The organism is Hyphomonas sp. GM-8P, from assembly GCF_003263315.1.
Classification (GTDB): Bacteria; Pseudomonadota; Alphaproteobacteria; order Caulobacterales; family Hyphomonadaceae; genus Hyphomonas.
On sequence record NZ_AWFE01000061.1, the window covers coordinates 1 to 188,577 of the forward strand.

The 188,577-nt window shown below is 61.9% G+C and carries 173 protein-coding genes, 1 other RNA gene and 1 pseudogene; 105 read left to right on the forward strand and 70 right to left on the reverse strand.

Translation table 11 applies throughout. From position 1 onward, the window contains the following. Positions 1-111 precede the first annotated feature (111 nt). The 5 genes from HY26_RS06445 to HY26_RS06460 all read right to left on the reverse strand — a co-directional run bounded on the left by HY26_RS06445 (position 112) and on the right by HY26_RS06460 (position 7,486). Positions 112-1,395 (reverse strand): serine hydrolase, encoded by a 1,284-nt coding sequence (locus tag HY26_RS06445; protein ID WP_233351550.1) that lies wholly within the window; start codon positions 1,393-1,395, stop codon positions 112-114. Between the two features lie 228 nt (positions 1,396-1,623). Continuing rightward, a complete protein-coding gene (locus HY26_RS18845; RefSeq protein ID WP_146740191.1) occupies positions 1,624-2,091 on the reverse strand; it encodes a hypothetical protein in 468 nt (155 codons plus the stop codon). Between the two features lie 334 nt (positions 2,092-2,425). After that, on the reverse strand, positions 2,426-4,348 hold the full coding sequence (asnB, locus tag HY26_RS06450) for an asparagine synthase (glutamine-hydrolyzing) (RefSeq protein WP_112073146.1): 1,923 nt from the start codon (positions 4,346-4,348) through the stop codon (positions 2,426-2,428). Positions 4,349-4,379: 31 nt separating this feature from the next. Further along, on the reverse strand, positions 4,380-5,642 hold the full coding sequence (locus HY26_RS06455; RefSeq protein WP_112073147.1) for an FAD-dependent oxidoreductase: 1,263 nt from the start codon (positions 5,640-5,642) through the stop codon (positions 4,380-4,382). 116 nt (positions 5,643-5,758) lie between these two features. Next, the gene (locus HY26_RS06460) at positions 5,759-7,486 is read right to left on the reverse strand and encodes a sensor histidine kinase KdpD (protein WP_112073148.1); all 1,728 of its coding nucleotides are present in this window, start codon (positions 7,484-7,486) and stop codon (positions 5,759-5,761) included. 305 nt (positions 7,487-7,791) lie between these two features. On the opposite strand from HY26_RS06460, the gene HY26_RS06465 reads away from it, so the two are divergent. The 8 genes from HY26_RS06465 (at position 7,792) to HY26_RS06500 (ending at position 18,559) form a co-directional block, all read left to right on the forward strand. Further along, positions 7,792-9,564, forward strand: coding sequence for a hypothetical protein (locus HY26_RS06465; RefSeq protein WP_112073150.1), 1,773 nt, complete (start codon positions 7,792-7,794; stop codon positions 9,562-9,564). An 86-nt stretch (positions 9,565-9,650) separates the two neighbouring features. Then, a complete protein-coding gene (locus HY26_RS06470) occupies positions 9,651-11,132 on the forward strand; it encodes an NAD(P)/FAD-dependent oxidoreductase (RefSeq protein ID WP_112073152.1) in 1,482 nt (493 codons plus the stop codon). A gap of 267 nt (positions 11,133-11,399) precedes the next feature. Beyond that, positions 11,400-12,440 carry a rod shape-determining protein gene (locus tag HY26_RS06475; protein WP_034763228.1) on the forward strand — a complete coding sequence of 347 codons (1,041 nt, stop codon included), beginning with the start codon at positions 11,400-11,402 and terminating at the stop codon, positions 12,438-12,440. 38 nt (positions 12,441-12,478) lie between these two features. Then, complete coding sequence (gene mreC, locus HY26_RS06480; protein ID WP_051599695.1) at positions 12,479-13,351, forward strand: rod shape-determining protein MreC; 873 nt, start codon at positions 12,479-12,481, stop codon at positions 13,349-13,351. Continuing rightward, positions 13,351-13,902: a hypothetical protein gene (locus tag HY26_RS06485; RefSeq protein WP_034763237.1), complete on the forward strand. Its 552-nt coding sequence runs from the start codon at positions 13,351-13,353 to the stop codon at positions 13,900-13,902. Before mreC ends, HY26_RS06485 begins: the two co-directional genes overlap by 1 nt. Further along, positions 13,899-15,833 (forward strand): penicillin-binding protein 2, encoded by a 1,935-nt coding sequence (gene mrdA / locus HY26_RS06490; RefSeq protein ID WP_034763240.1) that lies wholly within the window; start codon positions 13,899-13,901, stop codon positions 15,831-15,833. The genes HY26_RS06485 and mrdA overlap by 4 nt, the downstream gene beginning before the upstream one ends. Continuing rightward, positions 15,830-17,053 (forward strand): rod shape-determining protein RodA, encoded by a 1,224-nt coding sequence (rodA, locus tag HY26_RS06495; protein WP_199288542.1) that lies wholly within the window; start codon positions 15,830-15,832, stop codon positions 17,051-17,053. The genes mrdA and rodA overlap by 4 nt, the downstream gene beginning before the upstream one ends. 81 nt (positions 17,054-17,134) lie before the next feature. After that, positions 17,135-18,559: a sodium-dependent transporter gene (locus HY26_RS06500; RefSeq protein WP_034763243.1), complete on the forward strand. Its 1,425-nt coding sequence runs from the start codon at positions 17,135-17,137 to the stop codon at positions 18,557-18,559. Positions 18,560-18,673: 114 nt separating this feature from the next. Here HY26_RS06500 and pip read toward each other — a convergent pair whose 3' ends face one another. Then, positions 18,674-19,663: a prolyl aminopeptidase gene (gene pip, locus HY26_RS06505; protein WP_112073154.1), complete on the reverse strand. Its 990-nt coding sequence runs from the start codon at positions 19,661-19,663 to the stop codon at positions 18,674-18,676. A gap of 171 nt (positions 19,664-19,834) precedes the next feature. Between pip and HY26_RS06510 the strand changes: the two genes are divergently transcribed. Then, complete coding sequence (locus HY26_RS06510) at positions 19,835-20,395, forward strand: hypothetical protein (protein ID WP_034763248.1); 561 nt, start codon at positions 19,835-19,837, stop codon at positions 20,393-20,395. Positions 20,396-20,419: 24 nt separating this feature from the next. On the opposite strand, the gene HY26_RS06515 is transcribed toward HY26_RS06510, so the two are convergent. Next, positions 20,420-20,782 (reverse strand): DUF423 domain-containing protein, encoded by a 363-nt coding sequence (locus tag HY26_RS06515; RefSeq protein WP_112073156.1) that lies wholly within the window; start codon positions 20,780-20,782, stop codon positions 20,420-20,422. Beyond that, positions 20,779-21,207, reverse strand: a complete 429-nt coding sequence (locus HY26_RS06520) for a PaaI family thioesterase (protein ID WP_034763253.1) — start codon at positions 21,205-21,207, stop codon at positions 20,779-20,781. Before HY26_RS06520 ends, HY26_RS06515 begins: the two co-directional genes overlap by 4 nt. Positions 21,208-21,311: 104 nt before the next feature. On the opposite strand from HY26_RS06520, the gene HY26_RS06525 reads away from it, so the two are divergent. Continuing rightward, positions 21,312-22,424, forward strand: a complete 1,113-nt coding sequence (locus tag HY26_RS06525; protein ID WP_112073158.1) for a hypothetical protein — start codon at positions 21,312-21,314, stop codon at positions 22,422-22,424. Positions 22,425-22,430: 6 nt separating this feature from the next. Here the strand turns inward: HY26_RS06525 and HY26_RS06530 are convergent, their stop codons facing one another. Continuing rightward, positions 22,431-23,567, reverse strand: coding sequence for a serine hydrolase (locus HY26_RS06530; protein WP_112073159.1), 1,137 nt, complete (start codon positions 23,565-23,567; stop codon positions 22,431-22,433). Positions 23,568-23,649: 82 nt separating this feature from the next. Further along, positions 23,650-24,318 carry a TetR/AcrR family transcriptional regulator gene (locus HY26_RS06535; RefSeq protein ID WP_112073161.1) on the reverse strand — a complete coding sequence of 223 codons (669 nt, stop codon included), beginning with the start codon at positions 24,316-24,318 and terminating at the stop codon, positions 23,650-23,652. A gap of 106 nt (positions 24,319-24,424) precedes the next feature. Here HY26_RS06535 and HY26_RS06540 point away from each other — a divergent pair, with 106 nt between their 5' ends. Together HY26_RS06540 and HY26_RS06545 are read left to right on the forward strand one after the other, a co-directional pair. Next, the gene (locus HY26_RS06540; RefSeq protein ID WP_112073163.1) at positions 24,425-25,726 is read left to right on the forward strand and encodes an HlyD family secretion protein; all 1,302 of its coding nucleotides are present in this window, start codon (positions 24,425-24,427) and stop codon (positions 25,724-25,726) included. A gap of 27 nt (positions 25,727-25,753) precedes the next feature. Then, entirely contained in the window at positions 25,754-27,313 is a 1,560-nt protein-coding gene (locus tag HY26_RS06545) for a DHA2 family efflux MFS transporter permease subunit (RefSeq protein ID WP_112073164.1), read from the forward strand. On the opposite strand, the gene dgcA is transcribed toward HY26_RS06545, so the two are convergent. Continuing rightward, positions 27,310-28,293, reverse strand: coding sequence for an N-acetyl-D-Glu racemase DgcA (gene dgcA / locus HY26_RS06550; protein ID WP_112073165.1), 984 nt, complete (start codon positions 28,291-28,293; stop codon positions 27,310-27,312). The two genes, HY26_RS06545 and dgcA, sit on opposite strands and share 4 nt — an antisense overlap. 87 nt (positions 28,294-28,380) lie before the next feature. On the opposite strand from dgcA, the gene HY26_RS06555 reads away from it, so the two are divergent. Genes HY26_RS06555 through HY26_RS06570 form a run of 4 tightly spaced genes read left to right on the forward strand, consistent with a single transcriptional unit; the run spans position 28,381 to position 31,830 of the window. After that, complete coding sequence (locus HY26_RS06555) at positions 28,381-29,502, forward strand: ABC transporter permease (RefSeq protein WP_112073166.1); 1,122 nt, start codon at positions 28,381-28,383, stop codon at positions 29,500-29,502. After that, positions 29,499-30,263 carry an ABC transporter ATP-binding protein gene (locus tag HY26_RS06560; RefSeq protein WP_034763274.1) on the forward strand — a complete coding sequence of 255 codons (765 nt, stop codon included), beginning with the start codon at positions 29,499-29,501 and terminating at the stop codon, positions 30,261-30,263. The genes HY26_RS06555 and HY26_RS06560 overlap by 4 nt, the downstream gene beginning before the upstream one ends. A 17-nt stretch (positions 30,264-30,280) precedes the next feature. Beyond that, positions 30,281-31,240, forward strand: coding sequence for an MlaD family protein (locus tag HY26_RS06565; RefSeq protein WP_112073167.1), 960 nt, complete (start codon positions 30,281-30,283; stop codon positions 31,238-31,240). After that, complete coding sequence (locus HY26_RS06570) at positions 31,240-31,830, forward strand: ABC-type transport auxiliary lipoprotein family protein (protein WP_112073168.1); 591 nt, start codon at positions 31,240-31,242, stop codon at positions 31,828-31,830. Before HY26_RS06565 ends, HY26_RS06570 begins: the two co-directional genes overlap by 1 nt. A 15-nt stretch (positions 31,831-31,845) precedes the next feature. On the opposite strand, the gene HY26_RS06575 is transcribed toward HY26_RS06570, so the two are convergent. From HY26_RS06575 to HY26_RS06585, 3 genes are all read right to left on the reverse strand, one after another. Beyond that, positions 31,846-32,034 carry a DUF2892 domain-containing protein gene (locus HY26_RS06575; protein WP_034763278.1) on the reverse strand — a complete coding sequence of 63 codons (189 nt, stop codon included), beginning with the start codon at positions 32,032-32,034 and terminating at the stop codon, positions 31,846-31,848. A 114-nt stretch (positions 32,035-32,148) separates the two neighbouring features. Then, entirely contained in the window at positions 32,149-33,348 is a 1,200-nt protein-coding gene (locus tag HY26_RS06580) for an acyl-CoA dehydrogenase family protein (RefSeq protein ID WP_034763280.1), read from the reverse strand. 12 nt (positions 33,349-33,360) lie between these two features. After that, positions 33,361-34,476, reverse strand: a complete 1,116-nt coding sequence (locus HY26_RS06585; RefSeq protein ID WP_034763281.1) for an acyl-CoA dehydrogenase family protein — start codon at positions 34,474-34,476, stop codon at positions 33,361-33,363. A gap of 192 nt (positions 34,477-34,668) precedes the next feature. On the opposite strand from HY26_RS06585, the gene HY26_RS06590 reads away from it, so the two are divergent. Continuing rightward, on the forward strand, positions 34,669-35,244 hold the full coding sequence (locus HY26_RS06590; protein ID WP_034763282.1) for a hypothetical protein: 576 nt from the start codon (positions 34,669-34,671) through the stop codon (positions 35,242-35,244). A gap of 3 nt (positions 35,245-35,247) precedes the next feature. On the opposite strand, the gene HY26_RS06595 is transcribed toward HY26_RS06590, so the two are convergent. Continuing rightward, positions 35,248-35,604 carry a VanZ family protein gene (locus HY26_RS06595; protein ID WP_112073169.1) on the reverse strand — a complete coding sequence of 119 codons (357 nt, stop codon included), beginning with the start codon at positions 35,602-35,604 and terminating at the stop codon, positions 35,248-35,250. A gap of 129 nt (positions 35,605-35,733) precedes the next feature. Between HY26_RS06595 and pepN the strand changes: the two genes are divergently transcribed. Together pepN and HY26_RS06605 are read left to right on the forward strand one after the other, a co-directional pair. Then, on the forward strand, positions 35,734-38,313 hold the full coding sequence (gene pepN / locus HY26_RS06600; RefSeq protein WP_112073170.1) for an aminopeptidase N: 2,580 nt from the start codon (positions 35,734-35,736) through the stop codon (positions 38,311-38,313). A gap of 156 nt (positions 38,314-38,469) precedes the next feature. Next, positions 38,470-40,812, forward strand: a complete 2,343-nt coding sequence (locus HY26_RS06605) for an ATP-binding protein (protein ID WP_112073171.1) — start codon at positions 38,470-38,472, stop codon at positions 40,810-40,812. 12 nt (positions 40,813-40,824) lie between these two features. Here HY26_RS06605 and HY26_RS06610 read toward each other — a convergent pair whose 3' ends face one another. The 5 genes from HY26_RS06610 to HY26_RS06630 all read right to left on the reverse strand — a co-directional run bounded on the left by HY26_RS06610 (position 40,825) and on the right by HY26_RS06630 (position 45,160). Further along, complete coding sequence (locus HY26_RS06610; RefSeq protein ID WP_034763287.1) at positions 40,825-41,430, reverse strand: histidine phosphatase family protein; 606 nt, start codon at positions 41,428-41,430, stop codon at positions 40,825-40,827. Positions 41,431-41,435: 5 nt separating this feature from the next. Then, the gene (locus HY26_RS06615; protein WP_034763289.1) at positions 41,436-42,245 is read right to left on the reverse strand and encodes a 3-deoxy-manno-octulosonate cytidylyltransferase; all 810 of its coding nucleotides are present in this window, start codon (positions 42,243-42,245) and stop codon (positions 41,436-41,438) included. 5 nt (positions 42,246-42,250) lie between these two features. After that, on the reverse strand, positions 42,251-42,703 hold the full coding sequence (locus HY26_RS06620; protein WP_034763292.1) for a hypothetical protein: 453 nt from the start codon (positions 42,701-42,703) through the stop codon (positions 42,251-42,253). Positions 42,704-42,851: 148 nt separating this feature from the next. Beyond that, positions 42,852-44,774, reverse strand: a complete 1,923-nt coding sequence (locus tag HY26_RS06625) for a M56 family metallopeptidase (RefSeq protein WP_158531434.1) — start codon at positions 44,772-44,774, stop codon at positions 42,852-42,854. Positions 44,775-44,797: 23 nt separating this feature from the next. Then, on the reverse strand, positions 44,798-45,160 hold the full coding sequence (locus HY26_RS06630; protein WP_034763297.1) for a BlaI/MecI/CopY family transcriptional regulator: 363 nt from the start codon (positions 45,158-45,160) through the stop codon (positions 44,798-44,800). 209 nt (positions 45,161-45,369) lie between these two features. Between HY26_RS06630 and HY26_RS06635 the strand changes: the two genes are divergently transcribed. Together HY26_RS06635 and HY26_RS06640 are read left to right on the forward strand one after the other, a co-directional pair. Further along, complete coding sequence (locus tag HY26_RS06635) at positions 45,370-46,116, forward strand: DUF4197 domain-containing protein (RefSeq protein ID WP_034763299.1); 747 nt, start codon at positions 45,370-45,372, stop codon at positions 46,114-46,116. Next, entirely contained in the window at positions 46,116-47,093 is a 978-nt protein-coding gene (locus tag HY26_RS06640) for an alpha/beta fold hydrolase (protein WP_034763302.1), read from the forward strand. Before HY26_RS06635 ends, HY26_RS06640 begins: the two co-directional genes overlap by 1 nt. 9 nt (positions 47,094-47,102) lie before the next feature. Here the strand turns inward: HY26_RS06640 and HY26_RS06645 are convergent, their stop codons facing one another. Then, the gene (locus HY26_RS06645) at positions 47,103-47,570 is read right to left on the reverse strand and encodes a MarR family winged helix-turn-helix transcriptional regulator (protein ID WP_233351551.1); all 468 of its coding nucleotides are present in this window, start codon (positions 47,568-47,570) and stop codon (positions 47,103-47,105) included. 84 nt (positions 47,571-47,654) lie between these two features. On the opposite strand from HY26_RS06645, the gene hppD reads away from it, so the two are divergent. The 7 genes from hppD (at position 47,655) to HY26_RS06680 (ending at position 53,292) form a co-directional block, all read left to right on the forward strand. Then, the gene (hppD, locus tag HY26_RS06650; RefSeq protein ID WP_034763308.1) at positions 47,655-48,746 is read left to right on the forward strand and encodes a 4-hydroxyphenylpyruvate dioxygenase; all 1,092 of its coding nucleotides are present in this window, start codon (positions 47,655-47,657) and stop codon (positions 48,744-48,746) included. Then, on the forward strand, positions 48,743-48,958 hold the full coding sequence (locus HY26_RS06655) for a hypothetical protein (RefSeq protein ID WP_034763311.1): 216 nt from the start codon (positions 48,743-48,745) through the stop codon (positions 48,956-48,958). Before hppD ends, HY26_RS06655 begins: the two co-directional genes overlap by 4 nt. Next, positions 48,955-49,506, forward strand: coding sequence for a VOC family protein (locus tag HY26_RS06660; protein WP_034763314.1), 552 nt, complete (start codon positions 48,955-48,957; stop codon positions 49,504-49,506). The genes HY26_RS06655 and HY26_RS06660 overlap by 4 nt, the downstream gene beginning before the upstream one ends. Positions 49,507-49,509: 3 nt before the next feature. Further along, positions 49,510-50,523 (forward strand): fumarylacetoacetate hydrolase family protein, encoded by a 1,014-nt coding sequence (locus tag HY26_RS06665; protein WP_112073174.1) that lies wholly within the window; start codon positions 49,510-49,512, stop codon positions 50,521-50,523. A gap of 177 nt (positions 50,524-50,700) precedes the next feature. Continuing rightward, entirely contained in the window at positions 50,701-51,408 is a 708-nt protein-coding gene (locus HY26_RS06670) for a CoA transferase subunit A (protein WP_034763319.1), read from the forward strand. Beyond that, positions 51,408-52,037, forward strand: coding sequence for a CoA transferase subunit B (locus HY26_RS06675; protein WP_034763322.1), 630 nt, complete (start codon positions 51,408-51,410; stop codon positions 52,035-52,037). The genes HY26_RS06670 and HY26_RS06675 overlap by 1 nt, the downstream gene beginning before the upstream one ends. 58 nt (positions 52,038-52,095) lie before the next feature. Next, positions 52,096-53,292, forward strand: a complete 1,197-nt coding sequence (locus HY26_RS06680) for an amino acid aminotransferase (protein WP_112073175.1) — start codon at positions 52,096-52,098, stop codon at positions 53,290-53,292. A gap of 1 nt (position 53,293) precedes the next feature. Here HY26_RS06680 and HY26_RS06685 read toward each other — a convergent pair whose 3' ends face one another. Both HY26_RS06685 and HY26_RS06690 read right to left on the reverse strand, forming a co-directional pair. Continuing rightward, complete coding sequence (locus tag HY26_RS06685) at positions 53,294-54,217, reverse strand: thioesterase family protein (RefSeq protein WP_112073176.1); 924 nt, start codon at positions 54,215-54,217, stop codon at positions 53,294-53,296. Beyond that, entirely contained in the window at positions 54,214-54,699 is a 486-nt protein-coding gene (locus HY26_RS06690) for a Fur family transcriptional regulator (protein WP_112073177.1), read from the reverse strand. Before HY26_RS06690 ends, HY26_RS06685 begins: the two co-directional genes overlap by 4 nt. A gap of 124 nt (positions 54,700-54,823) precedes the next feature. On the opposite strand from HY26_RS06690, the gene HY26_RS06695 reads away from it, so the two are divergent. Both HY26_RS06695 and HY26_RS06700 read left to right on the forward strand, forming a co-directional pair. After that, positions 54,824-55,219, forward strand: coding sequence for a MarR family transcriptional regulator (locus HY26_RS06695; protein WP_233351552.1), 396 nt, complete (start codon positions 54,824-54,826; stop codon positions 55,217-55,219). 21 nt (positions 55,220-55,240) lie between these two features. Further along, positions 55,241-56,089 carry an NlpC/P60 family protein gene (locus tag HY26_RS06700; RefSeq protein ID WP_112073178.1) on the forward strand — a complete coding sequence of 283 codons (849 nt, stop codon included), beginning with the start codon at positions 55,241-55,243 and terminating at the stop codon, positions 56,087-56,089. Between the two features lie 3 nt (positions 56,090-56,092). Here the strand turns inward: HY26_RS06700 and HY26_RS06705 are convergent, their stop codons facing one another. Then, positions 56,093-56,929 carry a cytochrome c family protein gene (locus HY26_RS06705; protein ID WP_233351553.1) on the reverse strand — a complete coding sequence of 279 codons (837 nt, stop codon included), beginning with the start codon at positions 56,927-56,929 and terminating at the stop codon, positions 56,093-56,095. Between the two features lie 128 nt (positions 56,930-57,057). On the opposite strand from HY26_RS06705, the gene HY26_RS06710 reads away from it, so the two are divergent. Continuing rightward, entirely contained in the window at positions 57,058-57,894 is an 837-nt protein-coding gene (locus HY26_RS06710; protein WP_034763338.1) for a prephenate dehydratase, read from the forward strand. On the opposite strand, the gene HY26_RS06715 is transcribed toward HY26_RS06710, so the two are convergent. Continuing rightward, complete coding sequence (locus tag HY26_RS06715; protein ID WP_034763341.1) at positions 57,891-58,784, reverse strand: LysR family transcriptional regulator; 894 nt, start codon at positions 58,782-58,784, stop codon at positions 57,891-57,893. The two genes, HY26_RS06710 and HY26_RS06715, sit on opposite strands and share 4 nt — an antisense overlap. 175 nt (positions 58,785-58,959) lie before the next feature. Here HY26_RS06715 and HY26_RS06720 point away from each other — a divergent pair, with 175 nt between their 5' ends. The 4 genes from HY26_RS06720 (at position 58,960) to HY26_RS18995 (ending at position 61,149) form a co-directional block, all read left to right on the forward strand. Then, positions 58,960-59,481 (forward strand): hypothetical protein, encoded by a 522-nt coding sequence (locus HY26_RS06720; RefSeq protein WP_051599700.1) that lies wholly within the window; start codon positions 58,960-58,962, stop codon positions 59,479-59,481. Positions 59,482-59,551: 70 nt separating this feature from the next. After that, on the forward strand, positions 59,552-60,010 hold the full coding sequence (locus tag HY26_RS06725; protein ID WP_034763343.1) for a YHS domain-containing (seleno)protein: 459 nt from the start codon (positions 59,552-59,554) through the stop codon (positions 60,008-60,010). Between the two features lie 113 nt (positions 60,011-60,123). Next, a complete protein-coding gene (locus HY26_RS06730) occupies positions 60,124-60,732 on the forward strand; it encodes a porin family protein (RefSeq protein WP_112073180.1) in 609 nt (202 codons plus the stop codon). A gap of 123 nt (positions 60,733-60,855) precedes the next feature. After that, on the forward strand, positions 60,856-61,149 hold the full coding sequence (locus HY26_RS18995; RefSeq protein ID WP_155843528.1) for a hypothetical protein: 294 nt from the start codon (positions 60,856-60,858) through the stop codon (positions 61,147-61,149). Positions 61,150-61,214: 65 nt separating this feature from the next. Here the strand turns inward: HY26_RS18995 and nudC are convergent, their stop codons facing one another. Both nudC and HY26_RS06745 read right to left on the reverse strand, forming a co-directional pair. Then, on the reverse strand, positions 61,215-62,138 hold the full coding sequence (gene nudC / locus HY26_RS06740) for an NAD(+) diphosphatase (RefSeq protein WP_112073181.1): 924 nt from the start codon (positions 62,136-62,138) through the stop codon (positions 61,215-61,217). A 61-nt stretch (positions 62,139-62,199) separates the two neighbouring features. Next, a complete protein-coding gene (locus HY26_RS06745) occupies positions 62,200-62,775 on the reverse strand; it encodes a type 1 glutamine amidotransferase domain-containing protein (RefSeq protein ID WP_112073182.1) in 576 nt (191 codons plus the stop codon). A gap of 246 nt (positions 62,776-63,021) precedes the next feature. Between HY26_RS06745 and typA the strand changes: the two genes are divergently transcribed. Continuing rightward, positions 63,022-64,851 carry a translational GTPase TypA gene (gene typA / locus HY26_RS06750; protein ID WP_034763353.1) on the forward strand — a complete coding sequence of 610 codons (1,830 nt, stop codon included), beginning with the start codon at positions 63,022-63,024 and terminating at the stop codon, positions 64,849-64,851. A 7-nt stretch (positions 64,852-64,858) separates the two neighbouring features. Here the strand turns inward: typA and HY26_RS06755 are convergent, their stop codons facing one another. Continuing rightward, the gene (locus HY26_RS06755) at positions 64,859-65,311 is read right to left on the reverse strand and encodes an Lrp/AsnC family transcriptional regulator (RefSeq protein ID WP_112073183.1); all 453 of its coding nucleotides are present in this window, start codon (positions 65,309-65,311) and stop codon (positions 64,859-64,861) included. Between the two features lie 75 nt (positions 65,312-65,386). Here HY26_RS06755 and HY26_RS06760 point away from each other — a divergent pair, with 75 nt between their 5' ends. Both HY26_RS06760 and HY26_RS06765 read left to right on the forward strand, forming a co-directional pair. Further along, the gene (locus tag HY26_RS06760; protein ID WP_112073249.1) at positions 65,387-66,010 is read left to right on the forward strand and encodes a LysE family translocator; all 624 of its coding nucleotides are present in this window, start codon (positions 65,387-65,389) and stop codon (positions 66,008-66,010) included. 75 nt (positions 66,011-66,085) lie between these two features. Then, positions 66,086-66,271 carry a hypothetical protein gene (locus HY26_RS06765; protein WP_112073184.1) on the forward strand — a complete coding sequence of 62 codons (186 nt, stop codon included), beginning with the start codon at positions 66,086-66,088 and terminating at the stop codon, positions 66,269-66,271. Positions 66,272-66,318: 47 nt separating this feature from the next. On the opposite strand, the gene HY26_RS06770 is transcribed toward HY26_RS06765, so the two are convergent. Then, positions 66,319-66,726: a globin gene (locus HY26_RS06770; RefSeq protein ID WP_112073185.1), complete on the reverse strand. Its 408-nt coding sequence runs from the start codon at positions 66,724-66,726 to the stop codon at positions 66,319-66,321. Further along, positions 66,726-68,801 carry a S9 family peptidase gene (locus tag HY26_RS06775; RefSeq protein ID WP_034763622.1) on the reverse strand — a complete coding sequence of 692 codons (2,076 nt, stop codon included), beginning with the start codon at positions 68,799-68,801 and terminating at the stop codon, positions 66,726-66,728. Before HY26_RS06775 ends, HY26_RS06770 begins: the two co-directional genes overlap by 1 nt. A 169-nt stretch (positions 68,802-68,970) precedes the next feature. On the opposite strand from HY26_RS06775, the gene ffs reads away from it, so the two are divergent. From ffs to HY26_RS06805, 6 genes are all read left to right on the forward strand, one after another. Continuing rightward, an RNA gene (ffs, locus tag HY26_RS06780) (signal recognition particle sRNA small type) lies at positions 68,971-69,064 on the forward strand. Positions 69,065-69,524: 460 nt separating this feature from the next. Continuing rightward, complete coding sequence (locus HY26_RS06785; RefSeq protein ID WP_034763364.1) at positions 69,525-71,393, forward strand: ribonucleoside-diphosphate reductase subunit alpha; 1,869 nt, start codon at positions 69,525-69,527, stop codon at positions 71,391-71,393. Positions 71,394-71,796: 403 nt separating this feature from the next. Next, positions 71,797-72,654: a lipid A-modifier LpxR family protein gene (locus tag HY26_RS06790; protein WP_158531435.1), complete on the forward strand. Its 858-nt coding sequence runs from the start codon at positions 71,797-71,799 to the stop codon at positions 72,652-72,654. A 17-nt stretch (positions 72,655-72,671) separates the two neighbouring features. Continuing rightward, positions 72,672-73,748: a lipid A deacylase LpxR family protein gene (locus tag HY26_RS06795; protein WP_112073187.1), complete on the forward strand. Its 1,077-nt coding sequence runs from the start codon at positions 72,672-72,674 to the stop codon at positions 73,746-73,748. Positions 73,749-73,980: 232 nt separating this feature from the next. Beyond that, positions 73,981-75,957, forward strand: coding sequence for an alkyl/aryl-sulfatase (locus HY26_RS06800; protein ID WP_112073188.1), 1,977 nt, complete (start codon positions 73,981-73,983; stop codon positions 75,955-75,957). A 122-nt stretch (positions 75,958-76,079) separates the two neighbouring features. Further along, complete coding sequence (locus tag HY26_RS06805; protein WP_112073189.1) at positions 76,080-76,775, forward strand: TerC family protein; 696 nt, start codon at positions 76,080-76,082, stop codon at positions 76,773-76,775. Positions 76,776-76,792: 17 nt separating this feature from the next. Here HY26_RS06805 and HY26_RS06810 read toward each other — a convergent pair whose 3' ends face one another. Beyond that, positions 76,793-77,608 (reverse strand): alpha/beta hydrolase, encoded by an 816-nt coding sequence (locus tag HY26_RS06810; RefSeq protein WP_158531436.1) that lies wholly within the window; start codon positions 77,606-77,608, stop codon positions 76,793-76,795. A gap of 207 nt (positions 77,609-77,815) precedes the next feature. Between HY26_RS06810 and HY26_RS06815 the strand changes: the two genes are divergently transcribed. Further along, positions 77,816-79,561, forward strand: a complete 1,746-nt coding sequence (locus HY26_RS06815; protein ID WP_034763371.1) for a cation:proton antiporter — start codon at positions 77,816-77,818, stop codon at positions 79,559-79,561. On the opposite strand, the gene HY26_RS06820 is transcribed toward HY26_RS06815, so the two are convergent. Beyond that, on the reverse strand, positions 79,558-80,124 hold the full coding sequence (locus tag HY26_RS06820; protein WP_112073190.1) for a carboxymuconolactone decarboxylase family protein: 567 nt from the start codon (positions 80,122-80,124) through the stop codon (positions 79,558-79,560). The two genes, HY26_RS06815 and HY26_RS06820, sit on opposite strands and share 4 nt — an antisense overlap. 153 nt (positions 80,125-80,277) lie before the next feature. Between HY26_RS06820 and HY26_RS06825 the strand changes: the two genes are divergently transcribed. Then, entirely contained in the window at positions 80,278-81,993 is a 1,716-nt protein-coding gene (locus tag HY26_RS06825; RefSeq protein ID WP_112073191.1) for a SulP family inorganic anion transporter, read from the forward strand. A gap of 8 nt (positions 81,994-82,001) precedes the next feature. Here the strand turns inward: HY26_RS06825 and HY26_RS06830 are convergent, their stop codons facing one another. Beyond that, entirely contained in the window at positions 82,002-82,547 is a 546-nt protein-coding gene (locus HY26_RS06830; protein ID WP_158531437.1) for a 2'-5' RNA ligase family protein, read from the reverse strand. Between the two features lie 229 nt (positions 82,548-82,776). Between HY26_RS06830 and HY26_RS06835 the strand changes: the two genes are divergently transcribed. From HY26_RS06835 to HY26_RS06850, 4 genes are all read left to right on the forward strand, one after another. Then, complete coding sequence (locus HY26_RS06835; protein ID WP_112073193.1) at positions 82,777-83,814, forward strand: ribonucleotide-diphosphate reductase subunit beta; 1,038 nt, start codon at positions 82,777-82,779, stop codon at positions 83,812-83,814. 30 nt (positions 83,815-83,844) lie between these two features. Beyond that, positions 83,845-84,519 carry a hypothetical protein gene (locus HY26_RS06840; RefSeq protein WP_112073194.1) on the forward strand — a complete coding sequence of 225 codons (675 nt, stop codon included), beginning with the start codon at positions 83,845-83,847 and terminating at the stop codon, positions 84,517-84,519. Positions 84,520-84,640: 121 nt separating this feature from the next. After that, positions 84,641-85,297, forward strand: coding sequence for an EF-hand domain-containing protein (locus tag HY26_RS06845; RefSeq protein ID WP_112073195.1), 657 nt, complete (start codon positions 84,641-84,643; stop codon positions 85,295-85,297). A gap of 12 nt (positions 85,298-85,309) precedes the next feature. Continuing rightward, on the forward strand, positions 85,310-85,663 hold the full coding sequence (locus tag HY26_RS06850) for a YXWGXW repeat-containing protein (protein ID WP_112073196.1): 354 nt from the start codon (positions 85,310-85,312) through the stop codon (positions 85,661-85,663). Between the two features lie 150 nt (positions 85,664-85,813). Here the strand turns inward: HY26_RS06850 and HY26_RS06855 are convergent, their stop codons facing one another. Both HY26_RS06855 and HY26_RS06860 read right to left on the reverse strand, forming a co-directional pair. Beyond that, complete coding sequence (locus HY26_RS06855; RefSeq protein ID WP_081812978.1) at positions 85,814-86,167, reverse strand: UrcA family protein; 354 nt, start codon at positions 86,165-86,167, stop codon at positions 85,814-85,816. Positions 86,168-86,514: 347 nt separating this feature from the next. Then, positions 86,515-86,982, reverse strand: coding sequence for a DUF1203 domain-containing protein (locus tag HY26_RS06860; RefSeq protein WP_112073197.1), 468 nt, complete (start codon positions 86,980-86,982; stop codon positions 86,515-86,517). Between the two features lie 125 nt (positions 86,983-87,107). Between HY26_RS06860 and HY26_RS06865 the strand changes: the two genes are divergently transcribed. After that, positions 87,108-87,722, forward strand: coding sequence for a hypothetical protein (locus HY26_RS06865; RefSeq protein ID WP_112073198.1), 615 nt, complete (start codon positions 87,108-87,110; stop codon positions 87,720-87,722). A 63-nt stretch (positions 87,723-87,785) separates the two neighbouring features. Continuing rightward, positions 87,786-89,237, forward strand: a complete 1,452-nt coding sequence (locus tag HY26_RS06870) for an AMP nucleosidase (RefSeq protein ID WP_034763397.1) — start codon at positions 87,786-87,788, stop codon at positions 89,235-89,237. Between the two features lie 19 nt (positions 89,238-89,256). Here HY26_RS06870 and HY26_RS06875 read toward each other — a convergent pair whose 3' ends face one another. Both HY26_RS06875 and HY26_RS06880 read right to left on the reverse strand, forming a co-directional pair. After that, entirely contained in the window at positions 89,257-90,180 is a 924-nt protein-coding gene (locus HY26_RS06875) for a hypothetical protein (RefSeq protein ID WP_146740193.1), read from the reverse strand. A 98-nt stretch (positions 90,181-90,278) separates the two neighbouring features. Next, positions 90,279-90,836: a YSC84-related protein gene (locus tag HY26_RS06880; protein WP_112073199.1), complete on the reverse strand. Its 558-nt coding sequence runs from the start codon at positions 90,834-90,836 to the stop codon at positions 90,279-90,281. Positions 90,837-90,968: 132 nt separating this feature from the next. On the opposite strand from HY26_RS06880, the gene HY26_RS06885 reads away from it, so the two are divergent. Next, on the forward strand, positions 90,969-91,748 hold the full coding sequence (locus HY26_RS06885) for a tyrosine-protein phosphatase (RefSeq protein ID WP_112073200.1): 780 nt from the start codon (positions 90,969-90,971) through the stop codon (positions 91,746-91,748). A gap of 4 nt (positions 91,749-91,752) precedes the next feature. On the opposite strand, the gene HY26_RS06890 is transcribed toward HY26_RS06885, so the two are convergent. After that, positions 91,753-92,271 (reverse strand): hypothetical protein, encoded by a 519-nt coding sequence (locus HY26_RS06890; protein ID WP_112073201.1) that lies wholly within the window; start codon positions 92,269-92,271, stop codon positions 91,753-91,755. A 95-nt stretch (positions 92,272-92,366) separates the two neighbouring features. On the opposite strand from HY26_RS06890, the gene HY26_RS06895 reads away from it, so the two are divergent. Then, a complete protein-coding gene (locus HY26_RS06895) occupies positions 92,367-94,070 on the forward strand; it encodes a DNA polymerase III subunit gamma/tau (RefSeq protein WP_112073202.1) in 1,704 nt (567 codons plus the stop codon). Positions 94,071-94,081: 11 nt separating this feature from the next. Next, positions 94,082-94,405 (forward strand): YbaB/EbfC family nucleoid-associated protein, encoded by a 324-nt coding sequence (locus tag HY26_RS06900; RefSeq protein ID WP_034763408.1) that lies wholly within the window; start codon positions 94,082-94,084, stop codon positions 94,403-94,405. Between the two features lie 17 nt (positions 94,406-94,422). Here HY26_RS06900 and HY26_RS06905 read toward each other — a convergent pair whose 3' ends face one another. Further along, positions 94,423-95,238 carry a hypothetical protein gene (locus HY26_RS06905; RefSeq protein WP_112073203.1) on the reverse strand — a complete coding sequence of 272 codons (816 nt, stop codon included), beginning with the start codon at positions 95,236-95,238 and terminating at the stop codon, positions 94,423-94,425. Positions 95,239-95,379: 141 nt separating this feature from the next. On the opposite strand from HY26_RS06905, the gene rmuC reads away from it, so the two are divergent. The 6 genes from rmuC to truA all read left to right on the forward strand — a co-directional run bounded on the left by rmuC (position 95,380) and on the right by truA (position 100,767). Beyond that, on the forward strand, positions 95,380-96,720 hold the full coding sequence (gene rmuC, locus HY26_RS06910) for a DNA recombination protein RmuC (RefSeq protein ID WP_112073204.1): 1,341 nt from the start codon (positions 95,380-95,382) through the stop codon (positions 96,718-96,720). Between the two features lie 46 nt (positions 96,721-96,766). Further along, positions 96,767-97,297: a peptide deformylase gene (gene def, locus HY26_RS06915; RefSeq protein ID WP_034763413.1), complete on the forward strand. Its 531-nt coding sequence runs from the start codon at positions 96,767-96,769 to the stop codon at positions 97,295-97,297. Positions 97,298-97,342: 45 nt separating this feature from the next. Then, positions 97,343-98,332: an NADPH:quinone oxidoreductase family protein gene (locus tag HY26_RS06920; RefSeq protein WP_112073205.1), complete on the forward strand. Its 990-nt coding sequence runs from the start codon at positions 97,343-97,345 to the stop codon at positions 98,330-98,332. Positions 98,333-98,388: 56 nt separating this feature from the next. Next, positions 98,389-99,342 (forward strand): methionyl-tRNA formyltransferase, encoded by a 954-nt coding sequence (fmt, locus tag HY26_RS06925; protein WP_112073206.1) that lies wholly within the window; start codon positions 98,389-98,391, stop codon positions 99,340-99,342. A gap of 172 nt (positions 99,343-99,514) precedes the next feature. After that, a complete protein-coding gene (locus HY26_RS06930; RefSeq protein ID WP_034763428.1) occupies positions 99,515-100,003 on the forward strand; it encodes a GNAT family N-acetyltransferase in 489 nt (162 codons plus the stop codon). A gap of 11 nt (positions 100,004-100,014) precedes the next feature. Continuing rightward, positions 100,015-100,767, forward strand: coding sequence for a tRNA pseudouridine(38-40) synthase TruA (gene truA / locus HY26_RS06935; RefSeq protein WP_034763431.1), 753 nt, complete (start codon positions 100,015-100,017; stop codon positions 100,765-100,767). A gap of 47 nt (positions 100,768-100,814) precedes the next feature. Here truA and HY26_RS06940 read toward each other — a convergent pair whose 3' ends face one another. Together HY26_RS06940 and HY26_RS06945 are read right to left on the reverse strand one after the other, a co-directional pair. After that, a complete protein-coding gene (locus tag HY26_RS06940; protein WP_199288543.1) occupies positions 100,815-102,113 on the reverse strand; it encodes an APC family permease in 1,299 nt (432 codons plus the stop codon). A 30-nt stretch (positions 102,114-102,143) separates the two neighbouring features. After that, positions 102,144-104,381, reverse strand: a complete 2,238-nt coding sequence (locus HY26_RS06945; RefSeq protein WP_112073208.1) for a copper-translocating P-type ATPase — start codon at positions 104,379-104,381, stop codon at positions 102,144-102,146. Between the two features lie 126 nt (positions 104,382-104,507). On the opposite strand from HY26_RS06945, the gene HY26_RS06950 reads away from it, so the two are divergent. Next, the gene (locus HY26_RS06950; RefSeq protein ID WP_034763439.1) at positions 104,508-105,743 is read left to right on the forward strand and encodes an acyl-CoA dehydrogenase family protein; all 1,236 of its coding nucleotides are present in this window, start codon (positions 104,508-104,510) and stop codon (positions 105,741-105,743) included. Next, positions 105,740-106,105, forward strand: a pseudogene (locus HY26_RS06955) (EthD domain-containing protein). The gene HY26_RS06950 and the pseudogene HY26_RS06955 overlap by 4 nt, the downstream one beginning before the upstream one ends. A 25-nt stretch (positions 106,106-106,130) precedes the next feature. Here HY26_RS06955 and HY26_RS06960 read toward each other — a convergent pair. After that, positions 106,131-106,841, reverse strand: a complete 711-nt coding sequence (locus HY26_RS06960; RefSeq protein ID WP_158531438.1) for a CPBP family intramembrane glutamic endopeptidase — start codon at positions 106,839-106,841, stop codon at positions 106,131-106,133. A gap of 258 nt (positions 106,842-107,099) precedes the next feature. Between HY26_RS06960 and HY26_RS06965 the strand changes: the two genes are divergently transcribed. Beyond that, positions 107,100-108,509 (forward strand): mechanosensitive ion channel family protein, encoded by a 1,410-nt coding sequence (locus HY26_RS06965; RefSeq protein ID WP_112073210.1) that lies wholly within the window; start codon positions 107,100-107,102, stop codon positions 108,507-108,509. A gap of 3 nt (positions 108,510-108,512) precedes the next feature. Here HY26_RS06965 and HY26_RS06970 read toward each other — a convergent pair whose 3' ends face one another. After that, positions 108,513-109,703 carry a methionine gamma-lyase gene (locus HY26_RS06970; protein WP_112073211.1) on the reverse strand — a complete coding sequence of 397 codons (1,191 nt, stop codon included), beginning with the start codon at positions 109,701-109,703 and terminating at the stop codon, positions 108,513-108,515. A 108-nt stretch (positions 109,704-109,811) separates the two neighbouring features. Between HY26_RS06970 and HY26_RS06975 the strand changes: the two genes are divergently transcribed. The 16 genes from HY26_RS06975 to HY26_RS07050 all read left to right on the forward strand — a co-directional run bounded on the left by HY26_RS06975 (position 109,812) and on the right by HY26_RS07050 (position 124,612). Then, the gene (locus tag HY26_RS06975) at positions 109,812-110,282 is read left to right on the forward strand and encodes an Lrp/AsnC family transcriptional regulator (RefSeq protein ID WP_034763462.1); all 471 of its coding nucleotides are present in this window, start codon (positions 109,812-109,814) and stop codon (positions 110,280-110,282) included. 33 nt (positions 110,283-110,315) lie between these two features. Beyond that, positions 110,316-113,162: a [protein-PII] uridylyltransferase gene (locus HY26_RS06980; protein ID WP_112073212.1), complete on the forward strand. Its 2,847-nt coding sequence runs from the start codon at positions 110,316-110,318 to the stop codon at positions 113,160-113,162. Positions 113,163-113,184: 22 nt separating this feature from the next. Beyond that, positions 113,185-114,741, forward strand: coding sequence for a murein biosynthesis integral membrane protein MurJ (gene murJ / locus HY26_RS06985; protein ID WP_034763465.1), 1,557 nt, complete (start codon positions 113,185-113,187; stop codon positions 114,739-114,741). Positions 114,742-114,765: 24 nt separating this feature from the next. Next, a complete protein-coding gene (trpS, locus tag HY26_RS06990) occupies positions 114,766-115,806 on the forward strand; it encodes a tryptophan--tRNA ligase (protein ID WP_034763653.1) in 1,041 nt (346 codons plus the stop codon). A 95-nt stretch (positions 115,807-115,901) separates the two neighbouring features. Next, positions 115,902-116,357 carry a copper chaperone PCu(A)C gene (locus HY26_RS06995; protein WP_158531439.1) on the forward strand — a complete coding sequence of 152 codons (456 nt, stop codon included), beginning with the start codon at positions 115,902-115,904 and terminating at the stop codon, positions 116,355-116,357. A 192-nt stretch (positions 116,358-116,549) separates the two neighbouring features. Beyond that, on the forward strand, positions 116,550-117,611 hold the full coding sequence (locus tag HY26_RS07000; protein WP_034763478.1) for a hypothetical protein: 1,062 nt from the start codon (positions 116,550-116,552) through the stop codon (positions 117,609-117,611). 94 nt (positions 117,612-117,705) lie between these two features. Next, entirely contained in the window at positions 117,706-118,284 is a 579-nt protein-coding gene (locus tag HY26_RS07005) for a NifU family protein (protein ID WP_034763482.1), read from the forward strand. A 69-nt stretch (positions 118,285-118,353) separates the two neighbouring features. Then, positions 118,354-118,953, forward strand: a complete 600-nt coding sequence (locus HY26_RS07010) for a malonic semialdehyde reductase (protein WP_034763484.1) — start codon at positions 118,354-118,356, stop codon at positions 118,951-118,953. A gap of 12 nt (positions 118,954-118,965) precedes the next feature. Continuing rightward, positions 118,966-119,610, forward strand: coding sequence for a tRNA (adenosine(37)-N6)-threonylcarbamoyltransferase complex dimerization subunit type 1 TsaB (gene tsaB / locus HY26_RS07015; protein WP_112073213.1), 645 nt, complete (start codon positions 118,966-118,968; stop codon positions 119,608-119,610). After that, a complete protein-coding gene (gene rimI / locus HY26_RS07020) occupies positions 119,607-120,062 on the forward strand; it encodes a ribosomal protein S18-alanine N-acetyltransferase (protein WP_083180690.1) in 456 nt (151 codons plus the stop codon). Before tsaB ends, rimI begins: the two co-directional genes overlap by 4 nt. A gap of 94 nt (positions 120,063-120,156) precedes the next feature. Then, positions 120,157-121,053, forward strand: a complete 897-nt coding sequence (locus tag HY26_RS07025) for a dienelactone hydrolase family protein (protein ID WP_112073214.1) — start codon at positions 120,157-120,159, stop codon at positions 121,051-121,053. A 58-nt stretch (positions 121,054-121,111) separates the two neighbouring features. Beyond that, entirely contained in the window at positions 121,112-121,660 is a 549-nt protein-coding gene (locus HY26_RS07030; protein WP_112073215.1) for a methylated-DNA--[protein]-cysteine S-methyltransferase, read from the forward strand. Between the two features lie 7 nt (positions 121,661-121,667). Continuing rightward, a complete protein-coding gene (locus HY26_RS07035; protein ID WP_112073216.1) occupies positions 121,668-122,864 on the forward strand; it encodes a winged helix-turn-helix domain-containing protein in 1,197 nt (398 codons plus the stop codon). 15 nt (positions 122,865-122,879) lie between these two features. Beyond that, positions 122,880-123,299: a Fur family transcriptional regulator gene (locus HY26_RS07040; RefSeq protein ID WP_034763496.1), complete on the forward strand. Its 420-nt coding sequence runs from the start codon at positions 122,880-122,882 to the stop codon at positions 123,297-123,299. A 154-nt stretch (positions 123,300-123,453) separates the two neighbouring features. Then, the gene (locus HY26_RS07045) at positions 123,454-124,155 is read left to right on the forward strand and encodes a hypothetical protein (RefSeq protein ID WP_112073217.1); all 702 of its coding nucleotides are present in this window, start codon (positions 123,454-123,456) and stop codon (positions 124,153-124,155) included. Positions 124,156-124,195: 40 nt separating this feature from the next. Then, positions 124,196-124,612, forward strand: a complete 417-nt coding sequence (locus HY26_RS07050) for a DUF1489 family protein (protein WP_112073218.1) — start codon at positions 124,196-124,198, stop codon at positions 124,610-124,612. Between the two features lie 3 nt (positions 124,613-124,615). Here HY26_RS07050 and HY26_RS07055 read toward each other — a convergent pair whose 3' ends face one another. Beyond that, positions 124,616-125,524, reverse strand: a complete 909-nt coding sequence (locus HY26_RS07055) for a DMT family transporter (RefSeq protein ID WP_034763514.1) — start codon at positions 125,522-125,524, stop codon at positions 124,616-124,618. 184 nt (positions 125,525-125,708) lie between these two features. Between HY26_RS07055 and HY26_RS07060 the strand changes: the two genes are divergently transcribed. After that, on the forward strand, positions 125,709-127,505 hold the full coding sequence (locus tag HY26_RS07060; protein ID WP_112073219.1) for an NAD(P)/FAD-dependent oxidoreductase: 1,797 nt from the start codon (positions 125,709-125,711) through the stop codon (positions 127,503-127,505). Between the two features lie 21 nt (positions 127,506-127,526). Here HY26_RS07060 and HY26_RS07065 read toward each other — a convergent pair whose 3' ends face one another. After that, positions 127,527-128,882: a pilus assembly protein TadG-related protein gene (locus HY26_RS07065; RefSeq protein WP_112073220.1), complete on the reverse strand. Its 1,356-nt coding sequence runs from the start codon at positions 128,880-128,882 to the stop codon at positions 127,527-127,529. Positions 128,883-129,163: 281 nt separating this feature from the next. Here HY26_RS07065 and HY26_RS07070 point away from each other — a divergent pair, with 281 nt between their 5' ends. Then, positions 129,164-129,985 carry a sulfite exporter TauE/SafE family protein gene (locus HY26_RS07070; protein WP_034763522.1) on the forward strand — a complete coding sequence of 274 codons (822 nt, stop codon included), beginning with the start codon at positions 129,164-129,166 and terminating at the stop codon, positions 129,983-129,985. 4 nt (positions 129,986-129,989) lie between these two features. Here the strand turns inward: HY26_RS07070 and HY26_RS07075 are convergent, their stop codons facing one another. From HY26_RS07075 to HY26_RS07100, 6 genes are all read right to left on the reverse strand, one after another. Continuing rightward, positions 129,990-130,997 (reverse strand): HupE/UreJ family protein, encoded by a 1,008-nt coding sequence (locus HY26_RS07075; protein ID WP_158531440.1) that lies wholly within the window; start codon positions 130,995-130,997, stop codon positions 129,990-129,992. Further along, positions 130,987-131,853 (reverse strand): peptidyl-prolyl cis-trans isomerase, encoded by an 867-nt coding sequence (locus HY26_RS07080; RefSeq protein WP_112073222.1) that lies wholly within the window; start codon positions 131,851-131,853, stop codon positions 130,987-130,989. The genes HY26_RS07075 and HY26_RS07080 overlap by 11 nt, the downstream gene beginning before the upstream one ends. Before the next feature lie 17 nt (positions 131,854-131,870). Then, on the reverse strand, positions 131,871-133,781 hold the full coding sequence (locus HY26_RS07085; RefSeq protein WP_112073223.1) for a DUF3604 domain-containing protein: 1,911 nt from the start codon (positions 133,779-133,781) through the stop codon (positions 131,871-131,873). Positions 133,782-133,874: 93 nt separating this feature from the next. Then, entirely contained in the window at positions 133,875-134,243 is a 369-nt protein-coding gene (locus tag HY26_RS07090) for a hypothetical protein (RefSeq protein WP_112073224.1), read from the reverse strand. Positions 134,244-134,270: 27 nt separating this feature from the next. After that, entirely contained in the window at positions 134,271-135,098 is an 828-nt protein-coding gene (locus HY26_RS07095; RefSeq protein WP_034763532.1) for a universal stress protein, read from the reverse strand. An 83-nt stretch (positions 135,099-135,181) separates the two neighbouring features. After that, the gene (locus HY26_RS07100) at positions 135,182-136,222 is read right to left on the reverse strand and encodes a Glu/Leu/Phe/Val dehydrogenase (RefSeq protein WP_112073225.1); all 1,041 of its coding nucleotides are present in this window, start codon (positions 136,220-136,222) and stop codon (positions 135,182-135,184) included. A 316-nt stretch (positions 136,223-136,538) separates the two neighbouring features. On the opposite strand from HY26_RS07100, the gene HY26_RS07105 reads away from it, so the two are divergent. Then, positions 136,539-137,957 carry a TrkH family potassium uptake protein gene (locus HY26_RS07105; RefSeq protein WP_233351555.1) on the forward strand — a complete coding sequence of 473 codons (1,419 nt, stop codon included), beginning with the start codon at positions 136,539-136,541 and terminating at the stop codon, positions 137,955-137,957. A 12-nt stretch (positions 137,958-137,969) separates the two neighbouring features. On the opposite strand, the gene HY26_RS07110 is transcribed toward HY26_RS07105, so the two are convergent. The 9 genes from HY26_RS07110 to HY26_RS07150 form a co-directional block, all read right to left on the reverse strand. Continuing rightward, positions 137,970-139,472, reverse strand: coding sequence for a hypothetical protein (locus HY26_RS07110; RefSeq protein WP_112073226.1), 1,503 nt, complete (start codon positions 139,470-139,472; stop codon positions 137,970-137,972). A gap of 197 nt (positions 139,473-139,669) precedes the next feature. Then, entirely contained in the window at positions 139,670-140,368 is a 699-nt protein-coding gene (locus HY26_RS07115) for a TlpA disulfide reductase family protein (RefSeq protein ID WP_158531441.1), read from the reverse strand. Positions 140,369-140,478: 110 nt separating this feature from the next. Then, entirely contained in the window at positions 140,479-141,648 is a 1,170-nt protein-coding gene (locus HY26_RS07120; protein WP_051599712.1) for an OprO/OprP family phosphate-selective porin, read from the reverse strand. A gap of 140 nt (positions 141,649-141,788) precedes the next feature. Beyond that, a complete protein-coding gene (locus HY26_RS07125) occupies positions 141,789-142,997 on the reverse strand; it encodes an acetyl-CoA C-acyltransferase (protein WP_034763542.1) in 1,209 nt (402 codons plus the stop codon). A gap of 211 nt (positions 142,998-143,208) precedes the next feature. Next, positions 143,209-144,801, reverse strand: coding sequence for a phosphoenolpyruvate carboxykinase (locus HY26_RS07130; RefSeq protein ID WP_112073228.1), 1,593 nt, complete (start codon positions 144,799-144,801; stop codon positions 143,209-143,211). Positions 144,802-144,982: 181 nt separating this feature from the next. After that, the gene (locus tag HY26_RS07135) at positions 144,983-145,603 is read right to left on the reverse strand and encodes an ElyC/SanA/YdcF family protein (protein WP_034763548.1); all 621 of its coding nucleotides are present in this window, start codon (positions 145,601-145,603) and stop codon (positions 144,983-144,985) included. A gap of 7 nt (positions 145,604-145,610) precedes the next feature. Then, positions 145,611-146,054: an NUDIX domain-containing protein gene (locus HY26_RS07140; protein WP_051599716.1), complete on the reverse strand. Its 444-nt coding sequence runs from the start codon at positions 146,052-146,054 to the stop codon at positions 145,611-145,613. A 44-nt stretch (positions 146,055-146,098) separates the two neighbouring features. Then, the gene (locus HY26_RS07145) at positions 146,099-146,491 is read right to left on the reverse strand and encodes a hypothetical protein (protein ID WP_112073229.1); all 393 of its coding nucleotides are present in this window, start codon (positions 146,489-146,491) and stop codon (positions 146,099-146,101) included. A 1-nt stretch (position 146,492) separates the two neighbouring features. Further along, positions 146,493-147,395 carry a haloalkane dehalogenase gene (locus HY26_RS07150; protein ID WP_112073230.1) on the reverse strand — a complete coding sequence of 301 codons (903 nt, stop codon included), beginning with the start codon at positions 147,393-147,395 and terminating at the stop codon, positions 146,493-146,495. Between the two features lie 124 nt (positions 147,396-147,519). On the opposite strand from HY26_RS07150, the gene HY26_RS07155 reads away from it, so the two are divergent. Continuing rightward, entirely contained in the window at positions 147,520-147,918 is a 399-nt protein-coding gene (locus HY26_RS07155; protein WP_112073231.1) for a VOC family protein, read from the forward strand. Between the two features lie 9 nt (positions 147,919-147,927). On the opposite strand, the gene HY26_RS07160 is transcribed toward HY26_RS07155, so the two are convergent. The 3 genes from HY26_RS07160 to HY26_RS07170 all read right to left on the reverse strand — a co-directional run bounded on the left by HY26_RS07160 (position 147,928) and on the right by HY26_RS07170 (position 149,453). After that, positions 147,928-148,539, reverse strand: coding sequence for an exopolysaccharide biosynthesis protein (locus tag HY26_RS07160; protein ID WP_112073232.1), 612 nt, complete (start codon positions 148,537-148,539; stop codon positions 147,928-147,930). A 140-nt stretch (positions 148,540-148,679) separates the two neighbouring features. After that, positions 148,680-148,976 carry a hypothetical protein gene (locus HY26_RS07165; protein ID WP_034763560.1) on the reverse strand — a complete coding sequence of 99 codons (297 nt, stop codon included), beginning with the start codon at positions 148,974-148,976 and terminating at the stop codon, positions 148,680-148,682. A 126-nt stretch (positions 148,977-149,102) separates the two neighbouring features. After that, positions 149,103-149,453 carry a UrcA family protein gene (locus HY26_RS07170; RefSeq protein ID WP_112073233.1) on the reverse strand — a complete coding sequence of 117 codons (351 nt, stop codon included), beginning with the start codon at positions 149,451-149,453 and terminating at the stop codon, positions 149,103-149,105. A gap of 237 nt (positions 149,454-149,690) precedes the next feature. Here HY26_RS07170 and HY26_RS07175 point away from each other — a divergent pair, with 237 nt between their 5' ends. Together HY26_RS07175 and HY26_RS07180 are read left to right on the forward strand one after the other, a co-directional pair. Continuing rightward, complete coding sequence (locus HY26_RS07175; RefSeq protein ID WP_034763566.1) at positions 149,691-151,001, forward strand: acyl-CoA dehydrogenase family protein; 1,311 nt, start codon at positions 149,691-149,693, stop codon at positions 150,999-151,001. Positions 151,002-151,105: 104 nt separating this feature from the next. Continuing rightward, positions 151,106-153,079 carry a DUF4332 domain-containing protein gene (locus tag HY26_RS07180; protein WP_112073234.1) on the forward strand — a complete coding sequence of 658 codons (1,974 nt, stop codon included), beginning with the start codon at positions 151,106-151,108 and terminating at the stop codon, positions 153,077-153,079. On the opposite strand, the gene HY26_RS07185 is transcribed toward HY26_RS07180, so the two are convergent. Beyond that, positions 153,076-154,440: a tryptophanase gene (locus HY26_RS07185; RefSeq protein ID WP_112073235.1), complete on the reverse strand. Its 1,365-nt coding sequence runs from the start codon at positions 154,438-154,440 to the stop codon at positions 153,076-153,078. The two genes, HY26_RS07180 and HY26_RS07185, sit on opposite strands and share 4 nt — an antisense overlap. 153 nt (positions 154,441-154,593) lie before the next feature. Continuing rightward, positions 154,594-155,589 carry a Gfo/Idh/MocA family protein gene (locus tag HY26_RS07190; RefSeq protein ID WP_146740195.1) on the reverse strand — a complete coding sequence of 332 codons (996 nt, stop codon included), beginning with the start codon at positions 155,587-155,589 and terminating at the stop codon, positions 154,594-154,596. Between the two features lie 197 nt (positions 155,590-155,786). Between HY26_RS07190 and HY26_RS07195 the strand changes: the two genes are divergently transcribed. Further along, positions 155,787-156,221 carry a hypothetical protein gene (locus tag HY26_RS07195; RefSeq protein ID WP_051599838.1) on the forward strand — a complete coding sequence of 145 codons (435 nt, stop codon included), beginning with the start codon at positions 155,787-155,789 and terminating at the stop codon, positions 156,219-156,221. A gap of 256 nt (positions 156,222-156,477) precedes the next feature. Continuing rightward, entirely contained in the window at positions 156,478-156,756 is a 279-nt protein-coding gene (locus HY26_RS07200; RefSeq protein WP_112073237.1) for a hypothetical protein, read from the forward strand. Here HY26_RS07200 and HY26_RS07205 read toward each other — a convergent pair. Then, positions 156,735-157,703 (reverse strand): mechanosensitive ion channel family protein, encoded by a 969-nt coding sequence (locus tag HY26_RS07205; RefSeq protein ID WP_112073238.1) that lies wholly within the window; start codon positions 157,701-157,703, stop codon positions 156,735-156,737. The genes HY26_RS07200 and HY26_RS07205 overlap by 22 nt on opposite strands. A gap of 184 nt (positions 157,704-157,887) precedes the next feature. Continuing rightward, positions 157,888-158,406: a hypothetical protein gene (locus tag HY26_RS07210; protein WP_112073239.1), complete on the reverse strand. Its 519-nt coding sequence runs from the start codon at positions 158,404-158,406 to the stop codon at positions 157,888-157,890. A gap of 197 nt (positions 158,407-158,603) precedes the next feature. On the opposite strand from HY26_RS07210, the gene HY26_RS07215 reads away from it, so the two are divergent. From HY26_RS07215 to HY26_RS07225, 3 genes are all read left to right on the forward strand, one after another. After that, on the forward strand, positions 158,604-160,232 hold the full coding sequence (locus tag HY26_RS07215; protein WP_112073250.1) for a peptide ABC transporter substrate-binding protein: 1,629 nt from the start codon (positions 158,604-158,606) through the stop codon (positions 160,230-160,232). Positions 160,233-160,257: 25 nt separating this feature from the next. Next, entirely contained in the window at positions 160,258-161,346 is a 1,089-nt protein-coding gene (locus tag HY26_RS07220) for a DUF3667 domain-containing protein (protein ID WP_034765642.1), read from the forward strand. A 194-nt stretch (positions 161,347-161,540) separates the two neighbouring features. After that, positions 161,541-164,702: a TonB-dependent receptor domain-containing protein gene (locus tag HY26_RS07225; RefSeq protein ID WP_112073240.1), complete on the forward strand. Its 3,162-nt coding sequence runs from the start codon at positions 161,541-161,543 to the stop codon at positions 164,700-164,702. Between the two features lie 208 nt (positions 164,703-164,910). On the opposite strand, the gene HY26_RS07230 is transcribed toward HY26_RS07225, so the two are convergent. Further along, the gene (locus HY26_RS07230) at positions 164,911-165,804 is read right to left on the reverse strand and encodes a class I SAM-dependent methyltransferase (protein WP_112073241.1); all 894 of its coding nucleotides are present in this window, start codon (positions 165,802-165,804) and stop codon (positions 164,911-164,913) included. Further along, positions 165,801-166,622 carry an RNA methyltransferase gene (locus HY26_RS07235; RefSeq protein ID WP_112073242.1) on the reverse strand — a complete coding sequence of 274 codons (822 nt, stop codon included), beginning with the start codon at positions 166,620-166,622 and terminating at the stop codon, positions 165,801-165,803. The genes HY26_RS07230 and HY26_RS07235 overlap by 4 nt, the downstream gene beginning before the upstream one ends. Positions 166,623-166,720: 98 nt before the next feature. Here HY26_RS07235 and HY26_RS07240 point away from each other — a divergent pair, with 98 nt between their 5' ends. The 5 genes from HY26_RS07240 (at position 166,721) to rplA (ending at position 172,245) form a co-directional block, all read left to right on the forward strand. Then, positions 166,721-168,181: an OmpA family protein gene (locus tag HY26_RS07240; RefSeq protein WP_158531442.1), complete on the forward strand. Its 1,461-nt coding sequence runs from the start codon at positions 166,721-166,723 to the stop codon at positions 168,179-168,181. Beyond that, entirely contained in the window at positions 168,181-169,971 is a 1,791-nt protein-coding gene (locus HY26_RS18850) for a hypothetical protein (protein ID WP_146740196.1), read from the forward strand. The genes HY26_RS07240 and HY26_RS18850 overlap by 1 nt, the downstream gene beginning before the upstream one ends. 113 nt (positions 169,972-170,084) lie before the next feature. Beyond that, a complete protein-coding gene (locus HY26_RS07250) occupies positions 170,085-170,936 on the forward strand; it encodes a M48 family metallopeptidase (RefSeq protein WP_112073244.1) in 852 nt (283 codons plus the stop codon). A 161-nt stretch (positions 170,937-171,097) separates the two neighbouring features. Further along, positions 171,098-171,544 carry a 50S ribosomal protein L11 gene (rplK, locus tag HY26_RS07255; protein ID WP_034765657.1) on the forward strand — a complete coding sequence of 149 codons (447 nt, stop codon included), beginning with the start codon at positions 171,098-171,100 and terminating at the stop codon, positions 171,542-171,544. A 5-nt stretch (positions 171,545-171,549) separates the two neighbouring features. Then, a complete protein-coding gene (gene rplA, locus HY26_RS07260) occupies positions 171,550-172,245 on the forward strand; it encodes a 50S ribosomal protein L1 (protein ID WP_034765660.1) in 696 nt (231 codons plus the stop codon). Positions 172,246-172,338: 93 nt separating this feature from the next. On the opposite strand, the gene HY26_RS07265 is transcribed toward rplA, so the two are convergent. Beyond that, positions 172,339-172,704: a hypothetical protein gene (locus HY26_RS07265; RefSeq protein WP_034765662.1), complete on the reverse strand. Its 366-nt coding sequence runs from the start codon at positions 172,702-172,704 to the stop codon at positions 172,339-172,341. Between the two features lie 226 nt (positions 172,705-172,930). On the opposite strand from HY26_RS07265, the gene HY26_RS07270 reads away from it, so the two are divergent. The 9 genes from HY26_RS07270 to fusA all read left to right on the forward strand — a co-directional run bounded on the left by HY26_RS07270 (position 172,931) and on the right by fusA (position 188,509). Continuing rightward, on the forward strand, positions 172,931-174,931 hold the full coding sequence (locus tag HY26_RS07270) for a winged helix-turn-helix domain-containing tetratricopeptide repeat protein (protein WP_112073245.1): 2,001 nt from the start codon (positions 172,931-172,933) through the stop codon (positions 174,929-174,931). A gap of 376 nt (positions 174,932-175,307) precedes the next feature. Beyond that, on the forward strand, positions 175,308-175,823 hold the full coding sequence (gene rplJ, locus HY26_RS07275; RefSeq protein WP_034765668.1) for a 50S ribosomal protein L10: 516 nt from the start codon (positions 175,308-175,310) through the stop codon (positions 175,821-175,823). A 57-nt stretch (positions 175,824-175,880) separates the two neighbouring features. Then, positions 175,881-176,264, forward strand: a complete 384-nt coding sequence (rplL, locus tag HY26_RS07280; RefSeq protein ID WP_034765671.1) for a 50S ribosomal protein L7/L12 — start codon at positions 175,881-175,883, stop codon at positions 176,262-176,264. 152 nt (positions 176,265-176,416) lie between these two features. Beyond that, complete coding sequence (rpoB, locus tag HY26_RS07285) at positions 176,417-180,565, forward strand: DNA-directed RNA polymerase subunit beta (RefSeq protein ID WP_034765674.1); 4,149 nt, start codon at positions 176,417-176,419, stop codon at positions 180,563-180,565. A 128-nt stretch (positions 180,566-180,693) separates the two neighbouring features. Continuing rightward, entirely contained in the window at positions 180,694-184,914 is a 4,221-nt protein-coding gene (gene rpoC / locus HY26_RS07290) for a DNA-directed RNA polymerase subunit beta' (protein WP_034765677.1), read from the forward strand. Between the two features lie 91 nt (positions 184,915-185,005). After that, entirely contained in the window at positions 185,006-185,212 is a 207-nt protein-coding gene (locus HY26_RS07295; protein WP_112073246.1) for a hypothetical protein, read from the forward strand. Positions 185,213-185,441: 229 nt separating this feature from the next. After that, entirely contained in the window at positions 185,442-185,813 is a 372-nt protein-coding gene (gene rpsL / locus HY26_RS07300; RefSeq protein WP_034765685.1) for a 30S ribosomal protein S12, read from the forward strand. 11 nt (positions 185,814-185,824) lie between these two features. Then, the gene (gene rpsG / locus HY26_RS07305; protein WP_034765688.1) at positions 185,825-186,295 is read left to right on the forward strand and encodes a 30S ribosomal protein S7; all 471 of its coding nucleotides are present in this window, start codon (positions 185,825-185,827) and stop codon (positions 186,293-186,295) included. A 90-nt stretch (positions 186,296-186,385) separates the two neighbouring features. Continuing rightward, positions 186,386-188,509 carry an elongation factor G gene (fusA, locus tag HY26_RS07310; RefSeq protein WP_034765691.1) on the forward strand — a complete coding sequence of 708 codons (2,124 nt, stop codon included), beginning with the start codon at positions 186,386-186,388 and terminating at the stop codon, positions 188,507-188,509. Positions 188,510-188,577: the final 68 nt, after the last annotated feature.

The window sequence follows — 188,577 nt, forward strand, 5'->3', positions numbered from 1 at the left end:
GTCAGCGGTTCGAGCCCGTTACCGCCCACCAATCAAACCCATTTTTTCGATCCACAGGACCGAAAATCAGCTTTGCTGACTGGGTTTGAATGCGCGCTGCGCCAGCAAGCGCTACCCCGCCGTCCCGGTCCGCTTCTCAACTTCCGGAACTGCATCCGCCACGTCGCGCGCAACCGCCCGCAGGAACTCGATCGTCTTCAGTTCCTTGGCGTGTCTCTCATCCGGCTTCACGCCATAGTCTCGGTTGGAGGAAAGCTTCACAATGGTGATCGCCCGCGCGGGATCGACATAGATGAATTCATTGTAGACACCCATGGCACAGAACTCGAGCGGTGCGGTGCTAAGCACCCACCACTGGAAACCATAGCCGAGCGACTGGCCGTAGCCTGACGGCGCATCCGGCAGGGCGAAGCCACCCGGCATCAGGTGCGGCATGTCCGGGGCCAGAGATTTGTCGACCCAGGCTTCCGGTACGATCTGTTTGCCGTGCCAGTTGCCACGGTTGCGGTAGAGTTCACCCAGCTTGGCATAGTCGCGCGCTGTGGCGGTAAGGCCGCCGAAGGCCATTTCCACACCGTCTTTATCTACGATCCAGCGTGCCGGGCTTTCGGCGCCGAGTGGCTCCCACAGTTTTTCCTGCATGTAGGCGGCGAGCGATTTGCCGGTGGAGGCGGCGACCAGCATGCCGAGCACCTGCGTGTCGATGGAATTGTAGAGCCGGTACATGCCGGGCTTGCGCGCGGGGGCTAGCGAGCGGGCGAAATCGGTCAGTGAGCCACCCAGCGCGAAGGTGCGGGCAAAGCGGTTGATATCCGATTTCCAGTCGCTGTAGTCCTCATTCCACGACGCGCCGGAGCACATCTGCAGGACCTGCTTGATGGTGACGCCGTCATAGGCTGAGCCTTTAAGGGCCGGCACATGGTCGGTCACCGGATCGTAGATCGAGTGGATGTGACCTTCTTCGATGGCAATGCCGACGAGGGCGGACACGAAGCTCTTGGCGACGGACCAGGACAGCCAGTCCTGCGTGCGTCCACCAGCGCCGGCATAGGTCTCGTGGACGATCTCGCCATCCTTCAGGACAAGCATAGCGGCGGTATCGGTGTTTTCCAGGAAGGCGTCCGTGTCCCAGGCCTGTCCCTCAAACTCGAATGTTACCGGCAGGTCTTGGTATGCCGCTTCGGGGAAGGGCGTGCGGTGCGTGGCGGCCGGAATTTCCACGGTTGGGAAAATCTCGGCGATGTGGCTGAACGTCCAGTCCTGGCGTGCACCGGAGAAGAGCGTCGGGGCGAGCCGGATGCGCAGGATTGTGCTGCGGTAGCGCCATACGGCGACTGCCAGCCCGGCGGCGGTAACGGAAATGATCGCGGATAGCGGCAGATGCGCGATAGACACGAGGAACCCCAGCTCTTCCTTGCCGGGCTGATCCCGGACTTCAGAGTAATGGGTAACCGATCTTGGTTTCTGCTGGCCTTGGGCGAGGGGTGAAACTTGGTCCCCGCCGGCAAGGCTTTGTTTACATAGTATGGGTGCGCGCCAGAAGCTTGATATTATTTGGCTGTCGCGACGGGTTTGCAGGCGTTATTCCGGATACGGTCGTATCAGACAGTCTTCAATCGAGTTTCAACTGGGTCGCCAGTCCTCATTTGTCAGCGCATTCGGGTCAATGTCATTTAGAATGCTACAAAGGAGCAGATGGACGTCTCTGTTTTCATCCGGATGAGCCAGCGCCAATGCAACAAGCAGTTTGCTTATCAGTCCATGCGTCGTGGTTGCCTCCGACTCCGATACTTGATGGAGTAGTTTCTTGTTCAGTGCATGAAGCTCATCAATGCGATTGCCGATAATTTCCAATGGCGTTGCTTCAAAGAAGGCGGCGCGCTCGTGCTCATCCAGCTCAAACAGATTGTGTTCATGCATCAAAAACGCCTCGAGTTTATCCCACCGCTCTAAGAGTTTTCTTTGATCGGCATGTCGGTTGAGCCATTCGGCACAGACAGAGGCTGCTGCGTCAGTGTGAGAATTACCGAAGTCACACACCCGAGATGAAGTGTGTTTCGCAAACAAATGATATTCTGCTTTGCTAAGCATGTGTTGTTCCCTTCCAACCGCGCGCGACGAGTACGGCGCCAGTGGTTACATATCTTCACGGTTAGGATAGGTGGAAACGAGTCTTAGCGTTATGTACTATAGTATGTATTTGGCAGATTTTTCGCCTGTTTGTCCGCCATAAATGCGATTATGCTGTGACCCGGTTGGGCTGTATTGCTTGCGAGTAACTTTCGCACAGAGTCTCAGAAAAAAGTGTGCTCGCGGTGCGAACAAGGCCGAATTCATATTTTTTAAAAGCGGATTTTCTTAGGCCTAATTAGAAAACCCTCCGAAGAGAGGAGCTCGATTAGAGCGCACTTCAGAACATTATGATTTAAGTCATGCCGAAGCGTTCCTGCATCAGCGTGATACTGGCGACTTTGTGGATCAGGCCTTCGAAAGCGATCTTCTGCTCGCCCTGCAGCATCTTCACCATGTTCAGTGCATTACGGGCCCGCTCCGGATCGATGACGGGTTGTTCTTCCAGAGCTTTGGAGGCGAAGACGTCCTCGTACATTTGCATCATCGGGTCTTCCGCGTCTGTAACGGGCGGCGCCAGGAAAGGGTGTTTCTCGCGGGTGTAGACATCCTCGATGATGACATCTCTTGCGGCTTCGCGGAGCACATGTTTTTCCGTCGTTCCACGGACTTTCATGTGGATGGGAAGGCGCGCAGCGCATTCGGCGAGGCGGTGGTCCAGCATAGGGACGCGCCCTTCCACGGAGTGCGCCATCTCCATCCGGTCACCCAGGAAAGTGAGAATGAAATTCGCCATATGGGTTTTCGAGTTCAGGTACAGCGCCTGATTCAGGCGGGAGCGGCCATCGAGGGCCTGGCTCACCGGCAGGCGGTCCATGACATAGGTGAACGGATTCGATGACGGGTGAATTCCTCCCATCATCTCATCGCGATAGAGGCCGGACGAGATGCGGCCGAGCTGGCCATAGGTTTCCATGAAGGAGGGGACCCAACCGAGGCGGGTAGCGACTTCCTTGATCGCCGGATCGTCTGCGCCTTCGCGCATGAAGATCGCGCGGGCGGCAGGGTTCGATTCGAAGATCTGATCGATCATGGCCTGGGATTCCGCCTCGCTGCGGCCATTGCCATGCTGCAGGATCGCGTCGCGCTTGAAGGGCAGGTAGCCGCCCAGCATTTCATCAGCGCCTTCACCGGTGAGGACAACCTTTATGCCGCGCTGGTTGACCGCGCGGCTGAGCAGGAATTTCGCGACACCATTGGCGTTCACGAACGGCGTTTCTGCGTGCCAGACCGCATCGGAATAGGCGGCGGCGAGATCCTTGCGCCCGACGATGATCGGATTGTAGTTCGCCCCCGCGAACGCCGCCTGTTTCTCCGCGATCGGCGCTTCATTGTAGAGCTCGTCGTCGAAAGCGAGCGTGTAGCACTCGATCGGCCGTGACAGGCCTTGCTGTGCAAAGCCGAGCACGGCGCAGGAATCGATGCCGCCGCTGAGGTAGCAGGCGACCGGCACATCCGCGACAAGGCGGTCCTGGATAGATTCCATCAGGATTGCGCGGAATTCCTCGATGCATTCCTCGTCGCTGCGCCCGTCGATCGAGAGCGCTGCCTCGGTCGGAAAGTCCCAGTCCCAATAGGTGTAGAGTCTGAGGTCACCGGGCGTCGCAATGGCATACTGGCCTTGCGGCACGGACCGTATGTCCTTGAACAGGGTGCGGGCATGGTCGCGGAAAAGAAAGCCGTCATAGAAGGCGGTTTCAAGGTCCCAGCGCGCTGGGACGCCGAGGGCCAGCAGGGCCTTGATCTCGGATGCGAAATACACAGCTCCCTGATGAATTGTGTAGAACAGGGGCTTGATGCCGAACCGGTCGCGAATGGCGATCAGGCAGTTCTGGCGCTCGTCGGCGATTACAATGGAGAACTCGCCGCGAAGTTCCTTCAGCGCTTGCAGGCCATAGCGCAGGTAGAGGTGAAGCGCGATCTCACTATCGGATTCCGTCTTGAACGCGACTCCCTCGGACAGCAGCCGGTTGCGGATGTCCTTGTATCCGTAGAACTCGCCATTCACGACAATGTGGACATTGCCGTCTGCGTTGCTAATCGGCTGTGCGCCATTGTCGAGGCCGATGATCGACAGGCGCGTATGCCCCAGGAACATGGACTGGTTGTCCGACACCCAGGTTGCTGAGGACTCCGGCCCCCGGTGGGTGAGTGTGGCGACTGCTTTGTCCAGCGTCGCAAGCGACACTTTCCCGATTCCTGCGATCAGGCCGCACATGGCGTTTTCTCCGTTTTATTCTGGAAATTGGTCACCCAAGTGCCTTCAGCATCTGCGGTACGAGAGCTTCATTGTGGATGCAGATATTGGCGACAGATTCATGGGAGAAGGTAGAGCCTGTGTACCAGGTCTTCCGTTCGCCCTGCATCTGGCGCATCCGGGCGATCAGGCCCTTCTTGATCGCGTCGGGATCGTATTCGGCGAAATACTCCCAGATTTCCTGCTGGATGACGGCATTGATACTGCCGCCGCGCTTAGTGACTTCCTCGCGCAGGATCTCGATCAGTTCCGGCCCTGTATAGTCACCGGGCAGCTGGTTGGCGATGTAGAGGTGGCCGCCCAGGCCAGCATCATAGCCTTCGCGCCGGGCGGACATCAGCAAGCCGGGCTCCACGCCCGGCAGGCAGGTCTCGCTGTAATATTCGATTTGTTCCTGGAACCAGTCTTCGGATGAAATCAGCGTGGTCGCATAGCCGCCCCAATGAATGGCATCGCCGACCACACGCTCCGATTCGGTTGGCTCCAGCAGGGCAGAGAACCGGTCGACCGGCATGGCGCAGATCAGGGCGTCAAATTTCTCTTCCGTTCCATCATCCAGAACGACGAGGTGCTGGTCGCCTGACCGGTCGATATGCCGGACATGGCTTTCCAGACGAATATCCATGGGCTTGGCCAGGCGTTCCCAGAATTCGCTCCAGCCTTCCACGGGCATGTAGATCTTGTTCAGCGTTCCGGAGAGGATCAGGTCCATGTCCACCCAGCGCATGGCGTGGATAATCGGCACGGTCTTCAGGTCGCCGTATCCCATGCCGGTGACCGTGCGCATCATCATCTTCTCGATCTTGCCCAGATTACGCGCACGCAGCCAGTCGACGGTGGGGGTCGCAGCTTCCTCGAGCGCGCGCTGTGGTGGCGAATCGGATTGCAATGCTTTCAGGAGTTTCCGGCGGGCCATGACATAGGTGATGCCCTGCACGGCGAGCGGAGCGCCGGGGCCGGAATTGAAGAAATCCCGCGCCGGTATGCCATCGATCTTGTGTGGGACGATCTGTTGGATGGTGATGCCCTGTTCGCGCATCCAGTCCATCACGCGGCGGTGAGACATGATGGTGTAACACGTGCCGAACTCGATCAGATCCTCGCCCTGGCGCACGCTCAGGGACTTGCCGCCAACCCGGTGGGATTTCTCGAACAGGGTGACGGAATGGTCGCTCTGCTCCATCAGGAGTCGAGCGATCGTCAGGCCAGCTGGACCTGCGCCGAGAATGGCGATCCGCTTTCCGCCCGGCTTCATCTGAACTACTCACAACAGCATTGGCAGACAGGACTAGCCCATTGCGCCGCTGATGCAAGGCGAATGCTGCCGCTTAGGCGGACTGTGTAGGAAAACTGCTGCGCGTCGCGCAGAAATCAGCCATTCACCGTCCGGCGAAGAGGCGCTGATTCGGCCTTGAGCGATGTTGCAGCGCGCCGGCCGGAAGTGTTTCCGACGATGGCCGAAGTCGGCAGCGTGATCGTGATGGCATTACCGATCTTGTTCAGCGGCCGCACGGTGATTTCGGCGCCCTGGCTGTTCAGGTATTTCTTGATCAGCGCCAGCTCGAGGCCGCGCGTCACGTACTGGTCTGCACCGGGGCGGGTTTCGTCGCCATAAGGCTCGAAGAAGTCGGCGACTTCAGCCGGGCTCAGCGGGCGGCCGCGGTCGACGATGGTAACATGAATGCGGCCTTCCTCGTCTGGTGTGCAGGTCAGCACGATCGGGTCGATCGAAACCATGGAGGCGCGCTTCAACAGTTTCACCACAGTCGAAGTAAAGCGCGGTCCATCGATCATGACGACGTCGAGATCTTGCGGGATCGACACCTTGATCCGGTCGAAGGTTGACTTCTCCCAGGTTGCGGCAGACCAGAGCTGTTCCGGCGAAAGAAGTTCACGCAGGTCTTCCGGTGCTTCGTTCGAGAACGTACCACCGACTTCGCCTTCGGCATATTCCTCGATGTCGCGCACGAGATCGAGCAGGTCGCGGGCGACCTTGTCGATGCTGTCGCAGTGGCCGCGGATTTCTTCGCGGGAAAACTCGATCTTCGACCCAGACGACATCGCAGAGGCCAGCGTCATGATGTATTTCAGCGGGCCGGCAAGGTCGGTTGACGCACGCGAGATGAAGCGCGACCGGGCGGCCAGGGCGTCATTGATCGTTTCCTGCGCAGCCAGCAGGGACCGCTGGGTTTCTTTCTGCAGGTTGATGTTGGTGTGCGTTACAATGAAGTTGCGGTTCGCGGACTGGGTGACGGACCGGATGAACCAGTCGCTACCCTTCACCGAAATTTCCTTTGTGCCAAGATCGGTCGCCGTCGGAACGAAATCAGGGAAATAGTTCTGGTGATAGGTGTTCGCCACCAGGCGATCGCCCGCTTCGGTGAAAATCGCAAATCCGTGCCGCGACGTTTCAAGCGACTGTTTCAGAAGGTCGTGCGCGCGCTCCGTTTCCGTGCGGGACTCGACCAGTTCCAGGGTGGACTGGAAGAAGTTCCGGGAACTGACAAGCAGGGCAATCGACAGGGCAAGGCCGAACAGCGTTGCCGTCATCGCGGTCGCGGTGTGATGCTGTAGCAGGGCCAGGAGCTGAACCACGGTCGCAGCCGTCATGTAGCGGGCGGCCACGCCAACCATTGGAGCGGTGAAACCCACCACGCCGCAGCACATGCCCATGGCCACGCCGATCATGGTCAGCTGCTGGGCTTCAGTCTCGGCGACCGGCGTCAGCATCAGGCCCGTCCACCAAAGGCCAAGAATGAATGATCCGATCTCAGCACGCTTGACGAAGCGGCCGGACGGCACCCGTCCTGTGCTGAGGTCGAGCGGGCGCAAGCCACTCCAGAACATGAACCCGGAATAGAGGGCGACGGGCACCCACCACGCAAAGGCTATCGGACAGAAGCCGGACTCGGAGTCTGCCGAAAACATGGCGAGCAGGATCGTCGCATTGATCAGCGTCACGACACTGATCGGGATCTTGTATTTCTGGAACCGGCTCAGCATGTGCAGGTTCATTGGCCCGCGCACGCTCTCATCGATCTTCGGTGAGCCGAAGAGGATCAGGTCAAGGAACGTGAAACGGGTCGCCGCACTGGTCATGCGGCCACATAATCACAAGTCAGATAAGTTATAGTTCACGCCGAAACGCGATTTACAGGTGCCGGTTAACCATCTGTTCATCCGCAGATCTGTTGTACCCACGCCTGATCTCGGACGTCGACGGGTTCTGGGGCGTTAAGGATCGAGGGGTTTTCGCGCCGTCGTATTCTTAATCGGGGCGCCGGGTATTCCACAGGACAATGCCCGGAAATGTCTGAACCTGCCGCCGGATTGCGGGCTTTAGGCATTCCTATACCTGCCCGGCATATGGTTACCGCTCCAATTCCAGGCGGGTCAGGGCGGGTATGGCATTTTCGGGCTCCAAATTCAGCACAGAGCAGCTGTGGGCAGGCTTCCTGGCTGGAATGATTTTCCTGAGCGTCGTTGTGGTGAGTCTGTTGCGGGGCCGCTTTGGACAACCCGGGCCGGACGGGGACGATGTCATGCGGTTGGTTCAGGTGCGTGACCTGCTCGCAGGGCAGGGCTGGTTCGATCTGCATCAGTACCGCCTAGGTCCGGACGGCGGAACACTGATGCACTGGTCGCGTATACCAGACATTCCGATCATTGTGCTGACAGGCCTGTTTGACCTGTTCCTGCCACAGGATATGGCGCTGGCCTGGGCCGTCTCGGTCTGGCCTCCGATCAGTATGCTGATCTTGCTGGGTGGCTTGCTGCTGGCTGTCCGGAACATCGGTGACGGAAAGCTGCTGGTTTTCACCTTCATCGTCGGCCTGTTCATCCTGTTGGGGCATTTCCGCTTCCTGGCGGGATCGATCGACCACCATAATCTGCAGCTCGGTTTTCTCGCTGTCGCCGTCGGCGCTGCGCTGGACCGTCAGGCAGGTTTGCGAAACATGGTGCTCAGCGCCATCATGCTGGCGCTTTCTGTGGCCGTGGGGATCGAGCTTTATCCTTTCGTTGCCGTGCTCTGCGCCTTCCATGCGGTCGATTGGGCCTGGCGAGGCGCGGAGATCCGCAATGGTACAGTGGCGTTCGGGAGTGCGCTCGCAGGGGCGATTGCCATCTGTTTCTTCGCAACCGTACCACAAGCGGCCTGGGGCACAGTCTATTGCGATGCCTTGTCGATCATTTCCTTTCTCAGCCTGGCCATCGGCGGGGGTGGCCTCGCCCTTTGTGCTGCCTTCTTGTCGGGGCGGGGACGGGTGGTCCGTTTTGCAGGCCTTGTGGCGGTCGGCGCGGCGTGCGGTGTGCTGTTCCTGTTCCAGGGGCCGCAATGTCTGGGCAACCCGCTCGACGTTCTGACCCCGGACATGCGCGAGATATGGTTCGACAGCATTATCGAAGCCCGGCCCATGTTCGATCAGCCAGGCGGTCGCTGGCCCTTTGTCGCTTACGCCATGGGGCCGAGCCTCATCGCACTCGGGGTATCGATCTATGGATTGGTGCGTCGGCGCGATGTCCGCACGGATCTGATGTTTGCCCTTCTGCTGGCACTCGCTCTGGTCCTGATGATGTACCAGACACGGTTCTACGTCTTTGGCAGCCTCCTTGCGATTATTCCCTGTGCTGCCTGGGCGAGAGACGCCTTCGATGCCGGCCGCAGGGAAGGCGGCCAGCGCGCCGGTTACCTTCTGCCACTCGTCCTCTCGAATCCGACGCTCTGGGCCTTGCCGGTGATGCTGGTCCTGCCGTCGCCTGCGCCGGCGATTGGAGAGGAGCGATCCTGCCTGTCCGATGAAACGCGTGCGGCTTTGGAATCCGTGCCGCCCGGCATGATCCTGTCGGATGCGAACATCGGTGCCATCCTGCTGGAGGAGACTCCGCATTCGGTGATGTATGCGAACTATCATCGTGACATCGCCGGCATCTCTGCCAGCCTCGAGGCTTTCAGCCTGCCGCCGGATCAGGTGCCAGCGCTGCTGGAAAAGAACCAGATCGATTACATTCTGTTCTGTCCGAATGCGGGAGAGAATACGACCTTCCAGCAGATTCGGCCCGATGGGTTCCTGGCGCGTCTGACCGCCGGGGAGGTTCCCACATGGCTGAAGCCCGTTCGGCCCGGTCCCGAGAACAATTCGTCCGGCCGGCTCTATCGTGTCATCCCCCAGAACTGATGGCCTCTTCCCCTTGCGAGACGTGTTGACGGTCAAACGCCGCATGCCACTATCGATCAAAAGTCGACCAAGTGGAGGAAAAGGGAATGCAATCAGGAAAGGACGGAAAGTCTCTGAGTATCGCGGTCCTCGGCGCTGGCATGAGCGGGCTGGCTGCGGTGGCAAAACTGAAAGAGGCCGGATACTCCAACATCGACCTTTTCGAGAAGTCTGATGGCGTTGGCGGTACCTGGCGCGACAATACCTATCCGGGCTGTGGGTGCGATGTTCCGAGCCATCTCTATTCCTATTCCTTCGATCTCAATCCTGACTGGGATTACAAATGGTCGCTGCAACCGCAGATTCTCCAGTACTTCGAGGACTTTGCAGACAAATTCGGCGTGCGCCCTCACTGCCACTTCAATTCAGAGATCACCGACTGCAGCTATGATGAGGCGAGCCGTACCTGGACGCTGACAAAGTCGGATGGAGCGACCCACACGGCCGATGTGCTCATCTCGGGGCTTGGCCAGCTCAACATTCCCTCTATTCCCGATTTCAAAGGCAAGGACAGTTTCAAAGGCCCGTCCTTCCATTCAGCCCGCTGGGACCATTCGGTTGATCTGACAGGCAAGACGGTCTGCGTCATCGGCAACGGACCGAGCGCGGTCCAGTTCGTGCCGGAAATCCAGAAGCAGGTTGGCAAGTTGATCAACTTCCAGCGCTCACCAGCCTGGTGCCGTCCGCGCGGCCAGCGTAAATATACAGAGGCTGACAAGCGTGCCTTCGACCGGCAGCGCTGGCGGATCAACTGGTATCGCTGGCGCATCCGCGCGTTTGCAGACTTCGGCTTCACCGCCTTTCACCAGGGCGAGAACGGCATGGCGAAGTCGATGAAGAAGATGTGCCTGAAGCATCTCGAAGACCAGGTGAAGGATCCGAAGATGCGGGCGTTGCTGACGCCGGACTTTGAACCGGGCTGCAAACGCATCCTGATTTCCGACGACTACTATCCCGCGCTGATCCAGCCCAATGTCGAAGTGATCCGGCAGGGGGTGAAGGAAATCACGCCCACGGGGGTCATCGGTGATGATGGCGTGGAACACGCTTGTGATGTCATCATCTACGCAACGGGGTTCCAGTCGACCGAATTCCTGACCCCAATGCAGGTGCATGGCAGGGCAGGGGAATCCCTCAACGAGGTCTGGAAAGACGGAGCGGAGGCTTACAAGGGCGTGGCCGTCCCCGGTTTTCCGAACTTTTTCCTGCTCTACGGGCCGAACACAAACCTCGGGCATAATTCCATCATCCTGATGGTGGAGCGCCAGCTGGAATATGTGCTTCAGGCCATTGGCCGGATCGCCGCTGAAAATGTGGCGGCGCTGGACGTGAAGCCGGAAGCCATGAAAGCCTATAATGAGAAGCTGCAGGCGGATCTCGGCAAGACGGTCTGGGCAGGCGATTGTGCCAGCTGGTACAAGACCGAAGGCGGGAAAGTGACCAATAACTGGTCCGGCAAGACGACCGAATATGCCGCGATCATGCAGGAATTCGACCCCGATAGCTGGCAGGTCATTCCGGCCGAATGAGTCGGAAGATTAAGGCTCGCTAACCTCTTGTTTACCATTGGTGTACGCACCGTTCGAATTTGTTCGGGCGTTATCTGTAGGGGCTTCGCGAATCTTCAATAAAAGCAACGGGAATCGCGTAGCAGAACGGAGCGTTCCGTTTATCTGCGCGCCGTCCCTTGCATTAAAGCCACGTTAACGGCAATGGGTTTATGGGGCTGTGTAGAGAATTACACACGCGCGCCGGGATTTGTCGCCTGGCCGCTCAGGAAAAGAGCGCGGTAAGACATGATTGGTAGCCTCCTCGGCATGCTGTCTACGGACATGGCCATCGACCTCGGCACGGCAAATACGCTGGTCTATGTGAAAGGTCAGGGGGTCAAGCTCGATGAGCCCTCCGTTGTGGCCTACATGACGCAAGGCGGCCGCAAGATCGTCTACGCGGTCGGCGAGCAAGCCAAGAACATGCTCGGCAAGACACCGGTGAACATGGAAGCCATCCGACCGATGCGCGATGGCGTGATCGCCGACTTCGAAGTCGCCGAGGAAATGATCAAGCACTTCATCCGGAAGGTTCACAACCGCCGGGCGTTCGTGTCTCCGCTCATCATCATCTGCGTGCCCAGCTCCGCCACCAGCGTTGAGCGCCGCGCCATCCACCAGTCAGCCCTGGCCGCCGGAGCGCGCGAAGTGCACCTGATCGAAGAGCCGATGGCCGCTGCCATCGGTGCGGGTCTGCCGATCGACGATCCAGCCGGCTCCATGGTGGTCGATATCGGTGGCGGGACGTCCGAGGTGGCTGTGCTGTCGCTGGGCGGCATCGTCTATTCCCGCTCTGTCCGCGTCGGCGGCGACAAGATGGACCAGGCCATCGTCAATTACCTCCGCCGCGAGCAGAAGATCCTGATCGGCGAAATGTCTGCCGAACGGATCAAGAAGGAAATCGGTACGGCCCAGCCGCCGGAAAACGGCACAGGCATGTCGCTGACCGTACGTGGCCGCGGAACGCTGGACGGCGTGCCGAAGGAAACCGAGATCAATGAAGCGATGATCGCCGATGCGCTGTCCGAGCCGGTCAACGATATCATCGACGCCGTGAAGATCGCGCTGGAAGCCATGCCGCCGGAACTGGCCGCCGACATCGTCGATCGTGGTATCGTTCTGACGGGCGGCGGTGCGCTGCTCCGCAATCTCGATGCAGTCATCCGCGAACAGGCGCAATTGCCTGTGATGATTGCAGATGATCCGCTGCGCTGCGTGGTCAACGGTTGTGGTCATGTACTGGAGAATTTCTCCAAGATGCGAAACGTCCTCTCTCCGGAGGTCTAGGGACGGTATAATCAAGGAAACACCAGAGGACCCGCCATATGGCACGTTCGGGCCGGTCAGCTCAGAAAGGCGTCCGGCGCTCTCCCAAGCGCCTCGTCCTTGGTGTGCTCATTTTTGGGTTCGCAGCGCTCATCATTGCGCAGTCGGCCCCGCAAATCAGCCAGTTTTTCAACCCAGTCCGCGCCTCGGTCGGTGACCGTCTGGGCGGCGGGGAACAGATCGGCCTCTGGGCTCGGCTGACGGGCCGCGCCGCTCAGGAACAGCGCATCCGCGAACTCGAAGCCGAAGTGCGGGACCTCTCCCGCTACAAGGCCGCCGCCATTTCCATGGCGGACCGGCTGGAAGCGTATGAGGAGATTCTCAATCTGATGGGTGAGCCGCCAGCGCGCGGCGTGACCGCCCGGGTCACCTCCGAAAGCGAAGGCCCGTTCGCGCAGACACTGCTCGCCAATGCGGGCCGGTCGCAAGGCGTGGAATCAGGGTCTGTCGCGATGAACGAAGGCGGCCTTGTCGGCCGTGTCATCCAGCTGGGGGAACGGTCCTCCCGTATCCTGCTGGTGACGGACTTCAACAGCCGGGTGCCCGTGATCGGCGAAGTGTCGGGCGTGCACGCGATCATGCAGGGCGGCTCCACAAGTTCCGGGACGCTGACCGACCTGCCCGAGCGGAGCGATTTCATCGAAGGCGAGCGCATCCTCACATCCTCGGAAGGTGGGGCTTATCCCCGCGGCCTGGTCGTCGGCGAAGTGAACAAATCCGGCAATGACTGGCGCGTGAAATACGCGATGAGCAAAGGCTCGTCCGGTTATGTCCAGCTTATTCCGCCGCCTACGGTGGAACGGCCCATCTCAGCGGGTGACTTGCCGGCGCCGGACGCTGTGGCCAGCCCAACCCAGGGGGCGCGCCGCTGATGCCTGGCTCCTTCCTGACCCGGCGAAGGCAGAGCCTCTGGGCCAAATCCGGCCCCACCCCCCGGCTGATATTCGGATCCTTCCTGATCGCCACTGTCGGCCTGTTCGGCCTGACCCGGAACGACATCTTCGGATTGTCGTTTGCCTGGCCGCATGCCGCGCTGTGGGGCGCTGTCGGCTGGGGCCGTGTCGGGCTTTCAGTCCGCCCCATGATCATCCTCATAATCTTCGGCGGTATTCAGGACGTGATCTTTCACGCCCCCATGGGCAGTTTTGAGGTCGTCAACCTCATGACCTATGCGGCCAGCACGGCCATCTCTGCGCAGTTCGACATTACGAACGAGCCATTGATCGCAATCGTTGCGACCGTTCTCCTGTTCGCCGGAGCCTTCCTGCTGCTCTGGATCATGGCTTCGACGCTCGAAGACCATCCGGTGCGGATCCTGCCGCTGTTTGCTGCGATGCTGACGACCGGGCTGCTGTATGCGCTGATCCACAAAGTCTTCGACCTGGGCCGCAAGCCGGGAGAAGCTGCGGGGCAGGCGGCATGAGCAAGGGCTTCCATCCCGATCAGGAATTTTCCCGCCGCATGCTCATGGCAGGCGTTGGCGGCGGTGTTGTCTGGGCGGGCCTCGTGGCGCGCCTTTTCCAGCTGCAGATCCTGGAGGGCAAGAAGTACGACGAACTGGCCAACGAGAACCACATCAAGCTGGAACTCGCGCCACCACAGCGCGGGCGGATTCTCGACCGCTTCGGTAAGCCCCTCGCTTCGCACCGGCGGGCCGGCCGCGTCACTGTCATTCCGGAGCAGTTGAAAGACCCGGCTGCAACGATTGCCAGTATTCGCCAGCTGATCGAACTGTCGGACGGGCAGGTCGAGCGCGTCATGGAAGACATCCGCCGCGCACGCCTTCGCCGGGCAGCGTTCCTGCCGGTCATTGTCGCAAACGAACTGTCCTATGAAGACTTCGCCCGGATGAATGTGCATGCGGTAGAGCTGCCGGGCGTGCAGGTCGAGATGGCACTCACGCGGTCCTATCCGCGCGGACGGGATTTCGCACACGTGCTGGGTTATGTGGCCCGGGCCAGCCAGGACGATTTGGAACGGCTGACCGAAGGCAAGACATCCGACGAAGCCACGACCATCGAACGGATGTTCCGTCATCCGGACATGCGGACGGGCCGGCAAGGCATGGAGCGGTTCGCCGAGGAGTGGCTGCGCGGCAAGCCGGGCTTCAAGAAACTGGTCACCAATGCCGCAGGCCGTGTCATCGATCAGATCCCGGATGAACGTCTTGCACCGGAAGCGGGCAAGGACCTGTTCATCACGATCGACATGGACCTGCAGCGTGTCGCGATTGAACGTTTCGAGGGCGAAAGCGGTGCAGCCGTCGTGGTCGATATCGAGAGCGGCGATATTCTCTCCATGGTCTCGACGCCGGCCTTCGATCCCAATGATTTCGTGAATGGCATCTCGGGCACGGACTACGCTGCCCTGCGGGAAGATTCCCGGGCGCCGCTTTATCCGCGAGCCCATGGCGGTGTGTATCCGCCTGGCTCAACGTTCAAGATGGTCGTGGCGACAGCGGCCCTTGAGACCGGCGCGATCAAGCCGACCGACAAGGTGCATTGCAACGGCTATTACCATTTCGGGAACCGAACCTGGCACTGCTGGAAAAAAGGCGGTCACGGGACGGTCGACCTGCATGGCGGTATCAAGGGGTCCTGCGACGTCTACTTCTATGAAGTCGCCCGCCGGGCCGGCGCGCAGGCGATTGCAGATACCGCCCGCAAGTTTGGTTTCGGGGAAGCCTGGTCGCTCGGCATGACCGGTGCCCGCAGCGGACTGGTTCCGGATCCGGAGTGGAAAATGCGCGCCCGGAAGGAGCCCTGGTACGAAGGCGAGACACTGAACTTCGGGATCGGTCAGGGGCAGCTGGGTGTGACGCCATTGCAGCTCGCCCTGATGACCGCGCGTATCGCAACAGAAGGACATTCCCTCAAGCCCAAGCTCATCGGTCTTGGTCCGAAAGATCCCGACGAGCATGTCCTAGATGCGCATCTCGATGCCGAGATCATGAAGCTGATGAAGTCAGGCATGTATGGCGTGACGTCTGAATGGGGCGGCACCGCGCGCAGCTCTGGTGATCTGGGGCTGGGCGGCCCGCGCCTCGCTGGCAAGACGGGGACAGCGCAGGTTCGCCGCATCACGGCCGCTGAGCGCGCCACCGGTGTCCGCAAAGGCGAAGACATTGAACGTGAGCTGCGCGACCACGCCCTGTTCGTCGCCTACGCCCCGGCGGAAAATCCCAAATATGCGATCTCCGTCGTCGTGGAGCACGGGGAAGGCGGGTCGCGAACTGCAGCGCCGGTGGCCCGCGATATTCTGGCCCACGCCATCCGCACCAATAGCGGCCGTAAACCGGCATGGACGAAGAGCGCCTCCATCAAGCCATCCGCTGATGAGGGCACGCCGACATGAGCCGTGATGGCAGCTTCAGCGGTTACAGCCGGGGGGAGGCGCGCACGCGCACCGCCCGTTCGCTCAATTTTGACGGCACGTCTTCCGGCCTGCTTGGCAAGATGGCGCGGTTGCCGTGGGGAGTCATCCTGCTGATCGTCGCCATGGCGCTCATCGGCATCGCGATGCTTTACTCTTCGACCTATACCAATCCGGCGGAGCAACATCTCTGGAAGCTCCAGCTGATCAGGTTCGTCATCTGCTTCGGCATCATGATCGCGCTGGCGATGTTGCCGCTATCCTGGTGGATGAACCTGTCCTGGCTGGCCTATGCGGGCACGATCCTTCTCTTGCTGGCAGTGGAGTTCTTCGGTGTGACCGGGGGCGGGGCGCAACGCTGGCTGAGGATCGGCCCGGTGGCTGTCCAGCCGTCGGAGTTTGCCAAGCTTGCGGTGATACTTGCGCTGGCCCGTTACTATCACGCCATGCTGGGCGCCAATGGCTCCCGTTTCCTCATTCACATCGGCGCGGCGGTCATCATCCTTGTTCCAGCCGCGCTTGTCTTCCTGCAGCCTGATCTCGGAACCGCGCTGGCGATTGTCGCATCGGGCGGTGTGGTTGTGTTTCTGGCGGGCCTGTCCGGGCGGATTATACTGGCCGGGGCCGCCGCTGCAGCGGCGGCTGTCTGGCCGGTCTACCAGTTTGTTCTGGAGCCCTATCAGCGCGGACGGGTCGATACGTTCCTGGCGCAGCTTTTCGGGTCCAGTGGCGCATCGACATCGCTTGGCGAGAGTTACCAGATCGAGCAGGCGAAGATCGCCATCGGCGCAGGCGGGCTGAACGGCAAGGGCTGGCTGCAGGGGATTCAGTCCCAGCAGGATTATGTGCCCGAGCAGCACACCGACTTCATTCTCACCGTGATCGCCGAGGAATTCGGGTTCCTGGGCGCGACCGCCATCCTGGTCGGCTTTGCGATCCTGCTCGGCTGGTCGCTCTATATCGCGTTCCAGTCTGCCAGCAATTTTGGCCGCTTCGCAGTGGCGGGGGCGACGGCGACGGTTGCCTTCTACGTCGTCTTCAACGTCGCCATGGTGCTTGGCCTGTTGCCTGTCGTGGGTATGCCGTTGCCTCTGATCTCATACGGTGGCACAGCCATGCTGACCGCGATGTCGTGTTTCGGCCTGATCCTTTCGGCCTATCTGCATCGCGACGATAAACTCAATACAACGGGGTTATTCTGACCCTGACGCAGCATATGGCGTTGATTTTTGTTTCTCCGCCTATAGTTTCGCGCGAAACTTTTTACCCTGGGGAGAGGGAATATGGCGACAATCGCCCGCAAGGCAGACACCTGGAGCTCGCGCTTCGGTTTTATCATGGCTGCCGTTGGTTCTTCGGTCGGACTCGGCAATTTCTGGCGGTTCCCATACACAGCCGGTGAGAATGGCGGCGGGGCGTTTATCCTCATCTACATCGCTTGCGTCGTGCTGATTGGTTTGCCTGTGCTGATGGCGGAATATGGCATGGGCCGGAAGTCCGGCATGTCCGCTGTTGAAGGCGTCGAGTCGCTCGCACGGGCTGAAAGCAAGAGCCAGAGCTGGGGCTTTGTCGGCTGGGTCGGTACGATTACGGCGACCTTCATCCTGTCCTTTTACATGGTGATTTCGGCCTGGCTGCTCGCCTTCGTGATCCAGGCCATGAAGAATGGCTTTGCGGGCATGGACGCTGCCGCATCCGGCACCAATTTTGCCAATGTCATCGGGCAGGGCGAGCATGCGCTGGCCTCGAAATGGTACATGCTGGCACTGCTCGCCGCCTTCATCTTTGCCAATATCGCGATTGTCGGTCGTGGCGTGAAAGGGGGTATCGAGAAAGCTGCCAGCATCCTGATGCCGGCCTTCTTCGTGATCCTTCTGGTCATCGTCGGTTTCTCCCTGTCGCGCGGCAATGCCGGGGAAACCTTTGCCTTCCTGTTCCAGCCCAAATGGGAGGATGTCGGCTTCAAGACCTTCCTCGAAGCAGTGGGGCAGGCCTTCTTCTCCATCGGCGTCGGTGTCGGCCTGATGATCACCTATGGCGCCTATCTCGACCGCGGTACGAACATCCCGCGTTCTTCCGTCATCATTGCAGGTTCTGACACGTTCGTGGCCCTGATTGCAGGCTTCGCGATCTTCCCGATCGTGTTCGCTGCAGGCCTCGACCCGGCAGGTGGCCCAAGCCTCTTCTTCGTCTCGATGCCGGTCGCGCTCGGCAATCTGGGGCCCATCGGCTACCTCATGTCGATCCTGTTCTTCGCGCTGGCCCTGTTTGCCGCCTTCACCTCTTCGATCTCGCTTCTGGAAGTTTCTGTTTCCTGGCTGGAGGAACGTCAGGGCGTGACCCGGATGGGCGCTGCGCTCGGCGTCGGCTTCATGCTCTGGCTGGTCGGGGCGGCCTATATCTTCTCCACCGAATATCTCGACTTCATGGACTTCATCACCGGCAATGTCCTGTTGCCGCTGGGCGGTCTGCTGGTGGCGATCTTTGCCGGCTGGGTCCTGTCGCGCGACATGCTGACCTCCGAGCTGGGCGAGGGCAACATCATGAATGTCTGGCGGTTCCTGATGCGCTGGTTCGTGCCGGCCTTTGTCGGCTTCGTCCTGTTCTTCGGCTTCTTCGACAAGATCCAGGACCAGTATCACGTCCAGCTGCCGGGCTTCCTGGAAGTCCTGCTGGGGCCGAACTACGAGCTGCCGCCAGTGGAGTAAATGGTCTCCGGCGGGCGCATCCCGCACCATGAAGAACACCATGTATAAACCATGAATAAACGGGCCCTCCACGCGGTGGAGGGCCTGTTTTTTGTCATCCGGATGAGGCAGGCGTCAGACGCGGACCTTGGAGCCGTAGACGCCTGCAAAATGATCCGTTGCCTGAATCAGCTTGTCGACAATGCCGGGCTCCATGGACGAGTGGCCGGCATCCGGCACGATGTGAAGCTCGGCCTTGGGCCAGGCCTTGGACAGGGCCCAGGCCGTCGACAGCGGCGTCACCACATCATAGCGGCCGTGAACGATGACACCCGGAATGTCCTTCAGTTTTTTTGCGCACTGTTCCAGCAGCCAGTTGTCGCTGGCAAAGAAACCGCGATTGACGAAATAGTGGCATTCGATCCGGGCGAAGGCGTCGACAAAGTCATCTTCATTGAAGCGGGGCGGGGTGGTCAGCGGCCCCTTGATGGAGAGGGTTTCGCCCTCCCAGCGTGACCAGGCCCGGGCGGCTTCGATCCGCGACTGCCGGTCATCGCCCGTGAGCCGGCGATGGAAAGCCATCAGCAGGTCGTCGCGCTCGTCTTCCGGAATCGGGGCGACGTAGCGATCATAGGCGTCCGGGAAGAGGCGGCTGGCGCCGCTTTGGTAAAACCATTGCACTTCCGGTTTCGAGACCAGGAAGATGCCGCGCAATACTAATCCGAGAGTCCGCTCCGGATGAGTCACGCCATAGGCGAGTGACAGCGTCGATCCCCACGATCCGCCGAAGACAAGCCACTGACTGACGCCAACATGGTCACGCAGTGCCTCAATATCGTCCACCAGGTCCCAGGTGGTATTTTCGCGAAGTTCGGAATGTGGAGTGGAACGTCCACAACCGCGCTGATCGAACAGGAAGATCCGATAGCGCTCAGGGTCGAAAAACCTCCGCATTTCGGGGCTTGAGCCGCCTCCGGGGCCGCCGTGAAGCGCGATGACAGGCACGCCATTAGGGTTACCGGATTCTTCCCAGTAAATTTCGTGAATATCTGAAACGCGCAGCCGGCCGGAGCGCCGAGCCTCGTGTCTGGGATATAAAATGCGGCGGGGCGGGCGTCTATTCATTCACTCTTCACCTAATTTCGTTCAAACTGCCGTCTGAGGTGGACATGGTACCCGTCGTTACGTACAGAATATTACGTATTGGGGCCCAAACAGAATGCAGGTGGCTGTTTGATGCGTAGCGTATTTCTGGGTGTATCCCTATGCCTTCTTGCAGGATGCGCAACCGTTTCCATGGTACCAGGTGAAGCTCTGGTGCAGGCGGGGCTTTCCCAAAACCAGTCCGCACTGCGCACGGCCTCCACGGAATATTGCGACAAGGCAGTTGATGCCGGCTGGGTGAAATCCAGTGGTGGATTGGCCGGGCTCGCAAACACGCTGATCAATGGCATCACCAATGACCAGGCCGAGGCCGACACCTATGCCGCCCGCATCGGCGCAGGGTCTGAAGCGCCGGCGCTCGTGCTCGCCCGCATCGTTTCCGACAGTCAGGCAGCACGGACCGGGTTGGGCGAAGTCAGCCGCGAAGCCCATACGTTGCTTCAGGAAACCGGCGCCCACACCGCGACCCGCGCCGACGTGATGAGCTATGAGCGCGCACTCGTCCGTGCCCAGATGGCTTACCGCAGCTTCCAGAGTGCGCTTGGCGAAGTGTCCGCCCGCTCTGACATGGATATCGACACCGCACCGGTCGACAAGGAACTCGATGCGTTTGAAGACGTCATCGACAATGCGCGTGAAACGGCAGACCAGCTGGCCGACAAATACGCGTCCGTGAATTCCGCAAAATCCTGATCGCAGCGAACCTGTTCGCTGCCTTCAGTTTGACGCCCTGAGGCTGCCGATGGCAGCCAGTCCCCAACCTGCCAGCAAGGAAACGCCGCCGATCGGGGTAATGGCCCCGAACCAGCGCGGCGCGCCGAGTGCCATTGCGTAGAGCGTGCCGGCGAAGATGCAGGCGCCGATGACCATGCACCAGCCGCCAGTGCGGACAAGACCACCACGGACAGACAAGGCGATGGCCAGTGCCGCCGCTGCATGGGGCAGCGCGTACAGCGTCGCCGTATGCCACCACTCGGTTCCTTCAGGTGTCAGGACGCCTTCCAGGGCGTGCGCGCCAAATGCGCCGAGGGCGACCCCGCAGAAGCCGATCAGCGCTGCGAAGGCCGCAAGCCGGTTCAAGCGGGCACATCCTTCCGGGGCAGGGCGTAGGTGACGACCGCATGGCTGGATGGCTTGGTTGCACCTTCCACGCGCACGTCCACATCCATGACGGCCAGCGTCTGCCCGATCTTCATGATGCGCGCGTCTGCAAGCACGACATCGCCGATGCAGGGACGCAGGAAACTCATGTTCAGGCTGCTGGTCACGGCCATGGGCTCCAGTCCGGTCACGGTCATGACGGCGAAGTAGGACGCCGTGTCGACCAGGGACATCTGTGTCGGTCCGGAAATATAGCCGCCAGGACGCAGATTCGTCTTGTCGGCTCTTAGTCGCACCACGGCGCGGCCTTCCACCATTTCCACGATTTCCGTGCGCACCGACTGGCCTTCAAAGGCCTGGCGCAGGAATGTGTTGGCTTCCTCCGGATTCATTTTACAGGACATAGTGCCTCCCTCGCGTCACCCCTTGTCGCCGGGGTTTCCCTCGTACACCCTAGCTTGCATGACGAGCCCGCCAAGAGGTCACCCAGAGGAAGGAAGTGCGAACAATGCTCACCGCCGGAGATGAATATCCAATCCACCAGACACCGGAGCCGGTCGCTTTTTCCGGATCCGACCGGAACTTCTACGACCGGTACTTCTACAATGGCTATTCCTCTGACGGATCGGTGTTCTTCGCTGCGGCGATGGGGGTCTACCCGCACCTGAACATCATCGATGGATCGGTGTCGGTGCTTCACAATGGCAAGCAGAGCTCGGTCTTTTTTTCGCGTCCGCTGAACATGGAGCGGATGGACACATATATCGGTGGCATGTCGGTGGAAGTGCTGGAGCCGCTGAAGCGTATCCGCCTGAAGCTGGAAGAGACCGAAGGCATCGCGCTCGACGTGGAATTCACCGGCCGGGCCTTCCCGGTCGAGGAGCCGCGCTTCACCCGCCGCCAGGGGCCGCGGATGCTGATGGACCTGACGCGCATGACGCAGAACGGGCACTGGTCCGGCAAGCTGCGGATTGACGGCAAGGAAATCGAGGTCAATCCCGACAGCTGGTCCGGGACGCGGGACCGGTCCTGGGGCGTCCGCCCCATCGGGGCCCAGGACACCCAGCCACTGATCCCGCCGCTCGAGCCGCAATTCTACTGGATCTGGACACCGACAAATTTCGCGAACCAGGCGCTCTATTTCCACGTCAATGACGATGGCGAAGGGGAGGCGTGGAACAAGCGCGCTGTCCTGGCTGCGGATGGCGCCAAACATGGCGAGCACCTGCATCTCGACGATGCGCAGATGGACGTGACCTATGCGCCGGGTACGCGCCGCATGGCGAAAGCGCGCCTCAGCATGAATGACCGTCAGGGCAGTCCGTATACGGTGGACTTCGAGCCCATGGGCACCTTCCTGATGCGCGGCATCGGATACGGCCACGCCAAGTACAAGCATGGCATGAGCCATGGCGACCAGCTGGTCGTCGAGCGCGAAGACATGGACCCGAATGCACCGTGGAACATCCCGGAGAATCTGCACATCCAGGAAATCGTCCGGGCGAAGCTTTCCGGCCCCGGTGGCCAGACTTCCGAAGGGATTGGCGCGTTCGAGCAGCTGTTCATGGGGCCGCACAAGCCGAGCGGCTTCAAGTCCATGCTCGACGGCGCAGGCGAATAGGGCGGATCAGCCCGCCATCGCCTGCCAGACATGGGCGGCCAGCGTGATCGCACGCATGTCGCCCGTCGTCGTGCCTTCCATCCGGTTCATCGCATAGGCGATGGTCATCCGGTTCTGCATGTCGACCAGCACGATGGAGCCGCCATAGCCGCCCCAGAACATCGACTGATCGTTCAGGGCCGGTGACAGCGGGCCGGAGAGGCCATAACCGAGCCCGAACCGGACCGGTATGCCGAGCACCATATCGGTGCCGTCTACCTGGCACTCCAGCGCCTTGCGGCATCCGGCTTCCGACAGGAAGCGTTTGCCGTTCATCACGCCGCCATTGGCAAGGATCGACTGGACGGTCGCGACGGAGCGGGCATTGCCCGTGCCGCCCGCGGCAGGGATCTCGGCCCCGCGCCAGGCGCGTGTCCGTGTTTCCGACACGTCGACCTCCGGGTTTTCAAACGCGACGCGCTGGATTTCATTTTGCGCTGCGCCGCCAAGGCCTGCGCCCGGCGGCGGCTTCAGGTCTGCCACCCGGTGATCTTCCGAGGCCGGAAGACCGATATGGAAATCCGCGCCCAGCGGCTCGGCGAACTCTTCCCGGAACACGGTGCCGACCGTGCGCCCGTCAATCCGCCGGATCACTTCGCCGACGAGATAGCCTTGCGTGATCGCGTGATAGCCGGAGGCTGTGCCGGGTTCCCAAAGCGGGGCCTGCGCGGCGAGCAGGCGGGTCGCCTTGTCCCAGTCATAGAGATCGTGCTTGCCCAGCGGTTCGGTCCAGCCGGAGAGGCCGGCCGAATGGCTCATCAAATGGCTGACTTTCACGGCTTCCTTGCCGCTCGCTGCAAACTCCGGCCAGTACGCGGCGACCGGCGCATCGAAATCGAGCTTGCCTTGATCGGCGAGCCACAGGGCGGTCAGCGCCGTCATCGTCTTGGTCGTCGAATAGACGTTGACGATCGTGTCCTTTTCCCAGGGGCGTGTGCGTTCCTCGTCAGCCCAGCCGCCCCAGAGGTCGATTACCGGCTCGCCATCCTTGATGACGCAGAAGGACGCGCCGATGTCGGTGCCGTCATTCAGGTTTTTCTCGAACTGTTCTCTTACGGCGGCGAACTTGTCGTCCACGATGCCGCCAACTTCCCCGTCAGCCATTTATTCCTCCCGGTTTTTAGCCTGTTTTTCCCGGGAGGGTAGCGGTGCAGCCGGGCCGCGGCAATCGATTGATCGGGCCGGCCTAGTGTTTTCCTGAAAGACCGTAGAGGAACATGCAGACGGCCCGGTCCACGCTGGTGCGGACGTCGTCTTCCGTCGGGCGCACATTGGCGTCCAGCAGCGCGCGGCTTTGCAGCGGCGAGCGGACCATGTCGAGGAAGAGCGAGCCCAGCGTCTCATACTGGTCCGATTGCGGAATTTCCCCGGCATCGGCCCGGTCCTGCAGGTAAGCAGCGAGGCCTGCGCGCACCTTGTTGGGGCCGAGCTTCATGAAGGTCGCGGCGATGTCGGGATACTTCTTCGCCATGCCGACAATCAAGCGGTAGAGCTCCAGAGAATTGGGCTGGACCAGCTTGCCGGCAAACTGCTCGCCGATGCGGCGCAGGCCTTCCTCCACCGGCGTGTGCGCCTGAAGTTCGACTTCCAGCGTGGCGGTCACTTCCTTCATGCGGGTTTCCAGCATGGCCAGGAATATGCCTTCCTTGTCACCGAACTGGGAATACAGCGTCGCGAGAGAACCGCCGGCCTGCCGGACAATTTCCGACATGTTGGCGGCTTCAAAGCCTTGTTCCAGAAAGACTTCCTGGGCTGCTTCAAGAAAAGCGGCGCGCCGGATTTCGGCGCGCGATGCCCCTTCGGGCGCCTTGATGGCGGCTGGGGCGGAGGCTTTGGGCTTCTGAATACTGTTCATGGGTTGATTTTGGTGTAACGCGGATTACATTGCAAGCGATGTAACCAGAATTACACATTTTGGGTCTACCACCGGGATCCAGAACCAATACCGCGGAACTCCTCCCATGGCCGTACAACCCTTCAAGCGTGACACCTCCCAGCCCGCTGCCGTTCCTCCTGCGGCGCGGGCACCCAACCAGGCCGAAACCCCTGCGGCCAAGATGCCGGACCGCGCCCCTGAGAACGATGCCCCCGTTCAGCGCGCCCCTTCGCCCGAAGGGCAGGGCCTGGTTGCCCGTTTCAAGGCAGACCCCCGGAAATACATCCTTTCCGGCGCGGGCCTGCTGCTCGCTCTGTTCGTTGGATACCAGGGCATTCACTGGCTGGTTGCCGGCCGGTATGAAATCACCACGGACAACGCCTACATCCGCGCCGATATCGCGACGATCTCTCCGAAAGTGCAGGGCTATGTCGAACAGGTCCATGTAACGGACAACCAGACTGTGAAGGCCGGTGACCTTCTGGTGACGCTGGAAGTGGCCGATTATGCGACCCGCGTGTCGGAAGCGGCCGCTGCATTCCAGCAGGCTGTCGCCGCGCAGACGCAGGCCCGCGCCGGTGTTGCCGCTGCTGAAGCGAACCTGCAGACGGCCGCCGCCCAGATCTCGGCCCAGCGCGACCGTCTTGCCCAGTCCAGGGCCAGTACTGCCGCGGCCGAGGCAGATGCCACGCTCGCCACGCATGACCTTGAGCGGTATACGGAGCTTGCCGGGAAAGGACATTACCCGAAGGCGAGCCTTGATGCGGCCGCAACCAAGGCACAGGCCGCGAAGGCAACGCTGGACCAGTCGAAAGCCGGTATCACCACCGCGCAAAGCGAACTGAGCGTTGCGCAGGCAAATTACCACCGCGCCGAGGAAGACCTTGAATCCGCCAAGGCTGCTGTTGCCGGCGCTGAAGCCCAGGTCGAAGCGGCGCAGGCCCGTGTGGATGCGGCGAAGCTCGATGCGACCCGCACCGAGCTGCGCGCCCCCTTTGACGGCGTCGTCGCCAACCGCGTCGTCGCGGCAGGGCAATTGCTGAACCCTGGCCAGCAGACCATGTCGATCGTGCCGGTGTCGGAGGCCTATATCATTGCCAACTTCAAGGAAACGCAGGTCGAGCGCATGCGGCCCGGCCAGGAAGTCGACATCCATGTCGACGCGTATCCGGACATGAAAGTGACCGGTACGCTGGATTCCATCGCGCCTGCGACCGGCGGCCAGTTCAGCCTGATCCCGATGGACACGGCGACCGGAAACTTCACGAAAATCGTCCAGCGCGTGCCCGTGCGGGTGAAGATTTCGGATGAGGCACTGGCCTCCGGCCTGATGCGCCCCGGCCTTTCAGTTGAAGCGACCGTGATCGCGAAGGGGGTGGACGGCTAAGCCGCCCAGCCTTGCGCGAGGTTCGCCATGGTCAACGCAATCCGGCAAAAGACATCGTCAGAGCTCGCACTCAACATCGGCTTTTTTGCGATGGTGATCGGGATGTTCATGGCGATCCTGGACATCCAGATCGTCGCGAGCTCCATCCGCCAGATCCAGGCCGGCGTGTCTGCCAGCCAGGAAGAGATCGCATGGATCCAGACCGGCTATCTGGTGGCCGAAGTCGTCGGCATTCCTCTGTCGGGCTTTCTCAACCGGGCCTTCGGTATACGGAAACTGTTCATGATGTCAGCGGCGGGCTTCGTCGTTTCCAGTATACTGTGCGCCGTCTCATGGGATCTCGACTCCCTGATCTTCTTCCGCATCATCCAGGGCTTCGCCGGTGCGGCCATGGTGCCGACCACGATGGCGGCCAGCTTCACGCTGTTTCCCGCCGGTCGGTCCATGACCCAACAGGTGATGATCGGCATGGTGGCAACGCTTGCTCCCTCCATCGGCCCGACGCTTGGCGGCTGGATCACCCAGCACATGTCGTGGCACTGGCTGTTCCTCATCAACATCGTGCCGGGCATTGCTGCGATCACGCTCGTCTTCCTCTTCATTCCGAAACAGAAAGGGGAGATCGCGCTGCTGCGCCGCCTCGATGTGACGGCGCTGATCGCGATGGCGCTGTTCCTCGGCCTGTTCGAATGGATCATCGATGAAGGCCCGGGCGACAGCTGGTTCCAGAGCTCGGCCATTGTGAAGGCCTCCATCATCTGCGCGATTGCGGCGGTCATCTTCTTCCGCCGCGCGCTGACGTCACCTGTTCCTCTGGTGGATTTGCGCGTGTTCCAGGACCGGAACTTTGCCTCGGGCGCGATCATCGCCTCCGTCATGGGCTTTGGGCTTTATGGTTCTGTTTTCCTGTTGCCGCTCTATCTGGGGCAGGTGCGGGGATACTCGTCCCTCCAGATCGGTGAGGTGATGAGTGTCGCCGGTTTCGCCATGTTCATCGGCGGGCCGATCGCCGGGGCGATGACCAAGCGCTATGATCCGCGCTTTGTCGTGGCCGTGGGCCTGACGCTGGCCGCCATCGGCACATGGCTGAACGGGCATCTGACGGCCCAGTCCGGCTTCCACGAATTGTTCTGGCCACAGGCCCTGCGGGGCGCGGGCCTGATCCTTACCATGGTGCCGACTACGAACCTGGCGCTCGGCACGCTGCCGCCGGAACGGGTGGCCAACGCGTCGGGCCTGTTCACGGTCTGCCGGAACCTTGGCGGGGCCATCGGCATCGCGATCCTGACGACGATGATGATCAGCTTCAACCAGATGCACGAACAGCAGATTGCGAGCGGCATGTCGCTCGCCCGTCCGGAAGTGCAATCCTTCCTGTCGAACATGACAGCCCAGATGCAGGCCGCCGGTGTGACGGATCCGGAAGGCACGGCACTGGCGCAGCTGGTCTACCGTACAAAGATGGAAGCGGCGGTGATGACCTACAACAACCTCTTCCTGACCATGTCGATGTCGTTCGCCCTGGTCCTGATGGCGGTCATGCTGCTGGACAAGCCGAAAGGCCCGGCACCTGCAGCGGCGCACTAGCCCCAAAGGTCCGGCGAGGGCGGGGCGACCATGCCGTCCGAATATTGCAGGCCGTGCGGCACGTCCTCAGCGAGCCAGAGCGGGCCATCGACATCCATCAGGTCGGCGAGGCCGGCCAGCAGCAAGGCCGGGGCCATCGAAATCGATCCCGCCACCATGCAGCCGACCATGACGCCAAGGCCGAGCGCGCGGGCTTCCCGCACGGTGGCGAGCGCTTCGGTCAGGCCGCCTGTCTTGTCGAGCTTCACGTTGACTGCGTCATAGCGGCGGGCGAGATCCTGCAGCTCGGCCCGTGTGTGGGCGCTTTCGTCGGCGCAGATTGCGACCGGGCCGGGACGGTTGAGCAATGCGTCGTCCGTGCCGGCAGGGAAGGGTTGTTCTATCAGCACGACGCCGAGCGCAGCGGCGGCTTTCGAGATCGCGGGCAGCTCGTTCGGATTGAGGCCCTCATTCGCATCGACGATCAGGCGCGCGTCCGGACGCGCAGCGTGGACGGCCTCGATCCGGCCAAGATCGCCCGGCCCGCCGAGCTTCAGTTTGAGCAGGCGCCCTTGCGTCGACTTTGCGGCGGCGGCCATGGCGTCTGGTGTGTCGAGGCTGACAGTGACGGCAGTCTCGACGGGCTTCGGTTCCGGAAGGCCGGCGAGCTGCCAGACAGGCGTGCCGCTCAGCTTCGCTTCAAGGTCCCACATTGCACAATCCACCGCGCAGCGGGCCGCGCCGGGGGGCATGAGGGATTGCAGGTCATCGCGGCTGAGACCGGATTTGATTTCAGTACGGGCGTTTTCGATGGCGGCAGTGACGCTGGTGGTGGTTTCGCCATAGCGGGCATAGGGCACGCTTTCGCCGCGGCCGGTGGCGCCGTTCTCCGTGAGGGTGACGCGAATTGTCTCCGCGCTGGTCTTGGCGCCGCGCGAAATGGTAAATGCCGACTTCAGGGGCGAGGAAAGCGCTGAAATTTCAAGGTTTCGATTGCCCATGTCCGATCCTGAACGATAAAATTTCACCGATCATGCTTCGCTGTTCTTAAGCATGTTTTGCTAGTGTTGGAAGGCTAGTTGCCAGAGATGACAGTCACAACGGCCCCCGGTTTCGCGCTCGAAGAGAGCGGCGAACGTGCCACCCTCCGTCTGACGGGGGACTGGACGATCATGACCATTCACGAGCTGGATGATGACCTGGCCGGACTAAAGCATGATCATCCCGTGCTTGTGGATGTCTCCGGACTGACCCGGATCGACACCGCCGGGGCCTTCCTGATCGACCGCACGCTGCGCGCCGCGCCGGAAGGCTCTGGTCTCACCGGAACGAATGATGTCGCCCGCCACCTGATCGAACAGGTCCACGCCGTCTCCGATCCGGTGCCGCCGGCGAAGGCGCCGGACCATGGCTTCCTCGCTCTGCTGGAGCGGACGGGCCGCGGCTTTGTCGGCGTCATGTCGGAAATTTTCCAGACGCTCGCCTTCCTCGGCGAAACGATCGTGACGACGATTCGTCTCCTCATGCAGCCCTGGAAGCTGCGCTGGACGTCCATCGTCGCGGTGATGGAGGAGGCGGGCCTCGACGCGATGCCGATCATCGCCTTCCTGTCTTTCTTTGTCGGCATGGTCGTCGCCTATATCGGCGCGACGACGCTCCGCGATTTCGATCTCGAGATCTACACGGTCGAGCTGATCGGCTATTCGATGCTGCGCGAATTCGGCGTGGTGCTGACCGGTATCGTTCTGGCGGGGCGGACGAACTCGTCCTTTACCGCGCAGATCGGCACGATGAAGATGCGCCAGGAAATCGACGCCATGCAGACGCTTGGCCTGAAGCCGATGGACATTCTCGTTGCGCCGCGCATCATCGCGCTGCTGCTGATGACGCCCGCGCTGACCTTTGTGGCAACGCTGGCCGGGATCGCCGGCGGCGTCGTGGTTGGCTGGTCATCACTGGACATCAATCCCGGCGTCTTCCTGGATCGCCTGCGCAATTCCGTGCCGCTGGAGCATTTCTGGGTCGGCCTGTCCAAGGCGCCCGTGTTCGGCTTTGTGGTGACACTGATCGCCTGCCGCCAGGGCCTGAATGTCGGCGGCAGCGTCCAGTCGCTGGGCAATGCGACCACCACGTCGGTGGTACAGGGCCTGTTCGCCGTGATCGTGCTCGATGCCATCTTTGCCATCCTCTATATGGAGCTTGGCATATGACGGACGACATCATCATCCGCATCCGCGACCTGAAGACCGCCTATGGGACCCATGTCGTGCACGAGCATCTGGACCTCGACATCCGCCGGGGCGAGATCATCGGCATTATCGGCCCGTCGGGCTGCGGCAAGTCCGTCCTTTTGCGCGCGATCACAGGGCTCAAGGAATTCGATACCGGCAGCATCGAGGTTTTCGGCGAACGGCTGGAAACGCTGGATGAGGTCGAGCGCGCCGAGGTCGAGCAGCGCTGGGGCGTCATGTTCCAGGATGGCGCATTGTTCTCGAACCTCACCGTGCGGGAGAATGTCGAAGTTCCGATGAAGGAACACACGCAGCTGGAGCCGGTGCTGCGCCACCAACTGGCCGACATGAAGATCCGCATGGCCGGCCTCAGCGCCGAGGCGAGCCCCAAATATCCGTCTGACCTCTCCGGCGGCATGCGCAAGCGTGCGGCGCTGGCGCGTGCCCTGGCGCTGGATCCGGAACTTCTGTTCCTGGACGAGCCGACTGCCGGCCTCGACCCGATTACCGCGGAAAAATTCGATGCCCTGATCCGCAGCCTGCAACAGGCATTGGGGCTCACCGTCTTCCTTGTCACGCATGATGTGGATACGCTGCATGCGACCTGCGACCGGATCGCCGTGCTGGGAGAGAAACACGTGCTGGCAGTCGGCACGATCGAAGAATTGCGTGCGTTCGATCATCCGTGGGTGCAGGAATATTTCTGCGGCCCGCGGGGACGCGCGGCAACGGGACACTAGAAAGGGGGCCCGGAGCGATGGAAACGCGAGCGAATTATGCCGTCATCGGCGCTTTTGTTATTGTTGCAACGCTGGCCGTTGCCGCTTTTGTGCTGTGGCTCGGCCAGTCCCAGTTCCAGCGGGACTACAAGGCGTACGATATTGTCTTCGAAGGGCCGGTATCCCTCGAGGACGGATCGGCCGTGCGCTATATCGGTATCAAGGTGGGCGAAGTCTCCACCGTCCGTATCGACCGCGCCGACCCATCCAAAGTCCGTGCCCGCATCCGGATTGACCGGGAGACCCCCGTGAAGACGGACTCCACCGCCTCGATCCAGCTGGCCGGCATCACAGGCGTGACCTTTGTCCAGATCAGCGCGGGCTCTCCGACGTCCCGCCTGCTGGAAGCGAAACCGGGTGAGCCCGTGCCGGTGATCCGGGCAGAGAGAACCCAACTCGACCAGATCGTTGCGGGTGGCGCGCAGGTGCTGGGCCAGGCCAATGACACGATGGAACGGGTGAAGAAGCTGCTGACGGAGGAGAATGTCGAGTCGATCAGTACCTCGCTGAAGAACATCGAGACGATCACCACCAAGCTCGCCGCCGAGGATGGCCTGATCGATCAAGCGACCGGCACGATGAAAGACCTGTCGCGCGCAAGCAATGAGTTTGCGTCCGCTTCGGAATCGGTCGGCACGTTCAGCACGAATGCCAATGAAGAGCTCGCCGGCCTTTCCGGACAGCTCGACGAATTGCTGGCCGAGGTGGGCAAGGTGGTCGCCTCAGCCGATGCCGTGATGGTGCAGGGCGGCGACACAGTGCGCGTGGTCAATGCCCTGCTGGAAGGTCCGGCCACCGGCGTGGTGGAGGACTCCCGTCTGGCGGCGCAGGACCTCCGCATCCTGATCAGCCGGATGGACCGGCTGACCCGCGAATTCGAACAGAACCCGCAAAGCATGCTTGTCGGGGAACCGGTTCCCTATGAGGACAAACGCTGATGATCCGCTCGATTTCCCTTGCCTTCGCCATGACGGCGCTGACCGCCTGCGTCAGCATCTTGCCGGAACCGGAAGTTCCGGACGGCCTCTACCGGTTTGGTGCGATGACCGAAACCTATCCGGTCGATACGGTCGTGGCCGTTCGCGAGCCTGAAGCCTCCCGCCTGTTCGGCGGACGTGTGATTGCGTCTGAGGATGCCGCCGGTGCCCTGCGCCTCGTTCGCGGCGTGGAATGGGCGGATAGCGCCACGCGCCTGATGCAGGTGGCGGTGCTGGATGCGCTGGACGACAAAGGCGCAGGGGTTGCCGTGGCGCTGGAGGCGGGCGCCCATGCAGATTATGAACTCGTGTGGCGGATCGAAGACTTCACGCTGGCAGGCACGCTGGCCAGGTGCGACCTCGAAGCGACGCTTGTGGAAGCGGGCACACGCAAGGTCGTCGCGCAGACAAATGTGACCTCATCGGCAAATGCCGACGCGTCCTCTGCTGAGTCCCGCGCCCTCGCGCTGGCCGAAGCGGGCCGGGCCTGCGCGGCGCAAGTGGCGGGGTTCGTTTCCGAACAGGCCACGGCCACTGAGCCGGACGCCTGATCGGACGTCAGGTCTCTACAGCTTGCAGGTTCGGATGCCGAGCACCGTGTAGAGCGGGCAGGTGCCCACGAGACCCGTCAGCAGCGGCACGAGGCCGATCCAGCCCCAAGGGGTTTGCGGGCCGACAAAGACGATAGCGATCAGGGCGAGGCCGACAATGACGCGCAGAACGCGGTCGATCGTGCCTTCATTGGTCTTGAACATGGCAGGCTCCTCCAGAATTGGTGGCAGTCTGCCATAAGTTTTCCTGATCGCCATACGTAAAAACCCCGGCCAGTCAGACCGGCCGGGGTTTTTATGTTTGCAATGAAGGACTTATCAGCCGCTTTTCATTTCGTCGAAAGGCTTGTCCTTGTCGACGCGGACATCTTGCGGCAGGCCCAGAACGCGCTCTGCGATGATGTTCTTCAGGATCTCGTCCGTACCGCCAGCGATACGCAGGCCCGGGGCCCACATGAAGCTTTGCTGGAAGATGGCATCGGCCGGCATGCGATCGGACTCGTTGATGATGCCGTAATGATCCTGCATCTCGATGGCCGAGTTACAGATATCCTGCAGGTGGTTCGCGGTGATGATCTTGCCGATCGAGTTTTCCGGTCCCGGGGTCTGGCCGCGGGAAAGGGCCGTCTGCGTGCGGAACTTGGTCAGCTTGTAGCCCTGCGCCGCGACATACCAGTCCGCCAGCTTTTCGCGGAAGGCCTGGTCGGACAGCGTGCCCTGGCTGCGGGCATATTCCATGATCTCGCCCCAGTCCGGACCGGGAGAACCGCCGACCGCAAGGCGCTCGTTCATCAGCGTGACGAGGGCGACTTTCCAGCCTGCGCCGACATCGCCGAGGCGATCGGAGTCCGGGATGCGAACATCAGTGAAGTAGACCTCGTTGAACTCGCGGCCGCCGGAGGCCTGGTGGATCGGACGCACTTCGACGCCCGGCTGCTTCATGTTCACGATGAACATGGTCAGGCCCTTGTGCTTCGGCACTTTCGGGTCCGTCCGGACAAGGAGGATGCCGAAGTCCGAATAGTGGGCGCCGGAGGTCCAGACCTTCTGGCCGTTGATGACCCATTCGTCACCGTCTTTCACGGCGCGGGTTTTCAGGCCGGCAACGTCAGACCCGGCAGACGGCTCAGAGAAGAGCTGGCACCAGATTTCCTCGCCCATCAGGGCTTTCTGGACGTAGCGCTTCTTGTGCTCGTCGGAGCCGAAGGCGATGACGGTCGGCACGCACATGCCGAGGCCGATGGCGAACGGGCCGGTCGGCGCGTCGAATTTCGACTCTTCCTGGCCCCAGATCACGCTCTGCATCGCCGTGCCGCCGCGGCCGCCCCATTCCTCAGGCCAGGTGATCTGCGCGAACTTGTTCTCGGCTTTCGTCTTCTGCCAGGCTTTCGCCTTTTCCAGCATGTTCACGCGGTCACGCGAGGCCGGGGCGGAGCCTTTCGGCTTCAGGTGCTTTTCGAGGAAGGCGCGCGCCTCAGCGCGGAAAGCGGCTTCTTCGGGTGTATCGTTGAAGTCCATGATGTTTCCTCCTTAGGCGGCGTTTTTCTGCTCAAGGGCACGCACGAGTTTCTCTTTCCAGACTTTCGGTCCGCCAGCCTGAACGGCCAGCAGCTTGGCACGGCGGTAGTAGAGGTGGCAGTCCACCTCCCAAGTGAAGCCCATGCCGCCATGGGTCTGGATGTTCTCTTTCGAAGCATACCAGAAAGCTTCCGATGCGGCCACGCGGGCGGCAGCGGCGGCTTCCGGCATTTCCGGGGCATCGGTCGACAGGGCCCAGGCGCCGTAGAAGCAGTTCGAGCGGGCCACTTCGTTTTTCACGTACATCTCGGCCAGCTTGTGCTTGATGGCCTGGTTGCCGGCGATTGGGCGGCCGAAAGCGTAGCGCTCCAGCGAATATTCCTTCGCCATTTCCAGAGCGCGCGAGGCCCCGCCCAGCTGTTCGAAGGCGAGCAGCACGGCAACCTTGTCCATCAGCTGGTCGTTCAGGCTTGCGCCTTCACCGGCCTTGCCGAGGCGGATGCCCGGTGTCTTGTCGAAGGTCAGCTCGGCATGGCCGCGCGTCGGATCCAGCGTGGAGAGCGCCTTGCGCGTCACGCCTGCGCCAGAGAGATCCACGAGCACGAGGCTCGCGCCGGAGCCTTCCTTGGCCAGCACAACAGCGTGCGTGGCGATGCCGCCATCGGTGACCGGGATCTTGGTGCCGGAGACGGTGGAGCCGTCGAACGTGGTTTTCAGGCTGGCCGGGTCCGGATGGCCCGGGCCTTCGCTGGCCGCATAGCAGCCGATGATTTCGCCGGCGACGATGCGCGGCAGGATGTCGTTCTTCACCTCATCCGACCCGGCGAGCTTGATCGCTTCAGTCAGATAATAGGCCGTGGACGAGAAGGGGACCGGCGCCAGGACGCGGCCCATTTCTTCAGCCAGCACGCACATTTCCAGCATGCCGAGGCCGAGGCCGCCCTGTTCTTCCGGAACAGCCGTTCCCAGCCAGCCCATTTCCGCGATCTTCTTCCAGAGGCCTTCCGAATAGGCCTTGTCGTCATCGTTCAATACCTCGCGCACCACCGGAATGGCGCTCTCGGCTTCGAGGAATTTCCGCGCTTCACCGGCGAGGAATTTCTGGTCTTCGGAAAAGTCGAAGTTCATGAGTAGATGGCCTCCCTTCGCCCTTTATACGGGCGTGATTACGTTCTCGGATTGGAAAATAACGTGCTTTACGTGCACGGAAAGCCGTGACCCGGCGGAAAGGTGCCGCAAGGTTTTATGTAAAATTTCGCAGACGGGCTTCATGGCGCGGAAATCAAGACATGACAGGGTGGGCGGCTACAGGAGATCTTCATGGCCAAAGCCCATTTTCACAAGATGCAGCGTGTCTACGTGAAGCCGGTCGGAACCTGGGCGCTTGTCGAACAGGTGATCCCGCATTGGGTCAAGAATGTCGGCGAGCCGCTGAAAGTCACCTATGAGTGCGGGCTGGGCCGGGAGTTCCAGGCGCATGAGCTTGTCTCGGAACAGGCAATGCATGCCGACGAGACCGCCAGTCACGATGATGACCTGCTGCTGGAACATTGGCGCATCGGCCGCCGGTCCACCAAGTGGCGGACGGCGATGGGGCAGCATTCCGGCGACAATCTCGGCACGTTTCCCGTGGTCCTGACCGATGAGGGCGATACCGGCGGCTGGCGGGTCAATCCCGTCGATTTCGACCGCGACCCGCACCGTGTGGAGCACCAGGCCCGGATGATCGTGCAGACGCCGGACCTGTTGCGCATTGCCCGCAAGATTGCGGAAGTGGCAGCCGAGAATCCGAAGGATTTTCCGGCAGACCTGCTGCCTGTCGCCAAACAGTGCGCGATGATCCTGCGCTATGTCTATCAGTTGAACGACGCGCCGGACACGGTCGCCGCGGAATAGGCTTCAGCGCCGGAGGGCGAGCGCGATCCCCGTGCCGAGGCCTGCGCCAAGCATATTGGCCACTTCATCCAATATTGAAAATTCCCGTCCTGTCGGCGCCAGCGCCTGAGCGACTTCCATCAGGGCGCCATAGCCAATCGTGATCAGGAAGGCCCGAAGCGCCCGGCCCGGGCCTGCGGCAATCGCGATGGCGCCCCCGAGGCTGCCATAGGCGATGAAATGTTTCAGCTTGTCGGACCCTTCTACCGGCGGAAGGTCCCCGGGCGGCATCACGGACAGGACAGCGATCGCGAGCATGAGGCAGATTGCAGTCATGCCCGCAAACCGGCGCATGGCGGATGATCGGAAAAGCTGGGCCATATGAATGCATTCCCTGTGTAACCGGAGTTCAATGCAGGCCTTGTGCCCGCCGGCAGCGTTCCGGCCCTCGACGCGCCTCCCGCCATTTCCTATGTCCAATGAAGCAATTGCCAAGACCCCGGAGCCCTCATGCGAACCGAAACCCCCGTTTCCGTGCAACTTTCCGACTACAAGCCCTATCCGTTCGAAATCGAGCAGGTGGATTTGCGCTTCGATCTCGATCCGGATGCAACCAAAGTCCGCTCCGAACTGAAGGTCCGCCGGACGGGCGGCGCTGGGGAGGCGCTGGTTCTGGACGGGGAAGGGCTCACGCTCCTTTCGATTGCGATTGACGGCAAGCCGCTGGCGGCGGGCGCCTATGAGCAGACCGAGAAGGGCCTGACCATCGCCTCGGTGCCGGATGCGTTCACGCTGGTCACGGAAGTCGAGATCGCCCCGTCGAAGAATACCGCACTGTCCGGCCTTTACATGTCGGGCGGGCGCTTCTGCACGCAGTGCGAGGCAACGGGCTTCCGCCGCATCACTTTCTATCCGGACCGGCCGGACGTGATGAGCGCCTTCCATGTCTGGATGGCCGCGGACAAGGCGACCTATCCGATCCTCCTGTCGAACGGCACGCCGGGCGAGACCGGAGACCTCGACGATGGCCGCCACTTCGCCGTCTGGGACGATCCGCACAAGAAGCCGGCCTATCTCTTCGCACTCTGCGCCGGGGATTATGACGTCTATCGCGACAGCTTCACCACGATGAATGGCGACGAGATCGCGCTCGCGATCCATGTCGACAAGGGCGATGCCGAACGCGCCGCCTGGGCGATGGACAGCCTGAAACGTTCCATGACCTGGGACGAGCAGACCTATGGCCGCGCCTATGACCTCGGCGTGTTCAACATCGTGGCCGTGCGCGACTTCAATTTCGGCGCCATGGAGAACAAGGGACTCAACGTCTTCAACTCCGCCTATGTGCTGGCCGATGAATCGACCGCGACGGACGCAGACTTCGAGGCCATCGAGAGTATCGTCGCCCACGAATATTTCCACAACTGGACCGGCAACCGCATCACTTGCCGCGACTGGTTCCAGCTCTGCCTGAAGGAAGGCCTGACGGTCTTCCGTGACCAGAACTTCTCCGCCGACATGCGTTCGCGCCCGGTGCAGCGTATCAAGGATGTGATCCGCCTGCGCGCGCGCCAGTTCGCGGAAGACGCAGGTCCGCTGGCGCATTCGGTGCGTCCGGACCATTACGGCTCGATCGACAATCTCTACACCGCGACGGTCTATGAGAAGGGCGCCGAACTTATCGGCATGCTGCGCCGGATGATCGGCGAGGAGCTCTATCGCAAAGGCATGGACCTCTATTTCGAACGTCATGACGGCCAGGCCGTGACGATCGAGGATTTCTACAAATGCTTCGAGGATGTCACGGGCGAGGACTTCGCCCAGTTCCGCCTCTGGTACGCCCAGGCGGGGACGCCGGAAGTGACCGTCGAGGAAAACTGGAATCCCGAGACGCGTGAAATCGAGATCACGCTGACGCAGAAGACGCCACCGACGCCCGGCCAGCCGGAGAAGCAGCCGGTGCCGATCCCGCTGGAAATGGCGCTGCTGGATGAGGAAGGCAATCTCGCCGAATGGACGACTATCCTCGAAGATGAGGATGTGACCCTGACGCTGGAGATGCCGGACACGGTGACTGAGCCGCCACTCGTCTCGGTGAACCGCGATTTCACGGCGCCTGTGCGCCTGAACCGCAAACTGTCGCGTGACCAGCGCCTCGCCATGGTCCGTATGGAGACAGACCCGTTCAATCAGTGGGACGCTGTCCAGACGCTGGTGAAGGAAGAGATCCTTGCCCTTTCCGAAGGCAGCCAGGCTGAGCCGGACGATGCACTCGTCGCGGCACTCGCCGGCGCGGTGGAAAATGCCGTCGACGACCCGGCCTTTGCCGCGCTGCTGACGCGCCTGCCGGAAGTGGGGGAAATGTTCCTTGAGCGCCAGCCAGCCGATGCGGTTGCGCTGAATGCGGCCCGGAAAAAGCTCCAGTCTGCACTGGCGGCCAAACTGTCCGGCTTCATCGCCGACACGCTTGGCAAACCGACGCCGGCGCCGTTCGATCCGGGTGCTGAACAGGCCGGGATCCGTGCCCTGCGGACAGCAATGATCGTGCTGCTCGGTGTCTCGCCCGATACGGGCGCCGCCGACACGCTTCGCAAGCTCTATGATGGCGCGACCAACATGACCGAACGCCTCGCAGCGCTGCGCGCCTACACGGTGCAGAAAGGCGGCAAGGCGAACGATGCCCTCGCCGATTTCGAAGAGACCTGGAAAGACAATCCGCTGGTCATGGACAAATGGTTCGCCCTTCAGGCCACCACTGGCGATGCGGAGACGGTGAAGGCGCTTGCGGCCCATCCGGCCTTCGACCTGCGCAACCCCAACCGTGTCCGGTCGGTCGTGGCAGCCTTCACGATGCAGAACCTCGCGGCCTTCCATGCGCCGGACGGGTCCGGCTATCAGGCGGTCGAGGAAGTCATCCTCAAGGCCGATAAAGCGAACCCGGCCCTGGGGGCGCGTCTGCTCACGGCGTTCGAGCAGTGGCGCATCCTGGAGCCGCAGGCGAAGGCGGCAGCAGAAACGACGCTGAAACGTCTTCAGGCGGCAGGCCTTTCTTCCAACGCAGCAGACATTGTGGCCCGCGCCCTCGGCTAAGACAGCGCGTTAACGAAACTTTGAGATTTGTTAACGCTCGGGCAATGATTCCGGCGGACAAGGTAATTTGTGCGAATTTTGCCCGTTTTGCGGGCATGGGATCATCCATTGGTAGACGCGGATAGAAAATCCCAATCGAATCAAGCTTCAGACCCTGTGTCTGAAGTGATTTCCGCACGCCTGAAATGGACCATCGCCGGGACGATCCTCCTACTCGCAGCGGCCATGGGCCTGAAAGCCTGGGACGAGCATCAGCGCGCCGACGCGAACCTGCTGCTGACACTGCAGGCAGAAGCCGAAGCGCTCGCAGGGCGGGTCGCAGGCCGGGCTGACACGGTCGAGACCGCAATCCGGCTTGTGGCGGACAGCCATGCGTCCCGGTCGGCTGTTGCTGGCGCCACGCCGGGCGTCGATGCAGTCATGTCCCTGTCCGATGCGAAACTGGCGCCGGATGGCAGCCGGCTCGACGCGGCTGCTTCGGTGGCGGAGCGCCTGATCGAACATGGTCAGCGCGCCGGCCTGTCAGAGCTTGGCGATGTGGTTCTGGTCACGGGCAGCGAACGGAATGCCATCATCGCACTCGCCCCGGCGGGCACATGGTTACCGGCAACCATGCCGGGACGCGAGATTTCGCTCGTCTCCGGCGGGCTTCAGATCGTGGCAGGTGATCCGGTCCCGCGTCCGGCAAATGGGCTTCGTCCAATCCGTCAGGCCGGATTCGAAAAGGGTGAGGGCATGCAGCGGTCCGCCCTGGCATGCAGCGATCTCGCCGGTGGCGGCCTCGCCGTCTGCAACACCACCCGCGCAGACGTGTTCACGCGGGACGATCTGGTCAGCCTGCTGATTTTTGCGCTTCTGCTTGCTGCACCTGTCCTGGCCATCACGGGCCTTCTGGGCCGCCTATCGAAACAGCAGGCCAATACGATTGTGGAAGCCGCGCGGGACGAACAGGCCGACCGGATCATGGCGACCGTCATGCGCAGCGCCCGCGCCGGCTATTGGGAATGGACGCCGGACCAGACGTCAGTCTTCTTGTCTGAAGCCTCGAGCGAACTGCTCGGCCTTGAAGGCATGCGCACCGTGTCGCTCGGCAATCTGCTGAAACAGGTTCATCCCGAACATCAGGCACGCGTGCGCGAGGCGATCGAGAAATCCCGCGACATCGGATGGCTGCAGGTCTCCTTTGCTGCGGCCCAGCCGCCGCTGCGCTGGATCGAGATGCGCGGTTCAGGCACCGAGACGGGCGACGGCGCGCTATTCGGCGGTATCATGCTGGACATTACAGACCGCAAGCAGGCGGAAGATCGCGTGAAGGCTGCAGAGCGGCGCCTGCGCAACGCGCTGGAAGGCTTCAGTGGTCCATTCGCACTCTGGGATCACCGCAAACGCCTGCTTTACTGGAACCGTGCCTTTGCCACGGATTTCGGCCTGACCGACACATTGCGGCCCGGCATGACGCACGAGACGGTCACGATTGCCCGTGCAGGGGCTGTGCGCGCAGAGCGCCCGTCAGCGGATGACAAGCAGGTCAATCTGGTCTGCCTGCAGGGTGGCCGCTGGCTGAAGCTGGTCGAGCGGCCGTCTCCGGATGGTGGCCTGATCACGATCGGCATCGATGTGACCGAGAATATCGGCAAGGAAGAAGAACTGCGCCGCCAGAAGGAGCGCATGCGCAAGACAGTTCTGGATCTCGAACGCTCGGAAGGCCGCGCGGGCGAACTCGCACGTAAGCTGACGGAAGAGAAATCCCGCGCCGAAAACGCTGCGAACTCCAAGTCCGCCTTCCTGGCAAATATGAGCCACGAGCTGCGCACGCCGCTGAACGCCATCAATGGCTTCTCGGAGATCCTTGCGAACGAGCTGTACGGATCGCTCGGAGACCCGCGCTACAAGGGCTATGCGCAGGACATCCTGGCATCCGGCCAGCACCTGCTGGACATGATCAACGACATTCTCGACATGGCGAAGATCGAAGCCGGCAAGATGACGATCAATCCGCAACCGATCGATCCGGTCGACCCGGTCGATGCGGCGGTGCGGATGATCCGCCGCAAGGCGTCCGATAAGGATATTGAGGTCGTGCTGGATGTTCAGCCCGGCCTTCCGGAGATCGACGCCGACCATCGTGCCATCCGCCAGATGGTGCTGAACCTTGTCTCCAACGCCATCAAGTTCACCAATGCGGGCGGCAGGATCACGGTGGCCATTCAGCAATACGGCCCGGACATCAAAGTCTCCGTCACCGATACGGGTATCGGCATCCCGGCGGCGGATCTTCCGCGCCTGTCACAGCCTTTCGAACAGGCTGCGGGCGCGCATGACCGTAATTATGAAGGCACGGGGCTCGGCCTCGCGCTGACCAAATCCTTCGCGGAAATGCATGGCGGAACGCTCAGCATTTCGTCCATCGAGGGGGAGGGTACGACCGTCGCCTTCACACTGCCGATTGCCGGGCCCGGTGAAATGGAAGACGAAACCGGCGACCGCGACGCGGCCTGACAGGTAGTCTGATTAGACAGGCGGGCGCTCGTTCCACGCCAATATACGTGTGCCGGCATTGCACGCGACGATGCCCCAGGCACCCGTCTTGAGCTTCGGCTGCAGGCCGACGGGTACCGCATCCACGACATCCGGCAGGAACCGGGCGATGCCATTGCTGGTGACCACGAGGATGGTCTCTTCCTTCGGCAGGCGGGACGCTTCTGCGAGCAGGGATTTCCAGCCGGCGTGAATGGCGGCTTTGTCCACGGTCCAGCCATCCGGCACGCGGCTGTCTTCCTCCCAGGCGCGCATGGCGTCTTCGCCGATACGGGCGACCACCTTCTCTTCGGCCACATTTTCGTCCGGGCCATAATCGATTTCCGTCAGGAAGGGCAGGACGGTGAGGTCGGGGCCATCCGCGCGGGCGCCGAGGATGGCAGCGGCGGTTTCCCGCGTGCGCTGAAGGGAGGAGCAATAGGCAGCACGGAAGGCTGTGTCAGCAAAGTGGCGGGAAAGCGCTTCGGCCTGTTCTGTGCCGGATCTGGAAAGCGGCAGGTCCGTTCGGCCGCCGACACGCGTGACCACATCACCTTTGTCAAACGTATTGCCATGGCGGCAGACAATGATCCGTCCCATGAGGGTCAGGCCTCCAGCGGGTCGCCATGCTCGGCGACGAGGCGTTCTGCAAGGGCGACATCTTCGGCCGTGTCGATGCCGGGAATGGCGATCCGGTCCGGCTCTACCTCGACGCACTGGATGCTCATGCCGTTCTCGAGCAGGCGCAACTGCTCCAGGCCTTCGAGCTGTTCGTAACGCCCCTCCGGCAGGCTGACATAACGGCGCAGCGCCTCCAGCCGGTAGGCATAGAGACCGATGTGGCGGCACACGGGCGACGGGTCGCCCTTCGTCCGCAAGGCTGCTTCCTTGCGCATGGCAGGGATCAGGTTCTTGGAGAACCATAAGGCGCGGCCGGTTTCATCATGGACCAGCGTGGTGCCGGAAAACGGGGTTTCCTGCTTGTGCAGGCGGAAGGCGTCCAGCGCGTCCCAGGTGAGGCGGACATAGGGGGTCGCCGCATCCGCGCCAGACTCCCTTGCGGCTTCTGCGACGGCAATCACATGGGCCGGCGGGGTGAAGGGCGAGTCGCCCTGCAGATTGACCACAACGTCCGGTGCGGCGCCCATCGCGTCTGCTGCCGCCAGCGCGCGGTCCGTGCCGGAAGGCAGGTTCGGATCCGTCATCACGACCGGGATGCCAAGCTCCCGGCAATGGGTTTCGATCCGCGCGTCGTCCGTTGCCACCACGTGCTGCGCATCGCCAAGCGCGTCCGCCGCCTTCGCAGCCATCGCCGCGACACGCGATACCATGGTGCGCCCTGCAATCATCACCAGAGGTTTGCCGGGCAGGCGAGTAGAGGCATAGCGTGCCGGGACGACAATCAGTGTGCGCATGTGTTTCAGTCCTGGTGATGCCCGTCGAGATCGAATGTTCCATCGCGCATTTCGGTCATCACGCCGACGAAGGGGATGATCCAGCTGATGGCCTCATCGCTGACGCCCTCATCCTGAAGGAAGGCGGTCAGGGCGGGAACAAATTCTTCATGGCGGCCGCACTGATCGACGGCAGCTTCCAGCTCCGGCAGGACAGTGCGGTTGAACGAGTCGGCGAAGGTCTGGATCCGGTTGGACTTGCGGGCGAGAGCGATGGCGACAAACGGGTCCACCTCGCCGTCTTCACGGGCGAGCCGGCGGAAGTCGTTGATCAGGCCGCGGTTTTCAGATGCGAACTTCCGCAGGATCTTGTCCGTCTTGTAGTCGATCCATTCGGCAGAGCAGGGCTCGGGTTCGACCGTCGCACAGGCTGCCAGCGGCAGCAGGAACAGGGTCAGGGCAGTCAGGCGCGGGGTCATCCGGCAGCTCCGGTAAGTGTGTCAGAAATCGAGCGCACCCTAGAGGGGCTCGGCGGGCCTGCAAAGCCTTCGCGTTCAGACGGAAAAGCCCCGGCAGGTCAGTGCCGGGGCTTGGTCCTGGGATTTGAGCGCGAACGCTTACAGGAGCTTACTTTTCAGCGCCGTCGAGTTCGCCTTCCGGGTAGACCTGATCACGGAACGACTTCTTTTCGACGTCGCACAGCTTCTTGCTGGAATTGATGACCGCCAAAGTGGTTGGGGACCGCAGGGCTTCGCCATCACCCTTCACGCAGGCGATCTTGACCGTGTTCTTGCCGTTCCCGAGGTCGACGGTGCGGCTCATCACCTTCGTTTGACCATCCGCAAGGTCGGCGTCGCGGCATTCTTCCACGAGGGCATCCAGGGCGCTGGAGGTTGCGTCGATACGGAATTCGAAGTCGTCGCCGAATTTTTCGTCGATGAGCGCTTCGAGCTTGATGGATTTCTCTTCCAGACGGCTCTCCAGTTCCTCGGTCATGCGTTCGAGTTCAGGTTCAAGCTTCTGGTGCATCTCTTCTGCGCGGGTTTCGTAGACGACGGTCCATTGTTCCGCGCGCTTCTCGAACTGTTCTCCCCATTCTTCCCATTTCTTGCCCCAGGCTTCCCAGTCCTCGTCGGACATTTCGCCGTCGAACTGGACGTCGAAATCTTCGTTGAAGTCCATGACGATGGGCAAGTCGTTCAGCTCGGCCATGAGGGCCTGGAACTCTGCGTCGTCTTCCATGGAGAAATTCATTTCGGGAAGGTTCGATGTAATCTTGGCGGTGAGCTTGGTGATCAGCCTGCCTTCCTCAGCCATTTCCTGGGACAGCCGGTTGATCTCCGCAGTGAATTCGGGACCAGGCTCGATGCCTTCAAAAGGCTCGCCAAGGACAATGATCTGGCGGTCAGGGATCATCTTGCCATTCACGTAGGCGGTGCCGTTCTCGATCCGCATTTCATGGTGATCGCGTTCGCCTGCATTAGCCGGGACCGAGGAGGTCGCGATCAGGGCGGCTGCCCCGATGACAGCGGTTGCGGCGCCACCGGCGAGGCGGCGGGTGCGGGTCGGAACCGGATGAGTCATGCGGCTGAGGCGCTCCTTCAGGGCATGCGTCAAAGGCAGGCCCGCGCCAACAGGCAGGCGCTCCTGCGAGGCCGACTTCACAGCCTTGATCAGCGTGGCGCCATAAGCGTGCGGCGAAGCGGTGCCCGTCTTCAGCACGTCTGCATCACAGGCGGCTTCCTGGTCCGTGCGGAATGCGCGGTGGGCGTAGTAGGCCAGCGGATTGAACCACATGCAGGCAATGAAGAACTCTGCCAGCTGCAGGGCCCAGAGATCGCCGCGCCGGACATGGGTCAGCTCGTGGGCGAGGGCAGCGCGCTGCTGGGTGTCGTCATAATCCGTCTCGAACCATGCCGGCAGCAAGACGACCGGGCGGAAAAGGCCCGTCACAAGCGGGCCGGACGAAATGAAGCTGGAGGCGATCACCGGCAGGCGCTTCAGGCCGACCTGCATGGCAACCTGCTGTGAAATGCGCTGCAGGCGGGGCGACACGTTCACGGCTTCCCGCTTCACGGTCTGCATGAACACGTGCTGGCGCCAAAGGCTGAGACCGAAGGCAATCAAAGCTCCGCCTGCCCAGACAAGGAACAAGCCGGGCACCAGCAAGACTGACAATGTGTCTATCAAGGTAGGGGAAGGTGCCAGACCGCTCGCGATCACGCTTTCCGCCAGAGGAGGGGCGGGCATGACGGTCGGGGCAGACGGAGAAGTGACGAGTACCGGAAGGATCGCTTCCGGTGCTGAGGCAGCTGCGAACACGCTTGCCGGTTCCGCAGCGGCTTCAGATGACGCGGATTTGGGCAAGCCCAACAGGGGCATCAGGGAAACCGGAACCTGTAGCGGCGGAAGAACCAGGCGGGCCAGCGGCAGGGCCCAAAGGGCATAGGCAACGCCCGCGCCGAAATGCTTGGCAACCGGCCGACGGACAAAAAGGATGAGGCCGATCAGCACGGAGACAGCCAGAACGGTCTGCAAGGCCGATGTCATGTCAGGAAGGAAAGTTGCGCCGTTCATTTCTTCAGATCCCCCAGCAGGCGTTCCAGTTCTTCAATGTCTTCCGGTGTCAGGCCGCGCGTATCCGCCAAGTGTGCGACCAGTGGTGCTGCCCGGCCGGAGAAAACGCGGTCCACGAACTGGCCGGCAGCTTTCGCCTTGTAGGCGCCCTCTTCAATGATGGGGTGATAGAGATAGCGGCGGCCATCTTCCTCCGTGCGAAGGGCGCCTTTCTCGACCAGGCGCGCCAGCAGGGTTTTCACGGTGCGGCTGGTCCAGTCTTTCTCATCGCCCAATGCCTCATGAACGTCGGATGCGGCGAGGCCCGGCGTCTGCCAGAGCACGCTCATCACATCGAGTTCGGCGGCGGAAATTTTCATCACTGGGACTCCCCGGTAAGACTACGAATGTGGTCATAAGGTATGACTACAAGCGTGGTCAATGAGTTTCTTTGCAGAGTTGCGTGACAAGTTCGTAAGGTCAGGCTTTGATGCACCGCGCCTGCGTGAGCGGCTTCAATTCAGGGAAGCGCTCCTGTAGGAGAAGAGGGAGTGTCCCGGGGCCGGGGCCAGAGTGAGGGTAAAGGTAGATGAACCGAAGGATGCTGGGAGCGCTGAGCCTGGCGCTTCTCACGGCTGGCTGTGCTGAAACCGGGACAAGCGGCGAGTTTGGCCGCGTACTGGGAGAGGTCCTTGGTTCCGCCACCACACCAGAATCCCAGAGTGCTCTGAGCATTGCCGAGATCGATGCGGGCCTGCGCGAAGCACTGACCGTCGGCACAAATCTGGTCGCCAACCAGTTGGGCCAGACGAACGGATATTATGGCGACCCGAAAATCCGCATCCCGCTTCCCAAGACCTATCGGAGCATCCAGTCGAACCTCGCCAAGGTCGGCGCCAGCGGACCGCTCGATGATCTTGAGCTGCGCATGAACCGCGCGGCGGAGGATTCGGTGCCGGAGGCGCAGGCCCTGATTCTCGGTGCCATCCGCAACATGACGATCAGCGACGCGCTGAACATTCTGAATGGCGGGGACACGGCAGCGACGGATTACCTGCGATCCAGGACGGAAACCCAGTTGCGCGCCGCCTTCACCCCCTATGCCCGGGATGCCCTGTCGAAGTCCGGTGCATTCACGGCAATGGAAGGCGTTGCTGCGCAGTATGGCGCTGGCGGAATCACCTCCAGCCTGCAGGCGGATCTGACCGCCCACGCGGTGGACTACGGCCTCGATGGCATTTTCCTTTATGTTGCCCAGGAAGAGAAAAAGATCCGGGAGAACCCGGTGGCGCGAACGACAGAGCTGCTGCGGCGCGTGTTCGGGAACCGCGGCTGATGCGTCGTTTTGCAACTGAGATGAAAGCCGGCGGCAAACTGGCCGGGATCGAGTTCGGCGATCCGATCAAGCCCTTCGCGGCGGTCTGGATCCACGCCACCGGCTTCAATGCCATGACATACCAGTCCCTGCTGGCACCGCTTGGCCTGCGCCAGCGCGTGGCGGCACTGGACATGCGCGGGCATGGCCGCTCGACCATGCCGGCAAAACCGGGCCGCATGAAATCCTGGCACCGCTACCGCGATGACGTGATCGAATGGCTTGAGAGGGAAGCGCCGCATGGCGTCGTGCTGAGCGGCCATTCCATGGGGGCGACCGTGGCGCTGCTGGTCGCGGGCAAGCGGCCCGACCTCGTCAAAGGCCTTGTCCTGGCCGATCCGGTGATCATGCCGCGCGTCTATTATTTCTGGAAGCACGTCTTCCCGCCGGTCACCTGGATCGCCAACCGGAACATGCTGGCGCGCGGGGCGAAGAAGCGGCGGGCGGAGTTTCCGGCGTTCCGTGAGGCGCTGGAATCCTATACCGGACGCGGGGCGTTCACGACCTGGCGCGAGCCGTTCCTGGCAGACTATCTCCTGGACGGGATCGACCGGGTCGATCACAATGGCGCCCAGAGTGAGGATCAGGTCTGGCGTCTGACCTGCGATCCGAAATGGGAATCGGCAACGTTTGCCGCACAGCGGAACCAGCCCTGGCGGGCCCTCAGAAAGGTGCGCAAGCACAAGATTCCGATCATCGTGCTCAGGCCGAACCGGTCTTCGGTCATCTCCCCGAAAGTGCGGGCACAGATCATCCTGATGAATCAGGCCTTGATGATGAAGGGCGTGCGCGGGACGTCCCACTTCCTGCCGATGGAAGCGCCCTATGAAGTGCGCGATGCGCTATCCGCCTTCATCGCGCGGCTGGTCGAGCGGTTTACGCTGGAAGAGGATTCGGACGTGTCTCGCTCTCTCAGCATCCGCCGCCGCAGGGCGTAGTAGCCGCCTTTACCAGAGTGGCCGGTCGGGGGAGGCTGACTGCGCCAGTTTCTCCATCAGGCGCGTCAGCTCCTGGCGCTCTTCGGGCGTCAACACGGATTCCAGTGCCTGTTCTTCTGACATCGCCATCGGCACGATGTCGTCGTACACGGACTTTCCGGCAGGCGTGAGAAACAGCATCGAGCGCCGCGCGTCCTCTTCAGAGGATTTCCGCTCAAGATAGCCCACCTCGATCAGCCCGGCGACTGCGCGGCTGACGGCGACCTTGTCCATTGCTGTGCGTTGCCCGATTTCTGTGGCGCTGATGCCCGGCGTATCTCCCGTCACTGCCATGACGCGCCATTGCCAGATCGAGAGGCCGAATTCGCGGTCGTAAAGCTCTGCGATCCGCCGCGAGATCGTGTTGGACAGCACGGACAGGCGATAGGGCAGGAATTCACGCAGTCGCAGCTGAGGGGTCCGGGAGGAGTCGGGCATGGCGGGTCCATTCATACTTGCCTTGACGGCAATAAATAGTTACATATGAAACTAAATCTGATTATCACAATAGGGAGAGAACCCATGGCCGACCTGTTTGACAACCCTGCAGGCCTCGACGGTTTTGAGTTCATCGAGTTTTCAGCCCCGGAAAAAGGCGTGCTGGAGCCGGTTTTCGAGACGATGGGCTTCACCAAAGTCGCCCGCCACCGCTCGAAAGATGTGGAGCTTTGGCGCCAGGGCGGCATCAACCTGATCACCAATTACGAGCCGAAATCTGCCGCCTGGTATTTCTCGCGCGAGCACGGGCCCTCTGCCTGCGGCATGGGCTTCCGCGTGCGCGACGCCCGCAAGGCCTACAAGCATTTGCTGGAGCAGGGCGCCGAGCCAGTGCACGTCCAGACCGGCCCGATGGAGCTGCACATTCCCGGCATCCGCGGCATTGGCAATTCGATCATCTACCTGATCGACCGCTATGGCGACGGGCTCGACATTTACGACATCGATTTCGAATATCTGCCGGAGGTGGAGAAGCACCCGGTTGGCGCAGGTTTCAAGCTGATCGATCACCTGACTCATAACGTCTATGGCGGGCGGATGACGTACTGGGCGGACTTCTACGAGAAGCTCTTCAATTTCCAGGAAATCCGCTATTTCGACATCAAGGGCGAGTATACGGGCCTCACCTCCAAGGCGCTGACGGCGCCGGACGGCAAGATCCGCATCCCGCTCAACGAAGAAGGCAAGAGCGGCGGCGGCCAGATCGAGGAATTTCTGCGGGAGTTCAACGGCGAGGGCATCCAGCACATCGCCCTGATCTGCGACGATCTCTATGCCTGCTATGACAGCCTGAAACAGAAGGGCGTGCCCTTCATGACCGCGCCGCCGGCAGCCTATTATGAGATGCTGGACGAGCGCCTGCCGGGGCATGGCGAGGATGTCGAAGGCCTGAAATCCCGCGGCCTCTTGCTGGACGGCACGACCGAGGGCGGCCAGCCGCGTCTCCTGCTCCAGATCTTTGCCCAGGCCCAGATCGGCCCGGTCTTCTTCGAGTTCATCCAGCGCAAGGGCGACTACAAGGAAGGCTTCGGCGAAGGCAACTTCAAGGCCTTGTTTGAATCCATGGAACGTGACCAGATCCAGCGAGGTGCATTGAAGGTCGAAGAGGACGCATGAGCGAGCCGAAAAAGAAAGTTCAGCTGTCCCCGGTCGGCGAAGGCCTGATCGGAGCCGTGGCCGGCACGGTTGTCGGTGTCATCCTGTGGCGCATCGGCGTGATTTCGGCTCCGGCCATTCCCGGCGTCACGCTGGGCCTCGGTATCGGCAGCTGGTTCAATGCCTGGCGGCGCGCAAAGAACGCCGCGAAAGAAAAGGGAGATACCAAATGACATCACCCGCACACCTGAAAGGCGTCCACCATGTCGCCTATCGCTGCAAGGATGCGAAGGAGACGGTCGAGTTCTATCGCGATGCGCTGGGCATGGATTTCCAGCTCGCCATCGCGGAAGACCATGTGCCCTCGACCGGCGCCTATGATCCGTACATGCACATTTTCCTCGATGCCGGGAACGGCAATGTGCTGGCCTTCTTCGAATTACCTCAGCAGCCTGAAATGGGCCGCGACAAGAACACGCCCGACTGGGTGCAGCACATCGCGTTCCGCGTCGGCTCGCTGGAAGAACTGATGGAGACCAAGGCGCACCTTGAAGGCATGGGGCTCGACGTGCTGGGCCCGACGCATCACGGCATCTTCAAGTCGATCTATTTCTTCGACCCCAATGGCCACCGCATCGAACTCGCTGCCGATATCGGCACGCCGGAGCAGATGAAGCAGCTCAAAGACGTGGCCGAACCGATGATCGAGGAATGGACCGCCACCAAGCAAGCCCCCCGCCACGCCGCTTGGTTGCACGAAAAAATCGCGGAAGAAAGTTGATACATGAAACTCGCCACTATCAAGAACGGCGCCCGTGACGGGCGTCTTGTTGTCGTTTCGAAAGACCTGACGCGCGCGACCGATGCCGCGTCTATCGCGCCGACCCTACAGGCCGCGCTGGATGACTGGGCGCACACGGCCCCGCGTCTGCAGCAGCTGGCAGAGCAGGTGGAGCTGGGCTCTGTCCCAACCTTCCGCTTCCACGAGCATGATTGCGAAAGCCCGCTGCCCCGCGCCTATCAGTGGGCGGATGGGTCGGCCTATATCAATCACGTCGAACTGGTGCGCAAGGCGCGCGGCGCCGAGGTGCCGGAAAGCTTCTATGACGACCCGCTGATGTATCAGGGTGGCTCTGACGCCTTCCTCGGGCCCCGCGATGCCATCCCGCTGGGCGATATCGCCTGGGGCTGCGACATGGAAGGGGAGGTCGCCGTCATCACCGATGATGTGCCGATGGGCGTCTCCGAGGCAGATGCGGCGGCCCACATAAAACTCATCATGTTGTGCAATGACGTGTCGCTGCGCGGGCTGATCCCCGGCGAACTCGCCAAGGGTTTCGGCTTCTTCCAGTCCAAGCCGCCGAGCGCCTTCACGCCGGTCGCCGTCACGCCGGATGAACTGGGCGATGCCTGGAAAGACAGCGTCATCCACCTGCCGCTGCATGTGGATTATAACGGCCAGCCCTTCGGCCGGGCCAATGCCGGCGTCGATGCCACGTTCAGCCTCGCGCGCCTCGTCTCTCACGCGGCAAAGACCCGTCCATTGACGGCTGGCACGGTCATCGGCTCCGGCACCGTGTCCAACAAGGATGCCGATGGCGGGGCAGGCAAGCCGGTCAGCGAAGGCGGGCTCGGTTATTCCTGCATCGCCGAGATCCGGATGATCGAAACCATCGCGGACGGCGCGCCGAAAACCCCCTTCATGAAACCGGGCGATACGGTGCGCATGGAGATGCTGGACAAGGCCGGGCACTCGATCTTCGGCGCCATCGAACAGACGGTCGAAGCGGTCTCATAAAACCGGATCTGACGTCTTGTTTTCCGCCGGCGCCTGTGTTTCAACGCCTGTTGAAATTTTGGGCCCCGGAAACCGGTTCGGGTCACCGGAAATTGTGCTACGCAACATAAATGAACGCGCCTTGCCGGGAAGCGCTCCCGGCCTGGTGCACAAGTCAGGGAGCGACAGGACCTGTCCATGTCTAGCAAGGTCTATAATTCTGCGAAGGAAGCCCTTGAGGGGCTCACCTTCGACGGCATGACCGTGATGGCCGGTGGCTTCGGCCTCTGCGGCATTCCGGAGAATCTCATCCTCGCCCTGCGCGACAGCGGCGTGAAGGACATCACAGCGATTTCCAACAATGCGGGCGTGGACGATTTCGGCCTCGGCCTGCTGCTGCAGACGCGCCAGATCAAGAAGATGATCTCGTCCTATGTCGGCGAGAACAAGGAGTTCGAGCGCCAGTATCTTTCCGGCGAACTTGAACTGGAGTTCAACCCGCAAGGCACGCTGGCAGAGCGCTGCCGGGCAGGGGGCGCGGGCATTCCCGGCTTCTACACCAAGACGGGCGTCGGCACGCTGGTGGCAGAGGGCAAGGAACACCGCGACTTCGACGGCGAGACCTACATCCTCGAAACCGGCCTTGTGTCAGACCTTTCCATCGTGAAGGCCGAGAAGGCCGACACGCAGGGCAACCTCGTCTTCAACAAGACGGCCCGCAACTTCAATCCGCCGATGGCGATGGCCGGCAAGGTCACCGTCGCAGAGGTCGAGGAAATCGTGCCGACCGGCGATCTTGACCCGGACGAAATCCACCTGCCGGGCATCTTTGTGCAGCGCATCGTGCAAGGCACCTTCGAAAAGCGCATCGAACAACGGACAGTCCGCAAGCGGGAGCACTACTAATGCCCTGGACACGCGATGAAATGGCGGCGCGCGCCGCAAAGGAACTTCACGACGGATTCTATGTGAACCTCGGCATCGGCATTCCGACGCTGGTGGCAAACCACATTCCGGACGACATGGACGTCACCCTCCAGTCCGAGAACGGCATGCTGGGCATGGGTCCGTTCCCGTTCGAGGGCGAGGAAGACGCTGACCTGATCAATGCCGGCAAGCAGACGATCACAACGCTGCCGCGCACGAGCTTTTTCGACTCTGCCACCAGCTTTGCGATGATCCGTGGCGGCCATATCAACATCGCCATCCTCGGCGCGATGGAAGTGGCCGAGAATGGCGACATCGCCAACTGGATGATCCCCGGCAAGCTGGTGAAGGGCATGGGCGGCGCGATGGATCTCGTCGCCGGCGTGAAGCGCATCGTTGTGGTGATGGATCACTGCAACAAGAAGGGCGAGACCAAAGTGCTGAAGGCCTGCACCCTGCCGCTGACCGGCAAGGGCGTGGTCAACCGCATCATCACGGACCTCTGCGTCTTCGATGTCGTCGAGAGTGGTCTGAAAGTGATCGAGCTCGCGCCCGGCGTATCCTTGCAGGATGTGAAGGAAAACACCGAGGCCACGATCGTCGGCTAAAGCCATCTGTCAGACGTGGAGGATTGAATCCGGACACGCTCCGGATTAGGGCTGCGCCATGACTTCTGCATTCTCTCCGCTTTCGCCTCTGCCGCCGGACGCACTGCTCGGCCTGATGACCGCATTCCGCGAGGATGACCGGGTCGAGAAATTCGATCTCGGCGTCGGCGTCTACAAGGATGACCAGGGCAATACGCCGGTCATGTCCGCCGTCGCCAAGGCCGAAGCGCTGATGCTGCAGCGCCAGACGACGAAGGTCTATGAAGGCCCGCGCGGGAATGTCGACTTCTGCGCCGCCATCGAAGATTTCGTGTTCGGTGCGGACGCGCCGGTCCGCAAGGAAGGGCGCACGCTGTCCTTCACCGCGCCGGGCGGCTGCGGCGCGCTCTCGCTGGGTGTCGGTCTGATGCGCCGCCTCGGCGTGAAAAAGGTCTGGGTGTCTGACCCGACCTGGCCGAACCATCCGAAAGTCGTCCAGTCGGCAGGTCTCACGACCGGCAGTTACCGCTATGCCGATCCGGACACGGGCACGGCAGACCGCGCGGCCATGCTGGAAGACCTCGCCAAGGCAGAGCGCGGCGACGGCGTGATCGTGCAGGGGCCTTGCCACAACCCGACCGGTATCGACCTGACACTGGAAGACTGGCGCGACCTCGGCGCCTTCGTGAAGGAACGCGGCCTGATCGTCATGCTGGATGTTGCCTATCACGGCTTCGCGCATGGCCTCGACGCAGACATCGCCGGCGTGCGCGCCTTCATAGACGCGGCCGGCGAGGCGCTGATCTCCTATTCCTGTTCCAAGAATTTCGGCCTCTATCGCGAGCGGGCCGGATGCTTCCTTGCGGTGGGCGAAACGGCGGACGGCATCGCGGCAGCCACCACCCATGTGGCGGACATTTCCCGGGCGACCTGGTCCATGCCGCCGGCGCATGGCGCGGGCATTGTGGCGACGATCCTTGGCGATACAGCCCTGCGCGCCGAATGGGAAGCGGAGCTGACATCGATGCGGGAGCGGATGATTTCGCTGCGCAAGGCCCTGTCGGGGGAACTCGTCCAGCGCACCGGTTCGAACCTGCTCGCAAGCCTTACGACGCAGAACGGCATGTTCAGCCAACTGCCGGTCACGCCGGCAGGCGCGAAAGCCTTGCGAGAAGAATTCGGTCTCTACATGCCGGGATCGGGCCGTATCAATATCGCTGGGCTGAACCTGAAAGACATTCCGCGCGTCGCCGAGATTATCGCGACGGCGTTTTAAGTCAGATCGACAGGCCTTTCGGGGCGAGGCGTTCGAGTTCCTCGATAGCTGCGGCCGGGGCGGGGATGGCCTTGCGCGCGTCGAGGTCGAGCGTGATGGCGGTCGCCTGGCTGGTTGCCCATGGCTTGCCGGATACCGGATCCATCAGCCAGTGGAGCAGGCTATGGGTCTTGCCCTGAACGCCGCCAAGGCCGGTATAGACTTCGAACCGGTCACCCGCTTCCGGCATGTCGTGATAGCGGATCCGGTATTCCAGCACCGCCGCGCCCATGCGCAGGTCGCCTGCCGCCGCGGCCACTTTCTTGCGCCAGTCGAACAGGAGATTGGGGACGGAATCCGATACACGCCCAATTACCCATGCCGGAGACATCCGTCCGTGCACGTCCAGATGCTGCGGCGGCACGGCGCCCATGCCGATGCAGGCGATGCCGAGGTCGCGCGGTGTCTCTATCGAGATGTCGTCATAGGGCAGGCCTGTGGCCTCCGGATCGATGGAGCGCGGGGCTGACTCGTCAGGCGGCGTGCCGATGTCGTCGGCCATGGCCGCGCGCACGCTCTTGCCCCACGCAAAGGGTTCGCGTCCGGCTGTGTCGATATGCATGATCCGAGTCCGGAAAGCGGCGGCCAGCTGGCCATCCGCGTGGCGCAGCTCCTGATAAACGAGTGCGTCGGCCTCACCGACCTCGATCAGGCAACCCTTCATGCTGAGCGGCCGGCCGGGCAGGACTTCGCGGACGAACCGAATATGCTGGTCCACCGGAACGATGGTGGACGGGGAGTTTTGCCGGAAGGCGTGCGGCATGCCGAGCGCATGGGCAAAGACCGCCAGGCCTTCCATTTGTTTCTCGACATAGACGCGCACATTCATGTGCCCCATCTCGTCGCAATCCCACTGATTGCAGCTTCCCCGCCAGAGAGTTTTCACGCAGCACAATCCCTGCAGATACCGCGCACTTCCACAACTGCGCGGGACATTTTGAAACCGGCCGCATCCGTTTCGGCCTTGAGGGCGGCGCTGGTCGCTTCGGCATGGAGCTCCTCGGCGCCATGGCACTGGTCGCATATCAGGAACACAGCCGAATGACGGTGGCTGGCATGCCCGCAGGCGACATAGGCGTTCAGGCTCTCGATCTTGTGGGCGAGGCCTGTGTCCTGAAGGAAATCCAGCGCGCGATAGATCGTCGGCGGCTTGGCGGAGCCTTCCCCGTCGAGGTTCGCCAGCAGGTCATAGGCCTTGGCGGGCTCAGTGCTCTCCAGCAGCAGGCGCAACACCTTGCGGCGGATTTTCGTCATCCGCTGGCCCTGGCGGGCAACCAGGGTTTCGGCTTCGTTCAGGAACGCGTCGACGTCCTGCGGACTGCAGGGCGTGTTGGCGTGGACATGAGAATGGCTGTCTGTGGCACTCATGGGTCCAATGTCGTGTGTTTTGTCCACAATGTGAAGGGGCAAGCACTGCCGTATCGGCGCGCAGAGGGCTGGACGGAGTCCGCAAATCACCTGAGATTCTTGCGTAAGACGAAAATCAAAGGGGATGAGCAGGATGCAACTGTCAGAGCGCGAAGGTCTGGAACTGTGGCGCCGTGCGGTGACTGCCTCGGTTCGTTCCGACGCGCCGGACCTGACAGCCCGCCAGCAGGCCATCCTGATGACCATCGCCCTCATGCCGGGGCCGCACACGGTGCGGGGTCTTGCCGAGCAGCTGAATATTGCCAAACCGGCCGTCACCCGCGCACTGGATGCGCTGGAGCGCCTCGATTTCATCAAGCGCGTACGCGATGAGGCCGACCTGCGGAACATCTTCCTGGAACGCCGCCCGGCAGGCATGACATATCTTCGCCGGTTTGCGGGCCTTGTTCTCGCCGCATCCTCCGGCAAGGATCAGGAAGCTGCCGCAAGCTCGAAAGCACGCAAGGCTTCGGCGGCGTAGGACAACGCTGCGGGGCTTTCCATGCCTGACTACAATGATACCCGACTGACACCGCCTGACAGGCCGTGCCGCCCCGTACAGGTGCGCGCGGGAAGCGTGGCAGTCCGGGAAGGTCCGCTACCGGATTCCCGCCTCGCCACCGAAGCGCTGTTTGGCGAAATCCTGGATGTTTTCGAAGAGCAGCACGGCTTTGCGCTCGTTCAGTGCCAGCGCGACCGCTATGTCGGATGGGTGGCGTTGGCGGGGCTGTCTGAACGCCTGCTTGCCCCAACGCATCGCATCACACGGCCACATACCCACGCCTATGCGAGGCCGGACCTGAAATCTCCGCCGCAGCTGATACTGAGCCTGGGCGCGCGTGTCAGCGTGATGGCAGAGGAAGGCGACTGGCGGCAGTGCCAGGATGCCGGATGGGTCCATCATCGCCACCTGGCGCCGCTCGACGTGTTTGAGGAGGATCCGGTCAGCGTGGCTGAGCGGTACATTGGCACGCCCTATCTCTGGGGCGGGCGGTCCGGGCTTGGCCTGGATTGTACGGGACTGACCCAGCAATCCTTCGAGGCGGCAGGTGTGCTGCTGCCGCGCGACAGTGACATGCAGTTTGCGTGGGCCGGAGAGGCCATTGCCGATTGGCAGGCCCCTGGCGCGCTACAGCGCGGGGATATCGTGTTCTGGAAAGGCCATGCCGGCATCATGACCGATTCCGGCCACCTCCTGCACGCCAATGCCTGGCATATGGCCGCTGCGCACGAGCCATTCGAGGAAGCCGTGACCCGGATCGCAAAGTATTACGCCGAGCCCATAGGGGCCCGGCGCATACAAATATCTTCAGAGAAGGGGATGGTGCCGGCCTGGAAGACCGGCGCCTGAGCCTTACTCGCCTTCTTCTTCCGTCGGCGTCGGGGCGTCTTCGTCAAAAGCCTCTTCAGCGGTTTCGGTGGCGGCATCAGCCTCTTCAACGACAGCCTCGGTGACCGTCTCGGCTGCACCTTCCACAGCGTCTTCGACCGGGGCAGCAGCTTCTTCCCCTTCTGCCGGGGCTTCAGCCCCTTCTTCGGCAGCAGCAGCGCCATCGTCTTCACCAGCGGCCGGCAACGGGGCCGGGAACGGCGGGGCGTCCGGAGTATTCGCGGCGAGGTAGGCGATCACGTTGATCCGGTCCGGATCCTTGCGGAGACCGGCGAAGGACATGGACGTGCCGCGGGCAAACGAACTCGGGTTTTCCAGCCAATGGTTCAGATCTTCATAAGTCCACGTGCCGCCGAGATCGGTCATGGCAGCGGAGTAGTTGAAGTCCGCAAGATGGTGCTTGGCAGCGCCGACAACGCCATGAAGGTTCGGGCCGGTGCCGTTGGCGCCGCCCTCTTCAATCGTGTGGCAGGTTGTGCACTGGCCCTTGAAGGTGCGTTCGCCGCGCGAAATGTCCGCAGCAGCAAGCAGGGCACCGAGGTCGAACACTTCTTCCTCTTCAGCTGCCGCGGCGCCGCCGCCGGCAACTTCGACGCAGTAAGCGAATTTTTCGCACATCTGCTCCGACAGGGAAGTCGCTTCAGCGTGCTCTTCCCCGTGGCCTTCTCCACCATGGGCAAACACCACATCAGAAAGCGTCTTGAGCCCGAAAAGGCCCAGTGCGGTCGCCAGCAGCGCTCCCAGGATCTTGTTGAGACCGAGTTCCCCCATGAGGATCTTCCTTCGAATCTGTCTGGTCATAAGTCTTGCGCGCGCGCCTTTTGGCACGCTAACGGATGGCCCGCAATATAAAGGCTGCGCGATAGGGAAGCTTCCCCTGTTCGTCGCGGCGATCCGACGCAGCAAGAAATACGGTAAAGGCCGGAAAAATGACGGGAAAAATCGCATATCAGGGCGAACCGGGGGCCAATTCGCACATCGCCTGCAATCAGGCTTTTCCAGCGCTGGAACCCTTGCCGTGCCGGACATTCGAGGATTGTTTCGCCGCTGTGGAGAAGGGCGAGGCGGATCTGGCCATGATTCCCGTCGAAAACACGATTGCCGGCCGGGTCAGCGATATTCATTCCCTTTTGCCAGGGACCAGCCTTCAGATCGTCGCTGAGCACTACCTGCCGATCCGGTTCCAGCTGATGGCCCTGCCGGGCGTGAAACTGGAAGAGGTCAAGAAGGCCCGGTCCCATATCATGGGTCTCGGCCAGTGCAGGAAATTCCTGCGGGAGCATGGAATTGATTCGGTGACGGCGTCGGATACGGCTGGCGCCGCGCGCGAAGTGGCCGAAAGCGGCGACCGGACCCTTGCCGCCATCGCACCGCGTCTGGCGGCCGAAGTCTATGGCCTCGAAATTCTGGCTGAAGACATCGAAGACGCCGCGCACAACACGACCCGCTTCGTGATCATGTCGCGCGAACCTTCCGAGATCGAGCTTGGCGACGGGCCGGCCAAGACGGCATTCCTGTTCGAAGTGCGCAACATTCCCGCGGCGCTCTTCAAGGTGCTGGGTGGTTTCGCCACCAACGGCATCAACATGACCAAGCTGGAAAGCTACATGGTCGGCGGCAATTTCACCGCGACGCAGTTCTACGCCGAAATCGAAGGCCATCCGGATGAGCGTTCCGTCCAGCTAGCGCTGGAGGAGGTCGGCTTCTTCACACAGATGATGAAGCTGGTGGGTGTGTTCCCCGCGGCGGGCTACCGCGAAGGCTAGCAGATCTGGATTTTCGTTTTCAGGCTGTCGGCCAGGTGGTCTGCAAATAACTTCGCCTTGCCGCGGAGTTTGCCCGCGGCCCAGACGGCGTGGATCGACAGGCTTTGCGCGTTCCACTCAGGCAGGACGCGCACCAGCGTGTTCGATCCGAGGCAGTTCGAAACGAGCCAGCCCGGCGCCATCAAAATTCCGAGCCCGTCCTCGGCGGCCTGCTGCAGGATCTCGCCGCCAGAGGCGCGGAACGGCCCGTCGACGGTCACGTCCTCTTTCTGGTTGCCATTGGTCAGTGTCCAAATGGTGGATCGGGTATGGCGGAAGATCAGCGCGTCATGCTTGGCGAGGTCTGCCGGTTTTTGCGGCGTGCCTTTGCGCTCCAGGTAGGCAGGGGAGGCCCATAGCGCGCGCGGCGCCTCTGCCAGCTTCTTCGCCATCAGGCTGGAATCGGTCAGCTCGCCAAGGCGGAAGGCAAGGTCGACCCCTTCGCCGACAATGTCGGTGAGAAAGTCGTCGCCGATCACATCGAACTTCACATGCGGATAGATCCGCATGAAGCTCGCAATTTCGGGCGCGATCACATGGCGGGCGAAGGAGTGGGAACAGGAGATGCGCAGCAGGCCGACGGGTTCGTGCTCCAGTCCGCGGGCCTCGGCTTCGGCCTCATCATACTCAGCGAGGATATCGACGGCACGGCGATAGAAGCGCTCGCCGGCTTCGGTCAGGCTGAGGGCCCGCGTCGTGCGCAGGAACAACATCGCATCGAGCTGGGATTCCAGATCCTGGATCCGGCGCGAGACAGTCGGCTGGCCGATCCCGAGATCCGCAGCAGCGCGAGAGAAGCTGCCCGCATCCGCCACACGGACGAACAGGCGCATTGCATCGATCCGGTCCATTCGACCCCCCTTGCAGAACGGCCCTGTATGTAGGGAAGGCGGGGCTGTTCTGCGAGGGGGCAGGCGCAATTCCCGCTCTCGAATGGCCCACGAATCCGTGAGCGATGTTCACACGCCTTTGCTTTGCCTGTGTGCGGGGCGCCATGAGACAAGCGGCTTAAAGGGAGACGCCATCATGCTTGCACGAATAAAGAAATACACGCCCATCGCCTACAGCCTCGTGGCTTCAGCGGTGTTCCTCGATAGTCTGCGGTTCAAATTCACCAATGCGATCGAGACGCAGGTTATTTTCGGTCGGCTCGATGCCTGGGCTGCCAGCTTCGGCGCGCCCGGCCTGTTCGCCCAGACGGGCCTGTTCAGCCAATATGTCATCGGTACTGCAGAACTGGTGGCGGCAACGCTGCTCCTGCTTGGCCTGTTTCCCACGCTGCGCCGCCTGCAGACACTCGGCGCGCTGATCGCTGTCGCCGTGATGACCGGCGCGGTGAACTTCCACCTCTGGACGCCGCTGGGCATCGATCCGAACAATGATGGTGGTGGCCTGTTCGCCATGGCCGTCACGGTCTGGCTCAGCTCGATTGCAATGCTGGCTGCGCGTCGCGAGACCCTTGTCGCCATGCTTGCCGGTATCGGGAATGTCCTGGTGCCGCCCGTGAAAACATCTCTCCATTCCGAAGCCCGGCACGCCGCTGCCTGAAGCTTCGACCGGCCGCCACGCCTCACCCTTCGCTGGCGGCCGGGCTCACTTCCTGAAAGGATATCTTCCAATGAAACTTCGTCCTCTGTTCCTGGCAGCGTTCGTTGCTTTTGCACCAGTCGCAGCCTTGGCCCCCACAGCCCATGCGGAGCCGGCAATCTATACCGGCCGGTTCTCGGATACAGCCCTGCAGGGGTATGACCCTGTGGCCTATTTCACCAAAGGCGAGCCGGTGAAGGGGGCCAAGGAATTCTCCACGGAATATATGGGCGCCACGTTCCAGTTTGCCTCAGCCGCAAACCGCGACGCCTTCCTCGCGGACCCGGCGGCCTACGCCCCGCAATATGGCGGTTACTGCGCCTGGGCCATGGCCGACGGCAAATACGCCAAGGGTGATGCGAAATACTGGAAGATCGTCGATGGCAAGCTTTACCTGAACTACAATGCCGGCATTCAGAAAAAGTGGAATGCCGATGTTCCGGGCTTCATCGAAAAGGCAGACGCGCAATGGCAGGACCTGCAGGAATAGGTGCCACTACGACAGTCTTGCGTGAATTCTGCGTCATGACTCTCGTTTAACTTGAGGTTGAGGGTAATTAAATCTGAAGGAACAGGTATCCAACACTTTGAAAGGATACCTGGATGCGAACTTTCACCTTCCTTATGGCCGCTGCGGCCATCATTCCCTGCGCTTATGCCGAAGGCTCGGACGAGTCCGGCTGGTATGCCGGACTGAGCTATGAGCGTTTGCAGGAGACTGACAGTCCCTACGAATATCAGGCGCTGGGCCTGACGGGCGGTTATGACTTCAACCGCTATTTTGGCGCCGAAGTGACCGCAGCCACTGGCGTTGACGGAGACGGGACTTTCTCACCTTCGAGCACGATCGAACTTAATGGAAATACGGTCACCCTCCCATCCTACCGGATGTCGGCAGACCTTTCACATCGCATTGATCTGATGGGCGTTGGCCATTTGCCTGTGACTGATCGTATCCGTCTTGTCGGCAAGGCCGGGGTATCACATTACAAATACGATATTACGCAGGAAACCGGCTCCAGTCCGGATTTTGGAGCCGGCAGGACAAACTCAAGTTCACCGAGTGGGTACGGTTTCGCCGGCAGTCTGGGGGCCGAGGTTTCCCTAACGGAGTCGACCAGCCTGACCGGTGGCTATAATTACTATGCGGAGCAAGGCACGTCGGACGGTGATGTCGACGGATTCCAGATCGGCCTTAAGCACCGTTTCTGAACGCTCCTTCGCTGACATTCCGACATTAAAAAAAGCGGACGTGGTTTCCCGCGTCCGCTTTTCCTGGAACTTTATTGTCCGGCTTACTTTTTCTTCGCAGCCGGTTTCTTCGCAGCAGGCTTCTTGGCGGCGGCCGGCTTCTTTGCAGCAGGCTTGGCAGCTTTCGGAGCAGCTTTTTTCACGGCCGGCTTCGCAGCCGGTTTCTTTGCAACCGGCTTCTTTGCGACAGCAGGTTTCTTTGCGGCCGGCTTTTTGGCGGCAGCGGTCTTCGTTGCAGTCGCAGCCTTAGCGGCCGGTTTCTTCGCGACCGGCTTTTTCACGGCTGGCTTTTTTGCCGCCGGTTTTTTCGCAGCCGGTTTTTTCGTTGCAGTTGCCATGTCCGATCTCCTGTCAGTGGCAAATTTCTCACTACTGTGATTCGCGCGAACTCAACTCCAGATTTTCGCCTGTGAAGAGAGGCGAAACACGCCTTCCGTGTGCGGTCAATGATCTTTTTCTGACCAGGCTTTCATGATGTGGTGGGCGATGGCCATCGGCGGCGGCCCGAAGATCTCTTCATGAGAGTGGTTCAGAATCCGGACCATCTCTTCGCGCGTCACCCAGCGGGCCGTTTCGATTTCTTTCTCATCGATCGAAATGTCGAACCCTTCCGCTTCCAGGATGAGGCCGACCATCAACGAAGAGGGGAAGGGCCAGGGCTGGCACGCGACATACTCTGCGCTCGCAGCATCAGTAACTACACCAGCTTCCTCGAAAATTTCGCGCGCCGCCGCTTGCTCAATCGTTTCTCCGGGTTCGCAGAATCCGGCGAGGCAGGAATAGAAACCCGGCGGCCACATCTTCTGTCTTCCGATCAGCGCCTTGCCATCTTTTACCGCCAGCATGATCGCGACGGGATCGGTGCGAGGGAAATGTTCGGCGCCGCACGACGGGCATTGCCGTTTCCATCCGGCTTCGACCATCGCACTTTCCGCACCGCATTTTGAGCAGAACCTGTGGCTCTGGTGCCACATGAAAATCGACCGCGCGGTCGAGGCGCAGTTGCCATCCATCTCCGGAATCAATCCGGCAGCCGCACGGAAATCGAGAAATTTTCCCGCGCCCGCGATCAGCGATCCATCAAGATCGAAACGTTCTGGCAGGTCGATCGCGAACACGGGCGTCCCGGCCTTGTCCTCTCCCAGAAAGAGGCGAGGCGATCCCGGAGAAATGCGTGCTGCTTCCGGACCCATCCAGACCAGCCCACTCTCACGGCCCGGATGCACGAAGGGTTCGCCATTCTTCATCAGCAGAACGAGCACGTCTTCGCGCGCAAAGGCTTCTTCCAGCCAGGCCTCGTCCAGCCGCCGGTGCGCGGCACGATCTATCGGTTTCGCCGCAAGCGGCATATCGTTTGAGTTCGTCATGCAACGCGCATGCAGCAGCTTTTGACCGTGATCAAGACGGCACCGCGCGGAAGCTTCCTGATCAGGCGGTCAGGGACTCGCGCTGGCCAGCATGTTTGCCCTCGCAGATCTCCTCAACGATCTTGGCATTGAACTGGTCAAGGTCATCCGGATTGCGCGAGGTGACGAGTCCTTCGTCCACGACAACCGCTTCGTCGGTCACGACAGCGCCGGCATTTTTCAGGTCCTGCTGGATCGCGGCGAAACCCGTCATTTTACGGCCATTCACCAGGCCGGCCGAAATGAGGACCTGCGGTCCGTGGCAGATGGCGAAGACCGGTTTCTTCTGCTCAAAGAAAGCCGAGACGAATGCAAGGGCTCTGCTGTTCCGGCGCAGCGCGTCCGGATTGAACAGGCCGCCCGGAATGAGCAGCGCATCGAAATCTTCCGCCTTCGCCTCGTCCAGTTTCACATCCACATCAAACCAGTCACCGTGTTCGCGGTGCTTGTTGCCCTGGATGCGCTGATCGTTCGGCGACACGATCTTGCAGGTGCCGCCTGCATTCTCGATGGCTTCTTTCGGCGAGGTCAGCTCGATCTGCTCAAATCCGTCGGTTGCGAGAATGGCGAGGGTGCGGTTTTCGGCACGTTTCGTCATGATGAATCCTTTCCTGCTAATTTGGCGCGCGGATTGTGTCGCGCGGTCCCGTCCAGCCCTGTACCTTATCAATGAGTGGCGCAGGGCTCTGTTCCATGACGATTGCAACAGGAAGCGGAGCCTTTGCCGATATAGCAGCTGTTCAGCTCCTGGGGCCTTTCTGACACTTGGGCATAGCCAAACCGTGCGGCATCCTGTACCGGGCGCGGGAATTCCCCTTTCTTACCTCCCGAAAGCCTGCCGTACATGTCCACGCCTATCGAAAAAATGCGTAACATCGCCATCATCGCCCACGTCGACCACGGGAAGACGACGCTGGTGGATGAGCTCCTCAAACAGTCCGGCACCTTCCGTGAAAACGAGAAGACGGCTGAGCGGATGATGGATTCCAACGATCTGGAAAAAGAGCGTGGCATCACCATTCTCGCCAAGACGACGTCGGTCGAGTGGAACGGCTACCGCATCAACATCGTCGACACGCCCGGACACGCCGATTTCGGCGGTGAGGTGGAGCGTATCCTTCACATGGTGGACGGCGCTATCGTTCTGGTCGACGCTGCCGAAGGCCCGATGCCGCAGACCAAGTTCGTCGTTTCCAAGGCGCTGAAAGTCGGTCTGAAGCCGATCGTTGCCGTGAACAAGATCGACAAGCCGGAGCGCCGCCCGGACGAAGTGGTCAACGAAGTCTTCGACCTCTTCGCCAACCTCGACGCCACCGACGAGCAGCTCGACTTCCCGATCCTCTACGGCTCGGCCAAGCAGGGCTGGATGTCGAGCCAGTACGAAACGGCGAAGGCCAACATGGACGAGCTGTTCCAGCTGGTCGTGGACCATGTGCCGGTGCCGAAAGTGGAAGAGGGCCCGTTCCGCTTCCTCGCCACCACGATTTCCGCCGACAACTTCCTCGGCCGCATCCTGACGGGCCGTGTGGCCTCCGGCAGCATCAAGCCGAACCAGACGATCAAGGTGCTGAACCGCGAAGGCGGTCTCGTTGAGCAGGGCCGCGTCTCGAAAGTGCTCGCCTTCCGCGGACTGGAGCGCGTGCCGGTCGAAGAAGCGCAGGCTGGTGACATCGTTTCGCTGGCCGGCATGACCAAGGCGAACGTCGCCGACACGTTCTGCGACCCGTCCGTCACCGAGCCGATCGCCGCCCAGCCGATTGACCCGCCGACCATCTCCATGACCTTCCGCGTCAACGACAGCCCGCTTGCCGGCACCGAAGGCACCAAGGTGACCAGCCGCATGATCTGGGACCGCCTGCTGAAGGAAGCCGAAGGCAACGTCGCGCTGAAAGTGGAACGCGCCTCGGATGCTGAAGCGTTCACCGTGTCCGGCCGGGGCGAACTCCAGCTGGCCGTCCTCATCGAGACGATGCGCCGTGAAGGCTTCGAACTTGGGGTCTCGCGTCCGCAGGTCGTGATGCAGGAAGACGAGAGCGGCAACAAGCTGGAGCCGATCGAGGAAGTCGTTATCGACGTCGATGATGAGCATTCCGGGATCGTCGTGCAGAAACTGTCCGAGCGCAAAGCCGACATGCTAGACATGCGCCCCTCCGGCGCGGGCCGCACGCGCATGGTGTTCCACGCCCCGACGCGCGGCCTGATCGGTTACCAGGGCGAGCTGCTGTCTGACACGCGCGGCACCGCGATCATGAACCGCGTCTTCCACGAATACGCCCCGCACAAGGGTAAGATCCAGGGTCGTCACACCGGCGTGCTGATCGCGATGGAGCAGGGGGAGGCCGTGGCCTTCGCGCTCTGGAACCTCGAAGACCGTGGGCCGATGATGATCCATCCGGGCGACAAGGTGTATGGCGGCATGATCATCGGCGAGCACACGCGCGACAATGATCTCGAAGTGAACGTCCTCAAGGGCAAGAAGCTGACCAACATGCGCGCGTCGGGCTCTGACGAAGCCGTGCGCCTGACGCCGCCGCTTCAGATGACGCTGGAAAAGTCGCTGGCCTACATCGCCGACGACGAACTCGTGGAAGTCACGCCGGAGAACATCCGCCTGCGCAAAATCTTCCTCGACCCGCACGAGCGCAAGCGTAACGCCAAGAAGGCCGAAGCCTGATCTGACATCAGGCGCGTTCGTCCTTGGGCGAACCCATCACGATGTACGACGTGATGGAGCTGACTTGCGGCACCGTACCAAGCACTTCCGTGTGGAAATGCTTATACGCCGCCAGGTCCGCCGCCTCGACGCGGAGCAGGTATTCGATCGTGCCCGTCACATTGTGGCATTCGCGGACTTCCGGCGCGCGCTGCATGGCCTTTTCGAAGGCTGTCTGATCGGCTTTCGTGTGGCGTGACAGGCCGACCGTGATGTAGGCAACGAAGCCATTGCCTGTTGCGGCACGGTCGACCACGGCGCGATAGCCCGTGATGACGCCGGTGCGTTCCAGTTCCTGCACCCGGCGCAAACAGGCCGAGGGGGACAAGCCGACTTTCTCGGCCAGATCCAGATTGCTGATCCGCCCATTCGCCTGAAGCTCGCGTAATATCTTGCGGTTTATGGTATCAATTTCCGTCATGAATTGTGAAAATAGTGTCTCGTTGGGCAAATATGCAAGTACATTGCGTCATGGCTCGCATAAAGTTGCGCCATGATGCCGTTTGAACTCCTCCTTGCACTTTTCGTGTTCGCGTTCGTTGCCTCCATCACGCCGGGGCCGAACAATCTGATGCTGATGGCATCGGGCACCAATTTCGGTCTGAAGCGGACATTGCCGCACATGGCCGGGGTCACGGTCGGGTTCACCCTGATGATCGTGCTGGTCGGACTGGGGCTGGCGCAGATTTTCGATGCCTTCCCGGTGACTTTGCTGGTCCTGAAGGGCGCCAGCGCCGCTTACCTGCTTTACCTCGCCTGGAAGATTGCCAATGCCGCCCCGCCGCCGGACGCGGCCATGGAGGCAAACACGGGCAAGCCGTTCAGTTTCGTGCAGGCGGCGGCCTTCCAGTGGGTCAACCCGAAGGCCTGGGCGATGGCCCTGACGGCGATCAGTGCCTACACGCTGCCGGACCATCCCTTCATCAGCCTTGCGATCATGGCGGGCGTCTTCGCCGGCATCAGCCTGTTCAGCACGTCCACCTGGACGGTCATGGGCACGCAGGTTCGGCGGTTCCTGCACAGCCCCCTCCGGCTGCGGATTTTCAACATCGCTGCATCGCTGCTTCTGGTCGCCACCCTGTGGCCAATCCTGACCTCAGGCGATCTTGCCGGGCATTGAAGCGGCAAGGCCATCGGAACCGGAGGCGGTTTGAGACGTTTGTTCCCGGACTCATAAGAACCGGGAGCGTGCGCCATGTCGTCTTTTTCTCTCTACCTGTTCGGCTTCGTCATCCTTATCGCCGGACTGGCCTATGGTGCCTTCCTGCTCGGCATCGCGCCAAGCTGGATCGCCGTCGGCGCCTTCACCCTGTTTGGCCTTGGCATTGTGACCGGGGTTGGCAAGACGCGGACACGCGACGAGTCGCCTGCCGGCGACTAGCGCTGTCCGTGCGGAGCGCCGGGGTCAAAGGCAGGGCCCGCGGCGCTTCAGGCGGGCAGGGGCTGGGAGAGGCGCGAAACGTCGGCAAGCACTGACGTCCACGCCGCCTCCATCAACGGCGACCAGTCGTTGCCCGCCACTTCTTTCGTCACATCGCGGATGATGTCGAAGAAGACCTCGAACATGCCGGCGGGCACATCATAGGTGTCGTGATTCACCCGTTCCGACCGGATCACGGTTTCGGCCAGCGTGCCGGGGCCGTCCGCCAGATCGATCAGGCATTCAAACGCCTGGCTCAGCATCGAGCCGCGCACCCCGCCATCCGTATCCATCAGGAACAGGTCTTCGAGATCCGGATAGGCCGCGAACAGCCGCGCATATACTTGTTCCGTCACATCCCCGGCCCGCTCAGAGAGCAGGCCAAGGCTGTCAACAAGGGCTGGATGTTCGGGCATCAGTCTTCCGCCCCATCCTCTTTCTTCGCCGGGTCATACTTCGCGAACCAGCCCATGATGTTGTCTGTCTTGGCGATCAGGCGGGACGGACGGGAAGCGATATAGTGCGGCGAACCCGGCACGCGGACATAGACCGTGTCCACACCATTCATTTTAAGGGCGGTGTAGAACTGTTCGGCTTCCCAGGCGGGCGTGCGCCAGTCTTCCTCACCCACCATGATCATGGTCGGCGTCGTCACCTTGTCGACATAGCGGATCGGCGAGAATTTCAGGAAGGCCTCCGGGTCGGCCCATGGGTCGGCGCGGATCCAGTGGCGGCGTACGAACTGCGCGATGTCGCCGGCGAGGGCCATCGTCATCCAGTTGATCACCGGCTTGATCGAGGCAGCGGCCGCGAAGCGATCAGTCTTCGTCACGGTCCATGCCGTCAGGATGCCGCCGCCGGAGCCGCCGGTGATGAACAGGCGATCTTCGGAGACATAGTCTTTGGCGACGAGTTCATCGACGACGCTCATCAGGTCGTCATAGTCATTGCCGGGATAGGCAAGGTCGATCAGCTGGGCGAACTCTTCGCCATAGCCGGTCGAGCCGCGCGGATTTGTCCACACGGTGACATAACCTTCAGCGGCATAGCGCTGGATCTCGCTGCCGAAGAACGGCGAGTACATGGCGTAAGGCCCGCCATGGATTTCCAGGATCATCGGGAAGCTGCCATCGGGCTTGAAGTCCGGCGGCAGGGCGACCCACGCCTCGATCTCGCGGCCATCGGCGCTGGAGGCGACGTGAAGCTCCTCCACTTTCGCCATGTCGAGATAGGGCAGGACGTCGGCATTCAGTTCCGTCAAGACACGGTTGTTCTTGCCATTGGCGCCGATCGTAGCGACCTCGGCCGGGCGGTCGGAGAAGCCGGCCGTATAGGCGATGACCGGCCGGCGGCCTTCGCTGACGGAGAAGCTGCCTTCGGCATAGGGACGCCCGATGGAGGCGCCGCCGACATTGGTGACAACCTGGCTGACATCGCCGTTCAGTTCGACATTATAAACGCTGAGCACACCATGGTCTTCGCAGAGGGCGAGGATGCTCTTGCCGTCCGGGGCCCAGGCGACGCTGCCGAATTCCAGCGGGAAGTCGGCCGCCAGTTCCCGGACGTTTCCGCCATCGGCATCCATCAGGTAGAGATTGGCCTGCTCATAGGCTTTCAGGTGATCGTCAAACCCGCGGAAAGCGATGGTCTTGCCATCCGGGGAAACGACGGGGCCAAGGTCAGGCCCGTCGCGGCTGGTCAGGGGGCTGATCGAATTGTCGGCCAGCTCTACCTTGTAGATTTCGCTCTCGATCGGATCCATGTCCCGGTCGTCTGCGAGGTTGCCGGTAACCAGCAGCGTGTCATTGTCCAGCCATTGCGGCCCGCCGAGGTCGGCCTCTTCAAACGTCACCTGGCGCGGCGTGCCGCCATCGACGGTCAGCACGAACACCTGCTCGGCGCCGTCCTTCAGGTAGCCGGCACCGTCAAAGCGGAAGGTGAGGTCGTTGATGACCTTCACGCCGTCATTCCACTTGGCACCTTCCGGCGGGGCGAGGGGCTTGGCGAAGCTTGGCGTCTCGCCCTTCACGAACATGGAGAAGGCGACCTGCTTGCCGTCCGGCGACCAGACTGCGCTGCTCGGGCCTTCCTCGGTGAACTGGGCCAGCGAGAAGCTGCGGCCGCTGTCCAGATAAAGGAGGCGCATCTCGGGGCCATTGCCGTTCGAAGACATGTAGATGATGCGCGAGCCATCCGGGGACCAGCGCGGCCGGCCGGCCGACACATCGGTTACCAGCGGACGGTGCGCGCCGCTGTCCAGATCGATCGACCAGAGGTGCCCCGTGTCGCGGTCTGTCATCTTGTCCATGGCGTGGCGCACATAGACGACCGTCTTGCCATCCGGGGAGACCTGCGGATCCGTCGCATACTCCATGTCGAAGACGCGCTCGGCGGTGAAGCGCTTGGATGGCGCCTCGTCTTCCTGTGCGAGCGCCGGTGCGGCGCTCAGCAATGCGGCCACGGCGGCCATCGCGAGCAGTTTTTGTTTCATTGAGAAACCTTCCCATTCTTGAACAAGTTGGGTCATGGCTAGCATGGGGATCCTCAGCAGGACAGCATTTGATGGTCCGTCATAGTCCGGCGCGGTCATGGCTTGGTCTGGCCATGGACTCACTCTGGCCCTTGCGTCCGGGGCGGCCTCTGCGCATATAGCTCGCGGGAGGCAGGTGGCGGACGGGCCGCTCGCCAACCGGGTCAGGCCGGGAACGGAGCAGCCCCAACGAGTTTTCCGCCCGGGTCGCTCGCCTGTCTCCTTCATCTTCTCCATTTCATCGATATGCCATCTCATTCCGCCCGTCCGGGGCAGGAGAGACGACTCATCCGGCTCGCCTCATCCGGGAATCGGCTGCGACAGGAATCGTTTTCTGCGTGTGTTCGGGGACAGGCACCTACTAGGGATAGTGTATGGCCCGGATTTCGCGCCTTATTGCCCGCCAGGCCTTGCCCGTTTTTTCGGCGGTCACCTCATGCACTGATCTGCGTTCCATCATGATTTCCACAGGTCAGAAGGCCCGTGGTACTTGAGTTTTCAGGGTTCCGGAAAGAGTTTGTTAACCAGATTTCCACGGCGAATGTGAAGCTTTCCCGACAAACGACGTTGACCGGGTGTTAACCTTCGGACACTATATGTAGTGTCAGGAACGACGGAGGGCGCCACATATTGGCGCTTGGGGCTGAAGTTCCTATATTTTCAATAGATCCGGAGGGCTGCCGCATGTCTGCAACCAACGCCAACGCTGTGACTGAAAACGCGCCTCGCAAGGGGAAGCCGAAGTCGGGTGCTGATACGCAGTTGCGTGTGGTTTCGAACATGGAAGTCGTGACCGACTCCAGCCGCGACGCGAACCTCACCGAATTCGGCAAGAAGACGCTGGAAGACCGCTATCTGCTGCCGGGCGAGTCCTATCAGGACATGTTCGCCCGCGTCTCCAAGGCCTTCGCCGACGACCAGGCCCACGCCCAGCGCCTCTATGACTATATGTCGAAGCTCTGGTTCATGCCGGCGACGCCCGTTCTCTCGAATGGTGGCGCGGATCGCGGCCTGCCGATCTCCTGCTTCCTCAACCAGGTCGGCGACTCGCTCGACGACATCGTCGGCACCTGGACCGAGAATGTCTGGCTCGCCTCCAATGGCGGCGGCATCGGCACATATTGGGGCAACGTCCGCTCCATCGGTGAGAAAGTCGGCCAGAACGGACAGACCTCCGGCATCATCCCGTTCATCCGCGTGATGGACTCGCTGACGCTCGCGATCTCGCAGGGCTCGCTCCGCCGCGGCTCGGCAGCCTGCTACCTCGACATCCACCACCCGGAAATCGAGGAATTCCTTGAAATCCGTAAGGCCTCGGGCGACTTCAACCGCAAGTCCCTGAACCTGCACCACGGCCTCAACATCACCGACGCCTTCATGGAAGCCGTCCGCAATGATGAAGAGTTCGGCCTGATCTCGCCGAAGACCGGCGAAGTGCTGAAGACGGTCAACGCCCGCAAGCTGTGGCAGAAGATTCTCGAGCTGCGCATGCAGACCGGCGAACCCTACCTGCTGTTCACCGACACGGTGAACAATTCCATGCCGGCGCACCAGCGCAAGCTGGGCCTGAAGGTGACGCAGTCGAACCTCTGCTCTGAAATCACCCTGCCGACCGGTGTCGATCACCGCGGCGAGGACCGTACGGCCGTCTGCTGCCTCTCTTCGGTCAATGCCGAGAAGTATCTGGAATGGTCGAAGGACGAGAACTTCCTCGAAGACATCTTCCGCTTCCTCGACAATGTGCTGGAAGACTTCATCGAGCGGGCGCCGTCCGAAATGGAACGCGCCGTCTACTCCGCCAAGCGCGAGCGCTCGGTCGGTCTCGGCGTGATGGGCTTCCACTCCTTCCTTCAGAAGATGAACGTCTCCATGGAAAGCGCCATGGCGAAGGTCTGGAACGAGAAGATCTTCAAGGACGTCCGCAAGGGCGCCGACGCGGCATCCGTGAAGCTGGCCAAAGAACGCGGCCCGTGTGAAGACGCGCGCGACGCCGGCATGATGGCCCGCTTCAGCCACAAGATGGCCGTTGCGCCGACCGCGTCGATCTCGATCATCTGCGGCGGCACCTCCGCCGGCATCGAGCCGATCCCGGCCAACGTCTACACCCACAAGACCCTGTCGGGCTCCTTCACGGTGAAGAACCCGCAGCTTGAAGCCCTGCTGGAAAGCAAAGGCCTCAACACGCCGGAAACCTGGGGTTCGATCCTGGAGCATGAAGGCTCGGTCCAGCACCTCGAAGAGCTCGACGAGCATGAGCGCGCCGTGTTCAAGACCGCTTTCGAACTCGACCAGCGCTGGATCGTGGAACTGGCGGCAGACCGCACGCCGTACATCTGCCAGTCGCAGTCGCTGAACCTGTTCCTGCCGGGCGACATCGCCAAATGGGACCTGCACATGCTGCACTGGACGGCGTGGGAGAAGGGGCTCAAGTCGCTTTATTACTGCCGCTCGAAGTCTGTTCAGCGGGCTGCCTTTGCAGGCTCGGAAAAGGTGGAAGCCGGTCAGATGGAGACGCCGAACACCGATTATGACGAGTGTCTGGCCTGCCAGTAAGGGTCATCCGGAAGTAGCATATTTGATCGCGCACGGCGGGAACCCGGACAAGGTTCTCGCCGTTTGCGTGTGTCATATTCGGTCGGAAGTGCACAAATTCGCGTCAGAATGGTGCATTACACCCAGTTCACACGTCTGGATTGAGGGCGCTTAATCTAAATTTTTCAATAGGTTAATGCCGGAATATGGCGATTTGGCGCGAGAATTGCCCGAAATAATCCTAAAAAAACCGGAGTCTGGAACAGACTCTACAGAAACGCGTTGGAGTAATCAGAATTAATCTTTTTTGAGTGGAAAGTGGTTTGAGGCGCCTGTGGCCTTCATGCTACATTAAATGAACAGTGGCCTAATTCCCGTTAACGGTTCTAACCCGGGGAAGGCAGCCATGAGAGGTGTGGGTCGAATGGTAGTTGCAGTTGCCAGTGCAGTATTGACGATGGCCTGCCAGGGTTGCGTGGCCGTCTCTCCGCATGACCAGATGCGGATCGAACCGGCTGTGCCGCCGACCGTCGGCATGATGATGGCCGCACCGGGCCCGCAGTCAGCAGCAGCGCCGATTGCATCTGACCGTGCCGCGATTTCCGTGCATGTTGTTGATGGCCTACCGAGCCGGTTTACCGGCACGCCGCTGGGCCTTGGCAGCGAATTGGCGACCCTTGCCTTTACCGGCACGCCGGCAGATTTCTCTTCAGGCTCTCTGGTGGCCCCATCGACCGGCAAACCTGAATTGGGTTGGTCCGGCTCAGGCGCTCTGACGGCTGTCACGGCTGAGCGCTCTGCTGCAGCCGCGCTGAACCCGGCGCTGGCCAAGGTAGAGAAAGACATCGCCGCCGAAGTGGCGTTCTCCGCTCCGAAAGAAATGACCGGCCTCACCTTCGATGTGGGCGTCGCGCCGCGTATCGCCGTGCGCGAAGACGGCGAGATCCTGACCCAGCGTTTCGGTGGTGAGGTCCGTATCGGTCAGGACTTCGACCTGCTGGATTCGAACGGACAGCCCCAGGGCTGGTACCTGTTCGCGGGCGCCGATGGCGAAGCGCTTGTCTGGGATGCGGATCGGAACGGATTCACACCGCAACTGGGTGACATGTCTCTGACCGACCAGGTGACTGTTGGTGACCTTCAGGCGGGCGTCTCCATCCAGCGCGGCGGCGGCCAGCTTTCGCTGTCCTATATCCGCCGGGAAGTGAAATATCGCGACCGCAATGGCGGCTTCAGCGAGAATGAAGATTTCGCAGGTGTCAGTTTCACCATGCGCCGATAGGTGCTATCGCTCGGGGCATGAAACTGACCCGATTTGAAACACTGACTGGGACAGGGGCCGCGCGGATTGCAGCGGCCCTTTTCATTGGCGCGACCTGTGTCATGGCGCTGCCCGCATCGGCTGAGGATCAGGTTGAGACCGGTCCGGTCGCCCCGCGAAAGCCGGGCGTCTGGTCACTGACTTCCGAGAATGACATGTTCGGTTCCGGCACGGACCGGAACTATTCGAACGGCGTGCGCCTCGAACATGTGTCGGCTGCCGACGAGGTGCATCCCGGCCTGAAATGGGTCGCGGCCCGGCTGCCCTGGATCGATGTTGAGCGGACAGACCTGCGCCAGGGCTTTGGTCTCTCCCACGCCATCTTCACGCCCGAGGACATTACGCTGGAGGATCCAAACCCGCTCGACCGGCCGTATGCCGGCTGGCTTTCTTTGTCTTCCACGATTGCGGCGACGGACATCGAAAAGGAATTGCAGGACACGCTTCAGGTCAATCTGGGGATCGTCGGGCCGTCGGCAGGCGGCGAATTTGTCCAGAACAATTGGCACAAGATGCTGGGTATTCCGGGGGCTCAGGGTTGGGATCATCAGCTGAAAGATGAGCCGGGTGTCGAGATCATCGCGCAACGCCTGCAGCGGCTGAACAAGTTCGATCTGCCATTCGGATTGGAAACGGATTTTGCCGGGCATGCCGGTTTTGCCCTAGGGAATGTACGCACTTATGCGAACACGGGACTGACGGCGCGTATTGGCTGGGATCTCGACTCCGGATTTGGCCCGCCGCGCATCCGCCCGGCGCTGGCCGGGGCAGGGGAGTTTATTCCCGGTACAGATGAAACCCCCTGGGGCGGGTATGCCTTTATCGGCGTCGACGGCCGCGCCATTGCACGGGACATGTTCCTGGACGGCAATCTGTGGCGCGACTCGGCGCGTGTGGAAGATCGCCGCGCGCTCTCCGGGGACCTGCAGGCGGGCCTTGTGGTTCACTATCGCGACGTGCAGGTCGCTTTCACATGGGTGACACGGACAGAGCAGTTTGCCTATCAGGACGGCCCCCAGCAATTCGGCGCCGTCTCGGTTTCCATCGCTCACTAGGCCGCTCAACGCCGGGCGGCGTGTTGGCGCGTGGATCCGGACCGGCGCGATTTATACATACCGACAGTATGCTGGTGTGTCATTTGGTGTCCTTAATGTCAATAAAAGCTGGGCTTTCACCCGCGCATCATATACATACCGCACTCGTGATTACCGGTCCGGTGCGCAGGCTTTTCTTGTCTGTCCGACAGGCCCGGCGCAGACTGCAGGGAAAAATTCCGGGAGGAACCAAATGAGATATGCCGCCGTCGCGCTCGCCGCGTTGATCAGTCTTGCTGCCTGCTCCGAACAGGCTGCCACCGCGCCGAAGGCCGACGTTGCGCCGCCTGCAGGTGTCGCCACCGAAGCCACCAAAGCGGCCAATGCCGCGCTGGCCGAACGCCTGCCGCTGGACCAGCCGGGCGACTTCGAAGATGCCGGCCACGGCCTGCTCGCCCAGATCCAGAAAGATATCGTCGACGAGACCGGCAAGGTCGTCTGGGCCGTCCATGCGCAGGATTTCATCAATGGCGCAGCGCCCGACACGGTGAACCCCTCTCTCTGGCGTCAGCAGCAATTGCTGGCCAAGCATGGCCTGTTCGAAGTCAAGGATGGCCTCTACCAGGTGCGTGGTTATGACTTGGCAGTTATGTCCATCATCCGCGGCGACACCGGCTGGATCATCGTCGATCCGCTGACGAGCAAGGAGACAGCCGCAGCGGCCCTCAAACTGGTCAACGACACGCTGGGGGAGCGCCCGGTCAGTGGCGTTATCTACACCCATTCGCATGCAGACCATTTTGCGGGCGCCCGGGGTGTGATCACGGAATCCGATATCGCCAACGGCGTTCCGGTGCTCGCCCCCGTCGGGTTCACCGAAAATGCGATCGCGGAAAACCTGCTGGCTGGCAACTACATGTCGCGCCGGGCGATCCTGATGTTTGGCGGTACGCTCCCGAACGACGCGACCGGACAGGTCGGCACCGGTCTCGGTCCGGCCTTGTCGACGGGCACGGCAGGCTTCATTCCCCCGACGGAAGAAATCTCGGGCCGAGGTACGCAGCGTGTGATCGATGGCGTGAAATTCGAGTTCATCGACGCAGCCGGCACAGAAGCCCCCGCCGAATTCATGTTCTATCTGCCAGACTTCCGCGCCCTCTGTACGGCTGAGGTCGCAACGGCAACTTTCCACAACGGGCTGACCCTGCGCGGCGCAAAGGTTCGGGACTTCCTCGAATGGAGCCGCGTGCTGGACTATGCGCTGGTGAACTATGCGGGAAAATCAGACGTATCTTTTGCATCCCACCACTGGCCGACCTTTGGCACGGAGAACGTGCAGGATTATCTGCGCGGCCAGCGCGATGTGTATCGCTACACGCATGACCAGACGGTTCGGCGGGCGAACCAGGGCCAGACCCAGTTCGAAATCGCGGAAGACATTCCGGAGCCGGATGTTCAGGAAACCCATTTCGACACGCGCGGCTATTACGGCACGCTGAACCACAACGCCAAGGCGGTCTACCAGTATTATTTCGGCTGGTGGGATGGTGTGCCTGCCACATACAATGCCTGGCCGATGGAAGAACGTTCCAAACGCATGGTCGCACTGGCCGGAGGCGAAGATGCGGCCCTGGTGGCGGGAGAAAAGGCTTTCAAGGAAGGCGACTATCGCTGGGCGGCTGAAGTGTTCAATGCCGTTGTGTTTTCAAATCCCGAGAATCAGGCGGCTCGTGACTGGCTGGCGTCCAGCTATGAGCAGATGGGCTTCCAGGCAGAGTCCGGCGCCTGGCGTGACTATTACCTGACCGGCGCGGCCGAGTTGCGCCGCGGTTTGCCAGTGGATCAGGCGATCCGCCTCGGCAATCTCGACTTCCTGAAGGGCGTGCCGACGGTGGAACTGTTCAACGCGCTGGCCGTGCGTTACGCTCCAGAGAAGCTGACAAGGGATCCGTTCACGCTGAACTTCGTCTTCCCGGATACCGAAGAGACGTTGATGCTGGACGTGGGCACCCGCACGGCCTTCCCGCGGCCGGGGTCTGCCTCCGGCTCGCCCGCTGCGACGCTCACCATATCCCGCGCTGCGTTCAATGATCTGATCCTCCAGACACGGAGCTTCCAGGACATTGCGAAGGCCGGGGAGGCGAAAGTGGAGGGCGATCCGTCGGCGCTGCTCGCCTGGTTCAGCGCATTGGAGACTGCGCCGTTCTGGTTCAACGTTGTCGAACCATAGGGCATACCGATGGCCTGCAATGGGACTGAGACCGTCTGATTGCAGGCCGCTGCGGCTTCCCCCATATTGAGAGGGCTGAGCCCCGCCATACTGGCCGGGCTTCTGAAAGGCGCCTCTGGCCGATGGTCCCCGACCTGACTTTCCTGACCCCCGAACTTCTGCAGGCTTTCTTCGCCGTCGTGGCGATCGACCTTGTGCTTGCTGGCGACAATGCCGTGGTGATCGGGCTTGCGGCGGCGGGCCTTGAAAAGCAGCAGCGCGGCAAGGCGATCCTGATCGGGATCATTTTCGCTACGGTCCTGCGCATCGCCTTCGCCCTGGTCGCGGCAGAATTGCTGCTGATCATCGGCCTTCTCTTCGCCGGTGGGGTATTGCTGCTCTGGGTGGCCTGGAAGATGTGGCGGGAGCTGAGGGAAGAGGCCCAACACAATGCCGAAGAAGCCTTGTCAGGCGTTGACCTCAATGCTGACGGCACCGTGGCCGGCCAGCGGCCCGGCAAGACCCTTCGGCAGGCTGTGACGCAGATCATCATCGCCGATGTTTCCATGTCGATCGACAACGTGCTGGGCGTCGCCGGCGCGGCGCGGGAGCATCCGGTCGTGCTGGTCTTCGGCCTCGCATTGTCGATCCTGCTGATGGGGGTTGCGTCCACCTTCATCGCCAAAGTGCTGACCCGCCACCGTTGGATTGCTTTCGCGGGCCTCGCCATCATCCTCTATGTGGCGCTGCACATGATCTGGGAAGGCGGTCACGAACTTTGCGCCGAAGGCCTGCCCATGCTCGGCCTCGATACCCCCGCTGCCTGCCGCGTGCACTAGCGCGGCGCGCTGCGCCTCTAGTTCATTTGGCTGCGGAAGAAGTCCGCGATCATCGGGCCGAACTTGTCGCCGTCCGCGCCAAGCCGTTTGTTGAGACTCTTGTGCGAGCGTTTCTTCGCCAGAACGGCTTCGGCGTCATAGCCATGGTCGCGCAACGTTTCGGCCAGCTCCTTGGCGCGGTCAGGTGAGACCGGGCGGTCGACATAGAAAATCCGGAATGGCGGAATGCGGCGGCCGTCCATCACCTGAAGTGTCGGGGAGGCCTCGCGCCAGACGGTCTCTTTGCCGCCGAAGGCTGGCCGGTAGAACCGCGGCAGCTCGCCATTCTTCTCGCCGGTTTTCACCAGATTGTAGGATGCGCCATCCAGCGGCACCGTACCCTTGATCACGCCGAGGCCCAGACCTTCGGCCCGCAAATATTGCGGATCGATCGAGACCAGCGCCACGGAGTGCGCGCCGGAGGAATGTCCCATCAGGAAGATGGAATCCGGATCGCCGCCATAAGTGTCGGCATTCCTGTAGAGGAAGGCGATGGCGGAAGCGAGGTCTTCCACCGGGGCCGGGAAGGGGTGGTCCGGTGCAAGGCGGTAATTGATCGAAACGTAGATGAACCCTTCGTCGGTGAAGAAATCCGACTGTTTCGGGCCTATGGCGTTCTGCTTGTTGCCATAGGTCCATGCGCCGCCATGCACCATGATGATGATGGGCAGGTCTTCCGCCTCATCCGGGGCATAGATGTCCATGGTGAAATTGCCATCACTGACCGCGGGCATGTGATTGTACACCACATCGCGATATACTTCGGCCGCCGAAGCGAGCCCCGGCGCAGCCATCCAGGCAAAAAGACACAAGAACGCGGCAGATAAGAAACGCATAGCGGATACCTTCCATACAGGAAGCCAGTTTGGAACGCCATCTGTCAGCAATTTCGATGAATCTTGATGCAACGTAATGTCTTCCCTTGGAGAGTCGGGCTGGTCCGATAGAATGAAATTGTGACGGCAGCGGGGCCGCCGACTCGCAATGAAAGGGGATTTTGCATGCACGAAGGAAGCCACGAGATCCTCATCAAGGACGCGCTGGTCTTCCTGATCGCTGCCGGGCTCGTCGTGCCGGCGCTGCGCATGCTGAAACTGCCCGCTGTTGTGGGCTTCATCCTCGCTGGCGTGGCGCTGGGCCCATGGGGCCTCGGTTCGTTTTCGGATACCTGGGCGCCGCTCGGCATGTTTACCATCGCCGAGCCCGAAGCGGCGGCGCCTTTCGCGGAACTGGGCGTGCTGTTTCTCTTGTTCCTGCTGGGGCTGGAGCTGTCGGTGGAGCAGCTCTGGTCGCTGCGGCGCATCGTGTTCGGCGCAGGAATCGTGCAGGCCGCCGCCAGCGCGATCCTGCTGGCCCTGCTGGCGACCGTGTTCGATTTCGACCTGACGGCGGCCATTGTCGTGGGGCTCGCCCTGGCATTGTCGTCCACGGCCGTCGTGATGCAGCTGATGACAGCGAACCATCAGGCCTCGGCGCCGGTCGGGCGCACGGCGCTCGGCGTCCTGTTGTTTCAGGACATTCTGGTCGCGCCGATCCTGATCTTTGTGGGGTTTGCCTCATCCGAAGCCGGCGCAAACCTCGGCACCGTACTGCTGGAGGCAGCGGTGCAGGGCGTGCTCGCCGTCGGCATCCTGCTTGTGATCGGCCGCTTCCTGTTGCGTCGCCTGTTCCAGATGGCGGCCGATGCAGGCGGGCGAGACTTCCTGATGGCAATCACACTGCTGACCGTCGTGGGCGCCGCCGTTCTGACGGCCAGCGCAGGCCTCTCCATCGCGCTCGGCGCCTTCCTCGCCGGCCTGATGCTGGGCGAGACGGAATTCAAGCACCAGACCGAAGTCGACCTCGACCCGTTCAAGGGGCTGTTGCTCGGCCTGTTCTTCATGACCGTCGGACTCGGCCTGGACCTTGGCGTGATCGCGCGGGAATGGCCGCTCGTCCTGATGGGGCTGATCGCGCTGCTGGTGGTGAAGTACGTCATTGCCTGGGCAGCCGTCCGGATCTTCGGGCGCAGCCCGGAACTGGCAACCGAAACAGCTGGCCTGCTCGCCCCGGCGGGAGAGTTTGCTTTCGTCGTGCTGGCGGCGGGGGCGGCCGGCGGGGTCATCACTGGCGATCAGGCAACGCTCGTCTCGGCCGTGGCGGGCCTATCCATGTTGCTGATCCCGGTCACCTGGCGCGGATCCCAATCCGTTGTCCGGCGCATGCAGCGAAAGGGACACGGCCATGCCACGACGCTTCCAGCCGAAAAGGCAGAGCTGGAAAACCATGTGATCATCGCCGGGTTCGGCCGGGTGGGGCAGGCAGTGGCCCGCATCCTGGATGAAGAGAACACGCGCGTGGTGGCGCTGGACAGCCGGCCCGACACGGTGGCGCGCCTGCGCAAGCAGGGCTGGAGCGTCTATTTCGGGGACGGCGCCCGTAAGGAGATTCTCGACAAGGCAGGCCTTTCCGGCGCGGCCATGGTCGTGGTCACCATCGATGACCCGCAGGCGGCCGAACATATCGTCCGGGCTGTGCGCCGCGGCCGTCCGGAAATCCCGATCCTTGCCCGTGCGCAGGACGCCGACCATTCGCGCAGCCTGTTCCAGGCCGGGGCGACCCACGTCGTACCTGACGCCATCGAGGCCGGCTTGCAGATGTCTGCGCGCGCCCTCGAACAGTTCGGCTATACACCTGAAACCGTCCGCTCCCTCATCGGCGCCGAGCGCGACGCGGAATACCGCAAGGCAACGCTGGAGAAAGCCTAGGTTCGCACGGGTGCCAAGGCTCGGATGTCCGGGGCGACGAAGTCTTCCGGCGGTAGACCGGCCATGTTCGCGACGAAGCTGACCGTATGATACGCCCCGCACAGGGCGAGGATTTCCAGCTGCTGGTCGACACGCCAATCTGCCTCGAATGCCGCGCGCGCGGACGGGGACAGCGCCGCGCTCTGGCAGATTTCGTCGATGGACCGGATGAGGCGGGCTTCTACCGGAGCCCACAAGGTTTCGTCGATGGCGGGCCGAGTGGTGGCGGCAATCTGTTCCGGCGTGAACTTTGCTGCGTTCGCAAAGATCGCCACATGGACACCCCACTCATAGGCGCAGCGCAGATTGGCCGTTACGCGCAGGATCACGATTTCACGCATGCGCAACGGCAGCGGGCTGTCCCGGTCGAGCAGGTTCGGCACGGCCTTCTGCAGGAACCGTTTCGAGTTCGCGAAGGTCCGGAACAGCGACAGGATATACCCGTCTGAACTTGGATAATTTGCCAGAAGGCGGGCGATGTCCTTCGGCCAGGGCTCCGGCAGCGGGGTAATCTGATTCGTCATGAGGTCCTCCCTTTTGCTACGTATTTCGTAGCGATCTTCATGCGCTACTAAATACGTAGCGTCAAGACGGGTGCGATGTCAGAGGACCTCTTTCGTCCACACCTTCTGGTGGTGTAATAGGTATGCATTCGCGGATAGCGGGGTAGGCCAGCCATGACATCATTCACGCACAAGGTGGCGGCGCCCACGCCGGGCTTTGCTGATCTCTACACGCCGAAACTCGTGACGGTGCTGCGCGAGGGATACGGTCTCGACAGGCTTCGGGCCGATGCCATTGCCGGCCTGACCGTCGCTATCGTTGCCTTGCCATTATCCATCGCCATAGCCGTCGCATCAGGAGCAAGCCCGGCACAGGGCCTGATCACGGCGATCGTTGGCGGCTTCCTCGTCTCGCTGCTGGGCGGCAGCCGGTTCCAGATTGGCGGTCCGGCCGGGGCCTTTATCGTGCTGGTCAACACGACCGCCGCGACCCACGGCATGGACGGCTTGATCCTGGCGGTGCTTATGTCCGGCATCCTGCTGGCACTCGCGGGCTGGTTGCGTCTTGGCACTTTCGTGAAGTTCGTGCCGTACCCTGTGACGGTGGGCTTCACCGCCGGCATTGCCATCATCATTGGGTCCAGCCAGCTGAAAGACCTGTTCGGCCTCACCCTCGCCGGAGCAGAGCCGGGGCCATTCCTTGAGAAGCTGCCCGTGCTCGCCGCAGCCGCGCCGACCGCGGACTGGCATGCCTTCGCCATTGCGGCAGGGACGATGGCGGTGATCTTCACGCTGAAGCGCTACCGCCCCGGCTGGCCGGGCATCCTGTTGGCGGTCGTGCTGGCGGCGCTGGTGACAGCATTGGCAAAGCTCGACATCGCGACAATCGGCACCCGTTTCGGGGCGATGCCGGCGGGTCTGCCCATGCCGCATGTTCCAGCTCTCTCCATGGCCAAGGTCATGGACGTGTTGCCCGCCGCGATTTCCTTCACGCTGCTCGGCGCCATCGAATCGCTGCTCTCCGCCGTTGTGGCTGACGGGATGACCGGGCGGCGGCACCGCTCCAATTGCGAGCTGGTGGCGCAGGGCGCGGCCAATATCGGCTCGGCTCTGTTCGGCGGCATCTGTGTCACCGGCACGATTGCCCGAACGGCCACGAATGTCAGGGCAGGGGCGCACGGTCCGGTGTCCGGCATGCTGCACTCGGTCTTCCTGCTGGGCATGATGATCCTTGCCGCACCGCTGATCGCCTTCATCCCGATGGCGGCGCTGGCAGGCGTGCTGGCGGTCGTCGCCTGGAACATGTTCGAGAAGCATGCCTTCTGGCGCCTGCTGAATGCCTCGAAGGGGGACGCGGCGGTGCTGCTCGCGACTTTCGGGTTGACCGTGTTCCGCGACCTCACCGAAGCGATCATCGTTGGGTTCGCGCTCGGCGCCGCCCTGTTCATCCAGCGCATGTCGCAGGCCGCGACGGTGGAACTCGGCGCGCCGCTGGTCCAGCCGGATGAGGCGGATGACCTTCGCCACCGTGTGCCGTATGACGAGGCGACCAGCACCCGCCGCGACGTGATCGTCTATCGCATTTCGGGCGCGTTCTTCTTCGGCGCGGCAGCCACCATCGGCTCGGTGCTCGACAGGATCGGCGACCAGCACCGCGCCCTGATCGTGGACTTTTCAGCCGTGCCCTTCATCGATTCGACCGCTGCCCACACGATCGAGGGCCTGGTCGAGGCCGCCCATCGCCGCAAGATTGCAGTCTGGCTCACCGGCCTCAGCCCCGCCAACGAGGTCGCTCTCGCAGCTCATGATGTCGCCCCGCCGCATGTGGAAGTGGCGCCGGACATCAAGACCGCGCAGGCCGAGGCGCTCGCGATGCTGGATGGGATGTGAGCCCCACGCTATGTCCTGCCGCCAGACAGAGGGATGACCTGAATCTCCTGAATCGAGCCATGCGTATCCTTGGCGACAATCGTGAGGGAGGTGATCCTGCCTGACACGTCAAGGCTGGATGCATTCAGTGAATCGCAGATCTGCTTGGCGGTTTCAACGCTGGCAAACCGGCCGACCGTGATGTGCGGGACATAAGGAATGTCGGGGCGCAGCAGGCCCGAAAAGGGGCCGGTGTGCAGATCGCGCCGCAGTTTCAGAATCTCGCTGTTGCCTGTGTCGGGAGCCAGAAAAGCGTAGCCGGTATCATCCTGATGGTCCGTGCCGATGACAGCGCGCCTGCAGGCGAACGGGAAGGGGGCAGTCGCCCGGGCGATCGTCTGGACCTGCTGCAGATAGTCTGCTTCCGGAACAGAATCGTCCCCGAAGACAAGTGTGAAGTGGGGCGCGACCCGGTTCGCGAAATCCCGGTCGTATTCAGCGCGCACCCGGTCCATCCAGGCCCGTGCGCCGGAGCTGGTTTCGGGGATTGCGAGCGTGAAAAGTTGCCGACTCATTTCAACTGCCTGTGTTGAACTTGTTCCTGATACCGCCGCCCAGTCTCTTTCCGCAAAATTTTCCCTGTTCGGCATGCGGGATATCGTGCCATTCTTGCCTTTCCTGTGCGCAAGCCTGTGGACTAATGTCGCGTGCGGCACGCTGCATCTTGCGCCATTAACGCTTCTTAAGCACTATATGTGGTGTTGATTACCCTTATAACCGACTCGCTTGCCAAGGAGGCCCGTCATGGCTGCCACCGATTCTTCGCTTCCCGGACTGCTCACCCCGAGCCGCGCTTACAAGCCGTTCCGCTACCCGTGGGCGTATGATTTCTGGAAGAAGCAGCAACAGGTCCACTGGATGCCGGAAGAGGTGCCGCTTGGCGAGGACTGCAAGGACTGGGCGGTCAAGCTGTCGGATGCCGAGCGTAACCTGCTGACGCAGATCTTCCGCTTCTTCACCCAGTCGGACGTCGAGGTCGGCGCCAACTATATGGAACACTACATGCCGCTGTTTAAGCCGGTGGAAGTGTCCATGATGCTGTCGTCCTTTTCCAACATGGAGACGATCCACATCGCGGCCTACGCCCTGCTGCTCGAAACCATTGGCATGCCGGACAGCGAATTCTCCGCCTTTATGGAATACAAGGAGATGGCCGCCAAGCACGACTATCTCGGCCAGTTCGACACCAAGACGAATGAAGACATTGCCGTCTCCATGGCCGTATTTGGTGCGTTCACGGAAGGCCTGCAGCTGTTTGCGTCCTTCGCGATGCTGATGAACTTCCCGCGCTTCAACAAGATGAAGGGCATGGGCCAGATCGTTTCCTGGTCGGTGCGCGATGAGTCGCTGCACTGCGAAGGCATGATCAAGCTGTTCCACACATTCTGCGCTGAAACAGGTGTGATGAATGACGAACTGCGCGAGCGCATCCGCGAATGCTGCCACACCGTGGTCAGCCTGGAAGACAAGTTCATCGAGCTCGCCTTCGAAATGGGCCCGGTCGAAGGCATGACGGCCGACGACATCAAGAACTATATCCGCTACATCGCCGACTGGCGCCTTGGCCAGCTGAAGCTGGAGCCGCTCTATGGTATCACCAAGCACCCGATCCCGTGGCTGACCGAGATCCTGAACGGCGTCGAGCACGCCAACTTCTTCGAACAGCGCGCCACGGAATATTCCAAGGGTGCCACGAAGGGTGACTGGCACGGCGAAGATGGCGTCTGGACCAAGTTCGACAAGCGCCCTGCCGCCAAGCCGGACAATGTGCCGGCGGAATAAGACCGGACACGGACGGAAGAGCCGGCCGGGATGAGCGTGCGTAGCGACATCCTGGGCTGGGTCATCCGCCGCCTTCACGAAATCGACGCAGCAGACCCGGCGGCGCGGCAGGCGCTGTTCGATGACCTCCGCGCCGAAGTCGGGCAGGGCGGCTTTGGCGATTGCCTGGCAGATGAGGCGTTGCCGCATCTGGAAAGCGCCATTGCGCGGCAGGAGGTTTACTGGCTGAGCCAGTCGCCGCCGGCCGATGCGCCCGCATCACCGCCTGCCAAACCTGCGACCGTCCCGCCGCCTCAGGCCCCGCCGAAATGGGGATGGCGGCGATTCCTGCCTGTCCCAGGGCATCCGCCTGGTCCCGCGCCGGGTGAGGCAACCGGGCCGTTTGCAGACCATGTGTACGAAACCGTGCCGCTGTTCGTCGGTGGGCGGGCAGTCGAGTGCCGGCTCTCCTGGACCTATGATCCGGCCTGCACACTGACGGCGCAGTGCGATGATATCGGCTTTCGCTTCGAGACACGGGCCTACAGTTTCCGGCACGCGGTGGAACATCTGGTGGCGGTTCTTCGCCGTGGTGGCCTTACCATGCCGGTTGCAGCGCTTGACCCGGCTGCAGAGTGGACGAGCCCGGCGCGTGATGAGGAATCCGTTCGTGTCACCACAAAACGTGTTTCGTGCCATGCGTTTGCAACTCTCTCGCAAATATAGGCACCGCATTTCCTATTTCCCGTCAGACAAGTGTCAGCAAGCCGTGCTAAAAAGACCCTGCCTGGGAGGGCTTGGTCCGTAAGCCTGATGCTTGCGGTGCGTTCAGCATGAGGAGACTAAGATGCTGAAACTGAAGATTTTAGGCGCGGCGGCTGTGCTGGCTGTTGCAGTTGCGATGTCTGGCCTGGCTGCAGCGCAAGGCGGCGGTCCGGGCGGCGGCGGACAAGGTGGTGGCGGACAAGGCGGAACCGGGCAGGGCGCCGGCATGGGCAACATGTCAGGCGATCTGGACCGTGACCGGCTGCGCGTCATGGATCCGGCTTCCGGCCGCGACAAGCTGCAGGACCGGGATCGCGACCGCGACATGATCCGCGATCCGGATCGTGACCGGCTTTATCTCGGCACGCAGGACCGTATTCGCAAATTCGATCGCGACGGCGATGCCCGTGTCAACCGCGCCGAATTCGAGGACTGGCACACAGACATGTATGGCCAGATGGACGCTGACGGGAATGGCCTGTCTCTGGAAGAATACCACGCGGCACGGTTCGGCCCCGGCCCGTATAGCGACGCCAATCCGGAACGCCAATCGCTGATGCGCCAGCAGGCAAACCTTCGCAAGACCGAGCGTTTCCGTGTGATGGATGGCAATGGCGACGGCGTCGTCAGCCGCGAGGAATACATGCGGTTCGGCGAGCACGCCTGGCTGGAAGCCGACACGAACGATGACGGCCAATTGAGCTGGGGCGAGCTGCAATCCTATAATCGCGGCATGTAAGGAGAGTGAGATATGGCAAGCAAACACATCGCAAGCAGACGCATCCTTCCTGCCGTTACCGCGCTTGCCTTCGCCGGTCTGACAGCCTGCGCAGGCTATGGCCCGCATCGGCACTATGGTCCGCCCCCGTCGGGAGCCGTTTACATCACGACCGCGCCACCTCCGCCGCGGACCGTGATCATCCCGCCACGTCCGACTTCCCTGTCAGTCTGGATCAGTGGCTACTGGAACTGGACCGGGACTGACTTTGTCTGGATCGACGGTCATTGGGACCTGTCACCTCCGCGCGCAGGCGCTGTCTGGGTGCCCGACCAATGGGTGAAGACCAATAAAGGTTGGTACCGCAGACCCGGCCGCTGGAATTAGACCCCCACCAGCTGTCAGGACCAGTCGGAAAAGCTCGGTTTTCCCGGCCGGGCTTTTCTTGTGTCCGGATTCCGGTCCCTGTTGGCGGAATCAGTGAGGGGCGCCCGTGGCCGCGGGCGCCCCTCCAACGCTATTCCGGGAGGAAATGGTCTAGCGTTGTTCGTAAGAGGCGGTTTCGACCGTTGCGAGACGGGCGAAAGTCGGGGCCGTTTTCAGGCCCATTTCTTCACGTTCCTTGAGGATTTTGACGGCGGCCTGGGCCATCACGTCGTCAGCACAGCTGCGGTCGACCATCGGGCCGCGGCCGAACTTGCTGCCGGAAGAGGTGCAGGCGCTGCGGGCCTGGCTGCGAATGTCGGAGAGCACGAGCTCGGCGCCAGACTCGGAGGCCAGCAGGTCGTGATCGTAGGAGATTTCAACGGAGATCGGCGTGACGACTTCAGCCGATGCGGCAAACGGAACCACAGCGACGAGGGCGGCGGCTGCAAGCATTTGTTTTTTCATGAGAATTCAGTCCTTCAGAGTTTGGTGCCGTCTTCCCAACGGCTTTGAAACTCCTCCCTCAAGCTGCCTCACGCGGCGATATCGCCCCAAAACACGCCGACCCGGACACACACTCACCGGGCAGACGTTGGCCAGCCCCGAAGCGGCCGCGTGCTGCACCGCAACAATCGTCTCGCAAGCGCAGCATTTCAAGAGCGTTTTTTCAGCTAACTGCTTCCAGAAGCCTGTAGGAATCCGGTCCGCCCACTGTTCGTGCACGCATGCCCAAACCTTCGCCGCATGACGCTGGGTACAGTGTCTGCTGCCATTACCTGCTGCCGGACGAACCGTCAGAATTCTGTCAAAAATCACCTTCGTTCGACCCTTGCAGCAAAGCAACCCTGCTTTGCAAAATGGAGGTGGATATAATCTGTAGACGGATGCCTGAAGAGGGCTTCGATGCTTGCCGCAACGTCAAATCCGTCTGCAATATCGGCATTAACCATCATGCCGTCCGAATCGAAGGCACGCAGCGAAATGATCCGCTGCCGGATCATATCCGGAACCTCTCCCTGCGGAAGGCTTGCGGTCGCCGCGCCTTCGCGCACAAAGATTGCATGGCTGGCCCGGAAAGGCGTTGCGGCAGCGTGATGCGTGTAGTTCAGCAGGAACACGGTTTCGCCGGGGCGGGCGTCTTCTAGGCTGACGCGGCAGGGATAGCCGGGGTGGCTATCCACCGTCTGGCGTTGGACAAGGCGGCTGGCGAGGGCGTCATCGCTGAGCGTGGACAAGGCGGCGAAGTCTTCCGACTGCAATGGCAGGATCTGGAATGGCATGAGCAGGTCTCCCGGATTGATCCGCCTGCCTTATCGCGCGTCCTGCCGCCCGGCCCACCCGCTGCTTGCTGTGGGACAGAACGAATCTGAATTCCCGGGGCAGGGGCCAGGCGCAGGGTGGTGCCATGATGATTTCACCCGTCCGTCTCTCTTCCTCTCTCGGGCTTGCCTGGGCTTATGCCGGCCAGCAGGCCGCCGCACTTGCTAGCGGGCTGGGCCTCGGCCCGCTCGGCATCCGCGCCTTCCTGCCGCGCGCAGTGTGCCAGAAAGTGGATGCGGATCTGAAGCGCCTGGAAACGCTGGTGCGCCGCATCCTGTTCCTTGTGGCGATGGAGACACCCCTGCTGGAATTTCGGCAGGCACCACCGCGCGATATGTCCGGCAAGCGTCCGCCTGCCGCGCCGCCGGTTCAGCTCGTCTTTCCCTTGCCGGCCTTCCGGCTGACGGAGGCGTCGCCGTCGCCTGTACTGAAGGGGTCGCGGCTTGCGGCGCGCCTTGCTGCCCGCAATCGCCGGGCGGCCGAACCACAGGATCCCGCACATCGCTCCGGTCCGCATGACATGCTGCCCGCCATGGGCCTGATGAACCGGTTCGTAGCGCTGGAGGAGGCGTTGGCCGATCCGGAGGCTCAGGTCGCCCGTTTCCGCCGCAAGCTCGCCCGCATCCGGGCTGACAAGACCCTGCCGCTACCAGTTGCAGACACGCACCAGCCGCCTGTGCCGGGCGCTGGTGCTGGATAATGTGCTGGCCGGTATGATAATAAGGTGAATTGACAGGCGCATGCCGCTGGGGCAGATGGCGCCATGTCGAAACTCACTACACCTGAAGCCGTCATTGACGCCCTCGAAAAGCTCTATGCTGAGGCTGTCGAGGCGCAAGCCGATGCCCTCAATACATTCCTGCGAGAAGGCACGCCGCCCGACCCGGAGCTGCGCGCATCCGGCGCGTTCTGCTATCCGCAGATCCGCATTGTCTACAATCCGGACGGGCCAGCACCGCGCATTTCGCGCTCCTATGGCCGCATCTCGGAGCCGGGCACTTATATCTCCACCTTCACCCGGCCGGACTTTTTCCGTCCCTATCTGGTGGAGCAGCTAACCCCGCTGCTGAAGTACTACGAGATCGAGGTCTTCGTCGAACGCTCGCAGTCGGAAATGCCTTACGCCTATGTGTGGGAGCAGGGGCAGGCCTCCGGCCTTGAGGAAATCTCCCCGGCCGAACTCGCGCGCCACTTCCCGAGCCCTGACCTTGCCGAGATCGGGGACGAAGTGGCCGACGGTGAACTCTACGAGCCCTTCACCGAACGCCCGCTGGCCCTGTTTGATGCGCTGCGCACGGATTTCTCGCTGAAGCGCCTGCAGCACTACACCGGCACGCCGGTGGAGCATTTTCAACACTATATTCTGTTTACGAACTATCATCGCTATGTCGATGCGTTCTGTGACTGGGGGCTGGAGCAGCTGGGCAATGGCTCGCGCTACACCTCGCTGTCCGTACCCGGCGGTCTGGAGATTACACAGCCGACGGCAAACTCCCGCGCCGAGATCGATGCCTCGCCCTGGCGCCGGTCACAGATGCCGGCCTATCACCTGCGCGCGCCGGGCAATACCGGCATCACTCTGGTCAATATTGGTGTCGGCCCGGCCAATGCGAAGACAATCACGGATCATCTGGCGGTCATCCGTCCGCAATGCTGGGTCATGGTTGGTCATTGCGGGGGGCTGCGCCATTCGCAGGCCATTGGCGACTATGTCCTGGCGCACGCCTATCTGCGGGAAGACCATGTGCTGGACTCCGTCCTGCCGCCGGAGATCCCGATCCCGGCCCTCGCCGAGGTCCAGATTGCGCTGCAGGAATCTGCCGCCCATGTGACTGGCGAGAGCGGCGACGAGCTCAAGAAGCGCCTGCGCACAGGCACTGTGGTGACCACGGACGACCGCAACTGGGAGCTGCGGTTTTCGGCCTCGGCCCCGCGATTCAACAAGTCCCGCGCCATCGCCATCGAGATGGAGAGCGCCACGATCGCCGCCAACGGCTACCGCCTGCGCGTGCCCTATGGCACGCTGCTCTGCGTCTCGGACAAGCCGCTGCATGGTGAGATCAAGCTGCCCGGCGCTGCCAACCGCTTCTATGAGCGGGCCATCGGCGAGCACATCCGCATTGGCATCGAGACGCTGGAACGCCTCGCGGCAGACAAGGGCGCCAAGCTTCACAGCCGCAAACTCCGCAGCTTCGACGAACCGCCATTCCGCTGAGGGGACCGACACGGTTGATCTAGGCCGTGGCTGGGGTTTCCTCCAGCGCGGCGATGATCGCCCGGGCTTCTTCCGACAGAAGGGCGATCATTGCCGGGTCGCCGATACCTCGCAGGTATTTGACAAAATCCCGGCCGCTGCCATGGTTCTGGCCTGTCAGCACGATCTGGTCGGCCAGCCGGACAAGATCCTGCATGTCGTCCTTGTAGAAGATATCGCACAGGAATGTGTAACGGTTGCGGTAGCAGGCGATAATGATCCAGCGCCAGAACAACAGCACATCCTGTTCCGTAAGAACGCCGGTCTCATTCGCTCTGGCGATGCGACGAACCCACGCCAGATAATGATGCAGGGCCGTCAGTCCGACCTCTGCGTCTGGGCCGACCACGCTTGAGGATTGCACGAAGGGGACTGTGCGCTCTCCTTCGCGGTATCGCCAGTCGCGTTCGGTTGTCGGGCGCCATTCGGTATTCCGGTCCAGCACGCTGACCAGCCGGATACGCTTCATGTTGCCGTCTGTGTCAAAATCGACCACCGCTTCGGAAGCCAGAACCTCGAGGATCTGTTCATCCAGTTCGGTGGTCAGTCTCAGGCGCTCCAGGCTCAGCTGTTGCTCCGCCTGTTTCTGCTGGTTCCGCATGACAACGAGATAGGCAAAGGACGCCACCCAGGCGGTGCCGAGGGCCGTGATGCCATAATTCAGAATGGAGAACGACAGCTCCCGGCGGGATTCGATTTCGAATTCTGACGCACTGTCTGCGGGTGGCCAGGTCATGTTGAGGAAGCCGAGAAACAGCTCGTTTGTCAGTCCGCTGAGTACGGCAGCGCCGAGCACCAGAAAGATAAATGTGATGAACGCAAGAAGGCTGAGGGCGACCCACCGTAGCACCCATTCCGGAATCATCTTGTCCCCTTTCTCGAATATAGTGAGAAAGGAGGACAATCAGGGCGAATTCCCGTTCCGGCAAGCCCTGCCGAAAGATAAAGACGCCCGCCACACCGGTAGGGCTTGCGGGCGTCTCTGTACTGGCGTTGAGGCGCCTATTGCAGCTTGTTGATCTTCGTGCCTTCGATGCTGATGCCGGCCATCAGGCCCTTCTGGTCGAAGATGAAGGCGTAGGCATCTTCCTGCAGCGAGGTCGTCGACAGGTTCTGCGCAACACCGGCGTTCACCAGCACCACGGTCGGGCCGACGCCGATTTCCCAGCCATCGGATTCGCGCACATACTGGACAGCGTCGTCATTCATCAGGAACACGGCATAGCCATACTGCTGGGCGCCGGCCTGCAGGCCCCAGGAGCCTGTGAAGGTCGAGTAGTAGCCGGTGACCGCGCCGCCCTGGCGCATTTCACCTTCGCCATAGGCGCCGCCGATGCCGAGACCGGCTTTCACGATGGACGGGAAGACCAGCACGGCCCGGGCCTTTTGGCCGATGGCCTTGGCGGCCGGGTTCTTTGCATAAAGCTGGTTCAACGCCTGGCGGCTGTCAGCGTCGATTTCGGCCCGGTCCACCTCATCCGGAAGGGTGGAACAGGCGGTGACGGAAACCGTCCCAACTGCAAGGCAGGCAGCAGCAATCATTGAACGAAGACGGGCCATTATGAACTCCTGGTTCTGTTACAATCGGGACTCAAACGTCCGGCGAAGACATTCGGTTCCCAGCCCCCACCACAGGGACTTGTCATCGAGTCAGGGTAGACGAGCGCGCGGGCCCGCGCTAGCTGCCTGACTATGAAAGATCGTATCCTGCCGCTTGAAGGCGTTCGCAATTTCCGGGATTTCGGGGGCTATGCCTCGCGTCATGGGGGCCGTGTAAAGCCCGGGCGGCTGTTCCGCTCCGGTCATTACGCCGAGGCCACGCATGGCGATCTGCAGCAGATACGGCAGAAACGGATCGCCGTGCAGGCAGATTTGCGCCGCCCCGACGAGCGTGAGCGCCAGCCGGGCAAATGGTCCGCCCCGATGACCATCACCCATGATGGCGGCCGCGAGCATGAAGCGCCGCACCACCAGTTCCTGACAAAAGTCGAGGCCGACGCCGAAAAGGCCGAAGCCTGGATGACCGACTATTACCGCGTTGCCCCGTTCAAGGCGCACCACCGGGAGCTGTTCGCCACCTGGTTCGGCCATCTGGCGGAACTGAAAGACAATGAAGCAGGCCTCGTGAACTGCGCTGCGGGCAAGGACCGCACCGGCATTCTCTGCGCGCTGACCCATCATGTGCTGGGCGTCTCGCAGGAGGACATCCACGCCGACTACATCCTCACCAATGTGGCCGTGGATGTGGACGGGCGTCTCGGCGAGATCGCGACCATGTTCAACGCCCATATCGGCAAGAATTACGAGCCCGAAGTCTTCCGCCCCTTCATCGGCGTGCGGCTGCCCTATCTCGAAACCGCCTTCGCGAGGATCGAAAGCGAAGTCGGCTCCATCGACGCCTACCTCACCGAAACCCTCGGCGTGACCCCGGCCCAGCAGGACACGATCCGCGAGAAGCTGCTGGAGGGTTAGGGAGCTAGTTGGCTGAAACGGCGGGCTGAATCTCGACCGTGGCGAGCAATTGCGGATCCATCGCGATGACGGAGTCCCGGGCAAGCATCAGTTCTACCGTTCCGGGGCGCGCGGAGTTCAGAATAAAAAACTGTCGCACGAGCGTTTCAGCATCGTGTCCTTCTCCGTCTCCTCGTTGGGAAATGTAGGTTCGTGTGATTTCATGGACAGGCTCGACTTGCCCCGGATTGAATGTTTTGAGGAATGTGTTTCCGCGAAACCAATGCGGAACTTGTCGGCCTCGAAATACAAAATCAGCGGCGATCAATTCGCAAGCCTTGGCAGAACGCAGCGAGGCCAAAACCGGCTCCTGCACGTTCATGTTCAACTGAAGGACAAGGGCTGGATCGACTTGCTCCCACTCGAAGTTATCGAGGGCGGCGAGTTCATGTTTGTTTTCGCAGATTGGATAGGCTGGAGCGGAAACCTGATCGCAGGCGGCCGAGAGTAGCAGAGGCAGAAGACACAACAGCATGGAACGCATCAACGAAGTCTGCCGCTTCTCTGAAAAATGGCAAGGCTGAGGCGAGTCATCGTCCCCATTGGCCCAGACCCCGGCAGCGGCTAAGGTCCCGGCCAATGAGCGACACCGATTCCGAAACCGAGCGCGATGACGCGACCTTCTCCATGTTCGGGGAAGACGAGGGCCCGGCAAAGCCCGGCGCCTATGAAGTGCTCGCCCGGAAATACCGGCCCCGCACCTTCGAGGACTTGATCGGCCAGGAGGCCATGGTCCGCACGCTCCGCAACGCGTTCGAGACGGGCCGCATCGCCCATGCCTTCATGCTGACCGGCGTGCGCGGTGTCGGCAAGACGACCACGGCGCGCCTGCTGGCCCGCGCCCTCAACTACACCTCCGCCGACCATGACGGCCCGTCGGTGAAGCTGACCCCGCTGGGCGAGCATTGCGAGGCGATCATGGCCTCGCGTCATCCGGACGTGCTGGAGCTGGACGCCGCCAGCCGCACCGGCGTCGCCGATATGCGCGACCTCTTGGACGGGGCCCGCTACGCCCCGGTCTCTGCCAAATACAAAGTCTACATCATCGACGAAGTGCACATGCTGTCGAACGCCAGCTTCAACGCGCTACTGAAGACGCTGGAAGAGCCTCCGCCGCATGTGAAGTTCATCTTCGCGACCACTGAGATCCGCAAAGTGCCCGTCACGGTCCTCTCCCGTTGCCAGCGGTTTGACCTGAAACGGCTGGAGCCGGCGGCGCTGGCGATGCATCTGGGGCGTATCGCGAAGAACGAGGGCGCGACCGTGTCCGAAGAGGGCCTCGCCCTGATCGCGCGGGCGGCCGAAGGCTCTGTCCGCGACGGGCTGTCCATTCTCGACCAGGCCATCGTGCAGACGATGGAAGGGGAGATGGTCACCGGCGCGGCCGTGCGTGACATGCTGGGCCTGGGTGACCGGGGCCGCCTGATGGATGCCTTCGAAAAGGCGATCTCGGGCGAGGCGAAGGCCGCGCTCGAAGAAGTGCAGGACCAGGTGCGCGGCGGGGCAGACCCGGCGATCATCCTGAAAGACCTGCTCGAAATCGCTGCCGACATTTCCATCGCGCAGGCGACGGGAGACGACTACCAGCCTGGCGGCCCGGCCGACTGGGTGGAACGCACCCGTGCCATGGCCCAGCGCCTGACGCCGGCCGAAGCGTCCCGCACCTGGCAGATCCTGCTCTCCGGTTATAATGTGCTGCAGGTCGCGCCGGACCCGGCCACAGCGCTCAACATGGTGATCCTGCGCCTTGTCGCCTCCGCCGGTCTTCCGTCCCCGGAAGAAGCGGCCCGCATGATCGCGGAGGGCAAAGCTTCGCCGGGAAAGCCTGAAGCACAGGCTGAGGCCCCGCCCGATGCCGGCGGGCTGGACAACTTTGACAGCATCCTCGCGCATCTGACCGCCCTCAGGGAGATCAATCTCCAGGTCGAGATGGAGCGCTATATCAAGCCCGGCCCGATCCGGTATGGCCACTTCACCTGCGAGCTGGAAGCCGCCGCACCGCCCGACGTGCTGGCCCGGCTGAAGAGCTTCCTTGAACGCCAGACGGGCGATGACTGGGTTGTGGAGCAGATCCGCGGCGGAGCGGAAACCGTGCGCGCCGCTGAGATCCGCACCAAGGAAGAACGCTTCGCGGCGGCGGCAGCACATCCGATCATTGCGGCGGCCTTGAACAGCCTGCCGGGCGCCACCATTGTGGATGTTGTCGACGAGGACCGGGCAAGCCCTGACATCCCCGCCGATGCCGAAAACGTCATAGACCTGAACTCACGCCGCCAAGCCTGAAGGACCCGACAATGAAAGACCTCGCCAAGATCATGCAGCAAGCCCAGCAGATGCAGGGCAAGATGCAGGAAGTGCAGGCCAAGATCGAGTCGACCGAAGCTGACGGCGTGGCCGGAGCGGGCCTCGTGAAGGTGCGCCTGCGCGGCAAGGGGGAGCTCGTTTCCCTCAGCATCGATCCGAGCCTGATGGGCGACGAGCCGGAAATCCTTGAAGACCTGATCAAGGCCGCCCATGCCGACGCCCGCCGCCGCCTGGACGAGGCGATGGAAGCCGCCATGAAGGAAGCCACCGCAGGCTTCGGCGGCATGATGCCGGGCTTCAAACTGCCGTTCTAGAAACAGCAGGCGCTGATCTACTTTACGCGCCTGCCGTTCAGAAAGGCCGTGTACAACGCGTTGTCTGCCGCCGGTGCTTGCGCGTTGAGGGTCGTTTCGAGCGGCGTTTCTATGGCAGTCACCTTTCCGGACGAAGCTTGCTCCAGATTAAAGGCGCCGTCGAAATCACTCGCAGCCACGAGGGCGTGGGCTTTCGTCTGAAATACGGCAGCTTCCTTCGTCCAGTCGGCACAGGCTCTGGCGATGGCGGAAGCGACGGCCGCTTTGTCGAAGCTCGTCTTTACTTTCGAGAAGTCGAAATCGTAGCGTCCGTCCTGCGGCGCGTACGAGCCGCTAAGTATCTGGACGTCCGAGTCAACATTCGACGATGCGCGCGGCCAATTTGGGGCCAGCCTCCGGAATTCAAAACGGTACCCCGATCCGAACACGGCATACGTCTCTCGGTCCGGGCATTTTTCTTTCAGCACTGCATCCGTGAAATTGTCGAAGTCTTTCTGCGCCTGCCAATTGGCACGAATCACCGGCTCGAACTGAGCGCGGTTGTAGGCAAGATCTTCCGGCGAGGCGATTTCATCACCTTCTTCTTCCTCGGGCTCGGTTCCTGCGTCGTATGTTGAATCGTCAACCATCCCCGCCATTACAGCTGCCGTCTGCTCTGGGGTCATCATGATGATGGACTGTTCGATCTGGGGCCGCATGGGTTCACGCATCGACGGATCCATGCCGGCAAGGAGCTTCTCGACCAGGACTTTCTGATCGGGGCGAAGGTCGGCGGCGGCAGCTGGCGCAAAGGCCAGGACAAGGGCGGCGAAGGATCCAATGGCGTTTTTCATTCTCAGGCGTCTCAATTGTGAGGGGCGGGTAAATAGGCCGCTCATGCGCATCGGGCAAGCATATTTCGACTTGCAGGCGAAGTTCTCGACACTTGTTGTTGTTCCATATATGTTCCTCTGGAATCATGCCAGAGAGGCTGAATGGAACCGATCGTCACCATTGCCGGGCAGAATTTTGATCTTGCCCACCTGATCCTCTTCTTCCTCGCCCTCGGGGCAGGCGTAATCGCGTGGATGCAGCTCAGCACGGCGCAGCAGAAGGCCGAGCGGCTGACTCTGGACCTGGAGCGCGCCACCGATGAGCGCGAAGCGGCGTTGCAGCGCGCTCAGACACTGGAATCGGTCGCACGCGAAGCCGAGATCGCGCTGGCCGAGGCCAGGGCCCGCAGCGCCGAGGACGAGAAGAAATTTGCCGACATGGCGCAGGGTGTGCTGCGGCAGGCCAATGCCCAGTTCCTGCAGCTCGCGAACGAGACGTTCGAGAAGCACAAGGAAGGCGCGCAGGGCCAACTGAAGGAGCTGATCAAGCCCATCGGCGAGAATTTCGACGCCTTCAAGAAACGCGTGGACGAGATCGAGAAAGTCCGTACCGAGGACAAGTCGGCCATCCAGGAACAGGTGAAGGCAATCCATGAGAGCCTGAAGCTCAACACGACGGAGACTGGCAAGCTGGTCAGCGCCCTGACGGCCCCGAAAGGTGGCGGGCGTTGGGGGGAGATGACGCTCCGCAATGTGATGGAGCAGGCGGGCCTTTCGGCGCATTGCGACTTCTCTGAGCAGGTGCACGACGATACCGAAGCGGGCCGCCAACGCCCGGACGCGGTGATCCACCTGCCGGGCGAACGGCAGATCGTGGTCGATTCCAAGGTCTCGCTGGCGTCGTATATGGCGGCGGTAAATGCCGAGGACCCGGCCGAACGCGCCGCGCACCTGAAGGCTCATGCGGCCAGCGTCCAGCGCCACGTGAATACGCTCGCTTCCAAGGACTATCAGTCAAATCTCGGCAACCGGTTCGACTACATCGCCATGTTCATTCCGGGGGAGAATTTCTTCGCTGCCGCGTTGGAACATTCTCCTGACCTGATCGAGAAGGCGATGAGCCGGTCCGTGATCGTGACCACGCCGACGACGCTGATCGCGCTCGCGCGCACGGTGGCCCATCTCTGGCGCCAGCATCAGATGAACGAGAACGCCATGGAGGCCGCGCATCTCGGTGCAGACCTCTACACCCGCATGGGCGTGATGCTGGGTCATATCGAAAAGCTCGGCAAATCGCTGAACGGTTCGGTTGACCATTTCAATTCCATGATGGGCTCGTTCGACAAGCGCGTGCTGCCGACATTGCGCAAGTTCGAGGACATGAAGATCGCTCCGCCGAACAAGGCCCCAGCAGAGCCGAAGCCAATCGAATCCCGCGCAAACACGCCGGAAAGCGGCCAATTGGACTTCGGAGACCCGAAGCGCCTGCCAGCAGCGGAATGATGGCAGGCCGTTGACCGGGCGGGGGCGCGCGCCTATCTGAAAAATCATGGCTATTCGCGAAATCCTCACTGTTCCTGATCCGCGCCTGAAAGAGGTGTCAAAGCCCGTTGAGGGCGGCGTCACCGACGAGATCCGCGCGCTCATGGATGACATGCTGGAAACCATGTACGACGCGCCGGGCATTGGCCTTGCCGCGATCCAGATCGGCGTGCCGCTGCGCGTTATCGTGATGGACCTCGCCAAGGAAGGCGAGGAGCCTCAGCCGCGCTATTTCGTGAACCCGGAAATCGTCGAGACCGTGGAAGAAACCCAGCCCTATGAAGAGGGCTGCCTCTCTGTGCCGGACATTTTCGACGAGGTCGAACGTCCCTCCAAATGCCTCATCCGCTATCTCGATTATGATGGCTTCAAGATCGAGGAATGGGCCGAGGATCTCTACGCGGTCTGCATCCAGCACGAGATGGACCATCTCGAAGGCACGCTGTTCATCGACTATCTGTCGCGCCTCAAGCGCCAGCGCGCGATCGACAAGGTGAAGAAGGCAACCAAGCGTAAAATCCGCGAAGACGCCGCCTGATCGCCCGGATCAGCGCAGGACGCCCAGCCTTGTGAGGATCCCACCGTGAAAGCCGTTGTCGCCGAGACGCTCGAGTCGCTCGAAAGCTACCAGTTCAAGGACGTCGAAACACCTGCGCCGGAAAAAGGCCAGGTACTGATCCGCGTGGCTGCGTGCGGCGTCGGCTATGTCGATGCGCTGGTTGCGTTGGGGCGCTACCAGGTCAAACCACCGCTGCCGCACACACCGGGCCGAGAGGTCTCTGGCATCGTCGAAGCGGTCGGAGACGGCGTCACCGGGATCTCCGTGGGCGACCGGGTCATGACAATGACGGCGAACGGCTTTGCCGAATATGCGCTCGCGCCGGCAGCCATGGTCATCAAGCTTCCGCAGACGATCGGTTTCGCCGAAGCGGCCAGTCTGCCCCTCAATTATCTGACAGCCCAGCATGGCCTGAAGGATCGCGCCGCTTTGGCAGCAGGTGAGACGGTGCTCGTCTTCGGCGCGGCAGGCGGTGTCGGGTCTGCAGCGACCCAGGTCGCCAAGGCGCTCGGCGCCCGCGTCATTGCCGCGGCCTCTACGGAAGAGAAGCGTGCCTTCGCGCTGGCGCATGGCGCCGACGATGTCATCGACACAGAGCCCGAAGGCTGGCGCGACCGGCTGAAGGCGCTGACTGGCGGCAAGGGACCGGACGTGGTCTTTGATCCTGTCTGCGGCCCGCTCTTTGAACCTGCCTTCCGGTCACTGCGTTGGCGCGGACGGCACATGGTGGTGGGCTTTGTCGGCGGTCCGATCCCGGCGCTGCCGTCGAACCTCACGCTGATGAAGGGCGCGGCCCTGATGGGCGTCGATGTCCGCCAGCATCTCGAATATGAGCTGCCTCAGGCGATTGCTGCCCTGCAGGAAATTGCGGGCTGGGCAGCTGACGGAAAGATCCGTCCACCTGTCGGCAAGGTCTACCCGTTCAGCCAGTTCGGCGAGGCCATGGTCTTCGCCCTTTCCGGCAAGGGCGCTGGCAAGGTCGTGCTCGAAGTCGCGCCAAATGGCGGCGCCTGACACCGGCGGCAGCCTGCCGCTTTGCAAGCCCTTGATTAGCCGATAAGTCCGCGCCCATGACCAACCCGCTCCGCATCGCCTTTATGGGAAGCCCTGATATTGCCGTTGGCGTGCTGAAAGCGCTGATCGCGGCCGGGCACGACATTGCCTGCGTCTATTCCCAGCCGCCGCGCCCCGCCGGCCGTGGCAGGAAGCTGACGCCAACGGCTGTCCACGCTTTTGCCGAATCGCGGGGGCTGGAAGTCCGCACACCGAAAAGTCTGAAGAAAGAGCCGGAGCAGGAAGCATTCGCTGCGCTCGGCCTCGATGCCGCCGTGGTCGTTGCCTATGGCCTGATCCTGCCGCAGGCGATCCTCGATGCCCCGCGCCTTGGCTGCCTCAACATGCACGCCTCGATCCTGCCGCGCTGGCGGGGCGCCGCGCCGATCCAGCGCGCCATCATGGCGGGCGACACGGAAACCGGCGTCGATGCCATGCTGATGGATGCCGGGCTTGATACCGGTCCGGTGCTCGCCTCGCGCCGCACACCGATCACCACCGAAGACACCGCCGGCAGCGTGCATGACCGGCTGGCGGACCTCGCCGCAGAGCTTGCCCCTTACGCGCTGGCCGGCCTGGCCGATGGCAGCCTGACGCCCCGGCCACAGCCGGAAGAAGGGATCACATATGCCCACAAGCTGGGCCCGTCAGATCAGAAGGTCGACTGGACCCGCCCGGCGCGTGAGGTGGACTGCCAGATCCGGGGGCTGTCACCGTTCCCGGGCGCGTGGTGCGAATGGACCCCGCCGGGCAGCGCAACGCCAGTGCGTCTGAAGCTGCTCAATTCCCGGCTTTCAGGCCGCGAAACGTCCGCGCCTGCGGGCATGGTGCTGGACGACAATCTGCTGGTCGCTTGCGGGGACGGCAGCGCCGTGCGCCTGACGCGCCTGCAGAAACCGGGCGGAAAGCCGCTCGACTCGGATGTCTTCCTGAATGGCCAGCCGATCCCTCCGGACACGATGCTTGTCTGAGCAAATGTAATTTCTGCGTGTGTTTAGAACTGTTGCAACTTCACCAGTTCTAGCCTAGGGTGCAGGAAGTGCTGGGGGGTCAGTGCCGGACGCCAGATTGGTAATATCTAAAGGGGTATGAGGGCCCAGCAGGGTCCCCATGCCTTGTTGTTGCGACCAGAACGGCCACCAAATGAACAAAACCTGGATCCGCCGGCTGAAGCCTGAAGATCTTGATAAAGTCGCCGCCCTCAACACACTGGCCTTCGGTGGCACCGAAGAGGCCTCCATTGTGCGGCACCTGCATGCGGATCACGACTCTCTCCTGTCGCTTGTCACACACAGGGGGGATGAATTGGTCGGCCATATTGAGTTTTTTCGTATCCTCATAGGTGGAAAGCCGTCTGCTGTCGGGTTGGGGCCGATGAGCGTGCTCCCGGAACTGCAGGGACGGGGAATCGGCAGTTCACTTGTCCGCATGGGCCTGCTGGTCATGGCCGGGCGGGGCGAGAGTCTGGTCTTCGTGCTCGGGCATCCGGAATTCTATACGAAGCTTGGATTTTCGGCCGATCTGGCCAAGCCGTTTGTCGCGCCCTGGTCGGGTCCGGCCTTCATGGCGCACGCCATCAATCCGGGCGCACCGGAATCGGGCGAATTGACGTATCCGGCTGCCTTCGGCTAGGGGCGGGGCCGATGCCCCGCTACAGACTCCTCATCGAATACCATGGCGGCCCCTTCCAGGGCTGGCAAAAGCTGCCGGATGTGCCGACGGTCCAGGGCACGCTGGAGGCGGCGGCTGCGCAACTGGATGGCGCTCCCGTCGAGGTGTTCGGCGCGGGCCGTACTGACAGCGGTGTGCACGCGACCGGCCAGGTCGCGCATATGGACCTTCAGATCGACCGGGGCCGCAAGGTTGCCGATGCGATGAACTTCCATCTTCGCCCGCACCCGATTGCGGTGCTGAAGGCGGAGGAAGTCAGCGAAGACTTTCACGCACGCTTCAATGCGACCCAGCGGCATTATCGCTATGTGATCATCAACCGGCGGGCAGACCTCGCGCTGGACCGGGGGCTTGCTTGGCGGGTGCCGTCAAAACTCAGTGCAGAGAAGATGCACGAGGCCGCACAGGCGCTGGTCGGCACGCATGACTTTACCACCTTCCGCGATACAGACTGCCAGGCGCTGACGCCCGTAAAGACGCTGAACGAGATCAGGGTCTGGCGGGAAGGTGAGCGCGTCATCGTTACCTGCCGGGCGCAGAGCTTTATCCACCGGCAGGTCCGCTCCATGGTCGGCAGCCTGGTCGATGTCGGCCGGGGCAAGCAACCGGTCAGCTGGATCGCCGATATCCTCGCCGCCGCCGACCGCACGCAATGTGGCCCTATCGCCCCGGCAGACGGGCTCTACCTGACGCAGGTCGATTACGATCAGGCTGCGCGTTCCTGAACACAGTGAACGGAATTGCGTATGGAAAGCCCGACGTATTTCGGCTTCTATTCGCTCCGCCACACTTTCAGGAAAAAGCGTTCGAAGGCAAAGACAATCAGGATGCCCGATGCAGCGATCAGGACAATGGCCGGATCAGCATGCCATTTCAGAACAAGAAATGCGGCGAGCGCCAGGGCATCCAGCACCATGGCCGTGATCAACACAAGCGGCGTTGCACCAACATCCTTTCTGAGGTGCCGGAACACACCCCAGTGAATGATAATGTCCATCACAAGGTAGAAGATTGCACCGAGAGACGCGATCCGGCTGAGATCGAACAAGGCAGCAAGAAGTGCGGCAGCGACCACAGTGTAAACGAGCGTGTGGCGCTGGACAGTTCCGGGCATACCGAAATGTTCATGCGGGATGAGGCTCATATCGGTCAGCATGGCCAGCATGCGTGACACCGCAAAAAGACTGGCAAGCAGGCCGGAAGCGGTCGCGATAATCGCGATCGCCACGGTGAACCACAGCCCGTAATTGCCGAGTGCAGGCCGGGCGGCTTCAGCCAGTGCATAGTCTTTCGCTGAAATGATTTCCGGGATCGACAGCGTGGATCCCACTGCAAAACAGACCAGCAGATAGACAAATGTACAGATGGCCAGCGAGATCATGATCGCCCGCCCGACATTCCGTTTCGGGTCTTTCACCTCGTCGCCGCTATTGGTGATGGTCGTGAAGCCCTTGAAGGCAAGGATGGCCAGGGCCACACCGGCCAGGAAGCCGCCGGGTGAAGTGTCGCTTACGAGATCCTTTTCTGCGGGCTGAAAGCTGAAGCCGGCTGCCCAGAGCGCCACCAGGGCGAAGATCAGTATTCCGCCTATCTTCAGGATTGCTGTAATCTGAGAGATGCGGTCGATAAGCTGATTTCCGGCAATGTTGATTACAAAGGCGAGAACGATCAGGCCAACGGCCAGCAACGGCACCAGCATGCCGCCTTCGATGCCGAAAAGCTGCAAGGTGTAAGTGCCGAAGGTCCGGGCGACGAGACTCTCATTGATGATCATGGAAAAGGCGATCAGCAGGGCCGCACCGCCTGTCACAGTCGACGGTCCATAGGCGCGCTTCAGGATCATGGCGATGCCGCCCGCGCTCGGATACTTGTTCGACACCTTGATGTAGGAATAGGCGCTGAAGCCGCTCACGATCGCTGCCGCGAGGAAGGCCAGCGGAAAGAGGCTCCCAGCGAGTTCGGCGACCTGTCCTGTCAGCGCAAAGATGCCGGCGCCAATCATGACGCCAGTGCCCATGGCCACCGTTCCTGAAAGGGTCAGCGACCCTTGCTCGTATTGGTCTTCACGCATTCGAATTTCCCGCGGAATTGACCGCGCTGTTCAAAGCTTCAACGCACGGAGACGCAATGCGTTGCTTATGACGGAAACTGAAGACAGGCTCATCGCCGCTGCGGCGATCATCGGGCTCAGCAGCAGGCCGAAGAAGGGGTAGAGGATACCTGCCGCCACCGGCACGCCGAGCGAGTTGTAGACAAAGGCGAAGAACAGGTTCTGGCGGATGTTCCGCATCGTCGCGCGGCTGAGTTCGCGGGCCTTTGCGGCGCCCATCAGGTCGCCCTTCACCAGGGTGACGCCCGCGCTTTCCATGGCGACGTCCGTTCCGGTACCCATGGCGATGCCGACATTGGCCAGGGCGAGAGCCGGGGCGTCATTGATGCCGTCGCCCGCCATGGCCACTACCGCACCATCCGCCTGAAGTTTTGCGACCACGTCCTTCTTGTCTTCCGGGGAGACGTCGGCCTGCACCTCGTCGATGCCGAGCGTCTTGGCCACCGCGCGGGCGGTGGTTTCATTGTCCCCGGTCAGCATGACGACGCGGAGGCCTTCAGAATGCAGACGGTCGATGGCCTCCTGTGTCGTCTCCTTGATCGGGTCAGCGACGCCGACCAGGCCTGCGGGCTTGCCATCCACGGCGACGAACATGACGGTCTGGCCTTTGGTGCGATAGTCATCGGCCTTGCTGGCGAGTGCCTCGTCGAAGGCACCGATGCGCCGCATCAGCTTTGCATTGCCGACGGCGACCTTCCGGCCGTCCACTTCCGCTTCGGCGCCTTCGCCGGTCGTCGACCGGAAACCGGACGCCTTGCCGGGCTTCAGGTCCCGCTTTTCCGTGCCCCGCACGATGGCGGCGGCGAGGGGGTGTTCGGAGGAGGTCTCGACTCCGGCGGCCAGCTTGAGCAGGTCGTCTTCGGAAAATTCCTTCGCCGATTCCACGGTGACGAGTTCCGGATGGCCCTCGGTCAGCGTACCAGTCTTGTCGACAACGATCGTGTCGACCTTTTCCATCGTCTCCAGCGCATCGGCATTGCGGATCAGCACGCCCGCCTGCGCGCCCTTGCCGGTGGCGACCATGATCGACATCGGGGTGGCGAGGCCTAGCGCACAGGGGCAGGCGATGATCAGCACCGCAACGGCATTGACGAGGGCGTGGGCGAAGCGCGGCTCCGGTCCCACCGCCAGCCAGATGACGAAGGTGGCCACCGCGATCAGCACGACCGCCGGCACGAAGTATCCCGACACGGTATCGGCCAGTCCCTGGATCGGCGCGCGGGAACGCTGGGCCTCTGCCACCATTTTCACAATACGCGACAGCAGCGTCTCGTCGCCGACATGAGTGGCTTCCAAGACGAAGGCGCCGGTCTGATTGACGGTACCGCCGGTCACCTTGTCGCCCGTGCTCTTTTCCACCGGTACAGGTTCGCCGGTCACCATGGACTCATCCACGCTGGAGCTGCCTTCGAGGATTTCGCCATCGACGGGCACGCTCTCGCCGGGGCGCACGCGCAAGCGGTCGCCGGTTTTTACATTTTCAAGCGCAATGTCTTCTTCGCTGCCATCCTCGCGCACGATGCGGGCGGTTGGCGGGGTCAGTTGCAGCAGCGCGCGGATCGCCCCCGAGGTTGCCCGCCGCGCCCGCAACTCCAGCACCTGGCCCAGCAGAACCAGCGTGGTGATGACGGCGGCAGACTCGAAATAGACCGGAACCCGCCCGTCATGCCCGCGCAGGGTGTCGGGGAAGATGCCGGGTGCCACAGTCGCGGCCAGCGAATAGAAATAGGCGACGCCCGTGCCGAGCGCGATTAGGGTGAACATGTTCGGGCTGCGGTTCACGACGGAGCGCCAGCCGCGCACGAAGAAGGGCCAGCCGCACCAGGCGACGACCGGCGTTGCCAGCATGGCCTGCATCCAGTTGAAGGCAGGCGTCTTCGTGAAGCCGGGCAGGGAGATGCCGGGGATCATCTCGCCCATTGTCAGCACCAGCAATGGCACGGACAGGACGACACCGACCCAGAAACGCCTTGTCATGTCATCCAGTTCGGACGTGTCCTCTTCTGCTGTGGCTGTTTCAGCTTCCAGCGCCATGCCGCAGATCGGGCAGCCTGTGTTGGAGGTTTCGCGCACCTGCGGGTGCATCGGGCAGGTCCACACCGTGCCGGTATAGCCGGGCGGGATATGGTCATAGGCGCTGTCGGGCTTGTCCGGCTCTGCCGCATGGTCGTGGTGGCAGTGACCGCCGGAATGTTCGTGATCATGATGGCCGGATGGATCATGGGTCATGGTGCAAAGGTAAGCACGATCGTGCCAGGAAAGAAGGGGCACGTTCAAAAGGGTCTGACGCGAAGTCAGGCTTGCGGGCGCGTCGTTCCGCACTAGCCTCCCCGTCAAAAGACAAGGGAGCGAAACATGGCGATTGATTTCACGATACCGGAAGAGGCGAAAGAAGTACGCGAGCGCGTGCGCAAATGGGTGCAGGAAGAATGCATCCCCGCCGAGAAGGCGATGGCGGCGGGCAAGCCCTACAAGGAAGTGTTGGCCGAGCTGCGCGCCAAGGCCCGCGCGAAGGGTTTGTGGCTACCCTTCTTCCCGGTCGAGCATGGCGGTATGGGCCTCGGGCCGCTCGCCAACGCACTGGTCCAGATGGAACTCGGGCAGAGCCATCTCGGCGCGCTCTCCATGAACTCCCAGGGTCCGGACGATGCCACCATGCTGACGCTGCTGGCACACGGCACAGACTTCCAGAAAGAGAAATACCTGAAGCCGCTGATCAATGGCGAGAAGCGGATCTGCTATTCCATGACGGAGAAGGCCGCGGGCGCCGACGCCACCGGCATGAAGACGACCGCCGTGAAAGACGGCAAGGGCAACTACGTCCTCAACGGTGAGAAATGGTTCTCCTCCGCCGCCACCGCTGCCGACATCGCAGTCGTCATGGCCAAGACCAATCCGGAAGCGCCGCGCCACCAGCAATATTCCACCTTCATCGTGGAGCTGCCGAACCCCGGCTACAACATCATTCGCGATATCCCCACCATGGCGGTCCACGGGCCGCACTATGCCGAAATGGGCGGTGGCCATGCCGAGGTGAAAATCGAGAATCTCGTCGTGCCGGAAGAGAACCTGCTCGGCGGCGAAGGGCAGGGTTTCGCCATGGGCCAGCACCGGCTTGCTTATGGGCGCCTGCGTCACGGCATGCACAATGTTGCCATGGCCCAGCGCGCACTTGATCTGGCGACGGAACATGTCACCAGCCGCGAGACTTTCGGCAAGAAGCTGGAAGACCGTCAGGGCGTCCAGTTCATGCTGGCCGAATGTGCCAGCCAGCTCTACATCGCGCGCTTGATGCTGATGCACATCGCCTACAAGGCCGAGAACGGTATGGACATCCGCCAGGAGAATGGCATTGCGAAAGTGTTCCTCGCCAATATGGTGCACAAGGTGGTGGACACCGCGATCCAGCTGCACGGCGCGCTCGGCTATTCGCTCGATACGCCGCTGGCCGCCTGGTACACCCACATCCGCTCCCAGCGCCTCGTTGACGGGCCGGATGAAGTGCACAAGTGGATCACCGGCAAGAACGTGATCCGCGCCTACAAGAAAGACGGCACCAGCGCCGCCGCAGCCGGTGGAGACCTGCTGTGATCAAGCTGACTTTCTGTCTGCGGCGCCTACCGCATCTCACGCGGGAGGAGTTCCAGACCTACTGGCGGGAGACCCACGCCCCGCTAGTGGCCAAGCATGCGGAGGTGCTCGGCATCCTCCGCTATGTCTAGAACCATACGGCGTACGATGAAATGAATGCGGGTATGCAGGCCAGCCGCGGCGGGCCGCCTTCCTATGACGGCGTCGCCGAACTCTGGTTCGAAAGCGAAGAGGCGATGGCCGCCAATACCAGCGAGGCGGCGGCGAAAGCCGGCAGGGAACTCCTGGAGGACGAGAAGAAGTTCATCGACCTCGCCAACTCCCCCCTCTGGTTCGGGGACGAGTTCGAGGTGGTGAAATAGTCCGCTCGGGCCGCTCCACGCGCGGCTAGATATCCCATCCCATGTACATGCCGGTGATGCCGAGCGCGTCAACACAGGCGTGGGCGATGATCAGGGGCCAGAGGTTTCGCTTGTAAAGCAGGAACAGGCCGCCGATGACGGCCCCGATCATGCCCGTCGTGATCCATCCGCTGAGGCCCTGATAATAGAAATGACCATATCCGAAGATCAGCCCTGCGATGAAGACAGCCAGAACAGGTGCCAGAGGCAGGCCTTTGAAGGCTGTCTGCAGCCGCGTGATGAGATAGCCGCGGAAGAACATTTCTTCTGCTAGTCCGCCGCTGACGATGCCGATGGCAAGCCACATCAGATAGACTGGCAGGTTTCCGGCGATGCCAGTAAAGCGATCCGTTGCCGCGTCCTGACCTTCTGGCAGGGGCTCAATTCCGATGGCTTGCAAGGCCACTTGCGTAACAACGCCGGTAACGATGATCGCGACGATGCCCAGCAGGGTCTGAGGCATCATGAGCCATTTGCTCTTCGCTCCCGGAACTGCGCGCAGTCCCATGCCTGACCAGTATATGCCCCGGCGTCGCAGATAGACGGTCAGGAGAACCAGCAGCGTGATGAGAGAAACAGGACCGGAAAACCGCCAGAAGAAATGATCGAGCGCGGCCTTGGAAAGAAACGCGATAGCCACGACGGCAATAACTTCCGCCAGCGCTTTGGAGCGCTCGCGGTTCGAAAAGGTGTTCATGATCTGGAAGTCCCTCTGCGTTTGCTCCCGCCTGAAGTTCGGCGAACATGAGGCGGATGCCGCGAGGCAGCTATTTGGATGCAGACGGGTGAGGAAAGAATCTGGACCGCCAACAGTCGGTGCCGAACTGCTCGGGGACAAGAGGAAATGCATCGCTCTCGCCAATTCCCCACTCTGGTCAGGGAATAAGTTCAAAGTTGTTGGCTCGTCCTTGCCGCCGCGGATGGAACCTTTCTGCGTCTCGTGTATTCTGGGAGAGTGAATTCGCGTTCAAACCTGACCGGCGTTCCCGCCGTGCTGACGGGCTGGCTCTTCGCCGGCTTGATTGTGCTTTGCCTCGTCCTGATGAGCCCGGCCGCGCTGGCGCAGGCACCTGAGCCGCCGACAGACCCGACCCCCGCCATCCAGACGCCCCCGCCGCAGGCAGGCGATGCGGAGATCAAAACGCGCATCTCGGAAATTTTTGCCGAGATCGCGACGCTGCGCCGGGTGACTGTGGAGGTGAACCATGGCGTCGTGACGCTGGGTGGGGAAGTGGCCAGCAGTGCCGCCGTCACCCGCGCCGAGGAGATTGCCTTGCGCGTGAATGGCGTCGTCACGGTTGAGAACCAGATCGAACGGCGCCTCGCGGTGGAGGACAGTTCCACATCGATCTTCGGAGATCCGTCCGGCCGCTTGCAGAAAGTCTACCGCGCCCTGCCGCTCTACGGCGTGTCGCTGGGCGTGTTCCTGGTCATTGTGCTTTTCGGGCATTTGCTCGCCTCATGGCGCAGCTTCTGGCGCCTCATTCTGCCCAACCCATTCCTGGTGGAGCTCGTCTCCGGCGCATTCCGCATCGTGATGCTGCTGGTCGCGTTGATTGCGGCGATGAACATTCTTGGCGCGACGGCGATGATGGGCACGATCCTCGGCGGGGCGGGCGTGATCGGCCTCGCCATCGGCTTCTCCGTGCGCGACACGCTGGAGAACTACATCTCCTCCATCATGCTCAGTGTACGCCAGCCCTTTCGCGCGAACGAGCATGTCGTCATCGACCAGCATGAAGGCAAGGTGATGCGGCTCACCTCCCGCTCCACCGTCCTGATGACGCTGGACGGCAATCATCTGCGCATCCCGAACTCTACCGTGTTCAAGGCAGTGATCCTGAACTATACCCGCAATCCGGAACGCCGGTTCCAGTTCGATCTCGGTGTGGATGCGGCCGACGATCCGGTCGCGGCTATGCAACTCGGCCTCGACCGGATGAAGGCGCTGCCCTTCATCCTGCAGACGCCGGAGCCGGAGGCCTTCATCCAGACGGTCGGCGATTCCAATATCGTGCTGCGCTTCATGGGGTGGGTCGACCAGCGGGAGACGAATTTCGGCAAGGCCCGAGGCCTCGCCATCGCGGCGACCAAGGATGCACTGGAGGAAGGTGGCTTCACCCTGCCGGAGCCGATCTACCGCGTCCGCTTCGACAGCGGCGTAGAAGACGCGCTGAAAAGCACGAAGCCGGCACCCGGTGCAGCCGCCCGGCCGCCGCAAGCGCCGCCACGCCCGAAAGCCCCCGTCGACACGAGCGAGGCCGCCGACGTCGCCGCGGACAATACGATCGACGAAAAAGTCGCCGCCGAACGCGCCAGCAGCAAGGAAGCCGACCTGCTGGATGAAGAAAGCCCGGTTGAGTAGGGCTTAGGCCAGCGCCGCTTCGAGGTCTGCCAGGATGTCCTCGACATCCTCCAATCCGACGGAGAGGCGGATCAGGCCATTACTGATGCCATGTTCGAGGCGTTCTTCTTCCGTATAGGTCGAATGGGTCATGCTGGCCGGGTGCTGGATCAGCGTTTCGGCATCGCCGAGGCTGACGGCGCGGCGGATCAGCTGCAGCCGGTTCATCATCCCGATGCCCGCCTCGTAACCGCCCGCGAGCTCGAATGCGATCATGCCGCCGAAGCCGTCCATCTGGCGCGTGGCGAGGTCATGCTGCGGATGGCTGGCGAGGCCCGGATAGTAGACATTCTCCACGCCCGGCTGGGCTTCCAGCCATTCGGCTACGTACTGTCCGCTCTCGCAATGGCGCGCCATGCGCAGCTGCAAGGTCTTCAGTCCACGCATCACCAACATCGCATTGAAGGGCGACATGACGGAGCCGGTCATATCCTTCACGCCGATCATGCGGACGTCCTTGATGGCCTCAGTGCGGCCGAGCACCATGCCCGCCACAAGGTCACCGTGCCCGCCCAGATATTTGGTGGCCGAGTGGACGACGAAGTCGGCGCCGAGTTCGATCGGCCGGGTCAGCAGGGGAGAGGCATAGGTGTTATCCACTACCACAAGCGCGCCGGCCGCGTGCGCGATGCGGGACGTTTCGCGAATGTCGACAAGCCGCATGTTCGGGTTTGCTGGCGTCTCGAAATAGACGATCCGCGTTTTCTCGCTGATCGCGGCGGAGAGGTTTGCCGGGTCGCGCAGATCGACATGGGTGATCTTCACGCCGAAACGCGAGAGGCCGTCGCGCATGAAGGCAAACGTGCAGCCATAGAGCGTCTGGTCGGTGATGATCTCGTCGCCTGGCTTCAGCAGCGTCCACATGAGGGAGCTGATGGCGCCCATGCCGCTGGCAGTGGCGAGGCCCGCTTCGGCGCCTTCGAGGCTGGCGATCCGGTCTTCCAGCAGGGCGACAGTGGGGTTCGAGATGCGGGAATAGATGTGGCCTTCGGCCTCACCGGCAAACAGCGCGCCGCCCGTCTGCGCGTCCGGAAAGGCGAAGGTCGACGTCAGATGTACCGGCGGTGTCAGCGCATAGTCGTTTTTAGCCGGGTCGTAGCCATGATGAATGGCGCGGGTGGCGGGGCCTAAAGGGCGGGTCGCATCGAATGCCATGGGGATCTCCATCTTTAAGGAGATTCTACCATGGGATTGTGGGCGAAAGGTGCCGAACTGCGTCGTCTTTTGCTTGCAGATTGGCAGAATATGCCAATACAGTCGTGTATGGATGCCATAGATGCCAGAATTATCCGCGCCCTGCAGCGCGATGGACGCCTCACCAACCTCGAACTGGCCGAGGAAGTGGGCCTCTCGCCTTCGCCCTGCCTGCGCCGCGTGCGCAATCTGGAGGCTGCCGGGGTGATCCAGGGTTACACTGCCCTCGTCGACCAGAAGGCCTGCGGCTATCCCATCACCTGCCTGGTGCGCATCCGCCTCGCCAATCATTCGCAGGAAAACGTGCAGGCTTTCGAGAAGAAAATCGCGGAAACCGACGCGATTCTGGACTGCTATCTGATGACGGGCGGGGCGGACTACGAGCTGCGAATCGTCGCCCGCAGCCTTGATGATTATGAGCAGCTGGTGCGCCACACGATCCAGAAACTGCCGGGAATCGCCTCCATCGAGACCAGTTTTGCCTATGGAGTTGTGAAGAAGTCCCGCATCCTGCCGGTCCGTGTGGAAAAGGGTGCATAGAACCCGCCCCGGAACCTGCTATAGACAGCCCCCATGAACATACCGCCCACCAAGGCCCCGACGCTCCTCGAAACCCGCAGCCCGCTTCTGCGCCGGCCGGGGAAATGGCGCATCTCGAACATCATCGATGGCCGCGCCCTGCGCGTGAAGCTCACCGCAGCTGCGCTCGACAATTTCGGTGACCCGCAGGCCGCCCGCAAGGCGGCGCTGGACCTGCTGCACGGGGCCATGTTCCGCGGCCGCATGATCGCGCAGGAGCGCCTGCAGCAGGGGGCCGACGGGCTGGACACGGCGCGGCTCCTCTCTGCCGTGCAGGACGAGGTGATCAGCGCGCTCTACGACTTTACCACCACGCACGTTCACCGGGCCCGTAACCCGACAGAGGCCGAGCGGATCACCATCATGGCGACCGGCGGTTATGGTCGCGGCGTGATGGGGCCGTCCTCGGATACGGACCTCCTGTTCCTGCGCGCCTACAAGGTCAGCCCGCACACCGAGAGCGTGGTGGAGTACATGCTCTACGCCCTGTGGGACATGGGGCTGAAGGTTGGCAATGCGTTCCGTACGCCGAACGACTGCGTGAAGCTGGCGCTGGAAGATGTGACCATCAAAACGAGCCTTCTGGATGCCCGTTACATCTGCGGCGACGAGGCGCTGGCCGAAGAAATGCTGACCGCCTTCCACGAGGGCGCCGTGAAGGGGCGCGATGCGCAATTCATTGCCGACAAGCTGGCCGAACGCGATGCCCGCCATTCCCGGCAGGGTGATGCACGTTACGTGGTCGAGCCCAATCTGAAAGAAGGCAAGGGCGGCCTGCGCGACCTGCAGACGCTCTACTGGATCGCCAAGCAGACCTATGGCGGCCACACGCTGGAAGATGTCATGCAGGCCGGTCCGTTCACGGATCATGAATATTCCGTCTTCATTCGCGCCGCACGTTTTCTGTGGACGGTGCGTTGCCATCTTCACTTCGTAACGGGCCGTGCGGAGGAACGTCTCAGCTTTGACCTGCAGCCGGAAATCGCCGCCCGCATGGGCTATCGCGACCGGCGCGGGCAGCAGGGCGTGGAACGCTTCATGAAGCGCTATTTCCTCGTCACCAAGGATGTCGGCGGCCTGACGCGCATCTTGGCGGCGAAGCTGGAAGCAGACCAGAAGAAAAAGCCGGAAGGCTTGCGCCGCTTCCTGCCGGTGCGCGGCCCGGTGGAGCTGGATGAACCGGGCTTCATCCTCGATAATGGCCGGATCAATGTCCAGGACGAGAAGGCCATGCGGGCCGACCCGCTCAATATGCTGCGCCTGTTCATCGTGGCGCGCGACGAGGGCAAGGACATACATCCGCAGGCGCTGAGCCTGCTGACCCGGGCCCTCCGGGCCCTCAACGAGCGGGTGCGTGAGAGACCGGAAGCGCAGGAACTGATCCTCGACGCCATTCTGGGCGGGGATGATCCGGGCCTCATCCTGCGCAGGATGAACGAAGCCGGCATCCTCGGCCGGGCAATCCCGGAATTCGGCGGCATCGTCGCGCAGACCCAGTTCAACATGTACCATCACTACACGGTGGATGAGCATACGATCCGTGCAGTCGAGGCCATCTCCGAGATGGAGCATGGCCGCGACGCGCATCCGATCAAACTGGTCACAGAACTTTTCGACCTGATCGAGAACCGCCGCGCGCTCTACCTCGCCATGCTGTTGCATGATACCGGCAAGGGGAAAGGCGATCAGCAGATCGCCGGCATGAAAACTGCCCGCAAGGCCTGTGAACGCCTCGGCCTGTCGGAAGACGAAACCGAACTTGTGGCCTGGCTGGTCGGCCACCATCTGGAAATGAGCGAGACGGCGCAGAAGCGGGATATTTCCGATCCGCGGACCGTGACGAAATTCACAGAGATGGTCGGCTCGCTGGAGCGGCTGCGGTTGCTCTACATTCTCACCATCGCAGACATCAAGGCGGTGGGCCCCGGCGTGTGGAACGCCTGGAAAGGCCAGCTGCTGACGGACCTCTATCACAACACGGCCGCGGCCCTGCGTGGCGGACGGACAGATGAGGCCGGCGTGCTGGCCGAGCTGGAAGCCCGCGCCGAGCGCCGCCGGCAGGAACTGCTCGACCGGCTGGGCACTGTTCCGGCTCTGATGCTGGAAATGGAAACGGCCTACTGGACCGGCTTCGACATTGAAGACCTTGCCTGGCATGCGGAGGCGCTGAATGGCGGCGGCGACCAGGTTCATCATCGCCTCTCGCTTGAAGGCGGTGCGATGGCGCTGTTCGTGTCCGGCGCCGACCGCCCGGGCCTGTTCGCAGACCTCGCCGGAACGCTTGCTCACAATGGCGCGAACATTATCGCGGCGCAGGTCTACACTAGCCGCGAAGGCGGCATCATCGACGTGTTCATGCTTCACGACATCCAGGACAAACCGTTCGGCAAGGACGATCCGGCCCGCCTGCAGCGGCTGGAAGCCGCCCTGCAAAAGGTGCTCGCCGGGGAGCCGGGCGACATCACTGTGCGCGAACGCATGGGCCGTCGACAGGCCGCCTTCCTGGTGCATCCATCTGTCCAGATCCGCGACGACCTGTCTGCAGACCATACAGTGATCGACATTGCCGGGCGTGACCGGCCCGCGCTGCTTTATGATGTGGCGAACTGCCTGGCCGATGCCGGCGTTTCGATCCACTCGGCCCACGTGGGCTCGTTCGGCGAACGCATGTTCGATGCCTTCTACGTGCAGACCGAGGACGGGCGGAAGCTGGAAGCGGACGCTGCCCTCAAAGAGTCCCTGCGTGAACAGCTTCTCGACGTATTGGGCCGTCATGAACCGGATGCCCCGCACACGCCGGCCCGAAAGCTGCGCCGATCGCGGGCCGTAGACAGTTTCTGAGAACCTCTGCACGACAGGCCGCATGAGCATCGCCCGCAACACCCTCGTGCAATCCTCGCTGACACTGGGCAGCCGTATCCTCGGCTTTGCGCGGGATATCCTGCTGGTGGCAAAGCTCGGCGCCGGGCCGATCAACGATGCCTGGGTGACGGCGCAGCAATTTCCGAACCTGTTCCGCCGCATTTTCGCCGAAGGCGCGTTCGCCTCCGCCTTCGTGCCGACCTATGCCCGCACGCTGGAGGCCGAAGGGCCGGAAGCGGCGCAGGCCGTGGCGCAGGAGGCGATGCGCGTCCTCTTCGCTTTCACCGCGGCGCTCACCATTCTGGCGCAGATCTTCATGCCCTGGGTGCTGCTGATCATCCATGGTGGACAGGCCGACGACCATGTCCACTACAATCTGGCTGTGCTCCTGACACGGATCACCATGCCGTATCTCACCTGCATGGCCTTGGCGGCGCTGCTCTCCGGCGTGCTGAATTCCGGTCAGCGCTTCATCCTGTCGTCCGGTGTGCCGACACTGCTGAACCTCTGCCTCATCCCGGCGGCGCTGATCTCCGATGTGCCGGAGGTCGTTTCCAAGGCGGCCGCCGTCGCCGTGCTGATCGCGGGCGTGCTGCAGGTGGCGCTGCTCTGGTGGGGCGTCAGCCGCCAGAAAGTCCGCCTCGGCCTGATCGGCTGGCCGCGCATCACGCCTGCGGTGAAGAAAGTCATGGCGCTCGCCGTGCCCGGCACGATCGCGGCGTCGGGTACCCAGATCAACATCATCGTCAGCCAGTCGCTCGCCAGTTTCGAACAGGCAGCGAAGTCATGGCTTTACACGGCTGACCGGCTTTACCAGCTGCCGCTCGGCCTCGTCGGTGTGGCGGTCGGCGTCGCCATCCTGCCGCGCCTCAGCCGGGCCGCGCGCAGCGAGGATCATGCCTCCAGCCAGGCGACGATGGATGAAGGCATCGGCCTCGCCATGGCGCTGACCCTTCCTGCTGCGGCCGCATTGCTCGTTGCCCCGGTGTTCCTGATCGAGGCCTTCTTCGTGCGCGGGGCCTTCTTGCAGTCGGATGCCGAAGCGTCCGGCGGGGCGCTGTTCCATTTTGCCTGGGGCGTGCCGGCTTTCGTTCTGATCAAAGTTCTGGCCCCGGCTTTCTTTGCCCGCGAAGACACCAAGACCCCGATGCAGTTCGCCCTGATTTCAGTGGCCATCAACACGGCGCTTGGCGCCGGCCTGTTCTTCTGGCTGAACGGGCAGGGACAGCTGGGCTTTATCGGCCTCGCCATCGCCACTTCCGTAGCCGCCTGGGTGAATGCCCTGCTGCTCGCCACGACGCTGGCGGGTCGTGGCTGGTACAGGCCAGGTCCGGTGCTGGTGTCGCGCACGCTGCGGGCCCTCATTGCCAGCGGCCTGATGGCCGGGTCTGTCTGGTTCATGGTGCATAATTTCCAGTGGCTGCGGGACAATATCATCGACTCGCGGGCGCTGGCGGCTGCAATTGTGATCCTCGCGGGCGGCCTGATCTACGCAGTTGCAGCCTTCCTGACGGGCGCTATCCGACCCCGCGACATCACGCAGGCCTTGCGCCGCTAGGTAAATCGGCTACAGCGCTTGCGCATGACTGACACGAACACATCCGAATACACCGGCCCTCAGCGGGTCTTCTCTGGTATCCAGCCGACCGGTAACCTCCACCTCGGCAACTATCTCGGCGCGCTGAAGAAGTTCGTCGACCTCCAGAATGACGGCTGGGACTGTGTCTATGCCGTCGTGGACATGCACGCCATCACCATGCCGGTGGAGAAGGGCGTGCTGGCTGACCAGACCCGCCAGATCGCAGCGGCCTTCATCGCGTGTGGCATCGACCCGAAGACATCGATCGTCTACGCCCAGTCCTCCGTGCCGGCGCATGCCGAGCTCGCCTGGGTGTTCAACTGCGTTGCGCGCATGGGCTGGGTCGAGCGGATGACCCAGTTCAAGGACAAGGCCGGCAAGGATGCCGAGCGGGCCTCAGTGGGCCTCTTCACCTATCCGGTCCTGCAGGCCGCAGACATCCTGGCCTACAAGGCGACCCACGTCCCCGTGGGCGAGGACCAGAAGCAGCACCTCGAGCTTAGCCGCGACATCGCCGATCGCTTCAACCGCGAATACGATGTGCCCGGCTTCTTCCCGCTGCCGGAACCGCTGATCAAGGGCCCCGGCGCGCGGATCATGAGCTTGAAGGACGGCACCAAGAAGATGTCGAAGTCCGACCCGTCGGACTTATCGCGCATCAACCTGGTCGACGATGCCGACCTGATCGCCAAGAAGATCAAGAAGGCGAAGACCGACCTTGAAGGCGACATGCCATCTGAACCGAAGGGCCTCGAAGGCCGCCCGGAAGTCGAGAACCTTGTCGGCATCTACTCCGCCGTGAGCGGGCAGAGCGTGGAAGAAGTTCTGGCCGAATATGGCGGCAAGGGCTTCGGCGTGTTCAAGCCGGCCTTGGCCGACGTCATGGTCGCCCATCTCGCGCCGATCACGCAGCGCTATCGCGACATCCTCGCGGACCAGTCCGGCATCGACGCCATCCTGAAAGACGGAGCGGAGCGGGCAGACGCGATCGCCGCGCCGATCATGGAAGAGGTGCGCCGCGCCGTCGGTTACTGGCGGCCCTGATATTAGCCTGACGGGCAAGCGTGCCATTCCGGCACATTGACCCGTCCGGCCTTCCGGCTACGACTTGGCGCATCAGTTCTGAAAGGATGAGCGACATGCTGCTTCGCACCCTGATTCCCGCCGCCCTGTTGCTGGCGGCCTGTTCCGGTCCGGCCGATGCGCCGGCAGGTGAGTCCGTGATCGAGGTCAAGGACGCCTTCATCGTGAAGCCCGCTGAAGGACGCGACGTCGCCGCCGGCGGTCTGATGGCCTACGTCACGGGTGCCCCGGTGGAACTGGTCGGCGCCTCTACCGATGTAGCTGACCGGGTGGAGCTGCATACTATGACCATGGAAGACAACGTCATGCAGATGCGTCAGGTCGAGAGCTTCACGGTCTCCGAAGGCGAGCCTGTCGTGCTTCAGCGGGGCGGAAACCACCTCATGCTGTTCGGTGTCGATCCGGCCATCGCCATAGGCGACACGGTCGATCTCTCCCTGGAGTTCCGCGATTCGGATGGCACGTCGCAGACGCTGGTCACCAGCGCTGACGTCAAGGGACTCGGGGACTGAATATCGCTTGATCCGATGGCGGACAGCTCCTGTGTGCCTTCAAATCTGACATCTCCGACCCGTCTGGCGCGGCATTTGCGTGCACGGCTGCAGGTTGCGGACATTTAACAGTTAATGAGCTGTTAAAATGCCACAATTGAACGCATAGTGTTGTGAATGCAACACCGCGCCAGAGCCGGGGAAATGTAGAGTATGGCCTTCGACAGCCGTTTGCACGCTGCCTATCTCGAAGAGGGACCAGACCCGAACGAGGTGACAGCAGAAGACCTGCGAGAACTGGATGAGGCAGAGCCGCATCCGATCATGGATTTCTTCCGCGGTCTCTGGCGGCGAACCATTTTCCTCTTCAAGCTGAGCCTCTTTCTCGCACTGGTGGGCGCCTATCCGTTCTCGGCGGTCATGTCCCACAAGATCGACGACTCGGACATCGTCTTCGCAGACGGCCAGAAATGGGCCTTCCCGGAATCCGGCATCGCGATCACCAAGATCGCACGCGAACTGGAAGGGAAGGGCTGGGCCGACGACAAGCCGAACTGGCACCCGCAGGCCCGCCTGACGGCCATGCCCGCCTGGCAGGAAGCCACGGCCGATGGCCTTTCCGAATTTACCCGCATGGCCGCTGCTGCCGTGCCGGACGAGAATGGTGAGCCGGATGCGGACCTCATCGCCGCTTCGCGCCTGCTGAAGGGCATTCCCGGCGAAGACATGCGTCCGCGCATGACGGCTGCCGCCGAAGCCCTGAACCGGTTCGACTCCCGCGCCAGCCGCGGTCTCGTCACTGTGGCCGACCGCCGGGTACTGGCCGCCGATGAAGCCCGCATGTTCGCAGGCTGGGCGGTCGCCGATCAGGACGACCTTTCCACCCAGATTTATCAGGAATCGACAGGCTGGCCGGCCTCCAAGCAGGACATCCGCGTTTTTTATGCCGCGAAGGCCCGCGCGCACATTGCCCTGCAGATGCTGAAAGCGGCTCGCCGCGCCGATCGCGACAGCCTCGCCGATGCCGACACGATGGCTGCCTATGACAAGGCCGAAGCGGCCTGGACCCGTGCCGCCCAGATCCGTCCGCTGGTCGTCTCCAACCAGAAAGGCGATGGCGCCATCATGGCGAACCACCTCGCCAGCCTCGGCTTCTTCCTGCGCGATGCCCAGCGCACCTCCGAAGAACTGGCCGAACGCCTCGAACAGCCACTTCCCCCGGCAGAGGAAGAAGTGGCCCAGCTCGACCCGGCTGTGACCGGCACGGCCAACTGAGACCCGCGTCTTAAGCCTTTCGGCCCTTGATACGACTGCTTGTCCGCGCCATCTGTTGCGCAGGTGAAGCTTTTGACAGAAAGGGCAGGCGGCGATGTTCATTCAGACCGAACCGACTCCCAACCCCGATACGATCAAGTTCCTGCCGGGACACGAAGTGGCAGGCGACCGAGGCCCGTTCGATTTTCCGGACGTGACCAGCGCGCGCATCAGCCTGCTGGCCCGTGCGCTGTTCCAGGTCGACGGGGTCGAACGTGTTTTCCTTGGCAGCGATTTCGTGTCGATCAACAAGGCCGAAGACAAGGACTGGCGGCACGTGAAGCCGATGGTGCTGGCCGCAATCATGGACCATTACATGGCCGGCCTGCCGGTCGTGGAAGACGGTGCCGAGCCGTCAGCCTCCGCCGAAGCCGATGTGACCTATGAAGGCGAGGCGGCTGAGATCGTCGAGGAAATCCGTGAGCTGATCGAGACGCGAGTGCGTCCGGCCGTGGCTCAAGATGGAGGCGATATCATCTTCCACCGGTTCGAGCCGGACACTGGTATTGTACATCTCTCCATGCGCGGCGCCTGCGCCGGTTGCCCGTCATCGACGATGACGCTGAAGCAGGGCATCGAGAACATGCTGAAGACTTACGTTCCGGAAGTGACGGCGGTTGAAGCCGTTCTCTAGGCGCAATCTGCCCTCTTGACGGCCTGCGCGAAGACAGGCCGCATACCCAAAAGCAAAAGGACTGACCTGATGGCCCACCCTGTGAACGACCATGCCCTGGACGTGATTTTCCGCGACGCGCGCTCCTATAATGGCTGGCGCGAGGAAGATGTCCCGGAAGTCCTGATCCGGGCGGTGTATGACCTGGCAAAGCTCGGCCCGACCAGCGCCAACAATTCGCCGGCGCGGTTCGTCTTCATCAGCTCCGAAGAGAGCAAGGCGCGCCTGGTGCCGCTGATGTCGGAAGGCAATCGTGAGAAGACGCAGAAAGCTCCGTGGACGGTGATCGTCGCTCACGACATGGAGTTCCACGAGAAGATCCCGAAACTCTTCCCGCATGCCCCGGAAGCGAAAGACTGGTTCCACCACATCAAGGAAGAGACCGCCTTCCGGAACGGGACGCTGCAGGGCGCTTACCTCATGCTGGCGGCCCGCTCGCTCGGCCTCGATTGCGGCCCGATGTCCGGCTTCGACGCCGCGGGCGTCAACAAGGAGTTCTTCGAAAGCCAGGACGGCGAGATGAAGAACTGGAAGGCGAACTTCATCTGCAATATCGGCCATGGCGACCGCACGACGATCTTCGACCGCTCGCCGCGCCTGGCATTCGACGAGGCCTGCCGCATCCTCTAGGCGGGCGAGACGATGCTGGTCCTGGGGCTGAACACCGCTTTTACCGCCATGGAGGTGGCACTTGTGCGCGATGGTGAGATCCTCGCCGATGCGCGCGAGGTGATGGCGCGCGGCCAGGACAAGCATCTGCCGGCCCTCGTCCAGCGCCTGCTCGACGATGAGGGCGTGACGCTGGAACAGGTGGACCGCATCGCCGTCGTCACCGGCCCTGGCAGTTTCACCGGCATCCGCATCGGCGTTGCCTATGCGCGCGGCCTGGCACTGGTGACGGGGGCCGATTGTGTCGGTGTAACGAGCCTAGAAGCCGCTGTTCCCTCCGGCATGGAAGGCACGGTGATGGGCTGCCTTGCCGGGCAGAAACGCCCGCCGGACCAGACGTGGTGGATCCAGGGCGTAAACGAGGGGCAGGGTATTGCCGACGTGCTGGAACTGCGTCTTGAACAGCTGCTGCCCATGCTGGAAGGCTTCCACGCGCCGATCTTCATGGACAATGCCGATGCCCTCGGAGACCTGAAAGACAGACTGGACCTGCGCCCTCTCGTGCCGTCCGCCATCACGGCGGCGATCAAGGGTGGGCAGTTCGATCCGGCGGCACATCCTCCGTCTCCGGTCTATGCGCGCGAGCCCGACGCGACCCTGCCGGAGCCGCGCAAGTGACCCACCCTGTGATCGTCCTGCGTGCGGAAGATGCGGGGCGCATGAGCCAGCTGCACATGCGTTGCTTCGACGACCCCTGGAGCGCCATATCGTTTCGCGGCCTATTGCTGGACACCTCCATCCTGACGCTGGGTGTGGAGCTGAATGGGGAGCTTGTCGCCTTCGCCATGGCACAGACCATAGCCGGCGAGAGCGACATTCTCACCGTGGCCACCGCGCCGGAGCACCGCCGCAAGGGTCTCGGTGCCACATTGATCTCCGCGCTCATCAACCGGCTGGGCGAGCGCGGCGTCTCCCGCATCACGCTGGATGTGGCCGAGGACAACGCGCCGGCCCGCGCGCTCTATCGCGGGTTCGGCTTCACTGAGGATGGCAGGCGGCCCCGCTACTACACCGCCGGGCGTGATGTGCCGGTCGATGCCGTGCTGATGTCCCGCAAGATGGGCCTCTGACACAATAGGGCGCCCCCACACAGAAGTGATCGCTTCGCCCTATCCAAATCCTGCATCTGCGCTACCATCCCCGCAGCAGCAGGAGGACGCGCGAATGGCAGATGACATCAAACAGGTAGATATCCCGCAAAAAATTCCTCAGGGCGTGTTCGACCTTTACGACCAGTATTGCCACGGACACCTGTCGCGGCGAGGCTTTTTTGAGGGCCTGGGAAAGTATGCGGTAGGCGGACTAAGTGTCGCTTCGCTCGCGGCTTGCGTCATGCCCGACTATTCGAAACAGCAGACGTCTGAGAGCGATGGCGGGCTTGATGCCGAAATGGTCACCTACAGTTCGCCCGAGGGGGCAGGCGAAATGGCCGGCTATCTCGTGCGCCCCGCAGGCGGCGCCGTGCTGCCCGGCGTTCTGGTCGTGCACGAAAACCGGGGCCTGAACCCGCATATCAAGGATGTCGCCCGGCGCGCGGCAAAGGCCGGCTATGTCGCCTTTGCGCCGGATGCGCTCTACCCACTCGGCGGTTATCCCGGTAATGACGATGACGGCCGCACGCTTCAGGCGCAGCGTGACAGCGGGAAAATGCTGGCCGATTTCATGGCCGGGGCGGAGTACCTGCGCGATCATGAAGCGACCAATGGCAAGGTGGGCATCACCGGCTTCTGCTTCGGCGGGGCGATCACCAATCTGATGGCGGTGAAGCAGCCCTGGCTGTCCTGTTCGGTGCCGTATTATGGCGGCTGGCCGAGCGTGGAGGACGCAGCCAGGCTGGAAGTGCCGCTGCAGATCCACCTCGCCGGGCTGGACGACCGGGTGAATGCCGGCTGGCCAAATTACCAGGATGCGCTCAACGCGGCGGGCAAACCGTACGAAGTGTACCTCTATGAGGGCGTGAATCACGGGTTCCATAATGACACGACGTCTCGCTACGATGAGGCTGCCGCGACGCTTGCCTGGAGCCGGACGCTCGATTTCTTCGCAAAACACCTCGCCTGATCGCCATTTGTTCCCAGCAGGGATGGACTCATATCTCGTTCTGAGAAATGTTCTCTCTATGTTCAAGGAGTGGGCGTCCCATTTTGATACACCGATCGGCCGGTGCGGCCTTGCCTGGACCGAGGCAGGGGTGACCGGTGTGCAGCTGCCGGAATCCGATCCGGAACAGACTGTCGCGCGCATCACACGCCACGGCGCCGATCTGGTGAAGGAAGCGGACGTGCCGCCGGAGATCGCCGAAGTGATCACAGCCCTGAAGACCTTCCTGTCGGGTGGGCCGACCAGCTTTGACGGCCTCCGGCTCGACATGGATCGGCATTCCGCCTTCGACCGGGCGGCCTATGATGCGCTGCGCAAGGTCGGCTGGGGCAAGACGGTCACCTATGGCGAACTGGCAGCTACGATTGGCCGGCCGAACGGTGCACAGGCCATCGGTCTGGCCATGGGGCGCAATTCCTGGCCGGTGATCGTGCCGTGTCACCGCGTGCTGGGGGCCAATGGCTGGATGGGCGGCTTCTCCGCACCAGGCGGCCTGCTGACCAAGAAAGAGCTACTGGCCCGCGAAGGCGTCTATCCCGACGGCGGCCAGCTGACACTGTTCGAGTGATGAGTAGATGACCTCGGCACCGCTCGAAATCCGCAATCGGGATGCCCGCCGTCTCTGGCTGCACGCACAGGGCCTGTCGGCCACACCGACAGGGCCATTGGACCTGGCGGCGCTCATCCGCGACCTGGGTTTCGTCCAGCTTGACTCCATCCGCGTCGTCTCGCGGGCGCATCACCACATCCTCTGGTCCCGCAACCAGAACTATCGCGAGCCCATGCTCGAAAAGCTCATGCGCAAGGAACGCGGCGTCTTCGAGCATTTCACGCACGACGCCTCCGTGATCCCGATGGAGTTCTATCCCAATTGGCGCCGCCAGTTCCGGCGGCTGGAGAAGAAAGTGCGCGGCTGGGAATGGCACCGCGGCATGCTCGACGCCGATGGCCGGGCATGGATTGTGGACCGCATCCGGCAGGAAGGCCCGCTCAGCACCAAGGCTTTCGACACGAAGGTCGAGGGCCCGCGCGAGATGTGGCGCCGCCCGCCGCACAAGCTGGCGCTGGATTACATGTGGTATTCTGGGGCACTCTCGACCTCCCACCGCGAGAATTTCACCAAATTCTACGATCTGACTGAACGGGTGATTCCCAGCCATCACCGGGAAGACGAACCGCCCGATCATGAACAGGTCGACTGGCTCTGCCGCGAAGCGCTCTCGCGCATTGCCTTTGGTTCTGAAGGGGACATCCAGCGTTTCTGGGATGCCGCGGATCTGGCTGAGGTAAAGGATTGGGCCGCACGGCAGAAACGCCTCGTACCGGTGCGAATCGAATGCGCCGACGGCAAATGGACGAGCGGGCTCGCCCCGGAAGACATCGAAGCCCGTCTGGAGGCTGCCCCGGCGCCGACCTCGCGCCTGCGCATCCTGAACCCATTCGATCCGGTAATCCGCGACCGGGCCCGGCTGCAGCGTCTGTTCGGCTTCGACTACAGGATCGAGATCTTCGTCCCGGCGGCCAAACGCCGCTGGGGCTATTATGTCTATCCGCTGCTGGAAGGGGACCGCATGGTTGGCCGGGTGGAGGTAAAAGCCGACCGGGCCGCCGGAACGCTAAGCGTGGAGCGTCTCTGGCCGGAAGCCGGCATTGCCTGGACCGCCGCCCGGGAGGCCCGGCTGGACGCGGAACTGGCACGCTTCGCACGGCTCGCTGGAGTTGACAGCATCGACCGCAGCCAACATCAGAAACTGGACTTACCGTCGCGCTAAGGGCAAATACGTATCATGGATCGACTCGAAAAACTCTGCGTTGAGAAGGGCCTCCGCATGACGGAGCCCCGGCGCGTGATCGCACGTGTGCTCTCGACCTCGACGGATCACCCCGACGCCGAAGAGCTGCACCGCCGGGCCAATGCCCAGGATGCCTCCATCTCGCTCGCTACAGTGTATCGCACCGTGAAACTGTTCGAGGATGCAGGGATCATTCAGGCCCACGATTTCCGCGATGGCCGCGCCCGCTACGAGGAAGTGCCGGACGAGCATCACGATCACCTGATCAATGTGCGCACCGGCGAAGTCGTCGAATTCCATTCCGAGGAAATCGAGGAGCTTCAGGAGCTGATTGCCAAGAAGCTGGGCTTCCGGCTGGTCGACCACCGTCTGGAACTCTATGGCGTACCGCTCAAGGATGCCGACAAGGACTGACGGCCTGCGCCTTCGGGGGCAGTTCTGTTCAACTCACGTAAATCATTGATGGCGCATGCTATGATCCGTCCTGGTCATGGCTAAGTCCGGCGTGATCCGCCGTAGTGATGCCGTAATCCGGGCATAGCCCTGCCCGGAGGATTGCGTCACCGTCATGTTTCTAGCCTGGCTGCTCACCTTCACCCTGGCGACCGGATCGGGTCCGATGAATTCCGCGCTGGAGGCGACGGAAGCCCCGACCACGCTGCGCGCGGCCTTCACGGTGGAGCTGCAATCGTCGCACGCACGGCGCGTCTACCGCTTTGACCCGCGCGAGAAGGGACGGGATCGCTGGACGGCGCTGGCCTGGGAAGGCGAGGACGAGGAACTCGACAATGTCGCTGCCGAATGGGCCAATGAGGCCGCCCCGGATGGGCGCCTGTTCCCGGACGATCTGCGTGCCAGTCTCGGGCCGCAGGTAATGGTGGACGACAAGGGCGCCGCCTGGAAAGTTTCTTTCCACCACCGCCCCTCCAGCAATGACGGGGAGTTTGATATCTGGGCCGCCCAGCGCCTCGCCGCGACGGCCTGGCTGGACCCTGTGGGCGAACGGTTCCTGCGGATCGACTACACGCTGCCGCATCCGGTTTCCGGTCCTGAAGGTGGCACGCTGACCCGCTACGACCAGTCCTATTTCATCCGGACGGAGCCTCGCTGGGGCATGAGCTACGTGTCCGGTTTTTCCATCGACCTGCAGGCCCGCGCAGCCTTCCGTACGATCGACCGGCGGTATTCGGCCAACATCGTGCAGGCGGAATTCTTCTTCGCCAGTAACGAGGCCCAGCAGGAATTCGAGTCGGCCCAGCTGATACAGTAGTCGCTTTGGCCTCCGGGCCTGCGCGCGCTAGACTGACGCCATGACGATTCACATGGTGAAACTCAGCGTCGGTTCCGAAGATGTCGACGACATTGCCCGGTGGCAGGCCCGATACCTGAAGACCTCGCCCAATCCGGCGCACTACACTCGCATGTTTCCGAAACGCGCAGAGGAAATCCTGCGCGGCGGGTCGATCTATTGGGTGGTGAAGGGCGCGATCCGCGTGCGCCAGCGCATCGTCGATATCCGTCAGGAAAAGGACTCCGAGGGCCGGGACATGTGCGCCCTGATCTTCGACCCGGAACTGGTGCGCACCTATGCGCAGGCAAAGCGTCCCTTTCAGGGCTGGCGATACCTGAAGCCTGAAGATGCCCCACGTGATCTGAAGTCCGGCGAAGCGGCGTTGAATATTCCGCCAGACCTCGACACCGCGCTCAAGAATGCCGGGGTCTGGTAGATCTTACGGCGCGATTTCGGCGGCCGCAGCGCGTGCTTCCCGGCGGGCCGTGAAGTGCGTCTCGAACGCCACGACGAGGCAGGCGAGAATGATGATCGCCGCGCCGCCATAGAGCCGGATGCTCGGTATCTCCTGGAAAAAGGCGTAACCGAACAGGGATGACCAGATCAGGCCCGTATATTCGAACGGCGCCAGTGTCTGCGCCTTCGCCCGGGCATAGGCGAACGTCATGAACGACCAGATGCCGACCGCCGCCACCGCAGCCCCGCCGAGCTTCGGCCAGGCATTCACCTCCGGCAGGACGCCGGTGAAGGGCAGGAAGGGGATCAGGAACAGTGCGGGCAGCACGTTCATGAAGGTCACCAGCGTCAGCGCGTCCTCCTCCTTCGTGCGCATCCGCAGCAGCACGATGTTCAGGGCATACCCAACGGCAGAGACCAGCATCGCCGCGATCCCGTAAGCGCGAACGCCCGCGGCCGGGGCACTCGCCGGTTCGCCTGAAATCGCGATGGCCGCGCCGACGAAACCGACCAGTGAGGCGCCGACCGTGACCGGACTCATCCGCTCTCCCAGCAGGACCCGCGCGATCGGCGCGATCATCAGGGCGGCGGTGAAGCCCATCACCACAGCCTCTGCGAGCGTGATCTGTGTCAAGGCGTAGAAGAAGGTGAGCGATGAAATCACCTGCGCAATCGACCGCAATGTGTGAAAGCGGATGGCTTTCAGGCCGGGCATGGGGCGACGCGCAGCCAGGAACAGCACGACCATGATCATGGAGGCGAGGATATAGCGCCAGGCCGTCGCCGTGATCACGCCTGTGCCGCCCAGGGTGACGCCCTTCATCGTGGCGTCGAGCGTACAGCCGCACAGGACGGCAATGCAGACCAGAATGATGGGATGGGGCAGGCGCATGGGGCGGAGCCTTCGCTGGCGCGCCGCTTTCCGTCAAGCGGAGATATCGCCGGCCGTATGCGGCTGGAACAATTTCTGTCTCAGGTTGGCGTTGGGTCAGCCTGTTTCAGGCGACCCGGTTCCGGTAAACTGGATTTAGCCGGGCAAAAAGATCCGGACGAGGAAACATCAGGAGGAAACGGCCATGGCAGATGATGCACGGCCTGAGGCGTTTGACCCCGACGCCCTGCGCGACAAGTATCGCGCCGAACGCGATAAGCGCCTGCGCACAGAAGGCAATGAGCAATATGTGAACATGGTGGGTGACTTTGCCCATTATATCGACGATCCATATTGCGAATTCGAGCCGCGCGATCCGGCCACGGACCATGTGGAAGTCTGCGTCATCGGCGGCGGCTTTGGCGGCCTGCTGGCAGCAGGAAAGCTGCGTGAGGCCGGGTTCGACGATATCCGCATGATCGAGAAGGGCGGTGACTTTGGCGGGACCTGGTACTGGAACCGCTATCCCGGCGCCGCCTGTGACATCGAAAGCTATATATACCTGCCGCTGCTGGAAGAGACCGGCTACATGCCGGTGGAAAAATATTCCCGCGCGCCGGAAATCCTTGAGCACTCCCGCCGTATCGCCCGGCACTATGATCTCTACCGAAATGCCCTTCTGGGTACGGAGATCACCGGGCTCAACTGGATCGAGGAAAAGAACGCGTGGCAGGTGCTGACCAATCGCGGTGACGATTTCACCGCGCAATTCGTGGTCATGTCGAATGGTCCACTGAACCGGCCAAAACTGCCGGGCATCCAGGGCGTGGAAACCTTCAAGGGACACTCCTTCCACACCAGCCGCTGGGACTATGACTATACCGGCGGCGATTGTTCGGGCGAGCTCGACAAGCTTTCGGACAAGGTCGTCGGGATCATTGGTACCGGCGCGACCGCCGTTCAGTGCGTCCCGCATCTCGCCCGCGGCGCAAAGCATCTTTACGTGTTCCAGCGCACGCCTTCATCAGTGGATTACCGGGGTGATCGGCCGACAGACCCGGACTGGGTGAAGTCGCTCCAGCCTGGCTGGCAAAAAGCGCGGATGGAGAATTTCAATACGCTCGTTTCAGGCGGGTTTGCTCCTGTGGACATGGTACAGGATGGGTGGACGGACATTATCCGCAACCTGCTGCATATCGCGACACAGGAAGGCAACAAGGACCTGTCCCCGGAAAAACTGTCTGAGTTGGCCGAGCTGGCCGACTTTAAGAAGATGGAACAGGTGCGTGGCCGGGTTGACGAGATCGTCAAGGATCCTGCCACGGCGGAGGCGTTGAAGCCCTGGTACCGCCAGTTCTGCAAACGGCCCTGTTTCCACGATGATTATCTCGCGGCCTTCAACCGGGACAATGTCACGCTGGTCGATACCGAAGGGCAGGGCGTCGATGCCATCACCGAGCATGGCGTGGTCGTAAAGGGCAAGGAGTACAAGGTCGACTGCCTGATCTATGCGACTGGCTTCGAAGTCGGCACGGATTACACCCGCCGGGCCGGCTACAATCCGGTTGGCGAGGATGGTGTGTCGCTGGCGCAGGCATGGGGGAATGGCATGCGCAGCCTGCACGGCATGTTCGTGCACGGATTCCCGAACCTGTTCGTGATGGGTCCGGCGCAGGCTGGCTTTACGGCGAACTACCCGCATCTGCTGGCAGAACAGGCCGTGCAGATCGGCTACACGCTGGCCGAAACGAAAGCACGTCAGGCCGGAAGGTTCGAACTGACGGAAAAGGCCGAACAGGCCTGGGTCGATACGATCATCGAGAAGGCCATGCTGCGCCAGCAATTCCTGGAGGAATGCACGCCGGGTTACTACAACAATGAAGGCAAGCCGAGCGAGCGCGCCCGTCAGGATCTCTCCTATGGCGCCGGGCCCGATCCGTATTTTGCCATTCTGAAACAGTGGCGGGAAGAAGGGGAGCTGGCGGGACTGTCGCTCGGTTGAGCGGCCCCGCCAATCGCCGGATCAGTAGGTGATGCGCAGGTCCGAAATGGACTGGGCGATCTTGGTGTAGGCGTCGGTCAGTTCGTCGGCGCTTTCAGCCTTGAAGGCGAACTCCGTACCCGATGCGCAGTATTCGAGGATCTGCTTACCTTGTGACGGAGCCTTGAACGCGACGGTATAGACCCGCACGCCTTCCTCCTTGATGTTGTCGCAGAGTTTCTTGGCCTGGTCGAAGGATGAGCCTTCACCGGTATTGTGCCAGTTCAGGAAGTCACCGTCGGTCATGATGATCATGGCCTTGGCAGAGTCCGGCGCGTCATATTCCAGCGGATCGGACCCCGATGGCCAGACACTGTCCCATTGGGGAGAGATGGCATACCAGCCCCAGGCGATGCCGATATGTCCGGCGGTGCCGCCATTGGCATTCAGCTTACTAATATAATCTTTGAGCTTGTCCCGGTCATCCGTCAGCGGAAGAGGGCCGATCGGGTTGCAGGAAGCCATGCTCCAGCGATCACGGCGGGAATCGTATGTCGGCTCGATGGCCTCGATCCAGGAAAAGGGGCCGGGATCTTCATCCGTATAGGCTTCTGACCCGAGGCGTTCCTCGACACAGGTATTGGTGAAGGTCTCCGAAGAGGTGTGCTCAACGTCCTGATATTCGTAACGGCGGCAACGGCCATTGCGTCTCCATTCCACGCACACCCTTTCCGTTGTGGTGTAGGTGTTGGTGAACGTGCGAGTCGGGTTCAGGTTCGTGACTTTCTTGAAGTAGTCACCTGCATCTACATAGTTGGAATAGGAAACCATAGAGATACGGACATCGCCCATATCTTCGGTGGCGCCCGTCGGCAGAAGGACGTCGACGGCATCTTCTGCGGCATCCTTCAAGGCGCCCATCTTGCCATCCCAACCCATAGAGCCCGAGATGTCGAATACGAACGAAACGTCGACATTACCGATCCCGTAGGTGGAGCCGGAGGTGACTGTGAAATCCAGATACTGGTAGCCGATTAGTTCGGTCAGCGTGGTTTTCTGCTGGCACTTGATCGTGGCGTTGATGTCCTGTGAGCCTTCCGAATAGGTGACTTCAACAGGCTTGCAGCCAACGGCGTAATTCTTGGCCTTCACCACGCCATCGACGAAATTGTTGATATAGGTGTTGATCTCGGCCTTGGACTTGCCTGCCTGCATTTCGCGAGAGCCGGCGATCACCGCATTGTCCATCGTATACTGGATGAACTGGCGGCTCGTATTGGTGTTCTGCAGGTCGATCGCGATACCGACCAGTGCCAGAATAGGGATGATCGCAATTGCCAGAATGATCGCGACATTGCCTTCGCGATTATCGATCCAATTGGTCAACTTGTTCAACATGCGCTTGTCCCACCTGTAGACATTCGGAATGGATTATGGGCGATTAACGTTTCCACCAGACTAAGAAGCAGGTGAAAACTCCTTACGCTGTGCAAGTATCTGGTAAGGATTCCTGGGGGTGCCTTCGGGAGAAAACAGGCCAATTTGCGTAAGGCCTGCAACAGAACGCAGCGTTTCACGCTGGCCATGTCAGGCCGGCTCGTGCAAACAGCCTGCATAAACAAACCGCAGGCGCAAAGCACCAGACGGATCATTTCGGGCCATCGCGGGAGGAGGAGAGAATGGATCTGGTCGTTCAGTATGGCCCGCTACTCGTGGCGCTTGCCCTGGCAGGTGCGGCCGCCGGGCTCGCCGCCGGCCTGTTCGGCATTGGCGGCGGCGCCATCATCGTGCCGGTCCTGTACTTCCTGTTCGATGCCATGGGCTATGGCGAGGCAGCGATGCATGTGGCCGTATCGACCTCGCTTGCCACGATTATCCTCACCTCTGCGCGCAGCGTCAGCGCTCACAACAGCCATGGTGCTGTCGACTGGTCGATCATCCGCGGATGGGCGCCATGGATCGTGCTGGGCGCGCTGGCAGGCATGTCGCTTACGGGATTCCTTTCAAAGCGGGCCCTGCTCGGCATCTTCGGATCGCTCGCTTTCGTGTTGTCGGCCCAACTGTTTTTCGGGCGTCCCACTTGGCGCCTTGCCGATGACATGCCGAAGGGGCCGCTGCGCGCGGCACTGGGCATGGCGGTGGGGGCATTGTCGGCGCTGATGGGGATCGGCGGCGGCACGTTCGGCGTCAGCCTGATGACACTCTACGGCCGGCCGATACACCAGGCTGTTGCGACCGCCGCCGGTTGGGGGGTGGCCATCGGTCTGCCGTCCGCCATCATGGCAATCTATATCGGCTGGGGGCGGGAAGGCCTGCCGCCATTCTCGCTCGGCCATGTAAACCTTGCGGCTTTCGCGCTGATCTCGCTGTTCACTGTCACGATGGCGCCGGTCGGGGCATCGCTGGCACACAAGCTCGACGCGGCGCGCCTCCGCCGGATGTTCGCCATTCTGTTGGCCCTGGTTGCTGCGCGCATGTTGTGGAAGGCGCTCGGGCTCTGACAGTTCAGACGCCGAAGAAGGCCCCGGCGATCCGCTCGACCGCCCAGTAGCTGCCCATGAAGCCGATGAAATAGGCGAGCCCCACGCGCACCGGCACCATGCGCTTGGCTGCCAATTTGTGAACGACAAACGCTGCCGCCAGCAGGGCGCTCACAAACAGGACTTGCCCGGCTTCCACGCCGACATTGAACAACAGCAGCGCCATCGCCTCGGCCCCTTTGGGCAAGCCGATCTCCGCCAGCGCGCCGGCAAATCCAAAGCCGTGGATCAGGCCGAATCCGAAGGCGATAGCCCATGGAATGCGCTGGCTGAGCGTGTCCCAGCCCTTGATCCGATGCATGGCCTCGGCGCCCAGCAGCGCGATACTCATCGCGATGGTGATCTCCACCGGCGGGCCGGGCAGGGTGACGCCGCCGAGTGTGGCTGCCGCCAGCGTGATGGAGTGCGCAACGGTGAAGGCAGTGAGGGTCAGCAACAGTTGTTTCGGGCGTACCAGCAGGACCATGCCCAGCACGAACAGGAGGTGGTCCCAACCGAAGATGATGTGCTCTACGCCGATCCGAAAATAGGTGGTCACAGGTGCGCCGGTGGGGACGGTAAGGTCCAGCACGGGGGAGGAGGGGCGCAACACGGCGCCAATATCGTCGCCCTCCAGCCGGTCGATCCGCACAAATGCGTCTGTCAGGGTTCGCTCCAGCCCGTCGATCCGGATCTCGCCCTGATTGAGGTCGCAGCTGGTTGTCCATCGCTGTACCAGCGTCCCGCCGGGCGAGGCGACATATTCACCTTCGCGCGCGCAGTCGTTCGGAAAGACCGGGTCGATCTTCAGGCGCCGTCCATCCAGTACGGGCTGTTTCCATGTGACGTCATAGACGCCCGGGGACGTCTCGATCACTTCCAGATAGGCCGGGCGCACTTCATGCGCCGCTGCAGGCGCTGCGGACATCAGCCAGACGACGAAGCCTGCAAGGAAGGCCGTCAGCCAGCGGATCAGACCGGAGCTATTCGGCATTGATGCCTTCAACCTCGACCTTGTAGCGGGCGATGATTTCCTGGATCGCTTTTTCGTTTTCCTCGCGCCGTGTCTGATCCTGCCAGTCGGCAAGGACGGCATCTTTCACGTCATCGAAGGGTGAAAGCTGGGGCGGGGCATTGGCGCTGACCTGGACGAGGTGCACGCCGAGGGCGGAGCGGATGGGGCCGGTCCAGAGGTCCGAGGCCGGCGTTGCGGCGATCGATTGCGCAAACTCGCCGCCGAACAGGCGTACGACTTCGCGAAGCGGCAAGTCACCATAAGCACGCTGCAGCATGAACGGGTCGCCTGCCTCCCGCCAGTCTTTTCCGGCGTTCAGCTCACCGAGCAAGGCTTCCGCGTCAGAAGTTGCGGAAGCGCCTCGAACATCCTCGCTCAGAAAGACGTGCCGGAACGTGACCTTCTGCGGTTCGGTAAACCGGTCCGCATGGGTCTCGTACCATTCGAGCAGAACGGCATCGTTCGGCGTTTCCTCGCGGGCGAGGTCGGCGACCATGAAGGTCATCTTTTGTGCGAGGCGCCGGGTCACGATCGTGTCGCCTTCATCGAGGCCGAGACGCTTGGCTTCCCGGGCCAGCGCCTCGTCGCGCACATAGTCATTGACCATGGCCACCATGTCTTCGCCGGACGGCAGCGAGCCCGCTTCCGCCGTGTAGATCGAGGCGAGGCGTTCCAGATCCGCACTGGAAACGCGGATGGTGCGCGCTTCATTGGCCCGCCCGGACGCGACAAGGTTCCAGGCGATGAACACCGCCAAAGCGGCGAAGATGAAGTGTACGAGCGGCTCGCGCAGCAGCACGGGCCAGCGGCGCACCTGTTCGGTCGTGTCGGTCAAATTGTATTCCTGTCGCGTCAGCCGCCGGGGATATACCAGATCGGGGACGTGTAGGCACGTTCCTGGATCGTCTCCGGTACGTCAGGCCGCGGCGGGGTGCCGTTGCGCATGGCTTCCCATGTCGACCAGCGGCAGGATGGGTTTTCCAGCACGCGGACATAATAGGTCGCGCGGCGCGCCGGATCGAAGTCCGGATCGCTCCAAAGGACTTTCAGCTCGCCGGCACCCTCATTCGACGGGGTACAGGTCGACATATCGACCGAGGCGCCGTTGTCGGTGCAGCGGCGAGTGGACGGGTCCGGCGTGCCATTGTCACAGGCGACGTCGATGACTTCCTCGCCATCGCTGGTCACCTTCACCACCTGCAGGCGCTGAAGTGTGCCGCCATTCGGGTCGCGCTGGGCCCAAGCGATGAAGGCCGGGGCTTCGCCGGTGCCGACCAGATCGCCGCCCATCGGCACGCCGCCCTCATAGGCTTCGTGCGAGAGGTTTGCAGACGCCAGCATGTCTTCGTCAAAGCCGAAGCCGCCGAAGAAGCGCACTTTCATGCGCGGGCCGGTCGTCGCGAAGGTTTCCTTGCGGCGGAAGGCATCGAAGATGGCTTCGCGTGTGTTTTCCTCCGCCCAGACGCCCGTCAGGCCGCTGGCGCTCCAGCGGGAGAACCAGTGTTTGGCGCTCATGACGGCGGAATTGTCTTCCGGCTGGTCGCCCCAACCGGTTGTCCCGGGGAAGGGGACGGAACCGCGTGCAACAGGTGTTCCGTCGACTATGCCGATCTTCGACCAGTAGTCAGCCTCCGAATAGGCGCCGCCGGCCACGTGGCTGTCAGAAGCGGCCACCAGGCCGAAACGGAAGGGGTCAAAGCCCTTTTCTTCCTGCAGTTTCAGCCCGTTGCGATAGGCTTCGCGGACATAGGAACCCTTCGTCGCGCCGACCGTGAAGGCGCCCAGGAGTTCGTCATAGATTTCGAAATTCGCCCATTCGTCATTGGGGGAGAGGTCCGGGTGGGTCTCGCTCGTACCTTTGACCTGCGTCACCTCGACCAGTGGCTCATTGCGCATGCGTTGTTCGGCATAGGCCGTATCGAGCGGCTCGCCATTATATGTTTCCAGACGGAACATCTGGCCGTCAGACACATTGGAGTTGTGCGGGATGGAGATGACTTCCATGCCGGCTTCGCGCTGCGCATCCATCCAGTCCCACAGATCTTCCGGATTGGTGGAGTCGAGCGTCGAGAAGGCCCGCACAGGCGCCTTGCCCTTGAAGAAGACGTTGCGGTGCAGGTTGCCGCCGCCAAAGCCGCCATTCTCGTCCGGCGTGGTCACCGAGGTGAATTCATAGGCGGCAAAGGTCGTGAACTTGCCGGGCTGGTTGTATTTGTCTGCGGCAGCCACATTCTGAAGCCAGACCGAATTGATCGTATCAAGATCATACATGTCTTCGATTGGCTTGCCGGTGCGGACCGACTGGCCAACGCCCTGGAAGGCCGCGGTGATCTTTTCCGGATCGGTCGAGAACATGTCCTTTGCGCGCGGCAGATCGGAGAGTTTCGTTCCGGGTGTGTCCATGGCCGGCAGGATGCCGAGATATTCGGCGTGGTCGGTCACCGTGTAGAAGTCGAGCGGGCCGCCCGCAATGGTCATGTCAAAGCCGGACGGGTGCTGGATGGTTTCGCCGAGCGCGAAGCGGTAGGCGTCATCGGCGGTGCGGCGCACGTTGAAGATATAGGCGTCGAAGCTGGACCGCGTGTGGATATGAAGGTCGCCGAAATAGGCGTTGCGATCGGGGTTGTAGCCGGCCGTGCGTCCGATTTCTGCCGCCGGTGCGGTCTCCGCCGCAGGCGTGCTGGCTTCTTCTGTTGATGTGGCTGTGCCGCTGCAGGCCGCCAACGTCATGATCACGGCCAGAGCCGTTGCTTGCTTCAACATGCATTCCTCCCTCTCGCGCCTCTATATTGGCACTTGGAGTGCATTTAGATCGCGATTGGGAGGAGTGTCCAGCCTGACGCGGCGTCGCAACTGCTATACGGTTGAAATGTCCGTAATCTTGTAGGTGAGCGGTGTTTCGCCATGGCTTGCCACGGTGATGTATTCGCCTTCCTTGAAGACATGGTCACCCAGCCGGTAGCCGGCTTCGTCGTCACCCTCATCGTCTTCGTCATAGTGGAATTTCCACTGGTTGCCGCGATGGGTCAGCAGGCCGGTCGCATGCTCGTCCGGGTCGGGGTGGAAGCGGGTGACCCGGCATTCCTTCTTGTGTTCCCGCCAGGTGTCGACATCCAGATGACCATCTTCGGTCAGCGGCGCGACGATGAAATATCCGATGCGGGTGTCGCCCTCGGTGATGCCGGGATTGCGGGCGAGCTGCAGGGTAATGCGTTTCAGAGTCATCTTTTTCTCCGGTTTAGCGGGCCAGAATTAGCGGGCAAGAGCGAGCGCTGGGGCTTCGTCGGCATCCAGCAGGCGCTGGGTCGTACCGCCGAACAGGCGTTCGCCAATGCGGGAATGGCCATAGGCCCCCGCAACAATTATTGAAGCGTTACTGCCTTTGGCGAGGGACAGGAGACCGCTGGCCACCTGGCCTTCGATCGGCATGCGCTTGTGTTTCACATTGTGGGAGTCGAGCCAGGCTTCGAGGGCTGCCGGACTGGAGGCATCACGGGGCTGGTCCTTGCCGAGATCGGATTCGTTCTGGGCGATGATCACCTCTCCGAATGCCTTGACGATCGGCAGGTGGAACCGCACGGCGCGGGCAGCGCCATTGGACCCGTCCCACGCGACGACCACCGGTCCATCGGTCAGCGGCTCAGACCCGGCCATGACGACCGGCAGGCGTGCTTCCATCAGGACATATTCGAAAGACAGGCTCAGCGGATCTGCTGCTTTCTGGACGCTGTGTGGAAACACAACGGCATCGGCGAGCGTCGCCGCATTGGCCCCGGCCCGCTCGGCTATATCGACGATGTGGGAAAAGTCGCACGGAATGTTTGCCCCGTCGGTTGCCGCCTCAAAGGTCGCTTTTGCACGGGCGATCACTTCTTCCTGCAGGGCGGAGATATCCCGCGTTGCGTTGGCCGCGAGGCCCGTCGCTTCCGGGGTCGACATCACGATCAGCGTCGAGGTGGGGTCGGGCAGTGCGCATACGCCGCTGACCGGCACGTTGAGGCGCCGGGCAATTCCCAGAGCGGTCAGTGTCGAAGCGCGGTCAGCTGATTCCGACCCTTCCAGCATGGCGACAACGGACATGTGCGTCTCCCTGTTAATTCACCCGCAACGGGCTTTCAGGACACCACGTCTAACACGCTGAACGTGCAATTGTGCAAGGGATTCTACTTAGCCGCGGCGATCCGCTCGCGCGCGATCCGGTCCGCCACTTCATTGGTCGGGGTATCGTGAGCGAGCGCCTCGTCGAGGACTTCCCCCAGTGTCTCGACCAGCCGGGCGAGTTTCGCATCCACCCACTCGCGGGAATAGTTGCCGGAAATCTCTGCCGCGACATTGATGATGCCACCGCCATTGATAACATAGTCCGGCGCGTAGAGGATGCCTTTCCGGCGCAGCAACTCGCCCATTTCCGGCACGACCAGCTGGTTGTTGGCACCGCCGGCAATCGCCTTGAACCGGAAGCGTTCCAGCGTCTGCTCATTGACGACAGCGCCCAGGGCGCAAGGTGCGAAGATGTCAGCGCTGACATCGTAAATGGCGTCCGGTGCAACGATCCGTGCGCCGGTCCGTTTTGCGACTGCATCCAATGCAGCTTTGTCGATATCGGTGATCACCAGCGTCGCGCCGGCTTTGGCCAGATGGTCACAGACATATCCGCCGACATGGCCGACACCCTGAACGGCAACCGTCTTGCCGTTCAGGTCATCGCTACCGAAAGCGCGCTTTGCGGTTTCGAGAATGCCGAGGAATACGCCTTTCGCTGTGATAGGCGACGGGTCGCCTGAGGCGGCTTCACCCTGATCGAGCCCGGCAACATAGGGTGTTTCCTCCCGCACGATCGCCATGTCCGCGACGCTGACGCCGACATCTTCGGCGGTGGTGTACAGGCCCTGCAGGCTGTTCACGGCCCGGCCGAATGCGCGGAACAGTTCCGGGGATTTGTCGGTGCGGGCATTGCCCCAGATTACGGCCTTGCCACCGCCGAGCGGAATGTCCGCCATGGCATTCTTGTAGCTCATGCCCTGGCTGAGGCGCAGGGCGTCCTTCAGCATGGCCTCGCCGGTATCGTAATTCCACATCCGGCACCCGCCTGCTGCCGGCCCGCGCGCCGTGGAATGGACGGCAATAATCGCCTTCAGGCCGCTGTCTGCGTCGTGAAACAGGTGGACACCTTCATGGGCATCGTAGGAGGGGTGATCGAACATGACGCTTCCGGGTGGCTGCAATTAGATACAAATGTAACGAAGACGCCCGGCTTTAGAGATCGCTTTCCCTTCGGTCAATCACAGGGCCCACCCGAATCCGGCAGATGCGGTCCGCTCTGGCGCAGTTAATGCAGGCAACGTAGGATTTGCCTGCTGACCGGACATATGGCTGATGACCCGATCGAACCTGATGATTCTGCTGCTCGCCGCGTGCCCGGCACCCGCCGGGGCGCCGTGTTGACGTCTTCGCAGCTTTTCCCGGCTATGGTTACCGCCTGACATGCAGCTGCGCCCGCTACTCCTTGCCATCGGCATTATGACCGTGCTCCTGGGCGTGGCCATGCTGCCGTGCGCGCTGATCGACTGGGCCGACAAGCGCCCGGAAGCCTATGTGTTCTCGGTCTCCTCCTTTGGTGCCGTGTTCATCGGCACATGCCTGTGGGTGCTGGCACGCGGGGAGGTGGAGCGGACCGGACAGCGCGAAGGCTTCCTGTTGACCGTCCTCGTCTGGACCGCACTGCCGGCCGTTGCCGCCATCCCGTTCGTCGCGTCCGGCATGAGCTTCACCGACGCCATGTTCGAAAGTGTCTCCGGTCTGACCACGACCGGCGCAACCGTGATGACGGGACTCGACTCCCAGCCGCGCGGCCTGTTGCTGTGGCGTTCGATCATCCAGTGGTTCGGCGGCATCGGCATCATCGTGACCGCGATCGCTATCCTGCCGCAACTGCGCGTCGGCGGGATGCAGCTCTTCCAGCTGGAGAACTCGGACCGGTCCGGCAAGTTCCTGCCGCGCGTGACCGATATCGCGACCTATCTGGGCCTGACCTACCTCATCATCTCGCTGACCTGTGCGCTGGTTTACTATCTCTGCGGCATGAGCTGGTTCGACGCGATCTGCCACGCCATGACCACGATGTCGGCGGGCGGTTACTCCACGCACGACGCCTCGTTCGGCTATTTCAACGATACGCCAGCGGCCTATGCAGCGACCTTCTTCATGTTCGTTGCCGGCCTGCCGTTCAGCCTTCTGGCCATGCTTCTGCTGCAAGGCCGGATCATGCCGATGCTGAGCGATCCGCAGCCGCGGCTCTATGCGGGCATCGCGTTCGTCCTCGCCAGCATCATTGTCATCTATCACGAGGCGGTCGTGGACCCGCCGATCTTCGACCACGTGTTCCACGGCTTCAAGGAAGCCCTGTTCAACATCATCTCGGTCATGACGGGGACGGGGTATGCCTCTGCGCCCTATGACACCTGGGGCACGCCGGTGATGGCGATCTTCCTGGGGGCGACTTTTGTCGGCGGTTGTGCCGGGTCTGCCGCCTGCGGTCTCAAGATGTTCCGTCTGGAGATCGCCTCCAAAGCCATGCTCGCTTATTCGCGCCGCATGGTTCAGCCGCACCGCCGGGCGCCGATCAAGTATGGCGGCAAGAATGTCGATGAAGACACACTGCAGTCCGTCATGGTCTTCATGTTTCTCTACTTCGCGACCTTCCTGATCTCGGCCGCCCTGTTGGGCCTGGACGGGCTGGATCCTCTGACCGCGATATCGGGTGCGGCGACGACGGTATCGAATGTCGGCCCCGGCCTTGGTCCGATCAACGGACCGTCCGGCACATTCCAGGATTTCTCCGACTTCGCCACCTGGGTCTGCACGATCAACATGCTGCTCGGGCGGCTGGAATTCGTGGTCGTCTTCGTGGTGCTGACCCGCCGCTTCTGGCGCGGGTAATCCGGTTACAGATCAGTTCCAGGGATTGAAGCGCCGGGCGGGGCGTGCGGGCTGGGCCCCTTCGGATTCCGGCCCGGATTTTTCGACAGGCGCCTGAGGTTCCGGTGTTGCCGACGTCGTTTCAGAGACTGCGGGCAAGGGCTCGGCCGGTATACCCGGCTTCAGGTCAGCTTCCGTGAAGCCAAACTCTGCATCCTGTTCCATCCGCCACTCCTGCGTCGGATCAGGCTCCGCTTCCTCAGGCATGTCATCCGGCAGGTCGACGGTCCCATCGATCAGGTCGCGTTCGGCTGGCTCCGCAGCGGCGGCCGGTGCGCGCGGCTCTGTGCGGTGCGCGGCATGCGTCGACCCGAGACCAAAACCCGATGTAATGCCCGACAGGCTGAAGCTGCGCGGCGCTTCAGGTTCTGGTTCTGGAGCGGACTCTTGTTCCGCTGCCGTTTCAGCGGCGGGCTCAGGTACAGGTCCCGGAGCTGGCTCGGGCGCGGCTTCTGTTTCTGTAGAACGGTAACGGCTGAGATCGCTCATGCTGCCGGAAAATATGCCTGAACCGAATACGGGGGCGGGCCGCTGAGCAGGGGCGGCCGGATCTTCAGCGGGGGCATCCGGCTCGGCGGCAGGTGTATCGTCTTCGGCGCCAGCATTCCTGATTGATTCCCAAACATCATTCTCGCCGCCGAAGGGCTCTTCGGCCGCGAGCGCTTCCTCAGCGGCTTCGGTCACAGTGTCCTCGACCGCTAGTGGAGGCTCCGGTGCGGCCGGCGCTTCGAACTCCGCGGCAACCGCATAGGTGCGGGCGGTGTCTTCCGACCCTGCGAAGGGCGCGTAGGGCTCGGTTTCGGCAACAGGTTCCGGTTCGGGGACGGGTGTGACATCTTCTGCAGGTGCTTCTGCGGCGGCCGGCATTGCGGGTGCTTCCACAATGGGTTCCGGCACAAGCTCTGGCGCAACATCCAATTCGGTTTCTTCCGCCACCCGCGTCGCCGGGGGCGGCGCCGTATTCACCTGGTCGGCCATTGCCGCGATGGCGGCCTGCATGTCGGCCTGGCCTTCATATTCCGGCTCGGGCAGTTCGTGCTCTTCGAGCGGGTAGGAGTCATCGCCGCCATCTTCCGGATGCTCGAAGCTTTCCGGCTTGCTCAGGGGCGCTGACGTCTCGGTCTCCGTCTCGTCTTCCGTATCCGCCTCGTCCAGGCTGCTCAGCAAGGCAGAGATCGCCTTCTCGGCGCCGCGCGCATGGCGGTGCGCTTCGCGGTACAGGTCTTCAACGAACTCGGTGTAAGGCCGCCCATCCACATCGGTTTCGCCTGCGAAATCCTCCGGCGAACAGGTCTCTATTTCCCGGCCCAGCGTGTCGGTCAGCAAGAGGGAGTGCGGCGCAGCCGTCAGCGTCACACGATACCCTTCGGTGTCGTGCTTGATCGAGCCATTGTCGCTTTCTTCCCAGCTGACCCGCTGTTTGCGGGTCATCTCATCGAGCTTGTCGATCAGGCGTTTGGTCGAAGCATGCAACATTCCGGGGTGTCTCCCGTTTTCCTGTCCGGAGCCTACCAGTTAGCCGGTGCAGGCCGATTGTTCAAATGCTGCATCAAGAATCGGGCCAGGAAACTCAGCCTGTGATGGCTGCGCTGGCAAGTGGTACCGGAACGGGCCAGGTACGACGCCCGGTTGTGCCTTTCCAGGCCAGATCGAACCGCGCCGGGAAGCGGTGTCTACTGCTCCGCCTTCACGCGGGCGATGTCTTTCAGGAAGTCCTTGACCGGCTCGCCCCCCGCCGCGGAGAATTCGCTGCGATAGCCCTTCACAACCCCATCGGGTGAGACGAGCAGGTAGGAGGGGGTCCAGCCGATCTTCAGCGCGCTGCGCAGGCTGGTGTCCGTGTCGATCACGACCGGATAGGAATAGCCCTTCTCGGCGAAGTAGGCGTCGACAGAGCCGTACTTCTTGTACATCTCTTCCGGTGTCGTTCGTGCGGCGCTGGCCGGGACGTGGATGGACAGGAAATCGAGATCCGGATCCTGGTTGATGGCTCTGGACAGCGCGGCGACGTAAGGCCCGTCCGCCAGGCAGTCGCTGCACCACAGGCCCCAGACATCGATCACCGTCCAGTTTGTGAGTTCGCTGGAATCGAAGGTCGATCCGTCGAGCATCGTGCCGGTGATATGCGGCAGCTGCTCGCCCAGGAGCGCATATTCATACGGCCGGCCATAATCATCGCGGCGGAGGCTGCCATCATCGGCCAGGGGTAGGGGATTGGCCGTGATGAAGCCGGTCGCGTCGGCGGGCAGGATGGACTCTGCATCCGTCGCGGCTGTCGCCGTATCGGCCGGGGCTTTCGCATTCCCGCTCGCTGGGCTGCAGGCGCTCACAAGTGAGATCAGGGCGGCGGCGGAGAGAAAAGTTCGGATCATTCGGGCAGTTCCTTCGAGCATTTCCAGCTACCTAGTGATGATTGCCCAGACCCGGAACTAAGGAGAACGATGAGGAAAGCTATTCACAGAAGATGCAACAGAACGCGGGATCAGAAGTCGAACTGCATCCTCAGGCTGATGCCGGTGACATCTTCCGATGCCCCACCTGCCAGCAGGTAGGTGGTGAAAGCCGGGGCGAGCCCGAAGGACGTCGACCCCAGATCCGCCTCGGATCGGTACAGGTTTATTCCTGCGTGGACATACGGGGTGGCAAACCAGTCCGCTGCGATCGTGAATGTGTTCAGCTCCCCGCCATCTGCGGCACTGTCCGACAGGTCCAGCCGGTCCGCCCGGGCGGCGAGGACCAGTGCGCCGGAGCCGCCCGCCGTCACAGGCCGGTAGACCTCGGGCCGGTCGAATCTGTTATGCTCATAGGTCCGGTGGCCGCCGAACACATAGCCGGCTTCGGTGTAGCCGCCGGTATAAGTTGCATCCGCTCCCGCAGATCCGTTTGCCTGCAGCTGGCCATATTCGCCAGCCAGCCAGAAGGAGCGGTGGATCCAGGCCGCTTCGACTCCGCCGAACAGGTCGTCGCTGGCAAATCTGGGAGTCGCAATAATCGCTCTGGCTTCATGCGAAACCGGGCGCTGCCGGTAGCGGAAGTCTGCGTCCCCCGCTTCGCGCCAACGCAACGACATTCCAAAATGCAGCAATTCGGTATCGGTCAAGATGGGGGTGAACACGTACCGGGCCGCCGCCACATGACCGCCTGAGAAAGCTGTATCATTGGCATTATCGGCAAAAACACCGGCATAAACAGAATGGCGGGGTCCATTGCGCTCCAGCTGGACGCCCACGCGCCGGTCGAACTCGAATGCGTCGGTGAACGCCGCGCGCTCATAAAAGACCAGGAAGCGTCCGGAAGTCTGCTCGTCCAGCGAGTTCCTAGTCTTGAACTGCCCGGCCCGCACATCCCAGCCTGACTTGCCCAGTGCCTGTTTAATGTAGGCGTCGGTAATTTCGATATCGCTATCATTGTTGAGAGCCAGCTCCACTCTCAGCTTGGTGCGGTCGCTCCTGAGATCCAGTCCGATGCGGCCCGTCCGAAGCTCGCCACGGTCATGGTCAAATCCCGACTCGTCACCGCTTGATCGCGTATAGTCATACTGAAGTCGCCCGAAGACCTGACGCTCCCAGTCCTCGGCAATTGCTGTCGAGGGCAGGAGGGCCAGCGCCAGAAGAGCGGTCGTGCTGGTACGCGAGAGGGATTTGAGAAGCACCGGGAATCTCTCCGCGACGTACAAAATAGCGCAGGAGATATAGAGTTTATGTGACAGTTAAACTCAAGTTTGATGACGCTAATGTTACAAAAAAGCCCCGGCAAATGCCGGGGCTTTCCTGTTGCTGTAGCCGCTATGGCTTAGCTGTAGATCTCGAACAGGCCGGCAGCGCCCTGACCACCGCCGATACACATCGTGACGACGCCCCATTTTGCGCCGCGGCGCTGGCCTTCCATCAGGATGGAGCCGGTGCAGCGGGCGCCGGTCATACCGAACGGGTGGCCGATGGAGATCGAGCCGCCGTTCACATTGTATTTCGCCGGGTCGATGCCCAGGCGGTCGCGCGAATAAAGGCACTGCGACGCGAAGGCTTCGTTCAGTTCCCAGAGGTCGATGTCGTCGACCTTGAGGCCATGACGTTCCAGCAGACGCGGCACGGCGAAGACCGGGCCGATGCCCATTTCATCCGGATCGCAACCGGCGACGTTGAAGCCGACGAAGCGGCCGAGCGGCTTGAGGCCGCGTTTTGCGGCTTCCTGGGCTTCCATCACCACGACAGCGGCAGCGCCATCGGACAGCTGCGATGCGTTACCGGCGGTGATGTACTTGCCTTCCTTGACGACCATGCCGCCCGAGAGGACAGGCTTCAGGCCAGCGAGGGATTCTGCGGTCGTGCCCGGACGGTTACAGTCGTCGCGGTCAACGACGACTTCCTGGAAGGTCTCTTCGCCCGTTTCCTTGTTGACGAGTTTCATCCGCGTCTTCAGCGGAACGATCTCTTCAGCCATGTGGCCGCTTTCCTGGAAGGCGGCGGTGCGCTTCTGGGATTCAGCGGAGTACTCGTCCTGGTATTCGCGGCTGACGTTGTATCGGTCAGCAACGATTTCGGCGGTTTCGATCATCGACATCCAGACGGCCGGCCATTTTTCGTACAGGCCTTCTTCCACGATGCGGTAGCGGTTGGTCTTGCCGGAATGGGCAACCAGCGACAGGCTTTCGACACCGCCGCCAACAGCCACCGGTGCGCCTTCGTTGATAACGGTGTGCGCAGCATTGGCGATCGCCTGCAGGCCCGAGGAGCAGAAGCGGTTGATGGTGGCGCCTGCGGTCGAGGAAGGGCAGCCGGCGGCCAGCGCGATGTTGCGGGCGACGTTCATGCCCGTTGCGCCTTCCGGCTGGGCGGAGCCGAAGAACACGTCTTCCACGGCGGCGGCTTCCACGCCAGCACGCTCAAGCGCGGCCGACATGACATGGCCACCCATGACGATTGGGTGGGTGTCATTGAGACCTCCACGGTGGGTCTTGGTCATGCCCGTACGGGCGTAAGATACGATAACGGCTTCACGCATGGATTTCCCTCCAAGGACTGCAGTGATTGTTGCGGTGCACCCTACTGGCCCAATGAAAGGAACGCCAGCCCTTCCGTTCGCGTAAACGGCATGAAATCACGGCAAATTTTGCCCCGATAACGCGCCGGTGAGGTGTCAATGAGGGACAGGAATGCAAAAAAGCGCCGCCTGGGGGCAGGCGGCGCTCAATTTCAGATAGGTCGGATCAGGCTCAGACCGTGACTTTTGCCTTCGGTGCGGCGGCCTTCACGGCATCGTCCACATAGCTTTCGAACTTGGCGAAGTTCTCAACGAACATGTCGGCCAGTTTGGCGGCCTGCTTGTCAAAGGCAGCGACGTCGGTCCAGGTCGAACGCGGATCGAGGATCTTCGCATCCACGCCCGGCACGTTTTCCGGAACCAGGAAGCCGAAGGTTTCGTCTTCGCGGAAGCTGGCGCTGTTCAGCGAGCCGTCGAGGGCGGCGTTGAGCAATGCGCGGGTTGCCTTGATCGGCATGCGGTGGCCGGTGCCGTACGGGCCGCCGGTCCAGCCGGTGGAGACCAGCCAGCAGTTCACATCGTACTTGCCGATCAGTTCGCGCAGCAGGTTTCCGTATTCGGACGGATGGCGCGGCATGAACGGGCCGCCGAAGCAGGTGGAGAAGGTCGCCGTCGGTTCGGTGACGCCTTTCTCGGTGCCGGCAACCTTGGCGGTGTAGCCGGACAGGAAGTGGTACATCGCCTGGGCCGGTGTCAGCTTGGCGATTGGCGGCAGGACGCCGAAGGCATCTGCCGTCAGCATGATGAGGTTTTTCGGCTGGCCGCAGCGGCCGGACAGGGACGCGTTCGGAATGGCCGAAATCGGATAGGCGCCGCGGGAGTTCTCGGCGAGCGTCGCATCGTCGAGGTCAAGCTGGCGGGTGTCGGCGTCCATCACGACGTTTTCGAGGACGGTGCCCCACTGCTTTGTCGTGGCGAAGATTTCCGGTTCAGCTTCTTCCGACAGCTTGATCATCTTGGCGTAGCAGCCGCCTTCGAAATTGAAGAGGCCGTTTTCCGACCAGCCATGCTCGTCGTCGCCGATCAGGATACGGCTGGCGTCGGCCGACAGGGTCGTCTTGCCGGTGCCCGACAGGCCGAAGAAGATGGCGGCATCATCGTCCGGCGAAGTGTTCACCGAGCAGTGCATCGGCATGACCTTCTTGGCCGGCAGGTAATAGTTGAGCGCCGTGAAGACGGACTTCTTGGTCTCGCCGGCGTAGGACGTGCCGCCGATCAGGACCATGCGCTTGGCAAAGTTCACCGCGATCACGGTTTCGGAGCGGCAACCATGGCGTGCCGGATCGGCGCGGAAGCTCGGGCAGTTAATGATCGTGAATTGCGATTCGAAGTTCTCGTACTCGCCGGCTTCTGGAATCCGCAGCAGGTGGCGGATGAACAGGGAGTGCCAGGCGTATTCGGTGACCACGGTCACCGGCAGGCGATGGGACAGGTCCGCGCCGCCGAACAGTTCCTGTGCGAACACGTCCTTGTCGGCGAGGTGGGCTTTGAAATCTTCGAAGAGGGCGTCGAACTGCGCCGGCGTCATCGAGGCGTTATTGTCCCACCACACAGTGTTTTCTGTGGTTTCGTCACGGACAGTGAACTTGTCTTTGGCGGATCGGCCGGTGTGTTGTCCGGTTTCCACAACAAGAGGGCCGCCCTCAGCGACACGTGCTTCGCCCGTTGCAACGGAGGTCTCGTAGAGACGTGTTTCGTTCCAGTTTTTGCGGACGGATTTTGGCTGAATCCCCAGTTCTCCAAGGATCGCTACAGTATCGCTCATTTTAGCCTCTGTTCCTGCCTTTTAATGCTGTTTCCCCAGCGCATTTCGTGCGCTCGTTTGGCTCACCCGTCCAAAATTTGCAACATTTGTGCCCAATACGGAACCGGTAGTTTCATATATTTTCATGCAGGTTCGCTTCGGCACGACGGATTGGCGCCAATGTCCCGGAATCGAACACAATTTATTCTGCTTCCTTATCCGCCCCGCGCAGACGGTCCAGAATCGCATCCTGCCAGGCTTCGGGAAGCGCATACAGAATCCAAGCACCGGCTTCGTAGTGCGCCCGCCGCCAGATATCGATCGGATTGAGATCGCCGGGCGGGCAGGCACCCATGGCGCTGGGCTGGTGATCCGGTTGGGCGATGTAGATTACCTTCGCCCGGATTACCTGCATGCAGTTGGAAACAAAGACGATTTCACCGGGCGCCCGGGTTTTGGCGTTGCGCGCGAGGTTCTTCAGACCGGAGATCGTATCGCGGCTTTCCACGTCGGCAGAAATGCGCCCGCCGAGGCCAGAGCCGCGCGCCGCGATCAGCGCCATCTCCTGGCTGCCGAGCCAGCCCTCCTGCGGGCGGTGCCCGCCGACCATGTAGAGCCGGTCCAGCTTTCCGGCCTTGAGCAGGTTCACGGCCTTCGCGATTCGCGCGGCGGCGTCCTTGTTATTGTCAGTGTAGAAGACGACACCCGTGCCGCCGGTCAGCGATTTCGATTGATCCATGAAACGGCTGACGCCCCAGAATAGGGCGGTCGCGGTCAGATCCAGTACGATCAGCCAGAATACGATTCGGCGAAGCCAGCGCATGCCCGACCTATAAAGACTGCTTCAGGGCAGGCCGCCATGCCCCATTTGCAGTCGCGTTCAGGAATGTGATCGCGGGCGTTGTCAGGCGCTCCGGCAGGTCGTCCCGGCTGAACCAGCCCCAGCCGCCATGCTTTTCAGGTTCCATGATGCGCGGGTCTCCTGAAACGATGCGGGCTTCGTAGATCGGCGACACCCAGTGCTGGCCATCGCCGCCGTCGATGATCTCCGAGATACAGGCCAGGCACGTCAGTTCGATGAGGATGCCGAGCTCTTCCTCGATTTCGCGGCGAGCCGTATCTTCGGAGCGTTCACCGAAATCGATCTTGCCGCCGGGCAGGCCCCAGGCACCGGCTTCCGGTTCCTTCAGGCGCTGGATCAGGAGGACGCGCCCCTGGTCGTCGAGAATGCCGGCGCCGCAGCCGGCTCCGGGGCGGAGGGAAGAATCGGTCATGGCGGTCATTCTAGGCCAGACCGCCCGCCGGAGCAGCTATTGAATCAACGCTCGCCGAGAATCCAGCGGATCACGTCAGTATAATCGAAAGCCAGTGAAACCGTCAGCACCATGACGGAAAGCACAATCCACTTTCCTGACAGGGTCTGGCCCACGCGCCATTGGCCATGCCGGCGGACCAGGTAGACCAGCACTGGCGTCCAGAAGATCACATGGGCAAGGCCAAGCAGCCGCGAATACCCGATCTGGCTATAAAGGGCCATCAAGGTGCCGGCGCCCGCCAGGAAGCCTGCCAGTATCCAGCGCGCCTCGACCCGTACAAAGCTGAACGGCACAGCGAACACGCCCAGCACGACCACCATGATGTCCATCCAGTACTGGACCCATTGGGGTTGTTTGGTGACATCGGCCTGCCAGGCGGCCATCAGGTCTTGCATGTCAGAGTTCTCCGAAGGCTTTCAGAGCGGCTTTGGCGACGGGGGCGCCCCATTCCTGGACGAAATGGCCGGCCTCCTCGATCACCATCGGTTCGGGGCAGCCGCGGATCTGCGCCTGCAGTTTCTCCATGACGGGTGGTCCGAGCACGGGGTCGGTCCCGCCGACGGCCATGAATGTGTCGCCGTGCCATTCCCGCGCCCACCAGTTTGCCGCGCGTTTCGATGTTTCCACGCCTTCCATGCCAGGCGCGACCATGACGAGTTCCGGGAAGCGCCGCACACCGGCCTTGTAGGCCGCATCCGGGAAGGGGGCGCCATACGCAGCCGCTTCGGCGTCTGACAGAACTGGCGTCCCGCGCTTCATCAGGGCGGCAATGTCCATGTCAGGCTGGGATGCGCTATAGGCTTTCCAGGCATTGAACCCCTGGCTGGGCGAGCTGCCGGTCGCCAGCGTCGTGTTCATCACGATCAGGCGTTCGAACCTGTCCGGCATGTCTGGCGGCAGGGTCAGGCCCAGCAGGCCGCCCCAGTCCTGGCAGACAAGCGTGACCTGTTGCAGGTCCAGCCGCTCGATCAGGGCGAGCATCATGTCCCGATGGAAATGGAACGTGTAGACATCGTCCGCGACCGGCTTGTCCGAACGGCCGAAGCCAAGCCAGTCAGGGGCGATCACGCGTGCGCCGGAATCAAGGAAATCCGGGATCATCTTGCGGTAAAGGTAGGACCAGGTCGGCTGGCCGTGCAGGCAGAGATAAGTGCGCACGGCGTTCTGCGGACCCTCATCGACATAATGCACACGCAGGCCTTCATAGCCGGGCAGGTCATCCACATAATGTGGCGGGTAAGGCCAGCCGGGCAGGCCTTCGAATCGGTCGTCCGGTGTGCGCAGGGCTTCTATCGTCACGTGTTTCGTCTCCCACCTTTGATCTCATGCCGCTCCCGGCTAGCATGGCCGGGGCATTTCTAACCGGATCATTGCGCGAATTGGGCGGAATGTCCCGACACGAATTCTGGAGGGAAAGGTCGGTATGGCAAAAGTGATCGGTTTGGGCGGGATATTTTTCCATTGTGCAGACGTCGAAGCGACACGCGCCTGGTACAAACGGGTGCTGGGCCTCGAAATCGATGATTATGGTGGCTCAAGCTTCGGCCACGCCGACTCGGCGACGCAGTTCCCTCAGGGCGCTCGCACGATCTGGGCGCCTTTCAAGGCGGGCAGCGACTATTTCAAACCCTCGGATGCGGACTTCATGATCAATCTCATGATCGACGATTTCGACGGCATGCTGAAGCGCCTGAAGGCAGAAGGGGTGCCGATGGAAGGAGAGCCGATGATCGAATCCTATGGCAAGTTCGCCTGGGTCATGGATCCGGACGGCCGTAAGGTCGAACTCTGGCAGCCGGTGGAGTCCTGCCCCGCCGCCTAACCCAATAAATCAGAACCAACCGGCGACGGTGTTCCATGGAACCATGAAAACGGTCAGGCTGACGGCGCCTGCGGTTCCGGCGAACCCGGCCAGCATCAGGGCGCCATCCCGCGCCACGAGGGCAAGCCCGAACAGCACGATCGCCATGCCGGGTGCAGCAACAGCGAACGGCACCAGTTCCAGCGGGATCATCAGCAATGAGAGCATCGAAACGGACAGGGCGGCACCATAAGTGGCGATCCTTCCGGTCGCCCAGGTCAGGCGTTCGGTGATCATCCGGTCGATCCGCTGGAGCCAAGGCTTCACCCGGCCTCTTGCCTCTTCGAGCTTTGTGCACTCAATTCCTTGTTCCTGCACGAATTCCGGCATCCAGATATGGCGGGCGCCAAACACGATCTGCAGGCTGAACAGGAGGATGATTGCGCCGACGACAATGGGCAGGCCCGGAATCCCGCCGAGTGGCGGCACGGATACTAAGAGGCCAAGCAGCATGATGACCGGCCCGAACGACCGGTCGCCGAACATGTCGAGCAGGGCACCGATCGTCACCTTGTCCCGATCGCAGTCCTCGATGGCCGTATCGAGAACGCTTTCCAATGGTTTGCTGCGGCTTGGGGCCATAACTCCTCTCCGATTGAAGGTTTAACGTGCCAACAGGCGGAGCGTTGCCGGAAAACCGCAAAAAAATGGCCGCCCGGCTTTGAATCCGAGGCGGCCCGAGGAGAGGCTCTGGAGAGCTAGACTGGTAAAGTCGCGCCGCTTTAGTCGCGCGCAGACGCCTTGCAGGCTTCGATGTCTTCAGCCGAGAGCTCGAACTTGTCATTCTTGAAAGAGGTGATTTCGCCAGCTTTCTTTGCGAGCTTCTTGCAGTCGCGCAGCGTGACTTTCTTGCGGTCCATGTCGCCTTTGCAGACGGTGCCTTCGCAAGACCAGACGGTACCGATGACGGTCACGCGTGCCTCGTCAACCGGCTTGGCGGTTTCGAAGGTGAAGCTGGTGGCGAAAGCAGGGGCGGCGAGGCCAAGGAAGGCGGCGCCAAGGATTGCGGAACGGAGCATGGGAGGATGCCTTTTCGCTTATGGTTATGTTCAGCGCCGGCAGCACGGTGATCACTCCGGCGCTGAACCAATAGAGATCGCTGAAAAATTCGTCAAGTGTTCAGCGCTTCATGTTAAGCAGTTGTCTTATTTCAGCGATGCCAGGACACGGGTCGCCTGCTGGGTGCTGGCCGCATAGATGCGGGTTAGTTCCGGATCGTCGATCTGGGTCACGGCCTTGGCGATGATTTCGGAGACGCAGACATCGTCCACGCGCGGGGCGCCGGCGACCGGCCGAGTGTAGCGGCAGGCTTCAGTTGCTTGGTCTTGCACTGATTTCAGAACAGTTTCAGCGCCGGAAGCGGTGCCGAGAGCCGTGGCGTCATACTGTACGTCCAGCTGCAGGTTACGCTGAATCTCCGCCGAGGCAGGGGCGGCGAACATGGTTGCACCTACAAAGGTGGCGGACGCAGCAAGAGAGAGGATGCGAGAGGTCATGGGAGGAAACCTTTTTGCGTTGGATTTGCGTGGCCCGGTGTAGCCACAAGGCAGAGAATATGATTACTGAACAAAATGTCAATCATTCAGCGCTTATAATTTTTCTAATAGCTCAATTTAGTTCGCTGCTTGCCCCGGCGGCACAAATTGCGGTGCGCCGGTCCCTCGATATGCTGACGTCAACAGGCTTTACAAAAGACGCCTCAAACCGGGGCAGAGGTCAGGAGGACGCGCGACATGGATTTCAATATTCCCCAGGAAATAGCCGACTATTTGGTGGTGCTCGACAAGTTCATCGAGGACGAAATCAAGCCGCTGGAAGAACAGGACGACAATATCCGCTTCTTCGACCATCGCCGCGAATGGGCCCGCACCGATTTCGAGAATGGCGGCCTGCCGCGTCCGGAATGGGAAGAACTTCTGACCGAAGCCAAGCGCCGTGCCGATGCCGCCGGCCACCTGCGTTATGCGCTGCCCAAGGAGTTCGGCGGCCAGGACGGCACCAATCTCGGCATGGCCATCATCCGTGAGCATTTCGCCCGCAAGGGTCTCGGCCTGCACAACGACCTTCAGAACGAGCACTCGATCGTCGGCAACTTCCCGCAGATTCTGATGCTGCGCGACTTTGCCCGCCCGGACCAGCGCCACCTCGCGGACGCTGCACTGAAGGGTGAGTTCAAGGCCTGTTTCGGTCTGACCGAGCCGCATCACGGCTCCGACGCCACGCATATGGAAACCCGCGCTGTACGCCACAAGAAAGACGGCAAGGATGGCTGGCTGATCAATGGCGAGAAAATGTGGATCACCGGCATGCACGTCGCCAGCCACATCATGCTGTTCTGCCGTACCAGCGGTGAGGACGGCGACGCGAAAGGCATCACCTGCCTGATCATCCCGGCGCGTGACCCTGGCGTGATCATCGAAGAGTATATGTGGACCTTCAACATGCCAACGGACCACCCGCGCCTGACCATCAAGGATGTCTGGGTGCCGGAAGACGCCGTGTTCGGCCCGCCGGAAGGGGGCCTCGCGCTGGCCCAGCACTTCGTGCACGAAAACCGTATCCGTCAGGCGGCCAGTTCCGTCGGCGCGGCGATGTACTGCATCACCGAAGCGGTGAACTATGCCAATGAGCGCCGCCCGTTCGGCAAGCCCCTGTCGGTCAACCAGGCAATCCAGTTCCCGCTGGTCGAACAGGCGACCGAAGCGGAAATGCTGCGCCTCTTCATCTTCAAGACGGCATGGGAAATCGACCAGATGTCCAAGCCGGAGGTCGCGATCAAGCTCTCCGACAAGGTCTCGATGTGTAACTACAAGGCCAACCGCCTCTGCTGCGATGCAGCTGACCGGGCCATGCAGGTGCATGGCGGCATCGGCTATTCCCGCCACAAGCCGTTCGAGCACATCTACCGCCACCACCGCCGTTACCGCATCACCGAGGGCTCCGAAGAGATCCAGATGCGGAAAGTCGCCGGCCACCTGTTCGGCTTCATGGGCCCGAACAAGGGCAAGAACCGCAACGAACCGTTCGATTTCGCGGTCCGCTGATTTGCAGAAAATTCTTCGCGCAAGGCGCGAAGGGTTAACAACCGGGTAACCAAGTTAACGCACTCCTCAGTCTGACAAACTGCCAGGCTGAGGAGTCTCCGCCCATGTCTCTGCTCGAGCGTGTCGTTCGTGCCCATCGTTGCCGTTCTACCCATCACTATATTGCACTCGATGCCCTTTCGCTGATTGGCGGGGAGCAGGGGGAGGCCTGGAAGGCCATCTTCCTGGTCCATCATGAGCACCTGCTGGCGGGTGCGAAGGCGCCGGATGCGAAGTTCAAGGACTTCAAGAACCACGTCTGTCACGTGAATGAAGGCCGCTGGGGCGGCGCCCCCGACAAGGCCATGGAGTGGTATGCCCGCTCGGTCGAATTCCTCCGTGCGAAGAAATGGAGCAAGGCGGCCTACGCGCTCGGCGTGCTGAGCCATTATTACGCTGACCCGATCCAGCCTTTCCACACCGGGCAGACCGAGGAAGAGGGCGTCATCCACCGCGCCGTCGAATGGTCCATCGCCAAGAGCCGCGACGTGATCGACGAGATTATCGAAGCGAACGGCTATCCGGACATTCAGATTCCGGACGGACCGGGTTTCGTCGCCGAAATGGTCGTCGAAGGCGCGACCCTTTCGAACACGTACTATGACACCTTCATCGACCACTATAATCTCGAGCGCGGCGTCTCCCATCCGCCGTCCGGCCTCGATGAGACGATGCGCGAAGGTATTGCGGAACTCGTCGCCTACGCCACGGCAGGCTTCGCTGCGCTGCTGACGCAGGCTGTCGAAGAGGCTGCCGTCGCGCCGCCGAAGGCGCATCTGACATTGCAGGGCTATATCGAAACACTCGACATTCCGCTCCGCTGGATCATGGCGAAGCTCGCCGATGTGAACGACCGCGCGCAGGTCGAGCGGATGTACAAGGAATTCAAGAAGACCGGCAAGGTGATCAAGACCCTGCCGGAAGACGACAAGATCATCCGCAAGAAGCACGCGGCACAGGTGCTCCGTGTGCCGCTGAAGGAACTCGACAAGCAGGAAATCCGCCCGATCGGCATGGCCCATGTGCTGCCGGAAGGAGAGGTCCCGGCGATCGTGGAGGAACCGGAAGCCGAAATCGTCGAAGAGGACATCATCCTCGACCAAGCTGCCGAGATCGAAGCTGACGTTGAAGAGATCGACGTCGACGAAATCGAGGCCGGTGAAGTCGAAGCAGAAGCTGGAGATGCCGAGGCTGACACTGAAGAAGAGCTGATCCTCGATGAAGCAGACCTTGCGGCCATCGAAGCGGCGGGACTGGACGTGGACGGCGAGACGGAAGAAGAAGCCGAGCTCAGCGCTGGCGACGACGAGGACGAGAACGACGATGAGTACGAGTCCGATGAAGATGAGGATGAGTACGAAGACGAGGACGACGAAGACGAAGACTTCGACGAGGAAGATGAAGACGACTTCGACGAAGACGAGGATGATGAGGAATACGACGAGGACGATGAGTCCGACGAGTATGACGAGGAAGAAGACGACGAAGAGTCCGAATATGAAGACGACGACGAAGCCGAGGAATATGACGACTCGGACGAAGAGGAGTCCGGCGACAAGGTGGAAGAGATTGCCGCTTCAGAAGAAGATGACGCCTCCGACGATGAACCGCATGTCCGCTCGTCCGGCCTGACGCGGGAGAACCCGGTCGTCGATGCGCCGTCCATTGGCCCGAAAACGGCCGCGCGTCTTGAAGAAGCCGGCATCTACACGATTGGCGACCTGCTCGATTGCGATATCGAGGAGACGGCTTTCCTGCTGGACGTCCACTATATCGACTCCGAAACCCTGCGAGACTGGCAGGACCAGACGAAGCTGATGATGGAAGTGCCGGGCCTGCGCGTGCACGACGTGCAGATCATGGTCGGCGCCGGTATCCGCACCAGCAAGGAACTGGCTGAGGCGCCTGCGCGCACCCTGTTCCTTCTGGCCACGGAATTCCTGAACTCTCCGGAAGGTGAACGCGTCCGCCGCGGAGACGACCTCTTCATGGAAGAAGAGGTCGAAGAGTGGATCGAACGCGCCCGCGACGCGGCCTAGAGTGGCTCGAACTCTGACGTGAAGTGCCGCATCATCGGCGGTTCTTTCACGATTTTCAGGCCGCCCAGCTGGTCCTTCGAAGCGGAAAGCTCCTCGAAGACTTCAACGATATAGTCGGCATGCGACTGGGTGTAGACGCGGCGGGGCATGGCGAGGCGCACAAGGTCCATCCGAGCAGGCTCCTCGCTGCCGTCCGGCTTGCGCCCGAACATCACCGTGCCGATCTCGCAACCGCGGATACCGCCCATCTCGTATAGCGCGCAGGCCAGCGCCTGGCCTGGATATTCCAGCGGCGGAATGTGGGGCAGGAAGGCGCGGGCATCCACGAACACGGCATGGCCGCCCGCCGGCTTCACCACCGGCACACCCATCGCGTCCAGACGCTCGGCAATATAGGCATTCGTCCGTACCCGGTAGCGCAGGTAATCCTCGTCGATGATCTCGGTGAGGCCTTGCGCAATGGCGTCGAGGTCCCGGCCTGCAAGGCCGCCATAGGTCGGGAAACCTTCGGTCTGGATCAGCAGGGTGCGGGCCCGTTCGGCCAGCGCATCGTCGCGCAGTGCCAGCCAGCCGCCGATATTGGCGAAGGCATCCTTCTTGGCGCTCATCGTCATGCCGTCCGCGACTTCGAAAATGTCGCGGATGATCGACTTGATGCTGCGGTCCTGCTGGCCGGGTTCGCGCAGCTTGATGAACCAGGCATTCTCGGCAAAGCGGCAACCGTCGATGAAGAAGGACTTGCGATAGTGCTGGGCGATCTGCGCCGCGGCGCGGATGTTCTCGAGGCTCGCAGGCTGGCCGCCGCCGGCATTGTTGGTGATCGTCATCATCACGGCCGGAACAGAATCGCGTTTCTCGCGGAGCAGGGCCTCGAGCGCGTCCAGGTCCATATTGCCCTTGAACGGATGGTCAAGGGACGGGACCTTGCCTTCTGCGATGGGCAGGTCCACCGCCTCGGCGCCTGCCGCTTCGATATTACCCCGCGTCGTGTCGAAATGGGTGTTTGACGGGATAATGTGCCCCGGCCTTGCGATCAGGTTGAAAAGCAGGTGCTCCGCCGCCCGGCCCTGGTGGGTCGGGATGATGTGCTCGAAGTTCATCAGGTCACGGACCGCTGCTTCGAACCGGTAGAAGCTGGGCGCGCCGGCATAACTCTCGTCACCCGTCATGACGGCGCCCCATTGGGCCGCGCTCATGGCGGAGGTGCCGCTGTCGGTCAGCAGGTCGATGATCACGTCATCGGAATGCAGTTTGAAGAGATTGTATTTCGCCGCCTTCAGCAGGTCCGCACGTTCTTCGCGCGTGGTCATGCGGATCGGTTCGACCGATTTGATGCGGAAAGGTTCAATAATGGTTTTCATTTGGCTCACTCCGGGCTTGTTAAAAGTCCTGGAGGTTGCCCGAAGGCTTCGCACACAGGACTTATCCTGCGCCGCGGTTGCCTCGCCTTGGTGACGCGACCGCGCTCAGCGCCTGTTGCAATGGAAATCCGATATCAAGGGCTTTTGCGGTTTTCAAGATGCCGCGTTGCTGCCGCGCGGCGAGAGGCCGGCACTGCGATAAATTGCGTCGATCACGCGCATGTTTGCGACGGCATCCTCGCCGCCGGTCAGTGGCCCGGCCCGCCCGGCGAGCACATCCACCATATGTGCCAGCTGGTGGTCATAGGTGCTGTCACCGGGGATGGTCTCCGTCCGTTGCGGCTGGCCGTGCTGCTGCAGGATGATCTTGTGCCCGTGAGACGGGTGGATCGGATTGTTGAAGGTCAGCGATCCTTTTGTGCCCTCGACATGCAGCTGCAGCCGACGGGAGACCGTCTCCGCCATGGACGTCATGATCGACGCGGTGACATCTCCCGGGAACACCATACGTGCGTGAGTCGAGATATCGACGCCCGGTTGGTCGCAATGGCATTCGGCCGAGGCCACCGACGGCTCGGCGCCCGCCATGGTCCGCACCATGTGGACGCAATAGGTGCCAAGATCCATCAGCGCCCCGCCACCTGTTTCCAGCGTGTGGCGTAACTCGCCCGGCCGGTAGGGAATGGGCACCGAGAAGGCCGCCTCCATGGACAGGATCTTCCCGACATGCCCGCTGCGGATGTGGCCGAGCGCATGGAGGAAGGCAGGGTGGAAGCGGTAGTGGAATGCCTCCACCAGCGGCCGGCCCATTTCTTCCGCGGCGCGCGTCATGGCCATGGCCTCGTCGGCATTCATGGCGAACGGCTTCTCGCACAGCACGGCCTTGCCGGCTTTCAGGGCGGCGACGGTGAGGTCGGCATGCCGGTTCGGGGGCAGGGCGTTGTAGATCAGGTCCACATCGTCCCGGGCGATCAGCGCGTCATAGCTCTCCGCCACATGCTGGATCCCATATTTTTCGGCATAGGCGGCGGCGCGCCCGGCATCGCGGGCAGCCACGGCAACAACCCGGCAGTCCGTCCGGCGCCGCGCCGGTTCGATGATGGCAAGCGGCGCAATCTTCGCCGCGCCGAGTATACCGATCCGGATCATGCCTGGCCCCTTCTTCAGGCACGCATAGTGGCAATGCGGGGCCGGTTCGTAAATCAGCGCGCAGCCAGCAGCGCGGATATTCTTAACAAGACCCTGCTGCAATCTTGAGAATTTCACCGATCCGGTAACCAAACAGAAAGGCTGTCGCGGGTTAATGGAACATCCCAAGGCCGTTAATCTTAGGAGTGCCTACGCCAATGATGAATGATCTTACGGCGCACATCGCTAAAACGAGCGGCCTTGCGGACCCTATTGCCAAGCAGGCCCTCGGTATCGTGCTCAATGCCGCCGAACGCCAGGCTTCGCCTTTCGCCACAGCCATGTTCACGACCATTCCCGGGGCACGCGCACTTTCAGCCCGCACGGGCAGCGAGCTTGGCGCCCCGGTCGGCGAAATCGCCCGCATGATCGAACAGACGCCGGGCGGCAAGCGCCGCGTCGCGCGCGAGATGATCACTGCGCTTCATGCCATCGGTCTCGACCACAAGCATATCGGCGCGCTGCTGCCGGCGATCTCGGCCCATATGGAAGAGGTCCACGGCCTGACCGGCTTCGGCCATCTGGGGGACCTTGTCGGCTCCGATCTCGATGGCAACATCACCGCCGATGACAGCGACACCAAGGCGGCTTAAGCCTCTGAAAATACGAAAAGAAACGCCGCCCTGACCGGGTGGCTTTTCTTTGCCTGAGGAAATCTTGCATAGCCGGGTGATCCAGCCACCGGATTGCCGCGTAACAGGCCCGATACGTCTGGTGTCCCCCCACCCCAGCAAGACGTGTCCATCTACCCAAGGGCCAGGCCGCCAAATCACCCTCCCGGCAGCCTGGCCCTTTCCCTTCGCGCTTTGCCTGTTTATGGAAGGGCGAACGAACAGGGGAAATTCACTCATGACGGCGACTGCGACGCTTCAGGCGGATGAGAAACTTGCGCTCGATCTGATGGCAGCCATCCGGACGGCAGCCGAAACGCTTTGCGTGCCGTCTCATGTGGACCTGGTCTCGGTGACCGTGGATGTCTCTGCCCGGATCGAGGACGCTTCGAAAGCCAGCTTCGAGAGCCGTATCGACCGGCGCACCCGCACCATCCTATTCGCGGGCGGCTCGGCGACGGTCGATGGCACGATCGTGATGACCGCGACGGCCGTCTATTCCATCCGCCCGGCCTGAACTGCCCGCCCGTCGAAGGCGCCCTCGGGCAGGGTATCGAGTTCGTTACGGATACGGGGCAGGGCCTCAGGGTGTTTGTCCTGAAGCCAGATGATCATCTTTTCACGAATGAAGCAGCGCAGGTCCCATGCGTCGGGGGAATTCTTAGCGCTGGCCAATGCGCGTATGCGGATTGTGTTCATGCCGGTATCCGTCACCTGCAGGTTCACGACATCACCGTCCCATAGCGGTGTCGCGCGGCAGATTTCGGCCAGCTTCTCCCGCATTTCGGAAACCGGCGCGCGATAGTCCAGCGACCAGAACACGCTGCCGATGATGTTCGCAGATTTCCGTGTCCAGTTCTGGAAGGGCTGTTCGATAAAATAGGAAAGCGGAACGATCAGGCGCCGCCAGTCCCAGATGCGGACGACGACGTAGAATAGGCCGATCTCTTCAATCCAGCCCCACTCGTCTTCCAGCACGACTGCATCGTCCAGCCGGATCGGCTGGGTGAAGGCGATCTGCAGGCCGGCGATCAGGTTTGACAGCATCGGCCGGGCCGCGATGCCGACTGCGATGCCCGCGATCCCGGCAGAGGCGAACAGGCTGACCCCGAACTGTTTCACGCCCGGGATCAGCGTCAGGGCCGCAGCGACGGTGACCACGCCGACCGCGACAACCCAGATGCGGCGGACAACGTCCAGGCGGGTCGCGGATTTCCGGGCTTGCAGATTGTCGGCCTCGTGAAAGTTCAGCTTGGCCAGACGCCGCTTGATCAGCCCGTCGACCAGCGTGCCGATGGTCCAGCCGGTGGCGGCGATGAAACAGATGGAGGCCAGCACATCCGGCCAGTTGCCGAGCTTCTCCCAGTCGGGCGCCAGGCCGGTGTGCGGGACAGTCAGGATGGCCGCGCCAATCAGGACGAACAGGGCAGGCGGCCGCGCGCGCTTCAGCCAGCGGATACGCATCGCCCGCTTCAGCTTTTCGCGCTTCGAGCGGTCGTCGGTCTGTTTCGCTTTAACCTCGCCGGCGATGACAGGGCTCCTTCCGGTGACGTGTCTTATACGTCCGGATACGCGAAAGGGTTGCGATGGTTCAACAGCCGCCCCCGCGTTTCCTGCCGAAACGACGCTGGCGGGCAGGGATTGGGCGTTATTTCACCCGTTTGGCGCGGAAGGCCAGGCCGCCGTCCAGCTTCATCTTGTAGCTGCCGAGCGCGGCCTGGTAGATGCGGGCTTCCTTCTGGCCACGCGGATTGACCCCTTTGTCGTCCGTCTGTTCCCACACCTGGCCATTTTCAAGCGTGATCACCAGGGCGCCGCGCCGGCCACCGATGGACTGGATCGGAAAAGTGACTTCCTTCAGCTCATCCGATTTGGACTTGCCGCTCTCGTCCTTGCTGCCAAAGGCCAGTTTGGGAAGGGACGGGATGGAGAAACCGAAACTGTCGCGCTTCACTTCCTCGACTTCCTTGCGGGTGAAGGTTTTCACTTCGCCGGCTTCTTCTGCTGCTTTCAGGCGCCCGACGGCCGCATCATAGCAGGTCAGCCGGTCTGCATCGGAGACAATGTCCTTACAGGCATAGACGTCGGACGTGGACACGTCCTCGGCCAGGGCCGGCATGGCGGCCAGGCTGATGGCGGCGGCGATGAGGGCGATCTGGCGTTTCATGGCGGCGTTCCTCGGAATGGTGGGCTTTCGCGCCCCTTTGAGGCCCATTTCTGGCAAATCCGGACAGGCTCGGGAAGGGGAGGCCGCAGTTTGCGGCAAACTCAGCTTCCGTTCATTCAAATTCAGCAAAGTCTTTTCATTTACGTCGCCATCTGGCAGCAAACGATCCAAGATTGAGACCTTTTAGGAGTATGTGCATGATCTTCTCCCGTATGCGGGGCCTGATGGCCACCGGCGCTCTGGCCCTTGTCCTGGCTGCCTGCGGAGGTGGTGGCGGCGGATCTGCCAGCGATGTGCCGACACTGCGGCGCGGTATTTCGGCCAAGGTCGATACGCTCGATCCGCACAAGTCTTCGGCTCAGTGGGAGAACATCATCATTGGCGACATGTTCATCGGCCTGACCACCGATGGCGTCGATGCCCGTCCGGAACCCGGCATGGCGACGAGTTGGGAAACCAGCGAGGACGGCCTCGTCTGGACCTTCCATCTCGGCGATTACTACTGGTCCGACGGCAATCCGGTTGTGGCGGATGATTTCGTCTACGGCCTGCGCCGCATCCAGTCCCCGGAAGTGGCATCGCAATATTCCTCGCTGCTTTACCTCATCAAGAACGCGGCGCCGATCAATGAAGGCAAACTGCCGCCGGAAGAGCTTGGCGCCCGCGCCATCGACGACAAAACGCTGGAACTGACGCTGGAATATCCGGCGCCTTACCTGCCGGGGCTCCTGTCGCACTACACGACCTATCCGGTGCCGAGCCATGCGATCGAGACCTATGGCGATGCCTGGATCCAGCCGGACAACATCGTGGTGAACGGTCCGTACAAGCTGGTTTACTGGCGTACCGGCGACCAGCTGGTGGCGGACAAGAACCCGACCGGCTTTGGCGCCGAGGATGCCTGCTTCGACCGCGTGGTCTATTTCGAACTGGAAGACCTGACTTCGGTCGAGAACAAGATCCAGGCCGGCGAACTCGACATCAACAATGCGTTCGATGGCGCCCGTCAGGCCGAGATCGAGGCCAAGCTGCCGGGCTGGGTCCGCACCACGCCGGCGCTTATCACGACCTACTGGACGTTCAATTCCTCAATCGCCCCGTTTGACGATGTGCGCGTGCGCAAGGCGCTGTCCATGGCGCTCGACCGGGAGTTCATGGTGAAAAGCGTGCTGACACCGGGCTATGTGCCGGCTTATTCCATGGTGCCTCCGGGGATCGACAATTACGACACGCCGCGCCCGCACGTGGAATGGGAAAACATGCCCCGCCAGGAGCGTCTCGCCGAAGCCAAGCGCCTTCTGGAAGAGGCCGGTTTCGGCCCGGACAACCCGCTGGCGTTCGAATACATCCACCGCTCGACGGATGACAATCCGAAGGTCGCCCCGGTCGCGCAGGCCAACTGGGCCGAGATTGCGCCATGGGTGAAGCCGACCATCATCAAGCAGGATACCAAGGTGCTTTATGCCCGCCTGCGCCAGTCGGACTTCCAGGTGGCCGACGCGGCCTGGGTCGCGGACTTCGATGATCCGATCAACTTCCTCTACCTGCTGAAATCCGACACCGGCCAGCAGAACTACGGCAATTACAACAATGCGGAATATGACGCGCTGCTGCAGCGGTCGAATGCGGAACTCGACCTGAAGAAGCGGGCCGAGACCTTCGCTGAAGCCGAAGATCTGATGTTGAACGACTATCCGATCACGCCGATGTGGTTCCAGGTTACCAAGAACCTCGTTGACCCGGATCTGACCGGCTATGAGGACAATGCCAAGGACCAGCACCGTTCGCGCTTCATGTGCAAGAATGGTATCAAACCGGCCGAATAGGCGTCGCTGAAAAGAGGGAAGCGGCATGAGCCACGACATGGAAGCGGCCGGGGCTGCGGCCCTTGGCGGCCTCACCTCTGGCGACCATCATCCGGTCACGCAGGGCGAGCCCTGCCGGAACTGCGGCGGGCCGGTTGACGCGCGCTACTGTTCGCGCTGCGGACAGCTGGCGTCGAACTTCCACCGGCCCTTTTTCAGCCTGGTCATGTCCAGCCTGGCGGACACGTTCGCGCTGGACAGCCGGCTGTGGCGCTCGGTGCCCTTGCTGCTGTTCCGGCCGGGCCGGATGACGCGGAACTATCTGGACGGAAAGCGTGCGCGCTATGTTCCGCCGTTCCGGTTGTTCCTGCTGGCGTCGGTCCTGTTCTTCCTCACCGTGTTCGGCCTGGGAGAGCGGCTCGGCTGGTACCAGAACTGGGAGCTCAACCCCGGATCGGCCGTGAGCATGTCCGAAGAGGAACGTGCGCAGGTGAAGGCGGCCGTTGAGAAACAGCTCGCCGATGAGACGCTTGACCCCACAAGCCGCGCCGGGCTGGAAATTGCCCTCAAGAACCTTGAGTCCGGCTCAAGCATTCCGTTCATGAACGAGGAAACCGGCACGGTGGACCGGGATGCCCTCAACGAGATGATTGACCTGACCACAGATGAGAATGCCTCGCCGGAGGAGGTCGAGACGATCAGGGGGGCAGGGGAGCGGCTCGCCAATGTCCTTGAAAACCAGGACCGGTTTGGCGCCCGGATGCGGGAATGGGCGCCGCGTTTCAGCCTCATGTTCATGCCGCTCCTGGCGCTGATGCTGACGGTCATGTATGCATGGCACCGCAGGGTTTACGTGTATGATCACGTCATCACGGCGCTGCATTTCCAGACCTTTGTTTACAGCCTGTTGACCCTGTTGCTGCTCGTTGGGGCGTTTTTGCACGTCGGCGCTGGCTGGTTGTCCGCGATCGGGATCGTCTGGGGCGTCTGGTATCTCCACCGCCAGCTCCGCGTGGCCTATGGAACCGGCTTTTTCATGGCGGCGCTTCGTACCTCCATTTTACTGATTCTGGGCATAACCGTGCTGTTTCTGCTGGCGCTTGGGCTGGTTATCCTCAGTTTTCTCCTGACTTGACGGGGTTTGCCTCGCAAACTGAGGCAAATAAACCACACCCCACTTCTTTCGATGACAGAACGGTAACAGCACGTTGACGCTGACGTGACGTGAGCCTTATCGATATGCCCAAGTCCGGATTTCAGGGGTCCGGGCACGCGCTTGTCCTCAAGCGCAGTTCAACTTTTGGAGGTAATATAGTGAACGGGAAATCCATGAAGTCCCGCCTGCTTGCTTCGTCCGTTATCGCGGGTGCAGCATTTATGGCGCAGGCGAGCATGCTCGCCGTTGCCCAGGAAGCAGACGAAGCAGTCGATACCGTGGCACCGGCCGCGGAAGACGCAACCGCACGCCAGGAAACGGTGTATGTCACCGGTTCGCGCATCGCGCAGCCGAACATGACCACCACCAGCCCGGTGACCTCGGTTTCCGCAAACGACGTGAAACTGCAGGGTGTGACGCGCGTCGAAGACCTTGTCACCCAGCTGCCGCAGGCTTTTGCCGCACAGAACTCCACCGTTTCGAACGGTGCCACGGGTACGGCAACGGTCTCGCTGCGTAACCTCGACCTCGGCGGCGATGCTGTTCGTACGCTGGTCCTGGTTGACGGCAAGCGCATGCCGTACGGTTCGCCGAACGACCCGGCAGCCGACCTGAACCTGATCCCGGCCCAGATGATCGAGCGTGTTGACGTCCTGACGGGCGGCGCCTCGGCTGTCTACGGTTCGGACGCCATCGCCGGCGTTGTCAACTTCATCATGAAGGACGACTTCGAAGGTGTGCAGATCGATACCCAGTACGGTTTCTACCAGCACAACAACGACTACGACACGAACGGCTCGCTCCGCGACGTGATCGCTCAGCGTTCCGTTGGCAACCCGGCGCAGTTCGCTCTGCCGGACGACAATGTCGATGACGGCTACTCGAAAGAGATCACCGCCATCATGGGCGTCAACACCGATGACGGCCGCGGCAACCTCACCGCATGGCTCGGCTATCGGAACAACGACGCCGTCCTTCAGGGCAACCGTGACTACTCCGCTTGTGCAGCAGGTCTCGATTCTGACACCGGCGACTTCACCTGCGGTGGTTCGTCCACGTCCTATCCGGGACGCATCACGGACTTCAACTCGTTCAACTACTCGCTCGACCTGGCCACCAGCGACTTCATCCCGTGGTCCAGTGCTTACCAGTACAACTACGGTCCGCTGAACTACTACCAGCGTCCGGACGAGCGTTACACTGCCGGCTTCAACGGTCATTACCAAATCAATGACTATGTCGAAGCCTACACCCAGTTCATGTTCATGGATTATCAGTCGAAGGCCCAGATTGCGCCTTCCGGCAACTTCTTCGTGACCCAGGGTGTCAGCTGTGACAACCCGCTCCTGTCGTCCAACCAGCAGGCTGGTCTTTGCGCCATCGACCTGGTTCCGGACATCATCGACGATCCGGATACCGCTGACGATGAAGTTGCAGACTTCATCGCCGGCTTCGAAGATGCCGCTGTCGGTCAGGCCTGGGTGGACGCAACCCTCGGCATGCAGAACGCCATCACGGGTAGTGCGCCGGGCCTCGCAGGCGACGGTTCGCTCGCTCTGACGCCGTTCGACGGTGTTGTGCCGGCTTACTTCGGTCGTCGTAACGTCGAAGGTGGTGGCCGTACCGATAACCTCGGTTACCAGACCTACCGTGGCGTTGTTGGCCTCCGTGGCGACCTGTACAAGGCTCCGGGCTGGTCCTATGACCTGTCTGCGTCCTATGCTCAGGTGACCCTGGCTCGTTCCTACACCAACGAATTCTCCGTGACGCGCCTGAACCGCGCCATGGACGTTGTTGCGGATCCGGACTCGGGTGAACCAGTTTGTCAGTCCGTGCTTGATGGCACCGATCCGAACTGTGTGCCGTACAATGTGTGGACTGTTGGTGGCGTCACCGACGCTGCGCTGAACTACCTGCAGGTTCCGCTGCTGCAGAACGGTACGACCGAGCAGAACATCGTTACCGGTGTCCTGACCGGTGACCTGGGCCAGTATGGCTTCCAGTCCCCGTCGGCCAATTCCGGCCTGCAGATCGCTATCGGTGCTGAGTACCGCCGCGACTCCCTGGAATCGATCACCGACAACTCGTTCGCAACGGGTGATGGTGCTGGCCAGGGCGGCCCGACGATCGGTCTTTCCGGTACTGTGGATGCTTATGAAGCCTTCACGGAATTCCAGATGCCGCTGATCGAAGGAAAGCCGGGTGTCGAGCTTCTGTCGGTCGAAGGTGCTTATCGTTACTCCGATTACTCGACGGGCATTTCGTCCGACGCGTACAAGATCGGTGGTGACTATGCTCCGACTTCGGACATTCGCTTCCGTGCCAGCTACCAGAAGGCTGTTCGTGCGCCGAACGTCGTCGACCTGTTCGAAGCCCAGGGCTTCAACCTGTTCGACCTCGACGATGACCTCTGCGACTTCACTGATCCGGCCGGTGACGGCACCGCGACTGCTTCAGCTTGTATCGGGTCCAACCCGTGGCAGGTGAACGCTGCTCAGGCCAATTCCGGTGCTCTGGAATCGCCTGCTGGTCAGTACAACTACCTGCAGGGTGGTAACCCGGACCTCGAGCCGGAAGAGGCTGACACGCTGACCGTTGGTTTCGTGGCAACGCCGTCCTTCCTGCCGGGCTTCTCGGCATCGGTCGACTACTACAGCATTGAGATCTCCGACGCGATTTCGACTGTTGGTGCGTCGGTCACCATGCAGCTCTGCTACCTGCAGGGCGATATGGATGCCTGTAGCAAGATCCAGCGTAACGCCAACGGCCAGCTCTGGGTTGGCACCGGTAACGTCCAGGACCTGAACGTGAACATCGGTGGCGTTGAAACGGCGGGTGTTGACCTTGCGATGGCTTATGGCTTCGACATTGGCAGCTACGGTTCGCTGAACCTGTCGATGAACGGCACATACCTCGACAAGTTCGACGTCGACCCGGTCGGCAACGCAGCATACGCCTATGACTGTGTCGGCAAGTACGGCAACGACTGCTTCACTCCGACTCCGGAATGGCGTCACCGCGCTCGCGCGAACTGGGTCACGCCGGTCGATGGTCTCAACGTCTCGGCAACCTGGCGTTACATCGGCTCCGTGGATCTCGATACCGGCGCAACGGGCCGTGTCGACTCCACGCTGGACGCTCAGAACTACATCGACCTGGCTGGCCAGTGGGCCGCGAAGGACTGGGTGGCATTCCGCTTCGGTGTGAACAACGTGCTGGATGAAGATCCGCCGCTGTCCGCTTCGACGGGTACCACGGGTAACGGTAACACCTACCCGCAGAGCTACGACGCTCTGGGCCGCTACTTCTTCGTCGGCGCGACGTTCGACTTCTAAGTCGGCTCGCCCAACGGCAAAATCGGGAACGGCGGTCCTTCGGGACCGCCGTTTTCTTTTTGGCGTTTTCTTTTTTGGGGCGCAGGGGGAGACGCCGGAAGACGGCGCGCCAGGGACCGCTATTCACGGTCCATATATTTCTTATTCATCGGATTGTTCATGGTCGACTGCGGCCGGTCTATCCAACCGGTCAGCGGGTGGCGCCGTGTCAGTCTTCTGCGTGCCAGCGGGCATAGATCGCCGTCGGAAGCAGGCGGTCGGAGTCTTTCTGGGGCAAGGCCATTTCGCCCATCTCCATCGTGCCGCCATACGGCTTCAGCCGGTCGGCGAGGGCCTGCGCGAGGGCGAGGTAAGACAGGCGGACCGCATAGGCCGTGAGGATCACAAAGCGAGGCTGGTCGCTCAGCAGATCCCGTACAGAGTCCAGTAATTCCGGAAGGTTTTCCTCGAACTGCCAGGTCTCTTTCTTCGGGCCGCGGCCGAATTTCGGCGGGTCCAGGATGATGCCGTCATAGCGATTGCCGCGGCGGATTTCTCGGGCAGTGAACTTCATTGCATCGTCGGCAATCCAGCGGATCGGCTTGTCGTCGAGGCCGCTGAGGGACTGGTTTTCCTTGCCGAAACCGTTCGATTTGGGGCTCGCATCGAGGTGCACGACCTCCGCGCCGGCAGCGGCGCAGGCGAGCGACATCATTCCGGTATAACCGAACAGATTCAAGGCCTTGACAGGGCGCCCTGACGCGCGGATCTGCGCCTGCGCGAAGCGCCAGTGGACCGAATGCTCCTGGAAAACACCCATGTGGCGGAAGGCGGTGCGCCGGGCATTGAAGGTGAGGTCGTTCCAGCGCATCGGCCAGGTGTCCTGCGCCTTAGGGGAGAGGACCTCCCAGTTGCCGGACCCGTCTTCATCATTGTTTTTGCTGGAGAAACGGGCGTCCGCGCGCCAGGTCTCCACCGGGCGGGCCGGCTCCCAGAAGGCCTGCGGGTCGGGACGGATCACCGTCTGGCTGCCGAAGCGCTCCAGCTTCTGCAGGTGCCCGGAATCGAGCAGGGCGTAGTCTTCCCAGTCGTCGGCGACCAGCAATTTCGTCTCAGTTTTCATTGGAAATCCCGCTGCCGCCAGGCTTCGTAGACCATGATCGCCGTGGCCTGCGCAAGGTTCAGACTGTCGGCTCCGCCGCGCATTGGGATAAGGACGAGCTGGTCGCAATCGGCTTCGACATCGGCGGGCAGGCCGGCCTGCTCGTTGCCCATCAGGATGATCGTATCCTGTTGCAGATCCACCTGATCGTGGCGGGCGGTGCCGTTTATGGAGGCAGCGACGGAGGCGATGCCGGCCTTGCGGCGCCAGACTTCGAACGCTTCGTACGATGCGGTGGCGAATGGCATGTCGAACAGCGAGCCCATGGAGGCGCGCACGGCCTCGAAGCTGTAAGGATCACAACAGGTCCCGACGAGGATCACCCCGTCCGCCCCGGCGCAATCGGCGGTGCGCAGGATGGTGCCGAGATTGCCCGGATCGCGCACTTCATAAAGGGCGACGAAAAGCGACTTCTGCGGACCAATGCGGACTTCCAGCTGATCAAGCGTGACCTGACGCTGCTTGAACGTTGCGATAACGGACTGGGCGTTGTCCTTGTGCGTGATCTTCGACATCAGTCGTTCCGGCACCAGTACGACCCGCGCGCCGGCAGCCTCCGCCTTGTCGGCGAGAGCGGCGATATGCGGGCGGTCCGCGACTGCTGCGGCGACGACCAGCGTGTCAGGCTGCCAGTTATTGGCGAGGCCCTGTTCCACAAGGCGTGCGCCTTCGGCCAGGAACAGGCCGCTCGCCTGGCGTTCCTTCTTCCGCTCAAGGCCTTTCAGCGACTTGATCAGCGGGTTTGACGGGGAGGTGAGGGTTTCTGGCGGGCGTTTCATGCGTTGTGGATCGCGTGCGGCGGACTCTTGCGACGGGTCCCTGAATAGGGCATCCCATCACAAAGGGAATGCCTAACAGGAGGTTAGCGGGGTCCCGAATGAAAATGCTCGATTACCTGCTGGCGCCTGTCGCGCTGGTAGGCCTCGTGGCAACGGGATGGTGGGGGCTGTATCAGTCTCCGCAGCGGCCTGCAAACCTGGCCGCGCAGCTTGAGCAGGATGCCAACGCCGCCCTTGCCCGAAACGGATATGACTGGGCGCATGTGCGCATGAACGGCCAGCGGGCCGTGCTGAAGGGGGCTGCCCCTTCGGAAGATGCAGCCATGGCTGCTGCCGAGATCGTGCTGCGCTCCGGGTGGGGTGGCGGTGTCGTCGTCGGCGGGGTGACCATTGTCGAGGTTGCCGTCGATCCGGGCTTGCCGGTGTCGCCCTTTGTCTGGCGGGCGGAGAAACTCGCGGACGGTCACATTGTCCTGTCCGGTCACGTCCCCTCGCGCATGATCGCCAGCCAGATCGAGGCGGAAGCGGCACGCCTTTCGGGCGGGCAGATCCCCGAAAACCGGATGGAAGTCGCCGCTGGCGCACCGGGTGGCAACTGGCAGGGCGTTGCGCGCTTCGGCCTTGGCGTTTTGTCTGATCTTGATCAGGGCGAGGTTCGCCTCATTGGCAACACGTTGCGCGTCGGCGGAACGGAGACCGACCCGGCAGAGCGCGCCCGCCTGTCAGCGCAGGTCTACACGCTTGCCGCGCCTTATCGCGGTGTCCCGCTGATCAAGGGCCTGCCGGTCTGGATGGCGGCGCACACCGCCGAGGGGCTGGTTCTGGACGGCAAGGTGCGCAACGAGGCACAACGGCTAGCCCTGCTCGGGGCAGCGCAGGCAAATGCCGCCACGGGTGTGGTCGACCGGATGACCCTCGCCCCGGATATGCCCGACAATTGGGTCGCGCTCGCAGAGGCAAGCCTTCCGGTGTTCGCGCGGTTCCAGACGGGTGAGATGGGCTATTATCCTGCCGAGGATGACGCCGGTTTCGTCGTCGAAGGCGAGGCGCCTGCCAGCCTGATCCAATCGGTCAGACAAAACCTGGCTGCAGCCGGTTCCGGCCTGCCGGCAACGGTCTGGGCCGATCCTGTTGATGTACCGGTTCCGGAAGTGTCGGGCATCGATTTCACAAAGGATCCAGCGGCGGCCTGCCAGTCCGGATTCGACACCGTGCTGGCGGCAAATCCGATCTCGTTTGAAAGTAAAGGTTCGGACCTTTCCCGCGAGAGCGGACCAGCGCTCGACAAATTGCTGGCGGTGTCACATCGCTGTGCGCCGCATCTGGCATTGGAGATCGTCGGACACGCCGATTCGACAAGTAATTCCGACGGCGGAAGTGCCCTGGGGAAGGCCCGCGCAGAAGCGGTCGTGTCCTATATGGTGGCAGCGGGGTTTGAGCCCGGCCGCCTGTCTGCGCTTGGCTATGGCCCAGACCAGCTTGCGCAGGTTAATGAGAATGGTGACGGCCAGGTGTCCGGCCGGCTGATAGAAATCAGAGTTCTGACACGGAGCGACTAATGGCTTGGCTTGTAACGCATATGTGGATGGTGCTGGCTGGAGCGACCGTGTTTGCCTTGCTCCTCGGTTGGTCCGTGCGCGGCATGCTGCTGACCGGCAAGATGCGCAAGGCCATTGTCGACAAGGATATCGCCCTGACCGAACTGGATCAGGCGCGTGACGAAATCGAACGGTTGTTTGCCGCCCAGCGGGCCCAGAGAGGTGAAGGCGGCAATGTGGCCGATGCCTCGGCGCGGAAGATTTCAGACCTGACGTCGGAACTGCAGAAGGCAAAGACCGAATTAGCGGCACTGAAAACCGAAACAGCGAAAACCGGCGCTGCCGAGCCTGCATCAACCGGGGCAAAGGGCGAGATGCCAACCATCGTGCTGCCGCCGAACCGGGGCGGCGCGGATGACACGCCGGGCCAATCCGCAGAGGCCGGCGCTGCATCGGCGAAAGGTGATGAAAACGAGGCCGAGGCGCCGACACTGATCTGGCGCAACCGGCATCTGGAAGCGCGCGTCCAGCATCTGGAAAGCCAATTGGCGGCCGTCGAAGCTGCTCCGGCATCTGCAATTGCGACAGTCGAAACCGCCGAACCTGTAGCGGTGGCAGAACCAACTGCGGATGAGGCGGGGCTCGATAAGCTAAGATGGCAGGCCGATTATCTTAAACAACGTGTTGAAGCGCTGGAAGCCGAACTGGCCAAGGCGCCGGCGGAAACACCGATCGTCGCGGAAGACGATCTGAATGAGGAAATGGCGCGCCTGCGCTGGCGCAACCGTTTCCTGGAAGGGCGGCTCGCCTATTTCGAAGGGGGCGCGGAGGAGGCTGCCGCTGAAACACCCGCGGAAGAAGAGGCTGTGCCCGTCTATCACGAGGTAGAAGACACCGCTGTTGAGGAAGCGGCGTTCGATGCGCTCCCCGAACCTGAAGCGATTGTCGAAGAAGAGATGGCCGTCGAGGAAGAGGTCATCATCGAGGACGAGTTGGAGGACGTGTCCGAAGAAGAGGCCGTCGAACCAGAGGAAGCCAGCTTCGAAGACGTCTCCAACGATGAAGAGGAATCCCTCGCCGAAGCCGATCATGCCGATGAGGATACGCTCTCGGATGAAGAGTATGACGAGGAAGATTTCGTCGAAGCGGACGCAGACGAGACGGAAGACGAAGACGGCGACGCTTACGACGAGGAAGACTCTGAGGAGCAGGAGGAGTCGTACGATGAGGACTCCTCTGAAGAGGATGATGAGTCGGACGACGACGAGTCCTATGAGGACGACGCTGAAGCCGAGTTCGAGGACGAGGCCGGGGAAGACGACTTCGAGGACGACGAAGACGAGGCGTACGATGACGATGACGCTGAAGAGTATGACGACTCCGAAGACGATTACGAGGCGGACGCCGACGACGAAGATGAGTCCGACGAGGATGACGGTGACGCGGATGAAGCCTGGGACGACGCGGACGACTCCGAAGACGAGACTGACGATGAGTCCGATGACGAAGAAGACACAGAAGACGCCGACGTTTCTTACCAAACCGAAGTGACCGTCCTGAAAGAACGCCCGATGGCGATGAACGGCCCGGTCGAAGGCCACCCGGACGACCTGACCCTGATTGGCGGCATCGGGCCCAAAATCCAGATCCTGCTGAACGAGCTGGGCGTCTGGCACTTTGATCAGATTGCCGAATGGACGCCGGAGAATGTCGCCTGGATGGATGAGCATCTCAATTTCGGCGGCCGCATCGCCCGCGAAGGCTGGGTGGAGCAGGCGGCTGTTCTGGTCCGCGACGCAGAAAGCGTCTGACATTCAGGGAAGGTTCAGCCGGAACCGGCCAACCTTGCCTGCGTATAGGTTCGCATGATTGCAATTTGCAGGCGCGCGGCTAACCTTGATTTGCCTGAAACAGGGAGAGGCACATGACGAAACTCATCGATATCGATAGCGCCATTTTTGAAGGCGCGCCGCGTGTGAACCTGTCCCGCCGGGCCATCATTTCCGGCATGGCGGCCGGTACGGTGTTCCCTTTCATCAGCGGCTGCGAGACCAACCCGGCAACGGGGCGCAGCCAGCTCCTGCTGTTCGGTGATCAGGAAGTTGCGTCCATGGCGGCTTCGGCCTGGACGGACTTGAAGGCGCAAACGCCGGTGACCGCGAACTCCCGGCTGAAGAACCGCGTGCTGCATGTCTGGGAAAAGACGCTGCATGGCGCCGAGCAGAAAGGCGACATCGCTGCCGGGCAGAGCTGGGACGTGGCGGTGTTCGATACCGATGACGTCAACGCCTTCGTCATGCCGGGCAACCGGGTCGGTGTGTATCGCGGCATCACGGAACTGACCGAGAATGATGACCAGCTCTCATCTGTGCTGGGCCACGAGACGGGCCATGTGGTCGGCCGTCACGCTGCCGAGCGCCTGTCGGTGACAACGCTCGCCCAGACGGGGCTTGCCGTCGGCCAGATCGCCATTGCCCAGTCCGATACGCTTTCCAAGTATGGGGGCGAAATTGGTGCACTGGGCGGCGCTGCCATGCAGTTTGGCGTGATCCTGCCCTACAGCCGCAACCATGAGCTCGAAGCCGACAAGCTCGGCGTCGATTATATGCACAATGCCGGTTATGACGTGCGCCAGTCCGTTCGCCTGTGGGAGCTGATGGATGCCCAGTCCAAGGGCCAGCGCCCGGCGGAATTCATGTCCACCCACCCGGACCCGGCCCGCCGGGCTCAGGAGCTGGTGAAATACATCAACGCCAGGGGCTACGCCCTGATGTAGCCGGGCAGGGGCAGCCTGACTCGTCCCGCTTGACCCCACTATCCAGATGCGCCATACGCGCCGCTTCTGCGGGAGGCACGCCATGCCAGACCGCGGAGCCTCCATTGTAACCGGGCGGATCGAAAGACCACCGCCCCATCTGAAACGTTCGAGAGGACAATATGGCCAAGAAACTGCTGGGGCAGCTTAAGCTCCAGATTCCGGCCGGCCAGGCCAACCCGTCGCCGCCCGTCGGCCCGGCGCTCGGTCAGCGCGGCATCAACATCATGGAATTCTGCAAGGCGTTCAACGCCAAGACCCAGTCCATGGAACCCGGCCTGCCGGTACCGGTCGTCATCGACTACTACCAGGACAAGTCGTTCACCTTCATCACCAAGACGCCGCCGGCGACTGTGCTGCTGAAGAAGGCTGCCAAACTGAAGCTCGGCAAGAAGCCTGCTTCCGGCGCCAAGAAGCCGGGCTACGACACCGTCGGCAAGGTCACCATGGCCCAGGTGCGTGAGATCGCGGAAATCAAGATGGTCGACCTCAACGCCAACGACATTGACGCAGCTGCCAAGATCATCGCCGGTTCCGCCCGCGCGATGGGCATCGAAGTTGTGGAGTAAGAACCATGGCGAAAGCAGGAAAGCGCGCACGCGCAATTGCAGAAACCGTTGACGCCAACAAAGCCTACACCGTCGCTGACGCTGTGGCGCTGGTGAAGTCCAACGCAAAGGCGAAGTTCGACGAAACCGTCGAGATCGCCGTGAACCTCGGCGTTGACCCGAAATACGCAGACCAGATGGTCCGCGGCGTGGTCAACCTGCCGGCCGGCACGGGCAAGGACGTCCGCGTCGCCGTGTTCGCGAAGGACAAGAAGGCAGAAGAAGCCACCGCAGCCGGTGCCGATTTCGTCGGCGCAGAAGACCTGATGGAAAAGATCCAGGGCGGTTTCATGGACTTCGACCGTGTCATCGCTTCGCCGGACATGATGGCCGTCGTCGGCCGTCTCGGTAAGGTGCTCGGCCCGCGCGGCCTGATGCCGAACCCGAAAGTCGGCACCGTGACCCCGAACGTGGCCCAGGCCGTCAAAGACGCGAAGTCCGGCTCGGTCGAGTTCCGCGTCGAGAAGGCCGGTATCATTCACGCCGGCATCGGCAAGGCATCTTTCGCTGAAGGCGACATCGAGAAGAACGTCAACGCGTTCCTCGACGCCCTCGTGAAGGCCCGTCCGTCCGGCGCGAAAGGCACCTTCGTGAAGAAGATCTCGCTCTCGTCCACGATGGGCGCTGGCGTCACGATCGACACGGCAGAGATCTCTCAGTAAGCTTGAGCCGGTCACAAACCGAACAAGAAAAGCCCGGCGCCGAAAGGTGCCGGGCTTTTCCGTTCAGGGGCTGGGTGGGGTGGGGAAGCCCCTTTAGTTGTTGTCGGCCGTCACGATGATGACGGAGTTTTCAGACGGCTGGACCGAGCGGGTCACCGCTACGTGGTATTCCATCAGGTCGGCGCTCTGCACCTGGTTGACGGTCTGATCGACGACTTCGGCGGCGCAGTTGGAAACGGCTGTCGGCCAGACGCCGGCGATGGCGCTGGAATCGTCATAGATGCCGCGGCAGTAATCGCGTGCGGATTTCTCGATGGACGCATAAGTTTCGGCGGCGGTTGCGCCGCGGTTGAAGCTGATGGCTGCCTCATCACCTGTTTGTGCGGTGGCGGTCATGCCGAATCCGGCGACAGCGAACGGAATTGCAACAAAGGCGAAGCGGATTTTGTGGAAATTCATGTCAGGACCTCTCATCTGGAAGTAGGCGGGAGCTGAACCGATCCCGTCTTTGCGCCTGACAATTGTTCACACTGGGTGCTTCGGTCCTGTGGAGAGGCTTAGGAAAACCTGATGTTTACATTAGGCCCTGTTTTTAAAGGAGTAAGTTTGACCTGATTGCTTCGGACATTCCGGTCCGGTTGGGATATTCTCAGTCAAGAAGCTTCGGCAGACAGCGACCACAGCGATGGCAGACACGTTCGGATCAGGCACGGAGACAGAGCGGGAGCGATCCGAATTCCGGATCGGCGCCCTGTTGGTCGAGCCTGACCAGAACTGTATATCGGACGGTGCCGACCGGCATCGGTTGGAACCGAAGGTCATGGAAGTGCTGTGTGCGCTTGCCGACAGGCCCGGCGAAGTCATCTCCCGCCAGGAACTGATTGATCAGGTCTGGGGTGTGGAGCATGGCGCCGATGAAAGCCTGACACGGGCGATCTCTCTCCTGCGGAGTGTGCTCAACACCGATAAAGACCTGCATTCGGTTATCGAGACCATTCCCAAGCGCGGTTACAGGCTGGCCGCCGAAATCGCTGAAGTGACCGAAGAGGCTGCCGCGCCGCAAGCGCCCGCCATGACCGCCGCGGCAGAGGAACCGGCCCCCCCTTTCGTGCGCGAACCGTGGCGCCGCGCCGCCGAGATCAGCCCGGTCCGCTACGTCTCCGCGCTGGTCGTCCTCGCCTTCATCATGCTGTGGACCGGGGTAATGATCGGCCGCTCGTCGAGTTCGGCGGTGGCGGTTCCCGAAAAATCCATCGCCGTTCTGCCGTTCGAGAATCTGAGCGGAAACACCGAACAGGATTATTTCTCGCGCGGCCTGTCCGAGGAGATCCGCACGCTCCTGACCCAGCTGGATGAGTTGAAGGTGGCCGGCAGGGCGCCGCCCTCTATTGGCGCGGGAGAAGGACTTGATGCTCAGGCGATCGGGAAAAAGCTGCGGGTGTCGCACGTCCTGACGGGCAGCATCCGGTCGGACAGCGACCGGATCAAAGTGTCCGCCGAACTGATCGATACCGAAAGCGGATACCAGGTCTGGTCGCATGGTTATGACCGGCTGCTCAGCGCCCAGAGCCTGTTCGACCTGCAGAAAGATATCGCGACGGATGTGACAGGCGCGCTCAGCATTTCGTTGAACGTGCAGGAGCCGAACCGGATCCTCGGCTCCGACACCGACAGTCTGGAAGCCTACAACTATTTTCTCAGCGCGCGGGAGGCAGATGTCTTCGGCATGGGCGACCGCAGCGAAATGCTGGCGCTTCTCAACAAGGCGGTCGAACTTGACCCGGACTATGGCGCCGCCCGGGTTTCGCTGGCCATGAACATCGGTGCGCAGGCCTGGAATGCGTCGACACCGGAAGAGGCTGAGGTGTTCCTGGCGCAAGGCCGGGCCCTGGCGGAAGACGTTGTGCGGCTCAATCCGGATCTCGCGCAGACTTACACCGCCCTGGCGAGTTTCCAGGCGCTGGACGGCAACTGGCTTGAAGCCGGGCGGGACAACCGGGCCGCGTTGGACCGTTCCCCCAATTTGCGCGTGCTGCACGACCAGACCATCTTCCTGATGCGCGCCGGCCGGATCGAGGAAGCGCTCAGCATCGCCCAGCGGGGGCAATCCGCAGACCCCTTGAACCCGGACCGCGCCGCGACGCTCGCCATGGCCTATGCACTGCTTGGCCGGCATGAAGCGGCCGAGGCATCGCTGGAGCACTATTGGACATTGCAGCTGCCACCGGGTGGGTGGGATGCCTATGCCTGGACGATCGAAATGCAGGCCCCGCAGACAACGGAAAGCCTGACAGCGCTTTGTGAGCGGTTGATCCGAACCGATCCGTCGCTGCGGACTCTGCTGGCGCCGGTGATTGCAGCTCTGCCGGACCAGGCCGCGGCGCTTCAGGTCGTGAAGGCCCGGTTCGAGAATGGGGCAGGGGCGCATCCAGGCCGGTTCGAAATCCTGGCCGCCATCGCCGCGCAGCTGGACGATCCCGAGCTGGCGCTTCGTATCTGGCGGCACGAGTTGGACGGCACGCGCCTGCGGCTGATGCGGATCTGGGGGCCGGTCTATGCCGACATGCGCAGTCTTCCGGACTTCGCCGCGCTGATGACGGAGATCGGGCTGCCGCCATATTGGCGCGAATTCGGATGGCCGGACCGTTGCCGCCCTGTGGGGCAGGAGGAGTTTGAGTGCTTCTGATCCCCTGAGGCGGATGCAGGCCTGGCGCTGCCTGTCCGGTAATCCCCGGACTTGACTTTTTCTCACAAAGGGGGGTTGCGGGCTTGGGGATAAAGCGTTAACACCCCGCTCTTGACGGGAGTTCTCCGATGTGCATTCGGCGGCCTCCCGTTTTCCTGTCCTAGACCATGGGTCACGTATTTATACGCGATAACGGCAAGTTAGCCACCTATGCAGACGGGGTGAGGCGTTGATTCGGTTCGGAAAAACAGGGCTGACCTGTTTTTGGCTTACCGGGGCAAGCGGCCAATCCCTGGGCAGGCGCTGGAAGGCCAACCGGCCAGAAGGCGATTACCAGGGCGGCCGGATGGTCCGGGCGCCTCAATGGAGACCCGCTATGGATAAAGCTGGAAAAACTGCGGCTCTGGAATCCCTGAAAGGGGTTTTCGAAGAGTCCGGTGCGGTCGTCGTGACCCACTATACCGGTCTGTCTGTTGCGGAAATGACGAAGCTGCGTGGCATGCTCCGCAAGGACGGTGCGCAGCTGAAGGTGGTCAAGAATACCCTGGCGCAGATCGCGCTTGACGGTAAGGGCGGCGACGAAGCCAAGGACATGTTCCAGGGCCCGGTTGCTATCGCCTTTTCATCTGACCCGGTGTCGGCCGCAAAAGCGACCGACGAGTTTTCGAAGGAAAATTCGAAGCTCGTGATCATCGGTGCAGTGATGGGCGATCAGGTCCTCGACGCCAAAGGTGTCGAAGCTCTGGCGAAACTCCCGTCGCTCGACCAGCTTCGTGGCAAGCTCATCGGCCTCATCCAGGCTCCGGCAACGAAAGTTGCAGGCGTCCTGCAGGCCCCGGCTGGCCAACTCGCTCGTGTGGTATCGGCCTACGCCAACAAAGACGCAGCCTGAGCCATCGTTTCCGGAAACTGAAGACCCAATCAACCGAACCAAATAGGAATTACCAAAATGGCAGACCTTGAAAAAATTGCCGAAGACCTCTCGGCCCTCACCGTGCTCGAAGCCGCTGAACTCGCAAAGCTTCTCGAAGAGAAGTGGGGCGTTTCCGCTGCTGCTCCGGTCGCAGTCGCAGCCGTCGCCGGTGGCGATGCTGGCGGTGCAGCCGCTGCTGAAGAGAAAGACGAATTCGACGTCATCCTGACAGAAGCTGGTGGCAAGAAAATCGAAGTCATCAAACTCGTCCGCGAAGTCGTTCCAGCTCTCGGCCTGAAAGAGGCCAAGGAACTCGTGGAAGGCGCACCGAAGCCGATCAAGGAAGGTGCTCCGAAGGCAGAAGCCGAAGAGATCAAGAAGAAGTTCGAAGCAGCTGGCGCCAAAGTCGAGCTCAAGTAAGCTCCGGCCGCTTCACATTCGGGTGGCGTTCGCGCGAGGCGCCATCCTTTCAGAGACCTGCGCGGCGGTTCCTTTTGGGGCCGCCGCGAACTCGCGTTCTGGCGATAAGGTCGCGGCCAGGGTGGCTGCGGCGATAAAATTGGGATCCTGGGATGGCACTCTCCTTCACGGAAAAGAAACGTATCCGCAAATCCTTCGGGCGCATTCCCGAAGCCATCGAAATGCCAAACCTGATCGAGGTTCAGCGCGAGTCCTACGAGCACTTCCTTCAGATGCACACGCCGACGCAAGAGCGTACGGATGATGGCCTGGGCGGTGTTTTCAAGTCCGTGTTCCCGATCACCGACTTTTCCGAGCGCGCGACGCTCGAATATGTCTCCTACGAATTCGAACAGCCGAAGTTCGACGTTGAAGAGTGCATGCAGCGCGACCTGACCTTCCAGGCCCCCCTGAAGGTCCGTTTGCAGCTCGTGGTCTTCGATGTCGATGAAGACACCGGCGCCCGCTCGGTCAAGGAAGTCAAGGAGCAGGAATGCTACCTCGGCGACATCCCGCTGATGACCGAGAAGGGGACGTTCGTCGTCAACGGCACCGAGCGTGTGATCGTCTCCCAGATGCACCGTTCGCCGGGCGTGTTCTTTGACCACGATAAGGGCAAGACCCATGCCTCCGGCAAGCTGCTGTTTGCGGCCCGCATCATTCCTTACCGCGGTTCGTGGCTCGACTTCGAGTTCGACGCGAAAGACATCCTGAACATCCGCATCGACCGCAAGCGCAAGCTGCCGGCGACAACGATGCTCTATGCGCTCGGCTATGACACCGAGCAGATCCTCGACCTGTTCTACACCCACTCCATCTACAGGATGGACAAGAAGGGCTGGATCACCGGCTTCCGCGCTGACGCCTGGAAAGGCGTGAAGCCGGAATTCGACCTGGTCGATGCCAAGTCCAAGAAGGTGATCGCCGAGGCTGGCAAGAAGATCACGGCCCTCAAGGCCCGCCGCATCGCTGAAGGCGGCACGGACGAGATCCTCGTTCCGTCCGAAGCGCTGGTCGGCAAGTTCCTGGCCCGCGATGTGGTGAACCTCGAAACCGGTGAGATCTTCGGTGAAGCCGGCGACGTGCTGGAAGACGAGATCATCGCCGAAATGCGCGAATACGGTCTCAAGTCGATCGAAGTCCTCGATATCGACAGCTCGGGCCGTGGCCCGTGGCTGCGCAACACGCTGAAAGCTGACAAGAACGAAACCCGTTTCGAAGCCCTGTCGGACATCTACCGCGTCATGCGTCCCGGCGAGCCGCCGACCCAGGAAGCCGCAGACGCTCTTTTCGGCCAGCTCTTCTTCGATCCGGAGCGCTATGATCTCTCGGCCGTCGGCCGTGTGAAGATGAACATGCGCCTTGGCGTTGCTGTGCAGGGCTATGAAGCCGCAGCCGACGACATGCGCGTCCTGCGCCATGACGACATCATCGGCGTCATGAAGGTCATCCTCGACCTGAAGGACGGCAAGGGCGAAGTCGACGACATCGACAACCTCGGCAATCGCCGCGTCCGTTCGGTCGGCGAGCTGATGGAAAACAACTACCGCATCGGCCTCGTGCGCATGGAGCGTGCGATCAAGGAGCGTATGGGCTCGGTCGATATCGACACGGTCATGCCGCATGACCTGATCAACGCGAAGCCGGTTGTGGCCGCGGTGCGTGAATTCTTCGGCTCCTCGCAGCTGTCGCAGTTCATGGACCAGACCAACCCGCTCTCCGAGATCACCCACAAGCGCCGTCTGTCGGCGCTTGGTCCGGGCGGTCTGACCCGCGAGCGTGCCGGCTTCGAGGTGCGCGACGTGCACCCGACCCACTATGGCCGTATCTGCCCGATTGAAACGCCGGAAGGCCCGAACATCGGTCTCATCAACTCGCTGGCCACCCATGCCCGCGTGAACAAGTACGGCTTCATCGAGAGCCCGTACCGCAAAGTGGTCAAAGGCAAGCAGACCGACGAGGTTGTGTATCTGTCGGCCATGGAGGAGAGCATCTACTCGATTGCTCAGGCCAACGCCGAAGTGAACGAGAATGGCGAACTGGCCAATGAATTCGTCAACGCCCGCGTTGCCGGCGAGGCGACCATGGTGCCGAAGGAAGACATCCAGTTCATGGACGTCTCTCCGAAGCAGGTCGTCTCGGTCGCTGCGGCGCTGATCCCATACCTCGAAAACGACGACGCCAACCGCGCCCTGATGGGCTCGAACATGCAACGTCAGGCTGTGCCGCTCGTGAAGTCGGAAGCGCCGTTCGTCGGCACCGGCATGGAAGCGGTTGTGGCTCGCGACTCCCGCGCTGCGATCGTTGCCCGCCGGGCAGGGGTGGTCGAGCAGGTCGACGCGCTGCGCATCGTGGTCCGCGCAACGGACGAGATCGACCAGGGCAAGTCCGGTGTCGATATCTACCGTCTGGCCAAGTTCCGCCGTTCGAACCAGAACTCGTGCATCAACCAGCGCCCGATCGTGAAGGTGGGGGATGTGGTTGTTAAGGGCGATATCATCGCTGACGGTCCGTCCACGGATCTTGGCGAACTGGCACTGGGCCGGAACGTGCTCGTCGCGTTCATGCCGTGGAATGGCTACAACTTCGAAGACTCCATCCTGATCTCCGAGCGCATCGTGCGTGACGATGTCTTCACCTCGATCCACATCGAGGAATTCGAAGTCGCCGCCCGCGACACGAAGCTCGGCCCGGAAGAGATCACCCGCGACATCCCGAACGTCGGTGAGGAAGCCCTGCGTAACCTCGACGAAGCCGGCATCGTGGCTGTGGGTGCCGAAGTGAAGGCTGGTGACATCCTCGTCGGCAAGGTCACGCCGAAGGGCGAAAGCCCGATGACGCCGGAAGAGAAGCTTCTCCGCGCCATCTTCGGCGAGAAGGCTTCCGATGTTCGCGACACCTCGCTGCGCGTGCCTCCGGGCGACGCCGGTACGGTCGTCGATGTCCGCATCTTCAACCGCCACGGCATCGACAAGGACCAGCGTGCCCTTCAGATCGAGCGTGAGCAGATCGAGAAGCTGCAGGAAGACAAGGAAGACGAACAGGCCATCCTTGAGCGGAACATCTATGGCCGCCTCGAGGAATTCCTGGTCGGCAAGGAAGCCGCTGCAGGCCCCAAAGGCTTCAAGCCGGGCCGCATCACTGCGGATGCCCTGGCTGAACTCACCCACAAGCAGTGGTGGGACGTTGCCCTGAAGTCCGAGAAGGCGCAGTCCGAACTCGACGCGATGCAGGAGCAATTCGACTCCTCGATGCGCGAGCTCGATGCCCGCTTCAACGACAAGGTTGAGAAGGTCCAGCGCGGCGACGATCTGCCTCCGGGCGTGATGAAGGTCGTGAAGGTCTTCCTGGCCGTGAAGCGCAAGCTTCAGCCGGGCGACAAGATGGCCGGCCGTCACGGCAACAAGGGGGTGATCTCCAAGATCAACCCGCTGGAAGACATGCCGTTCCTGGAAGATGGTACGCCGGTCGACATCGTGCTTAACCCGCTGGGTGTTCCGTCGCGTATGAACGTCGGTCAGATCCTCGAGACGCATACAGGCTGGGCCTGCCGCGGTCTGGGCCGGATTATCGACAATGCTGTCGATGAGTTCCACCAGAACAATGACGTGAAGGCGCTGAAAGCGGCGCTGGAAACGGCATATGGCAAAGGCCAGGAATTGCCGGAAAGCGATAGCGATATCATCGAGCTCGCTGGCAACCTGCGTAATGGCGTGCCGATCGCGACGCCGGTCTTCGATGGTGCCCGCGAAGGCGACATCAACGAGCTGCTGGAGCGTGCCGGTCTCGACTCGTCCGGGCAGGTTCGTCTGTTCGACGGCCGTACTGGCCAGGCGTTCTCGCGTCCGGTTACCGTGGGCTACAAGTATCTGCTCAAGCTCCACCACCTGGTGGACGAGAAGATCCACGCCCGTTCGACCGGTCCGTACTCGCTCGTCACGCAGCAGCCGCTGGGCGGCAAGGCCCAGTTCGGTGGCCAGCGCTTCGGCGAGATGGAAGTCTGGGCTCTGGAAGCTTACGGCGCCGCCTATACGCTGCAGGAAATGCTGACCGTGAAGTCCGACGACACGGCCGGCCGTGCGAAGGTCTACGAGGCCATCGTCCGCGGCGACGACACGTTCGAGGCCGGTATCCCGGAATCGTTCAACGTGCTCGTCAAGGAGATGCGTTCGCTGGGCCTCAATGTCGAGCTGATCGAAGAGGGCGGCGGTACCAGCGAGGACGAGCCGGCCGCAGACAGCGAAACGGTGCCCGCCGAGTAGCGTGAAGACCTGACTGGAAGACCCCGCCGGGCAACCGGCCTGGCGGGACCTTCCGATCCGAACGAGATTTTACCCAGGGCAGGGGCCCTCCAGTCCCCGAAAAAAGCCCACCCAAGGAGCAGACCTAAATGCGCCAGGACGTCGCCAGCATCTTCAACCCCAACACACCGGCCCCGACTTTCGAGGCTATCCGCATCTCGATTGCGAGCCCGGAAAAGATCCGGTCGTGGTCCTCGGGCGAAATCAAGAAGCCCGAAACCATCAACTATCGTACCTTCAAGCCGGAACGCGACGGCCTGTTCTGCTCGCGCATCTTCGGCCCGCAGAAGGACTACGAATGCCTTTGCGGTAAATACAAGCGCATCAAGTATCGCGGCATCACCTGCGAGAAGTGCGGTGTGGAAGTCACCCTGGCCCGCGTGCGCCGTGAGCGCATGGGCCATATCGATCTGGCTGCCCCGGTTGCCCACATCTGGTTCCTGAAGTCGCTGCCGTCCCGGATTGCCGCGCTGCTGGATATGGCGCTGAAAGACGTGGAGCGCGTGCTCTACTTCGAAAGCTATATTGTCATTGAGCCGGGCCTCACCGAACTGGAGCCGAAACAGCTCCTGACGGAAGAGGAGTACATGGACGCCCAGGACAATCTGGGTGAGGACGCCTTCACCGCCATGATCGGCGCTGAGGCCATCCGCGAGATCCTGATGTCGCTGGACCTGCCGACGCTGGCAGAGACCCTGCGCGAAGATCTCAAGGAGTCCACCTCAGAGTTGAAGACCAAGAAAGTCTCCAAGCGCCTGAAAGTGGTCGAATCCTTCCTCCAGTCCCGCGCCAAGCCGGAATGGATGATCCTGACCGTGATCCCGGTGATCCCGCCGGACCTGCGCCCGCTGGTCCCGCTGGACGGCGGCCGCTTCGCGACGTCGGACCTCAACGACCTCTATCGCCGTGTCATCAACCGGAACAACCGCCTGAAGCGCCTGATGGAGCTTCGTGCGCCGGACATCATCATCCGTAACGAAAAGCGGATGCTGCAGGAATCTGTCGATGCCCTGTTCGACAACGGCCGCCGCGGCCGTACGATCACGGGCACCAACAAGCGTCCGCTGAAGTCGATCTCCGACATGCTGAAAGGCAAGCAGGGCCGCTTCCGTCAGAACCTGCTCGGCAAGCGCGTCGACTATTCCGGCCGTTCGGTCATCGTGGTTGGCCCGAGCCTCAAGCTGCACGAATGCGGCCTGCCGAAAAAGATGGCGCTCGAACTGTTCAAGCCGTTCATCTATGCCCGTCTCGACGCCAAAGGCCTCGCCGGTACGGTGAAGGCGGCGAAGAAGCTGGTCGAGAAAGAAAAGCCGGAAGTCTGGGATATTCTGGATGAGGTCATCCGCGAGCACCCGGTTCTCCTGAACCGCGCGCCGACGCTGCACCGTCTCGGTATCCAGGCGTTCGAGCCGAAGCTGATCGAAGGCAAGGCCATCCAGCTGCACCCGCTGGTCTGCGCGGCGTTCAACGCCGACTTCGACGGCGACCAGATGGCGGTGCACGTTCCGCTGAGCCTCGAGGCCCAGCTGGAAGCCCGTGTGCTGATGATGTCGACCAACAACATCCTCTCGCCGGCCAACGGCAAGCCGATCATCGTTCCGTCGCAGGACATCGTCCTTGGCCTCTACTACTTGTCGCTCGACCGTGACGAGCAGGCAGGTGAGGGCATGGTGTTCTCCGAACTCGCAGAAATCGAGCACGCGCTCGATTCCGGCTTCGTCACGCTGCACTCGAAGATCAAGGCGATGTACGAAGGCGTGGACGAGGAAGGTAATCCGCGCCGCTGGGTCATCGATACGACGCCGGGCCGTTTCATGGTGGCGAATATCCTGCCGCGCATGAAAGGCATTCAGCCCGACCTCGTGAACACCACGATGACCAAGAAGACGATCGGCAAGATCATCGACGAGGTCTATCGTCTGTGCGGTCAGAAGGCGACGGTCATCTTCTGTGACAAGATGATGGAGCTCGGCTTCAAGGAAGCTTGCAAGGCCGGTATTTCCTTCGGCAAGGATGACATGGTCATTCCGGAAGCGAAGCAGAAACTGGTCGACGCGACGAAGGAGCAGGTCTCCGAATACGAGCGTCAGTATGCAGACGGTCTCATCACTCGTGGCGAGAAGTACAACAAGGTGGTCGACGCCTGGTCGAGCTGTACCGACAAGGTTGCAGACGCCATGATGGACGCTGCCTCGAAGAACCAGGCGGCCAAGGGTGTTCGTAAGTCCCAGGTCAACTCGATCTTCATGATGGCCGACTCCGGTGCTCGTGGTTCGAAGAACCAGATGAAGCAGCTCGCCGGTATGCGCGGCCTGATGGCCAAGCCGTCTGGCGAGATCATCGAGACGCCGATCATCTCGAACTTCAAGGAAGGCCTGACCGTTCTCGAATACTTCAACTCGACGCACGGTGCCCGTAAGGGTCTGGCCGATACGGCTCTGAAGACGGCAAACTCGGGTTACCTGACCCGCCGTCTCGTCGACGTCGCTCAGGACTGCATCATCAACGAAGATGATTGCGGCACCGAGAAGGGCATCGATATCTCGGCCGTCATGGAAGGCGCCGATGTCGTGGTGTCGATCAGCGAACGTATCCTGGGCCGCGTGACGGCAGAGGATGTGAAGAGCGTCGACGGCAACCTGGTTGCCGTGTCCAACACCTATATCGACGAAGAGCTGGCCGAAACGATCGAGAAAGCCGGTGTCGATGTGGTGAAGGTTCGCTCGCCGCTGACCTGCGAAACCAAGAACGGCATCTGTGCCCAGTGCTACGGCCGCGACCTGGCCCGCGGGACCCCCGTCAACCGCGGCGAAGCGGTCGGCGTCATCGCAGCCCAGTCCATTGGCGAGCCTGGTACCCAGCTCACCATGCGTACGTTCCACATCGGTGGTGCGGCTCAGGTGGCTGACCAGTCGTCCGTCGAAGCCAGCTTCGAAGGTACGGTCCGGTTCAAGGATGCCGAATTCGTCACCCGCAAGGACAAGACGATCGTCGTCGTTGGCCGCCGCATGCAGGTGGAGATCGTCGACGCCGAAGGCCGTACCCGCCAGTCCTTCCGTCCGGCCTATGGTACGCGCCTGATGATCAAGGATGCCGAGAAGGTCACGCCGGGCACGCTGCTGGCAGACTGGGATCCGTTTGCCCAGCCGATCGTGTCGGAAGTCAAAGGCGAAGTGAAACTCGTCGACGTGATTGATGGCGTGTCGGTGCGTGAAGAAACCGATGAAGCGACGGGTATCTCCTCGCGTGTCATCATCGACTGGCGTTCCGCGACCAAGTCGGCAGACATCAAGCCGTCGGTCCAGATCGTCGGCAAGGATGGTAACCCGGTCAAACTGCCGAACGGTTCGGACGCAGTTTACCTTCTCTCCGTGGGCGCCATCCTGTCGGTGGCCGATGGCGACACGATCGAGGCCGGCGACACGCTTGCCCGTGTCACGACCGGTGGTGCGAAGACGAAAGACATCACCGGCGGTCTGCCGCGTGTTGCTGAACTCTTCGAAGCCCGCCGTCCGAAGGATCACGCGATCATCGCCGAAGTGGACGGCAAAGTCCTCTATGGCCGCGACTACAAGAACAAGCGTCGCGTCTCGATCGTTCCGATGGAAGAGGGCCGCGAGCAGATCGACTACCTGGTGCCGAAAGGCAAGCACCTCGCCGTTCAGGATGGTGACTTCATCAAGCGTGGTGAATACCTGATGGATGGTAACCCGGCACCGCAGGATATCCTGTCGACGCTGGGCGTTGAGGCGCTCGCCAACTACCTGATCGACGAAGTGCAGAAGGTCTACCGTCTGCAGGGCGTGCCGATCAACGACAAGCACATCGAGGTGATCGTTCGCCAGATGCTGCAGAAGATCGAAGTGACGGATCCGGGCGATACCGGCCTGATCACGGGCGAACACGTCGACCTCATCGAATTCGAAGAGGCCAACGAAGCCGTCCGCAAGTCGCGCAAGAAGGATCAGCAGGAAGCCAAGGGCATGCCGCTTCTGCTTGGTATCACCAAGGCCTCGCTGCAGACCCGTTCCTTCATCTCGGCCGCATCCTTCCAGGAGACGACCCGCGTCCTCACCGAAGCTGCCATCCAGGGCAAGGTGGATACGCTGGAAGGCCTCAAGGAGAACGTCATCGTCGGCCGCCTGATTCCGGCCGGTACCGGTTCGGGCATCCGTTCGTATCGCCGTGTGGCTGCCGACCGCGACCAGAAGCTGAAGGCAAAGCGCGCTGCCGCTGTCCAGAAGGCGGCGGAAGAGGCCGAGATGCTCACCAGCCTGCCGGCTCCGGACAAGGCCCCGGTCGAGGAATAAGCTCGAAGGTCCGGGCGCAAGCCCTTGAACCAACTGGAAAAGCCTGCCAGCAATGGCAGGCTTTTCTGCTTCTGGAGGAGGCGTTTGCCCAATGCAGCTTGAGCGGTCTGACCTGATCGGCGGTGCCTGTGCCGCGCTCGCGCTTGGCCTCATTGCCTGGCTTTCGCTGGATAGTTGGGCGATCACACGGTGCGAGGAAATCCTGAGCGCAGACCCGGCAGGGGAGGCAGGTCCGGCCTCGCCGGAACGGGCAAAATGCCTGAGGCGCCAAAACCAGCGTCCCGTAACGGAAAACTAGCTGTTCCGGGACAGCTTCCTACCCTTGACGCAGGCCTCCGGTAGGCTTACACGCCACGCATTGTCAGAGAGGCCCCGGGATGAAAGTCCCTTCGCCGCACCGGATCTGAACTGATCCGGCCAATCTGGCTCCCAAGTTTTCGCCCCGTCCCGGAAGCCCTTTGGGGCATTCGGGGCATGATTACGTTAGCGGCCCATCGGGCCAGAGTTAAAAGAGACAGAAGGCCCGAATGCCCACGATCCAGCAGCTCATTCGTTCGCCGCGTTCGCCTAAGCGCTCGCGGACCAAAACCCCGGCCCTCAAGGCCTGCCCGCAGCGCCGCGGCGTTTGCACCCGTGTTTACACCACCACGCCGAAGAAGCCGAACTCGGCGCTCCGGAAAGTGGCCAAGGTGCGCCTCACTTCGGGGTTTGAATCGCTCTGCTACATCCCGGGTGAAGGCCATAACCTGCAGGAGCACTCCGTGGTCCTGATCCGTGGCGGCCGTGTGAAAGACCTTCCGGGTGTGCGCTACCACATCGTCCGCGGCGCGCTCGACACGCAGCCTGTCAAAAACCGTAAGCAACGCCGCTCGCATTACGGCGCCAAGAAGCCGAAGTAAGAGGTCAGCTCATGTCCCGTCGTCACCGCGCCGAGAAACGCGAAGTCCTTCCGGATCCAAAATTCAAGGACATCGTCGTCACCAAGTTCATGAACCAGATCATGCGCGACGGCAAAAAGTCCGTCGCCGAACGCATCGTCTATGGTGCGTTCGACCTGGTCGAATCCCGTGCCAAGAAAGATCCCGTTGAAGTGTTCCACAGCGCGCTGGAATCGGTTGCGCCTGCGGTTGAAGTCCGCTCGCGCCGCGTGGGTGGTGCCACCTATCAGGTTCCGGTCGAAGTCCGCACAGAGCGCCGTCAGGCCCTGGCGATCCGCTGGCTCGCTGCCGCTGCTGCTGGCCGCAACGAGAACACCATGCGCGAGCGCCTCGCCGGCGAGCTGATGGATGCAAGCCAAGGCCGCGGCAACGCTGTGAAAAAGCGTGAAGACACGCACCGCATGGCAGACGCCAACAAGGCGTTCTCACACTACCGCTGGTAATCACTACTGGCATTCCGGGGCGATAACGGGTAACGCGCCCGCAAATCGCCCCTTTTCCTACCCGGAAAGCAAACACGAAGGTTGACCAAAATGGCCCGCGAATATCCGCTGGATCGCTACCGTAACTTCGGCATCATGGCTCACATCGATGCTGGCAAGACCACGACGACCGAGCGTATCCTTTACTACACCGGTAAGTCGCACAAGATCGGCGAAGTCCATGACGGCGCCGCGACGATGGACTGGATGGAGCAGGAGCAGGAGCGGGGCATCACGATCACCTCGGCTGCGACCACGACCTTCTGGGAACGCACAGAAGACGGCTCCACGGCGCAGTCGCCGAAGTTCCGCTTCAACATCATCGACACCCCCGGACACGTTGACTTCACCATCGAAGTTGAGCGTTCGCTGGCCGTTCTCGACGGCGCTGTCTGCGTTCTCGACGCCAACGCCGGCGTCGAGCCGCAAACCGAAACCGTGTGGCGCCAGGCGGATCGCTACAAGGTTCCGCGCATCGTGTTCGTGAACAAGATGGACAAGATCGGCGCTGACTTCTTCAACTGCGTTGAGATGATCAAGGACCGTACCGGTGCGACGCCGGCTGCGATCCAGCTGCCGATCGGTGCAGAAAACGAGCTCGAAGGCCATGTCGACCTGATCACCATGAAAGAATGGGTGTGGGCCGGTGAAGACCTTGGTGCTACCTGGGAAGTGCGCGAAATCCGCGACAGCCTGAAAGACCAGGCCGAAGAGTGGCGCGGCAAGCTCATCGAAACCGCCGTCGAAATGGACGACGACGCGATGGAAGCCTACCTCGAAGGCAACGAGCCGGACATCGAAACGCTGCGCAAGCTGATCCGTAAGGGTACGCTGTCGCTCTCCTTCGTGCCGGTCCTCTGCGGTTCAGCGTTCAAGAACAAAGGCGTGCAGCCGATGCTGAACGCTGTGATCGACTTCCTTCCGGGCCCGCTCGACGTGCCGCCTTACATGGGCTTCCTGCCGGGCGATGAGGAAGAAGTTCGTAACATCGAGCGTAAAGCTGACGATGCACAGCCGTTCTCGGGGCTGGCATTCAAGATTATGAACGACCCTTACATGGGCACGCTCACCTTCACGCGTATCTATTCCGGTACGCTGTCGAAGGGCGACAGCTTCATGAACTCGACCAAAGGCAAGCGCGAGCGCGTCGGCCGGATGGTCATGATGCACTCCAACAAGCAGGACGAGATCACGGAAGCCTATGCTGGCGACATCGTGGCGCTCGCCGGCCTGAAGGAAACGACCACGGGTGACACGGTGTGTGATCCGAACAAGCCGGTCGTGCTTGAAACGATGACCTTCCCGGATCCGGTGATCGAGATCGCTGTTGAGCCGAAATCGAAAGCTGACCAGGAAAAGATGTCGGTCGGTCTGCAGCGCCTCGCTGCCGAAGACCCGTCCTTCCGCGTCGAAACCGATCACGAGTCGGGCCAGACGATCATGAAAGGCATGGGCGAGCTTCACCTCGACATCCTGATCGACCGTCTGAAGCGCGAATTCAAAGTCGAAGCGAACATCGGTCAGCCGCAGGTGGCTTACCGTGAGAAGCTCGGCCGCGCGGCAGAGATCGACTACACGCATAAAAAGCAGTCCGGCGGCACGGGCCAGTTCGCCCGCGTCAAGCTGCAGTTCGAGCCGCTGGAAGCCGGTTCCGGCTTCGTGTTCGAAAGCACGATCGTGGGTGGTTCTGTTCCGAAGGAATACATTCCGGGCGTCGAGAAGGGCCTCGAAATGGCCAAGGAAAACGGCCTGCTGGCGGGTTACCCGGTCACCGACTTCAAGGCCACGCTGGTCGATGGTGCATTCCACGATGTCGACTCGTCCGTGCTGGCGTTCGAAATCGCGTCCCGCGGTGCCTTCCGTGAACTGAAAGGCCAGGGCGATCCGCGCCTGATGGAGCCGATCATGAATGTGGAAGTCGTGACACCGGAAGACTATATGGGCGATGTCATCGGCGACCTGAACTCTCGCCGTGGCCAGATCCAGGGTTCCGAGCCGCGTGGTAATGCTGTGGCGATCAAGGCCTTCGTGCCGCTGGTGAACATGTTCGGTTACGTGTCCGACCTGCGCGGCATGTCTCAGGGCCGGGCACAGTTCACGATGATCTTCGCGCACTATGACGAGGTTCCGCGTGCGGAAGCTCAGAAGATCATTTCGGAAGTTTCTGGTTCTTAAGGAAATCCGGCCGGAGTTCCGGCCAACAGTTTGAATGAAGGAGAGGCCCGATGGGCAAGGCAAAGTTT

Excerpts from the sequence above, each read along its gene's own strand:
- HY26_RS18845 (WP_146740191.1), bottom strand. The coding sequence starts at position 2,091 with ATGCTTAGCAAAGCAGAATATCATTTGTTTGCGAAACACACTTCATCT.
- asnB (WP_112073146.1), bottom strand. The coding sequence starts at position 4,348 with ATGTGCGGCCTGATCGCAGGAATCGGGAAAGTGTCGCTTGCGACGCTG.
- HY26_RS06455 (WP_112073147.1), bottom strand. The coding sequence starts at position 5,642 with ATGAAGCCGGGCGGAAAGCGGATCGCCATTCTCGGCGCAGGTCCAGCT.
- HY26_RS06460 (WP_112073148.1), bottom strand. The coding sequence starts at position 7,486 with ATGACCAGTGCGGCGACCCGTTTCACGTTCCTTGACCTGATCCTCTTC.
- HY26_RS06465 (WP_112073150.1), top strand. The coding sequence starts at position 7,792 with ATGGCATTTTCGGGCTCCAAATTCAGCACAGAGCAGCTGTGGGCAGGC.
- HY26_RS06470 (WP_112073152.1), top strand. The coding sequence starts at position 9,651 with ATGCAATCAGGAAAGGACGGAAAGTCTCTGAGTATCGCGGTCCTCGGC.
- HY26_RS06475 (WP_034763228.1), top strand. The coding sequence starts at position 11,400 with ATGATTGGTAGCCTCCTCGGCATGCTGTCTACGGACATGGCCATCGAC.
- mreC (WP_051599695.1), top strand. The coding sequence starts at position 12,479 with ATGGCACGTTCGGGCCGGTCAGCTCAGAAAGGCGTCCGGCGCTCTCCC.
- HY26_RS06485 (WP_034763237.1), top strand. The coding sequence starts at position 13,351 with ATGCCTGGCTCCTTCCTGACCCGGCGAAGGCAGAGCCTCTGGGCCAAA.
- mrdA (WP_034763240.1), top strand. The coding sequence starts at position 13,899 with ATGAGCAAGGGCTTCCATCCCGATCAGGAATTTTCCCGCCGCATGCTC.
- rodA (WP_199288542.1), top strand. The coding sequence starts at position 15,830 with ATGAGCCGTGATGGCAGCTTCAGCGGTTACAGCCGGGGGGAGGCGCGC.
- HY26_RS06500 (WP_034763243.1), top strand. The coding sequence starts at position 17,135 with ATGGCGACAATCGCCCGCAAGGCAGACACCTGGAGCTCGCGCTTCGGT.
- pip (WP_112073154.1), bottom strand. The coding sequence starts at position 19,663 with ATGAATAGACGCCCGCCCCGCCGCATTTTATATCCCAGACACGAGGCT.
- HY26_RS06510 (WP_034763248.1), top strand. The coding sequence starts at position 19,835 with ATGGTACCAGGTGAAGCTCTGGTGCAGGCGGGGCTTTCCCAAAACCAG.
- HY26_RS06520 (WP_034763253.1), bottom strand. The coding sequence starts at position 21,207 with ATGTCCTGTAAAATGAATCCGGAGGAAGCCAACACATTCCTGCGCCAG.
- HY26_RS06525 (WP_112073158.1), top strand. The coding sequence starts at position 21,312 with ATGCTCACCGCCGGAGATGAATATCCAATCCACCAGACACCGGAGCCG.
- HY26_RS06530 (WP_112073159.1), bottom strand. The coding sequence starts at position 23,567 with ATGGCTGACGGGGAAGTTGGCGGCATCGTGGACGACAAGTTCGCCGCC.
- HY26_RS06535 (WP_112073161.1), bottom strand. The coding sequence starts at position 24,318 with ATGAACAGTATTCAGAAGCCCAAAGCCTCCGCCCCAGCCGCCATCAAG.
- HY26_RS06540 (WP_112073163.1), top strand. The coding sequence starts at position 24,425 with ATGGCCGTACAACCCTTCAAGCGTGACACCTCCCAGCCCGCTGCCGTT.
- HY26_RS06545 (WP_112073164.1), top strand. The coding sequence starts at position 25,754 with ATGGTCAACGCAATCCGGCAAAAGACATCGTCAGAGCTCGCACTCAAC.
- dgcA (WP_112073165.1), bottom strand. The coding sequence starts at position 28,293 with ATGGGCAATCGAAACCTTGAAATTTCAGCGCTTTCCTCGCCCCTGAAG.
- HY26_RS06555 (WP_112073166.1), top strand. The coding sequence starts at position 28,381 with ATGACAGTCACAACGGCCCCCGGTTTCGCGCTCGAAGAGAGCGGCGAA.
- HY26_RS06560 (WP_034763274.1), top strand. The coding sequence starts at position 29,499 with ATGACGGACGACATCATCATCCGCATCCGCGACCTGAAGACCGCCTAT.
- HY26_RS06565 (WP_112073167.1), top strand. The coding sequence starts at position 30,281 with ATGGAAACGCGAGCGAATTATGCCGTCATCGGCGCTTTTGTTATTGTT.
- HY26_RS06570 (WP_112073168.1), top strand. The coding sequence starts at position 31,240 with ATGATCCGCTCGATTTCCCTTGCCTTCGCCATGACGGCGCTGACCGCC.
- HY26_RS06575 (WP_034763278.1), bottom strand. The coding sequence starts at position 32,034 with ATGTTCAAGACCAATGAAGGCACGATCGACCGCGTTCTGCGCGTCATT.
- HY26_RS06580 (WP_034763280.1), bottom strand. The coding sequence starts at position 33,348 with ATGGACTTCAACGATACACCCGAAGAAGCCGCTTTCCGCGCTGAGGCG.
- HY26_RS06585 (WP_034763281.1), bottom strand. The coding sequence starts at position 34,476 with ATGAACTTCGACTTTTCCGAAGACCAGAAATTCCTCGCCGGTGAAGCG.
- HY26_RS06590 (WP_034763282.1), top strand. The coding sequence starts at position 34,669 with ATGGCCAAAGCCCATTTTCACAAGATGCAGCGTGTCTACGTGAAGCCG.
- HY26_RS06595 (WP_112073169.1), bottom strand. The coding sequence starts at position 35,604 with ATGGCCCAGCTTTTCCGATCATCCGCCATGCGCCGGTTTGCGGGCATG.
- pepN (WP_112073170.1), top strand. The coding sequence starts at position 35,734 with ATGCGAACCGAAACCCCCGTTTCCGTGCAACTTTCCGACTACAAGCCC.
- HY26_RS06610 (WP_034763287.1), bottom strand. The coding sequence starts at position 41,430 with ATGGGACGGATCATTGTCTGCCGCCATGGCAATACGTTTGACAAAGGT.
- HY26_RS06615 (WP_034763289.1), bottom strand. The coding sequence starts at position 42,245 with ATGCGCACACTGATTGTCGTCCCGGCACGCTATGCCTCTACTCGCCTG.
- HY26_RS06620 (WP_034763292.1), bottom strand. The coding sequence starts at position 42,703 with ATGACCCCGCGCCTGACTGCCCTGACCCTGTTCCTGCTGCCGCTGGCA.
- HY26_RS06625 (WP_158531434.1), bottom strand. The coding sequence starts at position 44,774 with ATGACATCGGCCTTGCAGACCGTTCTGGCTGTCTCCGTGCTGATCGGC.
- HY26_RS06630 (WP_034763297.1), bottom strand. The coding sequence starts at position 45,160 with ATGAAAATTTCCGCCGCCGAACTCGATGTGATGAGCGTGCTCTGGCAG.
- HY26_RS06635 (WP_034763299.1), top strand. The coding sequence starts at position 45,370 with ATGAACCGAAGGATGCTGGGAGCGCTGAGCCTGGCGCTTCTCACGGCT.
- HY26_RS06640 (WP_034763302.1), top strand. The coding sequence starts at position 46,116 with ATGCGTCGTTTTGCAACTGAGATGAAAGCCGGCGGCAAACTGGCCGGG.
- HY26_RS06645 (WP_233351551.1), bottom strand. The coding sequence starts at position 47,570 with ATGCCCGACTCCTCCCGGACCCCTCAGCTGCGACTGCGTGAATTCCTG.
- hppD (WP_034763308.1), top strand. The coding sequence starts at position 47,655 with ATGGCCGACCTGTTTGACAACCCTGCAGGCCTCGACGGTTTTGAGTTC.
- HY26_RS06655 (WP_034763311.1), top strand. The coding sequence starts at position 48,743 with ATGAGCGAGCCGAAAAAGAAAGTTCAGCTGTCCCCGGTCGGCGAAGGC.
- HY26_RS06660 (WP_034763314.1), top strand. The coding sequence starts at position 48,955 with ATGACATCACCCGCACACCTGAAAGGCGTCCACCATGTCGCCTATCGC.
- HY26_RS06665 (WP_112073174.1), top strand. The coding sequence starts at position 49,510 with ATGAAACTCGCCACTATCAAGAACGGCGCCCGTGACGGGCGTCTTGTT.
- HY26_RS06670 (WP_034763319.1), top strand. The coding sequence starts at position 50,701 with ATGTCTAGCAAGGTCTATAATTCTGCGAAGGAAGCCCTTGAGGGGCTC.
- HY26_RS06675 (WP_034763322.1), top strand. The coding sequence starts at position 51,408 with ATGCCCTGGACACGCGATGAAATGGCGGCGCGCGCCGCAAAGGAACTT.
- HY26_RS06680 (WP_112073175.1), top strand. The coding sequence starts at position 52,096 with ATGACTTCTGCATTCTCTCCGCTTTCGCCTCTGCCGCCGGACGCACTG.
- HY26_RS06690 (WP_112073177.1), bottom strand. The coding sequence starts at position 54,699 with ATGAGTGCCACAGACAGCCATTCTCATGTCCACGCCAACACGCCCTGC.
- HY26_RS06695 (WP_233351552.1), top strand. The coding sequence starts at position 54,824 with ATGAGCAGGATGCAACTGTCAGAGCGCGAAGGTCTGGAACTGTGGCGC.
- HY26_RS06700 (WP_112073178.1), top strand. The coding sequence starts at position 55,241 with ATGCCTGACTACAATGATACCCGACTGACACCGCCTGACAGGCCGTGC.
- HY26_RS06705 (WP_233351553.1), bottom strand. The coding sequence starts at position 56,929 with ATGACCAGACAGATTCGAAGGAAGATCCTCATGGGGGAACTCGGTCTC.
- HY26_RS06710 (WP_034763338.1), top strand. The coding sequence starts at position 57,058 with ATGACGGGAAAAATCGCATATCAGGGCGAACCGGGGGCCAATTCGCAC.
- HY26_RS06715 (WP_034763341.1), bottom strand. The coding sequence starts at position 58,784 with ATGGACCGGATCGATGCAATGCGCCTGTTCGTCCGTGTGGCGGATGCG.
- HY26_RS06720 (WP_051599700.1), top strand. The coding sequence starts at position 58,960 with ATGCTTGCACGAATAAAGAAATACACGCCCATCGCCTACAGCCTCGTG.
- HY26_RS06725 (WP_034763343.1), top strand. The coding sequence starts at position 59,552 with ATGAAACTTCGTCCTCTGTTCCTGGCAGCGTTCGTTGCTTTTGCACCA.
- HY26_RS06730 (WP_112073180.1), top strand. The coding sequence starts at position 60,124 with ATGCGAACTTTCACCTTCCTTATGGCCGCTGCGGCCATCATTCCCTGC.
- nudC (WP_112073181.1), bottom strand. The coding sequence starts at position 62,138 with ATGACGAACTCAAACGATATGCCGCTTGCGGCGAAACCGATAGATCGT.
- HY26_RS06745 (WP_112073182.1), bottom strand. The coding sequence starts at position 62,775 with ATGACGAAACGTGCCGAAAACCGCACCCTCGCCATTCTCGCAACCGAC.
- typA (WP_034763353.1), top strand. The coding sequence starts at position 63,022 with ATGTCCACGCCTATCGAAAAAATGCGTAACATCGCCATCATCGCCCAC.
- HY26_RS06755 (WP_112073183.1), bottom strand. The coding sequence starts at position 65,311 with ATGACGGAAATTGATACCATAAACCGCAAGATATTACGCGAGCTTCAG.
- HY26_RS06760 (WP_112073249.1), top strand. The coding sequence starts at position 65,387 with ATGCCGTTTGAACTCCTCCTTGCACTTTTCGTGTTCGCGTTCGTTGCC.
- HY26_RS06765 (WP_112073184.1), top strand. The coding sequence starts at position 66,086 with ATGTCGTCTTTTTCTCTCTACCTGTTCGGCTTCGTCATCCTTATCGCC.
- HY26_RS06770 (WP_112073185.1), bottom strand. The coding sequence starts at position 66,726 with ATGCCCGAACATCCAGCCCTTGTTGACAGCCTTGGCCTGCTCTCTGAG.
- HY26_RS06775 (WP_034763622.1), bottom strand. The coding sequence starts at position 68,801 with ATGAAACAAAAACTGCTCGCGATGGCCGCCGTGGCCGCATTGCTGAGC.
- HY26_RS06785 (WP_034763364.1), top strand. The coding sequence starts at position 69,525 with ATGTCTGCAACCAACGCCAACGCTGTGACTGAAAACGCGCCTCGCAAG.
- HY26_RS06790 (WP_158531435.1), top strand. The coding sequence starts at position 71,797 with ATGGTAGTTGCAGTTGCCAGTGCAGTATTGACGATGGCCTGCCAGGGT.
- HY26_RS06795 (WP_112073187.1), top strand. The coding sequence starts at position 72,672 with ATGAAACTGACCCGATTTGAAACACTGACTGGGACAGGGGCCGCGCGG.
- HY26_RS06800 (WP_112073188.1), top strand. The coding sequence starts at position 73,981 with ATGAGATATGCCGCCGTCGCGCTCGCCGCGTTGATCAGTCTTGCTGCC.
- HY26_RS06805 (WP_112073189.1), top strand. The coding sequence starts at position 76,080 with ATGGTCCCCGACCTGACTTTCCTGACCCCCGAACTTCTGCAGGCTTTC.
- HY26_RS06810 (WP_158531436.1), bottom strand. The coding sequence starts at position 77,608 with ATGGCTGCGCCGGGGCTCGCTTCGGCGGCCGAAGTATATCGCGATGTG.
- HY26_RS06815 (WP_034763371.1), top strand. The coding sequence starts at position 77,816 with ATGCACGAAGGAAGCCACGAGATCCTCATCAAGGACGCGCTGGTCTTC.
- HY26_RS06820 (WP_112073190.1), bottom strand. The coding sequence starts at position 80,124 with ATGACGAATCAGATTACCCCGCTGCCGGAGCCCTGGCCGAAGGACATC.
- HY26_RS06825 (WP_112073191.1), top strand. The coding sequence starts at position 80,278 with ATGACATCATTCACGCACAAGGTGGCGGCGCCCACGCCGGGCTTTGCT.
- HY26_RS06830 (WP_158531437.1), bottom strand. The coding sequence starts at position 82,547 with ATGAGTCGGCAACTTTTCACGCTCGCAATCCCCGAAACCAGCTCCGGC.
- HY26_RS06835 (WP_112073193.1), top strand. The coding sequence starts at position 82,777 with ATGGCTGCCACCGATTCTTCGCTTCCCGGACTGCTCACCCCGAGCCGC.
- HY26_RS06840 (WP_112073194.1), top strand. The coding sequence starts at position 83,845 with ATGAGCGTGCGTAGCGACATCCTGGGCTGGGTCATCCGCCGCCTTCAC.
- HY26_RS06845 (WP_112073195.1), top strand. The coding sequence starts at position 84,641 with ATGCTGAAACTGAAGATTTTAGGCGCGGCGGCTGTGCTGGCTGTTGCA.
- HY26_RS06850 (WP_112073196.1), top strand. The coding sequence starts at position 85,310 with ATGGCAAGCAAACACATCGCAAGCAGACGCATCCTTCCTGCCGTTACC.
- HY26_RS06855 (WP_081812978.1), bottom strand. The coding sequence starts at position 86,167 with ATGAAAAAACAAATGCTTGCAGCCGCCGCCCTCGTCGCTGTGGTTCCG.
- HY26_RS06860 (WP_112073197.1), bottom strand. The coding sequence starts at position 86,982 with ATGCCATTCCAGATCCTGCCATTGCAGTCGGAAGACTTCGCCGCCTTG.
- HY26_RS06865 (WP_112073198.1), top strand. The coding sequence starts at position 87,108 with ATGATGATTTCACCCGTCCGTCTCTCTTCCTCTCTCGGGCTTGCCTGG.
- HY26_RS06870 (WP_034763397.1), top strand. The coding sequence starts at position 87,786 with ATGTCGAAACTCACTACACCTGAAGCCGTCATTGACGCCCTCGAAAAG.
- HY26_RS06880 (WP_112073199.1), bottom strand. The coding sequence starts at position 90,836 with ATGGCCCGTCTTCGTTCAATGATTGCTGCTGCCTGCCTTGCAGTTGGG.
- HY26_RS06885 (WP_112073200.1), top strand. The coding sequence starts at position 90,969 with ATGAAAGATCGTATCCTGCCGCTTGAAGGCGTTCGCAATTTCCGGGAT.
- HY26_RS06890 (WP_112073201.1), bottom strand. The coding sequence starts at position 92,271 with ATGCGTTCCATGCTGTTGTGTCTTCTGCCTCTGCTACTCTCGGCCGCC.
- HY26_RS06895 (WP_112073202.1), top strand. The coding sequence starts at position 92,367 with ATGAGCGACACCGATTCCGAAACCGAGCGCGATGACGCGACCTTCTCC.
- HY26_RS06900 (WP_034763408.1), top strand. The coding sequence starts at position 94,082 with ATGAAAGACCTCGCCAAGATCATGCAGCAAGCCCAGCAGATGCAGGGC.
- HY26_RS06905 (WP_112073203.1), bottom strand. The coding sequence starts at position 95,238 with ATGAAAAACGCCATTGGATCCTTCGCCGCCCTTGTCCTGGCCTTTGCG.
- rmuC (WP_112073204.1), top strand. The coding sequence starts at position 95,380 with ATGGAACCGATCGTCACCATTGCCGGGCAGAATTTTGATCTTGCCCAC.
- def (WP_034763413.1), top strand. The coding sequence starts at position 96,767 with ATGGCTATTCGCGAAATCCTCACTGTTCCTGATCCGCGCCTGAAAGAG.
- fmt (WP_112073206.1), top strand. The coding sequence starts at position 98,389 with ATGACCAACCCGCTCCGCATCGCCTTTATGGGAAGCCCTGATATTGCC.
- HY26_RS06930 (WP_034763428.1), top strand. The coding sequence starts at position 99,515 with ATGAACAAAACCTGGATCCGCCGGCTGAAGCCTGAAGATCTTGATAAA.
- truA (WP_034763431.1), top strand. The coding sequence starts at position 100,015 with ATGCCCCGCTACAGACTCCTCATCGAATACCATGGCGGCCCCTTCCAG.
- HY26_RS06940 (WP_199288543.1), bottom strand. The coding sequence starts at position 102,113 with ATGCGTGAAGACCAATACGAGCAAGGGTCGCTGACCCTTTCAGGAACG.
- HY26_RS06945 (WP_112073208.1), bottom strand. The coding sequence starts at position 104,381 with ATGACCCATGATCCATCCGGCCATCATGATCACGAACATTCCGGCGGT.
- HY26_RS06950 (WP_034763439.1), top strand. The coding sequence starts at position 104,508 with ATGGCGATTGATTTCACGATACCGGAAGAGGCGAAAGAAGTACGCGAG.
- HY26_RS06960 (WP_158531438.1), bottom strand. The coding sequence starts at position 106,841 with ATGAACACCTTTTCGAACCGCGAGCGCTCCAAAGCGCTGGCGGAAGTT.
- HY26_RS06970 (WP_112073211.1), bottom strand. The coding sequence starts at position 109,703 with ATGGCATTCGATGCGACCCGCCCTTTAGGCCCCGCCACCCGCGCCATT.
- HY26_RS06975 (WP_034763462.1), top strand. The coding sequence starts at position 109,812 with ATGGATGCCATAGATGCCAGAATTATCCGCGCCCTGCAGCGCGATGGA.
- HY26_RS06980 (WP_112073212.1), top strand. The coding sequence starts at position 110,316 with ATGAACATACCGCCCACCAAGGCCCCGACGCTCCTCGAAACCCGCAGC.
- murJ (WP_034763465.1), top strand. The coding sequence starts at position 113,185 with ATGAGCATCGCCCGCAACACCCTCGTGCAATCCTCGCTGACACTGGGC.
- trpS (WP_034763653.1), top strand. The coding sequence starts at position 114,766 with ATGACTGACACGAACACATCCGAATACACCGGCCCTCAGCGGGTCTTC.
- HY26_RS06995 (WP_158531439.1), top strand. The coding sequence starts at position 115,902 with ATGCTGCTTCGCACCCTGATTCCCGCCGCCCTGTTGCTGGCGGCCTGT.
- HY26_RS07000 (WP_034763478.1), top strand. The coding sequence starts at position 116,550 with ATGGCCTTCGACAGCCGTTTGCACGCTGCCTATCTCGAAGAGGGACCA.
- HY26_RS07005 (WP_034763482.1), top strand. The coding sequence starts at position 117,706 with ATGTTCATTCAGACCGAACCGACTCCCAACCCCGATACGATCAAGTTC.
- HY26_RS07010 (WP_034763484.1), top strand. The coding sequence starts at position 118,354 with ATGGCCCACCCTGTGAACGACCATGCCCTGGACGTGATTTTCCGCGAC.
- tsaB (WP_112073213.1), top strand. The coding sequence starts at position 118,966 with ATGCTGGTCCTGGGGCTGAACACCGCTTTTACCGCCATGGAGGTGGCA.
- HY26_RS07025 (WP_112073214.1), top strand. The coding sequence starts at position 120,157 with ATGGCAGATGACATCAAACAGGTAGATATCCCGCAAAAAATTCCTCAG.
- HY26_RS07030 (WP_112073215.1), top strand. The coding sequence starts at position 121,112 with ATGTTCAAGGAGTGGGCGTCCCATTTTGATACACCGATCGGCCGGTGC.
- HY26_RS07035 (WP_112073216.1), top strand. The coding sequence starts at position 121,668 with ATGACCTCGGCACCGCTCGAAATCCGCAATCGGGATGCCCGCCGTCTC.
- HY26_RS07040 (WP_034763496.1), top strand. The coding sequence starts at position 122,880 with ATGGATCGACTCGAAAAACTCTGCGTTGAGAAGGGCCTCCGCATGACG.
- HY26_RS07045 (WP_112073217.1), top strand. The coding sequence starts at position 123,454 with ATGTTTCTAGCCTGGCTGCTCACCTTCACCCTGGCGACCGGATCGGGT.
- HY26_RS07050 (WP_112073218.1), top strand. The coding sequence starts at position 124,196 with ATGACGATTCACATGGTGAAACTCAGCGTCGGTTCCGAAGATGTCGAC.
- HY26_RS07055 (WP_034763514.1), bottom strand. The coding sequence starts at position 125,524 with ATGCGCCTGCCCCATCCCATCATTCTGGTCTGCATTGCCGTCCTGTGC.
- HY26_RS07060 (WP_112073219.1), top strand. The coding sequence starts at position 125,709 with ATGGCAGATGATGCACGGCCTGAGGCGTTTGACCCCGACGCCCTGCGC.
- HY26_RS07065 (WP_112073220.1), bottom strand. The coding sequence starts at position 128,882 with ATGTTGAACAAGTTGACCAATTGGATCGATAATCGCGAAGGCAATGTC.
- HY26_RS07070 (WP_034763522.1), top strand. The coding sequence starts at position 129,164 with ATGGATCTGGTCGTTCAGTATGGCCCGCTACTCGTGGCGCTTGCCCTG.
- HY26_RS07075 (WP_158531440.1), bottom strand. The coding sequence starts at position 130,997 with ATGCCGAATAGCTCCGGTCTGATCCGCTGGCTGACGGCCTTCCTTGCA.
- HY26_RS07085 (WP_112073223.1), bottom strand. The coding sequence starts at position 133,781 with ATGTTGAAGCAAGCAACGGCTCTGGCCGTGATCATGACGTTGGCGGCC.
- HY26_RS07090 (WP_112073224.1), bottom strand. The coding sequence starts at position 134,243 with ATGACTCTGAAACGCATTACCCTGCAGCTCGCCCGCAATCCCGGCATC.
- HY26_RS07095 (WP_034763532.1), bottom strand. The coding sequence starts at position 135,098 with ATGTCCGTTGTCGCCATGCTGGAAGGGTCGGAATCAGCTGACCGCGCT.
- HY26_RS07100 (WP_112073225.1), bottom strand. The coding sequence starts at position 136,222 with ATGTTCGATCACCCCTCCTACGATGCCCATGAAGGTGTCCACCTGTTT.
- HY26_RS07105 (WP_233351555.1), top strand. The coding sequence starts at position 136,539 with ATGACCGTGCTCCTGGGCGTGGCCATGCTGCCGTGCGCGCTGATCGAC.
- HY26_RS07110 (WP_112073226.1), bottom strand. The coding sequence starts at position 139,472 with ATGTTGCATGCTTCGACCAAACGCCTGATCGACAAGCTCGATGAGATG.
- HY26_RS07115 (WP_158531441.1), bottom strand. The coding sequence starts at position 140,368 with ATGATCCGAACTTTTCTCTCCGCCGCCGCCCTGATCTCACTTGTGAGC.
- HY26_RS07125 (WP_034763542.1), bottom strand. The coding sequence starts at position 142,997 with ATGCGTGAAGCCGTTATCGTATCTTACGCCCGTACGGGCATGACCAAG.
- HY26_RS07130 (WP_112073228.1), bottom strand. The coding sequence starts at position 144,801 with ATGAGCGATACTGTAGCGATCCTTGGAGAACTGGGGATTCAGCCAAAA.
- HY26_RS07135 (WP_034763548.1), bottom strand. The coding sequence starts at position 145,603 with ATGCGCTGGCTTCGCCGAATCGTATTCTGGCTGATCGTACTGGATCTG.
- HY26_RS07140 (WP_051599716.1), bottom strand. The coding sequence starts at position 146,054 with ATGACCGATTCTTCCCTCCGCCCCGGAGCCGGCTGCGGCGCCGGCATT.
- HY26_RS07145 (WP_112073229.1), bottom strand. The coding sequence starts at position 146,491 with ATGCAAGACCTGATGGCCGCCTGGCAGGCCGATGTCACCAAACAACCC.
- HY26_RS07155 (WP_112073231.1), top strand. The coding sequence starts at position 147,520 with ATGGCAAAAGTGATCGGTTTGGGCGGGATATTTTTCCATTGTGCAGAC.
- HY26_RS07160 (WP_112073232.1), bottom strand. The coding sequence starts at position 148,539 with ATGGCCCCAAGCCGCAGCAAACCATTGGAAAGCGTTCTCGATACGGCC.
- HY26_RS07165 (WP_034763560.1), bottom strand. The coding sequence starts at position 148,976 with ATGCTCCGTTCCGCAATCCTTGGCGCCGCCTTCCTTGGCCTCGCCGCC.
- HY26_RS07170 (WP_112073233.1), bottom strand. The coding sequence starts at position 149,453 with ATGACCTCTCGCATCCTCTCTCTTGCTGCGTCCGCCACCTTTGTAGGT.
- HY26_RS07175 (WP_034763566.1), top strand. The coding sequence starts at position 149,691 with ATGGATTTCAATATTCCCCAGGAAATAGCCGACTATTTGGTGGTGCTC.
- HY26_RS07180 (WP_112073234.1), top strand. The coding sequence starts at position 151,106 with ATGTCTCTGCTCGAGCGTGTCGTTCGTGCCCATCGTTGCCGTTCTACC.
- HY26_RS07185 (WP_112073235.1), bottom strand. The coding sequence starts at position 154,440 with ATGAAAACCATTATTGAACCTTTCCGCATCAAATCGGTCGAACCGATC.
- HY26_RS07190 (WP_146740195.1), bottom strand. The coding sequence starts at position 155,589 with ATGATCCGGATCGGTATACTCGGCGCGGCGAAGATTGCGCCGCTTGCC.
- HY26_RS07195 (WP_051599838.1), top strand. The coding sequence starts at position 155,787 with ATGATGAATGATCTTACGGCGCACATCGCTAAAACGAGCGGCCTTGCG.
- HY26_RS07200 (WP_112073237.1), top strand. The coding sequence starts at position 156,478 with ATGACGGCGACTGCGACGCTTCAGGCGGATGAGAAACTTGCGCTCGAT.
- HY26_RS07205 (WP_112073238.1), bottom strand. The coding sequence starts at position 157,703 with ATGCGTATCCGCTGGCTGAAGCGCGCGCGGCCGCCTGCCCTGTTCGTC.
- HY26_RS07210 (WP_112073239.1), bottom strand. The coding sequence starts at position 158,406 with ATGAAACGCCAGATCGCCCTCATCGCCGCCGCCATCAGCCTGGCCGCC.
- HY26_RS07215 (WP_112073250.1), top strand. The coding sequence starts at position 158,604 with ATGATCTTCTCCCGTATGCGGGGCCTGATGGCCACCGGCGCTCTGGCC.
- HY26_RS07220 (WP_034765642.1), top strand. The coding sequence starts at position 160,258 with ATGAGCCACGACATGGAAGCGGCCGGGGCTGCGGCCCTTGGCGGCCTC.
- HY26_RS07225 (WP_112073240.1), top strand. The coding sequence starts at position 161,541 with ATGAAGTCCCGCCTGCTTGCTTCGTCCGTTATCGCGGGTGCAGCATTT.
- HY26_RS07230 (WP_112073241.1), bottom strand. The coding sequence starts at position 165,804 with ATGAAAACTGAGACGAAATTGCTGGTCGCCGACGACTGGGAAGACTAC.
- HY26_RS07235 (WP_112073242.1), bottom strand. The coding sequence starts at position 166,622 with ATGAAACGCCCGCCAGAAACCCTCACCTCCCCGTCAAACCCGCTGATC.
- HY26_RS07240 (WP_158531442.1), top strand. The coding sequence starts at position 166,721 with ATGAAAATGCTCGATTACCTGCTGGCGCCTGTCGCGCTGGTAGGCCTC.
- HY26_RS18850 (WP_146740196.1), top strand. The coding sequence starts at position 168,181 with ATGGCTTGGCTTGTAACGCATATGTGGATGGTGCTGGCTGGAGCGACC.
- HY26_RS07250 (WP_112073244.1), top strand. The coding sequence starts at position 170,085 with ATGACGAAACTCATCGATATCGATAGCGCCATTTTTGAAGGCGCGCCG.
- rplK (WP_034765657.1), top strand. The coding sequence starts at position 171,098 with ATGGCCAAGAAACTGCTGGGGCAGCTTAAGCTCCAGATTCCGGCCGGC.
- rplA (WP_034765660.1), top strand. The coding sequence starts at position 171,550 with ATGGCGAAAGCAGGAAAGCGCGCACGCGCAATTGCAGAAACCGTTGAC.
- HY26_RS07265 (WP_034765662.1), bottom strand. The coding sequence starts at position 172,704 with ATGAATTTCCACAAAATCCGCTTCGCCTTTGTTGCAATTCCGTTCGCT.
- HY26_RS07270 (WP_112073245.1), top strand. The coding sequence starts at position 172,931 with ATGGCAGACACGTTCGGATCAGGCACGGAGACAGAGCGGGAGCGATCC.
- rplJ (WP_034765668.1), top strand. The coding sequence starts at position 175,308 with ATGGATAAAGCTGGAAAAACTGCGGCTCTGGAATCCCTGAAAGGGGTT.
- rplL (WP_034765671.1), top strand. The coding sequence starts at position 175,881 with ATGGCAGACCTTGAAAAAATTGCCGAAGACCTCTCGGCCCTCACCGTG.
- rpoB (WP_034765674.1), top strand. The coding sequence starts at position 176,417 with ATGGCACTCTCCTTCACGGAAAAGAAACGTATCCGCAAATCCTTCGGG.
- rpoC (WP_034765677.1), top strand. The coding sequence starts at position 180,694 with ATGCGCCAGGACGTCGCCAGCATCTTCAACCCCAACACACCGGCCCCG.
- HY26_RS07295 (WP_112073246.1), top strand. The coding sequence starts at position 185,006 with ATGCAGCTTGAGCGGTCTGACCTGATCGGCGGTGCCTGTGCCGCGCTC.
- rpsL (WP_034765685.1), top strand. The coding sequence starts at position 185,442 with ATGCCCACGATCCAGCAGCTCATTCGTTCGCCGCGTTCGCCTAAGCGC.
- rpsG (WP_034765688.1), top strand. The coding sequence starts at position 185,825 with ATGTCCCGTCGTCACCGCGCCGAGAAACGCGAAGTCCTTCCGGATCCA.
- fusA (WP_034765691.1), top strand. The coding sequence starts at position 186,386 with ATGGCCCGCGAATATCCGCTGGATCGCTACCGTAACTTCGGCATCATG.